The sequence below is a fragment of the Streptomyces anulatus genome, from assembly GCF_014650675.1.
Taxonomy (GTDB): domain Bacteria; phylum Actinomycetota; class Actinomycetes; order Streptomycetales; family Streptomycetaceae; genus Streptomyces; species Streptomyces anulatus.
In genome coordinates, this window is record NZ_BMVK01000008.1 from 1 (window position 1) to 224,482 (window position 224,482).

Sequence of the window (224,482 nt, forward strand, 5' to 3'; positions counted from 1 at the left end):
CCGTTGTCCTGGATGGGCGCGGTCCTCAAGAGCGGGGTGTCCTGGCGGCACCTGCTGTACACGCTGCTGCACTTCCCGTGGTCCGTGTTCACGTTCGTCGTCGCCATCACGTTCTGGACGTACGGCCTGGCGGCGCTGACGTACCCGCTGTGGTTCTGGCTCTTCCCGGTGTTCGGGGGGCAGGGCGGTCTCCAGCTGTACGGGGACCGCAACCACCAGGAGTATCTGGACTCGCCCGGCGAGCTGGCGGTGACCGGGGCGGTGGGCCTGGCACTCGTGCTGGCCGCGCCGTGGATCGTGCGGGGTCTGCTCACGGTGGACCGGCTGATGGTCACCGGTCTGCTGGGCCCGTCCCGGCTGGCCACCCGGGTGTCCGAGCTGGAGTCGGACCGGGGCGTGGTCGTGGACACCGCCGCCGCCGACCTGCGCCGGATCGAGCGCGACCTGCACGACGGCGCCCAGGCCCGTCTGGTCGCCCTCGCCATGGATCTGGGCCTGGCGAAGGAGAAGCTCACCGACGACCCCGAGGCCGCCGCCCGCATGGTCGACGAGGCCCACGGCGAGGTGAAGGTGGCCCTCCAGGAGCTGCGCGACCTGGCCCGGGGGATTCACCCCGCCGTCCTCACCGACCGGGGCCTGGACGCCGCGCTCTCCGCGATAGCCTCCCGCTGCACCGTGCCCGTGACGGTCGAGGTGGACCTGGACGCGCGGCCCGCGCAGGCGATCGAGGGCATCGCGTACTTCACGGTCTCGGAGCTGCTCCAGAACATCAGCAAGCACGCCCGTGCGACCCGGGCCACGGTCGACGTGTGGCGGGCGTCCGACCGGCTGATGCTCCAGGTCACCGACAACGGCCGGGGCGGGGCGTCGCCGGCCTCGGGCGGCGGCCTGGCGGGGCTGACGGAGCGGCTGGACGCCGTGGACGGGGTCCTCCTGGTCGACTCCCCGGCCGGCGGCCCGACGACGGTCACGGCCGAGCTGCCCTGGCGCGGCTGACCCGAACACGGCGCCACCGCCTCCCCCTGTCCCCTGTCTCCTGTCTCCTGCCTCTCCCCCTGCTCCCCGTCTCCTCTCTCCTCTTCTCCCCGGCTACAGCCCCACCTCAGTCGCTCCGCGTACGTGCGCCCCTTCGCCCGGCCTCTCGGTCCGGCGGCGGGGCGTACGGCCGTGATCGTCCGGGGCGTACGGCCGTATGTGCCCGGAGCGTGCGAGGGGGCGCACTCCTGGTCCGCGTGGGTTGTCCACAGGGCCCCCATCCGTGTCCGGGTCCTGGGATGCTTGTGCGGTCGGGGCGCGATGCGCGGTGGTCGGGCGTGGTGCGTGCGGGGTCGCGGGGAACGCGGCATATTCGGAACAAGTGGGGGACTCGCAGTCGTGGAGAACGTGGAGAACAGGGTGCGCGTGGTCATCGCCGAGGATTCGGTCCTGCTCCGGGAGGGGCTCACCCGTCTGCTCACCGATCTCGGGCACGACGTGGTCGCGGGGGTCGGGGACGCGGAGGCGCTGCTCAAGACCGTGGCGGACCTCGACGCCCAGCAGGCGCTTCCCGATGTGGTGGTCGCCGATGTGCGGATGCCGCCGACGCACACCGACGAGGGCGTGCGCGCGGCGGTGCGGCTGCGGAAGGACTACCCGGACATCGGCGTGCTGGTCCTCTCCCAGTACGTGGAGGAGCAGTACGCCACCGAGCTGCTGGCGGGCAGCAGCCGCGGGGTGGGGTATCTGCTGAAGGACCGGGTGGCGGAGGTCCGCGAGTTCGTGGACGCCGTCGTCCGGGTGGCGCAGGGCGGGACGGCGCTGGACCCGGAAGTGGTGGCGCAGTTGCTGGGCCGCAGCCGCAAGCAGGACGTGCTGGCCGGGCTGACGCCGCGCGAGCGGGAGGTCCTGGGTCTGATGGCCGAGGGCCGGACGAACTCCGCCGTCGCCCGGCAGCTCGTGGTGAGTGACGGGGCGGTCGAGAAGCACGTCAGCAATATCTTCCTGAAGCTGGGGCTCTCGCCCAGCGACGGGGACCACCGGCGCGTCCTCGCCGTGCTGACCTACCTGAATTCCTAGACATCTGACACTCTGTCAGATACCGGTGCGGGCGGAGCACGGACCGCCGGCGGCCATGCGCCGGAAGTGCTCCGGGAGCGCTCCGGGGTCATAGCGCGGGTCAGGGGGTGTCCGACGGGCGCCGGACGGGCACCCCTGATCAAGGAAGGGCCGACGGAGGCCCGGGGCGGCCGAGGGGGCTTAGGACAAAAGACCCAGGAGGCGGCCACCTTCATCCCACGACCAGGGGGCTGGCAAATGGTGACAAGACATACCAAAAGGGTGTCCCAAAACAACGTCCACCATATGATCGATCCCTGGAGAGCCCCTTACGCGGACGTAGGGTGGCCTCTGGGATCGCCGGCTGGCCGGATGGTTCCGAACCGCCGCCCCAAGGGAGGTCCAGTTCAGTGACGAGCCAGGTCAGTAGCGCGGCAGAGAAGGCCGAAGAGGCCAACGACGCCGTCCTCGGGGGTCAGCGAGCCCCCCTGTCAGGTACGACGGGAACCACGGGCGGCGACGGGAAGGAAGTCCGCCGCCTGGACCGGGTGATCATCCGTTTCGCGGGCGACTCGGGTGACGGTATGCAGCTCACGGGTGACCGGTTCACCTCGGAGACCGCCTCCTTCGGCAACGATCTCTCCACGCTGCCGAACTTCCCGGCCGAGATCCGCGCCCCCGCAGGCACCCTGCCGGGGGTCTCTTCCTTCCAGTTGCACTTTGCCGATCATGACATTCTGACTCCGGGCGACGCCCCCAACGTCCTGGTCGCGATGAACCCGGCCGCGTTGAAGGCGAACATCGACGATGTGCCGCGCGGTGCGGAGATCATTGTGAACACCGACGAGTTCACGAAGCGGCCGATGGCGAAGGTGGGGTACGCGACCAGTCCGCTGGAGGACGGTTCGCTGGAGGCCTACAACGTTCATCCGGTGCCGTTGACGACGCTGACGCTGGAGGCGCTGAAGGAGTTCGGGCTGCCCCGCAAGGAGGCGGAGCGGTCGAAGAACATGTTCGCGCTGGGTCTGCTGTCGTGGATGTACCACCGGCCGACCGAGGGCACGGAGACGTTCCTGCGGCAGAAGTTCGCGAAGAAGCCGCAGATCGCCGAGGCGAACGTGGCGGCCTTCCGGGCAGGGTGGAATTTCGGTGAGACGACCGAGGACTTCGCGGTCTCCTACGAGGTCGCCCCGGCCACGCAGGCCTTCCCCACCGGCACCTACCGCAACATTTCGGGGAACCTGGCCCTGTCCTACGGGCTGATCGCGGCCGGGCAGCTGGCGGACCTGCCGTTGTATCTGGGGTCGTACCCGATCACTCCGGCGTCGGACATCCTGCACGAGCTGTCGCGGCACAAGAACTTCGGTGTGCGGACGTTCCAGGCGGAGGACGAGATCGCCGGGATCGGCGCGGCGCTGGGCGCGGCGTTCGGCGGGGCGCTGGGCGTCACGACGACATCCGGTCCGGGGGTGGCGCTGAAGTCGGAGACGATCGGGCTCGCGGTCTCCCTGGAGCTGCCGCTGCTGATCATCGACATCCAGCGGGGCGGACCGTCGACCGGGCTGCCGACCAAGACCGAGCAGGCCGATCTGCTGCAGGCGATGTTCGGCAGGAACGGTGAGGCCCCGGTTCCGATCGTGGCTCCGCAGACTCCGGCGGACTGCTTCGACGCCGCGATCGACGCGGCCCGGATCGCACTGACCTACCGCACCCCGGTCTTCCTGCTCTCCGACGGCTATCTCGCCAACGGCTCCGAGCCGTGGCGGATCCCGGAGACGGCGACCCTGCCCGACCTGAAGACCCCCTTCGCCACGGGCCCGAACCACACGCTGGCGGACGGGACGGAGGTGTTCTGGCCCTACAAGCGCGACCCGCAGACCCTGGCCCGCCCGTGGGCGGTCCCGGGGACGGCGGGCCTGGAGCACCGTATCGGCGGGATCGAGAAGCAGGACGGCACGGGCAACATCTCCTACGACCCGGCCAACCACGACTTCATGGTCCGCACCCGCCAGGCCAAGATCGACGGCATCGAGGTCCCCGACATCCAGGTCGACGACCCCGCCGGGGCCCGCACCCTGGTGCTCGGCTGGGGATCGACGTACGGGCCGATCACCGCGGCGGTGCGCCGGCTGCGGGCGGCGGGGGCGCCGATCGCCCAGGCCCACCTGCGCCACCTCAACCCCTTCCCGAAGAACCTCGGCGAGGTGCTGAAGCGCTACGACAAGGTCGTCGTCCCCGAGATGAACCTCGGCCAGCTCGCCATGCTGCTCAGGGCGAAGTATCTGGTGGACGCCCACAGCTACAACCAGGTCAACGGAATGCCGTTCAAGGCCGAGCAGCTCGCCACGGCCCTCAAGGAGGCCATCGATGCCTGACACCGACGAACTGCTCCACAACGAGCTGCTGCAACTGGTGCCCAAGGCCGAGGCGAAGCAGTCCATGAAGGACTTCAAGTCCGACCAGGAAGTGCGCTGGTGCCCCGGCTGCGGCGACTACGCCGTCCTGGCCGCCGTCCAGGGCTTCATGCCGGAGCTGGGCCTCGCGAAGGAGAACATCACCTTCGTCTCCGGCATCGGCTGCTCCTCCCGCTTCCCGTACTACATGAACACCTACGGGATGCACTCCATCCACGGCCGCGCCCCTTCCATCGCGACCGGGCTCGCCACCTCGCGGCGCGACCTGTCGGTCTGGGTCGTCACCGGCGACGGCGACGCCCTCTCCATCGGCGGCAACCACCTCATCCACGCCCTGCGCCGCAACGTCAACCTCAAGATCCTGCTCTTCAACAACCGGATCTACGGACTGACGAAAGGCCAGTACAGCCCGACCTCCGAGCTGGGCAAGATCACCAAGTCGACGCCGATGGGGTCGCTCGACGCCCCGTTCAATCCGGTGTCCCTCGCCATCGGCGCGGAGGCGACGTTCGTGGCGCGCACGGTCGACTCCGACCGCAAGCACCTCACCAGCGTGCTCCGCGCGGCCGCCGAGCACTCGGGCACGGCGCTGGTGGAGATCTACCAGAACTGCAACATCTTCAACGACGGCGCTTTCGAGGTCCTCAAGGACAAGGAGCAGGCCGCCGAGGCGGTCATCCGCCTGGAACACGGCCGGCCGATCCTCTTCGGCTCCCAGGAGCCCAAGGGCGTCGTCCGCGATCCGGCCACCGGCGATCTGAAGGTCGTGGCCGTCACGGAGGAGAACCGCTCGCAGGTCCTCGTCCACGACGCCCACGCGGAATCGCCCACGACGGCGTTCGCGCTGTCCCGGATCGCCGACGCGGACACCCTGCACCACACCCCCATCGGGGTGCTGCGCAGCGTCGAACGGCCCGTCTACGACACGCTGATGTCCGACCAGCTCGACGCCGCCGTCGAGCAGAACGGCAAGGGCGACCTCGGCTCGCTCCTCGCCGGCAACGACACCTGGACCGTCGTCGGCTGAGGCCGAGCGAGGACCGTACGCGCACCGCCCGGGGCCCGGGCCCGATCTCTCACGGAGATCAGGCCCGGGCCCCGTCGTATGCCTCGCGCGACGCCCGCACCGCGTCCACCCGGCGTTCGGTCCAACGGGCGAGCGCCCACACCTGCTCGGCGGCCTCGACGCCGAGCGGGGTGAGCGAGTAGTCCACCCTCGGCGGGATCACCGGCTTCGCGTCCCGGTGGACGAAGCCGTCGCGTTCCAGCGTCCGGAGGGTCTGGGTCAGCATCTTCTCGCTGACCCCGCCCACCGCGCGGCGCAGCTCGCTGAAGCGGTACGAACGCTCCAGCAGCGCCGCCAGTACGAGGACGCCCCAGCGGCTCGTCACATGCTCCAGGATCAGCCGGGACGGGCACATGGGCTGGTTGACGTCCCAGGCCAGGAGCGAAGACAGGGCCGAACCCGGGTCCGCGACCTCTGCGCCCTCCGCGCTCCTTGCACTCTCTGTCATGCCAGTACCTTACTTCAAAGTGGGTACTTTCTTATGGTTAGCGCTACCCGTAGGGTCGTAACCGCATCACGGAAACGGACTGAACCACCGAAATCGGAGACCCTCATGAGCATCGTTGTCACCGGAGCCACTGGCGCCCTCGGCCGCCTCGTCGTCGACGCCCTGCTGGCCACGGTCCCGGCCGGCGAGGTCGTCGCCGTCGTGCGCGACAAGGAGAAGGCCGCCGCGCTCGCCGCCCGGGGTGTGGAGCTGCGCATCGCGGACTACGACCGCCCCGAGTCCCTCGCCGGAGCCTTCCGGTCCGGCGACCGGGTGCTGTTGATCTCCGGCAGTGAGGTGGGCAAGCGAGTGGCGCAGCACACCTCGGTCATCGACGCGGCGAAGGCGGCGGGCGTCGCGCAGCTCGCGTACACCGGCGTGCTCGGCGGGCCGGACGCGGACTTCACGCTGGCCGACGAGCACAAGGCCACCGAGCAGCTGATCCTCGACTCCGGGCTGCCGTACACGTTCCTGCGCAACGGCTGGTACACCGAGAACTACACCGCCAACCTGGCCCCGGTCCTGGAGCACCGCGCGGTGCTCGCCAACGCGGGCGAGGGGCGCGTCGCCTCCGCCACCCGGGCCGACTACGCCGCCGCGGCGGCCGCCGTGCTGACCGGCGACGGCCACCTGAACACCGCCTACGAGCTGAGCGGCGACACCGCCTGGTCGCTCGCCGAGTACGCCGCGCTGCTGTCCGAGCTGACCGGCGAGGAGATCCCGTACAAGAACGTCCCGGCCGCCGCGCACCAGGAGGTCCTGGTCGGCGCGGGACTGCCCGAGGGCTTCGCCGCGATCCTCGTGGACGTGGACGAGGCGATCGGGCGGGGGCGGCTCGCGGGGACGAGCGGCGACCTCGCCCGGCTCATCGGCCGCCCGACGACGCCCCTCGCCGAGACCGTGCGCGCCGCCCTGCCCGCCGCCTGAGCCTCGACACGCCCCCTGCCCCCGTCACGCAGGACCCTGTCATGAGTGTTTCCGTGAGACGGCTATGACACGGAGCCCTTCCGGCGCTACCGTCGTGCCGTTGGCGGATCCGCCGACGCGGGCGGGCCGGGAGGGCACGTGGAGGGGAAGAACGAACAGCGGGCAGGCCTGCTGTACGGAATCGGCGCGTACGGGATGTGGGGCCTGGTCCCGCTGTTCTGGCCGCTGCTCAAGCCGTCCGGGGCGATCGAGATCCTCGCGCACCGGATGGTCTGGTCGCTCGGCGTCGTCGCCGTCGCCCTGCTCGTCGTACGCCGCTGGGCCTGGATCGGCGAACTGGTCCGCGACCGGCGCAAGCTGGGCCTGATATCGGTCGCGGCGGCGACCATCACGGTCAACTGGGGCCTCTACATCTGGGCCGTGAACAACGGCCACGTCGTCGAGGCCTCGCTCGGCTACTTCATCAATCCCCTGGTCACCATCGCCATGGGCGTCCTGCTGCTGGGCGAACGGCTGCGGCCGGTCCAGTGGGCCGCGGTCACCACGGGCCTGGTCGCCGTCCTCGTCCTGGCGATCGGGTACGGCAAGCCGCCCTGGGTCTCGCTGGTGCTGGCGTTCTCCTTCGCCACGTACGGCCTGGCGAAGAAGAAGGTGAACATGGGCGGCCTGGAGTCCCTGGCCGCCGAGACCGCCGTGCTCTTCGTGCCCGCGCTCGGCTTCCTGCTCTGGCTCGCCGCCACCGGTGAGTCGACGTTCACGGCCGGGGGCACGGGGCACGGGTTCCTGCTCGCCGCGACGGGCATCGTCACGGCGGTGCCGCTGATCTGCTTCGGTGCGGCGGCGGTCCGGGTGCCGCTGTCCACGCTGGGGCTGCTCCAGTATCTGGCCCCGGTCTTCCAGTTCGGGCTGGGCGTCCTGTACTTCGACGAGTCGATGCCGCCCGAGCGGTGGGCCGGGTTCGCCCTGGTCTGGCTGGCCCTGTCGCTGCTGACCTGGGACGCGCTGCGGACCGCCCGGCGCAACCGGGTCCTGGCGCTGAAGCTGCTGGCGACGGCGGCCGGCGCGCCCGCGTCCACGACCCCGGGCCCCACGGCCACGGACCCGACAGCCACGACGACCACGACGGCCACGCCTCAGGACCCCGCACAACAAAAGGTTACCTAGTTGCTTTTCTAACTCGGTTACGTTTTCCTGGTCCTGGAAGGACGGGAAGCGTGACCGAAGGAGAGGCATGGGCATGACCGACGTACTCATCGTGGGGGCGGGACCCACCGGGCTGGTGCTGGCCTGCGATCTGGCCCGGCGCGGCGCGGCCGTACGCGTCGTGGACCGGTCCCCCGCCCCGCCGCGCACCTCGCGCGCCAAGGGGCCCAACCCCCGGTCGCTGGAGATCCTCGACGATCTCGGAGTGGCCGAGGAGGTGCTCGCCGCCGGTTCGGACCCGCTGCCGATGCTCAAGTACCGCGACCGCCGCCCGGTCGCGGAGGCCGATCCGTGGGCGGACTCCGCACCTTCCCCGGACGCCCGCTACGGCCGGGGGTGGCTGATCGCCCAGTGGCGCCTGGAGGGGATCCTCCGGGACCGGCTGGCCGGGTACGGCGTACGCGTCGAGCCGGGCCGCGAGGTCGTGGGCCTGGCGCAGGGGCGGGACGGGGGCGACGGGGGCCATGTCGACGTCACGTACGCCGATGGCCCTGCCGGGCGGGCACGGTACGTCGTCGGCTGCGACGGCGCCCACAGCTCCGTACGGAAGCTGCTCGGGATCACGTTCGAGGGGACCACCGCCGAGGACCAGGTGATGGTCTGCGGCGATGTCGACCTGGCCGACGGCGCCCTGGACCGTACCCGCTGGCACCAGTGGTTCGACGAGGACGGCGCGGTGATGCTCTGCCCGATCCCCGGTACGCGGACGGGCTGGTGGTTCCAGGCCGGGCCGGAGCGGGACGGCCGGGGACGCCCGCTCGCGCCCACCGCCGACGGGTTCCGGCGGCTGCTCGCCCACCACACCGCTCTGCCCGGCCGGGCCCTGACGCGGGCGGAGCTGCTGTCGACGTACCGGGTCAACGTACGGATGGCGGACCGGTTCCGCGCGGGGCGGGTCCTCCTCGCGGGCGACGCGGCGCACGTGCACGCCATCGCGGGCGGCCTCGGGATGAACACCGGCATCCAGGACGCGTTCAACCTGGGCTGGAAGCTGGGCCTGGTGCTCGCCGGTCACGCGGACGCCGAGCTGCTGGACACCTATGAGGAGGAGCGGCTTCCGGTGGCCGCCCGGACCCTGGACCTCACCTCGGAGCGGCTGCGGGCCACCCTGGAGGCGATCCGCCGGCCCGGCGGCGGCCTGGACGCGGCGATCACCCCCGACACCACCGGCCTGGGCGTCGGCTACCGCTGGAGCTCCCTGGCCGCCGGGGGCCCGGCGCCGGGGGCCGAGCAGCCCGGCCCGCGCGCCGGGGACCGCGCCCCGGACGCCCCCTGCGCCGACGCCGCGACCGGGGAACGGACCCGGCTGCACCGCGTCTTCGCCGGCCCTCGCACCACGGTCCTCGGCTTCGGCCCCGGGAGCGCGGCGGTCCTGCGCGAGACGGCGGACGCGTACGGCGGCGACGCCGACGTGCGGGTCTGCCGGGTGTACGCGGCGCACGAGGACCATGCCGGGGCGGAGCCGGGAGCGGTGGTCGACGACGCGGGCCACGCGGCCGCCGCGTACGGAACGGGAGCCTCCGGTGATACGGGCGCGGGCACCGTCGTGGTCGTGCGACCCGACCACCACGTGGGCGTTCTCGCCCCGGCGGACGACGCCCGTTCCGTACGGGAGTATCTGCGCCGGCTCCACGGAACGGGCCGGTCCGCGGAACGGTCCCCCGGCATGGTGGACGCCGTGCGGTAAAGGCTGATTGAGTGCCCGGATGGGGACTGTCCTGGGGGCCATGAGGAACGTGCGGTGGCACGAGCTGCAGCACGCGTACGGCTCCGCGTCCCAGGTTCCCGGCGTGCTGTCGCGGATCGCGTGGGGGGACGCGCCGACCTCGGACGAGGCGCTGAGCGACCTGGAGCGCTGGATCAGCACCCCGCCCGTCTTCGACTCGACGGCGGCGACGGTGCCGTTCCTCTGGGAGCTGGCGGCGACGGACACGGTCAGGGACCGGGCGGGCGTCCTGGACCTGCTCGCCACGATCCTGGCGGCCGGGAACGCCGAGCACCCGGCGTGGACCCGCGCCGCGCACGACGCGGTGGCGGCGGGCCGCGCCACGGCCGCCCGGCTGGCCGCCGCGCCCGACACGCCCGAGGCCGGGGGCCTTTCCCCGGCGCGGACCGTACGCGCGGCCGCCACGCGTCTGCTGGCCGCGATCGACCGGCACGTCTGCCCCATGTGCGCTGGTCTTTCCCCGCACGCGGCCCAGGCGCACTGATCCGGCGGTGCCGACGCCGGTGATGGCACACCCCTCGATCGGACCGGCCGACGGTGCATAAAGTTGGCCCTATGTCGAAGCCTGACGAACTGCTTGTTGATATCGCTGCTCTGGTGGAGTCCGGGCACAGCAATCAGATGACTCTGACCGTGGTCGCCGGTGGTGCTGTCATCACCGGACGGCTGGCTCCCGAAGCGGTCTGGAGGCAACGAGTGTCGGAGGTCCTGGCCGACTCGGCCCGCCTGAGCGAATTCTCCGCCGTCTTCACCGCCCCACCGCCCGTGGAGAAAACGCCCACGCATCTGCACTTCCATGTGGCGCGGATTCTGCAGGGCACGGTGGGGATCCCGGAGACGGGCGGGATGTACCGCGTGGCGATCGACGACGTCAGCGCCTGGACCATGGGCGACTTCAGCTACTCCGACCGCTGAAAGCACACCGCTGCGCGCGCCGACTGACCTCGGTACGCGGCGAGGGCCCGGCCGGCGCCTGCCGGTCGGGCTCGCACTATTTTCTGGTGGCGGGCGCACGGTTGTTCTGGTGGCGGCTCACGCCTGCCCGCCGGTCAGACGGCGGCAGAGGCGCCCAGCAGAGTGGAAGCCTGTTGGAACGCGCCGACGGCGCGCTTGGCCGCGACGTCGCGCGGGAGGCCGGGGCAGGTGAAGCCGAGCCGCGTCATGGCCCGGAGGACTTCACCGGCGCTGAAGTCGCGGCGGTCCTGACGGGTGATGACCTGCCCGACCTGCTTGATCGGGTAGGTGCGACGGCCGATGATCACGGACGCGCCGATGACCTGTTCGGGCTTGACGCCCTTCATGGTTTCCAGGACGAGGTCGAACGGGAAGCGGGCGATGACACAGCGCATGGTGCCTCACAGGTGGTGGAAGGGGATGGTGCTGTGGCGGTGAGGCGGTTCAGCGGGCCGGGGCGAGGGCGGCCGGCGCGCTGCCGTGCTCGTCGATGACCAGTACGACGAGCCGCCGGTCGGCGCACGGCAGACGGCACTTCAAGAAAGGCCCTAAGGGCTGTCCCGCAATTCCCGGTGGATCAGCGCGCGGCGTCAGATGCGGTGCGTCGCAAGGCGGAGGGACGTCCGCATACTGGATGTATGCGGATGTTCCGACAACGCGGCGAGGTGCCGTAGCTGTCGTCGTGCGTCCGCCGGGAATTGCGGGACAGCCCTTAGGCTGCCGCGTCGAATGCGGACTGTTGTGCGCCCACGCGCCGTGCGGCCGAGGCGGGGCTGCGTCGGCCGCGGGAGCCCGTGCTGCGGCTGCGCTCACGCCGCGCGGCCACCGGCGCGGTGATCGTCACGGGGATGCCGGAGGGTGTCCGGGCGCCGGTGATCAGGCTGAGCGCCTCTTCCCCGGAGTGGACCGGGGTGGTCCGGGGAGCGATGCCCGCGGCAGCCATGAGTCGGGTCATGTCGCGGCGCTGGTTGGGGGTGACCAGGGTGACGACGCTGCCGGACTCGCCGGCCCGCGCGGTGCGTCCGCCGCGGTGCAGGTAGTCCTTGTGGTCGGTCGGCGGGTCGACGTTGACGACGAGGTCGAGGTTGTCGACGTGGATGCCGCGTGCCGCGACGTTCGTCGCGACGAGAACGGTGACGTGGCCGGTCTTGAACTGGGCCAGGGTCCGGGTGCGCTGCGGCTGCGACTTCCCGCCGTGCAGGGCAGCCGCCCGTACCCCGCTGTTCAGCAGGTCCTGCGTCAGCCGGTCGACGGCGTGCTTGGTGTCCAGGAACATGATCACCCTGCCTTCGCGCGCCGCGATCCGCGTCGTCGTCCGGTGCTTGTCGGCGCCCTGGACGTGCAGGACGTGGTGCTCCATCGTGGTGACCGCGCCTGCGGACGGGTCGACGGAGTGGACCACCGGGTCAGTGAGGTAGCGGCGGACCAGGAGATCGACGTTGCGGTCGAGGGTGGCGGAGAACAACATCCGCTGGCCCTCGGGGCGCACCTGGTCCAGGAGCGCGGTGACCTGGGGCATGAAGCCCATGTCGGCCATCTGGTCGGCCTCGTCCAGGACGGTGATCGCGACCTGGTTCAGGCGGCAGTCGCCCCGGTCGATGAGGTCCTTGAGGCGCCCCGGCGTCGCGACGACGACTTCGGCGCCCCGCCGCAGTGCGTTGACCTGCCTGCCGATCGGCATTCCGCCGACGACGGTGGTCAGACGCAGCCTGACCGAGCGGGCGTAGGGAGTGAGAGCGTCGGTCACCTGCTGTGCCAGCTCACGCGTCGGCACGAGGATCAGGGCCAGCGGCTGACCGGCCTCGGCTCGCTGTCCGGCGGTGCGGGCCAGCAGGGCCAGGCCGAAGGCGAGGGTCTTGCCCGAGCCGGTGCGCCCGCGTCCGAGGACGTCGCGGCCCCCGAGGGTGTTGGGCAGGGTCGCGCCCTGAATCGGGAACGGAACGCGCATGCCCTGTGCGGTGAGAGAGGCCAGCAGCCCCTCGGGCAAGTCGAGATCGGCGAACGCCTCGACGGCGGGCAGCGCGGGGGTGATGGTCTTCGGCAGGGCGAACTCGCCCGAGGCCGCGGGCCGCCGGCCGTGGCCGCCCTGACGGCTCGGCCCCCCGGAACGGCGCGGCGACGGCGAGCCGGAGCGGTTGCTCCGGTGCGCACCGGCATCGGAGCCGAAAGCAGGACTGCCCGTACGGCTGCGGGCACGTGCGGAGCGGTTGTTCGTACGTGAGGGGTTCATTCAGAACCTTCCTTGACACGGTACGCATCAAGGAATTCTCGCAGCAGAAGAACAGCGCGGGGAATCGCAAGAAACGGACCGACCGAAATGCGAAATCAGACATGACCTGCGGCGCATCGGGCGCACGTACAGGTGATGGAATGGGCGACGTCACGCGGGCAGGGAAGAACCAGGGCGTCTACGGGTACAGCTCCGAAGAGGCCCGTATTTCTGGAGAGGGATCTGCGGGCATCGCCCCCACGGGCGAAAGCCCCGGGGAATGCCCGCAGCTGGGGCCCGCACCCCGAGGGATGCGGGCCCCAGCTACGAAGTACGCGTCAGCGTCAGACCGGAACGATGTTCTCGGCCGTCGGGCCCTTCTGGCCCGCCGCGATGTCGAAGGTCACCTTCTGGCCTTCGAGCAGCTCACGGAAGCCCTGGGACGCAATGTTCGAGAAGTGGGCGAACACATCGGGGCCGCCGCCGTCCTGCTCGATGAAGCCGAAACCCTTGGCCGCGTTGAACCACTTCACAGTGCCGGACGCCATGTCATATCTCCTCTGGGGCAGTACGCCGGGACCCGCAATCCACGGATACCGGGTCGCCGCGATGATGCCCCGACCGGAGAATGACCGGAAATACAAAACGCTCCCTGCGGCTAAAGCGGCCGGAGAAAGCGTCGAAGTTTTTGGGAACCACGACTGCAACTGAGATCGACAGTAGCATGCGGTAGCGGCCCCTCGTACAGTTGAATACTCCACTCTGTTCGCTGCGTTAAACACACTGTCCGCGCGAAACATTTAATTCTCGTCCCGCGGCCATAGATAGACACCGGCCCCGCCCCGTCACGCGCGGCCCGTACGCTCATCCGGGCGGACGACACAGCAGCCCCGCCGCCTGCCCTTCCGCGAGAAGCTGTGGCACAGGTCACAGGAACGGGCGCAAGGTCGCGGAGAGATACCGGGTGTGAGGGAACCACCAGAATCGAAGACCCCGGAGAATCCCCAGGGCTCCGACGGCACCCTGGGCGCCAAGGCCCCGGAGACCGCGGAGAACGAGATGCGCCGGCGCCTGCACTCGGGAGACCGCGAAGCCTTCGCCGAGTTGTTCGAGAGCTGCGCCCATGCCGTCTACCGTCACGCGCTGCGGCTGACGGGTGACTGGTCGACTGCCGAGGACATCATGGCGGACACCTTCCTGGCCGCCTGGCAGGGCAGAGAGCGGTTGGAGGAGGGCCGGGGTTCAGCGCTGCCCTGGCTCCTCGGCATCGCCACGCACAAGTGTGAGAACACCCGGCGGGGGCTGCGGCGACGACTGGCCTTCCTGGCCCGTCAGCCACCGCCAGCGACCATGGCGGACTTCTCGGCGGAGGCAGCGTCCCGGCTGGACGACCGGAGCCGTCTGCGCGCCGTCTCGGCGGCCTTGGGTCAACTGCGGCGCCAGGAGAGGGAGGTGCTCTCCCTGTGCGTGTGGTCCGGACTGGACTACGAGCAGACCGCCGACGCGCTCGGCATCCCGGTGGGCACGGTGCGCTCCCGTCTCTCCCGCGCCCGCAGAAAACTCGCCCGGATCGCGGAACAGACAGAACGTGCGGAACGCCCGCGAAGAAACCTGGAACCCGTGGGAGTCCACGGAGAGGTAAGGAATGCAGCCGCAATCGCGGCCCAGCCCGTGCGGGAGGAAACCCCATGAACCGCGAAGACGCCGCCTCTCCTGAGAACGGGAACGACGGCGAAGCCCGGCACCTGGCCCGGCTGCTTCCCCCTCCGGTGACCGAGGACCTGCCGCCCGAGCGATTCCGTCACCAGAAGGAAGTCCTGATGAACCACATCGACGCCGACTCCCGTCGTGTCAGTCCGGCTCAACCCACCCCCCGCCCCACCAGCCGACTCCTGCGCCCCGCCCTCCTCGTCCCTGTGTCGGCGATGGCACTGGCCGGAATCCTCGCGGGCGGCCTCGCCCTCGGCACGGACGACGAGGACCGGACGGCGAGGGCGACGGCCACCCAGGGCACGGACGGCCTTCTCCACCGCCTCTCGACCGTCGCGCTCACGCGTGAGGCGCCCGTCGTGCGGGACGACCAGTTCCTCTACACCCGTTCCAAGGTTCGGGAGGCCGAGATCGGCAGCGGAAAGGCCGTACTGAGCCCGCTGACCGAGACGGAGGGCTGGGCGCCGCAGGACCCGCGCCCCCTCAAAAAGATCGGGCTGACCCGGGTCAACGGCAAGGATGAGGTCAGTAACGCCCAGCTCGGGGACGACCATGGCACCCCAGCCGGACTGTCCCGCCCCACCTACCGCTGGCTCGCCTCGCTGCCCACCGACCCGGACGAACTTCTGGCCTACCTCCGAGCTCACGTCCGGAAGGACGCCGAGCAGGAAACCGACCAGATCGTCTTCGAGCAGATCGGCGTCCTGCTCGGCGGGGTGCTGCCGCCGGAGACGGCCGCGGCCCTCTACCGTGCGGCGGCGGACATCCCGGGCGTCGAGGAGGCACCGGATGCCAAGGACGCCATAGGGCGCACGGGCCTCGGCATCGCCCGCGAGGACACCGCACACGGCAACCGCACCGAATGGGTTTTCGACAAGGACGACTACTCCTTCCTCGGTTCTCGCGTGTACCGGACGAAGGACGCCCCGTACGCGAAGGCCGGGGCCCTCCTCCACAGCACTGCCGAGATCGACCACGCCATCGTCGACAAGGCCGGACAGGTGCCGGGCAAGGCACCCGGGTCCACCGGAAAGCAGCAGGCCGGCTGATCGCTCTGCGCGTCTTCGCTGACCGATCACCTCGCAGTTCCGGGCGACAGGATGCGGACCGAGGCCGGCGGGCCGGACGGGCGGGACGCCACCTCAGCCTGCGTTCGTCGGGTTCTCCGATGCGGCTTTGCGGTATTCGGCGTTGATGCGCTGGGCTTCTTCGAGCTGGTCCTCGAGGATGACGATGCGGCAGGCGGCCTCGATGGGGGTGCCCTGGTCGACGAGCTCCCGGGCACGTGCGGCGATGCGCAGCTGGTAGCGGGAGTAGCGGCGATGCCCGCCCTCTGAACGCAGCGGGGTGATGAGGCGGGCTTCACCGATGGCTCGGAGAAAGCCCTGCGTGGTACCGAGCATCTCGGCGGCCCGGCCCATGGTGTAGGCGGGATAGTCGTCGTCATCGAGACGTCCGAACGAGTCGCCTGCTGTCATTTGCACCTCTCTGTGGAACGCGTGGAGGGGCCCGAGTGCCGTGCGGCACTCGGGCCCCGAAGGAACTGCTAACACCATCCGTCGGCCCTGGTTACTGCGCCGACCTTCTGTTTCCGCTGACCCGACCTGAAATTCGCCGGGATTGCGGGGATCGCGGTTGCTTGACCGGAGACCACCTCACTATCGATGTCCTGCGGTACCCGGGCTCACGACTCCGCCCGGGCGATCCTGATGGCGCCTCGCCCCTCCGTTCTTCCCTCTGGGATCAATCACTTACCTACTGCTGGTACTGCATTCCTGCGTACTGCTCCGTGGCCTGTGACAGCACCACTCTTCGACAGCCAGCCCCGTCGCCCATCCTGCGTCTGCTCCGGCTTGGAACCCCGCTGCCGAACCTCCCGATGCGCGCGCCCGCAGCCGACGCCTTCACCGAGGTGCTGCTCACTTCACTTCACTGCTGGGTACTGCACTTGCGGGTACTGCTCCCGCGCGAATCGCGGTCCCGCTGACGGCGGCCCCTGATCACTGCGGGCCACCCGGTGCGGTCGCCAGCCCCGTCGCCGTCCTGCAACAACCCTGGCTTCGAAACTCCGCCACCGCACCGTTCTTCGAACGGCAACTGCTGCACTGCTGCCCGGCAGTTCGTCTCTGCCGGGCCCTGCTGTCTCTCTGGGCTACGAGAGAAACCATAACCACAGCACCCCCCAATGTCTACTCTGGCGAACACAGATTTTCGTGCCCCATGCACAGAGACAGTCGGCGCCGACCACGTGACGGACACAGCCCCCTCTTCACTCGTCGGCGGCGGTGAGCCGGGCACGGTGGGCCCGGACCTTGTGGCGGTTGCCGCAGCGCTCCATCGAGCACCAGCGCCGCCTGCCGGGGCGGGAGGTGTCGACGAACAGCAGGCGGCAGCCGTGCGCGCCGCACGTGCGGATCCGGTGGGCGAACGCCCCGGTGAACAGCTCGACCGCATCGCGAGCGACGGTGGACAGCAGCCCGGCTCCGGTACCCCCGGGTGCCCACTCCCGGTCACCGCCCGCGGTCAACCGGGCCACCAGGGGCGGGTGCGCCGCCGCGTCGTTGAGGGTGGCGAGGTCGTCCGGGCCGGGCGGAGCCCCCTCCACGTGGCCCTCCGCCAGCCGCCACAACGCATCCCGCAGCTCACGCGCGTCCGCCACCTCCCCCGCACTCACGACCAGCGCGGGACCCGGACCTGAACCGCGCCCACCGCGCGCACCCGAACCGGGCCCGCCGCCCGGGCCGAGCCCGTCCGGCAGCCGACTCTCCTCCGCCCAGCGCACCAGGTCGGCCGGCTCGTGCAGCACCTCGAAGTACGCCAAGGGGCCCGGGCCCCCGGTCGGCAGCAGCTCCAGACACAGCGCGCCCGGATCGAACCGGAACGAACTGCCGTCCGGATGCCGCAGCAACAGCCCGGAGGGCTCCTGTCGCCCCGGCCGGTCGGCCCGCTGGGGTCGCTCCGGCGTGTCCGTTGCCTTTTCGCTCATGTAACCACTATAAACGGTTTCCATGACACAGACACTGTCCTGGAAGCTCGTGATCGACAGCGCCGACCCGCACGCACAGGCCGGATTCTGGGCGGCGGCCCTGGGCTATCTCGTCGAGGACAACAGCCCGCTGGTCGAGCAGCTGCTCGCGGCCGGAGCCGTACCGGAGGCCATCACGACCCACGCCCACGGCCGCCGCGCCTGGCTCGACCTCGCGGCGGCCCGGCATCCGGACGACCCGTACGACGAGGTCAGCGGTACGGGGCAGGGGCGGCGGCTGCTGTTCCAGCGGGTTCCGGAGCCGAAGACGGTGAAGAACCGCCTCCACATCGATGTGCACTCCGCACCGGGGCAGCGCGACGCGCAGCAGGAGCGGCTGGTGGGGCTGGGTGCGCGGGTGCTGCGCACGTACGACGAGCAGGGCGGGAGCTGGGTCCTCATGGCGGACCCCGAGGACAACGAGTTCTGCCTCAGCTGACGCTCCGGGGGTGTACCGAGTGCTCGTCAGCCCTGGGCGCACATGCGGCAGACACCCCGGCGGCGCAGGTAGTACAGGTAGGTGGCGGCGCCCAGGGCAACACCCCAGACCGCCCACAGGATCGCGGGACCGGTCTCCCCCCACGAGGTCAGCTCGAACCCACGCACCGCCATCAGGCCGCCCGGGATGAGCACGACCGCGACGAATCCGGCCGGTACGACGGCGGTCGCCGGGTGGATCGTCCGCCCCTTCTTCCACCACACCCAGCGCGGCCACACCTCGCCCCACCTGGCGATCAGCCCGTGCATCAGCAGGCTGCCCAGGGTCGACACCACGCCCAGCGCGAGCCCGATCTCCAGCATGTGGGGCGTGTCCTGCATCTCCTTGAGGAACTCGTCGGTGATGCCGAGCGGCCAGCCGAAGTACCAGGCGATGCGGGTGATGTCGTACGGGAGGGTCGAGAGCACGGCCAGCCAGACCGCCCGCCGCCCCCAGGTGCGCAGCCTGACGGCGTCGGTCCAGCGGCCGGGCGCGTGCGGGGCCCGGCCGCAGTACACGCACTGCCCGTTGGTGCGCCGCTGGTACGCGAGCGTCGCGGCGACCCACAGCAGCCCGCCGATGAAGACGATCATCAGGTTCCCGCGGTGCCAGTACATGATGTCGCCCATGTCCTGCGGCCCCGGCACCCCGGTGAAGACGAACACGAGCAGCGCCGGCGAGAACGCCAGCAGGCCCAGCAGCGAGTAGTCGGGTATCAGGAGCGTCAGGGCGACGCCGGCCACCCACCCGTAGGCGAGCAGGGCCTTGCGGACCCGGCCGGTCCCGAGGTTCTTCAGCATCAGGACGCCGGCGACCACCCCGAGGGCGCAGAACAGGGCCAGCACCGGGGCGACGGCCTCGGCCCGGCTCGGCTCCAGGATCGATCCGGAGGACCGGTCCTCGTGGACCCGCTCGAAGGGGTAACCGTCCCCGCCGAGCGCCCAGTACAGCGACGCCGCCCCGTAGAGCGCCGACCATACGATCGCCAGGTATACGGACCGGTCCGGCCAGCCGGACCACCAGCGCCGGTGGCGGTCCACGGCGGCCGGCGGCGAGGTCGCCCCACCGGGCGGCGTTTCGGTGACGGTGTTCGGCATGGTGGCCCCCTGGTCCCCGCTCGCACGCGGAGCGGCGTCTGTTGTCGGAAACCAAGGCTTCCGTGCGGGGCGGCCCCGCACATCTGCCGATCGGCAGAGATGTCTGCGACGAACCCGGTCGGAGCAACCTCCCCCACGGTAGATGCGTCATACAGGAAGACGACGTACGGCCGAGGGAGAGAACGACGCGATGGACGAACAGCTGGTCAGAGCGTTCAGGTGGGCTGCTCGCGGTGTGGGCAGCGCCCTGGACTACATCGGCCTGCGCACCGGCGTCGGCACGCTGACCGGCGGTCTGCGGAACGCCGTCGGCCGCAAGCGGCGCTAGGCAGCGTCGTTGTGCCCCGGATCGGACCGGGACGGCCCCACACACGATTCCCGAGCGGGCTGACCAGGTGAGCAACCGGGCCCGGCGGGGCCTCCGCGGCAGCCGACCTCGACCTCGACTGTGAGGGCTACAAGCACCGCAACGTCGTGGAACGTGCTTCAACCGCCCAGTCCTACGAAGCGGCCGTCACCCCCGTATCACTCCTGATGTGGGCGTGGAGGCCGACGAACCAACTCAGCCCTCGTCCTCCTCCATACTCTCGTACCCGGAGCGGATCAACGCGGAGAAGCTGGAGTACTTCGTCGGGTTGCCGTACTTCGGTGCGAACTCGTAGGCGGCCCACTCACCGTCCGGCCCGACGTCGGTCGGATCGAGCAGCCAGAAGTCCTCTCCCCGGGCGATCTCGATGGACCGGCGAAACAACTGAACATCGTCCTCGTTGCCGGGTATCGAGTCGTAGGTGTCGGTCACGCGTCCGCCGGCCTCGCTGTCCCGCATCCACACGACGGAACCACAGGAATGGACACCGTCCACCCAGGCATCCAGGTGCGTCCATCCGTCGCTAGCCAGGAAGAATCCCCGCAGGCTCGGTGGGAACCGCACTCCGAGCCGCTCCTCGGATGCCACCAGAGCTTCCTCCCGAGCAGGGGCTTCACCCAACCACAGCTCGACCCGCTCCCCTTGATCCAGAGCCTCCAGCTGGTCGTCGTCCAGCAGATCGACCAACTCGTCATCGTCGGCACGGACCTTCACGTACAGCTCGCCGTATCGCTTTAGAAAGACACGCCACTCCTCCGGCGTGGCCAGAACACCGGCAACTTCATTCTCTTCAGGCGCAGTTGTCTCACTCATGCCGCTCATGGTGACAGGCGGCTATGACAATGCCGACGGCTGCCGAACGTACCGCGTGCGAGGGCAGCTCGTAGTTGCCGCCTCCGATGCGGACGTGGCATGTGCCGACACTGCCCAGGCCTCCTAGGCCTGGGCTCCCAGCTCGCCGCCCCCGTCGCGGTCGCGCCGCACCTCTTCCCGGATCCGCTCCGCCATCAGATCGGCGAGCGGATCCGTCACGTCCCAGGAGTGCGCGGCCGGGTGCCGGTCGTACAGCACGCAGGCGTCGCCGTCCTCGACGGACAGCCGGTGGATGACGGCCGGGCACGGCAGCAGTTCCTTGAAGCGGAACTTCCGGCGTCCGTCGGCCTCGCTCCAGAACATCCACAGGTCCCGCCCGGCCCGGGCCGAGGCCGACCAGAGCTGGGCCGCGTGCTCGGTCCCGTCGTCGTGCTCGCCGAGTTCGCAGAGCAGGAACTCGTCCAGGTCCGGCGCTTCCGACGCCTGGCCGGGCCCGTCCGCCAGACCCATGAGCGCGACCCGCGCGCCCATCTCGGGGAGTTCGCTGAAGGCGGTGCACTGCAGCATGACGCTCATCCTTGCCGGTGAGAAGGGGGAGAAGTACGGTCGGCGGCGGCCAGGGGGCGCATGACGAGCCCGTACCAGGACGCGGCGTCCCGGGCGACGAACTCGTACGGCAGCCCCGCCGCGAGCCGCGTCAGCGCGTAGTCGTGCTCGCGGAAACTGCTGGCCCAGGACCGGAGTTCGGCCGGTGCGTCGCGCCGGCCCCCCACGGGGACCGGGTACAGCGCACGGGCCGGAACCCAGGGGTCGTACGGGTCCGGGTCGAGCGCGTCCGCGAAGCGCTGGGCCTGCCGGCGCAGCCAGCGGAGGGCCAGCCGTCGGGTCGGCGCGAGGATCCCGCCGAGCCGGACGGACCGCGCCGCGTCGCCGCCGTGGCTCTCGGCGACGTACCAACGCACATGCGCCGGGGCCGCGTTCACAGCACCTCACCCCGGCTGCGGGCGTTGAGCCGTGCGGTCCTGGCCCGGAGCTGCTCCATGAGGAGCGCGGGCCGCACCCGGTGCGGATCGGCCTCCCACTCGGCCCCGCCGCCCACGGGCCGCAGCGACCAGTAGGGACCGGCGACCCCACGGAACTCGCCCACACGGTCACCGCGACCGGTGTCCACCATGAGCGTGCCGGGGGCCGGGAGGCCGGGAGGCTGCTGCGCGTTCGGGCAAACGTTCTCGCCGTACACCTGTCGCTCCTCTCTGTAGTCGTTTGACTACCGGGGCGATTCAGCGTGGCCTACGGTCGTGATGTCTTCAACTTACGCAAATTGGCAGGCAAGTTAGGTGTCGCATGGTGAACCGCAAGGAACTGGATCCCGAGCGGTCGGCGAGTGCCGCGTTCGGAGCGCTCCTCCGCAGCTTGCGGGACGAGCGCGGCTGGACGCAGGACGAACTGGCCGCACGCATGGGGTGCTCCGGGGCGCATATCTCGGCCGTGGAAACTGGACGACGATCTCCAACTGGCCCCTTCGCGGCAAGAGCTGACAGGGCACTGAGCACGGGTGACCGGCTGCAGCGCCAGAGCCGGGCCGTGCGGCACACGGCACTGCTGGAGGGGTTTCCGGAGTACGTCACGCACGAGGAGCGCGCGGCGGAGATCCGGCTGTACGAAGTCGGAGTCATCCCGGGACTGCTTCAGACACCGGAGTACGCGGCCACACTGGAAGCCGATGCCGTACGCAGGGAAGCGATCACTCAGGAACAGGCGGACGAGCGGGTGGCGTTGGTGGCGCAGCGGCAGGCCGCACTCGTGCGCTCCCCGACCCCCTTGTTGTTCGCGGTCCTGGACGAGGGATGCCTTCTCCGGCCGATGGGCGGTCCGGCGGTCATGGCAGCTCAATTCGACCGGCTGCTGGCCTTCGCCGAGCAGCCGAACACCGTATTCCAGGTCGCCCCCTTCCAGATGGGGGAGCGCCGACCGTTCAGCCTGCCGCTCTACATCCTGACCATGCCCGACCGCTCACTGATGTCGTGCGCCGAGTCCGCCCAGCACGTGTACCTGGAGCGCAACAACACACTCGTCCTCCCCTTGTTGACGGCCTACCATCAACTACAGGCAGAGGCGCTGTCGCAAGCAGCTTCAGTAGCCATGATCAGAAGGTTGCGAAAGGGCATCCAGTGACGACCGAAACCCCCCGTTGGTTCACGTCCTCGTACAGCGGCAACGGCGGCGCGTGCGTCGAGGTCGCCACCAACCTCGCCGCCCCGCACGGCATCGTCCCCGTCCGCGACTCCAAGAACGTCAGCGGCCCCGCCCTGGCCGTCCCCGCCGCCGCGTTCACCGCCTTCGTGGCCGGTGTCCGGGCCGGGGACTTCGGCACCGCCTGAGCACTCGGAGCCGTACCGCGAGGCCCCACCGCACACACGCGGTGGGGCCTCGCGTCGTTCAGTCCGACGTCGGCGGGCCAACCGGTGCTGTCCACCTCGCCCTTGACAGCCCCACCCCTCGCAGCATGCAATATATTGCATGCCAGTTCCGCAGAACCGAGGTCTCGTCTCCCGGTCGCTCCTGCGCGAGAGCGCCTACCGGGCCATCCGTGACGCCATCGTCGACGGCACGCTCGCGCCCGGTGAACGCCTCAACGACGTCGACCTGGTCGCCTGGCTCGGGGTCAGCCGTACGCCGGTGCGCGAGGCGCTGGCGCGGCTGGAGCAGGCGGGGCTGGTGCAGACGAAGCCGGGCCGGTACACCATCGTGAGCCCGCTCGACGTCCGTGCCGTGCGGGCCGCGCAGTCGGTCACCTCCGCCATGCACGAACTCGCCGTACGGGAAGCGGTTCCGCAGCTGGGCGCGGTCGAGCTCGATGCCATGCGCGAGGCGAACGCCCGTTTCGCCGAGGCCTTGCGGCGCAACGACGCCGAGGCGGCGCTGGAGGCGGACGACGCCTTCCACCGTGTCGCCGTGACCGCCTGCGCCAACGCGGCCGTCGCCACCGTCCTCGACCAGTTCACGCCCGTGCTGCGACGCCTGGAGCGGCTGCGCTTCTCCTCGCTGAGCGGGCGCGGGTCGGTCGCGCAGCACGACCGGATCATCGCGCTGTGCGCGGCCGGGGACGTCGAGGGAGCGGTGGCCGCCACCCGGGCGAACTGGCAGACGCTGCTGCCGTTGCTCGACGCCTCCCCCTGACCGCCCTCCGCCGCGCGACCCGCCGCAGGGCCGCCACGCCGGACCCATCCACACCCACGCCCACGAGGAGCCCGCGATGTCCCTGGACGACTTCGAGCGTTATCCCCTGCTGTTCGGCCCCAGCCCGGTGCACCCGCTGGACCGGCTCAGCGACCACCTCGGCGGTGCGCGCATCTGGGCCAAGCGCGAGGACTGCAACGCCGGTCTCGCCTACGGCGGCAACAAGACCCGCAAGCTGGAGTACCTGCTCCCCGACGCCCTCCGGCAGGGCGCGGACACCCTCGTCAGCATCGGCGGCGTGCAGTCCAACCACACGCGGCAGGTGGCGGCCGTCGCCGCCCGCGCCGGTCTGAAGGCGGTCCTGATCCAGGAGAGCTGGGTGGACTGGCCCGACGCGGTCAACGACAAGGTCGGCAACATCCTGCTGTCCCGCATCATGGGCGCCGACGTGCGGCTGGTGCAGGCGGGGTTCGGCATCGGCGTCAAGGACAGCTGGCGCCAGGCGCTGGACGACGTACGGGCTGCGGGCGGCACCCCGTACGCGATTCCGGCGGGCGGCTCGGACCATCCGCTCGGCGGCCTCGGCTTCGCGAACTGGGCGCGCGAAGTGCAGCGGCAGGAAAAGGAGTTGGGGGTCTTCTTCGACACCGTCGTGGTGTGCAGCGTCACCGGCAGCACCCAGGCCGGCATGATCGCCGGGTTCGCGGGCCAGGACCGGCCGCGGCGGATCCTGGGCATCGACGCGTCGGCGAAGCTCACCGAGACCCGCGCCCAGGTGGCGAGGATCGCCCGTAACACCGCCGAACTCATCGGGCTCGGCCGAGAGTTGAAGGACGACGAGATCACCGTCCTGGAAGGCTGGGCCGGAGACCTCTACGGCGTACCCGTGGCGTCCACGGTGGACGCCATCAAGCTCACCGGCCGGCTCGAAGGCATGATCATCGACCCGGTCTACGAGGGCAAGTCCATGGCCGGGCTGATCGATCTGGTGCGCGGCGGCGAGATCCCCGAGGGGTCCAACGTCCTGTACGCGCACCTCGGCGGCCAGCCCGCGCTCAACGCCTACAGCGGCATCTTCCACTGACGCCCCCGCGGCTCCCCGCCGGCCCGGGACCCGGCGGGGCTCCGGCCCGGGGCGCTTAGCCGATCCGCCCCTGGCGCGCAAGCGGCCGTTCGGGCCCTTCTAGGCTGGGGCCATGCCCACGCCCCCCGCATACGCCTCCGGCATCACCCCCGCATACGCGCTCGTCGCCACGGACCTGGACGGCACCCTGCTGCGTCCGGACGACACCGTGAGCGCCCGGTCCCGCGCCGCGCTCGCCCTCGCCGCCTCTGCCGGCGCCCGGCACCTGGTCGTCACCGGGCGGCCCGTGCCCGGGATACGGGCACTGCTCGCCGACCTGGCGTACACCGGGCTCGTCGTCTGCGGGCAGGGCACCCAGCTGTACGAGGCCGGGGCGGGCGGCGGGCGGCTGTTGCGGTCCGTCGCCCTGGACCGCGAGGCGGCCGACACCGCGCTCGGGAAGATCGAGGCGGAGGTCGGGGCCGTGTTCGCCGCCGTGGACCAGGACGGCGTGGACGGGGCGACCCTGATCGAGGCCGGGTACCGGATGCCGAACCCGACGCTTCCCGCCCAACGCGTCGACACGCGTGCCGCGTTGTGGGAGCGGCCCGTGATCAAGGTGCTGGTGCGCCACCCCGATCTGGGCGACGACGCGCTGGCCGCCGCCGCGCGCGGGGCCGTGGGCGATCTGGCGACGGTGACCATGGCGGGGCCGGGCACGGTGGAGCTGGCCCCGCGCGGGGTGGACAAGGGTACGGGTCTCGCGGTGGCCGCCGAGCTGCTGGGGATCGGGGCGGAGCGGATCGTCGCGTTCGGGGACATGCCCAACGACCTGCCGATGTTCGCCGGTTCGGGCCACCGGGTGGCCATGGGCAACGCACATCCGGAGCTGCGCGCGGCGGCCGACGAGGTGGCCCTGTCGAACGCGGAGGACGGGGTCGCGGTGGTCCTGGAGCGCCTGTTCGGCCCGGCCGACGCCCGGCAGCCGGGCGCGGAGGTCACGCCGGGACCCTAGCTTGGTCTAGACCAAGCGCGGTACGCTTCCGTCGCTACCCGTGACAGCCCCACCGCCACGGCGTGGCTGCTTGACATGCGCATGCCTGCCCCGTCTTCGCGCGGGCGGGCACGGACCCCCACAGAGGAGTTGTCATGAAAAGCAAGAGGCTCTTAGCCGTCGCCATCGGCGCGGGAATCGCCCCGCTCCTGGCCGTCAGCCTGCCGGCCGGCAGCGCGAGCGCGCACGGCTACATCTCATCACCCCCCAGCCGACAGGCCCAGTGCGCCGCCGGAACGGTCTCCTGCGGCGCCATCAAGTACGAGCCGCAGAGCGTCGAGGGCCCCAAGGGGCTCAGCAGTTGCAGCGGCGGGAACGCCGGCTTCGCCGAGCTCAACAACGACAGCAAGGGCTGGAAGGTCACCCCGGTCGGCCGGACGACCAGCTTCAACTGGCGGCTGACGGCACGGCACGCCACCAGCACCTGGCAGTACTACGCGGGCGGCCGGAAGATCGCCGAGTTCAACGACGGTGGCGCCCGGCCCGGCGAGACCGTCACCCACCAGGTCAGCTTCGGCAGCCTGTCCGGCAAGCAGAAGGTGCTGGCCGTGTGGAACATCGCCGACACCGCCAACGCGTTCTACGCCTGCGTGGACGTGAACGTGAGCTGACGCGGACCGCGTTGCACATGAGCTGACGCGGAACCGCGTGAACGTGAGCTGACGCGGCACCGCACCCGCCCGGCCCCGCCGGGACGAACAGAGCCTGTCCGGGGTACCGGAGCGCGCCGGTCGCGGTCGCGAGGACGCCGCCCTCGCGACCGCGGTCGCCGGTACCCCGGGCAGGCCCCCCGCCGACCGGCCGGCCCACCGGCCGACCCATCGAGATGAGGTCCCATGAACCGACACCGACTCACCGCCCGCGCGGCCGTCGTGGCCCTGCTCGCCACCGGTCTCGCCGCTTCCCCGGCACTCGCCGCCCCCACCGGAACCGGCACCAGCACCGGGGCGAAGGCCCGCGTCGGCGCCGACTGGGCGAAGCAGTCGATCACCTTCACCGCCGGCGCGGGACAGGTGAACGACCTGCACGTGGTGCCCATGGACCGGGGCGACGGAGTCCGGCGGATCGGCTTCCGGGACTCGGTCCCCCTCCAGCCCGGCGACCACTGCACGTACCTCACCCCCGGGGACGAGACCTACGTCGTCTGCGAACTGCCCACCGACAGCTCCCGGCCGGACCGGATCGACGTCTTCCTCGGCGACGGCGACGACGAGATCGCCACCAGCGACCCCGGGGTCGCCACCGTCAGCGGCGGCCCCGGCGACGACATGCTGCACGCCCACACCGCGCACACGGTGCGGGGCGACGCGGGGAACGACATGGTCATGGGGCGCGTGGTCCTGGACGGTGGCGACGGCATGGACCACCTGATGGCCGTCGACGGCGACCAGCTGCTGTGGGGCGGCCGGGGCGACGACATGATCGAGGCGTACGAGGGCGATGACGTCGTGTACGCGGGCCCCGGCGACGACCACATCATGGGCGGGGACGGCGACGACATCCTGTTCGGCGGCTCCGGCGACGACATGGTGCACGGCGAGGGCGGCGACGACCTGGTCGTCGGCGGCCCCGGGAAGGACACCGTCGACGGCGGTGCGGGCCGGAACATCGTTCTCCGGTAGGCGCGACGCCGGGGGCCGGGGCTCCGGGCTCGGAGCCCCGGGGGCCCTCAGCCCTGGGGCGGGTTGAGCTTGCGGAAGTAGGTCCAGCTGGTCTCGTTGGGCTCGCTCCACTTCTCCGGGGCGTGGGCGAACTCCGGGTGGTGGGCGGCGATGTAGGCGCGGGTGCGCTCGGGGACCTCGGCGTACGTGCCGAGCTTGCGGCCCCGGCAGTGGAAGGTGAGGCCGCCGGGCCGCTGCCCCCGGGCCATCCACGGGAGCCACGGGGACATCCGGCTCCACGACATGGTGGCCGGGACGCTGGGCGCCGGGCCCGCCAGATCGGCGCGGTCGGCGAAGAACTGGAAGAGCTCCAGGGCCTTGTACGTGTCCCCCGCCGAGTGCACCGGGTACTGGGCCACCGGCAGCGGCGACGGGTAGGCGAGCGGGATCTCCAGGCTGAAGCAGACCTGGTCCCCGAGGTCGGTCGTCGGGATCGGGAAGGGACGCCACTTCTGGTTCGCCGGGTCGTTCCAGACGTGCACCACCGGCAGGTCCTGCCAGGTCTCCAGGATCTCGCGGCTGTCGGGATCCAGATAGAACGCGGCCTCGCGGGTGAGCAGTCGGTACGCGTCCGGCCCGGCCTCCGCGTCCGGGACCAGGCGGGAGACGTTGAGTCCCTCGAAACCGAAGATCCGCCGGTAGGGCTCATCGGGGGCCCAGGAGTACACGTCGCCGGACCACCAGTACGTGACCTCCTCGCCGTCGAGGGAGGCACGGGTACGGGCGAAGGAGCGAAGCAGCTCCGCGGGTGTCGTCATACGGACCACTCTGCGCGATCGGCCCGGCCTCCGTGCCCGTCCGGGCGGGAATCATCCCGGCGGGGGCGGGAACGGCCCGGAATCGCCGCTACCGCTCGCCGCCCGCCCCGTTCCGCTCGTCCTCCGGCAGATCCTGCTCGGTCCACAGCACCTTCCCGTCGGGCCCGTGGCGGGCTCCCCAGTGGGAGGCGAGCCGGGAGACGATGAACAGCCCCCGGCCGCCCTCGTCGACGGTCCGGGCGTGCCGCAGGTGCGGGGAGGCCGGGGAGCCGTCGTGGACCTCGCAGGTGAGCGTGGAGTCCAGCAGGAGGCGCAGCCGCAGCGGCGGGGTGCCGTAGCGGACGGCGTTGGTGACCAGCTCGCTGACGATCAGCTCCGTCGCCTCGACGGTGTCCTCGCCCAGACCCCAGCCCTGGAGCCGGTCGCGTACGAGCACCCGGGCGGTGGCGGGCGTCGTGGGGTCCTGGGCCAGGTCCCAGGTGGCGACCAGATGGTCGGAGACCGTACCCGTACGGGCCAGGAGCAGGGCCGCACCGGCGGAGCGGGTGTCGTCCGGCAACGCGTACACGATGTCGTCGCCCAGTTGCTGAAGGCTTCGGCCCGGCCGGGCGAGGGTCTCCGTGATGCGTTCGGCGGCACGGTCGCCGGAGAGCAGTTCGGCGGTGCAGAACGCGAGGAGGCTGCCCACCTCCAGCGTGACGGTGGCGGGGGCGAAGAGTGCGCTGTCGGTGGAGAAGAGTCCGGGCCCCTCCGGTACGTCGAGGGCGACCGCCCGCCCGTCGGGGCCGACGATCAGCGGCGCGGGGTGCCCGGCGCGCGCGACGGTGCAGGTGCGGGTGAACGGGTCGTAGACCCCGTACACGCAGCCCGCGCTCATGGGTTCGCTCTGGAGCGCGTCGGCCGGGGGCAGCGCGGCGCGTTCGTCGGCGAGGCGGTCGGCGGTGTCCTTGAGCCGGGCCAGGACCTCCTCCGGCTCCAGGTCGAGGCCCGCCAGCGCCTGGATGACCGTACGCAACTGGCCCATGGCGATGGCCGACTGGAGCCCCTCGCCCGCTACGCCGCCCACGACGAGCGCGGTGCGGGCGCCGGACAGGGCGATGGTGTCGAACCAGCAGCCGCTGTCCCGGCCGGGCAGCAGCACGTGCGCGGTGTCGACGGCGGCCTGCTGCCGTTCGGCCTGCGGCAGCAGCCGCCGCTGGACCGTCGAGGCGATGATGTGCTCGCGCTCGTAGCGGCGGGCGTTGTCGATGCCGAGGGCCGCCCGGGTGGCCGCCGAGACGGCCAGCGAGACGTCGTCCTCGTCGAAGGGCTCGGCCGCCCCGCAACGGTAGAGGCTGACCAGCCCGAGGACCGCGCCCCGCAGGGTGAGGGGCACGACGATCAGGGAGTGCGCCCCGGTCTCCGCGACGGCGCGCGCCCCGTCGGGGTCGGTGGCCGGCCACGGGTTGTCGGGCCCGAGCGGGACGAGCCGGGCCCGCAGATCGGTGGTGGCGAGCGCGTACGGCGTACGGGCGGCGAGTCGGCGGGTGACCCCCGAGCGCTCCCGGGCACCGCCCTCCCCCGCGCCCTCCGCCGTGTCCCGGAAGGCGTCGCACCGGCCGCTCGCGGCGCGGCGCAGCGGCGTGCCCGGCGGCAGCGGGCCCACCGGCGGGTCGGCTCCGCGCAGGACGTCGTCCACCACCTCGACGACGGCGAGGTCGGCGAATCCGGGCACCAGGGCGTCGGCGAAGGAGCGGCAGGTGGCGGCGACGTCGAGGGAGCCGCCGACCGCGTCCCGCACGGCGCCGAGCGCGGCGTTCCGGGCGCGGGCCCGTTGCCGCTCGGTGACGTCGACGACCGCGACCAGCAGGCCGAGGGCGGGTGCTCCGGGGCCGCCGGGGCCGTCGAGGCGGTAGACGGAGACCAGGAACTCCCGGTCGCCGGGGATGCGGCGCAGCCGGCCGCGCACGAGGTGGTCGCGCGCCGGGCCCTCACCGGCGAGCACCCGCTTCATGAGCTGCTCGGTGCCGTCCGGGTCGTCGAGCCGGAAGGCCTCGGTGAACCGGTGGCCGATGTACTCCCCGACATCCTCGCCCTCGACGAGCGAGTTGGCCCGTACGAGCCGGAGCTGCGGGTCGAGCACGCCCAGGCCGACGGCGGACTGGGTGAACAGGGTCGCCAGCAGGGCCTCGTCCAGCTGGTCCGGCCCGCCCCGGGGTGCTCCGGGCCCTGCCGTGGTCTCGGCGTCCGACACGGCTCCACCCACCCTCCGCTCCGGCGCACCGGTGCACCGGAGCCGGCACGCGCCGGACCAGCATCACCCGCCGCACCGGGCCCGGCCACCGGTGGACGGCAGAGGCGTGAACGGCGGAAGACAGGGGCGGCAGAGGCGGGGGCGGCAGAAGCGAGGCGAGGGCGGAAGCGGGAACGGCGGAGGCAGCAACGGCGAGCCCGGCACGGCGAAGGCAGCGACGGCGAGCTCGGCACGGCGGCCGGTCCGGCGGGCCCCTGCGGCATACTGACCGCCGGACCACAGGGGGGCGTTCAGCGCATGAAGCACGGGGCGGACGGCGGCAGGCTGCCGGAGCGGATCGGCGGGTACGCCGTGGAGCGGGAGCTGGGCGCCGGCGGGATGGGCACCGTCTATCTGGCGCGTTCCCGCGGAGGGCGGGCGGTGGCCGTGAAGGTGGCCCGCCCGGAGCTCGCGGGCGACCCGCACTTCCGGGAGCGGTTCCGCGCCGAGGTCGCCGCCGCCCGCAGCGTGGGCGGCTTCCACACGGCCCCCGTGGTGGACGCGGACCCGGCGGCGGCAGCGCCCTGGCTGGCCACGGCGTACATTCCCGGGCCCACCCTGTCCGCGCTCCTGGAGGCCGAGGGGCCGATGGACGAGGACCGGCTGCGGCGGCTGGGCGCGGCGCTCGCCGAGGCGCTGGCGGCAATCCACGGCTGCGGCCTGGTGCACCGCGACCTGAAGCCCGGCAACATCATCATGGCTCCGGACGGCCCGCGGGTCCTGGACTTCGGCATCGCGCGGGCACTGGAATCGACCCGTCTTACGGCCACCGGCACGGCCTTCGGCACCCCGGGGTTCCTGGCGCCGGAGCAGGCCCAGGGGCAGGAGGTCGACGGCGCCGCCGACGTGTTCGCGCTGGGCGCGGTGCTCGTCGCGGCGGCGGGCGGCAGCGCGTTCGGGGCGGGGACGCCGATGGGCATGATGTACCGGTCGGTGCACGAGGCACCGGACCTGGCCGCGGTGCCGGAGGGGCTGCGGCCGGTCCTCGCGGCGTGCCTGGCCAAGAACCCGGCGGAGCGGCCCACGCCGACGGGCCTGCTGGACCTGTTCGTACCGGACGCCGTGCAACACTCCCCGGCCGCGGCGTATGCCCCCACCGCGCCGGTGCTTCCGCCGCCGCCGTCGTACGCCCCGTCCAACGCCTTCCTGCCGCATGGAGCCCCCACCGTCCTCGCGGGCGGCGCACCGGACGACGGCGACCTCACGTTCATGGCGGTCGGCCCGGGAGGTTCCCTCCTGATCGACGCCGGGGGCGTCACGCTGGGCCCGGAGGGCGCGGAGGCACACTACTCCTGGGCCGAGATCAGCACCGTGACTTATGCGGCCGAGGGCCCCAAGCACCTCAGGGTCGTCGTGCACCCGCACCGCGGTACGGCCCACCCGTGCCTCCTCGCCGCCCGGAGGCGGGGCCGCCTCCAGGAGTGGCTGGAGGACCTGCCGCTGATCCTGGAGTGCTTCGCGTAGGGACCGGTCCTCCTCGGCCGGTCCTCCTCGGTCAGTTCTCCTCCTCCGGTTCCGGTGACCGGCCGGGGGCTGCGTGGTGGATGTTCAACTCCCCCCTCATGACGGTGTAGGACGTGCCGTGGTCCCGGACCGTGGTCCTCTGGGTCGCTCCGGCGTCGGCGCCCGCGTCAGCAGCGGCTTCGGCAGCGGCTTCGGGCCCGGCTTCGGCGGGTGCATGGACCTCGACCTGATTGCCGTGGCCCGCCACGACCGTGCCCGAGACGTCACCACCGATGCTGATCGAGTACTGGTCGCCGGTGGAGGGCGGCATGGAGTTCTCCCTTCGGTTCGGCCGGTGCGGCCTGCTTCCTTCGATCGGCCCGTGCGGCGGGCAGCCGTCGTCGTACGTCAGGCCTGGCGAGCCCACGTCTGGGATCCGCAGTTCCGGCACTCCCAGCTTCCGTTGGAGGGCGCCGTCACCTCGACGGAGGCGCTGGAGCCGTCGGAGGAGACGTCGATCGACAACCGTGCGTCCCCGAAGGTCTTTCCACAGGTCGACTCGTCCCACACCGGCATCGTGCCGCTGTACTGGCCGGATCCGCCCGTGACCTTCACGGTGCTGGTGGCACCACAGGTCCCCTGACTCTTGAACTCGTACGCCCCGTCACCCGACCTGACGATCAGGAAAACGTTCCCCCGCCCGTCTCGCCAGACCCCCGCGAGTTCGTCGGAGGCCGCCGAGGGCGAGGACGAGGACAGGTCCGACGTGGAGGTGGATGAGGTGTGCGTCGGATCGCCCGACGACAGTTGCTGATAGACGACCACCCCGATGACGAGGGCGGCGACGGCGCCGAGAACGACCGCGACCACGCTCGCCCAGAGTGCGGCGGTCGTGGTGGCCGCCACCGCCCCGCCCGCGACCGCTCCCCCCGTTCCCGCAGCGCCCGCGGTTCCCGCCGCTCCTCCCGTTCCCGCCGTACCCGCCGTACCCGCCGTGCCCGCCGTGCCGGAGGAGTGGGCGGCGACGTGCGACGTGGGATCCGCCGCGCTCCAGGGGTCCGCTCCCTGCCCCGCTCCGAAGTCCGCCCCGGGATGCGTGGCCGCGTTCGGGGCCGTCGCCGTTGCGGGGTCGGCTGCGGATGCGCCTTGGTCGGCCCACCCCCAGCCGTGGTCGGACCCCGGTGCATTGGCCGGGTCGTATCCGGCGGCCCCACCCGGGTCGTGCCCGAACCCCGCATCCGGATCGTGCCTGAACCCCGTACCCGGGTCGTACCCGGGATCCGCACCGGTGCCGGGACCCGTCGTCACCGGGTCCGGCGTCGTCGTACCCGGCCCGGGGCCCGTCATCGAGCCCGGGTCCCAGCCGGGGTCCGCGCCGGGGTCCGGGCCCGGGGCCCCGCCCGGGTCCGCACCGGTGCCGGGGCCCGTCATCGGGCCCGGGTCCCCGCCAAGGTCCCCGCCGGGGTCCGCGCCGGGGTCCGGGCTCTCGCCCAGCGGCGGGGTCTCCGGCGTGGGCGGGGTGTACTGCTGGGCGTTGAGCGCGGCGTCGACGCCCTCGTTGTCGCCCAGTTGTCGCCACAGCACCACCGCCTCGGCCAGGAGCACCGCGGCCACCACACGCCGGCCGATCATCAGGCACCTGATGGCCTTCTCGTGGGTGAAGTAGGCGTGGGCCGTCGTGTCGCCGGCCTGCCGCGCGGCGTTCTGGCCCTGGTCGAGCAGCCGCCCCCACACGCCGAACCGCAGGGACTCCGCGAGGAAGGGCGAGACGGCCCGCGCGACGCGGACGGCGAGGTCGGGCCTGCCGCGCCGCTCCGCCATCTCGGCCACCACTTCCAACGCGCGCCCGTGGTCGGCGACCTGGGCCGGCGTGGTCGTCGCGAGCGTGGCCCAGCGGGCGAAGTGGTCGCACAGCCGGTCGACGGCAACGGGCTCCGCGAACCGGCGCCGTACCTCCGGCAGCACGTCGGCGACGCTCCGGTACCCGCGTTCGGTGACCGTCACCAGGCCGAGGCCGGCCAGCCGGCCGCACACCGCCGCCGGATCGGGCACGTCGCACAGGACTCCGACGTGCTCCGGATCCACCTCAGCGTCACGCAGGGTCGCGAGCAGGTGAAGGGTCTTCAAGGACGCCGTGTCGAGGCGGTCGAACAGCAGGGGCAGCAGCCCGTCGATCTCGGCCGCCCGGGGCAGCCTGATCTCTCCCGACGTGTCCAGCCGGGCCAGTCCGGCGGCGCGCAGCAGCAACAGGGGGCGGCCCAGCGCCACCTCGCACAGCTCCACGGCCACGGCGTACTGGGCCTCGGGCATGCCGTGCCGCAACTCCCGCTCCAGCAGCCCGAGTCCGGCCGCGCGGCCCAGCCCCCGAAGCTCCAGGTCCGCGCTCTCCCCGAGCAGGGAGCGTTCCCGGCTCGCGAAGACGAACGTCGCGTCGGGCGCGGCGTCCGCGAGCAGCCGCAGCCGCTCGGGCGTCAGCTCCGCGTCGTCGACGTACACCGTGACCTCGATCCCGGTCATAAGCCGGCGCAGTTCCGGTCCGGTCGGCGCGTAGCCCGGGGCCTCGTAACAGGCCTCGAAGATCTCCTGGGCGAGGTCCTCGGGTTCACGATGCGCCCCGTTGAGGAACAGCACCCCGTCGGGGCCCGGTTCGAGGGAGCGGGCCGCGTGCCGCAGCAGGGTGCTCTTGCCCACGCCGGGCGGCCCCCACAGCTGCACCACTCCGTGGCCGCGCAGGGCGTTCTCCAGCTCTTCGAGGTCCGCCTCGCGGCCCACCGGTTCGCGCTGTCTGCGAGGGACGAGCGCGACCCTTTCCCGGCGCACCGGCCTGGGGCGTTCCTGGGGCGGGAGCAGGTTCACGGTCGAACCGTGGGCGTCGATCACCACGTTGTGGTTGCCCGCGATCACCGTTCCCGACGCGTCCCCGGCTATGTCGATGCGGTGGTCGCCGCCCATCGGCGCGCCGTCCTCATCGGGGTCGGGGCCGTGCGGTTCCCGCACGAAGCCGTCCGTCTCTGCCATGGCCCACCACTCTTCCCGCTCATGGAGTGCGACTGCGCCGAACCGGTGCCCGGAGAGTCGTCACCATGGCCGCAGCTACTCCGAAATGCCGGAGTCTGCGCCGCAGTTGAGCTTGGGATCGCGCAACTTCCCCTGACTCCAGGTGGCGAGGTTAGCGAGAGGCCCGGCGCACGAAACCGTCGTACGACTGTTTCTGCCAACTTGCTCCACACTCGGCCGGGCGCGTTCCGGCACGGGCGGTTCCGGTACCCCCGGCGGGCTCAGGGCTGTTCGCGGAAGGCCAGATCGCTCAGGCGGTCGAGATCCTCCACCCGTACGGTGCGGTAGCCGGTGGAGATCACTCCCGCCTGGCGGAACCTGCGCAGCACCTTCTGCACGGTGGGTTCCGCCGTGCCGGACAGGGTCGCGAGCTCCGGCTGGGTGATCGGCCAGCGGATCACCGCCCCCGCGCCGGACCGCTCGCCGTGGGTCATCACGATCTGGTGCAGCACCCGGGCGAGCCGGGTGGCGGCGTCGCAGCCGGTGAAGTCGACGCGATGGGTGTTGGCGGCCCGGAGTTTCGCGACCACGGCGGCGTTCACCGCGTGGGCGATGCCGGGATCGTCGCGGGTGCAGGCGAGGAACTCCTCCCGGCTGACGGCCCGTGCGACCACGTCCCCGCAGGTCGTGACGGTGGCCGAGCGGGGGCCTCCGTCCGCGGCGGCGAACTCGCCCACCAGGTCCCCGCCCATGCGGACGGCCAGCAGCGCGTCCCGGCCGTCGGGGGCGCGCCCGGTCGCCTTGACCACGCCGTGCAGGAGGACGAGGACGAACGCCGTCCGCTCCCCCTCACGCATCAGTACGTGATCGGCTTCGTACCGCCGGACCGCGCCCAGCGCGAGGAGGCGCCCCCGGGCCGGTGCCGCGAGGGAGCCGAGCAGGCTCGACCCGGGCCAGGTCCCCTCGCCCGCGGCCGGCCGGCCGGGCGCCCTCCGGCGCGGTGCTGTGCCGTCCATGCGTCCCTCGCCTCCCGGTCCCCGGCGTTTCGGTCGCCGTCGTCGGCCGCTCCTCCGCCTCGCCTGGCCGATCCAGTATTACGACGGGATCCACCGGGTTCAATCGGGTGCACAGTGGAACGCACAGTGGAACCACTGACGGGACAGGACACAGCACGACAGGGCACGGCCAGGAGGGCTGTATGGAAGAAGTGCGGGAGTACCGGGCCTTGTTCGCGGTGGACATCGTGGGCTCGTCGGGGCGCGGCGACGTGGCGCTCGGACAGATCCGACAGGTTCTGTCGGCCGCACTCCACGCATCGTTCACGCGCGGTGGCATCGACTGGGACGACTGCCTGCGCCACGATCTCGGCGACGGCATGCGGGTCGTGGCCCCGGCCGGGACGCCGGAGACGAGCCTGATCCATCCGCTGGTCCATGAGCTGACGGCACGTCTGCGGGCGCACAACCTGCTGGCCGGGAAGCCCACGCGGATCCGCCTCCGGATGGCCCTCCATGCCGGGTCGGTGCAGGTCGGCCGGGACGGCACGGTCAGCGGCCGGCCGCTGGAGGTCCTCGCCCGGCTGCTCGACGCCGAGCCGGTCCGCGCCGCCCTGGCGCAGGACCCGGAGGCGACGACCGCGCTCCTGGTGTCGGAGCACTTCCACGAGACGGCGGTGTGCGAGGGGCGGCCGGGCATCGAACCGGCCGCGTTCCGTCGGGTCGACGTGCGGGAGAAGGAGTTCGCCGCCTCCGCCTGGCTGCACGTGCCCGCGTACGGCGGCGGACCGCAGGCCACCGGTCCCGCCCCGGACCGTACGTCTTCCGCCCCGGACCGTACGGCCTCCGACGTGGACGCACCGGCCGGGAACACGAAGGTGATCAGCAAGGCCTCGGGGCACGGAGTCATCTACGCGCTGGGGAACGGCACGATGAACATCGGCGGGAAGCAGTGAGGGGGACCACGTGAGCGACGAACTGACCCTGCTCGCCGAGGCGGGCGCCGCGGCCGTGGTGGCGGCGATGGCCACGGACCTGTGGCAGGGCACCAGGGACGGCGTCCTCGGCCTCTTCCGCCGGGATGCCCCGGACAGCGCGGCCCCGGTCGGCGCCCGACTGGACGAGGGGGCGGCACTGGTGCGGTCGTCGGCGGCCCCCGACGACGTCCGGCGGGCCCTGGCCGGGATCTGGTCCCGGGAACTGCACGAGCTGCTGCGCCGGGCCCCGGCCTGCCGGGTGCCGCTGGCCCGGCTGGCGGCCGAGGTCGACGGCGCGTTCGCGAGCGGCCGTGCCGCCGTCGTCCTGGAGCAGAACAACACCGCCCGCGATTCCGGCACGGTCTTCGCCGTCCAGCACGGGGACATCCACACGACGCGCGGGGCGGGCGGCGCCACCCGGCGGGATCCGGACGACGGGCCTCAGTAGCCCGGCGCGCGCAGCGAGCGCAGCACGTGGTCCACCAGGGTGGCGATCGTCTCCTCGTCCTGGACGGGCTTGCGCAGCACATGGCGGTAGTAGACCGGTCCGTACAGCATCTCCACGGCCAGCGGGAGGTCCGCGCCGGGCGGGATCTGGCCCTGTTCCTGGGCGCCGCGCAGTCGGCCGATCGCTTCCTCGACGCGCGGGTCGACCAGTTCCTCCCGCAGTTGCTGGGCCAGGAGGTCGTCGTGGTGCAGCTCGGAGAGGATGCCCGCGTAGGCGGGGCCGAACGGCGGGACCGAGAGCAGTTTCACCGCGCCGGCGACATGGGCGCGCAGGTCGGCGCCGATGTCGCCGGTGTCCACGAACGGGGTGGCGTCGATCAGGGCGTCCGTGAACGCCTCCAGCAGCACGGCGCCCTTCGACGGCCACCAGCGGTAGATCGTCTTCTTGCTGACCCCGGCGCCGGACGCGATGGCCTCTATCGTGACGTGCCCGTACCCCCGCTCCGTGCAGAGGTCGAGAGCGGACCGCAGGATCGCGCGGCGTGACCGTTCGCTGCGGCGCACACTGCTCGGCGATGTGATCATTCGGTGAGCATAGGGGGGTTTCAGCCATTCTCTTGTTGACAGCTCGTCGCCAAAGGCCGAACAATACCGAGGCGGAAACGGAACGTACCGTGTCGTGTCGTTCCCATCCGCACCGTTCGTGCCGTTCGTGCCGCGACGAGCCGATCGGGGGACGGCTCGCCCGGCCGACGGCGCGGACGGGCTCCTGCCGATCCGATCCAGCCAGCAGATGCCTTCTCCGCCGGTCGCGCCTCCCGGAACGCCGCCTCCGTGCGGCCTCTCCCGGACCGCCTCTCAGGCCGTGATGTCCTTGGCCGTGAAGCGCGCCCAGGCCGCCGAGCAGAACACCGTGACGTACAGGCCCTGCAGCTGGAAGTTCTTGATCAGGTCGTCCCAGTGGACGGGTTCGCGCAGGACGTCCGCGAAGGATATCCAGTAGTGCGAGAACAAGTACGGGTGCACGCCGCTCAGTTGCGGAATGCTGTCCAGGATCTGCACCGTGATCAGCAGCCCGACGGTGGCCGCCATCGCCCCGATCCCGCTGCCGGTCAGCGTCGAGACGAACAGCCCGAGCGCGGCGAACCCGGTCAGCGAGACCGCGACGACCAGCGCCGTCAGTGCCGCCCGCACCAGCCCCTCGCCGAAGCTGATCCGGGTCCCCGAGATCGTGGTGACCTCGCCCACCGGGAACAGCAGCGCACCCACCGCCAGCGCCGACGCCGCCACGACCAGGGTCGCGACCAGGCAGAAGGCGAGGACGGAGGCGTACTTCACGAGCAGCAGCCGGGTCCGGCCCGCCGGAGCGACCAGCAGGTAGCGCAAGGTGCCGCTGCTCGCCTCGCCCGCGACCGCGTCGCCCGCGACGACGCCGACGGCCATCGGCAGGAAGACCGGCAGCGTCGCGGCGAGGGCGGCGAAGACGAGGAAGAGGCCGTTGTTGGTGACCTGGGCGAGGAACGCCGGGCCCGCCCCGCCGTCCGGGCCGCCCGACCCGCCACCGCCGCCGCCCGTCTCGATCCGGACCGCGATCCCGATGAGTACGGGTACGGCGGCGAGCACGCCGAGCAGGGCGAAGGTCCGGTGGCGGCGGAGCATGGTGGTGATCTCGGACCGGAGGAGGCCCAGCGTCCACAGCGGATTGCGGGGGCGCGCCGGATCGTGCTGATCCACCGGCCCTCGGGTGTGCACCGTCCCGGCCTGCGGCGCCGTCTCAGCCTGCGACATCGAATCCCTCTCCCGTGAGTGCGACGAAGGCGTCCTCCAGCGATCCCCGCTCGACGCCGAAGAACCGCACGCGCACCCCGCCGGACACCAGCGCCGCGTTCAGGTCGGCGAGGTCCACGGCGGCGGGCGGGGCGTCGGCGGTCAGCCGGTCGCCGTCGGCGCTCAGGCCGGTGAGCCCTTGCTCCCGGAGGATCCGGGCGGCGTCACCGGGGTCGGGGGTGGTGACGGCGAGCCGGCCCCGGGCGCCCGCGGCGAGGTCGGCGACCGGGCCCTGGACGATCAGCCGGCCCCGGGCCATCACCGCGGCGTGCGTGCAGACCTGCTCGATCTCGTCCAGCAGATGGGAGGAGAGGAACACCGTGGTGCCCTCGGCGGCCAGCTCCCGGACCAGGGAACGGATCTCGCGCATGCCCTGCGGGTCGAGGCCGTTGGTCGGCTCGTCCAGGACCAGCAGCCGGCGCGGCCGGAGGAGGGCGGCTGCGAGCCCGAGGCGCTGCTTCATGCCGAGGGAGTACGCCTTGGCCTTCTTCCCGGACGCGGCGGCGAGCCCGACCCGTGCCAGGGCCTCGTCCACGCGGGCCCGGCGGGTGCGCGGGTCGGCGGTGGGGTCGGCACGGTCGTAGCGCAGGAGGTTGTCCCGGCCGTTCAGGAAGCCGTACAGCGCGGGCCCCTCGATCAGCGCGCCGACCTCCGGGAGCACCGTACGGGCGGCGCCCGGCATCGGGCGGCCGAGCACCTCGGCGGTGCCGGACGTCGGGTCGATGAGGCCCATGAGCATCCGGATCGTGGTGGTCTTGCCGGAGCCGTTGGGGCCGAGGAAGCCGAAGACGCTGCCGCCGGGCACGGTCAGGTCGAGGCCGTCCACGGCGAGCTGGCCGCCCCGGTAGCGCTTGGTCAGACCACGGGTGCGAATGACGACCGGACCGGTCTCCTCCGCACCCGCGGCGCCCGCCGTACCCGTCGCACGCGCGGCGTCCGCACCGCCCGACGCATGCGCAGAGCCCGACGCGCCCGGCGTACTCGCGGTGCCCGCACCGCCCGACGCGGCTCCGGCTCCCGCGCGCGCCGCGCACGCCCCGGCCGACCCGCCCGTCCCCGTCGTCGTCATCCCGGTCGCACCTCTCCCGTCCGCGCGGCTGGCAGCGCCCCTGCGGCGCTGCCGCCCCGCCGCACGGTGTGCGACGGGGCGGGTGTCCGGCGCCGGTCGCCCGGCACGGCGGGCGCCGGGTGTCCTACTTGGCGGCGGCGTCGGCGGCGCGGACCAGCGCGTCCTTCGTCACCGCTCCGACGTACACCGAGCCGTCGTCCGTCATCAGGGCGTTGACCAGGCGCGTCTTGAAGACCGTGCCCGAACCGAACTTCCCGGTGACCTTGTCGCCGAGCGCGTCGAGGAAGCCCTGCGCCTCGGCCGGCATCTCACCCGAGCCGGCCTTCGGGAGGCCCGTGCCGCCGGGGGTCCTGATCTCGGCGATCGAGGTCCAGCCCTCACCGATGACGTTGAAGCCCTCGAAGCCGTCCAGCTCGGCGAGCTGCCCGGGGAGCGCCTCCTGCACCGCGCCGCGCTCGTCCTTGCCGGTCTCCAGCTCGTCGGCCTCGGTCACCTTGGCGCCCTTGGGCGGCGTGAAGGCGAACGTGGACGCGGCGGGCCTGGAGAAGTCGACCTTGGTGAACCCGGCGTCGACCACGGCCTTGCCGCCGCTCGCCGCCGACAGGGTGAACTTCAGCGGTACGCCGGTCTCGGCGTCCACGGCGATGCGGACCGATCCAATGGTCGAACCGGACTGCTTCGGCTTGATCAGCAGCTGGTACGCGTCCCGCCCGGCGACCCGCGCCGTGCCGTCCACGGTGACCGAGGTGGTGTCCCCGGCCGCCGCGAGCGCCTGCTCGGCGAAGTCCTTCGGGGTGGCCGAAGCGCCCTTGCGGTCCTTCGGGGCCTTCTCCGCGAGCTCGCCGGCGTCCCGGCCCTCGGGAGCCTCGGCGTGGTAGACCTCGTCGGACTTGCTGTCGTACGCCCAGACCTCGCCCTGGTTGTGGATGAGGCTGTACTCGGACGCGTCCCCGAGGATGGAGAGCTTCTGCCGCTCCGGGCCGTCGGCGGCCACCCGCAGCGTGTGCGTGCCGGACGTCAGCTCCATGAGCTTGTCCTGCGGGGCCGCCGCGCCGGCGTCCTTGCCCTCGCCGTCCGGTACGAGCGAGCCCGCGATGCCGTCGAGGGGCAGGCCCAGGTCGGTGCTGATCTTGAACGTGCCGGAGAGCTGCTCCGCGTCGGAAGCGGCGATGTTCTCGATGAGCTGCTGGGCGCTGATCTTCGGCAGGTCCGGGTCGCCGGTGCTGGCGAGCGCCGGGACGAGCCCGATGGTCGCGGCCGCCACTCCCGCGACCGCGACGGGGACGATGTAGCGCGCCGCCTTCCGGCGGCCCACGACAGTGCTCGTGGCCTCGCCGGTGGTCTCTGCGCTGTCGTTCGGTGCCATGGTGTGCCCTACCTCCGTGGTCGGCGGCTTCCGTTGGTATCCATCTGACCAAATCGGACGGCCTGAAGCGTCAGACCGGGGGATCAACTCCGCCTACTGCTCCGGTATGACACCGGGGCGGGGCGTCCGGGCCATCCAGTAGGGGTAGGGGGCCCGGTGACGCCGCGTCAACCGCGGCGGGCGCGGGCTCAGCCGGCCCGGTGCACCACGGCGTCGCACAGCTCTTCCAGCGCGGCCTTCGCGTACCCCTCGGGCAGCGGTGCCAGCGTGGCGCGTGCCGCCTGGGCGTAGCGCACGGTGTCCTGGCGGGCCTGCTCCAGCGCCGGGTGGACGCGCAGCCGGCGCAGCACCTCCTCCAGGGCGTCGTCGTCACTGAGGTCGCCGTCGAGGAGTTCGACGAGCTCCAGGTCGTCGGGCTTGCCGTCGGCCGCCGCCAGGGCGCGCAGCCGCAGGACCGGGAGCGTCGGGATGCCCTCGCGCAGGTCGGTGCCGGGGGTCTTGCCGGACTCGTGGGAGTCGGAGGCGATGTCCAGGACGTCGTCGGCGAGCTGGAAGGCGATGCCGAGCCGCTCCCCGTACTGGGTGAGGACGTCCACGGTCCGCTCGTCGGCGCCGGACATCATCGCGCCGAAGCGGCCGGACACGGCGACCAGCGAGCCGGTCTTGCCGCTGAGGACGTCCAGGTAGTGGTCGACCGGGTCGCGTCCGTCGCGCGGGCCCGCGGTCTCCAGGATCTGGCCGGTGACGAGCCGCTCGAAGGCCTCCGCCTGGATGCGGACGGCCTCGGGGCCGAGGTCGGCCAGGATGTGGGAGGCGCGGGCGAAGAGGAAGTCGCCGGTGAGGACGGCGACGGAGTTGCCCCAGCGGGTGTTGGCGCTGGGCACCCCGCGCCGCACGTCGGCCTCGTCCATCACGTCGTCGTGGTACAGCGTGGCCAGGTGGGTCAGCTCGACGACGACGGCGGAGGGGACGACCCCCGGCGCGTCGGGATCACCGAACTGTGACGCGAGCATGACCAGCAACGGGCGGAACCGCTTGCCCCCCGCACGCACCAGGTGCTGGGCGGCCTCCGTGATGAAGGGCACATCGCTCTTGGTGGCTTCCAGCAGACCCGTCTCGACAGCTGCCAGGCCCAACTGGACATCGGTCTCAAGAGACTGGTCCCGCACGTGCAGTCCGAACGGCCCGACGACGGTCACGAGGGCATCTCCTGTCTGCTGACGATCACACGCAATGTCGATGTGTCGCTGTCTTCACTCAACTCAGCGTATCCGGTCCCCTTTGGATCACCGTGGGCGGCTTCCCGCCGCCGCCGGTATGTTCGGGATCAGCTCATACGATCAGGAGTCCCCGTTTTGTCCCACAGCACCGCCGGCACCGAGCCGGCCACGCCCCCGCCCGAGGACGATCACGCCTTCTTCGGGCAGCCACGGGGCCTGATGACCCTGTCCGGCCTGGAGGTCTGGGAGCGGTTCTCGTTCCTGGGCATGCAGGCCATTCTGGTGCTGTTCTTCGCCGACACGGTGGCGAACGGCGGCATGGACATGGACCCCGGAACCGCCGCCTCCGTCTCCGCCGCCTACGGAACACTGGTCTATCTGGTCTCCGTCGCGGGCGGCTGGCTGGCCGACCGGATCCTCGGCTCCTACCGGGCCGTGCTCTACGGCGGCATTCTCATCGCGTGCGGCCACTACAGCATGGCCGTTCCCACCGACGCCATGACCTGGGTGGGCCTCGGCCTGATCAGCGCCGGAACGGGCCTGCTCAAGCCGAACGTGGCCTCCATGGTCGGCAAGCTCTACCGCACCGACGACGAGCGGCGCGACGCCGGCTTCGCCCTCTACTACATGGGCATCAACATCGGCGCCTTCGCCGGACCGCTGATCACCGGCTGGCTCGGCGAGCACGTCAGCTGGCACTGGGGCTTCTCGGCCGCCGCGGTCGGCATGACCCTCGGGCTGATCCAGTACGTGGCGGGCCGCCGTCACCTGGCCGGGCGTAAGCACGCCGCCGAATTCGCGCTGGCCCCCGACGCGATGCGCCGCGCGGTCCGTCTGATCATCGGCGGGGCCGTCGTGGTCGCCGTCGTCGCCACCGCGCTGGCCCTGGCGGGCTGGCTGACGATGGACCGGTTCGTCGACGTGCTCACCGTCATCTCGGTGATCGCGCCGATCGTCTACTTCGTGGTGATGTTCCGCTCCCCCCGGGTCACCGCCGAGGAGCGCGGCAGGCTCCGCCCGTACATCGTCCTCTTCCTCGGGTCCGTCGTCTTCAACTTCATCCTCTTCCAGGCGTACTCGACGATGATGCTGCTCGCGTCGACGAACGCCCGGACGGAGATCCTCGGCTTCACCTTCCCGGCCAGCTGGTACGCCTCCGCGCTCGGCGCCTTCGAGGTCGCGCTGGCCCCGGTCGTCGCCGCGGTCTGGGCGAAGATGGGCCCCCGCCAGCCGCACGCCTCCAACAAGATCGCCTTCGGGGTGATCCTCGGCGGGCTCTCCTTCCTGCTGATGGTCCTGCCGACCTCCGGGCACGCCGACGACACGTACCGCATGGCGGCGTGGTGGATCGTCGGCTCGTACCTGCTGCTCGGGCTCGGCGACATCCTGCTGGAGACCTCCGGCATGTCCGCCACCACCAAGCTCGCCCCCAAGGCGTTCGCCAGCCAGACGATGGCCCTGTGGTTCCTCTCGCTCGCCCTGGCCAACGGCATCCAGGCCCAGATCGTGAAGCTGTACGGAGAGGTCTCCAACCCCGCCTACTTCGGCGTCAACGGCGCCATCGCCGTGGCGGCGGGCGTGGCGATGATCGCCGCCGCCCCCTGGCTGAAACGCACGATGCACCCCGTCCACTGAGCGCGCCTTCGCACCCGTCGTCGTACATCGAGGTGACCCATGAACATCACGACCGAGTTCCCGTACGAGACCACCCGCGAGGACGTGTACATCCCGCTCTCCGACGGCACCCGGCTCTACGCCCGGATCTGGCGGCCGCTTACCGACGAACCGGTCCCGGCCCTGCTGGAGTACCTGCCCTACCGGCTCAGCGACTGGACCGCGCCCCGCGACTGGCAGCGCCACCCCTGGTACGCGGGCCACGGCTACGCCTCCGTACGGGTCGACGTCCGGGGCCACGGCAACAGCGAGGGGCTGCCGGGCGACGAGTACGACGCGCGGGAACTGGAGGACGGGGTCGCCGTCATCCACTGGCTGGCCCAGCAGGAGTGGTGCTCCGGCCGGGTCGGGATGTTCGGCATCTCCTGGGGCGGCTTCAACTCGCTCCAGATCGCCGCGCTCGCCCCCGAGCCGCTGAAGGCGATCGTCACCGTCTGCTCGACCGACGACCGCTACGACAACGACGTCCACTACATGGGCGGCTCCGTCCTCGCCGTGGACATGCACGCCTGGGCCGCCACCATGCTCGCCTTCGTCTGCCGGCCGCCGGACCCCGCGCAGGTCGGCGACGACTGGCGGGAGATGTGGCTGAAGCGGCTGGAGGCCGTCGACCCCTTCATCCACACCTGGCTGGCCCACCAGAGCCGCGACGACTACTGGAAGCACGGCAGCGTCTGCGAGGACTACGGCGCGATCAAGGCGAAGGTCCTCGCGGTCGGCGGCTGGCACGACCCGTACCGGGACACCGTCCTCCGGCTCGTGGAGCACCTGGACCCGGAGCAGGTGCGCGGGCTGATCGGCCCCTGGTCGCACCAGTACCCCGACCGGGGGCTGCCTCCGGGGCCCGCGATCGGCTTCCTCCAGGAGACGCTGCGCTGGTGGGACCAGCACCTCAAGGGCCAGGAGACGGGCGTGATGCGGGAGCCGCTGCTGCGGTCCTGGATCAGCGGCTCGCACCCGCCCGCCACGGTGTACGAGACGCTGCCGGGACGCTGGGTCGGGGACGCCTCCTGGCCCTCGGAGAACGTCTCGCCGGTGGCGTACGCCCTCCAGGGCGGCGAGCGGATCGTCGCCTCGCCGCAGCAGACCGGGGTGGACGCGGGCCGCTTCTTCCCGTTCGGCAACGACGCGGACCTGCCGCCGGACCAGCGGGACGAGGACGCGAAGTCGGTCTCGTTCGAATTCCCCGTCGCGGAGGCGCCGATCGAGATCCTCGGCCGCCCCCGGGTGAAGCTCCGCCTCCGGATGGACGTACCGCGCGGCCAGGCCATCGCCCGGCTCTGCGACGTCGCGCCCGACGGCTCCTCCACCCTGGTCACCCGGGGCGTGCTCAACCTCGCGGCCCGGCACGGCCGCGACCGCACCGACGACTGGCCCCCCGGCGAGACCGAGGACGTGGTCTTCGACCTCAACGGCATCGGGCACACCTTCCCGCCCGGCCACCGCATCCGGCTCGCCGTCTCCTCCTCGTACTGGCCCTGGATCTGGCCGCAGGCCGGCTCGGCGGGCTTCACCCTGGACGCCGACGGCAGCTTCGTCGAACTCCCGGTGCGCCGCCACACCGAGGACCCGGCGATCACCTTCGGGGAGCCCGAGCAGTCCGAGCCGCTCGGCGTGGTCTACCCGGTCACCCTGGAGGAGCCGCGCCCCGAACGCCTCGTCGTCCGCGATGTCGCCAAGGGCGAATGGCGCATGGAGGTAGACCCCCGCTACGGCGGTACGCGGGTCTACCCCGACGGCCTCGAATTCACCGAGGACGCCCTGGAGACGTACACCGTCCAGCAGGACGACCCGCTCTCCGCGCGGACCCGCTCCGACTGGCGGATCCGGCTGCACCGCCCGGAGATGGCCTGGGACGTGAAAATCGAGACCCGCTCCGAGATCGCCGCCGACGACCAGGACTTCATCACCTCCAACGAGGTGATCTGCAAGGACGGCGGAGAGGTCGTCTTCCACCGCACCTGGGAGAAGCGCATCCCGCGCACGGCGGGCTGAGCGGCCTCCCCGTTTCGCCGTCGGGTCCCCCGGATTCCCGGGGGACCCGACGAACTTTCCGGGCAATGCGCACAGTTGGGGATAGTCGGGGCACTGCCGCTGGGTAGGAGCACCGACGTAACGTGTCCTCAACGCGACCTGGAAAGCGAGGCAGCACCACATGCCCGAGCAGAGCAGCCCGCTCGATCTGTCCGAGGGCGATCCCTTCGGCCCGCACAACCTTCCGTACGGTGTGTTCTCCACCCCCGACCACCCCGACGACCGCCGGGTCGGCGTCCGTATCGGCAACCACGTCCTGGACGCCGGGGCCGCCGCCCACGCACTGGGCTCCCCGTACGCGGGGCTGCTCGCGCAGCCGAGCCTGACGCCGCTGCTCGCGGCGGGCCGCACCGCCTGGCGGGACGTGCGCCGTGCGCTCACCGCCTGGCTGACGGTCCCCGCCCACCGCGCGGACATCGAGCCGCTGCTGCACCCGGTGGACGCGGTGACCCTGCACCTGCCGTACGAGGTCGCGGACTACGTCGACTTCTACGCCAGCGAGCACCACGCCACCAACGTCGGACAGATCTTCCGGCCGGACGGCGACGCGCTCACCCCCAACTGGAAGCACCTGCCGATCGGCTACCACGGCCGCTCCGGCACCGTCGTGGTCTCCGGCACCGACGTGGTGCGCCCCAGCGGCCAGCGCAAGGCCCCCGCCGACCCGGCCCCCGTCTTCGGGCCCTCGGTGAAGCTCGACATCGAGGCCGAGGTCGGCTTCGTCGTCGGCGTCCCCTCCGCGCACGGCACCCCGGTGCCGCTGGCCGACTTCCGCGAGCACGTCTTCGGCCTCTCGCTCCTCAACGACTGGTCCGCCCGCGACCTCCAGGCCTGGGAGTACGTGCCGCTCGGCCCGTTCCTCGGCAAGTCGTTCGCCACCTCCGTCTCCGCCTGGGTCACCCCGCTGGAGGCCCTGGACGCCGCCCGCACCGCGCCCCCGGCCCGCGACGTCCCCCTGCTCCCCTACCTCGACGACGCGGCGGACGAGGAGCCGGGCGGCTTCGACATCCGCATCAGCGTCGAGATCAACGGGCAGGTGGTCGCCGAGCCGCCGTTCGCCTCGATGTACTGGACGGCCGCCCAGCAGCTCGCCCATATGACGGTGAACGGCGCATCACTGCGCACCGGCGACCTGTACGGCTCCGGCACCGTCAGCGGCCCCGAGCCCGCCCAGCGCGGCTCGCTCCTGGAGCTGACCTGGAACGGCCGCGACGCGCTCGAACTCCCCGAGGGCAAGCGGACGTTCCTGGAGGACGGCGACACGGTCACGCTGACCGCCTGGGCCCCCGGCCCGCACGGCACCCGGGTCGGCCTCGGCGACGTGACCGGAAGGATCGTCACCGCACCATGACGCAGGACGCCCCCGCGCTGACGCTGCCCGAGGAACTGATCCTCCTCGCCCTGGACCCGGACCGGGGCAAGCCGACCTGCAACGCCCGCGATCTGGGGTACGGAACCGCCGGGGCCGTCCTCGCCGAGCTGGAGATCCGGGGCCACATACGCGAGGAGCGCGGCCGGGTCCACGTGGTGAACCCGCTGGACCCGGCCGACCCGATCCTCGCCGCCCTGCTCCGGACCCTGGACCCGCCGGCCAAGGGCCGCCGTCGCCCGGGAATCCGCGCCCGGCGCTGGGTGGGTGAGTACGACCGGTACGTGCAGGAGAAGTACCTGGACTCCCTGGTCGAACGCTCCGCCCTGTCCCGGAGAACCCACCGCGTCCTCGGCATGCTCCCGTACCACCGCCACTTCCCGGGCGTGCCGGACCTCTCGCGGGGCGTCCTCGACCGGTTCGCGGCGGCCGAGGCGGCGGGGTACCCGGCCCACCGCGACCGGGTGCTGGCCTCCCTGGTCTCCGCCATCGGCCTGGCCGGCGACCTGACCCGCCTCGGCCGCACGGGCCGGACGGTGATGAAAGTCATGCGCCGCTCCGAGTGGACCGCCGTGGCCGTCCGCTACAACGTCGAGCAGAACGAGACCGGCAACGGCTGGAGCGGCTACAGCGGGAGCGGCGACGGGGACTGACCGGGACCAGGGAACGGCGGGCCCGGTCAGCGGCGCGCGGGGCGTTCACACGTTCGGGGGAGCCCCATCCTGATCCCGGCGGATACGCTGGTCGGGCCCGCGAGACTCCTCCCATGGGAGCAATGATGAGCATCGAACCCGAGGCCTCCGAGCCGCGGTGGGCGGTCCCGCCCGAGGGCGGCTGGACCGCCGATGACCTGGACACACTCCCGAATCTGCCTCCGCACACGGAGCTGATCGACGGGAGCCTCGTTTTCGTGAGTCCGCAGACCCTTTTCCATTCCCGAGCGGTCAGCTTCTTCGAATGGCAGTTGCAGTCCCTGGCTCCGCCCGAGCTGGAGGTCGTGCGCGAGTTCACCATCGACATCGACCGCTACAACCGGCCCGAGCCCGATGTGATCGTCATCGACGGCGACATCATCCAGGACCCGAACCAGACCCGGTTCCCCGCCGAGTCGGTGCGCCTCGCCATCGAGGTCGTCTCCCCCGAGTCCCGGTCCCGCGACCGGGAGACCAAGCCCGTGAAATACGCCCGGGCGACGATCCCCCACTACTGGCGGGTGGAGAACCACGACGGGCGTGCCGTGGTGTACGTCTTCGAGCGGGAGCCGGCCACCGGGGCGTACACCTCGACGGGGATCTTCCACGACCGGATGAAGGTGTCGGTGCCCTTCCCCGTCGACCTGGACCTCACGGCAATCACGCCCCGCCGCCGGGCGGCGGACCTGGGGTAAGTCCCGCCGCCCCTCCCCACCGCCCGGTACGGATCACTCGTACTCGGGCGGTTCCTCGTCCCAGCCGAACTCGGGGTCGCTGTGCTGCGGGGCCGGGGCGACCGGGGCCTTCGTACGGGCCGGGGCCGCCGCCGGGCGGGACGCGGGCACGGGGGTCGCCGGAGCGGCGGCGGGGGCCGGGGCTTCCGGGGGTGTCGGTGTCCCGCCTCCCGGTGTCCGGGCCAGGACCTCCAGCACGCCCTCCCCGTAGGTCGCGAGCTTCTTCTCGCCCAGGCCGCTGACGCCGCCCAGCTCCGCGAGCGAGGCCGGATGCAGGGTCGCGATCTCGCGCAGTGTGGCGTCGTGGAAGATGACGTACGCGGGGACGCCCTGCTCCTTCGCCGTCGCGCCGCGCCAGGCGCGCAGCGCCTCGAAGACCGGGACCGCGGACTCGGGGAGATCGGCGGCGGCCGCCTTGCCCTTGGCGCCCCTGCCGCCGCCCGCCGAGGACGACGAGCGGGACGTGGGCTTCTTGGGTTCCTTGCGGAGCAGCACGTCCCGCTCCCGGCCGAGCACCGTCGCGCTCTCGTCGGTCAGGACCAGCGTGCCGTACTCCCCCTCGACCGCGAGCAGCCCCTGGGCCAGCAGCTGGCGCACCACACCGCGCCACTCCGCCTCCGCCAGCTCCTCGCCGATGCCGAAGACGGAGAGCTGGTCGTGGTCGAACTGGATGACCTTGGCGGTCTTGCGGCCCAGCAGGATGTCGATGATCTGGCCCGCGCCGAACTTCTGGTTCCGCTCGCGCTTCAGCCGCACCACCGTGGAGAGCAGCTTCTGCGAGACGACCGTGCCGTCCCAGGTCTCCGGCGGGGCCAGGCAGGTGTCGCAGTTGCCGCAGGCGGGGGCCGTGGGCTCCTGGCCGAAGTAGGTCAGCAGCTGGGCCCGGCGGCACTGGACCGTCTCGCACAGGGCCAGCATCGAGTCCAGATGGGAGGCGGCCCGGCGGCGGAACGCCTCGTCGCCCTCGCCGCCCTGGATGAGCTTGCGCTGCTGGACGACGTCCTGGAGTCCGTACGCCATCCAGGCCGTCGACGGCTCCCCGTCACGGCCCGCACGGCCGGTCTCCTGGTAATACCCCTCGACGGACTTGGGGAGGTCGACGTGGGCGACGAAACGGACGTCCGGCTTGTCGATGCCCATGCCGAACGCGATCGTCGCGACGACGACGAGCCCCTCCTCACGGAGGAAGCGCGCCTGGTGGGTGGCGCGCGTCCCGGCGTCCAGGCCCGCGTGGTACGGCACGGCCTCCACGCCGTTGCGGCAGAGGTACTCCGCGATCTTCTCGGTGGAGTTGCGCGAGAGGCAGTAGACGATGCCCGCGTCCCCGGCGTGCTCCTCCTTGAGGAAGGTGAGGAGCTGCTTCTTGGGCTCGGACTTCGGCACGATCCGGTACTGGATGTTCGGCCGGTCGAAGCTCGCGACGAAGTGCTTCGCGTCCGGCATGCCGAGGCGGCGGGTGATCTCCTCGTGCGTGGCGTGGGTCGCGGTCGCCGTCAGGGCGATACGCGGAACGTCCGGCCAGCGCTCGCCGAGCACGGACAGAGCCAGATAGTCGGGGCGGAAGTCGTGGCCCCACTGGGCGACGCAGTGCGCCTCGTCGATCGCGAAGACGGAGATCTCGCCCCGGGCCAGCAGGGAGAGGGTGGAGTCCAGGCGCAGCCGCTCCGGCGCCAGGTAGAGCACGTCCAGCTCGCCCGCGAGGAACTGCGCCTCCATCGAGCGGCGCTCGTCGAAGTCCTGCGTGGAGTTCATGAAGCCGGCCCGGACGCCGAGCGCCCGCAGGGCGTCGACCTGGTCCTGCATGAGGGCGATCAGCGGGGAGACGACGACGCCGGTGCCCCGCCTGACCAGGGACGGGATCTGGTAGCAGAGGGACTTTCCGCCGCCGGTGGGCATGAGCACGACCGCGTCGCCGCCCGCCACCACATGCTCGATGACCGCGCCCTGCTCGCCGCGGAACGACTCGTACCCGAAGACGCGGTGCAGCGTCCGCCGCGCCTCGCTCTCGCCGCCCGTGTCGGTGCCGGCTCCGGTCACCGTCCCGGTGGTCTCATCCATGGTCACGCCCAATGCTCTGTCCCCCGAGGGTCCGCACGCCCGGCCCTGTCCGTCCTGCTCGTCCCCGTCCACGATAGGCGGAGGCAACGACAACGCCGGACGGTCTGTGGATAACCGACCGTCCGGCGCTGCTGACACGCATACCGCGCGGGCTACCGCACGAACACTCCCGCCTGGCTCGCCAGGTCCAGGAAGTACTGCGGGGCCAGGCCCAGCACCAGGGTGACGGCGACGCCGACCGCGATCGTCGTCATGGTCAGCGGGGACGGGACGGCGACCGTGGGGCCGTCCTCCTTCGGCTCGCTGAAGAACATCAGGACGATCACGCGGATGTAGAAGAACGCCGCGACGGCCGAGGAGAGCACACCGACGACGACCAGAGCGCCGGCCCCGCCCTCGGCTGCCGCCTTGAACACCGCGAACTTCCCGGAGAACCCGGAGGTCAGCGGGATGCCCGCGAAGGCCAGCAGGAACACCGCGAAGACCGCGGCGACCAGCGGCGAGCGGCGGCCGAGCCCGGCCCACTTCGACAGGTGGGTGGCCTCGCCGCCCGCGTCCCGCACCAGGGTGACGACGGCGAACGCGCCGACCGTCACGAAGGAGTAGGCCAGCAGGTAGAAGAGGACCGAGGAGATGCCCTCGGGGCTGGCCGCGATGACGCCCGCGAGGATGAAGCCCGCGTGCGCGATCGAGGAGTAGGCCAGCAGCCGCTTGATGTCGGTCTGGGTGATCGCGACGATCGCGCCGCCCAGCATCGTGACGATGGCCACCGCCCACATGACCGGCCGCAGGTCCCAGGCGAGGCCGGGCAGCGCCACGTACAGCAGGCGCAGCAGCGCGCCGAACGCGGCGACCTTCGTCGCGGCGGCCATGAAGCCGGTCACCGGGGTCGGGGCGCCCTGGTAGACGTCCGGGGTCCACATGTGGAACGGGACCGCGCCGACCTTGAAGAGCAGGCCGGTCAGGATCATCGCGCCGCCGATGAGCAGCAGTGCGTCGTTGCCCATGGTGTCGGCGAGGGCCGGGTCGATCTCCAGGACCGAGCCGTCGACGACGTTGGCGATGTCGGCGTACGAGAGGGAGCCCGCGTAGCCGTAGAGGAGGGCGATCCCGAAGAGCAGGAACGCCGAGGAGAACGCGCCGAGCAGGAAGTACTTCACGGCCGCCTCCTGCGACATCAGCCGCTTGCGGCGGGCGACGGCGCACAGGAGGTAGAGCGGGAGCGAGAAGACTTCCAGCGCGATGAAGAGGGTCAGCAGGTCGTTGGCGGCCGGGAAGACCAGCAGCCCCGCCACCGAGAAGAGCAGGAGCGGGAAGACCTCGGTGGTGGTGAACCCGGCCCGCACCGCGGCCTTCTCGCCCTCGCCTCCCGGTACGGCCCCGGCCTGCGCGGCGAACGAGTCGACCCGGTTGCCGTTGCTGCTGGGGTCGAGCCGGCGCTCGGCGAAGGTGAACACCGCCACCATGGCGACCAGGAGAATGGTGCCCTGGAGGAACAGGGTGGGGCCGTCGATCGCGATGGCGCCCATGGCCGCGATCTGGGCCTTCGTGGTGCCGTACCCCCCGGCCGCGAGGCCGACGATCGCGGCGAACGAGGCGGCGACCGCCACCACGGTCAGGAAGAGCTGGGTGTGGTAGCGGGCGCGGCGTGGCACGAAGGCCTCCACCAGAATGCCCAGGACGGCGGCGACCACGATGATCAGGACCGGCATCAGCTGGGTGTACTCGATCTTCGGTGCCGTGAACGAGTTGCCCGGTGCCGCCGATGTCACCCCGCTCGCCGTCGTCCACAGACTGTGGACAGCTGTTGCGCTCACTTGGCGGCCTCCACCTCGGGCTGGGGGTCCTTCTTCTGTACGTCGGACATGGTGTGCTCCACCGCCGGGTTGACGACCTCGGTGAGCGGCTTCGGGAAGACGCCCAGGAAGATCAGCACGGCGATCAGCGGAAGCGCGACCGCCAGCTCCCGCGCCTTGAGGTCCGGCATGGACCGGACCGATTCCTGCACCGGGCCGGTCATCGTGCGCTGGTAGAGGACCAGGACGTAGAGCGCGGCGAGCACGATGCCGGAGGTCGCGATGATGCCGGCCACCGGATACGCGCTGAACGTGCCGACGAGGACCAGGAACTCACTGACGAACGGGGCGAGTCCGGGCAGCGACAGGGTGGCGAGCCCGCCGATGAGGAACGTCCCGGCCAGCACGGGGGCGACCTTCTGCACCCCGCCGTAGTCCGCGATGAGCCGTGAACCGCGCCGGGTGATGAGGAATCCGGCGACCAGCAGCAGCGCGGCCGTCGAGATCCCGTGGTTGACCATGTAGAGCGTGGCACCCGACTGGCCCTGGCTGGTCATCGCGAAGATGCCCAGGATGATGAAGCCGAAGTGCGAGATCGAGGCGTAGGCGATGAGCCGCTTGATGTCGCGCTGGCCGACCGCGAGCAGCGCCCCGTACACGATGGAGATCAGCGCCAGGGTGATGACCACCGGCGTCGCCCACTTGCTGGCCTCCGGGAAGAGCCCGAGGCAGAAGCGGAGCATCGCGAAGGTGCCGACCTTGTCGACGATCGCGGTGATCAGCACGGCGACCGGGGCGGTGGCCTCGCCCATCGCGTTGGGCAGCCAGGTGTGCAGCGGCCACAGCGGGGCCTTCACCGCGAAGGCGAAGAAGAACCCGAGGAACAGCCACCGCTCGGTGCTGGTCGCCATCTCCAGCGAGCCGTTGGCGCGGGCCTCGGCGATCTCGGACAGCGAGAAGCTGCCCGCGACCACGTAGAGCCCGATGACGGCGGCCAGCATGATCAGGCCGCCGGCCAGGTTGTAGAGGAGGAACTTGACCGCCGCGTAGGAACGCTGGGTCGCGGCGTTCTCGTCGCTGCCCGCGTGGGCCCGGTCGCCGAACCCGCCGATGAGGAAGTACATCGGGATGAGCATGGCTTCGAACAGGATGTAGAAGAGGAAGACGTCCGTGGCGGTGAACGACAGGATCACCATGGCCTCGACCATGAGGATCAGGGCGAAGAAGCCCTGCGTCGGACGCCAGCGCGAGGACTTCGTCTCCAGGGGGTCCGCGTCGTGCCAGCCCGCGACGATGACGAACGGGATCAGCAGCGCGGTGAGGCCGAGAAGCGCCACCCCGATGCCGTCCACGCCCAGTTCGTAGCGGACGCCGAAGTCGGCGATCCAGGACCGGGACTCGGTGAGCTGGTAGCGGTCGCCGCCCGGTTCGAAGCGGAGGAAGACGACGGCCGCCAGGACGAGCGTGCCGAGCGAGAAGAGCAGCGCGAGCCATTTGGCCGCGGTGCGCCGCGCGGCGGGGACGGCGGCGGTGGCGATGGCGCCGATCGCCGGGAGCGCCGCCGTCGCGGTCAGGAGGGGAAAGGACATGTGATCAGACCGCCCTCATCAGCAGGGTCGCGGCGATGACGACCGCCGTACCGCCGAACATCGAGACCGCGTAGGTGCGGGCGTAGCCGTTCTGCATCTTGCGCAGCCGGCCGGAGAGCCCGCCGACCGAGGCGGCCGTGCCGTTGACGACGCCGTCGACCAGGGAGTGGTCCACGTAGACCAGCGAGCGGGTGAGGTGCTCGCCGCCGCGGACCAGGACCACGTGGTTGAAGTCGTCCTGGAGGAGATCGCGGCGGGCGGCCCGGGTGAGGACCGAGCCGCGCGGGGCGACGACGGGCACGGGCTTGCGCCCGTACATCGCCCAGGCGATCCCGACGCCGACGACCAGGGCCACCACGGTGGCTCCGGTGACCGTGGCCGCGCTCAGCGGGGCGTGTCCGTGGTCGTAACCGGTGACGGGCTCCAGCCAGTTGATGAAGCGGTCGCCGATCGCGAAGAACCCGCCGGCGAACACCGAGCCGAAGGCCAGCACGATCATCGGGATCGTCATCGACTTCGGGGACTCGTGCGGGTGCGGCTCGTGGCCCTCCGCGTCCGGCTGCCAGCGCTTCTCGCCGAAGAACGTCATCAGCATCACGCGCGTCATGTAGAACGCGGTGATCGCGGCGCCCAGCAGGGCCACGGAGCCGAGGATCCAGCCCTCGGTGCCGCCCTTGGCGAAGGCCGCCTCGATGATCTTGTCCTTGGAGAAGAAGCCGGACAGGCCGGGGAAGCCGATGATGGCCAGATAGCCGAGTCCGAAGGTGACGAAGGTGACCGGCATGTACTTCCGCAGGCCGCCGTACTTGCGCATGTCGACCTCGTCGTTCATGCCGTGCATGACGGAGCCCGCGCCGAGGAAGAGCCCGGCCTTGAAGAAGCCGTGCGTCACCAGGTGCATGATCGCGAAGATGTAGCCGATGGGGCCGAGGCCCGCGGCCAGGATCATGTAGCCGATCTGCGACATCGTGGAGCCGGCCAGGGCCTTCTTGATGTCGTCCTTCGCGCAACCGACGATCGCACCGAAGATCAGCGTGACCGCGCCGACGATGACGACGACCAGCTGGGCGTCCGGGGCGGCGTTGAAGATCGCGCCGGAGCGGACGATCAGATAGACGCCGGCGGTGACCATGGTCGCGGCGTGGATGAGGGCGGAGACCGGGGTCGGGCCCTCCATCGCGTCGCCGAGCCAGGACTGCAGCGGCACCTGGGCCGACTTGCCGCAGGCGGCCAGCAGCAGCATCAGGCCGATGGCGGTCAGCTTGCCCTGGCTCGTCTCGCCCGCCGACTCCAGCACCGGCCCGAAGGCGAAGGTGCCGAAGGTGGTGAACATCAGCATGATGGCGATCGACAGGCCCATGTCGCCGACCCGGTTGACCAGGAAGGCCTTCTTCGCGGCGGTGGCCGCGGTGGGCTTGTGCTGCCAGAAGCCGATGAGCAGGAACGACGCCAGACCGACGCCCTCCCACCCGACGTACAGCAGCAGGTAGTTGTCGGCGATGACCAGGATGAGCATCGCCGCGAGGAACAGGTTGAGATAGCCGAAGAAGCGGCGCCTGCGCTCGTCGTGCTCCATGTAGCCGATGGAGTAGATGTGGATCAGCGTGCCCACACCGGTGATGAGCAGGACGAACGTCATCGACAACTGGTCGAGCTGGAAGGCGATGTCGGCCTGGAAGCCCTCCACCGGAATCCAGCTGAACAGATGCTGGTGCAGGGCCCGGTCCTCGGCGTCCTTCCCCAGCATGTCGGTGAACAGAATGAGTCCGACGACGAACGAGGCGCCGGCGAGGACGGTGCCGAGCCAGTGGCCGGTCTTGTCCAGTCGGCGTCCGCCGCAGAGCAGGACCGCCGCTCCGAGCAGGGGCGCCGCGACGAGCAGCGCAATCAGGTTCTCCACGTTTCCGACCCCTTACAGCTTCATCAGGCTGGCGTCGTCGACCGAGGCCGAGTGGCGGGAGCGGAACAACGACACGATGATCGCGAGTCCGACGACGACTTCCGCGGCGGCGACGACCATCGTGAAGAACGCGACGATCTGCCCGTCGAGGTTGCCGTGCATCCGGGAGAACGTGACGAGCGCCAGATTGCAGGCGTTGAGCATCAGCTCGACGCACATGAACACCACGATCGCGTTCCGCCGGATCAGCACCCCGGAGGCGCCGATCGCGAACAGCAGGGCCGCGAGGTAGAGGTAGTTGACCGGGTTCACTTGGCGGCCTCCGAATTCTCCGCCGGGGACGCGGGATCGGCCCCGCGTGCCACGGCGTCCGCGTCCTCACGTCCGAGCCGCTCCCCGGAGCGCTGCTCCAGGGCCTTGAGATCGGCGAGGGACTGCCGCGAGACGTCACGGATCTGGCCGCGCTGACGCAGCGTCTGCATGACGGTGAGCTCGGACGGCGTGCCGTCGGGGAGCAGACCGGGGATGTCCACCGCGTTGTGCCGGGCGTAGACGCCGGGGGCGGGGAGCGGCGGGAGGTGCTTGCCGCGCACGCGCTCCTCGGACATCTCCCGCTGGGTCTTGGCCCGTTCGGTGCGCTCGCGGTGCGTGAGCACCATCGCTCCGACCGTCGCGGTGATCAGCAGGGCGCCGGTGATCTCGAAGGCGAAGACGTACTTGGTGAAGATGAGGTTGGCGAGTCCCTCGACGTTGCCGCCGTGCGCGGTGTTGGCGGCGCCGAGCCCGTTGAACGTGGAGAGCGAGGCGTTGCCGATGCCCGCGATCAGCAGGATGCCGAAGCCGAGCGAGCACCCGAGGGCCAGCCAGCGCTGGCCCTTGAGGGTCTCCTTGAGGGAGTCGGCGGCGGTGACGCCGACGAGCATGACGACGAAGAGGAACAGCATCATGATCGCGCCGGTGTAGACGACGATCTGGACGATGCCGAGGAAATACGCCCCGTTGGCGAGGTAGAACACCGCCAGGACGATCATGGTGCCGGCGAGTGAGAGCGCGCTGTGCACGGCCCTCTTCAGCAGGACCGTGGAGAGCGCGCCGATCACGGCGACGGTGCCCAGGATCCAGAACTGGAAGGCCTCGCCGGTCGAGGTGGTGGTGGCTGCGGCCAGCGCGTTCACGCCCCCACCCCCTTGTCCTGCCGGGCGTCGGCGGCCGACGTCGACTCGATGGGGTCCTCGTCGGCCTTGTCGCTCTCGCCCTTGGACACCGCCGTCTGACGGACCGTGCCGGGCGCCGCCTCGGTGACCACGCCCCGGTAGTAGTCCTGCTCGTCCATGCCGGGGAAGATCGCGTGCGGGCTGTCGACCATGCCTTCCTCCAGGCCCGCGAGCAGCTCGTCCTTGGTGTAGATGAGGCTCTCGCGGGTGGTGTTGGCGAGCTCGAACTCGTTCGTCATCGTCAGCGCCCGGGTGGGGCAGGCCTCGATGCAGAGTCCGCACAGGATGCAGCGCGCGTAGTTGATCTGGTAGACGCGGCCGTAGCGCTCTCCCGGGGAGTAGCGCTCCTCCTCGGTGTTGTCCGCGCCCTCCACGTAGATCGCGTCCGCCGGACAGGCCCAGGCGCACAGCTCGCAGCCGACGCACTTCTCCAGGCCGTCCGGGTGGCGGTTGAGCTGGTGGCGGCCGTGGAAGCGGGGCGCCGTCACCTTCGGCGTCTCCGGATACTGCTCGGTGAGCCGCTTCTTGAACATGGCCTTGAAGGTCACGCCGAAGCCGGCCACGGGGTTCTGGAACTTGTCCCCCGACTCCCCCGCCCGGCCCGAGGACCCAGCGGATCCCGATGAGCCCGTGAGTTCTGGTTTCTCAGACACCGCCGGCCTCCTTTCCGTCACTCGCGTTTCCGTCACTCTGAGTATCCGGTCCACCACTGACAACGAGCTCCCGCTCCCGTCGTGGTGTGCGCCTGGGCACCGGCGGCAGGTTCTGTCCGGGCAGCGGAGGCACCGGGAATCCGCCCGCCATCGGGTCGAAGGCGGGCTCCGGTCCGGCCGCTTCCTCCTCGGCCCGGTTCCTGCGGTCGCGGAACATGTCGACGACGAACGAGATCAGCAGGATCGCGATCACCGCCGCGCCGACGTACAGCACGATCCGGGAGAAGTCGTAGCCCTCGTTGCGCAGGGCGCGGACGGTGGCGACGAGCATCAGCCAGACCACGGAGACCGGGATGAGGACCTTCCAGCCGAGCTTCATCAGCTGGTCGTAGCGGACCCGGGGCAGGGTGCCGCGCAGCCAGATGAAGAAGAAGAGCAGCAGCTGGACCTTGAGGACGAACCAGAGCATCGGCCACCAGCCCTGGTTCGCGCCCTCCCAGAAGGTGCTGATCGGGTACGGAGCCCGCCAGCCGCCCAGGAAGAGGGTCACGGAGACCGCGGAGACGGTGACCATGTTGACGTACTCGGCGAGCATGAACATCGCGAACTTGATCGAGGAGTACTCGGTGTTGAACCCGCCGACGAGGTCGCCCTCGGACTCCGGCATGTCGAACGGCGCCCGGTTCGTCTCCCCGACCATCGTGATGATGTAGATGATGAAGGAGACCGGGAGCAGGATGACGAACCACCGGTCCGCCTGCGCCTCCACGATCGCCGAGGTCGACATCGACCCGGAGTAGAGGAACACCGAGGCGAACGCGGCGCCCATCGCGATCTCGTAGCTGATCATCTGGGCGCAGGAGCGCAGACCGCCGAGCAGCGGGTACGTCGATCCGGAGGACCAGCCCGCGAGGACGAGGCCGTAGATGCCGACCGAGGCGACCGCGAGGATGTAGAGCATCGCGATCGGGAGGTCGGTCAGCTGCATCGTCGTGCGGTGCCCGAAGATCGACACCTGGTTGTCGGCCGGTCCGAACGGGATGACCGCGATCGCCATGAACGCCGGGATCGCCGCGATGATCGGCGCCAGGATGTAGACGACCTTGTCGGCCCGCTTGACGACGACGTCCTCCTTCAGCATGAGCTTCATGCCGTCGGCGAGCGACTGGAGCATGCCCCAGGGGCCGTTGCGGTTGGGGCCGATGCGCAGCTGCATCCAGGCGACGACCTTGCGCTCCCACACGATGGAGAACAGCACGGTCACCATCAGGAACGCGAAGCAGAAGACCGCCTTGATGGCGACGAGCCACCAGGGGTCGGTGCCGAACATCGAGAGATCCTCGGCGGCGAGGACGACGCCCTCGGGCGCCGTCGTGAGTGCGGCGAGGCCAGTCACGCTCGTACCTCCGATGGTTCGACGGGAGCACCCGGTGCGGCGGCGGGGCCGATCCGCACCAGGCCGCCGGGGTTCGCGCCGGTGTCGGCGGGGATGCCGCGTCCCACCGAGTTCAGCGGCACCCAGACCACCCGGTCCGGCATGTCGGTGACCGCGAGGGGCAGTTCGACGGTGCCCGCGGGGCCGGTGACGGCGAGCAGGTCGCCGTCCTTGACGCCGGACTCGGCGGCGGTGACCGCCGAGAGCCGGGCGACGGCCGCGTGCCGGGTCCCGGCGAGAGCGGTGTCGCCGTCCTGGAGCCGGCCGAGGTCGAGCAGCATCCGGTGGCCCGCGAGGACCGCCTCGCCGTCGCCGGGCCGGGGCAGTGGCTGCGCGCTCTCGCGCGGGTCCTGGGCGTGGCCGCCCTCCCAGCCGCCGAGCCGGTCCAGCTCGCGGCGGGCGGCGGTCAGGTCCGGCAGGGCGAAGTGCACGTCCATGGCGTCGGCCAGCATGTGCAGCACCCGGGAGTCCGTCGGCGCGAGCGTCCGGGGCATCTGCTCGGGCTTCAGTGCCGCCTGGAACATCCGGGCCCGGCCCTCCCAGTTGAGGAAGGTGCCGGACTTCTCCGCGACGGCGGCGACCGGGAAGACCACGTCCGCCCGGGCGGAGACCGCGCTCGGCCGCAGCTCCAGCGAGACCAGGAAGCCGACCTCGTTCAGCGCCTGGATGGCACGGTTCGGGTCGGGCAGGTCCTCGACGCCGACGCCGGCGACGAGCAGCGCGCCCAGTTCGCCGGTGGCCGCGGCCTCGACGATCTGGCCGGTGTCGCGGCCGTGGCGGCTGGGCAGTTCGGCCACCCTCCACAGCTCCGCGACCTCCTCGCGGGCCCGCGGGTCGGTGGCCGGTCGGCCGCCGGGCAGCAGGGTGGGGAGCGCGCCCGCCTCCACCGCGCCCCGGTCGCCCGCCCGGCGCGGGATCCACACCAGGCGTGCGCCGGTGGCGGTGGCGGTACGGACGGCGGCGGACAGGGCGCCGGGCACTCCGGCGAGCCGTTCACCGACGATGATCAGGGAGTGCTCGCCGCGGAGCGCCTCGGCCGCCGCGGCCCCCTCGGCCTCCAGGCCGACACCGCCCGCGAGCGCGTCCAGCCACTCGGTCTCGGTGCCGGGGGCGGCGGGCAGCAGGGTGCCGCCCGCCTTCACCAGGCCCCGGGTGGCGTGCGAGGCCAGCGCGAAGGTCTTCTGGCCGCTCTTGCGGTGGGCCTTGCGCAGCCGCAGGAAGACGCCGGGCGCCTCCTCCTCGGACTCGAACCCGACGAGCAGGACCGCGGGGGCCTTCTCCAGCGCGCTGTAGGTGACTCCCTCGCCGTCCAGGTCCCGGCCGCGTCCGGCGACCCGGGCGGCCAGGAAGTCGGCCTCCTCGGCGCTGTGGACCCGGGAGCGGAAGTCGACGTCGTTGGTGTCCAGGGCGACCCGGGCGAACTTGCTGTACGCGTAGGCGTCCTCGACGGTCAGCCGGCCGCCGGTCAGGACGCCGGTACGGCCGCGGGCGGCCAGGAGTCCGGCCGCCGCGGCTTCCAGCGCCTCGGGCCAGCTCGCCGGTTCCAGCTCGCCCTCGGCGTTGCGGACCAGCGGGGTGGTGAGCCGGTCGCGCTGCTGGGCGTAACGGAAGCCGAACCGCCCCTTGTCGCAGATCCACTCCTCGTTGACCTCGGGCTCGTTGGCCGCGAGGCGGCGCATGACCTTGCCGCGCCGGTGGTCGGTCCGGGTCGAGCAGCCGCCCGCGCACTGCTCGCACACCGAGGGGGTGGAGACCAGGTCGAAGGGGCGGGAGCGGAAGCGGTACGCCGCCGAGGTCAGCGCGCCGACCGGGCAGATCTGGATGGTGTTGCCGGAGAAGTACGACTCGAAGGGGTCGCCCTCGCCGGTGCCGACCTGCTGGAGCGCGCCGCGCTCGATCAGCTCGATCATCGGGTCGCCCGCCACCTGGTTGGAGAACCGGGTGCAGCGCGCGCAGAGCACGCACCGCTCGCGGTCCAGCAGCACCTGGGTGGAGATGGGAACGGGCTTCTCGAAGGTCCGCTTCTTGCCCTCGAACCGGGAGTCGGCGCCGCCGTGCGACATCGCCTGGTTCTGGAGCGGGCACTCGCCGCCCTTGTCGCAGACGGGGCAGTCCAGCGGATGGTTGATCAGCAGCAGCTCCATCACGCCCTTCTGCGCCTTCTCGGCGACAGGAGAGGTGATCTGCGACTTGACGACCATGCCGTCGGTGCAGGTGATGGTGCAGGAGGCCATCGGCTTGCGCTGGCCCTCGACCTCGACGATGCACTGGCGGCAGGCGCCGGCGGGGTCGAGGAGCGGGTGGTCGCAGAAGCGCGGGATCTCGATGCCGAGGAGTTCGGCGGCGCGGATGACCAGGGTCCCCTTGGGGACGCTGATCTCGATGCCGTCGATGGTCAGCGTGACCAGGTCCTCGGGCGGAACCGCCGCCTCGCCGCCCCCGGAGGGCGCACTCGTGGTGACTGTCATGCGTTCACCCCCCGGTGAGCGTTCTTGCCGTCGGTGTTCTTGTCGTCGGCCCAGGCCGTGGACCGGGCGGGGTCGAAGGGGCAGCCCTTGCCCGTGATGTGCTGCTCGTACTCCTCGCGGAAGTACTTGAGCGAGGAGAAGATCGGCGAGGCCGCGCCGTCGCCGAGCGCGCAGAACGACTTGCCGTTGATGTTGTCGGCGATGTCGTTGAGCTTGTCGAGGTCGGCCATCTCGCCCTGGCCCGCCTCGATGTCGCGGAGCAACTGGACCAGCCAGTAGGTGCCTTCGCGGCAGGGTGTGCACTTGCCGCAGGACTCGTGGGCGTAGAACTCGGTCCAGCGGGTGACGGCCCGCACGACGCAGGTCGTCTCGTCGAAGCACTGGAGCGCCTTGGTGCCGAGCATGGACCCGGCGGCGCCGACGCCCTCGTAGTCGAGGGGGACGTCGAGGTGCTCCTCGGTGAACATCGGGGTGGAGGAGCCGCCCGGGGTCCAGAACTTCAGGCGGTGCCCGGCACGGATGCCGCCGCTCATGTCGAGGAGCTGACGGAGCGTGATGCCGAGCGGGGCCTCGTACTGGCCGGGGCTGGTGACGTGGCCGCTGAGCGAGTAGAGCGTGAAGCCCGGGGACTTCTCGCTGCCCATCGACTTGAACCAGTCCTTGCCCTTGTTCAGGATCGCGGGAACCGAGGCGATGGACTCGACGTTGTTCACCACAGTGGGGCAGGCGTACAGACCGGCGACCGCAGGGAAGGGGGGCCGCAGCCGGGGCTGGCCACGCCGTCCTTCGAGAGAGTCGAGCAGCGCGGTTTCCTCACCACAGATGTACGCACCGGCGCCCGCGTGCACCGTGAGTTCCAGATCGAGTCCTGAACCCAGGATGTTCGTCCCCAGATAGCCCGCCTCGTACGCCTCCCGTACGGCCTCGTGCAGTCGCCGCAGCACGGGGACGACCTCACCGCGCAGATAGATGAACGCGTGCGACGAACGGATCGCGTAACAGGCGATCACGATGCCCTCGATGAGGCTGTGCGGGTTCGCGAAGAGGAGCGGGATGTCCTTGCAGGTGCCCGGCTCCGACTCGTCGGCGTTGACCACCAGGTAGTGGGGTTTGCCGTCGCCCTGCGGGATGAACTGCCACTTCATCCCGGTGGGGAAGCCCGCGCCGCCGCGTCCGCGCAGACCGGAGTCCTTGACGTACGCGATGAGGTCGTCGGGCGCCATGGCCAGCGCCTTGCGCAGCCCTTCGTAGCCCTCGTGGCGGCGGTAGGTGTCCAGGGTCCAGGAATCGGGCTGGTCCCAGAAGGCGGAGAGGACGGGTGCGAGCAGCTTCTCGGGGCTCGTCCCGTTGTGGTCGATCTCGGCGGCCAAGGTCATCACTCCCCCTCCTCGGCTGCGGGCCCGGCCGGGTGCTCCGGGTCGGAGGCCGAGGTCTGCTGCGGTGCGTCGTGCGAGCTGAGGTGCTCGGACGGCGAAGGGTCGTGCGGCTGGGCGCTCTTGGGCTGCCCGTCGCGCGGGGAGACCACGCGCGCCTGCGGGAGTGCCTCGCCCTTGGCGAGCTTCAGCCCGACGAGGGAGGCGGGACCCGCGCCGCCGGTCGCCTCGACGGCGCCGGGCCGCTCGTCGGGGAAGCCCGCCAGGATGCGGGCCGTCTCCTTGTACGAGCAGATCGGTGCCCCGCGGGTGGGCTCGACGGTCCGGCCGGCGATCAGGTCGTCGACGAGCTGCGTGGCGCTCTGGGGCGTCTGGTTGTCGAAGAACTCCCAGTTGACCATCACGACGGGCGCGAAGTCGCAGGCGGCGTTGCACTCGATGTGTTCGAGGGTGACCTTGCCGTCCTCGGTGGTCTCGTTGTTGCCGACCCCGAGGTGCTCCTTGAGCGTGTCGAAGATGGCGTCGCCGCCCATGACCGCGCACAGGGTGTTGGTGCAGACGCCGACCTGGTAGTCGCCGCTCGGCCTGCGCCGGTACATGGAGTAGAACGTCGCGACGGCGGTGACCTCGGCGGTGGTGAGGTCGAGCGTCTCGGCGCAGAAGGCCATGCCCGTACGGGAGACGTATCCCTCTTCGGACTGCACGAGGTGCAGCAGCGGCAGCAGCGCGGAGCGGCTGCCGGGGTAGCGGGCGAGCACCTCCTTCGCGTCCGCGTCGAGCCGGGCGCGCACCTCGGCCGGGTAGGGGGTGGCGGGGAGCTGCGGCATCCCCAGACTGACGTCTTGGCGTGATGTGGTCACCGGTCGACGCCTCCCATCACGGGGTCGATGGACGCGACGGCGACGATGACGTCGGCGACCTGGCCGCCTTCGCACATCGCCGCCATGGCCTGCAGGTTGGTGAAGGACGGGTCGCGGAAGTGGACCCGGTAGGGGCGGGTGCCGCCGTCGGAGACGACGTGGACGCCGAGTTCGCCCTTGGGGGACTCGATGGCGGTGTACGTCTGTCCGGCCGGGACCCTGAAGCCCTCGGTCACCAGCTTGAAGTGGTGGATCAGGGCTTCCATGGAGGTGCCCATGATGTTCCGGATGTGGTCGAGCGAGTTGCCGAGTCCGTCCGGGCCGAGGGCGAGCTGGGCGGGCCAGGCGATCTTCTTGTCGGCGACCATGACCGGACCCGGCTCCAGGCGGTCGATGCACTGCTCGATGATGCGCAGCGACTGGCGCATCTCCTCCAGGCGGATGAGGAAGCGTCCGTAGGAGTCGCAGGTGTCGGTGGTCGGGACCTCGAAGTCGTAGGTCTCGTAGCCGCAGTACGGGTCGCTCTTGCGCAGGTCGTGCGGGAGTCCGGCGGAGCGCAGCACCGGGCCGGTGGCGCCGAGCGCCATGCAGCCGGTGAGGTCGAGGTAGCCGACGTCCTGCATACGGGCCTTGAAGATCGGGTTGCCGGTGGCGAGCTTGTCGTACTCCGGCAGGTTCTTCTTCATGGTCTTGATGAACTCGCGCAGCCGGTCGACCGCGCCCGGGGGCAGGTCCTGGGCGAGGCCGCCGGGGCGGACGAACGCGTGGTTCATCCGCAGGCCGGTGAAGAGCTCGAAGAGGTCGAGAACCAGTTCACGATCGCGGAAGCCGTAGATCATGATCGTGGTCGCGCCGAGCTCCATGCCGCCGGTGGCGACGCACACCAGGTGCGAGGAGAGCCGGTTGAGCTCCATCAGCAGCACGCGCAGGATGGTGGCCCGGTCGGGGATCTGGTCCTCGATGCCGAGGAGCTTCTCGACGCCCAGGCAGTACGCCGTCTCGTTGAAGAACGGCGTCAGGTAGTCCATCCGCGTGACGAAGGTGGTGCCCTGCGTCCAGTTGCGGAATTCGAGGTTCTTCTCGATGCCGGTGTGGAGGTAGCCGATGCCGCAGCGGGCCTCGGTGACGGTCTCGCCGTCGATCTCCAGGATGAGGCGCAGCACGCCGTGCGTGGACGGGTGCTGGGGGCCCATGTTGACGATGATGCGTTCGTCGTCGGACTTCACCGCGGATTCGACGACCTCGTCCCAGTCGCCGCCGGTGACTGTATATACAGTCCCCTCGGTCGTGGCACGGGGTGTCGCGTGGGGAGTGGTCATCAGGAGTACGACCTCCGCTGGTCCGGAGCCGGGATCTGGGCGCCCTTGTACTCGACGGCGATGCCGCCGAGCGGGTAGTCCTTGCGCTGCGGGAAGCCCTGCCAGTCGTCCGGCATCATGATCCGGGTCAGGGCCGGGTGCCCGTCGAAGATGAGCCCGAAGAAGTCGTACGCCTCACGCTCGTGCCAGTCGTTGGTCGGGTAGACCTCGACGATCGACGGGATGTGCGGGTCGCTGTCCGGGGCGGACACCTCCAGCCGGATCAGCCGGCCGTGGGTGAGGGACCGCAGGTGGTAGACGGCGTGCAGTTCGCGGCCCTTGTCGCCCAGGAAGTGGACGCCGCTCACGCCCGTACAGAGTTCGAAGCGCAGGGCGGGGTCGTCGCGCAGGGTGCGGGCGACCTGGACCAGGTGCTCGCGGGCGATGTGGAAGGTCAGCTCGTCGCGGTCGACGACCGTCTTCTCGATGGCGTTGGAGGGGATCAGGTCCTGTTCCTCCAGGGCCCCTTCGAGCTCGTCGGCCACCTCGTCGAACCAGCCGCCGTACGGCCGGGAGGAGGCTCCCGGCAGGGTGACGGTGCGGACGAGGCCCCCGTAGCCGGAGGTGTCGCCGCCGTTGTTCGCGCCGAACATGCCCTTGCGGACGCGGATGACCTCTCCGCCGGTGTCGCGCGGGGCGGGTACGGCGTTGCCGTTCCGCTCGCCGTTCGCGTCGGTGTTCTCGGTCACCGGAGCAGCCCCTTCATCTCGATCAGGGGCAGTGCCTTGAGGGCCGCTTCCTCCGCCTCGCGGGCGGCCTCCTCCGCGTTGACCCCGAGCTTGGAGGTCTGGATCTTCTGGTGGAGCTTGAGGATGGCGTCCAGCAGCATCTCGGGGCGAGGCGGGCAACCCGGCAAATAGATATCGACCGGAACAATGTGGTCAACACCCTGCACAATGGCGTAATTGTTGAACATTCCACCCGATGACGCACAAACTCCCATGGAAATGACCCACTTGGGATTCGGCATCTGGTCGTAGACCTGCCGCAGGACGGGCGCCATCTTCTGGCTCACGCGTCCCGCGACGATCATCAGGTCCGCCTGTCGCGGCGATCCGCGGAAGACCTCCATCCCGAACCGGGCCAGGTCGTAGCGGCCCGCGCCGGTCGTCATCATCTCGATGGCGCAGCAGGCCAGTCCGAACGTGGCCGGGAAGACGGATGACTTCCGTACCCAGCCCGCGGCCTGCTCGACCGTGGTCAGAACGAAGCCGCTCGGCAGTTTCTCTTCGAGTCCCATGGTGTGCCCCTCAGCCCCTCAGTCCCATTCCAGGCCGCCGCGACGCCATACATACGCATAGGCGACGAAGACGGTGAGCACGAAGAGCAGCATCTCCACGAGCCCGAAGATCCCCAGGGCGTCGAAGGAGACCGCCCAGGGATAGAGGAAGACGATCTCGATGTCGAAGACGATGAAAAGCATCGCCGTCAGGTAGTACTTGATCGGGAAGCGGCCGCCTCCGGCGGGAGTCGGGGTGGGTTCGATACCGCACTCGTACGCTTCGAGCTTTGCCCGGTTGTACCGCTTGGGGCCGATAAGCGTGGCCATGACCACGGAGAAGATCGCAAACCCTGCCCCGAGGGCGCCGAGCACGAGGATGGGCGCGTAGGCATTCACGCTCCTCGCTCCTTCCAGTCGTCCTTGACCTGTGGACCGCATCGGGCGACCGGCTCGCCACCTCACCAAGATCGTGCACATGTGAGGCAGTTCACAAGCCCGACTGCCCCGCATCCTATGCCCGGCCCCCTGTGATCTGCGACACGGGGTACGACAACGGCTTTGTGATCTCCACCACCTGACGAAGGATCATGAAGTCGTATGAGCGGTGATCTTCGTACGCGAAGCGGCCGAGTGATCACGAGACGTGACATTCGATGGTGTTACCGCTGGTCAAAGGCGTGCCGCGCTATCAATCGACAGCCCGTACAAGCAAATTGGCGGTGGAATGCCCCGGGGTGATAAGGGCGTCGGCCTGGATCGCCCCTCACCCGCACGAGGGGCGGTGGGGACCGAAGGGGACATGTGCACGCATTCACGAACTTCCGGATCGAGCACCCGGAGGGCGCCGGTCCGCCCGCTCGCCCACGCGCATCGCGGCCGCGAGGGTTGCCCGTCCCGATGGATCCACGCTGTGACCTGCGCCACACGGCCCCGGGCCCCGGAAAGCCGGGCTTGGCCATCGGTGTGAACGGATGGTAAGCGACGGGCAATTCGGGCGTATTACCGAAAGGCAATGATCACGGGCCTGATGATGGTCGCCCGATTTGCCCGTTACGGCGTCAATAAAGGCGCCCAGAAAGCGGATTCACAGATTCCGAACGTAACTGTGTCGCAACACACGTTTCTTGATGGGACCCCTACAGCCCTGATAGCGCTAGTACCCATGTCCCACACCGCTCACATACCCAGCCACCGGAAGCCCCGTCAGCGCGCCTCGAAGTCGGCACTGCGAGCCGGAGTTGCCGGTGGCGTCCTCAGCACCATCGCGGTCGCGGGTGCCGCCGGCCCGGCCCAGGCCGAGCCGGTGACCCAGACGATCGAGATGCCCACGATCACGTCCGGCTTCTCCACCGCCGTGGCCGCCTCCGCCCAGGCCACGCAGCAGGTCGCCCTCGACCTGGAGACGCAGGCCGACGAGGACGCCGCGGCCGAGAAGGCCGCGAAGACGGCCAAGAAGGCCCACGCCGAGGCCGTCCGCAAGGCCGAGGCCAAGAAGAAGGCCGAAGCCGCCGCCAAGGCCAGGGCCGAGGCGGAGGCCAAGGAGCGCGCCGAGCGCGCCTCCCGGACCTCCGAGCGCACGACGCTCAGCGCCTCCTCCGGCTCGTCGGACTCGGGCAGCTCCGCCTCCGCCCCCTCCTCCTCCTCGAACGTGAGCGGTTCCGCCGCCTCCATCGTCGCGTTCGCCAAGGCCCAGGTCGGCGACGCGTACGTGCCCGGCGGCACCGGCCCCAACTCCTGGGACTGCTCCGGCCTGACCCAGGCCGCGTACCGCACGGCGGGCATCGACCTGCCGCGCGTCTCGCAGTCCCAGTCGACCTTCGGCACCCAGGTCTCCCTGGACAACCTCCAGCCCGGCGACATCCTTTACTGGGGCAGCGCGGGCAGCGCGTACCACGTCGCGATCTACATCGGCGGCGGCGAGTTCGTCGGTGCGCAGAACTCCAACACCGGCACGGTGCAGCGTTCCCTGGACTACGACCGGCCGACCGGCGCGGTCCGCGTTCTCTGATTCACAAGCGCCCGCCGGCGCTCCGCTGCACGGCTGAGGGCCGCCGCTCCCCCGCTCGGGAGCGGCGGCCCTTCGCCGTCGTCGCGGCGACGAGCAGGGCCAGGACCATCAGCAGGGCGCTCACCCAGACCGGCGCCCGGTAGCCGAATCCGGCGTCCAGGGCCATGCCGCCCGCCCACGGGCCCACCGTCGCCCCCAGGTTGAACGCGGTCGTCGAGAAGGCGCCGGCCAGCGTCGGGGCCCCGGAGGCGAGGCCCAGGACCCGGGTGATCAGGGCGGTGCCCGTCCCGAAGGCGAGCATGCCGAGGAGCGGAATCAGCGCCAGGGCGAGCGCCGGGCGGCCCGCCGCCAGGGCGAGGGCCGCCCAGCCGAGGGCGAGGGCCGTCATGCCCGTGGCGACGACGGCGACCGGGCGGGCGTCGGCGAACCGGCCCGCCACCGTGACCCCGGCGAACGAGCCCGCCCCGAAGAGCGCCAGGGACACCGGCACCCACCCCGCGCCCAGGCCGGTCTCCCGGGTGAGGAGCGGCTCCAGGTAGGAGAACGTGCAGAAGGTCGCGCCCTGCACCAGGGCCATCGTGAGCAGGACCGGCCGCAGCCGGGGACCGGTCAGCGCGCGCAGCTCGTCCCGTACGGGTACGGGAGCGGCGCCCGTGTCCGTACCCCGGCCGCCCGGGATGGAGCGCAGCACCGCGAGGACGGCGGGCAGCGAGACGATCGCGACCGCCCAGAAGGCCGACCGCCACCCCCAGCGCTCCCCCAGCACCGCGCCGGCCGGTACGCCCACCACGCAGGCGATCGTCACCCCGCCGACCACCACGGCGGTGGCCCGGCCCTTCAGCCGGTCCGGGACCATCGAGACGGCCGTGGTCAGTGCGACCGCCCAGAAGCCCGCGTTGGCGAGGGCCCCGACGAAGCGGGTCGCGAGGAGCACCCCGTAGCTCGGGGTGAGAGCGCCGACGACATGGACGGCGACGAACACCGCGAGAAAGAGGAGCAGGGCGCGACGGCGGGGCCAGTTACGGCTGGAGAGCGCCATCAGGGGCGCGCCGACGACCATCCCGACGGCGAAGGCGGAGGTGAGGAGACCGGCGGCGGAGAGCGGGACGTCGAGGTCGGCGGCGATGCCCGAGACGAGCCCGGACAGCATGAACTCGGATGTGCCCTGGGCGAAGACCGCGAGCCCGAGGACGTAGACAGCGATTGGCATGGGTGAGTAGCCCCTTGGACGGAACCGTCGGGTGGACAGACAGACCGGGATGCGGGGATACGGGCCGCGGAGACGTCCGCCGGTGGTCCGGCGGGACGGCGAGAAGTGCCCGGCACGGTGATCGCCGGTGGCACGAACCCCGCGTACGGCGGTGCTTCAGCGCGTACGCGAGGGGGAAACGGCCCGTACCCGCGGTGAGCCGGGGGGCGTGGAACCGTGACGGAGGGGCCGGGGACCCGTGGGGTCAGCCGGCGACGCTCAGCACGAACACGGCCACCGGCGCACCGGTGGCCGGAGTCTGTCGGACTCGGGGCTGGCCATGGAGGAGAGGCTACCTGCCGGGCGGCGGGACCTCCAGCGGTTTCCGGGCCGGAGGACCGCCGTCCGGATCAGCGGCGGCGGGGGCGGCGGTTGGTCCGCTCCGGCTCCCTGGCCGAGGTGGTGGGCGCGGGCGGCGCGTCGTACGGGGCGTCGAAGTCCTCGTCGTCGTCCGTCGCGGTCGGGTCCACGGCGAAGCGGGGCTCCAGGAAGAGGCCCTGGTGCTGGGGCAGGGAGGCGGTGGTCATGGCTGTCTGTCCTTGGGGTCGAGCAGCGCTGTATCGGCTTGTTCCGTACCCCGCTGGCCTGCGTTCGGTGTGAGCGTGCGTCAAGAAGAGTGGTACGCACCGCGTGCCGCCGCTGCGGGCGGGGGCGGGCGCCGGCCGGTCCGGACTGCCGATGACCGGGGGGCGCGCAAATCATCGCACACGATCACCTGGGGAGTTGAGGATTAACCCCCCGTGTGAGGCGGCGACCGTGTGGGCGTGCCCGCCGGGCGTGGCTTCGGGTCCGGGCCGGCGTCTCCGTGCCGAGGCCGCCTCAGGCCTTCGGGGCCACCTTCGACAGGCCGTTGATGATGCGGTCCATCGCGTCGCCGCCCTGCGGGTCGGTCAGGTTGGCCAGCATCTTCAGGGTGAACTTCATCAGCAGCGGGTGGGTCAGGCCGCGCTGGGTGGCGAGCTTCATGATCTTCGGGTTGCCGATCAGCTTCACGAAGGCGCGGCCCATCGTGTAGTAGCCGCCGTAGGTCTCCTTGAGCACCTTCGGGTAGTTGTTCAGGGCCAGTTCGCGCTGGGCGGGGGTGGCGCGGGCGTGGGCCTGGACGATGACGTCGGCCGCGATCTGGCCCGACTCCATGGCGTACGCGATGCCCTCGCCGTTGAACGGGTTGACCATGCCGCCCGCGTCGCCGACGAGGAGGAGGCCCTTGGTGTAGTGCGGCTGGCGGTTGAAGGCCATCGGGAGGGCCGCGCCGCGGATCGGCATCGTCATGTTCTCCGGGGTGTAGCCCCAGTCCTCCGGCATCGAGGCGCACCAGGCCTTCAGGACCTCGCGCCAGTCCAGCTCCTTGAAGGCGGAGGAGGAGTTGAGGATGCCGAGACCCACGTTGGAGGTGCCGTCGCCCATGCCGAAGATCCAGCCGTAGCCGGGCAGCAGGCGGTCCTCGGCGCCGCGCTTGTCCCACAGCTCCAGCCAGGACTCCAGGTAGTCGTCGTCGTGGCGGGGCGAGGTGAAGTAGGTCCGCACGGCGACGCCCATCGGGCGTTTCTCGTTGCGGTGCAGGCCCATCGCCAGGGACAGCCGGGTGGAGTTGCCGTCGGCGGCGACGACGAGCGGGGCGTGGAAGGTGACCGGGGTCTTCTCCTCGCCGATCTTCGCCTCGACGCCGGTGATGCGTCCGGTGCGCTCGTCCCTGATCGGCGCGCCCACGTTGCAGCGCTCGTGCAGCCGGGCGCCGGCCTTCTGCGCCTGCCGGGCCAGTTGCTCGTCGAAGTCGTCGCGCTTGCGGACCAGACCGTAGTCCGGGTAGGAGGCGAGGTCCGGCCAGTCCAGCTGGAGCCGCACGCCGCCGCCGATGATGCGCAGGCCCTTGTTGCGCAGCCAGCCCGCCTCCTCGGAGATGTCGATCCCCATGGAGACGAGCTGTTTCGTGGCGCGGGGCGTGAGCCCGTCGCCGCAGACCTTCTCCCGGGGGAAGGCGGTCTTCTCCAGGAGCAGGACGTCGAGTCCGGCCTTGGCGAGGTAGTAGGCGGTCGTGGAGCCGGCTGGGCCCGCTCCGACGACGATCACGTCCGCGCTGTTCTCGGAGAGGGGCTCGGTCACGGTCGGATCTCCCGAAGACTCGAATTCGCGTGCCGCGCGGCACATGTCCCGTGCAGTCTATGGGTGCCTGTGAACCAACCCTCCGAAGGGCTCCCTGATGTCGACAGCACCTGTCACACCCCATGCTTCGGCCCCCGCCGTACGCCTCCGTGTTCCGACGGACGAGGACGCCCTGACCTGGCACCGGGTCTTCGACGACCCGCGGGTGATGGAGTTCTTCGGCGGGCGGAGCGCGGAGCTGTCCTCGTACGAGGAGCTCACCGCGCGCCAGCGGCGGCACGACGCGGAGCTGGGCTACTGCCTGTGGACCGTCATGGACGAGGAGGACGCCGTCCTCGGCTTCACCGGGGCGCAGCCGTGGCCGCACACGCACTACGGGCCGGTCGGCGCGACCGAGATCGGCTGGCGGCTGGGGCGCGCGGCGTGGGGGCGGGGGTACGCCACCGCCGCGGCCCGCACCACGCTGGAGCGGCTGCGGGCGGCGGGGGTGGGCGAGGTCGTCGCGATGGTCCACTCGCGCAACGCCCGGTCGATGGCGGTCGCGGAACGGCTCGGGATGCGGCGGGCCGAGTCGTACCCCACCCCGCGCGGCCAGGAGGCCGTCTGCTTCCGACTGGAGCTGTGAGGCCCGGGGCGTGGATCAGGCGCGGGTGGCCCGGTGCAGGGCCACCACGCCGCCGGTCAGGTTGCGCCAGGCGACCTTCGACCAGCCCGCCTTCTGGAGCAGTGCGGCGAGGGCGGGCTGGTCGGGCCAGTCCCGGATCGACTCGGCGAGGTAGACGTAGGCGTCCGGGTTGGAGGAGACCGCGCGGGCGGCCGGCGGGATCGCCCGCATCAGGTACTCCGTGTAGACCGTGCGGAACGGGGTCCAGGTCGGCTGGGAGAACTCGCAGATCACGACGCGGCCGCCGGGCTTCGTCACCCGGTACAGCTCGCGCAGGGCGACCTCGGTGTCCTGGATGTTGCGCAGCCCGAAGGAGATCGTGACGGTGTCGAACGTCTCGTCCTTGAACGGCAGTTTCATGCCGTCGCCCGCGGTGAACGGCATCCAGGGGTGGCGCTCCTTGCCGACCTTGAGCATGCCGAGCGAGAAGTCGCACGGCACGACGTAGGCGCCCGCCTTCACGAAGGGCTGCGAGGAGGTCGCCGTACCGGCCGCCAGGTCCAGGATCTTCTGCGCGGGGCGGGCGTCGACCGCCTGGGCGACCGCCCGGCGCCACAGCCGGGCCTGGCCGAGCGAGATCACGTCGTTGGTCAGGTCGTAGTTGGCCGCCACACCGTCGAACATCGAGGCGACTTCGTGCGGCTGCTTTTCCAGGGAGGCTCGGGTCACCCTTCCATTCAAGCAGCCCGGCGTCATGGATCAGCGGGGGCGGTCTCCCGCTATCGCGACGCGTTCGGCGACCCGGCGGTGCGGGGCGTAGTCGTTGACCGCGTAGTGCTGGGTGGCCCGGTTGTCCCAGAACGCGACGTCGCCCGCGCGCCAGGAGAACCGCACCTGGAACTCCGGGGCGTGCGCCTGCTGGAACAGCAGCCGCAGCAGCCGGTCGCTCTCGTCCTGCTCGAAGCCCACGATCCGGGTGGTGAACGAGGCGTTGACGAAGATCGTCCGGCGGCCGGTGACGGGGTGGCGGCGCACCACCGGGTGCTCGACCGGCGGGAACCGCTCCTGGTGCGCGGCGAGCCGCTCCGGCGGGTAGAAGCGGGCGAAGCCGGGGATGAAGTCGTGCACCGCCCGCGCCCCCTCGATGCGCTCCTTGACCTCCGGCGGGAGGTTGTCGTACGCGGCGGCCATGTCCGCCCACAGCGTGTCGCCGCCCACCGGCGGGACCTCGCGGAGCTGGAGGACCGCGCCGAGTGCGGGGCGCTCGCGGAAGGTGACGTCCGCGTGCCAGATGTTCTCGAAGGTGGGGACGGCGGTGCGGTCGAGACGGGCGACCTCGGGGTCGTCGCCGGTGGCGAGCAGCGGGTTCGTCTCCAGCTCGCCCCAGTGCCCGGCGAACGCGCGCTGCTGGCGCGAGGTGAGGTGCTGGTCGCGGAAGAACAGCACCTTCCACTCCAGCAGCGCCCGGTCCAGCTCGGCGCGCAGGGCCGCCTCCAGGGGGCGGGACAGGTCGACGCCGTGGATCTCCGCGCCGATGATCCGGCCGAGCGGGACCAGCCGGAACAGCTCGTACGGGCGGTCGGGCCGGCCCTCCGGGACCCGGCGCAGCTCGCGCGGGCCCTCGTACAGGCCGTCGGCGGGGACGCGGTGGTCGCGCAGGACGGGGGCGGGGGGCGTGGTGGTGGTCATGGTCCTTCTCCTCTCGGTGTACGGGGTCGGGTCAGCGGGCCGCGTTGCGCACGGCCGTGCCGATCTCGGCGCGCAGGGCGGCGTACGCGGGCAGTCCGCGCAGTTCGTCGGGGTCGGCGCCGGTGCGGGGCAGGTCGATCGGAAGGTCCAGGGCGACCGTTCCGGGGCGGTCGGTGAGGACGATCGCGCGGGTGCCGAGGAAGACCGCCTCGTCCACGCTGTGGGTGACGAAGACCGAGGTGGTCCCGGTCTCGGCGCTCACCGTGCGCAGGTCCTCCTGGAGCCGTTCCCGGGTGAGGGCGTCGAGCGCGGCGAACGGCTCGTCCAGCAGCAGGAGCCGCTTGCCGCCCGCCAGGGCGCGGGCGATGGCGACGCGCTGCTGCTGGCCGCCGGAGATCTGCCAGGTGCGGCGGCCCGCGGTGTCCGCGAGGCCGACGCGCTCCAGCAACTCCGCTGTCCGCCGCGCCCGTTCGGCCCGGGGCACGCCCGCGTACCTCAGCGCCAGGCCGATGTTGTCGCCGACCGTGCGCCAGGGGAAGAGGCGCGGCTGCTGGAAGACGATGCCCGCCCGGCTGCCGGGTTCGGGGCGCTCGCCGAACACCTCGACCGCGCCCTCGGTGGCGTGCTCGAAGCCCGCGATCAGCCGCAGCAGGGTGCTCTTGCCGCAGCCGGAGGGGCCGACGAGGACCAGGAACTCACCGGCCGGGATCTCCAGGGAGAGGGGGCCGAGCGCGGTCACCGCGTCCGCGCCCCGGCCGTAGGAGTGACGGACCTCCCGTACGGAGACGACGGGCGCGCCCCCGGTCGCGTCCGGGGCCCGGTCCTTCTCGGTGTCAGGGGCTGACGGCATCGCTGAGCCCTTCCTGGTGGATGGCCCTGCGCAGGGTCTCGATGTCCGGTGCGGCGTCGATCTGCTTCTGGTCGACGAGGAACCGCGCGGCGCTGTGCAGGTTGTCCGCCAGGCCGCCGGCCTTGCCGGGGGTGCCGAGCCACTTGGTGTCGGCCTGCTCGGCGGGCTTGAGGAAGATGCCCTGCTTCAGCTGGGTCCCGGCCTCGGCCGGGCTGATGCCGAGCTGTTTGCCGACGGCCGCCGAGGCGGCGTCGGGGTCGTCGTGGATCAGGTTCAGCGCCCTGGCCTGTGCCGTGCGCCAGGCGGGCAGGACGTCCGGGTGGGCCTTGAGGAAGCCGGTGGAGGCGACGCCGAGGTCCAGCGTCGGCTTGCCGCCCGCCGCGAGTTCGCGGCTGGAGACGATGACCTCGCCGGTCTTCTTCAGCTCCTCCAGCGTAGGCAGCCACACATAGGTGGCGTCGATGTCGCCGCGCGTCCAGGCGGCCAGGATGTCCTGCGGTTCGAGGTCGAGGAGCTGGACCTTCGAGGCGTCCACCCCGGCCCGGTCGAGCGCGGCGAGCAGGCTGTAGTGGGAGGTGGAGCTGAACGGGGTGGCGACCTTCTTGCCCTCCAGGTCCTTCACCGAGGAGATCTTCGAGCCGTCGCGGGCGACCAGCGCCTCGTTGTCCCCGGCGACGTCGAGCACCCAGGTGACCTCGTACGGGATGTTCAGCGGCGCGGAGAGCCCCCGGGCCACCGGGCTGGAGCCGATCGCGGCGAGGTCCACGGACCCGGCGACGAAGGCGGTGTTGATGCTGGCCCCGGAGTCGAACTTGGTCCACTTCACGTCGTAGCCGGGGAGCGCCTTCTCCAGCCAGCCCTTCTCCTTGACGATCAGGTCGCCGCTGGGGAACGCCTGGTAGGCGATGCGTATCGTCTTCCCGCCGTCGCCCCCGTCGCCGGAGCCGCCGCCCTGGCCGCACGCGGTCATCGCCAGCAGGGAGCCCAGGGCCGCGGCGAGGGAGGCGATGCGGAGCGGGCCGCGTGATCGGGGCATGGGAGTGTCCTTCGTACGAGAGGGGAGGTGGACGGGCGGGGAGAGGAGCTGGTCACGTGTGGCTGCGCCACGGGGCGAGCCGGTCCGCCAGGAGCCGTAGGGCCGCGTCGATGAGCAGCCCGGAGACGCCGATGGCGAAGAGGCCGAGCACGACGGTGTCGGACTGGTTGTAGCGCTGTGCGTCGCGGATCAGGCCGCCGATCCCCGGGAGTCCGTTGACGGTCTCGGCGGCGACGACGGAGGAGTACGCGATACCGAAGGCGAGCCGGACGCCGACGAGGATCTCGGGCAGCGCGGAGGGCAGCACGACGGAGGTGACGACCTGGCCGCGCCGGGCCCCGATCGCGCGGGCCGCCTCGACCAGGGCCGTCGGCGCGGACGCCACGGCCGATGCGGTGGCGACGGCGACCGGCGGCATCGCCGCGATGGCCAGCAGCCACAGTTTGGGCGCCTCGTCGATGCCGAACCAGATGATCAGCAGGCTGAAGTAGGCGAGCGGGGGCAGGGTCCGCAGGAACGCCACCGCGGGCTCCAGCACCACCCGGACCCACGGCAGCGTCCCCATGAGGACGCCGGCCACGAGCCCCGCGACCACCCCCGCACCGGCTCCGACGAAGATCCGGCGCAGGCTGATCCCGAGGTGTTCGATCAGGGTGTGGCCCTGGTAGCCCCGGACCCCGTCGTGCGTACCGGAGGTCTCCAGCAGCGCCCGCCAGACGGCGGCGGGCGAGGGCACCAGCACCGGCGACCACAGCTGGAGCGCGGTCACCGACTGCCAGAGACCGAGCAGGACGGCGAGCGCGAGGACGCGCAGGCCGATACGGCGCAGCAGGGCGGCACGTTCGGGGCGGCGGCGCCGGTCGCCGCCGTCGGCGCCCGGCGGGCCCGGTGTCACGGGTCCGGCGGGCCCGGAGGGTTCGGCGGTCCGTTCCCGCACGGACGGGGAGGTCGGCATGAAGGGGTCTCCGGAGTCATGGAGCGTCGCCCGACCTGGGGACAGGCCGGAGGGAGGGAAGGGCGGACGGCCCTGGGGACGCGACGATGCGAGGGGCGGGGACCGGAGGCGGAGCGGGCGCGGAGGGCGCGGATACCGGGGACGCGCGCAGGCATCACTGGGGCATCACCGAGGATGCCGCGGCAGGCTCAACAACAAGCGCTGGAGACGCGGCAGAGATCGATGTGGAGGCACTCCACCAGAAAACGATCGACTGTCACGGGCGCTGTTCTAGCACAGCGCTCCGCGCGGGCACCAGGTTCCGCCAGGGAGTGAGACGCCCCGGGACCGGTGTGTGGAACGCCCGCCGCTCCGTCGAGGAGTGGGCCGGGAACCCGGCCCGCACCTCCCTCGAACTGATCTTCACTTCTCTTCAACCTTTTCGGCACACGGGTGCTCTGTAAGGGGTGGGAGTCCGCACCCGGGGGGGCGGAGTTCGGGGGAGCACGGAAGCGCGAGGAGAGGGGAGGGCGGATGCCGGCAGGGGCTGAGCCCGCCATGGCCGACGGCGAGGGCGCCGCGTTCGAGGCGTACGCCAGGACCGGGCAGCGCCGCCTGTACCGGACGGCCTACCTGCTGTGCGGAGACGTCGAGGGCGCGCAGGACCTGACGCAGACGACGCTCGCCAAGCTGTTCCAGCACTGGCGGAAGGCGAGCCGGGCGGACAACCTCGACGCCTACGCCAAGACCGTGCTCGTCCGCACCTTCGTGGCCGAACGCCGCCGTACCGTGCGCGATCTGCTCGCCCACAACCGCAACGCGCCCCGCCCGCAGCCCAATCCCGCACCGGGCGCCGACCTCCGGGTCACGCTGCTCGCCCTGCTCGCCGAACTCCCGCCCCGGGCCCGGGCGATGGTCGTCCTGCGCTACTGGGACGACCTGAGCGTGGAGACCGTGGCCGCGCTGCTGCGGTGCAGCGAGTCCACGGTGAAGAGCCAGTGCTCGCGTTCGCTCGTCCGACTGCGCGCCCGGATGGGCGACGTCCAGATCTACTCCACCGGAAGCTGAGGGCCGGTCATGATCCCTGAACCGCACGAGCACCTGCCGCCCCGCACGCACGACGAGGAGCTGTTCCGGGACGCCCTGCACCGGACCGTCGGTCCGCTGTCCCTCCAGCCCGATCTGGTCCCCGACGCCGTACGGGAGGGCCACCGGCGGCGGGCCAGGACCCGGGCGTTCGCGGTCGCGGGCACCTTCGTCGCGGTCACCGCCGTGACCCTGGGCCTCGCCGTGCTCGGACCCTGGCTGCTGGCCGGACCGGACACGGGGCCCGCCGCGCCCGCCGGCCCGTCCCTCTCCCTGCCCGCTCCCAGCACCTCTCCCTCTCCCTCTCCCCAACGTACGGAGCCACGCCCCGACATGCCGAGCCCCACGTCCACCCCCGTGCCGACGGAGTCCGGGGCCGTCCCCGCGACACCTCCTCTCTCGACGCCCTCCCCCTCGGTCCCGCCCGGCCTCGGCCCCGAGGAGGCCCAGCGGCTGGAGGAGTTCCGGCAGCAGGCGGCCGGGGCACTGGACGCCCTGCTGCCCGCGTCGATCGGGACGGTCCTGCCGGTCGGCGACGGCCCGGAGAGCTACCAGGGGCGGCGCGGCTCCATCGTGCACTCCGTCCGCCTGTCGGTGCGCCCGGAACCGGAGGGTCCGGCGCCCGCCTGCCGCGACATCCCGGAGAAGGGGCTGACCTGCGAGGACCTCACCCTGGACGACGGCACGCCCGCCCGGGTGTACCGGCAGCCCGCCGAGGGCCGCACGGGCACGGAGGTCTCCCTCCAGTACCGGTCCGGCCGCAGCACGGTGGCCCTGTCCGTCTCGCCCGCGCCGTCCGGGGCGGGCGGTGCTCCCGTCACCGCCGGGGACCTGGTCCGGGTCGCCCAGAGCCCTCGGTTCCGGGAGCTGATCGCGTACGCCGACGAGAACCCGGTGCCGCGGAGCGGGGCCGCCTCGTGACGCGCCGCCGCCCCACCGGCACCCTGCCGCCCGTGTACCGGGATCCGGACCGCGACGAGGACACGTTCCGGCTGCGCGTGCCGCCGCCCCGGGCCCCGGGGCGCGCACCGGGCCGCGCGCGGTCGACGGCCCGCTCCCGGGTGCGGCGCAGACGCCGCAACCGGCGCCGGGCGGTCTCGCTCGCCGTGCTGGCGCTCGTGGTCGTGGCGGGTGCGGCCCTGCTGGTCGGCCGCCCCTGGCAGGACGGGGGCGGCCCGGCGGACGCGGCGTCCGACCCGTCCCTCACGGCACCGGCGGGCGGACCGGACAACGCCTCGGAGCCACTGGAGGACCCCCCTCCGTCCACTCCCCCGCCGTCCCCGTCCGCTTCCGCCTCGGAATCGGGCTCGGACTCGGACTCGGACTCGGACAAGAAGGACGGCGTCCGGGCCGAGGACATCCCCGCCTCGGGTCCCGGCACGTTCACCGTGGCCCGTGCGGGGGTCGACGCGAAGGGCAGAGGAAGCGCCTACCGGGTCGAGGTGGAGGACGGCACCGGCGTCGACCCCGACCGGGCCGCCGAGGAGATAGCCGCCGTCCTCGCCCACCCGCGCGGCTGGAGCCACGGCGGTGAGCACACGTTCCGCCAGGTCGCCGACGGGCCGGCCGGGCTCGTGATCAAGATCGCCACCCCGGCGACCACGGACCGGATCTGCGGCGAGTACGGCCTGAAGACGCGCGGCGAGGTCAACTGCCGGGGCGGCGAGAAGGTGATGGTCAATCTGAAGCGCTGGCAGCTCGGTTCGCCGCAGTTCGACGGGCCCGTCGCGGAGTACCGGGCGCTGATCGTCAACCACGAGGTCGGGCACTGGCTGGGGCGCGGTCACGAGACCTGCCCGGGGAAGGGCCGCCCCGCGCCCGCGATGATGCAGCAGATCGACGGGCTGAAGGGCTGCGTCGCCAACGCCTGGCCGTACGACGCGAAGGGACGCTATCTGGGCGGCCCGAAGGTGCCGTGACCTTCCCGTAGGGAGCCGGCTCGGCTCCCTACGGAGCCGGCTCCGGCCCGGGAGCCTGTCGGGTGACCATCCGACAGGCCCTCAGCGGGCGCGGTGCACGAGCCGCCCCGCGAGGACCGTCGCCACGCAGGCGCGCGTCCCGCCCGCGCGCAGGGCCGCCTCGTCGGGCACGTCGAAGACCGCGAGGTCCGCCCGGCCGCCCACGGCCAGCGGGGCGCCCGCCGTACGGGCCAGGTCGCCGCCCGCCGCGAAGGGGTCCAGGTCCGGCGGTCCGGAGCGCGCGGGCGACGGCGGGACCCGGACCAGACCCGACCGGGAGACGGCCGTGCGCAGCGCGGGGTCCTCCGCGTCGAGGAGGCCCGCCAGGTGCGTCGTGCCGTGCCGCAGCATCCGCTGGAGCCCGCGCCGGACGGACCCGGCCCGCCGGGCCGTGTCCATCGTCACCGCGAGCCGCTCGAACTCCTCGCCCCACAGCGGGAGTTCGCCCAGCTCGTCGGACTCGCGGGGGTCGGGGTGGTAGCAGCGGGTGAGCAGCTCAAGGGCCCGGTCCTGGCGCAGTCCGGGCGTGAGGAGGCCGGGCCAGCGGCGGACCCGGGCGGCCGGGTACGCGGCGACGACCTCCTCGTACGGGCCGAGGGCCGCGATCCGCTCCCCGTCCACCGCGACCGCACCGTCCGCGACGGCCGCCGCGCCGACCGGGAGGACCAGGGGCGCGGCGTGGATCGTCAGCACGGATACGTCAGTTGGCGTTGAGGAGCTTCAGCTCCGGGTGGGCCGTGCCGCCCTCGATCGCGGTGGAGGAGATGTGCGAGACGACGCGCTCGTCGACCGGGTCGTTCGCCGGGTCGTCGTGCACGACGAGGTGCTCGTACGTCGTGGCGCGCTGGGCGGGGACCCGGTCCGCCTTGCGGATCAGGTCGATGATCTCCAGCCGGTTGGAGCGGTGCTTGGCGCCGGCCGAGGAGACGACGTTCTCCTCCAGCATGATCGAGCCGAGGTCGTCCGCGCCGTAGTGCAGCGACAGCTGGCCGACCTCCTTGCCGGTGGTCAGCCAGGAGCCCTGGATGTGGGCGACGTTGTCGAGGAAGAGCCGGGCGATGGCGATCATCCGCAGGTACTCGAAGAGCGTGGCCTGCGTCTGGCCCTTCAGCTTGTTGTTCTCCGGCTGGTAGGTGTACGGGATGAAGGCGCGGAAGCCGCCCGTACGGTCCTGGACGTCCCGGATCATCCTCAGGTGCTCGATGCGCTCGGCGTTGGTCTCGCCGGTGCCCATCAGCATGGTGGAGGTGGACTCGACGCCGAGGCCGTGCGCGATCTCCATGATCTCCAGCCACCGCTCGCCGGACTCCTTGAGCGGGGCGATGGCGGTGCGCGGCCGGGCGGGCAGCAGCTCGGCGCCGGCGCCGGCGAAGGAGTCGAGCCCGGCGGCGTGGATCCGGCTGATGGCCTCCTCGGCGGAGACCTTCGAGATCCGGGCCATGTGCTCGATCTCGGAGGCGCCCAGCGAGTGGATGACCAGCTGCGGGTACGCCTTCTTGATCGCGGAGAAGTGCTCCTCGTAGTACTCCACGCCGAAGTCCGGGTGGTGGCCGCCCTGGAACATGATCTGGGTGCCGCCCAGCTCCACGGTCTCCGCGCAGCGGCGCAGGATGTCGTCGAGGTCGCGGGTCCAGCCCTTGGCGGTGTCCTTGGGCGGGGCGTAGAAGGCGCAGAACTTGCAGGCCGTCACGCACACGTTGGTGTAGTTGATGTTCCGCTCGATGATGTACGTCGCGATGTGCTCCGTACCGGCGTAGCGGCGGCGGCGTACGGCGTCGGCGGCGGCGCCCAGCGCGTGCAGGGGCGCGGACCGGTAGAGGTCGAGCGCCTCCTCCGGGGTGATCCGACCGCCTTCGGCGGCTCGGTCGAGGACGGGCTGAAGGTCGGCCTTCTCGGTCACCGGGCTGTCACCTTTCGGCGGTTTTTCTACGGATCCTCGGACCGATCCAGCGTACGCCAGCCCCGGGCGCCGTCAGCCGCCGGACCTGGTGAGCTTCCCGTACGGGAGACCCGCGGCGCGTTCCTTCGAGCGGTAGTCCAGGGTGCCGTCGCCGGCGAGGCGGAAGACCACGTCCGCCTCGGTGCCGGTGCACAGGCCGGGTGTGCTGGGGCGGTCCGGGTCGGTGCGCTCGCGGATGTTCAGCTCCTTCGCGGTGCCGGAGGCGAGGGTGCCGACGCTGTTGCAGGTGACGGTGATGCCGAGTTGGGAGATCGTCGTGCTCATCCGGACGACCTGCTCGCCGCGTTTCCCCGCGGCGAAGACGGCGGTGAGGGTGCCGTGCGGCTGGCCGGTCGTCTTCTCGGTGACCGGGCCCTCCCAGGTGCCCACGTAGGCCTTCGGCAGCTCGCCGACCGGGGCCCCGGTCGCGTCGGCGGACTCGGCGGGCGTCGGCTTCTCGGAGTCGGGCGGGGATGCGGACCCCGACGGGGTTCCGGCGGCGTCACTGCCCCGGTTCCGGTCGGCGTCGCCGCCCGGGAAGAAGCCGTCGAGCAGGCCCGTGCCGAGGGTGACGACCGCGAGCGCGCCCGCCACGGCCAGGGCGACCGTGCAGCTGACACGGCGGCCCCGGCGTTCCCCGGAGGTCCGCCGGTTCTCGGCGCTGACGGTCAGGGAGAGGCGGGGGTCGCCGGCACGCTGACCCGGCAGCCCGCTCGCGCCGTGCGCGCCGTCGCCGCCCTGACGGTAGGTCCCGGCGTGCGCGGGCGGCGGGGGCACGGTAGAGGCGGGCTTCGCGCGCGGAGGCGCCGGGGGCGGCGGCGGGGGCGTCCCGTAGGTGTCGTCCTGCGGATGCGGTGTCCCGTACGCGTCGTCCTGCGGGTGCGGGGTCCGGTACGGCACGTCCTGCGACGCCTCCTGGGGCGCTTCCTGGGGCGCTTCCTGGGGGCGCGGTGTCCCGTACGGGGCTTCCCTCGGCGCTTCCCGGGGACGCGGTGTCCCGTACGGCGCTTCCTGCGGGCCCGGTACGGGCGGCCCGAACGGCCCGCCCCGGCCCGGTGCCGCCGTTCCCGGCACCGCTCCCAGCGACGCGCTGCTGAACGGCACCGGTCCCGACTGCACCGGCGCGTCCTGCGGTTCCAGGTCCAGCAGCGCCACCGCGGACCGGCTCACCTCGCGCACCAGTCCGCCCGGCAGCCAGCCGCCCGCCACCATCGCCGCCGCCCCGCCGGGAGCGAGCGCACGGGCGAGATCCTCCGGGGCGGGCCGGGCCGCCGGGTCCTTGGCGAGGCAGCCCGCGACCACCTCGCGCAGTTCGCCCTCCAGGTCGCCCAGTTCGGGTTCCTCGTGGACCACCTTGTAGAGGAGGACGGCGGAGGAGTCGCCCGGGAAGGGGGCCGCGCCCGTCGCCGCGTACGCGAGGACCGCGCCCAGCGAGAAGACGTCGGCCGCGCCCGAGACGTCCCGGCCCCGGATCTGCTCGGGAGCCATGTAGCCGGGCGAGCCGACGGAGACCCCGGTGGAGGTGAGCGAGACGGTCGCGCCGAGGGCCCGTGCGATGCCGAAGTCGATGAGACGGGGCCCGTCGAGGGCGAGCAGCACGTTGGACGGCTTCACGTCGCGGTGGACGATGCCCTGCCCGTGGACGACGGCGAGGGCCTCGGCGAGCCCCGCGCCCAGGGTGCGTACGGCGTGCTCGGGCAGCGGGCCGTGCTCGGTGATCGCCTGCGAGAGCGGCGGCCCGGCGACGTACCCGGTGGCCACCCACGGCACCGGGGCGTCCGGGTCGGCGTCCAGGACCGGGGCGGTCCACTGGGCGCCGATGCGCCGGGCGGACTCCACCTCGCGCCGGAACCGGGCGCGGAACTGCTCGTCGAGGGCGAAGTGGGGGTGGACGACCTTGACCGCGACCGTGCGCCCGCCCGCGCTGCGGCCCAGATAGACCCGGCCCATGCCGCCCGCGCCGAGCCTGCCGAGCAGCCGGTAGGAACCGATGGTGTGCGGTTCGCCCGCTTCCAGCGGCTGCATATGGACTCCCCCTGTGAACCCTGCGGACGGTGAACCCGTGGACGGTAAACCCTGTGGACGGTCCGGACCCGGACCGAAGCCTAGGGGGCGCCAACGGCGCGGTCACCGGGAAACGGCCGGACCATTCCCCCTTCTCCGGTCAGGAGGGGACCTTTTCGCCCCGGGGAAAGGCGCGAATGTGTTGTTCCGGCGCCTCTCCCATTCCCTCTCCGGCAGTCCTGTCCGGCAGTCCCGTCCCTCGGTCCTATCCCGCAGTCCTATCCAGCGGTCCTATCCGGGGGCGGAAAGGGAATTCCCCTCATTCCCCGGTTCAACCGTCCGGCCATTCAGCCGCTCAGCCGCTCAGCCGCCGAGCAGCTCCACCCGGACGTCGGCCGGGTAGCCGGTGTCCCGGCCCGTGCGGCGGGCGAACTCGCGGACGCCGGCCAGCTGGTCCGGGCCGAAGCGGAAGTCGAGCGTCGTGAAGTACTGCTCCAGCACCTCCGCGTCGAAGGCCTCCCAGCGGGCCGCCTGCTCCGCCACCTTGGTGACCTCCTCCAGGGAGAGGTCCCGGGAGGCCAGGAACGCCTCGTGGACCTGGGCCGCCTGTTCGGGGTGCGCGGCGAGGTAGTCCTTGCGGGCCGCCCAGACGGCGAAGACGAACGGCAGCCCCGTCCACTCCTTCCACATCTGGCCCAGGTCGTGGACCTGGAGCCCGAGCCGGGGGGCGTCGTGCAGGTTGGCGCGCAGCGCGGCGTCGCCGATCAGCACGGCGGCGTCCGCCTCCTGCATCATCAGGCCCAGGTCGGGCGGGCAGGTGTAGTAGTCGGGCCGGACGCCGTAGCGCTCGGCCAGCAGCAGTTGCGCCAGCCGCACCGAGGTGCGGGAGGTCGAGCCGAGGGCCACCCGGGCCCGGTCGAGCTGCTCCAGCGGGAGCTGGGAGACGATCACGCAGGACATGACGGGGCCGTCGCAGCCGACCGCGATGTCGGGGAAGGCCACCAGGTCGTCGGCGTTGCGCAGGTACTCCACAAGGGTGACCGGGCCGATGTCCAGCTCCCCCTTGATCAGCTGCTCGCTGAGCCGCTCCGGGGTGTCCTTGGAGAGCTCCAGGTCGAGCAGGGTTCCCGTCCGCGCCAGGCCCCAGTACAGCGGGAGGCAGTTCAGGAACTGGATGTGGCCGACGCGGGGCCGGCTGCGACGGTCGTCGTCGCCTTCACGGGGGGAGACGGTTGAATTGTCCACATCGCGAGGCTAGACCCGCATCCGCCCACGAGCATCACCGGGGCCCGCGCGCGCCGCCCCACGCCCCGCCCGTACCCCACTCCGCGCCCTCTTCCGGGGGCCCTCCGCCGGACGCTCGTCGAAGGCCGTCAAACATTCGGGCGAAGTGATCTTTCCCTCTACCGCTCGCCGGAGACCGCGTGCTAGGCTCGCCCGCAAGTTGCAGTTTGGTTTCCCTTGCAGTACAGAGCCTGCGGAGCATGTAACCCGCAGGCTTTTGTAGTTTTCAGACTTGTTTGCAGGTTCTGGAGCAGGGCAACCCTTTGGCCCAAGGAGGGCTTATGGCTACCGGAACCGTCAAGTGGTTCAACGCTGAAAAGGGCTTCGGCTTCATCGCCCAGGACGGCGGCGGCCCGGATGTCTTCGTTCACTACTCCGCGATCAACGCGTCCGGGTTCCGCTCCCTCGAGGAGAACCAGGTCGTGAACTTCGACGTCACTCAGGGACCCAAGGGTCCGCAGGCTGAGAACGTCACCCCGGCCTAGTTGCCCGGGTCGGTCGATCGCGGCCGTTCATAGCAGTACCCAAGGAGCCCCGCTCCCCCGCTTCGGCGGAGGAACGGGGCTCCTGCCTGTGGACGACCGGATCCGTCAGGCCACGGCGGACCGGGCGGCGACCGCGTCGGCCGGGTCCCAGCCGGCGCGCGGCACGGAGGCCAGCAGCAGCCGGGTGTACGGGTCGCGGGGGTCGGCGAGCACCTCGGCGGTCGGGCCCTGTTCGACGGCCGTTCCCCGTCGCATCACGACGACCTCGTCGGTGATGTGCTGCACCACCGCCAGGTCGTGGCTGACGAAGACCAGAGCCACCCCGGTGTCCCGGCGGATGCCGTCGAGCAGCTGCAGGATCTGGGCCTGGATCGACACGTCGAGCGCCGCCACCGCCTCGTCCAGGACCAGCACCTTCGGGTCGACGGCGAGCGCGCGGGCGATGGCCAGGCGCTGCCGCTGCCCACCGGAGAGCCCGTGCGGCAGGGCCTCGGCCTCGCGCTCGCCGAGGCCCACCCGGTCCAGCAGCCCGTCGGCCAGGTCCGCGGGCCGGCCGTGCAGCCGCAGCGCCGTGGTCAGACAGCGGCGGGCCGTGAGCCGGGGGTCGAGCGAGAGGTAGGGGTCCTGGAAGACCATCTGGATCTCCCGCGCGCGGGCCAGCCGGGCCGCCCCGCCGCGGGGGGCGGCGAGTCCCCGGGCCCGCCCCTCGACCCGGACCGTTCCGGCGTCCGGGCGGACCAGGCCCACCAGCATCCGGGCCACGGTCGTCTTGCCGGAGCCGGACTCCCCGACGATCCCGAGCGAACCGCCCGCCGGGACGGTGAAGCCGATGCCGTCGGCGGCGGTCAGGCGGCCCTTGCCGGGCAGCGGGTACGTCTTGCGCAGCCCCTCGACCGCGAGCAGCGGCGCGGGGTCCTGCCCTGAGGGGATCGTCATCGGTCGGCGCCCTTCTGCGGTATCTGCGGTACGGGGACGAGTTCGGGCAGCCGGCGGCAGGAGGCGGAGCCCGTACCGCCGTCCGCGAGGGCCACCGGCTCGGGCCGCCAGGTCGCGCACTCCGGTTCGGCGTCCGGACAGCGCTCGGCGAAGGGGCAGCCCGCGAAGGCGTCGGCCAGCGAGGGCGGCTTCCCGGGGATCGGGCGGATCTCCCGGTGGTCCTCCCCCAGCGTCGGCGAGCACGCCAGCAGCCCCCGGGTGTAGGGGTGGCGGGGCCGCTCGAACAGGTCGCCGGCGGTCCGCTCCTCGACGACCCGGCCCGCGTACATCACGTACACGCGGTCGCAGTAGGCGGCGGCCAGGTGCAGGTCGTGGGTGATGAACAGCAGGCCGAGGCCGCGTTCGGCGCGCAGGGTGCGCAGGAGGGCGAGGATCTCCGCCTGGGTGGTGACGTCCAGGGCGCTGGTCGCCTCGTCGGCCAGCAGCAGCCGGGGCTCGGCGGCCAGCGCCCCGGCGATGACGACGCGTTGGAGCATCCCGCCGGAGAGTTCGTGCGGGCGCTGGCGGACCCGGCGCCCCGGTTCGTCGAGCCCGACGGCGCCCAGCAGCTCGACCGCGCGGTCCCGGGCCGCCGCTCCGGTCACCCCGGTCCCGGCGGCGGCGAGCCGCTCGACGAGGAAGTCGCCGATGCGGCGGACGGGGTTGAGGGCGGCGCGCGGGTCCTGGTGGACCAGGGCCACGGTCCGGGCCCGGTGGGCGCGCAGCTCCTCGCCGCGCAGGGCGAGGACGTCGCGGCCCGCCACCCGTACGGAACCGTCGAGGGCCGTCCCTTCGGGAAGGGTGCGCAGGGCGGCCTTGGCGGTCGTGGACTTGCCGGAGCCGGATTCGCCGACCAGGCCGACGACTTCGCCGCTCGCGACCCGCAGGGACACCTGGTCCAGGACGGGCCGGGCGGTGCCGGGGAGGCGGAGGGTGAGGTGGTCGATGTCGAGGAGCACGGTGTCACTTCCCGCTGCTTCGTATGGCATGGGCCCTACCTCCCGTTGGCGAGTCGGTCGGCGGCCCGGACCCCGACGACGTTGAAGGAGACGACCACCAGGGCGATGGCGATGCCGGGCACCAGGGCGGGCAGCAGCGCTCCCTGGACGACGGCGGCCTGTCCCTCCTGCACCATCAGCCCCCAGTCGGAGCTGGGCGGCTGGGCGCCGAAGCCGAGGTAGGAGAGCGTGGCCAGGGACATCAGTGCCTCGCCGAAGAGGACCACCAGGTAGCCGATGACGGAGCGGCCGAGGTTGGGGACGAGGTGGAAGGCGCAGATCCGCAGGCCGCCCATGCCCTGGACGCGGTAGGCGTCGATGTAGGGCTTGCGCCGCTCCCCGATGGCCACCGAGCGGGTGTACTTGGCGACGGTCGGCGTGTACGCGAGGCCGAGCGCCAGCACGGAGGTGGTCATTCCGGCGCCGAAGACCGCGATGATCAGCACGGTGAACAGCAGCCCCGGGAAGGCGTACATGACGTCGGTGAGCCGGGAGACGACGGTGTCGGCCCAGCCGCCGCGCCAGGCCGCCAGGGTGCCGAGCGCGATGCCGAGCACGGCGGCGATGGCGAGCAGGAGCGCCGGGGCGACGAGGCTGGTGCGGGCCCCGTACAGCACCCGCGACAGCAGGTCCTGGCCGGAGGAGTCGGTGCCCAGGAGGTGGTCGCCGGTGGTCCCGGCCAGCGAGGCGGAGAGGTCGATGGCGTCGGGGGCGTAGGGGGCGATCAGCGGGGCGAGGAGGGCGGCGAGCACCACCAGGCCGAGGACCGCGCCCGCGAGGATCGCCCCGTAGGAACGCCGCGCGGCCGGGATCTTCACCAGGGCCGGGGCCGAGGTCGGGGCCAGGGTCGGGGCGGTCATACGGCGGCCTCCTTCACACGCGGGTCGAGCAGCGGGTGGACGAGGTCGACGAGGGTGGTGACCACGATGTAGCCGGTGACCATGAGCAGCAGGACCGCCTGGGCCACGGGGAAGTCGTGGGTGTTGATCGCGCCGACGAGCAGCGAGCCGATGCCGCTGATGCCGAACGCGGTCTCCACGACGACCGTGCCGGCGAGCATCCCTGCCATGACCAGACCGCACATGGTGACGATCGGGCCCAGGGCGTTGCGCAGGATGTGGCGGCGGACGATCTCGCGCTCCGGGATGCCGGAGGAGCGGGCTGCCTCCACGTGGTCGGCGGCCCCGGCGTCGGCCATCGCCTGCCGGGTGACCCGGCTGATGATGGCGAGCGCGCCGAGCGCCAGCGCCAGGGCGGGCAGGGTCAGATGGTGCAGGGTGCCGGTGAAGCCCTCGCCTCCCCCGGTGACGGGGAACCAGCCGAGCTGGACGCCGAAGACGGCGGCGAGCGCGATGGCGGAGACGAACGAGGGGACCGAGGCCGCCAGTGTCGTACCGCCGACCACGGCCGAGTCGATCCAGGTGCCGCGTCGGACGGCGGCGAGGATGCCCGCGCCGACGCCGAGGACGACGAAGAGGACGGTCGCGTACGCCACCAGGGCAAGGGTGGTCGGGAAGCGGGCGACGATCAGGTCGGCCACCTGGTCGCTGTACTTGAAGGAGCGGCCGAGGTCGAAGTGGAGGCAGTCGCCGAGCCAGCGGCCGTACTGCACGACGAGGGGTTCGTCGAGGTGGTACTGCGCCCGGACCAGCTCCAGCTTCTCGGGGGTGAGTTTGTCGCGGCCGCCGGCCAGGAAGACGGCGGGGTCGCCGGGGGCCGCGTACACGGCGGCGAAGATGACGAAGGAGGCGGCGAGGAGGGTGGCCAGCAGTCCGGCCAGCCGCCGGGAGATCCGGGCGAGCATCGCGGGTCAGCCCTTCTTGGCGCCGAGGTCGGCGGCCCACGGGTAGTAGAGGTACGCCATGGAGGCGGGCGGTCCGGTCAGCTTCTCGTCGAGGACGAGGACGGAGGGGACCTGGGCGACGGAGATCCAGACGGCGGCGTCGGTGAACTTCTTCTGGACCTCGGCGGCGAGCTTCGCGCGCTCGGCGTCGTCGAGGGTGGCGAGCGCCTTCTTGACCGTGGCGTCGTAGGCGGGGTCCGCGAAGCCGACCCAGTTGTTGGAGGAGCCGGTGAGGGCGTTGTCGTAGAAGCCCATCGGGTCGGCCTTGGAGATGTACCAGTCGCCGACCAGGACGTCGATGCCGCTCCGGGCCTCGGGGTCGCTGTAGAACTGCTCGAACTGGGCGGTGGGCACGGTCTTGATCTGCCCGGTGAGCCCGATCCGCTGGAGGGCGGCCCGGACGGCGTTGGCGACGACGGTGCGGCCCTGGCTGGCGTCGGTGCCGATGACGATCGGGGTGGCGGCGTCGGCGCCGGAGTCCTTCACCAGCTTCTTCGCGGCGGCGATGTCCTCGGCGTCGGGGCTCGCGGGGGCGACCGGGTCGGCGGCGCGCTGGGCGGCCTCGAAGGCCGGCTTCTCGTAGCCCCAGGCGCCGGAGCCGACCGGGGTGGACCAGGGCTGGACCATCCCGCCGTAGCCGGAGGCGGCGATGCCCTTGCGGTCGAGTGCGAGGGAGAGCGCGCGACGCACGGCCGGGTCCTTCAGCCCGCCGCGTGCGGTGGGGATGAGGACGAGGGAGGAGGTGGAGGGGCCGTAGTACTGGGTGATGCCCTTCTTGCCGTCGAGGGCGGCGGCGGTGTTGGGCGATTCGGCGTACGCGCCGTCGGCGGCCCCGGTGGTGAGCGCGTTGACCAGGGCGCTGTCGGTGGCCCAGCGGAAGGTGACGCGCTTCGTCAGCGGCGCATCGCCCCAGTAGCCGTCGTAGCGCTCGATGGTGATGGAGTCGCCGGACTTCCAGTTCGCCAGCCGGTAGGGGCCGGTGCAGGCGTCGGGCTGTCCGGGGGTGCCGAAGTCCCGGCCCGCCTTCTCGACCTGTTCCTTGTTCCAGACGATGCCCGCGTCCCCGGCGAGCGCCTTGAGGAAGAGGGCGTCGGGGGCCTTGAAGGAGAGGGTGATCTCGCGGTCGCCGGTCTTCTCGATGGAGGCGACGTTCTCGAACTCGTCGCCCTGCTCCATGTCCGGGTCGGCGTGCCGCTGGAGGCTCCAGAGCACGTCGTCGGCGGTCATCGGGGTGCCGTCGTGGAAGGTGACGCCGGAGCGGAGTTTCAGGACGAGGGTGGTGTCGTCCGGGGTTTCGACGCTCTCGGCGAGAAACGGCTTCGTCGTCATGTCCGGCTGGAGCTGGTAGAGCCGCTCGCAGACGTTGGTGAGGACGACCCGGCCGGCGCTGGAGCCCTGCGTGTCCAGGTCGAGGGAGTCCGGTTCGTCCTCCAGGAGCCAGCGGGCTTCGGGGAGTTCGCCCTTGGCTGCGGCCGTGGTCGGGGTGAGGGTGAGCCGCGAGGCGTCGGCGGCGGAGCCGCTGCCTGCGGGCTTGGTGGCCCCGCTGCATCCGGCGGCGAGCAGCGCGGCGACGACGGCTCCGGCGACCGGGGCGGTACGGCGCAGGGCGCGGCGGGGAGCGACGGGCGGACAGAAGGTGTCGGGCGTGCGGTGGGTCATGGCTGGGTTCCTGTCGGTTCCGGGCCGCCGTGCGGGCCGTCGTAGAGGTTCCAGGGAAGGTGCTGGTACTCGCGGTCGCAGGGGGTTCCGGCGGTCACGTGGTAGTCGCCGGTGGTGAGGTCGGCGAGGGAGGAGACGAGGGTGGTCCAGTGCTCGACGGCCGGCCGGCGCGGGTCGGGGTGGGTGCACAGGGACTCGGGGTGGCCGAGGTGGTCGGACATCGCCCGGCGGATCAGCTTCCGGGACTCCTCGGGTCCGGTGGAGTGGCGCAGGGCGGCCAGGCCCTGTTCGGCGCGGGGGACGCGGACCAGGGAGTCGGAGGACATCGGGCGGTAGCCGGCGGCGGCGAGCGGGGCGGGGATGCCCGCCTGGTAGTGGTTGCCGTGCACCAGCAGGCCGTCGGTCGGATACATCCAGCCGTGTCCGGCGGGGGTGGTCTCCAGGTCGATGGCGAAGCCCTCGCGGCAGGTGAGCAGGGCGTTGCTGGCGATGTGGGCGCGGGTGCGGCAGAGCACGTCGAGGGCGTCGGCGATGTTGTCCTGGTCGAGGACGGTGCGCCGGACGACGGTCTGGGGCAGTCCGATCCGGTCGTCGAACCGGCCGCCGAGGCCGTTGGCGTTGAAGGCGATGCCGGCGGAGTTGGCGCCCTGGCGGCCGATCTGCCCGGCCTCGACCTGCATGATCAGGGTGGGTTTGGGCGGCTGGACGATCCGGATCATGACGACGGTGTCGGAGACCCCGGCCCGCCAGTCCCAGTTCTGCCCGGCGTAGACGTGGCCGTCGCCGCTGGCCGGGCCGTACGCGGCGAACGAGGTGCAGCCCTCGGCGGGTTCCTCCTCGGCCGGCCCCTCCCCGGCCCCGGCGGCGGCGATCTCGGCGAAGGACTTGTCGTAGATGACCTCGCCGCGGGCGTTCAGCGCGAGGACGTCCAGCAGTCCGGTGCCCGCGCCGTCGGCGATGCCCCGCATCTCCTCCACGAGGTGGGGGGCGTAGGCGCGTACGGGCTCCAGCCAGCGGGCGGCGCGGGCGGTGACCTTGTCCCAGGTGAGCCCGGCGGAGCGGCCGAACGCCTCCTCGTAGTAGCCGAGGGCGGCGTGCAGTTGGGGGCGGACGGCCCGGTGGGGCCCGGGGGCGGCGTCACGCTCGTCCGCTGGCTCCTGGAGCGGTGAGCGATGGCCCTGCGCACCGAGCGGGACGAGAGGACCGGGGTCGCGCTCGTCACCCTGGACCGGCCGGCGAAGCTCAACGCGATCGACCTGGAGACGGCGGGTGAACTCGCCTCGCTGTGGCAGGAGTTGCGGTACGACGAGTCGGTGCGGGCGGTCGTCCTCACCGGGGCCGGGACGCGTGCCTTCTGTACGGGGATCGACCGGGGCGTGACCGTCCCGCAGCCCCCGTCCCCGTACGCCGTCGACGACCCCCTCCTGCGGATCGGCCCCAAGGCGAACGACCTGTGGAAGCCCGTGGTCGCGGCGGTGGAGGGGATGGCCTGCGGCGGGGCGTTCTATCTGCTGGGCGAGGCGGAGTTCGTGGTCGCGTCCCGGGAGGCGACGTTCTTCGACCCGCACACGACGTACGGGATGGTCTCGGCGTACGAGGCGATCGCCATGGCCCAGCGGATGCCGTTCGGGGAGGTCGCCCGGATGTCCCTGATGGGCACGGCGGAACGGCTGAGCGCCGGGCGGGCGTACGAGATCGGCCTGGTCAGCGAGGTGACGGAGCCCGGCGGCGCGGTGGCGGCGGCGCTGCGGTCGGCGACGGTGATCGCCCGCTACCCGACGGAGGCGGTGCAGGGCACCGTCCGGGCGGTGTGGTCCGCGAAGGAGGCGGCCAGGACCCAGGCGATGTCCCAGGCCCCGGCGCTGATCGCCCTGGGCAATCTGCCGCCGGAGCGGCAGGCGGAGCTGTTCGAGGGGCGGGGCGGGGGCGGGGAGCCCCAGGTGCGGTGAGCTTTCGAGGGGCCCGGGTGCGATGAGCCCTGCCCGTCCGTCCCGTCCGCCCCGTCCGTCCGCGCGGGGTTCCGGCCTCAGAGGGCCTCGACGGTCACTTCGCAGCTCTTGACCTTGGACACCTTGCGGGGGCTCTCCATCCGCAGGGTGAAGGTGCGGACCTCGCCGCCGTCGAGGTTCACGGTGGTCTCGGCGGTGTCCATGGTGTTGCCGAAGCCGTCGACGAACCGCACGTCGATCTCGTACGCCTGCGAGCCCGGCTCGTTCGCCCGCAGCTCGATCAGCGACGAGGTGACCGCCTTGCGCTTGCCCTTGCGGGGCTGGGCGCAGCGGACGATCCGGTAGGCGGGGGCGTCGGACGCGGTGGGCGTCGGGGTTCCGTAGGAGCCGGACGAGCCGGAGGACGAGGAGTCGTCGTAGTCGTCGTCGAAGTCGTTGTCCCGGTAGCCGTTGTTGCTCTTCTTCGAGCTGGAGCAGCCGCCGCCCGAGCTGCTGCTCTTGCCGCTCTTGCTCTTGCCGCCCTTGCCGCCGCTGGTGGAGGTGGAGAACCCGGTGAGCGCGAGCACCACCACGACCAGGACCGCCGCGAGCTTCATCTGTCGCCGCATCATGGATGCAGCCCCCCTTGAGTTTCGTTTCCGGTACGTCGCGCCGATGGCGTGCGTCGTCACCCTCAGCATGCCGTGCGCGACCCCATGTCCAAGTCATGACCCTGTCACGGTCCCGTCATGGTCCGCGTGGCGGGGGTGATCGTCCCGGCGTAGCGTCGGCTGCGGGGGATCCCCGCGTACGCGGGACGACGCCCTGGAGGCTGACGATGATCCGCAACGTCCTCGGCTCCCTCGTCGCCCTGGCCGGGGCGGCCTCGGCCATGCTGAGCCCGTTCCGCGACTGGTACGCCGGGCGGGCGGGGCAGGACTACCGGGTGGAGGACCTCTTCGGAGGCATCACCGCCGCGGAGTCCGGGGTGCTGGTCTCGATGCTGCTGCCGTTCCTGGCCGCGGCACTGCTGGTGGTCGTAGGCGTGGTGCTCCGGTCGCGGCTCGTGGTCGCCCTCGCGGGTCTGGTGGTGCTGGGCTTCACGGTCCTGTGGATGGTCCGCCAGGGGCAGGCGGCGGGGTCGCTGGTGGTGGCCGGGGACGGGTCCGGGCTCCAGGTGGGCGTGGTGAACGCGTTGGCGGGCGGGCTGCTGATGCTGATCGGGGCGCTGCTGATGAGCGGTCGCGGCCGGCGGAGCCGGCGGGAGCGGGAGCCGGTGGAGCCGTATGCCGCGCCGGCGGCGGATCAGGTGGACACCTGGCCGCCGACGCAGGAGCCGGGGATGTCCGTGCAGACGTCGCCGTGGCCGGAGCCGGAGGTGGACCCGTACACGGGGCCCGACCCCCGTGACCCCCGTACGCGGTCCTACCCCCAGGCCCCGCCGGCGGAGTCCGACCCCCGGGACCCGGTACACCCGCCGCACCGCCCGCCGCCGCCTCCGCAGAGCTGACGGTCACCCCGTCGAGGCTTCCGTCCTCAATCGCCGGACGGGCTGGAACACCGCAGGGCCCACGCCCCTCCACACGAGGGTTCCGTCCTCAAACGCCGGACGGGCTGGGTGTGCCGCCGGACGGGCTGGGTGTGCTGCCGGGCCGGCCGTCAATCAAGCCCGTCCGGCGATTGAGGACATCTTTTGAGCCTGTCCGGCGCTTGAGGACATCCGTCCTTGAGCCCGTCCGTGGACCGGCTCAGGTCCGGGCCCTGTTTCCCGTGCCCGTGCCCTTCAGCGCGTCCAGCGCGTACACGCAGCGGTCCTTGCTGCAGGCGTAGACCACGCCCGCCTGCGCCACGGGCGAGCCCGTGATCTCGCCGCCCGTCGCGAGCTTCCAGCGCAGTTGGCCGCCCGCCGCGTCCAGCGTGTAGAGCACGTGGTCCGCCGAGCCGAAGTGGACCCGGCCGTCCGCCACCACCGGCGCGCCCACCACGTCGCCGCCCGCCGCGAAGCGCCACTTCGGGGTGCCGGTGACCGCGTCCAGGGTGTACAGCGCGCTGCCGCTGCCGACATGCACGTTGCCCACCGCGACCAGCACCGGTTCGATGGAGGAGCGGGCCTCCGTGGCGATCCGCCAGCGGTCCTTGCCGGTCGTCGCGTCCAGCGCGTACACCGTGCCGAGGTAGTCCGCGAGGTACACCCCGCCGCCGGTCACCGCCGGGCCCGGCGCGAACGCGGGCGGGGAGAGGAAGACCGCGGGCGACTCGAAGTGCCAGCGCACCCGGCCGGAGCCGGTCTCCACGGCCAGCACCCGGGTGCCCGCCGCGATGTAGACGTAGCCGTCGGGGGCCGGGGTGACCCGGACCGGGACGCCGCCGCAGGAGGCCGCGTCGCCGATCGGGTACGACCAGCGCTCGATGCCCGTACGGGCGTCCAGCGCGCGCAGCCGGGCGTCCTGCCAGACGTACACCGTGCCGTCGTGGATGACCGGGCCGGCCTCCGCCGTCTCGAAGTCGCTCTGCGCGCCGGTGACTTCCCACAGCTTCTCGCCGTTGGACGCCTCCCAGCCCTGGACGCCGCCGCCCCGGGTCGCGGTCAGGACCGTGCCCCGGTCGGCCGTGAGGGCGTACACCCAGGCGTCGGTCGACAGCCGCCACTGCTCGGCCCCGGTCGTGGCGTCCAGCGCGTACAGCGAGGGGCCGTCCGATGCGTGGATCCTGCCGCCCTCGACGGCCATCGCCCAGGCCACGTCCCGGGTCTTGAACTGACGCCGCCCGTTGCCCACGTCCAGCGCGTGGACCTCGAAGGACGTCACGTACAGCAGGTCGCCGGAGACGACGGGCGTGCCCCACACGTCGTTGGACATGCGGAAGCGCCAGGGTCGCCAGCGGTCCGGCGCGGGGGGTGCACCGTCCGGGGCGGGGCCCGGGGCCGGCACGGGTGCGGTGGAGGCCACGGCCGACGAACCGTTCACTCCGGCGGGCGGCCGGACCCAGCCGGTCGCGGCGGCCGGGTGCGCGGCGGCGGCCCCGCGCCCCTCCCCCGCACGCGGCCCGGGGCCGATCGGCACCTTGGCGCCGGGCAGCTGGACGGGCCCGCTGTCGGGAGCGGCGGAAAGGCCCGCGGCCGGTCCGGACGCGCCGGACAGCGGCGAGGGCGAGGACAGCGGGGACGGCGAGCGCAGGTCCGCCCCGCTGCGCCAGGCGGTGTCCCGCTCCGGAGCCCTGGGGGGCTGCTGCGGAGGCGGCGGGGGCACGGCCGGGGCGGGCGGTGCGGTGCGCCCGCCGCCCCTGCGCCGCTCGATCATCGCGGTGGCCGGGGACGGCAGCCAGGCCGAGGCCGTGCCGCTGTCGTCGCTGCCGGAGGCGAAGAGGTGCGGGGCCAGCTGGGCCTGGAGGTCGGCGGGGCTCGGCCGCTGGGTGGCGTCCATCTGCATGCAGGACTCGATCAGCGGCCGCAGGTCGTCCGGCAGCCCCTCGGTGTCGGGCCCCTCGCGCAGCAGCATGAACACCGTCTCGACCGGGTTGGCCCCGTGGAAGGGGGCGTGCCCGGTGGCGGCGAAGACGAGCGTGGAGCCCAGCGAGAAGATGTCGCTGGCCCCGGTGACGCTGCGGGAGTCCCGGGCCTGCTCGGGCGACATGTACGCGGGTGTGCCGACGGCGACGTTCGTCATGGTCAGCCGGGTGTTGGAGACGCCGGACGCGATGCCGAAGTCGATCACCCGGGGGCCGTCCTCGACGACGAGGACGTTGGACGGCTTCAGGTCGCGGTGGACGAGGCCCGCGCCGTGGATCGACTGGAGGGCCTCGGCGATGCCGGCGGCCAGCCAGCGCACCGCCTGGGTCGGCATGGGACCGCACTCGTTCACTATCTCTTCGAGCGAGGGTGCGGGCACATAGGCGGTGGCGAGCCAGGGCACGGCGGCCCGCGGGTCGGCGTCGACCACGGCGGCGGTGTAGAACCCGCTGACCGCGCGGGCGGCCTCGACCTCGCGCGTGAAGCGGACCCGGAAGAGCTGGTCCTCGGCGAGCTCGGTCCGCACCGTCTTGATCGCCACCCGCCGGCCGGACGCCGACCGTGCGAGATAGACCAGCCCCATGCCGCCGGCCCCGAGCCGTCCCAGCACCTCGAACGGGCCGATCCGTCTCGGGTCGTGCTGCGTCAGCTGCTCCACCACTTGCCTGCCACCTCCCCGTAAACGGACCTCGGCGACGAAGTCCGCGAATTACCGCCGGTCGAATCCCGCCCTGCGCGGCGCGCCCTGTGCAGGGTCTCACCACTGGGCATCACCTGGCGGTACGCACCCCGATTCTTCCTGGCCGGGGCCCCGGTTGCGAACCCGGGGGCGGATGGGGGTGTCTCATGTCACTTCGGGCGGTATCCCCCCACACCGGGTTACGGGAAGGGGTGCCGGGGGCGCGGAAGACGGGTCACGGAAGCAGTTCGCCGGGCTGGAGCACGGCGAAGGCGGCCCCCTGGTCGTCGTGCAGCACGGCCATCCGCCCGGAGGGGATGTCGAAGGGCGGCTGGGCCACCCGGCCGCCGAGCTGTACGGCGAGTTCGGCGGCGGCGTCGCAGTCGGCGACGGCGAAGTAGACGAGGAAGTAGCTCGGCATCTCGGCCGGGAACGCGTCCGTGATGACGCTGCGACCGCCGACGGCGGTGTCCGGGCCCGGTTCGGCGCCCTCGGGGGACCACATCCGGAAGTCGACCAGCGCCTCGGAGTCGCCGGAGATGTCGTGGCCCGCCTCGTCCAGGGCGGTGCCGTGGAAGCCGAAGACCTTCTCGTAGAAGGGGTCCACCTTGTCCGGCTGCCGGGTGTAGACCTCGGTCCAGCAGAAGGAGGCGGGGTCGTTCTGCTTCTCGAAGCCCGCGCGCTCCTCCGGCTGCCAGAGCCCGAAGACCGCGCCCCCGGGGTCGGCCGCCTGCGCCACGATCCCGGCGCGCCCCGCCCGTACCGGGTCGGTGATGATCTGGCCGCCGTGCTCGCGGATCGCGGCGACGGTGGCCCGGATGTCGTCGGTGGCGAAGTAGACGCCCCAGGCCGTGGGCATCCGGCCGTCCTTCTTGGCGGCGAGGGCGGCGACCAGGCGGCCGTCGCTGAGCGCGTCCGCGAAGGGCATGCCGTCGCCCGCCCGGAAGGTCCAGCCGAAGAGCCCGCCGTAGAAGCGCTTGCCCGCTTCGAGGTCGGAGAGCTGCACGTCCGCCCAGCACGGCGCGGAATGCGCGAATGCGGCCATGGGACCGGGTCCTTCCGTAGCGGTGACGCAGTGACGCCCGTCACAGTCAACGTAACGTCGCCCCCGGCCCCGCGCGCCCCGGACACACGGCGAAAGCGCTCCGCGCGCACCTCGAACACACCTCGGGGCGCACAGAAAGGGAACTTTTGCCCGATTGATGAAGGGGGCGCTCACCATGTGGACGAAAGTTGTCCACCGAAGTTGTCCACAGGCTGTTGATAACATTTACTCCGGCCGCGCTCCGCGCCGCGCGCCGGGCTCCGAGGCCTCGCGCACCGCGGCCGAAAACCACTGCTTCTCATCCCTGCGCACCCCGCCGGTCCTGCGGCGTTCCCCATTTGCAGTCGGCCGAATCGCGCTCCCATCACCCCTCGGTAAGCTGACGGCATGACAGGACAAGTACGCACCGTCGACGGCCGCGTGGCCGGTCGACGCGGTCAGGCGACGCGGCAGAAGCTGCTCGACTGCCTCAGCGAGATGCTCAGCTCCTCGCCGTACCGGGACGTCAAAGTCATCGACGTCGCCCGGAAGGCCGGGACTTCACCCGCGACTTTCTACCAGTACTTCCCCGACGTGGAGGGCGCCGTCCTCGAAATCGCCGAGGAGGTCGCCAAGGAGGGCGCCGGACTGACCGAACTGGTCGCCGGGCGCTCCTGGGTCGGCAAGGCCGGCTGGACGACCTCGGAACAACTCGTCGAGGGATTCCTCGACTTCTGGCGGCACAACGACGCGATCCTCCGCGTGATCGACCTCGGCGCGGCCGAGGGGGACAAGCGGTTCTACAAGATCCGCATGAAGATCCTGAACTCGGTCACCAACTCCCTCACGGATTCCGTGAAGGAGCTCCAGAGCAAGGGCAAGGTCGACAAGGACGTCAGCCCGGCGGCGATGGCGGGCTCCCTGGTGGCGATGCTGGCCGCGGTCGCCTCGCACCAGAAGGGCTTTACCACCTGGGGCGTGAAGCAGGCCGAACTGCGGCCCAACCTGGCCCTGTTGGTGCACCTCGGCATCACGGGCAAGAAGCCGACCAAGTAGGCCGGGCGCCGGAGGCCCACCGGCCCCGGACGCCCCTCACCACCGGGCGGGCACCCGCCCACCCGGACGCCCCACGTCCTGTCTCACCGACGGCGGACCACCCACGCACCCCTGCGGGTGGTCCGCCGTCGGCGTTCCCGGAGGAAGGGCCGGGACCCGAGGGCCGGGCCGGGGGCCGCACTCGGTGGCCGACCAGGGGCCGGGACCCGAGGGCCGGCCCCGGGCCGCCCGCTACCGCCTCTCCAGCCGGAACAGCCGGATCTGCCGCTCCAGCCGCCGCTGGTACGCCGCGTACGGCGGCCAGAACGCGAGCGCGGCCGCCCACACCCGCTCCCGGTCCTCGCCCTCCAGCAGGCTCGCGCGCACCGGGATGTCCCGGCCGCGCCAGTTGACGACGGCCTCGTCCGGACGGGCCAGCAGATTCGCGGTCCAGGCCGGGTGACCCGTACGGCCGAAGTTGCTGCCGACCAGGATCCAGCTGCCCTCCACCTCGCCCTCCGGCATGCAGGCCAGCGGCGTCGTCCTCGGCCGCCCCGTGCGCGCGCCCGGCACCGTGAGGACGAGCCCCGGCAGCATCCTGGCGCTGAGCAGCACCTTTCCCCGGGTGAGCCGGTGTACGGCCCGGTCCAGGGCGGGGACCACGTGCGGGGCGATCCGTCCGAAGGCACGGGTCGAGGAGACCCTCTGGACCAGGCGCACACCACGGGCGGCGGGGGCAGGGGCGCGGGAGTGGGAGTGGGAGTGGGAGTGGTCCATCAGACACCTGCCCCGTGCGCGATGCCGACGGGCGGCCGGGACGCGGCGGCGGGCCCGAAGAGTCCGGCCCTCCGCGCCGCGTGGTCGCGCAGCCGGTGGACCGGGCCGAAGAGCAGTTCGTCGCCCGCCGCCCGCTTGAGATACCGGTGCGCCTCGTGCTCCCAGGTGAAGCCGATGCCGCCGTGCAATTGGACCGCCTCGCCGGTGGTGATCCGGGCCGCCTCCAGGGCCTGGGCGAGCGCGAGGGGCCCGGCCTCCGGGTCCCGGGCAGCGTGGTACGCGGCGGAGCGGGCCGCCTCGACCCGTACGTACAGGTCGGCGAGGCGGTGCTTGACGGCCTGGAACGAACCGACGGCCCGGCCGAACTGTTCGCGCGCCTTCACGTACTCGACGGTGCGCTCCAGGGCGCTCGCCGCCGCCCCGACCGCCTCGGCGGCGAGGATCGCGGCCGCCGTGCGCCCGGCGGCGGCGAGCGCGGCGGCCGCGTCGGCGGTGTCGTCCGCGCCGAGGAGCTCGGCCGGGGTGTCGCGCAGCTCGACGCGGGCCAGCGGGCGGGTCTCGTCGACCGAGGTGAGCCGGGTGCGTGCCAGCCCTGCCGCCCCGGCGTCCACCAGGAACAGGAGCGTACGGCTGCGCGGGTAGCCCCCGGCGTGGGCGGCGACCAGGAGCAGCCCCGCGCTGTGCCCGTCCAGGACCCGGTCGGCCTCCCCGTAGAGCCGCCGGCCGCCGTCCTCCCCGGGCCCGCGGGCCTGGATGCCGCCGGCCCGGCCGCCGCCCGCCCAGGCCCCGTCGAGGTTGTCGCCGGTGAGGCCGAGGGCGGTGGCGAGCGAGCCGCCGGGGACGGCGAGGGCGGCGGTCAGGGTTCCGTCGGCGATCCGGGGCAGCAGCGCGGCCCGCTGGTCCGGGGTGCCGAGAGCGGCGATCAGGGGTGCGGCCAGGGCGGCGGTGGCGAGCAGCGGCGTGGGCAGCAGCGCGCGCCCCGTCTCCTCACAGGCGAGGGCCAGCTCGGTGGCCGTGCACCCGGCCCCGCCGTACTCCTCCGCGAGCGCGAGGCCCGGCAGCCCTAGGTCACCGGCGAGCCTGCGCCACAGGACCGGGTCGTAGCCCTCGGCGGTGCGCACGGCGGCGGGGATCGCGTCGGGGCCGGCGCTCCGGGCGAGCAGTTCGCGCAGAGTGCGGCGGATCTCGTGCTGTTCCGCGGTGAAGGCGGCGTCCATCTGCGGGCTCCTTCCACCCAGGGGCCGGCGGCCCCTGATCTGACGAGCCGTCATATTAGGTGCGGGGGGCGGGAATTCCCAGGGTCCCGCACACGCGCGGGCGGCGGAACCCGTTGTGCGCGCACGGTTGCGGCGACCACCACTATCTGATGTACCGTCAGATTTATGGCCCCAGCCCCGGCTTCCCCCGACCCGGCTCCCTCCCCTTCCCCCTCCCTCTCCTCATCGCCCCCGGCTTCTTCCCGCCGTCCGCGCAAGGTCGCCGTCGTCGGCGTGGCGCTCGCGGACTGCGGCCGTGTCGACGACGCCACTCCGTACGCCCTGCACGCCCAGGCCGCCCGCCGCGCGCTCGCCGACTCCGGCCTCGACCGCTCGGTCGTCGACGGCTTCGCCTCGGCGGGGCTCGGGACCCTCGCCCCGGTGGAGGTCGCCGAGTATCTGGGGCTGCGGCCCACCTGGGTCGACTCCACGGCGGTGGGCGGCGCCACCTGGGAGGTGATGGCCGCCCACGCGGCGGACGCCATCGCCGCGGGCCGGGCCCGCGCCGTGCTCCTGGTGTACGGATCGACGGCCCGGGCCGACATCAAGGCGGGCCGCCGCACGTCGAACCTGTCGTTCGGGGCGCGGGGTCCTTCGCAGTTCGAAGTGCCGTACGGGCACTCGCTGATCGCCAAGTACGCGATGGCCGCCCGCCGCCACATGCACGCGTACGGCACGACACTGGAGCAGCTCGCCGAGGTGGCGGTGACGGCGCGGGCGAACGCGGCGGCGAACCCGGAGGCGATGTTCCGGGACCCGATCACGGTCGACGACGTCCTCTCCGGCCCGATGATCGCGGACCCGTTCACCAAGCTGCACTGCTGCATCCGCAGCGACGGGGGCTGCGCGGTGCTGCTGGCCGCCGAGGAGTACGTACCCGACACGGCGAAGGCGCCCGTCTGGATCCTGGGGACCGGGGAGCACGTCTCGCACTCCACGATGTCCGAGTGGGAGGACTTCACGGTCTCCCCCGCCGCCGTCTCCGGCCGCCTGGCCTTCGAACGGGCGGGGGTGCGGCCCGCCGACATCGACCTGGCCGAGATCTACGACGCGTTCACGTACATGACGCTGGTGACCCTGGAGGACCTGGGATTCTGCGCGAAGGGCGAGGGCGGCGCGTTCGTCGAGAAGGGCCGCACCGGGCTGCGCGGCGAGCTCCCGGTGAACACGGACGGCGGCGGCCTGTCCGCCTGCCACCCCGGGATGCGAGGGCTGTTCCTGCTGGTGGAGGCGGTACGGCAGCTGCGCGGCGAGGCCGTCGGGCGCCAGGTGCGCCGGCCGGGCGGCGGGCTCCCGGAGCTGGCGGTGGCCTCCGGGACGGGCGGCTGGTTCTGCTCGTCGGGGACGGTGGTGCTGGGGCGGGGGTGAGCAGGCACGAACGCGTACCGCCCGCACGGGCGCCCCTCAATCACCCTCGCGCCCCCACAGGCCCTCGCCGCCGACCCGGTCCTCCGTGCCGAAGAAGTCGTCCGCCTCACGGCGCATCGCCGCGCCGTCCACACGCAAGCGCCCCTTCAGGAAGGCGCCCGCGTGGGCGGCGGCTTCTTCCGGCGTCGCGTACCGCACATCCGCTTCGGCCGCCCCCCGCGTCCCGTCCGCACCCACGCCGGTCCACCGCCAGCCGCCGGAATCGGGCTCCCGAGTCAGTTCGGCTGTCCCGCCGCACAGTTCGACGGTCCGGTTCGCCGACGCCCCCGGGGCCCCCGGGCGACTGACGGCTTCGGGCCACTTCTTCCGAGCTCCCTGCCGGGTGATACCCCACACGGACCCCAGCTGTTCATAGCTCGCGCCGTAGGTCCCGGCAGTGCCTGCCGCGGTCGCCGTCAACCGCTTCACCTCCGTGTCCACCACCTTCCACGCGGCCAGGACGGACAACGCCACCTCTACAGGCTCCCCCTCCCACTTGCGGTCCTCGGGCAGCCCCGACAGCCGGGAGCGGATGGCCGACGCGAGGGGGTCGAGGGCGTCGTAGAGCGCCTTGTCGAGCTCCACCTGTTCTTCCGCAGTGATCCCGAATGCAGTCATATGACAACCATAGTTACCGCAAGGCAACTCGTAAACTATTGTTGTCGACGGGTTCGTGTGAAGCGCGGCGCGGCCCGCCCCCCTGCCCCTCACGGCCGGGACCGGATGAAATGGCCCCATGAGCGAAGCCGACACCCCCACCCCGCACCACTTCCGCGACCTCCTGCACGCCCAGCGCGTCTGGGACACCGAGCTGCCGCCCTTCGACCCGGCGTCGGCCCCGGCCGCCCCGGTCCCCCTCTTCCACGCCTGGTTCGCCGAGGCCGTGGCCGCCGGGCAGGCCGAGCCGCACACGATGAGCCTCGCCACCGCCGACGCCGAGGGGCTGCCCGACGTGCGGACGTTGATGCTGCACGACGCGGACGAGCGGGGCTGGCACTTCGCCACCCACGCGACCAGCGCCAAGGGGCGCCAGCTCGCCGCCCGCCCGTACGCCGCGCTCGGCTTCTACTGGCCCGCGCGAGGCCGGCAGGTACGGGTCCGGGGCCCGGTCGTCCGCTGCACGCCCGCCGAGAGCCACGCCGACCTGCACGCCCGGTCCACCGGGGCGCTCGCCGCCGCGCTGACCGGGGCGCAGAGCGAGGTCGTGGGCTCCGCGGCGGAACTGCACCGGGCGGCGGACGCGGCCTGGGACCGGGCCCGGGCGGAACCGGACGCGGAGGCTCCGACCTGGACCCGGTACGTGGTCGAGCCGGCCGAGGTCGAGTTCTTCCAGGGCGACGCCCGGCGCCGGCACATCCGGCTGCGCTACCGGCGCCAGGAGGACGGCGGCTGGGCGCGCGAGCTGCTCTGGCCGTGACCGGCGCGGGCGGCCCCCGAGCCGTTCCGCCCCATACCGGTGCATGCAGCACCTTTATCCGGTTCTCACCGCAAAGGGGCACTATGGGAGTCAGGTGAGAGGTGAGCCGTTGGGAGGCACCGATGCCACGAGCCCGTTCGCGCTACGCCCCCGACCGGGGCCTGACCGGTCGCATGGTCACCACCATGTTCCTGATCGGTCTGCTCTACGTCGTCTTCGTGGGCGTGCTCCTCGCGGCCCTGCGGGGCTCCTGGCCGATCATCCTGATCATCACGGGCGGCCTGTTCATCGCCCAGTTCTGGTTCAGCGACCGCATCGCCGCGTACGGCATGGGGGCCCGCGAGGTCACCCCCGAGCAGGCCCCCGAACTGCACGGCACCATCGACCGGATCTGCGCGCTGGCGGACATGCCGAAGCCCAAGGTGGCCATCGCCGAGAGCGACGTACCGAACGCGTTCGCCACCGGCCGCAGCGAGAAGACGGCCCTGGTCTGCGCGACGACGGGCCTGCTGCGCAGACTGGAGCCGGAGGAGCTGGAGGGCGTCCTCGCCCACGAGATGTCGCACGTCGCCCACCGGGACGTGGCCGTCATGACGATCGCCTCGTTCCTCGGGGTGCTGGCGGGCGTCATCACCCGTATCGCCCTGTGGGGCGGCTTCGCCCGCAGCCGGCCCGGCAACGACCCGGCGGGCATCCTCCTGCTGCTGATCCCTCTGATCAGCGCCGTCGTGTACGCGATCAGCTTCCTGCTGACCCGGCTGCTCTCCCGCTACCGCGAGCTGTCCGCCGACCGGGCCGCCGCCCTGCTCACCGGGCGGCCCTCCGCGCTCGCCTCCGCCCTGACGAAGGTCAGCGGGCAGATGGCCCGCATCCCGACCGAGGACCTGCGGAAGGCGGAGCCGTACAACGCCTTCTACTTCATGCCGGCGTTCTCCGCGAAGGAGAGCCTGGGCCGGCTGTTCTCCTCCCACCCGACGCTGGAGCAGCGCTTGGACCAGCTGTCCCGCATCTCCGCCGACCTGTCCCGCTGAGCAAGCAGTCAAGAACCGTGAGGAGTTACGCCCGTGGGCCTGCTCGACGCGATCCTCGGCCGGAGCAAACCGGTCCGCCCCGACCTCGACCAGCTCTTCGCCGTCCCCTCCGCCGCCCTCACCCTCCAGGCCGCCGCCGGCTTCACACCGACCGGCCTGGGCTCGGTCTGCTTCGCGGGCGTGGAGGGCGGCGGCTTCGCCCGGCTCCAGGAGGACGTACGCGAACTGCTGGACGCGGACACGGAGCGCGGCGGCGTCCCGGTGGAGTTCAGCCGGGACGCGTACGGCTACACCTGGCTGCTCGCCCGCCACCCGGCCGACGACTCCGCCGCCCTGGTGAACGACCTCCACGCGGTCAACACCCTGCTCCAGGACGGCGGATTCGGCCCGCAGCTGCTCTGCTCCCTGATCGGCTTCCGGGACGCGGAGGGGCGGGCGCTGGCCCTGGTGTACCTCTACAAGCGCGGCACGTTCTATCCGTTCGCCCCGCTGCCCGGAGACGTCGAGAAGCGGGACAACCAGCTGGAGCTCCAGGTGCGGGGCGTCCTCGGGGACGATCTCCGGGTGGAGAAGGACCTGTCCCGGTGGTTCCCGGTGTGGGGTGCGCCGGGGCTGTGATCAGCCGCTGAGCTCGCCCCGGTGGCGGATGAGCACGGGTGAGCGCGGGCGGTCGGCAGTGGGCGGGAAGGGCTCACGGGCTCACGGGCTCAGCGTGATGCCGTGCGACCGGGGTCCCAGGCGCGCCCGGTAGCGGCGGACGCCCCAGCTGCGGTGCTCCAGTTCGGCGGCGACCAGGACGTCCGCCGTGTTCGGCACGCCGGGCACGAGCTCCACCAGCGCGGCCACCGGGTGGTCGCCGGCCAGCGGCAGGCGGCGCAGGGAGCGGAACTCCCATTGCGGGTCCGGCTGGGACGCCCCGTGGCCGCGCACGATCCACTCCTCCCGGCCCGGTCCCGCGTCCGGCGGCCGCTCCACGCCCAGGTCCACGATGCCGGTGGCGACGGTGAAACTGAGTCCGGTGCCGGGGCCGCCCACCGGCCGGGTGCGTTCGCCCGGGTCGATGAGCCGGGCGACGGGCCGTACCGCGGGGTCGGGGGTGGTGAGGGAGACCGCCAGGGAGGCGTGCCGGAACACCCCCGGAGACTGCGGGGTCTCCGGGCGGAAGGAGCACACCAGCAGCAGATGGCGGTAGTCACGCCCGGGCGTGCCGTTCACCTGGGCCCGCCAGTCGGCGGGGGCGCTCGCGTGGTCGGCGGGCAGCAGGTCCCAGCCGAAGGTGAGCCGGCCGCGCAGCGGTCCTTCGCCGGCCGGGGAGCCGAGCGTGCGCTCCGGTACGAGGGTGATGTCGTGCAGCTGGACCTCGGTCATGCTTCGGCTCCCTTGCTCCGGCCCAGCAGATAGGTGAAGGCTCCCCAGTCCCGGTACTGGGGGTAGCGGGCCCGGGTGGCGGCCCGCGCCTCGCGGAACGCGCACTCCAGGTCCTCGGCCTGCCCGGCCCGTCGGTGCAGGAAGTGGTAGAAGTACGTGGCCGGTTCGGGGCGGACGGCCCACAGGCAGCCGACGACGGCCTGCACACCGGCGGTGATCAGCGCCGCCGGGACGCCACGGACGTTGTCCGCCCGGTCGAACCGGCCCAGCGCCGACTCGCACGCCGCGACCGTGACCAGGCGGACACCGCTCAGGTCGAGTTCGAGGAAGTCGTGGGCGAAGACCCGGCCGTCGTCGTCCTCGTCCGGGGTGAGGTAGAGGCAGTGCAGCCAAGGGGCGTCCTGGTCCATCGTGCCGTGGACGGCGAGGTGGACCACGTCCGCCGTGGCGAGTTCGGCGAGCAGTCCGGCGCGGGTGGCGGCCGGACCGGTGAGCGGGTTCGCGCCGACCGCCTCGGCGACCGCCCGGGCGTGCTCCTCCAGCGCCAGTTCGGCGGGCAGTCCGTAGGGGACGCCGCCGTTCGCGGAGGCGAGCACCGCGGTGCGGCGAGGGCGTACGGGGCCGTCGACGGGGAGGAGCGCTTCCAGGCCGACGATCGTGGTGACGGTCCAGTCGTCGGCGATCGGGCGGCCGTCGGCGGTGCAGAGCGCGACCGGCAGGTAGTGCAGTGCGCCGTGCGGCCAGAGCAGGAGACGGTCCTTGCCCCTGGCCTTCCAGGCGGCCCACAGGTCGGCGGCGGGGAGCGGCAGCTCGTGCCCCGTCAGCAGCCGGCGGCCCTCCGGTGTCACATCGCCGAAGAGCGGGTCGCGTTCGACCTCCGTGCGGACCGCGTCGACCAGGTCGGCGACGGGGTGCCGGTCGGCGTACGCCTCGGCCCGCTCCGGTCCGCCGTCGGCGGGGTCGCCGAGCTGCACGGTCATCGCGCTGTCCTCGCGGGTGACGGCGAGCAGGACGGCCGCTCCGTTCACCGCGGTGGGCAGGAACCAGGTGAGCAGGACCGTACGGTCGTCCAGCAGTTCCCCGGTCCTCGCCCACAGGTGCGCGTCGTCCACGAACGCCGCGGAGCGGCCGCGGAGTTCGTCGTCGATGAACGAGGAGATGCGCCGGCGCAGGTTACGGGCGAACCCGTCGCGGTCGTCGCCGCCCCCGTCCCCTTCGCCGCCGGGGCGGGGTTCCGCGTCCAGCACGTCGAGCAGGTTCGCCGTGGCACCGCCGACGGCGGTGGGGCTCTCCAGGGCGCGGAGTTTCCCGACGTAGTTCTCGATGTGCGCGGGCCGGGTGAGCGGGCCGTCGATCCGGCGCCACGCACCCGCCTCCGGGCCCTTGCCCGCCTGGTGGAGACCGAGCATCAGCGCCACCGGCATCGTCTCGATCCGGGCGGTGAGCTGCCATACGGCGGCGTGGACGAGATCGCGCAGCACCTCGCCGAGCGCCGGGGCGCCGCTGGTGTCGAAGTTGGGGAGGTCCACGATGATCGCGTACACGGCGTTCTCGAGGTCGTCGCCCCGGAGTCGCGGTATCTCCTGGAGGACGGGCAGCAGGCAGGCCTGGGCCAGGTCCTGCTGGTTCAGCGAGGCGTAGGAGAGAGCGGCGTACGTGGAGTGGCCCCACGGGAACGGGACCCTCCCGGAGACCGGCTCGCCCAGCTCCACGGCCAGGCGGTACAGGTCCGCCGTCAGCAGTCTGATCCCCGGGCCGTCCCCCGGTCCCGCCAGCCGCAGGAGGGCGACGCCCAGCGCGGGCCGCTGCCGGTCGCGGGCGTGGGCGGCGGCGTGGAGCAGCGCGGCGGAGCGCTGCGCCGTGGACCAGGTCGCCGGAAACGACTCCGGAAGGGGCTCCGGGAGAGGGTCGCCGGGGGCGGGGCAGTCGGTGGGGTCGTGGGGAAGCGCGTGCAGCCGGGCCTCCACGAGTTGCCGTCGGCGCGCGGGGCCCGGGACGAGGGGAGACCGGTCGGACCAGTCCAGTACGGCTCGGAGCAGCGGCCGGTCGGCGCGTTCCCTGGCGAGGTTGACGCCCTGGCCGACCGTCCGGGCCGCGACGGCGCCGCCGTGTGCGGCGAGGAAGGCGGACACGTCGGAGCCGAAGACGTTTTCGCGCACCACGTCGATGAGGGTGGCGGTCGCGTCGTCCACCGACCGGAGGAGGAAGACGGGCAGATCCGGCGGACCGGCGGCGGGTGCGTCGAACAGGGCGGCGAACGCGGCGCGGGCGGTCTCCCCGTCCACGCCCCCGTCCTCCGCGAGCACCTGGGCCAGCGTGACGAGGATCCCGGGGCGCAGTGCACGGCCCTGGTCGCTCGCGCGGTCGTCCGACTCGGCGGCCCGGGTCAGCAGGTGCCGCGCCTCGCCCCTCAACCGCTCGTCGAACAGCAACGGCCACTCTCCGCCGAACCAGGGCCGGTGGAGTGGCGAGCGGTACAGGTCCGCGGCGAGCTGGGCGGCCCGGACGGTCCGCTCCTCCCCCGCGTAGGCGTCGCCGCCCAGATCCTCCGGTCCCCGGACCGCCAGCCGCAGCCGGGCCGCCGCCAGGAGTGCCCCGGTCAGGCCCGGGGAGCCCTCCGCGTACGTGATCAGGCGGCCGGCGACCGCGTCGGCATCCTCGAACACCGAGCGCTCGCAACGCTCCGCGAGCACCGGTGCCGCACTCTCGACGGTGCGCAGCGCCGCCTCCGCCCAGACGGCGTCCGCCCCGCACTCCTCGGCGACCTCGGTCACCATCCGCCAGTAGACGTACAGGAGCCCGGCCTCCGCTCCCCGGCTGCGGGACGCCTCACCGGTCAGCAGGTCCAGCATCGCCGCGGCGGACAGCCCGTGGGCTTCCTCCAGGCTCCGCCGCGCCCGCTCCAGCTCGCGCGCCCGCAGCTTGGCCGCGCCGAGCGAGAGCACCTGGTCCCGCACGTGGAGCACCAGCTCCAGCAGGACGGACACCGGGTCGAGGACGTAGGTGACCGTGGGCGGACCGGCGGCCTCGGGGCCGGGCGGGCCGAACCGTACGCGCCCGGCGCACACCATCCCCCGCTGTGTCTCGTACGTCAGCACGGCGGCCATGTCGCCTGCGGCCGGCAGCACATGGGACACCACCAGGACGAGCGATCGCGTGCGGGTCACCGTCTCCAGCCAGCCGGGCGGCAGGTCCAGGTCGAGGTCGTACGCCAGCTCCAGGCCGCCGGGGCCGAAGACGGCGACGACGCCCTCCGCGTCGCGGTGGACGCACCACCGGGCGTCGACGGGGTCCGAGAACGGCAGCGCGTCCAGGGAGGGGAGCGTGGCCAGCCCCCGCACATGGGCGAGGGTGGAGAGGCTTCCGCCCGCCCCGGCGCCGGTGAACGGGCCGAGCCCGGCCCGCCCGACCGCCAGACCGGCGTGCCGGACTCCGCCCACCTCCGCCAGGAACGCCCAGCCCGTGACCTCTCCCGACCGTCGCACGCCGCCCCCTCGCCCCCGTGGATCATGGCCCTGGCCACCCTTCCACACGCGCGGTCCGCGCACAGGGCCCTTGCCGAACAGAGCCTGGCCCGAGCGCTGTTCAGCCCCGGGGCCGGAAGACCGCCACGGCTTCGCCGTCCTCCGCGGCCCCTCCCCCGCCCCGGAACGAGACCGTCAGCCCCATCCCGATCCGGAGGTCGTCGTGCGCGCACTCCACGATCTCCGTCATCATCCGGGGGCCCTCGGCGAGGTCGACGACGGCCGCGACGTAGGGGACGCGGGAGCCGAAGGGCGGCAGGTCGTTGCGGTGGACGACGGACCATGTGTAGAGGGTCGCCTCCCCGCTCGCGCGCTCCCATCCGACGTCCTCGCTCCAGCAGTACGGGCAGAACTCGCGCGGGTAGTGGTGGGCCCGGCCGCACCCGCCGCAGCGGCGCAGGAGCAGGCGTCCCTCCGCCGCCGCGTCCCAGTAGGGGCGGGTGAAGGCATCCGGCTCGGGGAGGTCGAAGCGCGGGGACTCCGTGCGGCCCGGGGTCACGGGAACAGTCCGAGGGCGGAGTCCAGGGACCAGGTCTGCCAGGCCATGGCGAAGAGGGCCACCAGGGAGATCAGTGCCATCATCGCGTTCTGCCCCTGCTCGGCCCAGTCGTGGATCATCAGGACCAGGTAGAGCAGGTTGAGGAGGAGCCCGGCGACCAGAGCGACCGGGGTCAGGAATCCCGCCACCAGGCCGAGGCCCAGGGCCAGTTCCGCGTAGACGACGAGGTACGCCATCGCCTTCGGGCGCGGTTCGACGACCCGCCGGAAGCCGGTGCGCACCACGCCCCAGCGATGCTTGCCCGCGACGTCGGCCGCCCAGGCGATGCCCGTGCCGCGCTCGAACCAGCCCTTCTTGTCCTTGTGCCGCCAGCTCTCCAGCCACCACAGGCCGAGGCCTATGCGCAGGACGGCGAGCCATTCCGCACCGCTGAGCCAGATCGTCTGCATCGGGCCTCCGGAGAAAGGTTTCTGACGGTACGTCAGTTCAGCGGATTCGAGGGCCCGGCGCAAGAGGGAGGAGGCGCGGCACGTGCCGGGAGCATGTGGGGGCGCGGCTCGGCGTCGGCCGCGGCATGCGGCGCGGGAGGGGCGCTGTCGGGATTCCGAGACGTAGTAGGCCGTAAATCCGGCCACCGGACCCCCTCGGCGTTTCGCCGTCATGCCGGTTGGAAACTGACCAACCAGCCTGCAGAGGAGGCCCCTTGCTGGTTCTGCTGGATCATCCGGTGCCGACCTCCGTCGAGCCGCTGCTGAAAGGTCCGCACGTACTGCACCGCCCCACGCTGGGGGCGCGGCCGGGCGCCCTCCGCGGCCGGGCTCTGGCCAGGCACCGGCCGGACGTCCTGCTCACCCGGTCCGCACCCGTGGCGGCCGAGACGGCCGCCTGGGGTGCGGCGGCCGGAGAGCGCCCCCTCGTCGTCGTCCTGCTGGACCGGGCGGCCGGACCGGGCGGGGCGCGCGGGGCCGTCGAGCGCGTCCGCCGCCCGCCCGCCCGCCGATTACCCGGGGCCGGACCGGCCGGCTCCCGATTACGCGTGACCGTGTGCCCGTCGGCCGGGGCGGCCGAGCCCCCCGCGGACCTCTACGCACGAGCGCTCGCCACGGCCGAACGCCGCTTCCTGGCCGAGCGGGTCGGCCCGGTGCTCGCCGGGCACCTCGGCGCCGTCCGGCCGGTGGCGGCCTCGGTCGTCCTCGTGGGCGCCGGCGTGGTGAACCTGCTGACCGGGCTGCGGCTGCTCCGGGCCGGTCACCGCGTGACGTTCTACGACAGCGGCCCCGACCCCCGGTCCGGCGCGCCGTGGACATCCTTCGGGTGCAGCAGGGGCGGCGGCGACGCCCGGATGTTCACGCTCACCGAGGCCGACGGCTATTTCGGGAGCCCCGGAGGCGGGCCCCTGCCCTTCGCCCAGCCGGTGAAGGACAAGGGCTGGGGCCTGGCCGACCTGGCCCGCCTCGGGCCGGCCGAGCGGGCGTGGACCGAGGACAACGCCCGGGTGCCCGGCTGGCTGGCCCGGTCCTTCACCGAGGAGGTCCTGGGCTACAACCTCACCTCCGACCGGCTCTGGCGGGACCTCCGGCACGATGTTCCGGAGCTGTTCCACGGGGTCGGCCTGCGGGAGGGCATCCTGCGGATCTACAGCGACCAGGACGTGCTGGAAGCCCATGCGGCACGCCAACGCTCGCTCACCGAACGGGACTTCGAGATCCTGTCCGCCGACCGGGTCAGCGCCCGGCACCCGGCGCTGGCCGCGGCGCACCGGGCGGGGGCCTTCGTCGGCGGCATCGAGGTGAACGGGTTCACCGTGCAGGTGCACCGGTTCCTCGGCCTCGTGACCGACGCGGCCGAGCGGGCGGGGGCCCTCTTCCACTGGGGACGGCCGGTGGCCGCCCTCGTCCCGGGCGAGGGCGGCGCGCCGGACGGCATCAGATGCCGCGACGGCGGGACGGTCCGCGCCGATCACTACGTCCTGTCCCCCGGCGCCTACGGGGAAGCGCTGCTGCGCGGCACCGCGTCCGCCGGGCTGATCCACGGGATGGCCGGCGCCTGGCTCACGCTCCCCGATCCCGGCCGGGGGCTGAAGAACTCCCTGAAGATCACCAGGAGCGGGCACACGGCGGCCGACGCCAACGTCACCGTCACCGAGGGGGCCGACGGCCGTTCCTACCTCACCGTCGGATCGGGCTACGGCTGGACGGGCGCCGACCCGGACAACCTCGATCCGACGCAGCTCGAAGCGCTCCACGCGGCGGTCGACGACACGGCCTCCTCCTTCTTCCCCGACGCGTTCGACGAGGCCCGGAGATCCGGCCTGCTGGAGCGGAGCAGAAGATATTGCGTGCGGCCCTGGACCGCTTCGAGCCTTCCTGTTTTCGAGACCACGAGGACCGCCGGAGGCGGGCTTCTCCTCATCACCGGCGGCCACAACACGGGCGGATTCGCCCAGGCCCCCGTGACCGCCGAGGCGGTGGCCTCGGCACTTCGCGGGGAAAGCCACCCGATGCACGTCGACTACCACCCGAACCGACTCCGTATGTTCTACGGACAAAAGGATGCGAGGCTCCCGGAATGACGGACGAAGAATCCACGGCCGGCACGACGGCATGGCAGCAGCGAGGCAGTTCCTTCGGTGACGGGGTCGACGCCTACGAGACCACCCGGCCGGGATATCCCGTCGAGAGCGTCCGGTGGATCCTGGGGACCGAACCGAGGGACGTGCTGGACCTCGGCGCGGGCACCGGTCTGCTCACCCGGGTCCTGGCGGCCGAGGGGCACCGGACCCGGGCGGTCGAGCCGGACGCCGCGATGCGCGCCCGCATCACCGCCACCGCCCCCGGGGCCGAGGCCCTGGCCGGCAGCGCCGAGGACATCCCGCTGCCCGACGCCTGCCTGGACGCGGTGCTGGTCAGCCACGCCTATCACTGGTTCGACCCCGCTCCCGCCCACGCCGAGATCGCGCGCGTACTGCGCCCCGGCGGAGTTCTGGCGACCCTCTGGAACCTCCGTGACGAAGAGGTCCCCTGGTCGGCGGCGCTGTCCGGCATCCTCGCCGACGAGGACACCGGGACGGACCCGCGCACCCCCGCGGCGATCATGCTGCACGGCGCGTTGAAGGCGCTGCGCGCCCAGGATTCCGCGTGGCTCACCGGCTGGCTGCGCGATCCCTCGTTCGGGCCGGAGTTCGGGGCCGTCGAACAGGGCTTCTTTCCGCATTCCGAGGCGAAGACGATCGATTCTCTCGTCACGCTCATAAAATCACGGTCGTACTACCTGACGTCCTCTCCGGACCGCCGCCGGGAAATCGAGGAACGTATACGTGAACTCGCCACCGTGCACCCGGAACTGAAAAGCGGCAATACCTTCGAGCTACCCTACGTGACGGTGGTATTCACCACGGCCCGCAACTGACGGTCCGCACCGGAAATCCGGAGCGCGGACAACCGGAAAGCCGGGATGCCGGGAAGCCGTGGATCCGGAAGACAACTTCGCCGAAAGGGAACACGGTGCTCTCACCCGTCGCCGCGTCCGTCTGCCCCTCACGAGGCGGCGGAAAGGCCCGCTGGGAAGGTTTCTTCACCGGCCACCGGGTCTGGGACGAGACACGCGTCGCGGAGAGCGCGAAACGGCTTCTCGGCATGGACACCGCGGCCGTGGCGAGGGCCGCCGGCGAGGCGGTGCGGCCGTACCGGGCCCGGCCGGGCAGCACCGCCCCGTCGCTCCTGCTGCACACCACCACCCCCCTGCTCAAGGCGTTCGACGGCGACCTGGCCGCTCTGCTGAGCGGCCAGGAACCCCACGACGTGACCACGTACGTCGAGGCCAGGTCGGTCTATCTGGGCACCCCCGACGACCTCACCCTGGGCCGTACCGCGCCCTGGGCCGAGGCCGCGGCGCTCCGGGGCGTCCCCGCCGTGGACATCGGGGACCTGGACCACTACTACCTGACCCACGCCCTGCTGCTCATGGCGGAGGCCCACGAGGAGCGGGCGGACACCCCCCTGCGCCAGGTCATCGACTGGCTGCGCGACCGCCCCGACGCGGTGGTCCGGCTGTACGCACTGGACGTGGAGACACAGATCTTCCTGCTCTGGCTGCTCCGCAGGACCGGGCTGGCCGAACTGGCCACGGACGCCAACAGCCCGGCGGTCGCCACCGAATGGAACCGGAAGAACCACATCCATCCCACGGTCGCCGACGCCCGGGCGATGCCCGCGTCCGCACTGGAGCTGTCCCCCGAGGTACTGCTCGCCGCCGAGCAGCGTCTCGGCCGGGCCCACCGGCGGCTGGGGCTGACCGTCCCGGTCCTGCCCGGCTACACGATCGCCCGGACCGGCGTCGACCGGGACGCCTTCGTGGCCGACGTGCTCGACGCGGCCACCCTGCTCCGCACCCGTTACGGCCTGAGCCGGGCCGCGCTCAAGCCCGCCGACGCGGGCGACGGGGCGCGCATCGTGGGCAACCTGGACCTCGCCGACACCGACCGGCTGGCCGCGGAGGCCCGGACCGCGCACGCGGTCGGGGACGACCACCTCCTGGAGGCCTGGGTCACCTTCCTCACCGTCTCCCTGGGCGACGAGGAGGCCGGGCCCGGCTCCCCGCCGGCCCGCCGCGTCCCGGTCGTACCGTCGGGGCACATCCGCCACGGGCAGGTCGCCGAAGGACTGACCCTCCAGATGCTGGACGGCTACTCCTGGCGGGGCAACGACTACGTCGACGAGGCCGGCTGGACCGCTCTCGGGCTGCCCCGGGACGCCTACCGGACCGTCCGCGCCGCGCTGGCGGCGGTCCGCGAGGCCTTCCGAGGCCCGCAGAGCGTCGCGGACGGCAGCTACGGAGGACTGGTCACCGGCGGCATCGACTTCGCCGTGGGCCGGCTCGGCGGCGCGTTCGGCGACCGTCTTCTCGTCGGGGCGATCGACTTCAACCTCTCCGCGCACGGCGCCGAGAGCCTGCGCACCTTCCGGGACCGCGCCCGGGAGCAGGCGATCGACGAGCCGTACGCGTCGACCCGCGTCTTCCTGCCGCCGGCGGACCGGACGCTCCATCAGATGGCCGCGACGGCCCGGTCCATGGCCGTGCCCGGCGCCCTGCTGGAGGCGGTGGCCTGCGTACCGCGGCGGTGGGGCATGGTCGCCGCGACCGGCGCCGGGCCGGCCGTCGCCGCCGCCCGGGCCGAGGCGCTGGTCGCGGCTCTGACCGCGCCCGGCCCCCGCCCGTGATCAATTCGCAATCGATTCCGCTCTTGACCGAGACCCATCAACAGAGCGGGCGATTACGCTCCGAACCATGCCCAACAGCCCGTCCCCCACAGGCAGTCACGCCGCCGCCCTCACCGACCGTACGGACGACCGTCCCGTCTACGTCATAGGCGGCGGCCCCGGAGGCCTCGCCGTCGCCGCCTCGCTGCGCGCCCGGGGCGTACGGGCCGTGGTCCTGGAGAAGTCGGACCGGGTCGGCGCGTCCTGGCGCGGCCACTACGACCGGCTGCACCTGCACACGACCCGCCGCTGGTCGGCGCTGCCGGGGCTGCGCATGCCGCGCAGGTTCGGGCGCTGGGTGGGCCGGGACGACGTGGTGCGGTATTTGGAGAAGTACACCGAGCACCACGGGCTGGAAGTGGTCACCGGCGTCGAGGTGACGCGGATCGACCGGGCCCCCGACGGCTCCGGCGACTGGCAGCTCACGGCGACGGGCGGGCGGGTCCTGCGGGGCCGCGCGGTCGTCGTCGCCACCGGCTTCAACCACACCCCGCGCATCCCGGACTGGCCGGGCCGCGACACGTTCACCGGCGAACTGCTGCACGCCGCGCGGTACCGCGCCCCGGCCCCGTACGCGGACCGGGACGTCCTGGTCGTCGGCATCGGCAACACGGGCGCGGAGATCGCCGCCGACCTCGCGGAGGGCGGCGCGTCCCGGGTGCGCATCGCGGTCCGGACGGTCCCGCACATCGTCCGCCGCTCCACCGCGGGCTGGCCGGCCCAGGCCACCGGCATCCTGGTCCGCCGCCTCCCGGTGCGGCTCGTCGACCGCGCGGGGGCCGTGATGTGCCGGATCGCCGTGCCCGACCTGGCCGCCCAGGGCCTCCCCCGCCCCGACACCGGCCTGTACTCCCGGGTCCGCCAGGGCGCGATCCCGGTCCAGGACGTGGGGCTGATCGACGCGGTCCGGACCGGCGCGGTCACCCCGGTGGCGGCGGTCGCCTCCTTCGACAAGGACACCGTGGTCCTGGCCGACGGCACCCGCCTCACCCCGGACGCCGTCATCGCCGCCACCGGCTACGACCGTGCCCTGGAGCCGCTGCTCGGCCACCTCGACGTCCTGGACGGGCGGGGCCGCCCGGTCGCCCACGGCGGCCGCTCGCCGAAGGGGGCCCCGGGGCTGTACTTCACGGGCTTCACCAACCCGATCAGCGGGATGCTCCGCGAAATGGCCCTGGACGCCGAGAGGATCGCGAAGAGGGTGGCACGGGCGTCGCGCTGAGGGCCTTGGGCCCCCTCGTGCCGTGACGGCCGTCACTCTCCCGGATGTCACATCCTCCGGGGCCGGGTCCGTCCTGTGTGGGTAACCCCGGACGACAGCAGAGGGAGCACACCATGAACGCCCGACTCAACGCCTTCGCCAGCCCGGTCACGGGCAAGCTCGTGAAGCACCTGGTCTCGGCGGGCAAGGCCGTCGAGGACACGGCGCTGCCCGCGGTGACGCAGGAGCTGGTGAAGATCCGCGCGAGCCAGATCAACGGCTGCGGCGGCTGCCTGGACATGCACACCAAGGAAGCGGCCGCGGCCGGGGAGACCTCGCTGCGCCTCAACCTGATCGCCGCCTGGCGGGAGGCCACCGTCTTCACCGACGCCGAGCGCGCGGCGCTGGAGCTGACGGAGCAGGGCACCCGCATCGCGGACGCGGCGGGCGGGGTCCCGGACGACGTCTGGGCGAACGCCGCCGAGCACTACGACGAGGAGCAGCTTCTCGCCCTGGTCTCCCTGATCGCGCTGATCAACACCTTCAACCGGCTGAACGTCATCCTCCAGCAGCCGGCCGGCGGCTACCGGGTGGGGCAGTTCGCGTAACCGGGCGGACCGGGCCCGGGGCCTACGCCCACACCCCCGTGGCCGCGATGCGCCGCGCCCACGGTTCCAGGTCCGCCGCCTCCCGGCCGAGCACCCGGCGGACGCCGTCGGTCACCTCGGCCGAGTGGCCCGCGCGGTGCAGGGCGAACATCGCGCCCAGGGAGTCGGCGGCGGCCTCCGGCCAGCCCTGGGCGAGGAGTTCGGCGCGGTACGCCTCGGCGGTCAGCTCCTCGTAGCGGACGGGCCGGCCCGCCGCGCGGGCGATGGTCTCCACGGCCCCGGCGAAGGTGAGGGCGCGGGGGCCGGACAGTTCGTACGTGCGGCCCGCGTGGCCGTCCTCGGTGAGGACGGCCACCGCGACCGCCGCCACGTCGTCGGCGTCGACGAAGGGTTCGGGGACGTCCCCGATCGGCAGGGCGAGGCGGCCCGCGCGGAGCGGGTCCCGCCACAGGTCCTCGTCGAAGTTCTGGAAGAAGTTGTTGGGACGCAGGAGGGTCCACTCGGCCCCGGTCTCCCGGACCGCGTCCTCCGCCGCCGCCATGCCCCGGCCGAAGCCGTCGCCCGCGTGCTCGATGCCGTGGCCGGACAGGACCACGAAGCGGCGGACCCCGGAGGCCTCGGCGCGGGTCACGAACTCCTTGACGGGGGACGGGTCGTCGGGGGCGACCAGGTAGAGGGCGCCGGCCCCGGCGAGGGCCGGCTCCCAGGTGTCGGGGAGGGTCCAGTCGAACCGGACCTCGCCGGAGCGGGAGGCGGGACGGACCGCGGTGGTTCCGGTCGCGCGCAGCCGGGCCACCACCCGGCGGCCGGTCTTGCCGGTGGCCCCGAGGACGAGGATCCCGGGCGGGGTGCGGTGCGTGGTCTTCGTCGTCATGGGCCCAGTCCATCGCGGCGGCCCCTTCCGGACCATGGGCGTCCGTCCGTCGTCCATAGGTGTTCGTCCGGGGCGCCCGCGACACTGCCCAGGGAGTGTCCGCGAAGTATCGTCGTCCGCCCTCGCGGGCCGGGCGAGACTTTGCGGACACGACCTAGGCTGGGCGCCATGGACGTGTTCGACGAGCTGTTGCGGGGCGTGCGGGGCAGGGGCGCGGTGTTCGGCCGTTCGGTGCTGTGCGCACCGTGGTCACTGCGGTTCACGGACGGGGCGTATCTGACCCTGTGCCTGCCGTTGCGCGGTGCGGGGTGGATCGTGCCGGAAGGCGGCGAGCCGCTGCGGGTGAAGGTCGGCGAGGCGGCGATCGTCCGGGGTCCGGCCCCGTTCGTCTTCACCGACGACCCGGCGGACGGTACGGGGACGGAGCGGGCCGGCGACGTACGGGAGGTGCGCTGGGGCCAGGTCCGGGACACCGCAGCCCCTCCGGACCGCGGCCCCGAAATGGACTGCCCCACCGTGCTGTTGGCCGCCACCTATGACGTACGGGCGCAGGTCCCCCAGCGGCTCCTGCGGGCGCTTCCGCCGGCCCTCGTGGTGCCCGACGAGGAGGACTGCGCGCCGATGCGCGACTATCTGGAGGCGCAGCTCGGCGGCGGGCGGCCGGGCGATCAGATCGTGCTCGACCGGCTGCTGGACTGGATGCTGGTGTGCACGCTGCGGGACTGGTTCGACCGGCCCGAGGCGGATCCGCCGGGGTGGTACGGGGCGCTCGGCGACGAGGTGGCGGGGCCGGCGCTGCGGGCGATGCACGCGGACCCGGCGCACCCCTGGACGACGGCGGAGCTGGCGAGCCGCGCGGGGGTGTCCCGGACGACCCTGGCGAAGCGGTTCACCGAGCTCGTCGGGGACGGTCCGGTGGCCTACCTGACCGAGTGGCGGATGACGCTGGCGGCGGACCTGCTGACCCGCCCGGAGCTGACCGTGGCGGCCGTGGCCCGGCGGGTCGGCTACGCGGACGCGTTCGGCTTCAGCGCGGCGTTCAAGCGGCTGCGCGGCGAGAGCCCGAGCGCGTTCCGGCGGGAGGCGTCGGCACTCGGCCCGGTGGAGGCGGCCGCCCCGGCGGGGTGACATCCGTGCCGAGGCGCCGGAGCCTGCGGGCTCGTCAGCCGCCGATCGGCTGATACGTCTTCATCCGGTGCCGCCAGTAGACGAGGGCCAGGAGGCAGAGCGCGGGGCCCGTCAGCAGCGCCAGGTAGCCGAGCGCCGGGTGTCCCCCGTAGGCGTCGCTCCGGCCGAGGATGAGGGCGGTCGGCACGTAGGCGACATAGGCCACCGGAAGAATCGTGTACGACAGAAAGCGCGGTGCGGCGGACAGGATGCTCAGCGGGTAGGGGGTGACAGTCGACACGGTCGTCTCGATGCCGGTGCTGAGCCCCTCGAATCCGCCGTGCCGCAGGCCCGCCGCCGCGACGACGAGTTGCAGCGCGGCCTCGATGAGCGCGGCCCCGACGAGTGCGAGGAGCAGGACGGCGCACTCCCGCGGCCCCCAGCCGACGGCCGACTGCGCGACCGCGTAGGCCAGCAGCGCGAGGCCGGTGATCGTGTCGCCCACGGCATTGAAGTTGACCCGGAACAACAGCACTTGGGAGAGGACCGACAGGGGTGTCGTGAAGTAGCGGTCGAAGTTCCCTTCCCGCAGGAGTGTCTGGACGGCTGCGATGTTCGAGAAGAAGAACACGTAGAGGGCGTGGCCGCAGGTCCGCACCGCGACGATGAGCAGCACGTCCTGCCGGGACCAGCCGGCGAGGCTCTCGAAACGGGACATGAGAGCGACCACGAACAGTGCCATGGACCCCTGGAACAGGATCCCGTTGACGAGGGAGATGGTGAAGTCCAGCTTGTAGGCCTTCTGCGCCTTGAGCGAGTACCAGACGGTGAGGGCGTACACCCGGGTGAAGCGTCGTACGCGTGCGAGCACCGGGTCCGCCGCGAGGTGCACCGCCACGTCAGCCTCCGTCCGTGGGAACGCGCCGGGCCGCGCGGACCCAGAGGAATCTGGTCAGGCAGCCGATACCGACGGCCCAGGCGAGCTGCGACAGGGCCATGTGCGCGGTCTGCATGTCGATCCCCTCCGATTGGTAGACGACGATGGGAAGGTCGACGGTGAGATGGAACGGGAGCACGCGCACGGCGTCCTGCACGCTCTCGGAGAACAGCCAGAGCGGTATGACCGCACCGGAGAGCAGGTCCTGGAAGAAGAAGTACGTCCGGGTGATGCCGTAGTTGGAGATCGTCCAGAAGCACAGGAGTTCGAGCAGCATGCCGAGCTGGTAGGCGACGACCTGCCCCATGGCCAGGCACCACAGCGCGACGACCAGCACCTGCCAGGACGCGGGCGGGGAGATGACACCGCACAGGACCAGCAGGGCCGCCCCGGGCACCAGCCACATCAGGTTGTAGGCGAATCCGCCCATGGTGCGCAGGGCCAGGTAGCGCTGCGGGGCCATGGGGCGCACGAACCAGAAGACGAGGGTGCCCTCACGGATCTTCGAGCGCACCGAATCGCGCGCGGCGCCGCGGGTGCACAGCGTGAGCACGGCGAGGGCCGAATAGGTGCGGGCCTGCTCGGCACCGTCGCACGAGGCGCCGTCCGCGCCGCAGTAGACGGCCGTCCAGAGGGTGCTGAGCACCGCGATCTGCAGCACGGCGGAGAAGGCCGTGGCGGCGATTCTGGACGGGAACCGGGTCTCCGTGGTCGTCACCAGCAGCAGGGTCCGGATCGGCAGACGTGCCGGTGCGCCGGCTCCACCCGCCGTCAGCACGGTGCCGCCCCCAGGGCGACGGCCGGTCCGGCGGAGCGGAAGCGCAGCACGTCGTCGATGGTCACCTCTTCGACGGTCAGGCTCAGGACGTCCCCCCTGGCCAGCAGCCGGGCGACGACGTCCGGGGCCTCCTGGCCGTCCCCGACGCCGATCACGGCCTCCCCGTCGCCGGAGGCGAGAACGGCGAAGGAGGGTGACAGGTCGGGCCGGCCGGAGGCCGCGAAGGAGACCTTGACCCGTTGGCGGTAGCGCATCGACCCGAGGAACTCCGTGACGGTGTCGTCGAAGACGAGCCGCCCCTCCTCCATCAGCAACAGCCGTCCGCACAGGTGGGCGACGTCGGACATGTCGTGGGTGGTGAGCACCAGCGACTTGCCGGGCTCCTTCCCCCGCTCCGCGAGGACGTCCCGTACCCGGTCGCGCGTCGGCACGTCCATGCCGATGGTCGGCTCGTCCAGGAGCAGGAGGTCCGGGTCGTGCAGCAGCGCGGCGGCGAGATCGCAGCGCACCCGCTGCCCCAGGGACATGTGGCGGACGGGCTTCCCCCAGAAGGCGGCTATCTCCAGGCGTTCGTCCAGGAGCGCCAGCCTTCTGGTGAGGGTGACGCCGGGAATGCCGTACATCTCGCCGAGCACCCGGTACGAGTCGTACGCCGTCAGGTCCCACCACAGTTGGGTGCGCTGGCCGAACATGACCCCGATCCGGCCGGCCATGCTGCGACGTTTGGCCCAGGGGTCGAGCCCGACGACGCTCAGCGACCCCTCGTCGGGCCGGAGGATCCCGCAGATGGTCTTGATGAGCGTGGACTTGCCGGCGCCGTTGAGTCCGAGAAGCGCGACGCTCTCCCCCGAGGCGATGCGGAACGACACGTCCTCCATCGCGCGGCGGGCGGGCCGGGCCGCGGGAGCCCTGCGCCGGGGAAGGAGGCGGAGGCGGCCGGGCGTCCGGTAGGACTTGCCGATTCCGTGCGCCTCGATCACTGCCGGCGCCTGCCCGTGTGCATTCATGCCTGACGTCCTTGGGATTGATGCCCGGGGCGCGCCCGGGCGAGAGAGGTCACAGCCAGTTGCGCTGCGCTGCGGCGTAGCCGGCCTGGAAACGGCTGGTCGCGTCGAGGGAGTCCATGAGCCGGGCCACCGCCCGGCGGTAGGTGCGCAGCGCCATGCCCATGTCGCGGGCGGCCGCCTCGTCCTTGGCCCCCCGCGACAGTTGGCGCAGGATCTCGCGGGACAGCGGGGTGAGAGGTTCCTCCGCGGGCCGGGGCTCGTGGTCGTCCTCCTGTGCCGCCGAGGTCAGCATGCGTACGAGCATGGGGGTGAACGGCAGTCCGTGGCCGATGAGCGCACCGTCCCCGTAGTCGGTGCGGTTGCGTGCCAGCACGACGACCGAGCGGTCGACGATCACCATCCGGGGGTTCTGCGCGGGCGCCGTGTGGACCTCGACTCCCTGCTTCGCCAGGCCGACCAGCTCGCATCGCGGCAGGGCCGTGTCCTCGGGGTCGGCCGGGGGCAGGTAGACCCGCACGCTCACGCCGGGGGCCCCCGCCACGATCCGGGCGGCCGTCAGGTCCACCTCGCCGTCCAGTGCCGGGCCTCCGCGTGGCACGGCAAGCAGGACTTCCCGGCGAGCACTGTGGATCGTCCGACGCACCTGTGACAACCCGGCGAAGTTCATCTGCATCGCACACGCCCTCCATCGATCCGTCATTCCCGGTGGACCGGTCGGCTCGACCGGCCCCGACGGGCGACACGAAAGGTATGTACCATGCACAATTTTGTCAAGAAACTTGCCAACCCTTGGCGAGCGTCACGCAGCTGTGGTTACGTACTGGCCATCACCGGCGCTCGTCACCGCCGGCCGGGCACCGCCCGGCCCTCACACCCGTGCCAGGCGGGGACGAATCGCCCCACAGGGGAGTGAAAGAAAGAGACATGGACAAGCGAATCAAGAAGTTCTACGCACTGGCCGGCATCCTCGGACTGTTCGCGCTCGGCAGCCTGGCCACCACCCACGGAGCGGTCACCGAGACGATCGCCGCATCTCAGGGCAGCCTGGCGGCCCTCGCACCGGACGGCGACAGCGGACACATCGACTGGCCCTGACCCTGGCGGGAAATCGTCTCTCGGAGTGCGTCGGACCAAATCTTGCCAGTATGTTTCCCCCACATGACGTATGCGGCAGATTAATTTGACAGGGTTGCTGAATAAATGCCAGGGTGTCCACGTGTCTAGTCAGGTGCACCACACTTCGGATCAGCTGCAGTTCGGGCGTCGTCTGCGCACGCTGCGGCTGGCCCGCGGCATGTCGCAGGCGGAGCTCGCCGGGACGGAGATCTCGGCGACCTACCTGTCCCGTCTGGAGTCCGGCGCCCGGCCGCCGACGGAACGGGTCCTGTCACACCTGTGCGACCAGCTCGGTGTGACACCCGCGGCCTTCCAGCCCTCGACGGGCAGCACCCTCGCCCGGGCCCTCGCCACGGTCACCACCCTGGGCGAGGCGCCCGAGGCGGCGTCCGTACTGGAGGAAGCCCTTCAGCAGCCGTCGGAGGACGACGATCTCGCTCTGCGGTGGCAGGTGCAGTGGGTCCTGGCCCGCGCCTACCACGCGCAGGGGCGGTCGGCCGAGGAGTTCCGGCTGCTGGAGGAGCTGACCGAGCTGAGCGACGAGATCGGCCTTCCCGAGCTGCGCGTGCGCTCGCGCACGCAGCTGGCCCGCAGGGAACGCTCCGCCGGGAACCTGGTCTCCTCGCTCGCGCGGGCCGGCGACGCGGTCTCCCTGGCCGAGAGCCTGGGGCACCCCCACCACCTGATGGAGGCGACGCTCGTACTGATCTCCATCGAGGCGGAGAGCGGGCGCCTGGCCGAGGCCAGGGCCCGCGCCGATCAGCTGCTGGAGAGCCTGGGCGACCACGTTCCCGTCAAGGCGCGGGTGGAGGCGCTGTGGACGGCTGCCACCGTCCGAGGCAGGCAGGGGGAGGGCCCGGCCGCGATCGAGGCCATGCAGGCCGCCATCGCCCAGCCGGTCGGCAGCGAGGACCCCACCCTGTGGCTGCGGCTGCGGCTCGCGGCAGCCTCCCTCTACCTCCAGCTCGACCCACGCGACACCGAGCGCGCCCGGCAGCACCTCGACGAGGCCGGCTCCGCCGTGGAACTGATCAGCATGCCGCCGCTGCACCAGCGGGAGCTGTGGTTCCTCCAGTGCCAACTGGCCTACTACGAAGGCCGGCTGGACACGGCACGCGACCTGAGCGAGCGGCTCGGGGAGCGTCCCGAAGGGCTGGGCCGCCGGGATCTGGTGAGGCTCCAGCTCCTGCGGCACCGGATCGCGATCAGCGGCGGCGACCGGACCGCCGTGTCAGAGATGAAGAGTCTCGCGACCCGGGCCCAGCAGTCCGGCGACGCCGATCTGGCGGCGGAGGCCTGGCGGGGCCTGGTCGAGAGCCTCACCCCGCCCACCGACGACCCGGATCACGGCTGAGCCCACCGGTCCGGGCGCGGTGCCCCGGACACGATCAGGGAGCACGATGACCAGTTCCGCCACCGCCCCGGACCCACCGCACCGCACCGTGATCAGACCGTGGCCCGTGGACCGGCCCGCCGTCCGCGTCTTCCTCTTCCACCACGCGGGCGGCACGCACCACTTCTTCCGCGACTGGGCCGGACTCTTCCCCGCCGATTGGGAGGTCCTCCTCATGGAGGCGCCCGGCCGAGGGAGCCGGGCGGGGCACCGCTGCCAGGACATCGGCGAACTGGCGGAACTGCTCCGCCGGGAGGTCCACCCGCTGCTCGACCGGCCCTACGGGTTCTTCGGCCACAGCATGGGCGCGCTCGTCTGTACGGAACTGGCCCGACGTCTGCGGGCCCGGGGCCCCGGGCCCCGGTGGCTGGGCCTGTCCGCCTGGAGCGCGGACCGAGCGGCCCCGGACGGCCGCCGGACGAACCGCTCCCTCCTGCCCGACCCCCAACTGCGTTCCCTCGTCGTCGCCATGGGGGGCACGCCTCCCGAGATCCTGGAGAACGACGCCATGTGGCGGCGGTTCTCCCCTGCGATACGGGACGACTTCCGCCTGCTCGACACCACCGACCCGAGCCTCTTCGCGCCGGTCGCCGGAGTGCCCCACTCCCTGTTCGGCGGGGATGACGACGCCACGCTCCCGCCGGAGCAGCTCATCGCCCTGGCCCGGAGCCTGCCGGCGCCGCTCCATCTCCACCCCGGCGGCCACTTCTACCTGCGGGAGCACCGCCGCTCCGTGGCCCGGCAGATCACCGAGGACCTCGGCAGGGCGCTGCGGGACGACGCCCGGTGACCAAGGGGGTCCTGCCGCTCCACGCCGTCGGCGCGGACACCCGGTGTTCCCCACCCGGGAAGGCCTGCGGCAGCCCCGGTCGGCCGGGACCGCCCGGTCACCCCGGCAACTCGTCCCGGATCTCCCGTAGGGCCCGCACCGCCGCCTCCAGCACACCGGCGTCGCCCGACAGCCCGCCGAGCGCCGCCTCGGCGCGGATCCGGTAGTCCACCGGCCGGTCGTCCATCGCGTCGGCCTCGTGCAGCGCGCCCTTCTCGTTGAGCACATAGCGGCCGTTGCGGGCGAAGACCACCTGGTTCATACAGGCGAGGGCCCGGTGCAGCAGCCCGGTGACCTGATGCAGATCGCCCCGCCGGGCCGGGGACAGCGCATTGTCGAGGGAGAACGTGGCCTCCCAGCCGAACTGCGCCACGACCGCCCGCAGGAGCGCCGGCGGATAGGGCTCCACCAGGGTGCGCAGTTCCGCCAGCGCCCCGTGCGGATCGTGCAGCGGCACGTTGTGGCTCACCTCGCCCGCGTAGATCGTCGAGACGAAGCCGTGCGGATGACCCGGCTGGTAGTGGGTGGTGACCACGCCCGACGCGGCGTCGCGCAGGACCTCACCGACCCGGGTGAAGTCCCGGAGCAGGAAGTCCGTGCGGTAACCGTCGACGGTCAGCCAGACGCCGCCGTCGATCCAGGGACCCCATGCCCCGTACCTGCCGTGACCGGCGGGCCGGCCGTGATCGTCCAGCTCCTTCGCGGCGTCCAGGACCGACGAGAACGGCGGCCGCTCCCGGGAGTCGTAGTACAGACCGATGTCGATGTCGGAGTCCGGCCGCTCCCGGCCCCGTGCCCGGGAGCCGCCGAGCACGATCCCGACGAGACCGGGCAGTTCCGCGAGCCGGGCGCCGATCCGGTCGATGGTGGCGGCGGGATCGGGTCCAAGGGTCATGGCTGCTCTCCCTGCGGTGCGCGCCGGCGAGGGCCGGCGCACGTGCATCGTGCCCCACGGCGAACACGGTCCCGGCGCCTGGCACGTTCCTGCCAGCACCCCCGCGCCGGTGGCAGGTGGCATGAAGTAGCCACCTCCGGCCGATGGGGCATCGCCTCTGCCTACCGTTCCGCTACCTGATGGACCGGGGGCCTCGCCGCCCTCCGTGGGAAAGGCCTTCCGTTGACAGACAGTTCACACGAACCTCACCGCGACCCCGCAGTGGTCGGAGGGGAACAGACCCTCGGCGTCGGGCTCCGTCCCCAGCAGCCGGCCACCCGGTCCGGCCGTCAGTCCGTCGGCCGGCCGGTACAGGACGTAGTCCAGCCGCCAGGTGGGACCGGGCATCGGCATGGTCAGGGCCCGCGGATCGCCGCCGCCCCCGGTCCAGGCGTCGGCCAGCTCTCCCCCGGCCAGCAGGTCGCGCATCGGCGCCCCGTCGGCGGGGCAGTTGAAGTCCCCGCAGAGCAGCAGGGGCCGGTCGGAGGGCGCCGACGCGGCGAGCGCCCCGAGCTCCGCGATGCGGGCCGCCCGCACCGCGTCGGGGCCGACCGGCACATGCACCACCCACAGGCGCGCTGCCGCCACCTCCACCTCCAGGACCACGGGGTGTCCTCCGAACGCACCCTCCGTTGACCGCAGCGGAATCTGACGGCAGCCCAGCACCGCGTCCCGGCTGAGCACGGCGAGGCCCTCGGTGAAACCGGCGCCGGACGGCGCCACGTGATACCCCAGCCGCTCGGCCAGTTCATGGGCGCGGCCACGCCCTCCCCCCGCCGGGTCCACGACCTCCTGGAGCGCCACCAGATCGGGCCCCGCCTCCCGGAGGGCGCGGACGAGTCCCTCGCGCCGGGCGGCCCACACCGTCTCCTCCCGGTCCAGGCCGAGACCGGGCGAGCCCTCGACGGCGCCCCTGAGAACGGATCTGTCACGCCAGTACCGATGGGGCACTCCCGTGCCCCAGATGTTGTACGTGGCGACCCCGAAACCCCTGCTCAACCCCATGAATCACACCCTAGAGGAACGGAGTTCCCCATGTCCCAGCGTGCCCTGGTCACCGGTGCCGGCGGATTCATCGGCAGTCATCTCGTGAGCTACCTGCGACACCGGGGCTGGTGGGTCCGCGGCGTCGATCTGAAGCGGCCGGAGTTCGGCCCCTCGGACGCCGACGAGTTCGTCGTCGGCGACCTCCGCGATCCGGCCGTCGCCGCGACCGCCTGCGAGGGCGTCGACGAGGTCTACGCCCTCGCGGCCGACATGGGCGGGATGGGCTTCATCTCCCGCGACCCGGCGACCATCCTGCACAACAACGCCCTGATCAACATCAACACCATCCGCGCGGCGCAACTGGCGGGCGTCACCCGCTACTTCCTCGCGTCCTCGGCCTGCATCTACCCCGAGCACATCCAGACGACGCCGGACGCCTCGGCGCTCCGCGAGACGGACGCCTTCCCGGCCGACCCGCAGGACTCCTACGGGTGGGAGAAGCTCATGGCCGAACTCCTGTGCCGTTACTACCACGAGCAGTACGGCATGGAGGTGCGCGTCGCCCGGTACCACAACATCTACGGTCCGAACGGGACGTACGACGGCGGCCGGGAGAAGGCCCCGGCGGCGATGTGCCGCAAGGTGGCGCTGGCGTCCGAGGACGGTTCGATCGAGGTGTGGGGCGACGGGAGCCAGACCCGTTCCTTCTGCTACGTGGACGACTGCGTCGAGGGCACCTACCTGCTGATGCGCAGCGACCACCGTGAACCGCTGAACATCGGCTCCGACCGGCTCGTCAGCGTCGACGAGCTCGCGCACCTGGTGTTCGCCGCGGCCGGGCGGGACGGTCTGGGCATCGAACACATCGAGGGGCCGCAGGGCGTACGGGGCCGGAACTCCGACAACACGCTGCTGCGGAAGGTACTCGGCTGGGAGCCCACCGTGCCCCTGGAGAAGGGCCTGCTGGAGACGTACCAGTGGATCTCCCGCGAACTCGCCGCACGGAGCGTGGCATGACCGCGAGCATCGGGTGCATCGCCCTCTTCGACCTCGACGGCACCCTGGTCAGGCCCGGTTCGCCGCTCCAGCGGGCCCACATGGACGCCATGGCGGCGGCCATCGCCGCCGCCACGGGCACCCGGGAGACGTTCGTCTACCGGGGTGGTGAGCTGTTCTACCGTGAGGTCAATCTGGCCGGTTTCACCGACGCGGGCACGGTCCGGGCCGCCCTGGTGCTGGCGGGGCTGTCCGACGACGAGGCCGACCTGCGCCTGCCGCGGGTCATCGCCGACATGGTGGAGCGCCTGGACCGCGTGCCGCTCCCCCGGGCGGGCCGGGCCGACGCCGACCTGCTGCCCGGTGCGCGCGAGGTCCTGGAAGGGTTGCGCGACGCCGGGTTCGAGCTGGGCATGAGCACGGGCAACGCCCGTGCCGTCGCCCGCTGGAAGATGAGCGCCGCCGGACTCGCCGACCTCCTGGACGACGGCGGGTTCGGTGACACGGCCGTGCACCGGGACGACGTGGCGCGCGCCGGCGTCGCCGCGCTGGCCACCGGTGGCACGCCGCCGCGCGGCGTGCTCGTCGGCGACACCGTCCGGGACGTCACCGCCGCCCACGCGGCCGGGCTTCCCTGCCTGGCCGTCACGACCGGTGCGGCGGACGCCGGCGAACTGCTGGCGGCCGGCGCGGACGCCGTCCTTCCCGGCTTGTCCGACCGGGCCGTCGAGACGCTCGTACGTCTCTGCTCACCGGCCGGCTCACCGGCCGACGCCCTCACCCACCCGAACGGGAGCTGACGTGACCACTGCCCCATCCGCCCGGCGCATCGACGTCGTGATGACGACCATCGGCGACAGCGAGCCCTTCTTCGACGCCTACCGCGGTCTGATCGCGCGGCACGGCGGCGACGAGCACGTCCGGTTGATCGCGATACCCGACCGCAAGACGCCGCGACGCTTCTTCGAGGTCTGCGACAAGGCCCGCGCCGACGGCCTCGACGTGCTGAGCCCGACCGTCGACGAGCAGGACGCGCTGCTCGGGCGGCTCGGTGCGCCGTCCTTCGTCCCCCACCACTCCGACAACCGCCGCAACATCGGCTATCTGCTCTCCTGGACGGCCGGTTCCGATCTGCTGATCTCCGTCGACGACGACAACTTCCCGCACGCCGACGACTTCTTCCGGCAGCATCTGACCGTGCTGGCGGGACAGCGCGACTATCACACCGTCGACAGCGCTTCCGGCTGGTGGAACCCCTGCGAACTGCTCGACGTCCAGCCGCTCCAGGTGTACCCGCGCGGGTACCCGTACCAGCATCGGGTGCCGGACTCCGCGCGGGAGAGCACGGCCCCCGCCGACGTCCGGATCAACGCCGGTCTGTGGCTGGGCGACCCGGACGTCGACGCGATCACCAGGATCGCCGTCGGGCCGGAGGTGCGCTCGCTCACCCGCCCCGAGGCCGTGCTCTCCAGGGGAACCTGGGCGCCCGTCAACTCCCAGAACACCGCCGTGCACCGGGACGCCGTGGCGGCCTACTACTTCCCCCGGATGGGATACCGGCACAACGGTCAGGTCATCGACCGGTACGCCGACATCTTCAGCGGCTACTTCGTCCAGGCCTGCGCCAAGCACCTCGGCCACGCGGTCCGCTTCGGCACCCCCCTGGCCCTGCACGAGCGCAACGACCACTGGCTGCTGAACGACCTGCGGCAGGAGCTGCCGGCCATCACGGTGCTGGACGACATCCTGGCCTGGCTCCAGGACGCCCGGCTCGACGGAAGCACCTACCACGAGGCCTACCGCTCGCTGTCGCAGCAGCTCCAGGACGCCGTGGAGACCATGGACGGTCCGGTGTGGACCCAGGAGATGCGCGGGTTCTTCCACCAGATGGCCCACCTGATGCGCCAGTGGCTGACGGTGCTCGACCGTTCCGCCGATCTCGCCCCGTGAGCGGCAGAACGGTCCTGGTGACGGGCGCCACCGGCGCGATCGGCCGGGCCGTGGCCACCGCGCTCCACGGTCCCGGGACCACGCTCGTCCTGCACTACGGTCACGACCGGGCCGCCGCCGAGAACCTGCGCGACGCACTGCTTCCGGGCGCGGCCCGGGTCGAGACCGTACGGGCGGATCTGGGCGACCCCGAGGCGGTCACGGCGCTCCTGGAGACCGTGGAACGCACGGTCGGGCCCCCCGACGTGCTGGTGAGCAACGCGGCCGTGCTGCGGCCCGGGGCGGCGCACCGGGTGCGCCTGTCCGACTGGGACGAGAGCATCGCGGTCAACCTCACCGCCGCGATGCTCCTCGCCCGGGGCGTCCTGCCCGGGATGACCCGGCAGGGGTGGGGCCGTCTGGTCTTCACCACCTCGGTGGCCGGGCTGACCGGCTGGCCGTTCCAGACCGCGTACGCCTCCTCCAAGGCGGGGTTGCTGGGACTGACCCGGACCATCGCCCGTGAGACGGCGCGCTTCGGGGTCACCGCGAACGCGGTGGCCCCGGGGTACGTCCCCTCCGCCATGAGCTCGGCCGGCGGAGACCGGGCACGCGAGGCGATCCTCGCGCAGACCCCGATGCGGCGGGCCGGTACGCCCGACGAGGTGGCGGCCGTGGTCGGCTTCCTCTGCTCCGAACAGGCTTCCTACCTGACCGGCCAGGTAGTGGCGGTCGACGGAGGGATGAGTCTGTGAGCCACGCCCTGCTGTTCCCGGGCCAGGGGGCGCAGTTCCCCGGCATGGCCCAGCGCTGGTACGAGAAGTACGGCGAGGTGCGGGACCTGTTCCAGCGGTCCGAGGAACGTACCGGGCTTCCGCTGCGCACCCTGTGCTTCGGTACGTCGCGGGAGGACCAGGCACGCACCGACTGGACCCAGCCCTGTGTGCTGACCGCGTCCCTGGCGGGCCATCTGGCCCTCGGCCGCTTCCTGCGGGAACACGGGGCGCCGACGGCCCCGGCCGCGGTCGCGGGGCACAGCCTCGGCCACTTCACCGCTCTGGTGGCCGCCGGGGTCCTGGACGGCGACACCGCCCTGGACCTCGTGCACCGCCGCGGCCGGATCATGTTCGCGGCGAGCAGGGAGCGGCCCGGAGCCATGGCGGCGCTCCTCGGGCTGAAGCTGCCCCGGGTGCGGGCCCTCGTCGACGGCGTCCCCGACGGCGTGGCGACGGTGGCCGCCGTCAACGGCCCCGACCAGATCATCGTCTCCGGCGACCGCGCCGCCCTGACGTGGGTGGGGGGCGAGGCCCTGCGCGCCGGCGCGGAGCGCGTGGTCCCGCTCGCCATCGGGATCGCCGCGCACTCGCCCCTGATGGCCGCGGCGCAGGAGGAGTTCGCCGAAGAGCTCCGCGGTCTGCGGCTCGCCGTGCCGCGTGTCCCCGTCGCGCTGAACACCACGGGAACGCTGACCACCGATCCGGCCCGGATCCGGGAGGACCTGCTGGTCCACATGGTCCGGCCCGTCCTGTGGTGGGACTCCGTCGCGGCCGTTCGCGGGCTCGGCGTCCGCCGTCTTCTCGACGTCGGCCCCGGCCGCACGCTCAGCAAGGTGCTGCGCCGCGACCTGGCCGACGGCACTGTGCTCGCCCATGACACCCCCCGAGGCCCGGAGGCCCTGCTGACATGACGATCCGTACCCTGTTCTTTCCCTGGTCCGCCGGCGGCGGCGCCGGGTACACCGGGCGCGGCCTGGCCGCGGCGGACCGGCTCGACGACCGGTTCACGGTGGCGTTCGGCCCGTCGGCGGTGACCCGGATGGTCGCGGAGGCCGGGTACCCCGTGGTGGGGACGCCCTCCCCGGGCGGCCCCCCGGAGAAGGTCCCGGCCTTCCTGCCGTTCACCGACGTGGAGCGGGTGTACGCGGTGACGGCGCGCTACTACCGCACCGGCGTCCTGACCGAGCACCTGCGCCGCGACCTGGCGGCCATCGACGCCTACCGTCCGGACATCGTGGTCACCGACATGCAGCCGACGGCCGTGCTGGCCGCCAGGCTGCGCGGGCTGCCGGTGGTGTCGCTCGCCGACACCGACTTCCTGTACGACGAGCCGTGCCCGTGGATGCCGTGGAACACCGCGTCCCCGACGAAGCTGCTGCCCCACCCGGACGCCCTCACGGCCCTCAGCGAGCTGGCCGTGGGACAGGGCCTCCCCCCGGTGGGCCATGTCCGTGACCTGCTGTGGGGCGACCGCACGGTGGTGCCGAGCGCGCCCGAGGTGGAGCCGGTGCCCCGGCCGCCCGCGGGCCGGGCGGCGGCGGACTACGTGGGGCCGCTGTACTGGGACCCGCCGGGCGCGCCCTTCCGGCCGGACCGCCGTGAGGGCGATCACCACGTCTACGTGACGATCGGGAGCGGGGGCATGGTCACGGAGCGCGCGCTGGACGAGGTCCTCACGGCGCTGGACCGGCCGGGCTTCACCGTCTTCCTCTCAGCGGGCTTCTCGGCCGCCGACCGACTGCGGCGGCACGCCAACGTCCAGGTCGGCGGGTTCACCGGGATCACGGGCCCGATCGGCTGGGCCGACCTGGTGCTCAGCCACGGCGGCTACTCCACCGTGCTGGCGTCCCTGGAGCAGGGGAAGCCGCAGGTCGTCCTGCCGTTCATGTCCGAACAGGAGGCGAACGGGCGGTACTTCGTCGAACGGCACGGTGCGGGGCTGGTGGCGCGGACCACCGAGGTCGATCCGCACAGCGGCGCGCTCACCTACGTCAACCGGCACGGCGGCGTCACCGACGACCCGGTGGTTCCCGCCGCCGAGATCGCCCGGACCGTGGACGAAGTGCTCGGCGACAGCGCGTTCGCGGCGCGGGCGGGGTACGCGAGCGCCTCGCTCGCGCGGCACCGGGCCGAGGCCGACCTGTCGGAGATCTTCGCGTCGGTGGTGCGCTGACCGACGACGTGAGGGGGACGACCCGGCCGGGTCGTCCCCCTCACACGGCGCGGCGGACGCGCGGTCACCGCAAGGTGTCCAGCAACTCCGCACGCAGGATCTTGCCCGCCGCGCTGCGCGGCAGCGCGCCCACCCGGTGAATGGCCTGCGGGACCTTGTACGGAGCCAGGGCCGTCGCCAGGAGCGCGCGCAGCTCGTCCCGCCGGAAGGCGTCCGACGCCTCGACGAAGAGGCACAGCCGGGTGGCCCCGGGCACCGAGGTGTCGCCCACGACCGCGCAGTCCTTGACCGGCGCGTAGCCGCGCACGGACGCCTCCACCTCGGCGGCGGAGACCTTGTTGCCCGCGATGTTGATCACTCCGCCCGCCCGCCCGAGCAGCCGCAGCCGGCCGTCGGCGTCCAGCCGGCCGAGGTCGCCGGTCCTGCGCGGGCCGGCCAGTGTCTCCGACGTGCCGTCGGCCCCGAGCAGCCTGCCCGGGGCGCCGGAGGTCTCCACCACCACCTCGCCCCCGGGGGCGACCGTGAGCCCGACGCCCGCCAGGGCCCTGCCCACTCCGTCGGCGCGTCCCTCGGCGTCCACGGTGAGCATGCCGTGCTCGGAGGTCCCGAAGTGTTCTCCGACCGGCCAGCCCACCCCGCGTTCCCAGGCGGCCCGCTGGTCCGGCAGGAACGGTGATCCGGCCGACAGGCACAGCCGGGGCGGGCGGGCGACCGCCAGCCCGCCCGCGTACCACTGGTAGAGCAGCGGCACCGACAGCAGCACGTCGACACGGTGCCGGTCCAGTGCGGCGGCCAGGGCCGCCGGACCGGTGCGCCGGGCCGCGCCGACACAGGTCGCCCCCGCCATCAGGGAGCCGACGATCCCGCCGCACACCGCGTAACTGTGGTGCGGCGGCGTGGTGCACAGGACGACCTCCCCCTCGCCGAGTCCCAGCGCGGAGGCGAACGCGGCGGCGTTGGAGGCGACGGCGGACCAGGGGCGTTCGACGCACTTGGGCGGGCCGTCGACACCGGAACTGGTCAGGCCGAGTCCCGCTGCGCCGGTGGGAGGCGCCGTACGGAAGATGCTCCGCACCCGCTCGTGTTCGCCGGGCCGCCCCTGTGCGTCGAGCAGGAGCAGCCCCACGTCGGCGATGGCCGCGGCGACGACGGCGACGGCCGTCTCCACCGCGCACCCGGCGACGAGATGACGTCGCGGGACCGGGCTTTCGGCACGCCAGTCGTCCGCCGTCCGCCGTGCGCGCCGGAGCAGTTCCGCGTAACCGACGGAGGCCCGGGGCGACACGACGGCGAGGCGTTCGGGCGCGGTGCTCGCCACCTCGGCGATCCGTGCGGCCAGCCGGCCGGGGGCGCCGGGACTCATCCGAGTACCAGCGCGTCACGGAGGCCCGCCGCCCGGGAGACCACCACGAGGGGCTCCGCCGCGTCCGCCAGCAGGCGCAGGAGGCCGGGCCCCGCGGTCCGTACGGTGGTGCCCGCACGCCCGGCCGGCGCGTCCGCGCCGTCGCCTTCGCCTTCGCCGGACCGGTGCACGGTCAGGGACGGCCCCCTCCCGCCACCCGCCGTCAGTACCAGGGCGGTGGCGCGGCCCTCGGGGGGAGCGCCGGCGGCGGTCCCGGGACCGTCCGGGCAGGGGGCCGCGGCGAACGGTGTCAGTGCCTCGTACTCCGCGACGACCACGGTCGCGGCGCGGCCGGACCGGATCCTGCGCACCGCGTGGGCCACGGCCTGGAACTCGGCGTCGGGCCCCACCAGGGTGGCGCTCGCCCCGCCCAGGCCGAGGTCCAGGGCGGCGGCGGACACCATCGCGTGCGGCGAGTAGTGCAAGAACTGTTCGGGGTCGAGCCATTTGGGCCCGGCCTCGCGCAGTTGCTCGTGCATCACCTCGGCCACGTGCGAGGTGCCGTACCAGGTGGCCGCCACGAACTCGGTCTCCGTGCGGCCGGGTACCCCGCCCGCCCGCTCGATGGCCTCGGCGACCGTGGCGGTGAACCGGGTGGACAGGTCACGGACGAGGGCCGGGGCGTTTTCCCAGCCCTCGCGCCCGCGCGCACGCTCGCGCCAGTGGGCGGTCAGGTCGAACTCCGTGGCGGCGGCGCCCGCCCGCCGGGCACCGGTTCCGTCGCTCCTCGTCGCGGTCATGCTCGCTCCCATACCAGTGCCGTGTTCACGCCGCCCAGTCCGCAGGAGACCGACAGCGCGTACCGCGGGGAGGCCTCGCGCGGCTCCCGGACGATGTCGAGTTCCGCCCAGCGCTCGTCGAAGGGCTCGCCGCCGAACGTGGGAGTGATCACCCCCCGGGCGAGGGACAGCAGACACACCGTCGACTCGATGACCCCGGCCGCACCCTGGCAGTGCCACAGCACTCCCTTGGAACTGTTCAGCGGCACCCGGGGCAGGTGGTCTCCGAACACCGCCCGCAGGGCCTCCGTCTCCGCCACGTCGCCGAGCTTCGTGCCCGGACCATGGGTGTTCACGAAGGACACCTCCGGCGGCGTGATCCCGGCGTCGGCGAGCGCGCGTCGCACCGCCAGTTCGATGCCCCCGGCCTCGGGGGCCGCCAGATGGCTCGTCAGGCTGCTGGCGCCGTATCCCACCAGCCGGCCGCCTGCCGCGGACGTCCCCCGGCTCCCGGAGGCGTCGGGGGCGGGCGGGCCGTCCGTCCTGCGCAGCAGAACGGCCGCGGCGGCCTCGGAGATCGCGATGCCCCGTCGCTCCGAGCTGAAGGGGCGACAGCCGTCCGGGCTCAGCGTGCGCAGCGCGGCGAGCCCGTGGAACCCGGTCTCCGAGACCGTGTCGGCGCCGACCACCAGCACCTCGTCGGCGTCCCGGGACCGCAGCGCCTCCAGGGCGTACCCCAGGGCCACCGCCCCGGAGGCCGAAGCGCTGCCGATGACGGTGGCGCTCCCGCCCAGCCCGAGGGCGGCCGCCGCCCGGCGGGCGAGGTTGCCCACGAACGCCGGGCCGGACGGTGCGGGGCCCGTGTCCATCGCGTGGGCCAGGGCGCTGCCACCGGTGTCGGTGGTCCCCACGACGAGATGGACGCGGGTGCGGTCGGCCACCCCGGCCTCCGCGAGAGCCTGCTCGGCCGCCGCGAGGAGCAGGGTGAGCAGTCGCCCGGGCGAGGTGATCTCCTCGTCGGTGGCCCCCGGCACGACGCCGGCCCGGTGGCGGCCCTCCGGCTGGTAGGGCACCGGAACCCGGTGGGCCGTGCCGTCGAGCAGGGAGTCCCACAGTGCGTCCACGCCGTGGCCGGTGGGGGCGACGACCCCGAGTCCGGCCGCTTCGAACCTCTCCGCCGCCGGTGCGCCCGGGCCGATCGCTTCGGCCAGGGCGGCGATGGAGAGGTCCGGCAGGAACAGCACCTCGTCGTCGATCACCGCGCCGGTGCGCTGCTGCAGTTCGGCGGTGAGCGCGATCAGCGCGACCGAGTCCAGGCCCAGTGCCAGCAGCGGTTCCTCGTCGGTGAGCCGGTCGACGTCCGCGCGCACCGCCCGGGTGGCGAGCGCCTCCCGGACCAGTGCCGCGCGGTCACCCATGGCCGAGGGCGGCCTCCGCCGCCCGGAATCCGGCCGCGGTGGCCTCCAGCGCCGTCGCGATGTCCTTCTCGGTCATGGCTCCGCAGATGTACCAGTGATGGTTGGGGTGCAGGAGCACTCCTCGCCGGATCGTCTCGGTGTAGAAGGCGTCCCGCGCCCGGGCCAGCGCCTGTTCGTCGGGGTCGGTGAACCGCAGGAACGGCATCTGCGGTACGCCGACGGCCTCGGCGCTCACCGGGGAGGCGGTGGCCTGGCCGTCGAGCCCGCGCAGGAACTGCTCGCCGAGCGCCTCGACATGCTTGAGCACCGGCGTGTCACGGAGCTGCGTGATCGTCGCGAGGGCGGCGGCCATCTCGGCGCCGTTCACGTGGAAGGTGGAGCCGATGTGCACCTCCCCGACCGTCCGCATGACCCGTTCCGAGCCGACGAGGACGGAGATCGGGTAGCCGTTCGCCATGGCCTTGCTGAAGGTCACCAGGTCGGCGGTCACCCCGTACTTCTCCTGGGCGCCGCCCAGGCTCATGCGGAAGCCCGAGCGCATCTCGTCCAGCACGAACAACGCACCGTGCGCATGGGCGAGTTCGGCGGCGGCCTGGAGGAATCCGGGGGCCGGCGGCTCCACCTCGAACGGCATCATCAGCAGGCAGGCGATCTCGCCGGGGTGCGCCTCGAACTCCGCTTCGAGGCTGGCGAGGTCGTTGTACGTGAAGGTGCTGACGGCCTGGGCGGGGACCCCGCCGGGGCGGGTGGCGCACCAGTCGTGCCAGCCGTTGTATCCCCAGCGGACGACTCGCTCGCGGCCGGTGTGCGCGCGGCTGACGCGGACGGCGGCACTGGTCGCGTCGGACCCGCTCTTCAGCAGGAACACCCGCTCGGCTCCCGGGATCACCGAGGTGAGCAGTTCCGCGAGCTCCACCTGCACCCGCTTGCGCAGGGTGATCGCGAAGCCGTCCCGGATCTCCTCGGCGACCGCGGCGGAGACGACCGGGTCGGCGTGGCCGAGGATGATGGTGCCGTAGGCGAGGATGAAGTCGAGGTACTTGTTGCCGTCGACGTCCCACACATGGGCGCCGGAGGCCCGTTCGGCGAAGACCGGGTACTCGCCGTCGACGAGCCGGTCGCGGGGCAGGACGTAGCCGGAGTAGGCCAGCGTCGCGTCGACCTTGGCGGCCCTGGCCAGCAGGTCCCGGGAACCGCTCAGGGCGAGCGGCGTGCTGGATGCGCTCATGGTTGGACTCCTTCGAAGGTCACGTGGGTCACGGAGTGCGCGGCGGGGCTCGCCGGGGCGGGGGCGGCCGGTCCGGGCGGTGTCACGTCCTCGGCGAAGCACCACGCCCGCATGTCCTCCACCCGGCGCCACAGCCGGTCGTCGGCGGGGCGCGCGGTCCCGTCGCCGGCCTCCGGCGTACCGGAGGAGACGGCCACCAGGGCGGCCAGGGCCCGTCGCGCGGACCCGAACACCGACAGCACCGGCCGGTAGACGGTGCGGTCCTGCGCCTCCTCGCCCGCGTACCGGTGGGCGCCGAGCAGGGCCAGGCCGAGCCGCTGGGAGGCGGCCGCGGCCGACCGTGCGGCGTCGGCCACCGCCGGGTCGGTGTCCCGGACGGACAGGGCGGTCAGGAACAGCGCGGGCTGCAGTTCACCGAGGACCAGTACGTGCAGGGCGCGGGCCATGGGACCGGTCAGCCCCTCGCGTTCCCAGCGTTCGGCGAAGCCGTCCAGCGCCGCGAGGTCCTCGGCCAGCCACCGGGTCATCGGCCGTACGAGGGTCTCGCGCAGCGAGTCCGCGGTGTCCTCGGGCGGTTCGAAGTGCACGGTGGCGAAGCGGCAGGCGCTGCGCACCACGGCCGGGGAGACCGGGATCCGCCGGACGAACCCGTCCTCGGGGGGAGCGTCGGTATCCAGTACCTCGAGCTCCGTCGCGGTGGCCCCGATGACGAGGACCATGTGGTCGAGGAAGTGGTGCCTGCCCTCGAACTCGTCCCCGGGCCAGTAGAAGCGGTCGGGCATCAGGATCACCGGGGAGCCCTCGGTGACCAGCCGTGTCAGCTCGCCCCAGTGCTCCCGCCCGTCCACGGCGTTGCGCCAGGAGAGCCGGCCGCTGCGGAACCGGGCCGGCTCACGCCTGCCACCGGTCAGGTCGACCGGCAGGGCCAGGGCCCGTGCCACGTCCAGCGGGGCGAAGCCCTGGGCCCGCAGGACCGCTTCGGTGCAGCGCAGCAGACAGCTGAGGCCGTCCAGCGGCCCGGTCCGCCAGCCCAGCGAGCGGGCGGGGTCGAACACGGGCCGCTCCCGGTCAGCCATCGGCCCGGGTCCGGACGGTCGCGGCCAGGTCCCGCACCGTCTCGTACTGCCCGAGGTCGAAGTCGGCGTCGTCGAAGTCCGCGTCGTCCGTGCGCTCGAAGGTGGTCAGCAGGTACACCAGATCGATCGAGTCGACGCCCAGATCGTCCAGCCGGGCGTCCGGGGTGACCTGCACGGTGACGGAGTCCCGCTGCTGCAGGAGCTCCATGACGCGGTCCAGATGGGTAACGGTCGAGCTCATGATCAGACCTCCACGATCGTTTCGGACACGGCGATGCCCACGTGGCGGCCGGGCTTGGCGGCGACGGCCATCATCCGGTCGCCGGGCAGGATGGTGGTGCTGTTGCGGACCTTGCCGTCGGCGTCGAACAGCCGCACGTGCCAGTCGTCCTGGACGATCGTGTTGATGAACGCGTCGCCGACCCGGCACTCGATCAGCCGCAGCGGGCGGATCTCGCTCTTGATCCGGCCGACCACGGCCGGACGGGCTCCGCCCGAGGTGTTCACCACGAGCACGGGCTCGCCCGCGGCGAGGTCGGTGATGTAGGCCGTCCGGCCACCGGGCGCCCACACATAGGAGTGGGCGGCTCCGGCGTTGACCCGGAACGGGCGCAGGTTCATGTACGGGAGGTAGTGCACCTCGGCGCAGACCAGCAGGCCGCCGGAGGACGTCGAGCCCACCAGCATGCCCTCGTCCGGGGCGAGCAGGTCCGCGGTGTCGACGCAGCCGCGTACGCCCATGCCGATGGACCGGACCTGGGTGACCTCGGCGGCGACCAGGTCGACGCGCTCGGTGGCGAAGGCGGCGAAGGCGTTGCCCAGCGCGGCCACGTCGGCGGGAGTGTCGACGCGCAGCAGCATCGCCTCCGGGCCGTGCTGGAGCACCCCGCGGGTGACCAGTGCGTCGCCGATGGATCGGACGCGCTTGATGACCGTGGTGGTGTGGTGCTGGGCCTCCGCGATGACGAGTTCCAGGGGGATGTTGGTCTCGTCGGAGAAGCTCACTACCAGGACGTCGACCTGGCCGAGCGCGGCCACCGCGGCGTGCATGCTCTCGCCGTCGTCGACCTCGATCCACAGACCGCGACGCCAGGCGGCGGGCAGCCGCCCGAGCAGCGCGGCATCGTGGACGATGACGGTGAGCGGGCGCTTCGGGTCGAGCTTCTCCAGTTCCGCCGCGTCCCGGACCAGTACAGCGGTCCGCACCCGGTCGGGCAGCGGAGTCTCGGGGACCTGTCCGGCGGACAGCAGGACGCCCTCGGCCGGGGTCTGCAGGACGTGGGTGAGGCGGTCGTGCGCGGCCTCGCCGAGATGGGAGAGGTCGCACCAGAGAGGAACGGTGCTGCGGGCATCAGACATGGTTCGGTACACCCTCGGAGTAGGGGAGGCAGGTGGATGGCGAGTGCACGGTCGCCCGGAGCGTGGCGAGCACCCGTTGGGGGTCCTCGTGCTGGAAGACATTGCGGCCGACGCAGGCCCCGGCGGCGCCCGCACGGAGCGCGGCCTCGACCATCGCGGGCAACGCGCTGTCGTCCGGGCCGAGTTCGCCGCCCGCGACGAGGACGGGGGCGAAGCAGCCCTCGGTCACGGGGGCGAACGACTCATCGCTGCCGGTGTAGGGCACCTTGACCAGATCGGCGCCGATCTCGGCGGCCGCCCGGGCCGCGTGCGCGATCCGGCCGGGCATCGAGCCCGGCTCGCCGCCGTGGACGTACACCATGGCCAGCAGCGGCATGTCCCACTGCGCGCACTCGGCGACGACACGTGCCGCGTCCGCGAGCATCTCCCGCTCCTCGGCGACCCCGAAGGTGATGTGCACGGAGACGGCGTCCACGCCCAGCCGGACGGCGTCGCCGACGGAGCCGGTGAGGGTCTTGGCGTACCCCCGGCCGGAGAGACCGGTGCCGCCGGACAGATGCATCACGAGGCCGGTGCGGTCGAGCAGTTCGGCCGGTATGCGCTGGATGACGCCGCGGTGGGCGATGACCGCGTCGGGCTCACCGGCCAGCAGGTTCGGCAGCGCCTTGGTCACGTCGACGAGCCCCGGGATCGGCCCGAGGGTCAGTGGCTGGTCGATGGGAAGCATCACCGTGCGTCCCGAGAAAGGAGAGAACAACCGGCGCAGCCGACGTTCTCTTCCGCTAACAATCATGTCCACACTCCCCGCAGGAATCCGTCCTGGTCAACGTGGCAACGGCCCTCAGCTTCGGCCCGGTGCGAGCGGCCCGGGCCGGGGGTGGCACTTAGCTGCCAGGGCGCGGCGGCAGGCGGGGGGGCTGCCCGAGCATTCACCCATGACGGAGATAGCGGTACTGGGTGCGGGGCGGATCGGTTCCCTGCACGCCGAGAACCTTCTGGCCCATGACCCCGGCCTCGACCTGGTGATTCACGACAGCGACGCGGCGGCGGGGCAGGCGCTCGCCGGCCGGCTGGGGGCGCGGTTCGTCGCCTCGGCGGCCGAGGCCCTCGCCGTCCGCGACGCGGTGGTGATCGCCACGCCCTCGCAGACGCACCCGGGGCTGATCGCGGCGGGTGTCGAACGCGGGCTCACCGTGTTCTGCGAGAAGCCGATCGCCACCACGTCGGACCAGGCTCTCGGCGTCGCCGAGCTGGTGCGTGACGCCGGCGGCCGGGTGCAGGTGGGCTTCCAGCGGCGCTGCGACCCGGCCTACACGCGGCTGCGGGACGCGGTGTCCACGGGGGAGGCCGGGGACCTGCTGTTCGTGCGGACGACCGCCTTCGACCGGGATCCGCCGCCCGCGGAGTTCTTCGCCCTGTCCGGGGGCTTCGCGGCCGACTGCGTCGTGCACGACCTGGACGCGGTGCCGTGGCTGACCGGCCGGCGGATCACGCAGGTGTACGCGGACGGGGCGGTGCTCACCGAGGGGCCCTACGCGGAGCACGACGACCACGACGTCCTCACGGTGCTCCTCACCCTGGAGGGGGGCGTCCGGGCGGTGCTGACCGCCAGCCGCACCCAGCCCCACGGCTACGACCACCGGGTCGAAGTCATGGGCACCAAGGGCGCGTTGTCGGCCGGCCTGACTCCCCGCACCCCGCTGACCCCGGTGGAGGGAAGAGCGCCGGGCGAGGCCCGGGCGGAGCCGTACGACGGGTTCGTCGACCGGTTCGCCGAGGCGTACGCGGCGGAGATGGCCGCGTTCGTCGCCCTGTGCCGTGACGAGGGGGCCAATCCGTGCCCGATCGGGGAGACCCTCGACGCGATGCGGGCCGTCGAGGCGACCCGGCGTTCCCTGCGGACCGGACAGCGGGTGGAACTGGCCTAGGGCCTGTCGTCGAACTGCCCTCTACGAGGCGGCGTTTGACGACACGGCCCAGCGGCCTCGGTGGTGACGGGTCCCTCAACCGGGCCCGGTCACCACGGTGTTGCGTACGACGGCCACGGGCTCGCCGGACGCCTCGACGGTCACCTCCGTCACCAGGATCCCCGCGCGGCCGAGCGCCTCGACCGCGACCACCCGCACCGTGCACCGCAGGACGTCGCCCGCGCGCACCGGCCGGTGCGCGGTGACGGTCGTGTCGCGGTGGCGCAGCGAGCGGTGATCGGCCCCGAGGCCCGGGTCGTCGAAGAGCGGACGTTCCGCCCGCAGCGCGAGGGATGCCGGGTAGGTGGGCGGCGCGATGACCGCGGGGTGGCCGAGCCGGTGCGCGGCATCGGCGTCCCGGCAGGCCGGGTGGGTCTCCCCCACCGCGTCGGCGAAGGCGACGAGCTCCTCCTCGGTCACCCGGTGATCGAGGACGGGGTGGAGGGTGCGTCCCTCGTAGTCGGGATTCAGCACCGTCGTCGCCCCCTCCTCGTCGGGCCCGCGAGCGCCCTGGCCGAGTGCCATTCTGTGCTCCTCGCGCCCCGGCCCCGGCAGGTGGCCATAAGTTGCCGACCTCGTTGCGCACCCTCCCCGCCTGGCCTTTCATCGGGCCACCACCACTGGTTCCCGGCTGGTGGCCCACTCACGACGCATTGAGGAAGTCGGCATGAGCCCGGAGAGACGACGCCTGCTGCCGCTGCTCGGCAGCCACGGCGGCCGGTCCGCGATGACCTGTCTGTACCGCTGCGGCAACGCGTGCAGCCACCCCGCGCCCAACACCTCGGACAATCCGTACTTCGGCCGGGTGCTCGACCAGGGGCTGTCCCGTCGCAGCACCCTGCGCGGGGCGGGCGCCGTGGTGCTGGGCATCGGCGCCGCCGCCGCGACGGGCGCCGCCGCCCCGGCGGCCTCGGCCGCTCCCGGGCCCGCGCACCGGCCCCGCCCGGGTCTCGGCTTCCGGCCCCTCACCCCCACGCGGGCGGACTCCGTCGTCCTGCCCGAGGGGTATCGCCACTCCGTGGTCGTCGCGTGGGGCGATCCGGTGACCCCCGACGCCCCGCCGCTGGACCTCTCCGACTTCACCGGGACGGCCCAGGCCAAGCAGTTCGGCTACAACAACGACTACGTCGCCGTCCTGCCGCTGCCGGGCACGGCGGACCGGGCGCTGCTCGTCTGCAACCACGAGTACAGCAACCCGGAGCTGATGTTCCCCGGCTACACGAGCCTGGACGTGCTCACCGAGGAGCAGGTCAGAGGGGCCGTCGAGGCCTCCGGGATGAGCGTCGTCGAGATCGAGCGTGTCGCCGGGAGCGGCTCGTGGCGGCTGGTGCGCACAGGTGCACGGCGCTACAACCGGCGGATCACCCGATTCACCACGCGCTTCACCGTCACCGGTCCGGCGGCCGGGCACCGGCTCCTGCGCACCGCCGAGGACCCGCGGGGCCGCACGGTGTGGGGCACGCTCGCGAACTGTGCGGGCGGAGTGACCCCTTGGGGCACGGTCCTGTCCGGCGAGGAGAACTTCAACTACTGCTTCAGCAACGGCGCCGAGGCACCCGAGGAGCTCAGGACGAGCCTCGCGCGCTACGGCGTCGACGTGAAGTCCCCGATGACGACGAGGGGCTGGTCCAGGGTCGACGAACGGCTCGACCTGGCGAAGCACCCGCACGAGGCGCACCGCTTCGGCTGGGTGGTCGAGATCGACCCGTACGACCCGGAGGCCGCCCCCCGCAAGCACACCGCTCTCGGTCGCATCAAGCACGAGGGTGCCACCGTCACGATCGCCCCCGACGGCCGGGCCGTCGTCTACATGGGCGACGACGACCGGTTCGAGTACCTGTACAAGTTCGTCTCCGACGGCAGGTACCGTCCCGGCCGCTCGGCAGCCGCCCGTGCGCACAACCGCACACTCCTGGAGTCCGGTTCGCTGTACGCCGCCGGGTTCGACGCCAGCAGCCCGAGCGAGATCGACGGCTCGGGCGAGCTGCCGTCCGACGGGGCCTTCGACGGCCGGGGGCGCTGGATCCCGCTGATCCGCGACGGCAGGTCCCAGGTGGCCGGGATGTCCGAGGAGGAGGTGCTGATCTTCACGCGGATCGCCGCCGACCGCGCCGGCGCCACCAAGATGGACCGCCCCGAGGACGTCGAGACGAGCCCGGTGACGGGCAAGGTCTACGCCTCGCTCACCAACAACTCCCGACGCGGCGCGGCGGGCGAGCCGTTGCCCGACGAGGCCAACCCCCGGGCGATCAACCGGCACGGGCACATCCTGGAGATCACGGAGGACGACGGCGACCACACCTCCGACGCCTTCAGCTGGACGCTGCCCATCGTCTGCGGCGATCCGGCCGACCCCTCCACGTACTTTCTGGGCTGCGACAAGTCGCTCGTGTCGCCCATCTCCTCGCCCGACAACCTCACCTTCGACCGCTCGGGCCATCTGTGGATCGCCACGGACTCGGCGTACGCCCTGGACGCCAACGACGGCCTGTTCGCCACCCCGTTGGAGGGCCCCGACGCCGGGCACGTGCGGCAGTTCCTCAGTGCGCCGGTGGGCGCCGAGGTCTGCGGTCCCTACCTCGCCGAGGACGGCCGTACCCTCTTCGCCGCCATTCAGCACCCCGGGGAGGTCGGCGGATCGACGTACGAGAATCCGGCCTCGCGCTGGCCGGACGGCTCGGTGCCGCGTCCGGGCGTGGTGGCCGTCTGGCGGCCCGACGGAGGCCGTGTCGGCAGCTGAACGGACGGCGGCGCGGGCGCGGCTGGCCAGTTGGTGCCACCGTCGCGGAGCACGGCCCGGTGCGGGCCATCATCGGGGGAAATGAGGGGCCACGGTCCCGGAGAGGATCATCCATGACCGAGACAGGCCAAGTCGTTGTAGTGACGGGCCCGCCGGGAGCCGGCAAGAGCACGGTGTCCGGACTGCTCGCGAAGACGTACCCGCTCAGCGTCCATCTGCACACCGACGACTTCTGGGCCTTCATCAAGGAGGGCGCGGTCGCCCCGTATCTTCCGGAGGCCCAGCGGCAGAACGAGGTCGTGATGGGCGTCCTGGCCGAGGCGGCGTTCGGCTACGCGCGCGGCGGCTACCAGGTCATCCTCGACGGAGTCGTGGGCCCCTGGTTCCTCGACGGTTTCCTGGCGGCGGCCAAGGCCCACGACATCGCCCTGCGCTACGTCGTCCTGCGGCCGGACGAGGAGACCACGGTGGCCAGGGCCACCGGCCGCGGGCCCGACGCCCTGACGGAACGCGACCCGGTCATCTCCATGCACCGGCAGTTCCAGGACCTGGGCGAACTGGAGCGCTGTGTCATCGACTCCGGCGGGCAGACGCCGGCCGAGACCGTGGAGCGCGCCCGTGCGGCGATCGCCTCGGCCACGTCGGTGCTCCGGGCCCCGGACGGGCCGCGGCGGTGACGACCAGCGATGTCTGAGGACGGGGCCGTACGTCTGAGCACCGCGGTGATGACGCATCCGCGGCGCCTGCGGTGGGCGAGGGAGCTGGCCGGCAGGCTGCCGGGGGCCGAAGTGGTCACCGACCCGGAGCCGGACCGGCCGCCGAACCCGCTGCGCACCGCGACCGTGGCCTGGGGGCGGACGCATCCGGCAGCCACCCACCACGCGGTCTTCCAGGACGACGTCGCCGTGGCGCCGGACATCCTGGAGATCGTGGCCGAGGGCGCGGCCCGGTTCCCCGGGGCGGCCGTGGGCTACTACGCCAACTGGGACTCGCGCAACGGTGCGGCGGTCCGTCTCGCGGGGGTGGCGGGCGCCTCCTGGGTGCGGGGCAGGCCGGAGGAGTACACGCCCACGCTGGCCCTGTGTCTGCCCGCGCCCCTGGCGCGCCGGTTCGCCGCGTCCGGGGCGGCCGCCCCCGGCCGACGCGAGGACGACGAGGCCATGTCCGTATTCCTGCGGGAGCAGGGCTGCCCGCTCTATCTCCCGGTGCCCACACCGGTGGAGCACCTGGGCGGGGAGAGCATCGCGGGGATGGGCCACCACGGGGTCCGGCGCTCCGCGTGCTTCGCCGCCGAACCGGGCGTCCGGGAGTCGCTGCGGGCGGGTGCCGTGCTGGAACGGGTGGCCTGGATCCCGTACTTCAGGGCCGGCCGGGGGCCGCACGTCCTGCTCGCACGCGGCCGGGGCCCGGAAGTGGACTGTCTGCCCTGGGAGGACGCCCTGCCGGCCCTCGGGGTCCCGCCCCGGGCCGTCCTGGAGCCCGGGCCGGTTCGCGACCCCGCGGCAGCGGCGGCCCGTCGTGCCGTGCGGGCGGAGCTGGGTGAGGAGTTCGCCGGGCAACTGCGGGTGCACGGGTTCCTCGTGGGCTGGCAGGCGGCTCACGTCGCGGCACACGCCGCACCGGGGACGGCGGAGCCCGGCCGAGCCGTCGCACGGCTGGCGGCGGACCGTGCCGCCGGCTCCCTCGGCATCGCCGCCGTGGCACGGGAGAGACGGGCGGAGATATCCCCCGGCGGGCTCGCCGCGCTGGCGGAGTGGGGGCGGGCGGGGGTCCACCGGGGACGCCGCGCCCGTCTGCGGACGGCCGCCCCGGGCACGTTGAGCGACCTGGTCGTTCTGACACAGATGAGGAGCACACCGAATGTCTGACCTGTCACTGTCCGTCGTCGTGATGACCCATCCGGCCCGGCTGGACATGGCCGAGGAGCTGGCGCGGAGCCTCGCACCGTGGCCGGTGGAGGTGGTCGTCGACCCGCGTCCGCACGAGGGCCCCAGTACGTTGCGTACGTCGGTGGAGGCGTGGGCCGCCATTCCCGAGGGGGCCACGCACCACATGGTCCTCCAGGACGACGCGATCCCGGTGCCGGGGTTCATCGAGCGGGTGCACCAGGAGATCCTGCGGGCCGGCGACCGGGGTGTGGCCTACTGCGCGGACTGGAGCTCCCGCAACGGAGCGGTGTCCCGCATGGGAGCGGTGGTCGGGGCCCACGCGGTGGAGACGGTCCCCGACTACGTCCCCTGCGTGGCGCTGAGTCTTCCCCGGTCGGCGGCGGAGGGCTACGTCCGCTTCGCCCGGGAGTGGCCGGCCCGGACGGACGCGGACGATGTCGTGATGCTCCGCTACACGGAAGCGGCCGGAGTGGTCGTGCAGTTGGCCCTGCCGCATCTGGTGGCGCACGAGCAGCTTCCCAGCCTGGCGGGCAACGACGCCAAGGGACAGCGCAATTCGGCGTGCTTCTGGCAGGGCCTGCCGGAGGACCCCGGGACCGAACGCCCCGACGTGCTGCGGGGTCCGCTCTCCGTGCCGTATCTGAAGCACGGGCGCGCCTGGGTGTACGGCAGGACGCGGGAGGAGGGGAACGTCTGGGAGACGCTGCCGGCGGAGGATTCCGAGCGGTGGACCGGGCTGAGCGCGCGGGCGCTGAACTCCGCCCTCGACGCCGGACGGCCCGACCGGGCGGGAGCCTCGTACGACACGCTGCGCGAGCGCGTGCCCGACGAGCAGCTGGACGCCGTCTGGACGACCGCCTTCCTCATGGGCCACTACCGGCGGCGCGTGGAGCCGTACTCCGGCTTCTTCGCCCGGCCCGGCTCGGCTCCCGACGAGGAACTGCTGCGGGAGGCGTTGAGGACGCTGTCCATCGGGGGGCTCTTCCCGGTGGTGGCGCACGAGGTGACCGGAGATCTCTCCCAGGAACTGACCGAGCTGGCCCGACTCGGCTTCGCGGCGGGCGGCATCGAGAACCAGGACGTGCGGAATGTCTGACGCGCAGCGCGGAACGACCTACCTGGGGATATCGCTCGGCCCCGTCGACCCCTCCGTCGCCGCCGTGCGCGACGGAAAGGTGATCGCCTACGCCGAGGAGGAACGCTTCCTCCGGAACAAGCACGCGGAGGGCGCCTACCCGATCCGCTCCCTGAAGCACTGCCTCGCGGAGGCCGGTGTCACGATCAGCGAGGTCGCCGCGGTCGGCATCGGCTGGGACCTGGCCGCCTACACCGACGGCACGATGGCCGCGTTCTACGCCGGGCTTTCCGAGGAGTCGGGCGAGCGGCCGGACCGGGGCACGCTCGACTGGCAGGCCAGGACACTAGCGACGTACGACCGCGGTGCCCAGGAGACCTTCCACCGGCGGCACTGGAGACGGGAGTTCGGGGATGTGGGGTTCCCACCGCTGCACGCGTCCCCGCACCACTTCACCCATGCCTTCCAGGCCGCCATGGAGTCTCCCTTCGAGACGGCCGTGACCCTGACCGCGGACGGCTCCGGCGACCGGCAGACGACCATGCTCTGGGTGAAGCGGGGCAGCGAGCTCACCCCGCTCCGGGAGATCCGCATCCCGCACTCGCTCGGATGGTTCTACGCCGCCTTCACCGAGTATCTCGGCTTCACCGCGTACGACGGTGAGTACAAGGTGATGGGCCTGGCCGCCCACGGAAGCCCCGACGCGGAACTCCGGAAGCTCGTCGGCCAGGTGCTCCCGGTCGCCGGCGACGGCATCGAGTACCGCCTGGACCCCCGTTACGTCCACCACGGGGAGCACTCCTACTCCGCACGGTTCACCGACCGTCTGCCCGAGCTCCTCGGGGCGGCGCCCCGGCGGCCCGGCGACCCGGTCACCGCCTGGCACACCGATCTCGCGTTCGCCGTCCAGCACGCGCTGGAGGAAGCGGCGTGCCGGCTCGTGCGCTGGGCGGTGGCCGAGACGGGAATCCGCAACGTCTGCGTCGGCGGGGGCGTCGCCCACAACGTCCGGATGAACTCCCGGATCTTCGAACTCCCGGAGGTCGACGACGTGTTCGCGCATCCCCTGTGCGCGGACAGCGGTGGCGCCGCCGGGGCCGCGCTGGTGGCCTGCCATGACGCGACGGGCCTGTTGCCCGGTCCGCTCGGCACCCTCGCCCTCGGCCCGGCGGAGTCCCTCGACGAGATGGCGGCGACGCTCCGCAACGCGAAGCTCCCGTTCGAGGAGCCCGCGGATCCGCTGCGGGTGGTGAGCGACGCGCTCGCCGACGGGCTGGTCGTCGGGTGGGTGGAGGGCCGCCTGGAGGCGGGGCCCCGGGCGCTGGGGCAGCGCAGCATTCTCGCCGACCCGCGGGCGGTGGAGCAGCGCGACAAGGTCAACGCGGTGGTCAAGCAGCGCGAGCTGTGGCGCCCGTTCGCTCCGGCGATGCCCGCGGCCGCGGCCGGCCGGTACTTCGACCGGTACGCGGACTCGCGCTTCATGACGATGGCGTTCCCGGCGAACGCGAGACTGCGGGAGGAGGCCCCCGCGGTGGTCCACTCGGACGGGACGACGCGCGTCCAGCTGGTGCACCCGCAGAGCGCGCCGCTCTTCCACGACCTGCTGGTCGCGTTCGGGGAGCGCACCGGTGTCCCGGTGCTCCTCAACACGTCGTTCAACGTCAAGGGGGAGCCGATCGTCAACACCACCGAGGACGCGATCCGCACCTTCTTCGCCACGGGACTGGATCTCCTCGTCCTCGGCGGGAAGATCATCGTCCGGAAGTCATGAGCATGCGGACGAGCCCCGTCCGGGACGTGCCCGGACCACCCTGCCCTGCGGACCTGTCGCCCCGGGCCCCCGCCGCCCCCGGGAGCGGACGGTGCGTCCTCGCGGTCGGCGCGCATCCCGACGACATCGAGCTGGGGTGCGGCGCGACCCTGCACGCGCACCGCTCGGCCGGTGACCGTGTGGTCATGCTGGTGCTGACGGACGGTTCCTCCGGCGGCGGCACCGCCGCCGTACGCCGCGCGGAGCAGGCCGTGGCCACCGCCCGCATCGGGGCGGAGATCCGCTGGGGCGGCTTCCGGGACGGCTGGCTGGGAGGCGGACCGGAGGTCATCGGGGTGATCGAGCGGGTCATCAGGGAGGTCGGGGCGACCACGGTCTACACCCATGCCCCCGACGACACGCATCAGGACCACCGGGCGGCCTCGCAGTCCGTCACCTCCGCCGCGCGGGACGCGGAGCGGCTCCTGTACTTCGAGTCGCCGTCCTCGGTCGACTTCCGGCCGCATCTCTACTGCGATGTGACGCGCTCGGCGGGCAGGAAGATGGAGGCCCTCAGGGCGCACGCCTCCCAGGTCGCCGGGAGCCGCCGGGTGGATCTCCGCGCGGTGGCCTCGCTGATGAGCGTGCGCGGCTTCCAGTCCGGCGTGGACCAGGCGGAGGCGTTCATGGCCCGGCGGTTCGTCTTCGATCCGAACCCCGCCCCGGCCGCCGACCGCACCGCCCTCCCGGTCCCGGTGGGGCGGCCGGCGGGGGAACGGCCGGCGGCGCACGATCTGTACGACGTCCTCCGGCCGAGGGGCTGAGGTCCGGGGCCTCAGCCCCAGGCTCCCTTCGCCGCCGCGTCCCGGACGAACGCGGCGAAGTCGCGCGGCTCCCGGCCGAGCGCCCGGCGCACCCCGTCCAGGACGGGCGCCTCCCGGCTGGTGGTGATCGGCTTCAGCGCGTCCGTCCAGAGGCCTGCCTCCTCGTCCGGGAAGCCCTGGGCGACGAGCCCGGCGCGGAAGGCGGACGCGTCGACGGGGACGTACGCGGCGCGCTTCCCGGTCTCCTTCGCGATCTCGTCCAGGACCTCGTCGATGCCGAGCGCGCGGGGGCCCGAGAGCCCGTACTCCTGGCCCGCGTGGCCGTCCTCGGTGAGCGCGGCGACGGCCACGGCCGCGATGTCGTCGGCGTCGACGAACGCGGCCCTCCCGTCCCCGGTGGGCAGCGCCAGTTCACCGCCGCGTACGCCGTCGAGGAAGACGCCCTCGCTGAAGTTCTGCGCGAACCAGCCGGGCCGCAGGATCGTCCAGGTCACCCCGGAGGCGCGTACGGCCCGCTCCCCCTCGCCGTGCGGGCCGCCGCCCTCGTAACCGGGGCCGAAGTAGCCGGGCTCGTCCGTGCCCCGGGCCGAGAGCAGCACCAGCCTCCGCACCCCGCTCGCGACGGCCTGTTCGACGAAGGCGGGCGTCGGGGAGGGCGAGGCGTCGAGCGGGGTGATGTAGACGGCGGCGGCCCCGTCCAGGGCGGCCGCCCAGGTGGCGGGGTCGGCCCAGTCGAACGGGGTGTCGCCGGACCGCGAGGCCGCCCGGGTCTCCACCCCCAGCTCACGGAGCCGGGCCACCACCCGGCGGCCGGTCTTGCCGGTGCCGCCGGTCACGAGTACGGGTTGCTGCACGGGGTTCACGTCTGTCCGAGTCATGGCACCAGCCTCGCCCGGCGGGGCGGCCCCCGCCCATGGCTCAGCGTCCGGGAGGGATGTCCGAGCGTCCGGCGGAGGCCGGCACGCAGGCAGGAACACGACCGGGGCCCGGATCCATGTGGATCCGGGCCCCGGTCGTGTTCTTCAGTAGCGGGGACAGGATTTGAACCTGCGACCTCTGGGTTATGAGCCCAGCGAGCTACCGAGCTGCTCCACCCCGCGTCGGTAAACACCACCCTACGCCACGGAATGCCGCTCCGTGACCACGGGAGGCTCCGCCCGCACAGCGGCCCGGTGCTCACACGAGCCTTTGCCTGCACACCCATTCCTGACGCAGCGTCAGTTCAGTAACCTGACAGGGTGTCAGCTAATCGGCCGGCTCCGCCAGTTCACCGGCGGACCATCGAGCAGGAGTGGGCGGAACGATGCTTGGATCGACTCACGGCACCCTCACCACCGACTTCCGTGCCCGGGTGGTGGCCTGCGGCGAGGAACCGCACGCCTCCGTCGTCAGCCTGCCGACGGCCTCGGCCCGGGGCGGCCCCGACGTCAGCGGGCGACCTCTGCACCTGACCGTGCCCGACCTGGACCGCTTCTTCCGGCCCCGGTCCGTGGCGGTCGTGGGGGCCTCGGACGCCGAGGGCCGCCCCAACACCGGCATCACCCGGCAGCTCATCGCCTGGGCCGACCGGGTGGGGGCCCGGCTGTACCCGGTGCACCCGACCCGGCGGACCGTGTTCGGCCGGGACTGCTTCCCCTCGGTCGCCGAGGCGCCCGAGCCGGTCGACCTCGCGGTCCTGCTGGTCGCGGACCCGCTCCCGGTGATCGAGGAGCTGGGCGAGGCCAAGGTGCCCTTCGCCGTCGCCTTCGCCTCGGGGTTCGCCGAGACGGGAGAGGCGGGCGCGGAGGCCCAGGCCCGGCTGGCGGCGGCCGTGGAACGCTCCGGGCTGCGGCTGCTCGGGCCGAACACCAACCTGAACGCCTTCGAGCGGTTCCGGGAGGACCTGGAGGGCCCCGCCATCGCCCTGATCACCCAGTCCGGGCACCAGGGCCGCCCGCTCCACGCCCTCCAGGAGCTGGGCATCCGGCTCTCGCACTGGGCCCCCACGGGCAACGAGGCCGATCTGGAGACCGCCGACTTCCTCGCGTACTTCGCCCAGCTCCCCGAGGTCGGGGCCATCGCCTGTTACGTCGAGGGGCTCAAGGACGGCCGCTCCTTCCTGCTCGCCGCCGACCGGGCCGCCCGCGCCAAGGTCCCCGTCGTCGCCGTGAAGGTCGGCCGCACGGAGGCCGGGGCCAGGACCGCCGCCTCGCACACCGGCAAGCTGACCGGGGCGGACCAGGTGGTGGACGCGGCGATGCGCCAGTTCGGGGTGATCCGGGTGAACGGCCTGGACGAACTCCAGGACACCGCCGCCCTGTTGGCCCGCGCCCGGCCGCCGCAGGCCGAGGGGGTCGCGGTGTACTCGATCTCCGGCGGCACCGGCGCGCACTTCGCGGACCTGGCGACGGCGGCGGGGCTCTCACTGCCCGCCCTCTCCGCCGCCAAGCAGGACGAACTGCACACCTGGATACCCGACTACCTGAACGTCGCCAACCCCATCGACAACGGCGGCCACCCGGTCGGCGACTGGCGCGGCCGGAAGATCATCGACGCGATCCTCGCGGACCCGTCGGTCGGGGTGCTGATCTGTCCGATCACCGGCCCCTTCCCCCCGATGAGCGACCGGCTCGCCCAGGACCTGGCGGACGCGGCGGAGGCCACCGACAAGCTGGTCTGCGTCATCTGGGGCTCCCCCGTCGGCACCGAGGACGCCTACCGCACCACCCTGCTGGGCTCCTCCCGCCTCGCCACCTTCCGTACGTTCGGCAACTGCGTCACCGCCGTGAAGGCCTACCTGGACCACCACCGCTTCACCGACCGCTACCGCTCCCCCTTCGAGGACGCCCCGCGCACCCCGTCGCCCTCCTTCCGCAAGGCACAGGGCCTGCTGCGGCCGGGACAGCAGCTCAGCGAGCACGCGGCGAAGCAGCTCCTGCGCGCGTACGGGATCCGGGTGCCGCGCGAGCAGTTGGTGACCAGCGCGGCGGCGGCGGTCCGGGCGGCCGGCCCGGTCGGCTACCCGGTGGTGATGAAGGCCTCCGGACCCCGGCTCGCCCACAAGACGGAGCTGGGCCTGGTGAAGGTCGGCCTCACCTCGGCCAGCCAGGTCCGCGACGCCTACCGCGAGCTGACCGACATCGCCCGGTACGAGTCCGTGGACCTGGACGGCATCCTGGTCTGCCAGATGATCGACCGGGGCGTCGAGATGATGGTCGGGGTGACCCACGACGCGCTCTTCGGCCCGACCGTCACGGTGGGGCTCGGCGGGGTCCTGGTGGAGGTGCTGCACGACGCGGCGGTCCGGGTGCCGCCGTTCGGCGAGCAGCAGGCCCGGGACATGCTCGGCGAGCTGCGCGGCCGGGCTCTGCTGGAGGGGGTGCGCGGCGGACCCCCCGTCGATGTGGACGCCCTCGTCGAAGTGGTGCTGCGGGTGCAGCGCATGGCCCTGGAGCTGGGCGACGACCTGACGGAGCTGGACATCAACCCGCTGGTGGTGCTGGGCCGAGGGCAGGGCGCGGTGGCCCTGGACGCGCTGGCGGTGTGCCGGTGAGCGCGGAGGCGGCGGGCGCCGCTCCCCGCGACGGGGTGGAGGCCGCCCCCCGGGACACGACGGTCCTGCACTCCCTCGACGGCGGCGTCTCGTGGATCACCCTCAACCGCCCGGAGGCCATGAACGCGGTCACATGGGACCAGCGGGAGCTGATCATCGCCCTGCTGGCCGAGGCCTCCGCCGACCCCGCGGTACGGGCCGTCGTGCTCACCGCCACCGGCCGGGGCTTCTGCGCGGGAGCCGACCTGCGCTCCACCCCGGCCCCGACAGGCGAACGAGTCCCCGGGGACGTCGCCCGCACGATCCGGCTCGGCGCACAGCGGCTGATCGCCGCCGTGCTGGACTGCGAGAAGCCGGTGATCGCCGCCGTCAACGGGACGGCGGCCGGGATCGGCGCGCATCTGGCGTTCGCGTGCGATCTGGTCCTGGCGGCCGACACGGCGCGGTTCATCGAGGTCTTCGTACGCCGGGGACTCGTCCCGGACGGCGGCGGCGCGTATCTGCTGCCCCGGCTGGTGGGCCCGCAGCGCGCCAAGGAGCTGATGTTCTTCGGGGACGCGTTGCCCGCGGCGGACGCGGAACGGCTGGGTCTGGTCAACCGCACGGTTCCGGGCGAGGAGCTGGAGGCCCTGGCCAAGGAGTGGGCGGGCCGGCTGGCGGCCGGGCCCACCCGGGCCCTCGCCCTGACCAAACAGCTGGTGAACGCCTCGCTGGACGGCGACCGGGCCACGGCGTTCGCGGCGGAGGCCGCCGCCCAGGAGATCAACATGACCACCCGCGACGCCAACGAGGGCGTGGGGTCCTTCGTCGAGCGCCGGTCGCCGGAGTACCGGGGGCGCTGACCGGAGCACCGGGGCTCAACCCGCCACCGGCGGGTTGAAGCGGTGGAATTCGGGTTCCGACCAGCGCAGCGGGGAGGCGGCGGCGATCTCCCGTACGGCGGTGACCTCGAACTCCACGAGGCGCTCCGCCCCCGGCACCCGCGCCACCTCGTCCGCGTCCCAGACCGTTCGGGCGAAGCCGGTCAGGTGGAGGGAGGACCCGGTGTCCCAGCCGGGCAGGAGAAGACCGGCGGCCGGGTTGAGTTCGAGGTTGCCCAGGGTCAGGAACATGCCGTTGCCCGCATAGTCGGGCCAGCGCAGCAGTCGGGACGTGAGCACCTGGACGAAGCCCGGGTTGCCGCCCCGGTGCGAGGCGTCGGCGTCGCCCCGGTCGGAGGCGGTGGCGACGAAGAAGGTGTCGGCGGCCCGCAGCGCCTCCTGCTGCGCGGGGTTCAGCGCGTCGCCGTCCGCGACCGTGTGCCGCTGCCCGGTGTCCTCGCACGGGGCGATCCGGCGATGCTCGCGCACCTGGATGTACTTGGGGCAGTTGGCGACGGCCTCGTCGAGGTCGACACGGAGCCCGCCCCCGGCGCGGACCGCCCGGCCGTTCATCCGCATCCGGCGACGGGTGGCCGGTTCGATGCCGATCATGCCGAGCCGGGCGGGGGCGGCCCCTGCCGTGCCCGCGCCGGACAGCAGACCGGCCAGCGGGTCGTCGGGCAGGGGCAGAGCCCCGATGACCAGGGTGTCCGGCGCGGGGACGCTCAGGAATCCCGGTGCGCCGGTGAGCTGGGTCGCCCAGATCCGCCCCCACTCGTCCGCACCGCCCACCACCAGGAAGGGCTGCCGGCCGAGGAAGTCCGCCGCCACCTCGGGGATGTCGGAGCGGATGGCCCGCTGCGCGCCCGACGCCCGCCGGATGAGCCCCGCCCGCTCCTGCACGGCGATCTCACCCCGGTGATATCCACTCATGGTCCCGCACCTTGCCTTTCTGCCGGTCCTAGAAGAAGCCGCAGGTGGGAGCAGCTTCGGTAGGTGCGTCCGCCGGGTCGGCCCCAGTCGGCGCGTAGACCTCCAGGCGGATGCCGTCGGGGTCGGTGAAGAAGATGCCGCCCGAGGTGCCGCTCTCGCCGTGCGGCACGACGCCCTCGTGGGCGAACTCCGCGCCCAGCCCGCGCAGGACCTCCTCGGTGGCCCGGACCTCCTCGACGGAGTCCACCTGGAACGAGAGGTGGTGGAGACCGGGGAGGGCCGTCGCGAACGTGCCCTCGCTCTGCTGCCACAGGGTGACCACGAGCCGGGAGTCACGCCCCAGGAAGGCCCAGCGGCGATCGGCGTCCTTGCCCTCGGCCAGCACCTCGAAGTCGAAGACCTCGCGGTAGAAGGCGGCCGAGCGTTCCAGGTCGGTGACGTTGAGGCCGACATGGCCGGTCTGGAGGTTCTTCGCCTCGCTCATGGATGATCCCGTTCCCTTGATCGGGGCCGCGAGGTGCTCGCGTAACCGTTGATACGAAGTTTGAGGGTTAGAAGAGGCAGCGTCAACCGGTGATCTTCGTTTGGCTGGTTATGCTCGACGGACCAGCCATCCCCGCCCGCCTCCCCCGCGTGACGAAAGGAGCCCAGCCGTGCCGCACCCCTCCGGGGCCGACCCCCGGCCGCTGACCGGCGAGCCGCTCGCCATCGACCTGCTCAACACCCGCTGGATCGACGGGGACGGCCCGCACGACCTGCTGGACTCCGTCTCCGGTCTGGCCGTCTGGCTCGACAGCCCCCCGGTACGGGAACACCTCGGCCCCGACCCCGCCGCCGACCAGGCCTCGCTGGACCGGCTGCTCCTGGCCCGCGCGGCGCTCGACGCCCTGGCCACCACGGCCGCCCTCCGCGATCCGGCCACCCCCGAGCAGGCCGCCCGGCTGAACGAGGTCCTCCGCCACGGGCGCATCCGCCGCACACTGGGGCCCGACGGGGCACCGGAGTCCGTGGTGGAGGTGGACGAGCCGTCCTGGCTGCCCGCCTGGTACGCGGCGGAGAACTGGCTACGACTGGCCGTGGACCGACCCGAGCGCATCCGCTCCTGCGCGAACGACGCCTGCGTCCTGCACTTCCACGACGCGTCCAAGAACGGCACGCGCCGCTGGTGCTCCATGGCCGGCTGCGGCAACCGCGCGAAGGCGCAGCGCCACTACGCCCGGCGTTCCGGCACCTGACCGCCCGCACGGCTTCACATCTGACGATCCGTCAGCTCTAATGGACGGCGTGATGGGACACGCAGGCATGGCCGCCACCGCCGTCCGGTACCTCAGGTCCGTCGGCGCCGCCACGACAGCCGCGCCGGGTACGCCGCCCGAGGCGCTGCCCCGGCCCGACCTGAGAGCAGTCCGGGACGACGAGCGGCTGCCCGTCGCCCCGGACGAGTTCCGGCGCGTGCTGGGCCACTTCGCCAGCGGCGTCACCGTGATCACCGCGCGCGACGCGGACGGCCCCGCGGGCTTCGCCTGCCAGTCCTTCGCCTCGCTGTCGCTGGACCCGCCGCTGGTCTCCTTCATGGTCGCCCGTACGTCGACGACCTGGCCGCGCATCGCCCGCGCCGGCGCGTTCTGCGTGAACATCCTGGGGGCCGAACAGGGTGCGCTGTGCCGGGGGTTCGCGGTGAGCGGCGCCGACAAGTTCGCCGGAGTCGCCCACGGGGACGCCCCGGCGACCGGGTCGCCGCTGCTGGACTCCGTGCCCGCCTGGATCGACTGCCGCATCCACGCCGTCCACACCGGCGGCGACCACCTCATCGTGGTCGGCCGGGTGGAGGCGCTGGGCGCGTCGGACGAGGGCGAGCCGCTGCTGTTCCACCGGGGCGCGTTCGGCCGGTTCAGCCGCTGAGCCCGCCCGGTCTGTCCGTGACCGGGGCCTGGTCCGCGGCGTGACGCCGGCGGATCACCAGGGACATCAGCGCCGCCATCGCGCACAGCGCACCCGCCGCGTACCAGACCACGTCGTATCTGCCGAACACGTCCCGCGCGACCCCGCCGAGGAACGCCACGACCGCCGCGCCCACCTGGTGCGAGGCCAGCACCCAGCCGAAGACGATCGCGCTGTCGTCGCCGTACTGCTCGCGGCAGAGCGCCAGCGTCGGCGGGACCGTGGCGACCCAGTCCAGCCCGTAGAACACGATGAAGAAGATCATCGGCGGCTGCACCTCGGGGTAGATCAGCAGCGGCAGGAACAGCAGGGAGATGCCGCGCAGCGCGTAGTAGACGGCGAGCAGCCTGCGGGCGTCGAAGCGGTCGGTGAGCCAGCCGGAGAGGATCGTGCCGATGATGTCGAAGACGCCGATCACCGCGAGCAGCGAGGCCGCCACAACGGTGGGCATGTGGTTGTCGTGGGCGAACGGGACGAAGTGGGTGCGGATCAGACCGTTGGTGGAGGCCCCGCAGATCGCGAAGGCGCCCGCCAGCAGCCAGAACGGGCCGGTGCGGGCCGCGTCGAACAGCACGCGCACCGTCCGGCGCGCGGCGCCCCGGGCGGGTGCGGGCTTCGCCAGATACGTACCGCCGTACGGGGCCAGCCCCACGTCGGCCGGGTGGTCGCGCATCAGGAGCCAGACGAACGGGACGACGACGAGGGACGCCAGGGCGACGGTGACCGAGGCGGGCCGCCAGCCGTGTTGGTCGACGATCCAGGCGCAGAGCGGCAGGAAGACGAGCTGTCCGGAGGCCCCCGCCGCGGTGAGGATGCCGGTGACCAGACCTCGGCGGGTGACGAACCAGCGGTTGGTGACGGTCGCGGCGAAGGCCATCGCCATGGACCCGGTACCGAGGCCGACGAGCAGCCCCCAGTAGATCATCAGCTGCCAGGAGGCGGTCATCCAGACACTGGCGACCGCCCCGGCCGCCACCATGGTGAGCGCGATCGCCACGACCCGGCGGATACCGAAGCGGTCCATCAGCGCGGCGGCGAACGGCGCGGTCAGCCCGTACAGCGCCATGTCGATGGAGACCGCGAGCCCGATCTCGCCCCGGGACCAGCCGAACTCGTCGTGGAGCGGGTCGATGAGCAGTCCGGGCAGGGAGTTGAACGCCGCACCGCCGATGATCGTCACGAAGGTGACGGCGGCGACGATCCACGCCCGGTGGACGCGGGGACGTCGGCGCTTGTCGCGGGGCGGGCGCCGGTCGACCCGAGCGGCGTTTTCGACGGTTTCTGTCACGGGGATCAGCTTCCCGGCCCGCGCGTTTCGTGACGAGTGGCCCGGAGGGCACGGTTCGCAGGGATCGGGCCACGCCCCGAAGGACGGCGGACCGGTGGGCGGCGGACCGGTCTCCGCGCCCTGCGAGGTCATCGGGACGCAGCGGCCCCGGGAGCGCGTCCGGCAGCGGAGGCGGCGCGCCGCCGGACCCCCGTGTGCACGGCCCAGGCCGCCGCCGCGCCGACCGCGTACCAGAACAGGTCCGGTGCGTTGAAGGTCGAGCCGAACACCAGCCGGGCCGCCGTACTGTGCGCCGACCACTCCGCCGGTACGCCGGTGAGCTGCGCGAACTCCACCGCCCAGCTCAGGCCGAGCGCCGTGGAGGCCACCGCGGCCGGCCGTGCGCGGGGCGCGCAGAGGGCGACGAGGGCGCAGAGCAGCACCGTGTAGAGCGCGCTCCCGGCGTACTTGGCGAAGGCGCCGTCCGCTCCGGCGCGGACGGCCAGCCCCGCGGCGACGGTGACGACGGCCGCCACCGCCGCGACCGCGCGCACCCCGAGGGTGTGAGCCGTGAGCGCCTCGGGCCGCGCCGGCGGCCTCATACGAGCCCGATCCTCTTGAGCTGCCGGATCGGGCGGGCCACCAGCAGCACCGCCACCACTCCCATGTTGATCACGGCCGCCGCCACCAGCAGCTCCGGCGCCCCGACCGCCTCGGCCACCGGTCCCGCCAGGGCGCGGCCCGCCGCGACCATCAGGAGCGAGCCGGCCACGTCGTAGGCGTGCAGCCGGTTCAGGGCCTCCGGCGGGACGTGCGTCTGGACCGTCGTGGACCACATCACCAGCCAGAACGCGGCCGATCCGCCCGCCAGCAACTGCCCCGCCGCCAGCACCGGCAACGGCATCCCGAGCGCCAGCACCAGCAGGCTCACCGCGACCAGCGGCAGCGCCACCGCCCCCGCCGCCAGCGGATGCGACGGGCGCAGCCGCAGGGCCAGGAGTCCGCCGACGACGCTGCCCGCCCCGTTCACCGCCATCAGCATCCCGTACGCCCCCGAGCCGTGCGCCTCGGTGACCAGGACGGCGGTCAGCGGGAGCATCGGGCCGAGGACCGCGAAGCCGTACACCGTCCAGACCGCGATCACACCCCACAGCCAGGACCGGGCCCGGAACTCCCGCCACCCGTCGACCAGTTCGGCGGCGAACGTGCCGCGCGCCGCGTCGTCGTGCGGGGCCGGGGCCAGCCGCATCAGGAAGAGGCAGACTCCGGAGACCGCGAAGGTCGCCGCGTTCGCCGCGTAGACGGCCCCGGCGCTGGCGATGCCGACGAGCGCCCCGGCGAAGGCGGGTCCGGCCATGGTCATCAGCGCTTCCGCGACCCGCAGGACGGCGTTGGCGCGCTGGACGTCGGTGGAGACGCGCGGCACGGTCGAGGCGACCCCGGGCTGGAAGAGCGCCGCGCCGACGCCGGCCACCGAGCTGAGGACGTACACCGCCCACAGCGGCGGGTTGCCCGTCGCGAAGGTCACGGCCAGCACGGAGGCGCCGCCCAGCCGCAGAACGTCGGCGATGATCATCATGCGGCGCGGGGTGAACCGGTCGGCGAGCACCCCGCCGAACAGGACGAACACCGCCAGCGGCCCCATCCAGGCGGCGAGTGCGAAGCCGACCGACGATGCGGGCCGCCCCGCGCCCAGCAGCCCGGCGGTCAGGGCCACCGGGATCATGCCGTCGCCGAAGAGCGCGACCGTACGGGCCACGAAGAAGTAGCGGAAGTTGCGGTTCCAGAGCCCCGAGGGGCCGGGCGCGGAACCGAAGGAGGACCCGGAGCCCAGGCCCGATCCGGCGGGGCCGCCCGGTCCGCCGGGATCGAGCGGAGGCAGGGTCGGGAGCTGGTTCGGGACCTGGTTCGGGTTCGGGGTCGTTCGGGTGTCGCACGCGGCGTCGGGAATGGACGCGCGCTCTGTCGGCTTCTCCATCACGTCGCTAACCTGTACCAGCTCGTGGTCTATACCACTACAGGAATTTCCTGTGATCTTCGAGGAGGCCGCCGTGCCGCACCGCGTCGTCGTTCTGGCCCTCGACGGGCTGCTCCCCTTCGAACTGGGCATTCCCCAGCGGATCTTCGGCCGCAGTATCGGCACGGAGCCGGGCGGGAAGGGCAGGAAGCTGTACGACGTGGTGACCTGCTCCGTCCGCCCGCCGGGCCCGGTCCGGACCGACGCGGACTTCTCCATCCTGGTGGAGCGCGGCCCGGAGGCCCTCGCCACCGCCGACACGGTGGTCGTCCCCGCCTCCTACGAGCTGGGCCCGGTCTTCGACGAGGGGCGGCTCACCGAGGAGCTGGCCGCCGCACTCGCCCTGGTCAGGCCCGGCACCCGGATGGTCTCCATCTGCACCGGCAGTTACGTCCTGGCGGCGGCCGGGTATCTCGACGGCCGCCCCGCCACCACGCACTGGTCCTCCGCCGACCACTTCCAGCGGACCTTCCCGCAGGTCCGCGTCGACCCGGGCGTCCTGTTCATCGACGACGGCGACGTCCTCACCTCCGCCGGGGTCGCCGCCGGGATCGACCTCTGCCTGCACCTGGTGCGGCGCGACCACGGGACGGCCGTCGCGAACGAGATCGCCCGCCGCACCGTCGTGCCCCCGCACCGGGACGGCGGGCAGGCCCAGTACATCCACCGGCCCGTCCCCGAGCCGCAGTTCGCGACCACCACCGGCGCCCGGGCCTGGGCGCTGACCCGCCTCGACCGGCCGATCCTGCTGCGGGACATGGCGGAGCACGAGGCGATGAGCGTACGGACGTTCACGCGCCGCTTCCGCGAGGAGGTCGGGATCAGCCCCGGCCAGTGGCTCACCCAGCAGCGGGTGGAACGGGCCCGGCATCTGCTGGAGTCGACGGACCTGTCCATCGACCAGGTGGCCCGGGACGCGGGCTTCGGCACGGCGACCTCGCTGCGCCAGCACCTCCAGGCCGCCCTGGGCGTACCGCCGACGGCCTACCGGCGTACGTTCCGGTCCTCGGCGGACACCGCGTCCTGAGGCCCTCGCGCCTCGCCCGACACGCTCTCAGCCCCGGGGTGCCCGCAGGTCGTCGATCTCGGCCTCGTAGAGCAGGGCGGGGTCGAAGGCCATGCCGGTGAAGTGACCGGCCAGCTCCAGGGACAGCACGCCGTGCAGCCGGGTCCAGAACGTGATGGCCCGGTGGAGTGCGGCGGGCGGAGCCGGGTGGTCGCCGGCCCAGTCGCGGTGGCCGGCCAGGTGGGCGGCGAACGGGGTGGCGGGCGCGTCCGGTTCGAGGGCCGCGCAGGCGGTCAGCAGGTCGGCCATGATCTCCGACGAGATGCCGGTGATCTCGTCGGGCGCGTGGTAGCCGGGGACGGGGGTGCCGTAGATGAGGAAGTACCGGTGGGGGTCCGCCAGGGCCCAGTCGCGCAGGACGTGCGCGAGCCCGGCCGGGTCGGCGCCGGTGACGGCCGCCGCGTGGACGGCGTCGGCGAGGCTCCGGTACGCGTCCCGGATCAGCTCGGTGATCAGCTCGTCACGGCCGGCGAAGTAGCGGTACAGCGCGGGACCGCTCACGCCCATCTGCTTGGCGATCGCGTTGAGGGAGAGCGCGGAGGTGCCGGCCTCGGCGATCTGCTTCCACGCGTGCTCCTTGATCTCCGCGCGCACCTGGGCGCGATAGCGCTCGCGCGGGGTCGCCGCACCGGCTTTCGCGTCGCTCTTCGCACCGGTTTTCCCGCCGGCTTTCCCGCCGGTCTTCGCACCGGCCTTCCCGCCGCTCTTCGCGTCGGCATCGGCACCAGCTGCCGCGTCCGTATCCGCCGCGCCCGCCACGCCTGTCTTGTCGACCATGCTTCGCCACCACCTTCCCGACCCCGAAGCTACCTGCTCAAAGTTTCGTTAGAAGGTATCACGAAAGCAGTTGACCCCCCGGTCCGCGTGCGTTACAACTTCTCACGAACGCAGAACCCTCTAGCTTCCTCAGGGAGTCCCGCCATGTCCCGCGCCCGCACCGCCGCCGCCCTGTTCACCGTCCCGCTGATCGCCGCCGGCGTCCTCGGCGCCGCCACCGCACCCGCCGGGGCGGCGCCGCACCCCGCGAAGCCCCTCACCTGCCGGGGCGAGGGCGTCGACTCCGGGGCCGAGGTCCGCGTCCGGACCGAGAGGATGATCGACGCACCGCTGAGCACCGTCTGGAAGCTCCAGACCGATGTGGAGCGCTGGCCGGACTGGCAGAGCCACGTCACGAGCATGGACCGCCTCGACCACGGGCCCTTCCGCCCGGGTTCGGCGTTCCGCTGGACGACCCCGATCCCGCCGAACCCGGCGACGCCCGCCACCAGCCTGGACATCACCTCCACCGTCGAGCAGCTGAAGCGCGGCTCCTGCATCCGCTGGACCGGGCCGGCCACCGGCGAGGGGCTGCACATCGACGGCGTGCACGTCTGGACCTTCACCGAGGTCGCGGGCGGCGTCCTCGTCCGCACCGAGGAGACCCACACCGGGGAGCAGGTCGAGGGAGACGTCCCCTTCGCGACCGAGATCCTCCGGCAGGGCCTCGAAGCGTGGCTCGGCGAGCTGAAGACCGCCGCCGAGGCCCGGTCGTGCTGAACCGGCGGGTCAGAAGACCAGGACCCCCCGGGCCACCCGCCCGTGGTGCGCGTCGTCGGCCGCCTTGGCGAAGTCCTCCACCGGGTACGTCTCGGTGACCAGTTCGTCCAGCAGCAGTCGGCCCTCCCGGTAGAGGTCCGCGTACAGGGCGATGTCGCGCTGCGGCCGCGAGGAGCCGTAGCGGCAGCCGAGGATCGACTTGTCCAGGTACATCGAGGAGACCAGGAACGACGCCTCGGCGCTCGCCGCCGGTACGCCCAGCAGCACGGCCTGCCCGTGCCGGTCGAGCAGGTCGATCGCCTGGCGGATCAGCTCGGTGCGGCCGACGCACTCGAAGGCGTGGTCGGCCCCGTCGGGCAGGATGTCGCGCACGCCCTCCGCGCTCGTCAGGAAGTGCGTGGCGCCGAACTGCCGGGCCACCGCCTCCTTCGCCGGGTTGCTGTCGACGGCGACGACGGTGAGCGCCCCGGCCAGCCGGGCCCCCTGGAGCACGTTGAGGCCGATGCCGCCGGTGCCGATGACCACGACGGTGTCGCCCAGGCCGACCTTCGCCCGGTTGAGGACGGCCCCGACACCGGTCAGGACCCCGCAGCCGATCAGGGCGGCCGAGGTGAGGGGCAGGTCGTCCGGGATCTTCACGGCCTGGACGGCCCGCACCACCGTGCGTTCGGCGAAAGCGGAGTTGGAGGCGAACTGGAACAGCGGCTTCCCGCCCCGCGAGAACGGGCGCCCCGGACGCCCGATGGCCTTCCGGCACATGGTCGGCCTCCCCCGGTCGCACTGGGCGCAGGCCCCGCAGTTGGCGAGGGTGGAGAGCGCCACGTGGTCACCGGGCTTCACGTGGCCGACGCCGGGCCCGACGGCCTCGACGACGCCCGCGCCCTCATGACCGAGCACGACGGGGACCGGGAAGGGGATCGTGCCGTCGATCACCGACAGATCGCTGTGGCAGAGTCCGGCGGCGGCGACCGCCACCAGCACCTCCCCGGGGCCCGGGTCCCGTATCTCCAGGTCGTCCACGACCTCGGTCCGTGTGCCGTCGAAGACGACGCCTCTCATCTCGGCTCCCTCGGTAGGCCGAGCACCCGCTCGGCGATGATGTTCCGCTGGATCTCGTCGGAGCCGCCGTAGATGGTGTCGGCCCGACTGAAGAGGAACAGGTGCTGTGCGCTGTCGAGTTCGTACGGCCGCCGCTGCGACCAGGGCTCGGGTCCGACGGCCCCCGCCTCGCCCGTGACCTGCACGGCCAGTTCGCCGAGCCGCTGGTGCCAGCCGCCCCACAGCAGCTTCGCCACGCTGGGCGCGCCCGGGTCGCCGGTGGATCCGAGGGTGCGCAGGGCGTGCCGGCGCATGGTGTCCAGCTCCGCCCACTGCCGGACGAGCCGGGCCCTGATGACCGGGTCCTCGGCGGCCCCGCTCGCCACGGCGGCGGCGACCACCTGGTCCAACTCCCGGGCGAACCCGATCTGCTGGGCCAGGGTGGACACCCCGCGCTCCAGGGCGAGGAGGCCCATGGCGACCTGCCAGCCGTTGCCCTCGCCCCCGACGACCTCGGCGGCCCGCGCCCCGTCGAGGAAGACCTCGTTGAACTCGCTGGTCCCGGTCAGCTGCCGGATCGGCCGCACCTCGATCCGGCCCGGCTGGTCCATCTCCACCAGCAGGAACGACAGCCCGTGGTGGCGGGTGGAGCCGGGGTCGGTGCGGGCGAGGACGAAGCACCAGTCGGCGTCCAGGGCGAGCGAGGTCCAGATCTTCTGCCCGGTCACGACGTACCCGCCCGCCCCGTCCGGCACGGCGGCGGTCCGCACCCCGGCGAGGTCGGAGCCCGCGCCCGGTTCGCTGTACCCCTGGCACCACAGCGTCTCGCCCCGGGCGACGGGGGGCAGATGGCGCTGCTTCTGCTCCTCGGTGCCGTACGTGATCAGGGTCGGGGCGAGAAGGTTCTCCCCGATGTGGCCCATCCGGGCGGGGGCTCCGGAGCGGGCGTACTCCTCGGCCCAGACGACCTGCTGGGTGAGGGTGGCGCGGCGGTTGCCGTAACTCTCCCCGTCCGCGCCGGGCCAGCCGATCCCGATCCACCCGGCGTGCCCGAGCTCGCGTTCCCACGCGCGGGGGTCGGGGGCGGGGATGTCGGCGAGCCGGCCCTCCAGCCAGGTGCGCGCCTCGGTACGAAAGTCCATGTCTGCCTCCTGTTCCTGGGGGCTCCGCCCCCAGACCCCCGCTCCTCGATCGCCGGAGGGGCTGAGTGTGCGGACCGGTCCGCATCTCCAGCCCGTCCGGCGTTTGAGGACCGGGGTCCGGGGCAGCGCCCCGGGAGCTCCGCCCCCGCTCCTCGATCGCCGGAGGGGCTTGAATCGCGGCCGGCATTTTCAGCCCCTCCGGCGATTGAGGAGCGGGGGGTAGGGGGCGGAGCCCCCTAAGGCCGTCACTGGTTCGGCCGGTCGCCCGACTTCGCCGCCGCCGCCATCTCCTCCAGCCGCGCCAGCATCGGCATCGGGTCCACCCCCACCGTCCCGGGCAGGAAGTCCGCGATCCGTTCCGGGGTCCAGGGGCCCTCCCCGTACGCCGCCCGCACCTCCCTCGGCTGGGCCCAGACCGCGATCTTCGGGCCCGCGATCGTGTACACCTGCCCGGTGATCCGCTCCGCCCGCGCCCGCTCGCTGAGCAGGTAGACCACCAGCGCCGCCACGTCCTCCGGCTCCCCGATCTCCTTCAGCTCCATCGGCACCCCGGCCGACATCCGGGTCCGGGCGACCGGCGCGACCGCGTTCGCCGTGACGCCGTACTTGTGCAGGCCCAGCGCCGCGCTGCGCACCAGCGAGATGATCCCGCCCTTCGCCGCGCTGTAGTTGGCCTGGGAGACGCTGCCCTGGTGGTTGCCGCTGGTGAAGCCGATCAGCGTGCCCCCGCCCTCCTGCTTCCGCATCACCGCCGACGCGGCCCGGAAGACCGTGAACGTGCCCTTGAGGTGCGTGGCGAGGACCGGGTCCCACTCCTCCTCCGACATGTTGAACAGCATCCGCTCACGGAGGATCCCGGCCACGCAGACCACCCCGTCGAGCCGGCCGTACTCCGCCAGCGCGGTGTCCACGATGCGCTGGCCTCCCGCCATCGTGGAGATGTCGTCGGCGACCGCGACCGCCTCGCCGCCCGCCGCCTCGATCTCCTTGACGACGGACCGGGCGATCTCGCTGGTCGGTTCGGAGCCCTCGACGGAGACGCCGTAGTCGTTGACGACGACCCGCGCCCCCTCCGCCGCCGCGGCGAGCGCGACCGCCCGCCCGATGCCCCGGCCGGCCCCTGTCACGGCGACCACCCTGCCTGCCAAGAAGTTCCCCATGCCCGGCCCCTTCCCGCGGTTTCTGACGGACCGTTAGATTTTACGGGCAGTCAGATGCTCCGGCACAAGACCCAGGAGGTCCCCATGTCCCTGCCGGCCGAGTTCCACGAGATCGCGAAGCGCGTGAACAACTGGGGCCGCTGGGGCGAGGCCGACGAGACCGGGACGCTCAACCTGATCACCGACGCCGTCGTGCGCGAGGCCGTCGCCACCGTCCGCACCGGCCGCCGGATACCGCTCGCCCTGCCGCTCCAGCAGGACGGGGTGCAGAGCGGGCTCATCCCGGGCCGGATCAATCCGCTGCACACGATGGTCCAGATCAACCAGGAGATCTTCGGCCCCGACACGGTCGCCACCAGCGACGACGCCGTCACGATGGGGCTCCAGGCCTCCACCCACTGGGACGCCCTGACCCATGTCTCGCACAGCGGGAAGATCTACAACGGCCGCCCCGCGGACACGATCACCGCCCACGGCGGGGCCCGGTTCTCCTCGATCGCCACCGTGGAGCACCTCCTCTCGCGCGGGGTGCTGCTGGACGTGGCCCGCGCCCGGGGGGTGGACCGGCTGCCCGGCGACCACGCCGTGACGCCGGAGGACCTGGCCGAGGCGGAGGACTTCGGGGGCGTACGCGTACGGGCCGGGGACATCGTGCTCGTACGGACCGGGCAGGTGCGCCTCGCGCTGGCCGGGGACCGGCAGGCGTACGGCTATCCGTCGCCGGGGCTCTCGGTGCGCACGCCCGAGTGGTTCCACGCCCGGGATGTCGCGGCGGTCGCCAACGACACCCTGACCTTCGAGATCTTCCCGCCGGAGATCGAGGACCTGTGGATGCCGGTGCATGCGCTGCACCTGGTCGAGATGGGCATGCTCCAGGGCCAGAACTGGAACCTGGAGGCGCTGTCCGAGGCCTGCGCGGAGGAGGGCCGGCACGCCTTTCTGCTCACCGCGTCGCCGGAGCCGTTCGCCGGGGCCACCGGCTCGCCGGTCGCCCCGGTAGCGGTCCTGTGAACGGCCTCCCCGAGGGGGAAGGGGCCGGGCTCAGGCCAGGTTGGTGAAGAGGCAGGAGGGCGGTTCGCACGGCTCGCCGCCCTGGCCGACGACCGAGGGCGGCTCCGACAGCCGCACCGGGCCGCCCCGGTCGACCTCGCACCAGATCTGCTTCCCGGCGCCCTCCGGCAGCCAGCCCCAGCGGTCCGCGAGGCCGTCCACCAGCTCCAGGCCCCGGCCGCCCGTGTCGTCGCCCTCCGCGTGCCGCTGGAGCGGCGGGCAGTCGCTGGCGTCCGCGACCTCGACCCGGACGGTCCCGGCCGCGCCGGACACCCCGGTCCCGCCGAACAGCATCCGCAGCACGGCGGGACAGCCCGTGTGGACGACGGCGTTGGTGACCAGCTCCGAGATCAGCAGGATGAGCGTCTCGGCGAGCGGCTCGTCATCCCCTATCCCGGAACCGACCAGACGCGACCGCGCCCACCTACGGGCCCGCCCCACCTCCGCGGGATCCGGACCGACCTCCAACTGAACCTGAAGCACCTGCACCGCTCACACCATCCGAACCGGCGGACACATCGCCTCGCGCCTCCTCAGGGTCACGGAACGTGATTCCCTTACGCGACAGCATGGTTGACGTACAGTCACCGCAACAAGCGCTTCGGGCATATTCCAGCGCGAAGGAGTACGCGTGGTGCATACTGTGCGACGCACGCTGCGGGGAGTCGAACAGGAGCGCGCAGAGACCGCGAGAAACGCTCTTCGGGCAGGCCCGGCACATCTCCGGCGAGAGCCCTCACCCCGGACCGGAGCCGCCGCACAGGCCGCCCCCGGATCGCCCGGTTCCAGAACCACTCGCATCCCACGGAGCGTACCCGAGCCGGACACCGACTCCACCCGGTGACGAATCACGCAAAGGACACAAGCCGGTATCGGCACCGCCCGGCTGCTCTGCGTCACCCTCCGCCCCCTGCTTCCGGGGCTCCCCGGCCGGACGCCGCCGAGCTGCCGGGATACCGCCGCGCGGCCCCCAGACCGGCGGCCAGAAGCTCCTCCGCCGCAGCCCCGCCGAGCCGGGCCGCCGACCGGAGCCAGGCCCGTTTGAGGTGGAGGTGAACATCTGCCTCCCAGGTGAAACCCATCCCGCCGTGGATCTGGAGGCAGTCGCGCGCATTGCGTACGGCCGCCTCGTCGGCGAGCAGTTTCGCCGCCGCGATCTCCACCGGGTCGCCGGTCACGGCGGCCGCGTACACGGCGGCGCGGGCCGGTTCGGTGCGGGCGAGCATGTCGGCGCAGAGATGTTTGACCGCCTGGAACGATCCGATGGGCGATCCGAACTGCTCGCGGTCCCCGGCGTGTTGAACGGCCGTCTCGGTGGTCCGGGCGGCGCTGCCGAGCTGCTCGGCGGCGGTGAGCAGCGCCCCTTCGAAGCGGATCCGCTCCGCGTGCGCCGTAGTGCGCTCCGTAGCCGCCCGCGCACCCTCCGGTCCCGATACCGCCCGCACACCCGTATCCGCCCCCGTCCGGTGCAGCGGGGTGAGCGGGTCCATCGACCGTACGGGCCGGGCGGCGGCGACGAAGGCGCGCAGCGGCTCTCCGGCGAGGGCGTCGGCGCCCACCAGCACCGCGTCCGCCTCCGCCAGGTGGGCCACCGGCAGGTCCCCGTCCACGGCGGTCACCACCGCCTCGCCCTCGGCGGCCCCCTTCACCAGGCCCGCCGCCAGGTGGGTGGCGACCAGCGGGCCCGGCAGCAGCGCCCGGCCCGCCTCCTCGAAGAGCAGCACCGCCTCGGGCAGCCCGAGGCCCACCCCGCCCGACTCCTCCGGCAGCCGGAGCGCGAAGAAGCCGGCCGCGCCCAGCTCCCGCCAGAGCGAACGGTCCAGGGTCCCTCCCCGCTCCACCGCCGCCCGCATCCGGTCCCGGTCGAACACCGCGTCGAGCAGGTCGCGCATACCGGACCGCAGGGCCCGCTGGTCGTCCGAGAGCTGGAAGTCCACGGTGGCCTCAGCGCCCCTTCGGCAGGCCGAGGATGCGCTCGGCGACGATGTTCCGCTGGATCTGGGAGGTGCCCGCGGCGATCGTGTACGCGAGGGACGAGAGCCGGTCCAGGACCCATTCCCGTTCGACGTCGAACGCGTCGGCCCCCAGCACCTCCGCCGCCGCCTCGTACAGCTCCTGGCGGGCCCCGGAGTAGCGCAGCTTGAAGACGGAGCCGCCGATGCCGGGAACCCCGCCGGTCCGCTCGGACTCGCCGACGTTCCACTGGGTGAGCCGCCACAGGGCCCGGAACTCGGCGTTGAGCCTGCCGAGGCGCCGGCGCAGCACCGGGTCGTCCCACCGCCCGTTGCGCCGGGCCTCGTCGGCGAGGGCGTCCAGGGTGCGGCGGCAGGCGACGACCTCGCCGACGAAGGCCGTGCCGCGTTCGAAGGAGAGGGTGACCATGGTGACCCGCCAGCCGTCGTTCTCGGCCCCGACCCGGTTGCGTACCGGCACCCGGACCTCGTCGAGGAACATCTCCGCGAACTCCGTGGACCCGGCCAGGGTGCGCAGCGGCCGGACCGTGATGCCGGGGGCGTCCATCGGCAGCGCGAGCCAGGTGATCCCCCGGTGCTTCGGCGCGTCCGCATCCGTCCGCACCAGCAGCTCGCACCAGTCGGCGACCTCGGCGTGCGAGGTCCAGATCTTGGCTCCGCTGATCACGTAGGCGTCGCCGTCGCGCACGGCCCGGGTGCGCAGGGCGGCCAGGTCGGAGCCCGCGTCCGGCTCGCTGAACCCCTGGCACCAGACCTCGTCGCCGCGCAGCACCGGGGGCAGCCAGCGGGCCCGCTGCTCGGCCGTGCCCTCGGCGGCGACGGTCGGCCCGGCGTGCAGCAGGCCGACGAAGTTCGCCCCGACGTAGGGGGCGCCGGCCTTCTCCGTCTCCTCCAGGTAGATCAGGTGCTGGGTCGGGGTGGCGCCCCGCCCGCCCGCGTCCACCGGCCAGTGCAGGCCCGCGTACCCGGCGTCGTACAGCATCCGCTGCCAGGTGGTGTCGTACGCCCGGCGCGCGGGCCAGTCGTCGGGCGAGGGCTTCGGGGGAAGACCGGGGAGCACGCCGGCCAGCCACTCCCGCAGCCGCCGCCGGAACTCCTCCTCGGCCTCCGAGTACGCGAGATCCACGGTTCCGCCGCCTACTTGTCGAGGTCCAGGCCGAGCATCCGGATCGCGTTACCGCGCATCAGTTTGTAGACGGTCTCCTCGTCCAGTCCCTTGACGTGGTCGAGGGCGACCTCCTTGGTGTGCGGGAAGGTCGAGTCCACGTGCGGGTAGTCGGTCTCGAAGGTGGCGTTGTCGCGGCCGACGACGTCCAGCGCGGAGATGCCGTGCTTGTCGCGGAAGAAGCAGCAGAACATCTGCCGGTAGTAGTACGTGGACGGCGGCTCGGGGATCAGATCGCGCACCCCGCCCCAGGCCCGGTGCTCCTCCCAGACGTCGTCGGCGCGCTCCAGGGCGTACGGGATCCACCCCATCTGGCCCTCGCTGTAAGCCAGTTTGAGCGTCGGGAACTTCACCAGGACCCCGCTGAAGAGGAAGTCCATCATCGAGGCCATGGCGTTGTTGAAGGAGAGCGAGGCCTGTACGGCGGGCGGCGCGTCCGGGGAGGCGGCGGGCATCTGGGAGCTGGAGCCGATGTGCATGTTGACGACCGTGCCGGTCTCCTGGCAGACGGCGAAGAACGGGTCCCAGTAGCCGGTGTGGATGGACGGGAGGCCGAGGTACGTGGGGATCTCGGAGAAGGTGACCGCGCGCACGCCCCGGGCCGCGTTGCGGCGGATCTCGGCGACGGCGAGGTCGATGTCCCAGAGCGGGATGATGCAGAGCGGGATCAGCCGGCCGCCGCTGTCGCCGCACCACTCCTCGACCATCCAGTCGTTGTAGGCGCGCACACAGGCGAGGGCGACCTCCTTGTCGTGCGCCTCGGCGAAGGTCTGCCCGCAGAAGCGCGGGAAGGTCGGGAAGCAGAGGGAGGCCTCGACGTGGTTGAGGTCCATGTCCTTGAGGCGTTCGGCGGGGTCCCAGCAGCCGGGCCGCATCTCGGCGCGGGTGATGCCCTCCAGGGTCATGTCGTCGCGGTCGAAGCCGACGGCGGCGATGTTCCGCTTGTACGGGAACTTCAGGTCCTCGTAGATCCACCAGTCGGTGGGCGGCCCGTCCGGGTCCATCGTGATGACGTACTTCCCGCCCGTGTACGCCAGCTCCCCGATGCCCGCGGTGAGCGGCTGGGGGCCGCGCTCGCGGTACTTCGCCGGCAGCCAGGTGGAGAAGAGGTGCGCGGGCTCGATCACATGGTCGTCGACGCTGACGATCCGAGGCAGTTCCGTCATGGTGTCGTCCCCTCCGGCGCACCCGGCGAGGTCCCGGGCGCGGGCATTTTCTGATGACCCGTCAGATGCGCTTGCGGCACTCAGGCTAGCCCCGCACCCCTGGACCGACAAGGCGCGGAGCCCTACGCTCTCCGCATTATCTGACTGACCGTCAGTTCGGAGGGACCGCTGTGACCGCCGTGAACGACGTGACCGCATCCGCCCACGCCCTGGGCGCCTCCCGCACCTTCTGGGAGCTGATCGAACGCCGCGCCGCCCTCACCCCCGACCGCCCGGTCCTGCTCCAGGAGGACCGGAGCCTGACCTTCGGCGAGCTGAGGGACCGCGCCGAGCGGGTCGCCGCCGGGCTGTACGGGATGGGCGTGCGGGCGGGCAGCGTGGTGGCCTGGCAGCTGCCGACCAGGCTGGAGACGGCCCTGCTCTCCTTCGCTCTGACCCGGCTCGGGGCCGTGCAGAGCCCGGTCATCCCGTTCTACCGGGACCGCGAGGTGCGGTTCGCGCTGCGGGAGTCGGGGGCCGCGTTCTTCGCCGTGCCCGGCGTCCGGCGCGGCTTCGACCACACGGCCATGGCCGAGAGGATCGCCGCGGAACTCGACGACCCGCCGCAGATCTTCGAGGCGTACGACGTCCTCCCCGACGGCGACCCGGCGGTCCTGCCGCCCCCGCCGGAACCGGCCTCGGGCGAGGAGGTCCGCTGGATCTACTGGACCTCCGGCACCACCTCCGACCCCAAGGGCGTCCTGCACACCGACCGCTCCCTGATCGCCGGCGGCTCCTGCCTCGCCCACGCCCTGAAGCTTCTCCCGGACGACGTGGGCTCGATGGCGTTCCCGTACGCCCATGTCGCCGGGCCCGACTACACGGTGATGCTGCTGCTGTACGGGTTCCCCGCGGTGATGTTCGAGCAGTTCGCGCTGCCGGACGCGCTGGCGGAGTACCGGCGGCACGGAGTGACCGTGGCCGGCGGCTCGACGGCGTTCTACGCCATGTTCCTGGCCGAGCAGCGCAGGGCCCCGGACCGGCCGCTCATCCCGACCCTCCGTCTGCTGGCGGGCGGCGGGGCGCCGAAGCCGCCGGAGGTCTACCACGCGGTGGTGCGGGAGATGGGGGTCCAGCTCACCCACGGCTACGGCATGACCGAGGTCCCGATGATCACCATGGGCGCCCCGGACGACACGACGGAGAACCTGGCCCTGACCGAGGGGCGGCCCCCGGAGGGCATGGAGATCCGGATCACCGACGAGCACGGCGAGCCCCTCCCGTACGGCAGTGAGGGCGAGGTGCGGCTGCGCGGGGAGGCGGTCTGCCGGGGGTATCTGGACGCCGGGGCCTCCGCCGCCGCGTTCGACGCCGAAGGGTTCCTGATCACCGGGGACCTGGGGCGGCTCCGGGAGAGCGGACACCTCACGCTCACCGGGCGGCTGAAGGACATCATCATCCGCAAGGGCGAGAACATCTCCGCCAAGGAGATCGAGGACCTGCTCCACACGCACCCCGCCGTCGCCGACGCCGCGGTCATCGGGCTCCCCGACGCCGAACGCGGCGAACGCGTCTGCGCGGTGGTGGAACAGCCGCCCGGCGCCCCGCCCCTGACCCTGGCCGGGCTCTCCGCCCATCTGCGGGAAGCGGGCCTGTCCGTCCACAAGGTGCCCGAGCAGCTGGAGGTCCTGGACGCGCTGCCCCGCAACGAGACGCTCCGCAAGGTGCTCAAGTACCGGCTGCGGGAACGGTTCGGCGGGTGAGGCGGGTACCGGCCGGGTGAGGCGGCGTCACGGGGGGGGCGGCAGGCGTTACGGGGGCGGCGCGCCGTCCCCGTAACGCCCGGGTTTGCTACGCGTCGGGCTCGATCACCGTGAAGTACACGGCGAACGCCGCCACCACATCGCTCTCCGCCACCAGCCCGTCCCGGTCCGTGTCCAGGCTCTGGGCGGCGATGCTCGCGATCTCGGCACTGGCCCCGAGGACCCGGAGCGCCCGCTCCACGTCCGCCACCGCCGCCCTGCCGTCGTTCCCGCTGTCCGCGACCGCGATGGTCGCCCGCAGGAACGGCCGGGCGATCTCGGCGAACCGCCCGGGATTGTCCCGGAGCCGCTTCACCGCCCCGCCCACGAACTCCTCACGGGTGACCCGCTGGTCCCCGTCCACATCGGCGATCCCCGCCATGCCCTGCCAGAAGGCCTCGGCACCGGTGTAGAGCGCCTGGCCCTTGTCGCAGCGGGCCGTCGTACCGAACTCGGTGAGCAGACGGGCCGCTGCGGCGTTGAAATCGGCACGATCGATATAGCCGTTGCCGTCCTGGTCGAAGGCGGCGAAGCGGTGCGCGATCTTTCGCTCGTACTCTGCGCTGTCCATGCGGGGAGCGTACGACGCCCGGAGCGCTCACGTGTCACCGAGCAGCGCCTCCTGTGTGACAACCTCGCATCGGAGGCAGCCGCTTCAGGCGCTGAGCGGCCTGCACTCCTCGTCGGTCGCGGACCGCGCGTCCGGGTAGACGTCGAACAGACGGCGCACCCCGAGCGCCCCGAGCACCTTGTTGACGTGCGAACCGTCCTCCGCGCCCCGGGCCGGGAGAATCAGCCGCAGCCGGCCGCCGCAGGACTTCATCAGCCGGCGCGAGGCGATCAGCACACCGACGCCGCTGGAGTCGCAGAAGAACACCTCGGACAGATCGAGCACCACGTCGTGCTGCCCCTCCGCCACCGCCTCGTGCACGGACTGGCGCACGACGGGTGAGGTCACCAGATCGAGTTCGCCGCTCATGCGCAGCACCGTCCAGGAGCCCTGCTCCGCCTCGTCCACCTTCAGCGTCACGCGACTGGACCTCTCGTTCCGGGGCTCCCGGCAATCCGGAAGTTTCCGTTCCTCCTCGCGGCTGCCCAACCGCACCCCCATGAAACACCGACGCGCCGACCGACGCCCAGGAGATTTCCGATGGAAAGGAGCACTTCGGACCGTTTCCGCTGCTCAGGGGGGCCGGGGAGGCACTCGGGCCGAAAATCGACTACCGTCGTCGGCCACGCGCCGCAGGAAGAGAGTTGCCGCAAAGGCGCGTGCGCCGCACGCCCGGCGGACTACATTCGGTCCTCACGGGCACAGGATGGATCACGGAGCCGGGGGACAGGGCCGGGGGCTGGGGGGTTCATGGCGAAGGAGACGGCACCCCGCTGGGACCGCAGGATGCAGCAGAGGCTGGCCCGCGGCGAGGCGGCGGCGCTCGGCGAGCTCTACGACCGGTTCGCGGCGCTCGTCCACAGCCAGGCGCACCGGATGCTCGACGACGAGGACGCCGCCGACCTGGTGACCCGCGAGGTCTTCGCCCAGGTCTGGGAGAACCCCGAGGCGTACGACCCGAAGCAGGGCTCGATGCGCTCCTGGGTGGCCCGCCTCACCCACCGCCAGTCCGTCCAGCGACTGCGCCGCACGGCGGCCTCCTCGTACGCGGCGGAGCACGGCGAGGGCGCGACGCCCGACCCGGAGGAGCTGGAGCGGCGGGTGCGCAGCGCCACGGCCGCCGCCCGCGCCGACTACATCGTCTCCTCGATGCCCGCACCGCTGCGGCAGGCCCTGGAGCTGGCGTACATCCACCGCCGGGACTACCGGCAGACCGCCGCCGACCTCGGAGTCACCGAGGACGAGGCGCGCCGCCGGCTCCGGCTGGGCCTCCAACTGCTCTCCACGGCGAACGCCCGCCCGCTCGAAGGGGCCTCGCCACCCGGTTACGGACGGGCCCGGTGAGCGGCGACGGACGCGAGAGCGAGGGAGGCGAGGAGGAGGTGCGCGGCGCCCGCCGGATACCGGGCCCGCGCGGGGCGGCGGACGACCTCGACCTGGAGTCCGTGCCGCTGCCTCCGCTGCCGCCGCCCGGATCGGCCGCCCCCGCCGGGTCCGTACCGGAACAGTCCCTACCGGAACAGTCCGTACCGGAGCCGCCCGAGGCCCCGGAGGCGCTCATGACCTCCGTCCCGGACCTTCCCCACCGGGTCCTCAAGGCCCTTCTCGGCGCCTGGGCCCTGTCCGCCTGTTCGGCGGAGGAGACCGCCGCCGTGGAGGAGCACCTCACCTCGTGCGCCCCGTGCGCGGACGAGGCGCTGCGGCTGCGGGACGCGGTGGGGCTGCTGCACACCGACGGCTCCCTGGATCTCGACCCGACGCTGCGGTCCCGGGTGATGGACGGCTGCCTGGGCCGCCGCCCGGCCCGGATCCCGGTGCCGGAGTGGGCCGCCCCGTACGACGCCGAGACCGCCCGGCTCGACGCGCTGCTCCGCGACATCGGGGACTCCGAATGGCACGCGCCGGTGCGCCTGCAGTGGTTCGAGGAGGAGCGCGAGGTCAGCCGCAGGACCACGGTCGCCGGCGTGATCGGCCACCTGATGGCGGTCGACGGGCTGCTGTCCGCCGCGCTCGGCCTCGACGACCCGCTCGGCGGCGGCGAGGCGCCGCTGGACCCCACCGAGCGCACCGAGCGGTACTGGTCCTCGACGCACCGGCCGCCCACCCGGGCCGTCCGCGAACCCTGGCGGGCCCAGAGCCACGAGCTGATCCGTACGGCGTCCTTCGCCGGACGGAACGTCGCCGAGGCCTCCGTCTCCTACGGGGCCTTCGCCCTGCCGCTCCAGGACGCGCTGCTGGACCGCGCCTTCGAGTGCTGGGTGCACGGCGGGGACATCGCCGACGCCGTCGACTACCCGTACGAGGCCCCGTCGGCGGCCCATCTGCACCGGATGATCGACCTGGCGGCCCGGCTGCTTCCGGCCGCCGTGGCGGGGCGCCGCCGCTCCGGACTGGCCGGACCGGCGAAGGACCTCGTCACGGCCGGTGCGCCGGGCCGCTCGGTCCATCTGGAGATCGAGGGCCACGGCGGGGGCGACTGGTACATCGCGCTGGACTCGCCCGCCGCCGTCGGGTCGCCCGAGCGCGCGGTGGCGCAGGTGGCCCTGGACGGGGTCGAGTTCTGCCGGCTCGCCGCGGGTCACATCTCACCGGTGGAAGCGGCGGCGGGCCAGGAGGGCGACCGCGAGGCCATCCGCGACGTGCTGTTCGCGGCGGCCTCGCTCAGCCGGCTGTAGGGCCTGCCCGCCTGCCGGGAGACGCCGGGTCGAGGGACGGCCCTTACGCGAAGATCACCGTACGGCGGCCGTTGAGCAGGATGCGCCGCTCCGCGTGCCACTTCACCGCGCGCGCCAGGGCCTGGCACTCCACGTCCCGGCCGATGGCGACCAGCTGGTCCGGCGTCACGTCGTGACCGACGCGCTCGACCTCCTGCTCGATGATCGGGCCCTCGTCGAGGTCGGCGGTGACGTAGTGCGCGGTCGCGCCGATCAGCTTCACCCCGCGCGCGTGCGCCTGGTGGTAGGGCTTGGCGCCCTTGAAGCTCGGCAGGAACGAGTGGTGGATGTTGATGATCCGGCCGCTCAGCTGCTTGCACAGGTCGTCGGAGAGGACCTGCATGTAGCGGGCCAGGACGACCAGCTCGACGTCCTCCTCGCGGACCAGCTCCAGCAGTCGCGCCTCGGCCTCCGCCTTGTTGTCCTTCGTGACCGGGAGGTGCCGGAAGGGGATGCCGTACGAGGCGACGAGCTCGGCGAAGTCCGTGTGGTTGGAGACGACGGCCGCGATCTCGACCGGCAGCGCCCCGGTACGGGAGCGGAACAGCAGATCGTTGAGGCAGTGGCCGAACCTGCTGACCATCAGCACGATCCGCATGCGCTCCGCGGGCCGGTGGATCTGCCACTCCATCCGGAAGGCCTCCCCGATCGCGGCGAAGCTGGCGCGCAGCTTGTCCACCGTCACGGTGGCGTCGGCCGAGAAGTGGACGCGCATGAAGAACAGGCCCGTGTCGTGGTCCCCGAACTGCTGACTGTCCTCGATGTTGCAGCCGGTCATGAAGAGATAGCTCGACACGGCGTGCACGATGCCCTGTTTGTCGGGGCAGGAGAGCGTGAGGACGTACTGCTCGGTCGCGGCGGCGTCCGAGGCGGCGGAAGGGGCGGGCTGCGGCGCGGTCATCCCCGTAGGGTGCCACACCCGCCCGACGTCAGGCCGTTCTGGTCATGATGCGGATGACGTCCAGCGAGCGCGGCGGTATGTCCGGATCCTCCGCGTCGTTGGTGGCGAGCATCACATGGGCCTCGCGGGCCGCGTGGACGGCCTCGGGCCAGCCGTGGTGCTCCAGATAGGCGGAGACGGGGGCGTCCGCGCCGACCTGGTGCATGATCCGCAGCACCCGCAGGGCTGCGGCGTCCACGGCGGCGGCCTCGGCGGAGTCCCTGAATATGGTGCCGACGTACTTCTCGGCGGACCAGTTGTCGAGCCAGGTGTCCTCGACCAGGCGGTACACGGCGTCGGTGACGTCCCCGTACCCTTCCCGGCCGGCGAGCCAGCACTCGTGGTGGAAGGCGGGGTCGGAGAGCATGTGCAGCGCCGAGCGCACGTTGGTGCGCCAGCGCCACCACGGCATGTCAGTGAGCGGCATGCCGCCCATGGTGGAGGAGCGACGGCCGCGACGGGAAGAGTTCTCCGAACCTTGCTGCACGGTCGTCGATCGTACGTTCCTTCACCGCATCCCCGCACGGGCCCCCGTAATTCACCTGGAGGTCACCGTGCGTTGAGAACAGCACACCGCGCCGTTACCCGGGGCCCGGAAGGGTCCAGACCCATGACCGGACGGCGACGCCCCACCTTTCCCCGCCCCTTCCCGGGCGTCATCAGCGCGGCGGCGGCGGGGGCGGTGCTGCTGTCCGGCTGCGGTGTGCTCCCTGGGGCCTCGGGGGGGTCCAGGGAGCCCGTCACCGTGATGACCTGGGCGCCCGACCGGTCGGAGGACATCAACGCGGTGAAGATGGCCGGGGTGCCCGCGATGGCGCAGACGTACGCCCGCTGGGTCAACGACACCGGCGGCATCGACGGGCGCGAGCTGAAGGTGATCGTCTGCGACGAGTCCGACACCGCGCTCGGCGCCGAGCGGTGCGCGCGGGAGGCCGTCGAGAAGAAGGTGGCCGCCGTCGTCGGCTCGTACAGCCGCCACGGCCAGAGCTTCATGCCGGCGCTGGAGGCGGGCGGCGTCCCGTACATCGGCGGCTACGGCGCCTCCACCGAGGAGTTCAGCAGCTATCTCTCGTACCCCGTCAACGGCGGCCAGCCGGCGCTGCTGGCCGGTCACGGACGGCAGTTGGGCCGCAGTTGCGAGCGGGTCTCGCTGGTGCGGCCCGACTCGATCGGCGGCGACGGCATGCCGCCGCTCCTGAACAACGGGCTGATGGCCGCCAACCGGCCCGCCTCCACCGACATCCTGGCCCCGCTGGACGCCACGTCCTACGACGAGCAGGCCACGCAGGCGCTGGAGCGGTCGGACGGCGGCTGTGTGACGGCGGTGCTCGGCACCCGTACGGAGACGTTCTTCGACTCCTTCCGCCGCCTGGAGCCGGACGGGGAGCAGGTCAGGATCTCCTCCGTGCTGGGCAGCGTCAGCCAGCCGCTCATCGACCGCACGGGCGGCCCGAACAGCCCCTTCGAGGGGGCCTACGTCACCGGCTGGTACCCGGACGCGAGGAACGCGCGTTGGAAGGAGATGCGCGAGGTGATCGGGAAGTACGCCTTCGGGGACAACCGCATCGACCCGGACGACACCGCCGTGCAGACGACGTGGATCGCGTACACGGCGCTGCGGGCGGCCGTCCGGGCGATCGATGACGAGGAGGTCACATCGGGCCGGGTCGTGGCCGCCCTCAACGGGGGCGTCGAGGTCGACACCGGCGGCCTGACCCCGACGCTCCGCTGGCGCTTCAAGGACCTGGTCGGCACGTTGAGCTACCCGCGCATCGTCAACACGAAGGTGACGTTCCAGGTGGTCCGCGAGGGCCGTCTCACCGCCCAGAAGAAGGGCTTCGTGGACGTCTCGGACGTCCTGACGGACGCCCCGCGCAGCTGAGGCCTTTCGTTCGGGTCGGGCCGGGGCCGGGTCTCAGAGCTCGGTGAACCCGTGCTTGGTCAGGCCGTACTTCGCCGCGATCTCGTTCCAGAGCTTGGACGCCTCGCGCTTGGCCTGGGTGGCCACCCCGCTCTGCTGGTTGGCCTTGGCCGTCTCGCTCGTCGACCGGGCCTGGCCGCCCTTGCAGACGGACTTGTTCTTCTTGGCCTGCCGCGCCCAGGTCGCGTAGTGCTCGTCGGCCGCCGCCGAGGCCTTCCACGCCCGGTTCAGCGAGGCGGTCAGCTCCGCGTTCTGCGGGAGCTTGTCCACGGTCAGCGCTTCGAGCCGGGTCACCAGGTCGCGGCGCTGCTGGGCGGCGCCCTTGAGGTCGGTGTTCGCCCGGTCCAGTTCCTTGCAGGACTTGATCTTCTCGACCGCGCTGATCACCGCGGCCCGGCTGTTGTTGCTGTCGGCCAGCAGCTTGTCCAGCGCCTCGGCCTGCGGCTTCGCCGGGTCGGGCGCCGCCTTCGCGGTGGGCTCCGTGGCCGGTGAACTCTGCGCGGCGACCGGCTGCTTGTCGTCCTCGCCGGAATCGTCGCTACCGCTCAGCAGCGCGCCCGCGCCGAGTCCGATGACGGCGCATCCCACGACGACCGCCGCGATCAGCGGAACATGCGCGGACCGCCGGCGCGGGGCGTCGCCGCTCTGCTGCGGGACCGGCCCGTCCTGCTCCGCACGGCCCTGGAAGCCCTGGAGACCGGACTGGTGGCCCCCGGGCGCCTGCGGCGGCAACTGGCCGCCCCGGGGCTGCTGCTGGGGCTGCTGGGGCTGCTGCTGGTACGGGGACGGGGGCTGCTGCTGGTACGGCGGCGGGGACTGCTGACCCGCGTCGAACTGCGGCATCTGCTGGGTGGCGCCCGACGGCTGCTCCGTACGGAACAGGTTGTCGAACTCCGCGGGCGGCTGCCGGTCCCCCGGCGCACCCGGCCTGATCCCGTACGGGGCCCCTCCGGGCACCGGGGGTATGAGCTGGGTCGCGTCGGCGTCCCCGCCGCCCTGCGGGGGCCCCACGGGGCCGGGGCCGCCCGGGACGGGCGCGATGTACTGCGTGGCGTCCGCGTCCCCGCCGGGCGCACCCTGACCGCTCTGGCCGCTCCGGCCGGCCGGTCCGGCCTCCGGCGGCAGCGGCTGTGCGTACGGCTGGGGCTGCGGCGGCTGGGACTGCGGCGGCTGCTGGTGTTGCTGCTGCTGGGGGTACTGCGGCTGGTACGCACCGGGCTGCTGGGGCTGGTGCTGCGGCGGCTGTGGCGGCTGCTGGTAGGAGCCGGGCTGCTGCGGCTGCGGCTGGTAGGAGCCGGGCTGCTGCTGAGGCTGCTGGTACGCCCCGGGCTGCTGAGGCTGCTGGTACGCACCGGGCTGTTGGTACACGTCCGGGCCGGGCGACTGCTGCGCGGGCGGCAGGGGCTGCGCCGGCGGGTAGCCGTAGCCCCCCTGCGGCTGCTCCTGCGGTCCCGGCGGCCCCCACTGCTGACCCCACGGCTGACCGCCCGCGGGCACCGCCTGCTCGCCCTGCTGCCCGCCCTGCCCGGCCCCGGGCGCCCCGGGGGTCCAGGGGGCTCCGCCGTCGGCAGGCAGCACGACACCCTCGTGCGCGGGTCGTGCGGCGGGGAGCTCGTGCTCGCCGCCCTGTCCGCTCTGCGTCACCAGGACTCCTACGTGTGAACCTACGGAACCGTCGGCTCACGCTATCGGGTGGTCACCCGCCTCCGCCAAGCGCGTGGTGCCCCTCACGACCCCTTCACAGGGCCGGTAACATCCCGCCGCCCCGCGACGCTGTTAACGGCCGGACCGCCACGAACACGGCCCGGACCGCATCGGCGACCACCTGTCCTCAGGCCGCCTGGAGCTCCAGCCGCTCCCCGAACTCCCGCACCGCGGGCTCCTCGCCGTAGGGCGTGAGCCGCTGCTGGAGATCGTCGAGATATTCGGCTCCCCGGCTGGAGCGCACCGTCGACAGCAGCTCCATCGCCCGGGTGCCCGTCTGGCACGCCCGCTCCACCTCCCGCTGCTGCACCTGGGCCGAGGCCAGCAGCACCAGCGCGATGCCCCGGCGCCGGGCCCGGGTCTCCGGCAGCGCGGCCAGCGCCTCCTTGGCCCGCTTGGCCGCCTGGTCCGGCTGCCCCAGGTCCCGGTGGCAGTGGGCCAGTTCGTCCGCGAGGTAGCCCGCGTCGAAATGCGCGATCCAGACCGGGTCGTCGCCGGACTCCGGGCCGGCCTGCTCCAGCGCGGCGACCGCCCGCCCCGCCACCGCGTGGCAGGTCCTGGCGTCCCCGAGCAGCGCGTGCCCCCGGGCCTCCGCCGCGTAGAACATCGCCTGGGCGCGGGGGGTGACCTGCCCCCGGGCCCCTTCCTGCGCGGCGCGGGCCAGTTGGGCGATCTCGCGGGGGTTGCCGAGCTGGGCGGCGAGATGGCTCATCGACGCGGCGAGCACATAGCCGCCGTACGCCCGGTCGCCCGCCGCCTGCGCGAGCCGCAGGGCCTGGATGTAGTAGCGCTGGGCGAGGCCGGGCTGGCCGGTGTCGACCGCCATGTAGCCGCCGAGCTCGGCGAGCCGGGCCACCGCGCCGAACAACTGCCGCCCCACCTGTTCGCGGTACGCCCCCGAAAGCAGCCCTGAGACCACACTGTTGAGGTAGTGCACGAGCACCGGCCGCACATGGCCGCTGCCGAAGCGGTGGTCGAGGTCGGTCAGCGCGGCGGTCATCGCCCGCACCGCCTCGACGTCGGACATCCCGACCCGGGCTCCCGCCGTCCGCTCGACGTGCGCGTCCGGGCCCGAGATCAGCCAGTCCCGGCTGGGCTCGACCAGCGCGGACGCGGCGACCGCCGACCCGGTGAGCAGGTCGCGGCGGCCCACGTCGCTGCGCCACAGCTCGCAGACCTGCTCGACGGCCCCGGCGACGGTCGGCGCGTACTGGAGGCCGACGCCGGAGGCCAGGTTCTTGCCGTTGGCCATGCCGATCTCGTCGATCGTGACCGTACGGCCGAGCTTGCGGCCGAGCGCCTCGGCGATGATCCCCGGGGCCCGGCCCCGGGGCTGCTGTCCCCGCAGCCAACGGGCCACGGAGGTCTTGTCGTAGCGCAGATCGAGACCCCGCTCGGCCCCGACCATGTTCACGCGGCGTGCGAGGCCCGCGTTGGAACAGGCGGCTTCCTGGATGAGCGTCTGGAGCCGTTCGTTGGGCTGGCGGGCTACGAGAGGCCTTGCAGCCATATGTCCCCCTGAAACATCGGTTATGTGCAGTGATCGGTGGAAGGGATCACTGCCCGTCACATACACAAGAAATGCGCATATTCCATCGGCATTCGGTACGGGCATGGCGCGTTGCACCGTCACGGAGGTCCGGGAGCGGCCCTGGGCGGCGGTCCTGGAGGTGGTTACCCGCCCTTCGGTGCGACGCCTCACGCGCGCCCCCGCTCGTGCACCGATGCGCCCCGCGTGCAGGATCGATGCGCCGGGCCCCGGTTCAGGGGAGGCCGTAACCCCAGGTGACGGCGGGAGTTGTGCTGGGCGTGGAAGAGCCCATCGGAGTCACGGAAGCCGCACAGGTCCCTCAGCAGCGGGGCGAGCACCTGCTCGACGCCGCCGTGCGATATGCGGAAGAGCGTCATTGGGACGTGTTCCCCGGCACCTGGCTGGAGGCGGTGGGCGGCGGGGAGCGGTGTTCGTGCGGCGACGCCGGCTGCGCCCTGCCCGGGGCGCACGCGGACCGGCCCGACTGGGCGGGCCAGGCGACCGGCAGCGGGGCCGCCGCCCGGCGCATGTGGACCAGGCAGCCCCGTGCCTCGGTGCTGCTGCCGACCGGCCGGACCTTCGACGCGCTGGAGGTCCCGGAGTCCGCGGGGTTCCTGGCGCTGGCCCGGATGGAGCGGATGGACCTGACGCTGGGCCCGGTCACCTGCACGCCCGACCGCCGGATGCTGTTCTTCGTGCTGCCGGGCGCCGCCGCCAAGGCTTCCGAGCTGGTGCGCGGGCTCGGCTGGAACGCCGAGGCGATCGACCTGACCGGCCGCGGCGAGGGTCACTACGTCGCCGCCCCGCCCACCCGCGTCGGCGCCCGTGGGGCCGTGCAGTGGGCCCGGAAGCCCACCCATGCCAACCGGTGGCTGCCCGATGTGGACGAGCTGATCAGCCCGCTGGCGTACGCCTGCGCACGGGAGGCGGCCGACGCCCGTACCCGCGTTTCGTAGAGCGCCCGGACGGTTGTCCCCCCGGCTCCGGTCAGGCCTTTCGTAGGGTGGTCCCCATCTATGGGGATATCGAAAGGCTGTGCCATGCCGGACCGGGCAGATGCACGTACGAAGACAGGCGTGGAGACGGACGCGGCGGCGGGCGGTGCGCGGGAGGCGCGGCCCGCCGTCCGCGTACAGGGGCTGTGGAAGCGGTTCGGGGATCAGGTCGCCGTCGCGGGGATCGATCTGGAGCTGCCCGCGGGGAAGTTCGTCGGCCTGGTGGGGCCCAACGGGGCGGGCAAGACGACGACGCTCTCGATGGTCACCGGGCTGCTGCGGCCCGACATGGGGAAGATCGAGGTCGCGGGCCACGACGTGTGGACGGATCCGGTCGAGGTGAAGTCCCGGATCGGGGTGCTGCCGGAGGGGCTGCGGCTGTTCGAGCGGCTCTCGGGGCGTGAACTGCTCGCCTACAACGGGCGGTTGCGCGGCCTGCCGGGGGACGAGGTGGACAAGCGGGCCACCCAGTTGCTGGACGTGCTGGATCTCGCGGGCTCGCAGCACAAGCTGGTCGTGGACTACTCGACCGGTATGCGGAAGAAGATCGGGCTCGCGGCGGCCCTGCTCCACAACCCCGAAGTGCTCTTCCTGGACGAACCGTTCGAGGGCGTCGACCCGGTCTCGGCGCAGACCATCCGGGGGGTGCTGGAGCGCTACACCCGGTCCGGGGCGACCGTGGTCTTCTCCAGTCATGTGATGGAGCTGGTCGAGTCGTTGTGCGACTGGGTCGCGGTGATGGCGGCGGGCCGGATCAAGGCGCAGGGCACGCTGGCCGAGGTGCGCGGCGACGCCCCCTCGTTGCAGAACGCCTTCCTCGAACTGGTCGGCGCGGGCGGCCGGGACGCCGGCGACTCCCTCGACTGGCTGGGCGGCTCCCGATGAGCGTGCTGGACGCCCCGGTCACCTCGGCCGCCCCGGCGGCGCCGACGACGGGGCTGACCCCGATCTTCGTCTCGCTGAAGCTGACGCTGCTGCGCAACGGGCTGCGGCAGTCCTCCGGGCGCAGGGCGGTGTTCGTCGTCTCCCTGGTCTTCACCCTGCTGCTCGCCGCGGCCCAGGTGCTCGGCCTGGTCCTGCTGCGCGGCAACGAGCACGCCGGCACCGTCGTGGTGCTGCTGACGGGTGTCGTGGCGCTCGGCTGGGCGGTGCTGCCGCTGTTCTTCCCCAGTGGTGACGACACCCTCGACCCGACCCGGCTGGTGATGCTTCCGCTGCGGCCCGAGCCGCTGATCCGGGCCCTGCTGGTGTCCTCGATGATCGGCATCGGCCCGCTGTTCACCCTGTGTCTCGTGGTCGGTTCGGTCCTCGCGCTGGCGCACGGGGCGGCGGGGATCGTGTTCGCGGTGCTCGCGGTCCCGCTGACGATGCTGCTCTGCGTGGCCCTGTCCCGGGCGGTGACCACGGCCAACGTCCGGCTGCTGAACTCCCGTAAGGGCCGCGACCTCGCGGTGCTCAGCGGGCTGGTCATCGCGGTGGGCATCCAGTTCGTCAACTTCGGTGCCCAGCGGCTCGGTCAGGCGGGCGGGCTCTCCACGCTGGACCCGGCGGCGGACGTGGTGCGCTGGCTGCCCGGCGCCTCCGCCGTGGCGTCGGTGGACGCGGCCTCGGACGGTTCGTACGGGGTCGCCGTCGCCCAGCTGCTGATCACGGTGGCGGCCCTGGCGGCGCTGATGTGGATGTGGCAGCGGAGCATGGTGAGGCTGATGACCTCGCCGGACGGTTCGACCCTGGCGGCGGCCGAGCCGGCCCGTGAGGAGTCCGGCCGGGGCCGTCTGTCGGCGCTGCTGCCGGAGGGCCGCACCGCGACGGTGATGCAGCGCAGCCTGCGGTACGTGGCCCGGGACCCGAAGACCAAGGCGGCCTGGGTGACGGCGCTCGCGGTCGGGGCGATCGTGCCGCTGCTCAACGCGGTCCAGGGCACCGGCTCGGTCTACTTCGCGTGCTTCGCCGCCGGGATGCTCGGCATGCAGATGTACAACCAGTTCGGCCAGGACACCTCGGCGTTCTGGATGGTGGCGCTGACGATCTCCTCGCCCCGGGACGCGTACGTCGAACTGCGGGCGCGGGCGTTCGTCCTGCTGCTGCTCACCCTGCCGTTCACGCTGATCGTCTGTGCGGTGACGGCGGCGGTGATCGGCGACTGGCAGGCGCTGCCGGGGGCGCTCGGCCTGTCGTTCGCACTGCTGGGCTCGATGCTGGCGACGGGGGCGGTGGCCTCGGCGCTGTTCCCGTACTCGATTCCGCAGGAGGGCGCGTTCAAGAACGTGGTGCCGGGGCAGGGCGGTCTGGCCTGGATCTCGATCCTCGGCGGCATGCTGGCCGCCGCGCTGCTGGCCGCGCCGGTGATCGTGCCGACCATCTGGATGCACGTCACGGACCGCCACGACGCGCTGTGGCTCCTGGTGCCGGGCGGGCTCGCGTACGGGGCGCTCGTCGGGTGGGCGGGGCTGCGGATCGCCGCGCGGCGCACGGCGGCCCGGCTGCCGGAGATCCTGGCGGCGGTCAGCAAGGGCTGAGGGCCGGGGGCTGCCCCGGCCGGTCAGGTCGGGACAGTCCTCAGCTGCTCCAGGAAGGGTTCGACCGCGGCCCGCCAGCCCTCCGGCTGGTCGTAGTGGACGAGGTGGCCCGCGTCCGCCACTTCCGCGTACTGGCCGCGGGGCAGGACCCGGACCATCTCCTGGGCCTCCGCGCGGCCCAGCTCCCCGTCGAGGCCGCGCAGCACCAGCGCGGGGCACTGGACCTGGGCCAGCTCCTCCCAGTGGGCGTCGAAGACCCAGGTCGCGCGGGAGCGGAGCATCTGGCGGCGGGAGAAGACGGGGCGCCAGCCGTCTTCCCGCTCGGCCATCACCTCGGCGTAGAACTCGCCGCGCGAGGGGTTCGGCCGCTCCACCCAGGGGTCGTCCTCGCCGAACCACTTCCGTACGTCGGCGAGGGTGGAGAAGGGCAGCGGCCAGGAGTCGAACCAGTCGCTCCACTCGCGCTGGGAGGCCGCCCCGAGGGCGGAGGCCCGCATGTCGCAGACGACGAGGGCACGGACGAGGTCGGGGCGCTTGGCGGCGAGCTGCCAGCCTGTGAGCGCTCCCATGGCGTGGCCGACGACGGTGACGGGGCCGAGCCCGAGCTGTTCGATCGCGGCCTCGGCGTCGGAGACGTAGGCGTCGCGGGTGTACGGGCCGTCGGCGGGCTTGTCGCTGCGGCCGTGGCCCCGCTGGTCGAGGCCGACCGCGCGGTGCCGTTCGGCCAGCCAGCGGGCGGTCGGGGCCCAGTGCGAGGCCCGGCCCATCAGCCCGTGCAGCAGTAAGACCCCGGGAGCGCTGTCCGCCTCCGCGCGCTCCTTGGGCGGATCGGCGAACTCCCATGCCGCGAGGCGTACGCCGTCGGTTCCGGTCACATCGATGCGCCGCACCATAGTCCTGGCACCCCCTTCTGGTCCTCGATCACCGTGTGGTCGCACCCCGCCAGGCTATCGAACTCTTATTCGAAAATGAGCTTCCGCCACCCAAGACCCCACGTTCGAGTGACACCGGTCAAGGATTGATGCCGACCGGCCTGGGGAGATCTTCAGCGGGAGGCGGGCCGCTCGGGGACAGGGGCCCGCGGGAACTGACCTTGAGAGCTCGGGGCTCCGGGTCAGCACAGGGGAGGAACGGCCCCGGCGCCTTCGGACGCCGGGGCCGCCCCCTGTCCGGGGGCGCCCTCCAGCACCTTCGACAACGATGGCAGGCCGCGGCGCGAACCGCCCCGCAACGGCCGGGATCAGGGCGTTTCGAAGCGCGCCGGGCACCGCGCGGTGCGCGTGATGGTGCGACGGGCGCATTCCCTGCTCCCTCCCCGACCGTGCCGGCCGGAGCCGGCCGACACCCTCAGGTCCTCTGCCTGGCCTCAGCCTGGCATGTGACGCGTCCGGCCGCTGCCATTCCGGACGGAAATCGGCAAGCGCACATCACGGTTGTGTTGCCGTGGCCGGCACACGGCCGTCCACCGTGTCAGCGCTTGGCGACGAAGACGTGCGAGGCAACCTCGGAGTCCAGCTCGGCCGCCTCCCCGCTGGAGCCGACCAGCACCCCGCCGGGCGACTCGGTCACGCTGACGACGGACCCGGGCTGCACCCCGGCCCGGCGCAGCGTGTACATCAGCTGGGCGTCGGTCTGGATCGGCTCCCCGATCCGCCGCACCACCACGGTCTTGCCCTCGGCGCCCGGGTCCAGCTCGGCCAGGCTCACCATGGAGGCGTCCAGGAACGGGTCGGCCTCGGCCTTCTCGCCCAGCTCCTCCAGGCCCGGGATGGGGTTCCCGTACGGCGACTCCGTCGGGTGACGCAGCAGCTCCAGCACCCGCCGCTCCACCGCCTCGCTCATCACGTGCTCCCAGCGGCAGGCCTCGGCGTGGACCTGCTCCCACTCCAGGCCGATGACGTCCACGAGCAGACACTCGGCGAGCCGGTGCTTGCGCATGACGCGGGTGGCGAGGCGGCGGCCCTCCTCGGTCAGCTCCAGATGGCGGTCCCCCGCGACCTGGACCAGTCCGTCGCGCTCCATGCGGGCCACCGTCTGGCTGACGGTCGGACCGCTCTGGTCCAGCCGTTCGGCGATGCGGGCGCGCATGGGGACCACGCCTTCCTCTTCCAGTTCGAGGATGGTGCGGAGATACATCTCCGTGGTGTCGATCAGTCCGGACATACGTGCCCCTCGATGCTGTGACTAGAAAACGTCGTGCGATGGCCCTGCACCAATTCTGACGCATAGCGCCGACAACCGTGCCGCCCCGGTGGAAGACCGGTGGAAGTGCGTGCGGCCGGGGCCCGGAGGCGCTATTGACAGTCCACTGGTCCAGACCGCAACGTGATCGGCGGCACCGGCATTCCCGCACCGCGGGACGCCCGCCGCACCACCCGTCCCACCCCGCTCCCATCCCCCGCCGAAAGGGCTCTCCCGATGAGCGACAGCAAGCTGGCCGGTCAGTTCTTCGATGCGGCGATCGGACTGCTGACGCGGGTGCGGGACGAGGAGGCGGACAGCATCGCCGCCGCCGGCGCGGCCGTCGCGGACACCGTCGAGTCCGGCGGCCGGCTCTTCGCCTTCGGTGCGGGCCACTCCTCGCTGGCCGCCCAGGACGTCGTCTACCGTGCGGGCGGCCTGGCGCTGATGAACCTGCTCACCGTGCCCGGCGTGGTCGGCGTGGACGTCATGCCCGCCACGCTCGGCTCGGCGCTGGAGCGGGTGGACGGGCTCGCCTCGGCCGTCCTGGACTCCAGCCCCGCCACCGCCGGCGACCTCCTGGTGATCGTCTCGCTGTCCGGACGCAACGCCCTGCCGGTCGAGATGGCGCAGAACGCCCGCGCCCTCGGGCTGAAGGTCATCGGCCTCACCTCGGTCGCGTACGCGGAGAGCACCCGCTCCCGGCACGCCTCGGGCGGCTTCCTGCGCGACCACTGCGACATCGTCCTGGACAGCAAGATCGCGATCGGCGACGCGGAGCTGACGGCTCCCGGCGTCGACGCCCCCTTCGCCCCCGCCTCGACCGTGGTGACCAGCGCGATCATGCAGGCGATGCTGGCCGCCGCCGTCGAGCAGCTGGTGGCCCGCGGCGTCGAGCCGCCGATGCTGCGCTCGGGCAACGTCGACGGCGGTCACGAGTGGAACGGCCGGGTCATGACGGAGTACCGGGACCGGATCTTCTACCGCCACTGACCGGCGCCCCCGGCGGACACGTCCGAGGCGGGCCCGTCGGGAGGGTGACCCGGGCCGTCAGCCCGCCGCCCGGGTTGGCGCTCGCGCCGGCCACCCCGCCGTGCGCCCGTGCCACCGACGCCACGATGGAGAGCCCGAGGCCCGCGCCCTCGCCGGGCGCGTGGCGGCGGGCCCGGGCGCGGCGGAACGGCTCGAACAGCAGCGGCACGGTCGCCGGGTCCACCACGGGCCCGGTGTTGGCGACCTCCAGACCCTCCGGTCCGACCCGGACCCGTACCGTCCCTCCCGGGTGGTTGTGGCGCAGCGCGTTGGCGACCAGGTTGTGCACGAGGTGGTCCAGCAGGACCGCGTCGCCCTCGACCGTCACCGGCCGGGCCGTCACCTCGACGGTGATGGACCGTTCCCGCGCCTCCGCCGCCAGCGCATCGGCGACCGCGGCGGTGGTCTCGTCCAGGGCGACCCGCTCCCGCCGCCGCAGCCCCTCGTCGGAGACCGCGAGGAGCAGCAGCCCCTCGATGAGCCGCTCGCTGCTCGCGGCGGTGTCGATGAGCTTGTCCCGGATCCAGGCCACCTTCTCGGGCGGCGGATCGTCGGCGAGCCCGATCTCGGCGGCGGCCCGCTGCACGGCGAGCGGGGTGCGCAGCTCATGGGCGGCGTTGGCGGCGAACCGCTGCCGGGCGGCGACCAGCTCCTGGATCCGGTCGAGCATCCCGTCGAAGGTGTCGGCCAGCTCCTTCAGCTCGCCGGGCGGGGCCTTCAGCGCGAGGCGTTCGTGCAGGTTGCTGCCGGACAGCCGGCGGGCGCGGGCGGTGATGACGCCGACCGGCCGCAGCACCCGGCCCGCCATCCACCAGGCGAGGGCGACGGAGAGCGCGGAGTAGACGGCGAGGGAGACCCCGGAGACGGTCAGCAGCTGGCTGAGCGCGGCGTCCCCGGCGACGGTGCCGACCTTCTGCGCGACGGCGACCTGGCCGGGTTCGAGCACCATGGTCCGCGCCCAGTCCGTGGTGGGCAGCGCGGGGGCGGAGGCGACGGCGTCCAGCCGGGAGGCGGGGACCGTCGGGGCGACGGCGGTGACGATGCTGGCGTACACGCCCTCGCTGACCAGCAGATACACGATGGCCATGAGCAGGACGCCGGCCATGACCAGCAGTCCGCCGTACAGCGCGGCGAGACGGGTGCGCTCACTGTTCACCGGGCGCTCCCCGGCCCCGTCGCGGCGCCGTCCCCGATGCGGTAACCGGCCCCCGGGACCGTCTCGATCACCGGGGGCGCGCCGAGTTTGACGCGGAGCTTGGAGAGGGTGACACGGACCGCGTTGGTGCGGTAGCTGGTGTCCTCCTCCCACACCTCCTCGATCAGGTCGTCGCCGCTGACGACCGCGCCCTCGGCCCTCAGCAGGGTTTCCAGCACGGCGAACTCCTTGCGGGAGAGGGACAGGAAACGGCCGTCGCGGCAGACCTGGCGGCGGGCGGTGTCCAGCCGCAGTCCGGCCCGCTCCAGGACCGGTGGAAGGGCGGGGCGGGCGCGGCGGCCGAGGGCCAGGACCCGGGCGAGGAGTTCGTCGTACGCGAACGGCTTGGTCAGGTAGTCGTCGGCGCCGAGCCCGAGGCCGGCCACCCGGTCCCGTACCGTCCCCGCGGCGGTGAGCATCAGGATCCGGGTCAGCAGGCGCAGGGCGACGACGCGGCGGCACACCTCGTCGCCGTGCAGCCCCGGCAGATCGCGGTCGAGGATCATCACGTCGTACGCGCCGAACCGCAGCCGGTCCAGCGCCGCCCGGCCGTCGGGGGCGATGTCCACGGCGACGGCGTCACGACGCAGCCCCTCGGCGATCATCTCCGCCAGGAATTCCTCGTCCTCCACCACCAGCACGCGCATGGGCCCTGTGTACCCGAAAGGGATGTTTCGCCGGTGTAAGCATCCGGGCCGAGAGAAACGAAACCGCGTCCTCGCGCACGCTCGGGCCGTTCGTACCCCGGCCTGTCAGTCACCGACGAGGAGCCCCCATGAACCCGACCCTTTCCCGCCGGACCACCGCGCGTTCGCGCGGGCGCTCCCTCGCCGCGGCCTGCGCGATGGCCGCCGCCCTCGCCCTGACCGCCACCGCGTGCTCGGGCGACGGCGGCGGCACGAAGGACGGCGGATCCGCCTCCGGCACCGGGAAGACGGAGGAGGACCAGGCCCTGGAGCACCGTAAGTGCCTGCGCGAGCAGGGCCTGGACATCCCGGAGCCGAAGCCGGGCCAGGACGGTATGGGCATCACCATCGACGGCGGCTCCAAGGGCAAGGAGGAGATGGAGAAGGCGTTCAAGGCCTGCGAGGACAAGGCGGTCGGCGGCGGGCCCAAGGAGCTGACCCAGGCGGAGAAGGACAAGATGGTCGCCTTCGCCCGGTGCATGCGCGAGAACGGCTTCGACATGCCCGACCCGAAGTTCGACGGCGGGGCGATGCAGGCGGCGCCCGCGCTGAAGCAGAAGGACATGAAGAAGTTCGAGAAGGCCAACAAGGCGTGCGAAAGCGCCGGCCGATGAGGCGGGGACGGGCCGTGGCGGCGGCGACGGCGGTGCTCGCCGTGGTGGCCGGCTCGCTCGCTCTCACCCGGCTCGGGTCCGGCGAGGAGACCGGCGGGGCGAAGAACACCGGGCTGCCCCCGGCCACCGCCCCGGTCGAGCGCGGGGACCTCCGCGACAGCGCCCAGGCCGACGGGACGCTCGGCTACGACAAGCAGCGCAAGGTCAACGCGGGCGCGGCGGGCACCATCACCTGGGCGCCGCGCACGGGCTCGACCGTGAAGCGGAACGAGCGGCTGTACGAGATCGACGGCCGGCCGGTCCGGCTGATGTACGGCGCCGGACCCATGTACCGGACGCTGAAGCCGGGCGACAAGGGCCGGGACGTGGAGCAGTTGGAGCGCAATCTCGCGGAGCTGGGCTACACGGGCTTCACCCCGGACGAGGAGTACACCGAGCTGACCTCGGCGGCCGTGAAGCGCTGGCAGAAGTCCCACGATGTGAAGCAGACCGGGAAGGTCGGGCCGCAGGACGTCACGTTCGCCCCGGGGAAGGTGCGGATCAAGAGCGTCGGGGCGGGCGTGGGGGAACAGGCCCAGCCCGGCGCGCCGGTCCTGGAGACGACCGGTTCCGAGCGCATCGTGACGTTCCGGCTGGACGTGGCGGAGAGCCGGCTGGCGAAGGCGGGCACGAAGGTCACGGTGGATCTGCCGGACGGCACGACCGCGTCCGGGAAGGTCTCGTCGGTCGGCCGGACCGCGAAGCCGGGCGACGACCCGCAGGACGACAGCCCCAAGGTCACCCTCACCGTCTCCTTCGACGAGCCGGACGAGGTCGACGGCTTCGACCAGTCGCCGGTCACGGTGAACCTGACGGGCGAGACCCGCAGAGACGTCCTGACCGTGCCGGTGAACGCACTGCTCGCCCTGCCCGGCGGCGGCTTCGGCCTCCAGGTGGTCCGGGGCGGCACCACCCGCGAGGTGAAGGTCGAGCTCGGCATGTTCGCCGAGGGCCGGGTCGAGGTGTCCGGCGGCGGACTGCGCGAGGGCGCGAAGGTCGGGGTGCCGAAGATATGAGCCGCTACGTCGACGCGGGACCCGGTACGGACACGGGTGCACATGCAGATACGGGTGCGCGTACGGACACGGGTGCGCGTACGGTCGTCGCCCTCGCAGGGGTCACCAAGGAGTACCCCGGCCCGGTCGCCGCGCTGCGCGGGGTGGACCTCACCGTCGAGGAGGGCGAACTCCTCGGCATCGTGGGCCCCTCCGGCTCCGGCAAGTCCACGCTGCTGCACATCATCGGCACCCTGGACCGCCCGACCACGGGCTCCGTCCACATCGCGGGCCACGACGTGGCGGCGCTCTCGGACCGCAGGCTCTCCGCGCTGCGGGCCCAGCATGTGGGCTTCGTCTTCCAGGCGTTCCATCTGGTGCCGGGCGTCAGCGCCCGCGACAACGTGGCGGAGGGCCTGCTCTACTCCGGCCTCTCCCGCTCCGTACGCCGCCGCAGGGCGGCCGAGGCCCTGGACCGGGTCGGCCTCGCGGACCGCCTCGACCACAAGCCGCACCAGCTGTCCGGCGGCCAGAAGCAGCGGGTCGCCATCGCCCGGGCCGTGGTCGGCGAGCCCGCGCTGCTGCTGGCCGACGAACCGACCGGGGCGCTCGACTCGGAGTCGGGGGCGGCGGTGATGCGACTGCTGCGGGACCTGAACCGGGAGGGGGCCACGATCGCGGTCATCACGCACGACACGGAGATCGCGCGGGAGTTGCCGCGCGAGGTACGCATCCGGGACGGCCGGGTGGTCGCGGACCTGCGGAATCCTTCTGCCGCACCGTCCGTGGCGACGGGAGCGGGCCGGTGAGCCGCGCAGGCAGGGGCAGGTTGAAGGCGGCCAGGCTGGGCCCCCGGGACGTGGCCCACGTGGGCTCGGCGGGGCTGCGCAGCCGGCCGATGCGGGTGGTGCTCTCCGCGCTGGGTATCGCCATCGGCATCGCCACCATGATCTCGGTGGTCGGCATCTCCGCCTCCAGCCAGGCCCAACTTCTGCGCGAACTCGACAAGTTGGGCACCAATCTGCTCGTCGCCTCCCCCGGTGAGTCGATGTTCGCCGGGGAGGAGGTGAAGCTGCCCGAGGAGTCGGTCGGCATGGTGGGCCGGATCAAGGGCGTGAGGGACGTCGGCGCGACGGCCGACCTGGAGGCGACCGTCCGCCGTAACGAGAAGATCGACGAGGGCGATACGGGCGGGATCGCGGTCAAGGCGACGACGGCCGGCCTGCTCCGCGTCCTGCGCGGCGAGGTCGGCAGCGGCAGCTGGCTGAACGCCGCGACCGGACGCTACCCCTCCGTCGTCCTCGGCCATGTGTCGGCCGAGCGCCTGGGCATCACCGCCCCGGGACAGCAAGTGTGGCTGGGCGAGCGGTACTTCACGGTCGTCGGCATCCTCGCCCCGCTCCCCCTCGCTCCGGAGATCGAGCGCTCCGCGCTGGTCGGCTGGGAGGGCGCGAAGCGCCTGCTGGACTTCGCGGGCCACCCGACGTCGGTGTACGAGCGCTCGACGGACGCGGCGGTGCAGGACGTACGCAAGGTGATGGCGGCGACGGTCGACCCCAGGAACCCGCAGAACGTGAAGGTCACCGACCCGTCGTCGGCGCTCCGCGCGAAGGCGGCGACCGAGGGGGCGTTCAGCAGTCTGCTGCTGGGCCTGGGCGGCATCGCCCTGCTCGTCGGGGGCGTCGGAGTCGCCAACACCATGATCATCTCGGTCCTGGAGCGGCGGTACGAGATCGGCCTGCGCCGCTCGCTGGGCGCGACCCGGGGCCAGATCCGCATCCAGTTCGTCACGGAGTCGCTGATGCTGTCCGGCCTGGGCGGCCTGGCGGGTGTGGCCCTGGGCGCGGCGGCGACGGGGGTGTACGCGCAGTCGGGCGGACTGCCGTGGGTGGTCCCGCTGTGGGCGGTCGGCGGCGGCTTCGGCGCGACGCTGGTCATCGGCACGGTGGCGGGCCTGTACCCGGCGGTCCGGGCGTCCCGGCTCTCCCCGACCCTGGCGCTGCACGCGGCGTGAGAGGCGGCCCCGGCCGGGCGTCGGCCGCCGGTGTCGGGCGTCGGCCGCCGGTGTCGGGCCGGTCGGGCCGGTCAGCGTCGGTCGGGCCGGTCAGCGTCGGTCGGGCCGGTCAGCGTCGGTCGGGCCGGGCAGGCCGGGCAGGCCGGGCAGGCCGGGCAGGCCGGGCAGGCCGGGCAGGCCGGGCAGCGTCGGGCAGGCCGGGCAGCGTCGGTCGGGCCGGGCAGGCCGGGCAGGCCGGGCAGGCCGGGCAGCGTCGGTCGGGCCGGGCAGGCCGGGTCAGGCAGCAGGCCAGTCAGGCCGGGCAGGCCCGTCAGGTCAGTCAGGTCAGTCGGCCGGGTCGGCAAGGTCCGCCGGGGCAGGCGCACGGCGGTCGAGCACGCCTGTCGCGGGGGCCGTCGGGCCCGGGCCGGCTGCGGGCAAGCGCACGGCGGGAGCCCGGCTACGTCCCCGCCGTCACCTGGGCCAGGTCGACCGCTCCCGCGACCCGGGCCGCGACCGTCTCCGCGTACGCCGCGTCCGGGCGCTCGAAGGCGGACCGGTTCGCCGCGCGGAGGAACGTCAGCACGCCCAGCGTCCGGCCCCGGCTCCGGAGCACCGCGCAGAGCGCGTGCGCCGCGTCCCGGGGCCAGCGGCGTTCCGCGGCCCAGGACTGCGCGGCGTCCCCGGCGCCCGCGCTCGTACGGACGGTGCCGGTGCGCTCGACGGACCGGAGGGCCGGGTGGCCGGGGCCGTAGCGGGCCGGGATGGCGCCGCCGGACACCGGGAGGCAGGGGCCGGGAGCGTCGAAGGGCGTGGCGGCCGTACGCACCAGGCGCTCGCCCGCCACCAGGTCGACCAGGACGTGGTCGGCGAACCCGGCGAGCGCGAAGTCCAGCAGGGAGGTCGCCGCCTCCATCGGGTCCTCGCACTCGGAGGCCGTACGTGCGGCCCGGTGCAGCTGGCTCGTCCGGAACCGCAGCCGGTCGGCCTCCTGCTCCGCGAGCTTCGCGGCGGTGACGTCCCGGAACAGCCACCCCACCCCGAGCGGGACCGGTTCCTCCGTCAGCGGCGAGGCCAGCCGCAGGAATCCGCTGCGCCAGCACCGGCGGCGTTCGCCCTCCGCCGTCCGCAGGGTCACCCACAGCTCGGCCGGGGCGCTCGGGGCTCCTTCGGCGAGCACATGGTGCAGGGCGGCCTCCAGCTCCTCGACGCCCTGGACCACCAGTTCGCCGAGCGGACGGCCGAGGAGGGCGGTGCGGCTCCCGCCGAGCGCGCGGGCCGCATACGCGTTGACGACCGTCGGGCGCAGATCGACGTCGACGAGGGCCACGCCCCAGGACGCGTCCTCCAGCAGCGCCTCGCTCAGCGCGATGGCCCGCTCCAGGTCGATCTGGGCGTGCACCTCGCTGAACGCGCAGTAGACCCCGGCCGGTTGCCCGTCCGCGCCGCGCACCCCGGCGGACTGGGTCCGCACCAGCACCCGGCCGCCGTCCTTGCGCAGCAGCGCGAACTCGTGCACCTGCCGCCCCGGCGCGTCCATGGCCGACATCAGCCGCGCCCGCACCTCGTCCGCGTCGGCCCGGCGCACCGCCCAGCCCGCGAAGCCGGTACGCCCCACGGCCTCGCGCGCCGTCCAGCCGAGGACCCGCTCGGCCTCGCGGTTCCAGTGGGTGACCGTGCCGGCCGCGTCGAACGCGCAGAGCGCGGCGTCCATGCCGTCGAGCAGCGCCGCCAGCAGTTCGGACCCGGGAGGCTCACCGGGGATCCCGCCGTCGCCGGCCGGGGGCCCGGGATCCGCGGAGCACCCCGGGGGCCCGCCGCCGGAATCCTCGTCCGGCCCGAGCTCGTCGGTGGTCCCGCTGCTCCTGGAAGCACCCACTCCGCACCCCCCGCAGAACGTGTCCGCCGTTTCCCCACGCGTCGCCGCGTGTATTGCTGCACGTCAGACCATTCAACTCGAACGTGACCCAGCACACATCAACTTCACCGAAATCATTTCTTCCACCGCCGGATTCCCGGCCGCTTCCATCGTTTTCGCGCCACGCCGCGATCGCGCCGGGGCCCGTCGGGCCCTCCGCCGTGGGGAGTTCACCGCAGGCACCGCGGTGCGTGGTGACGACGTCACCCGAAGTCCACCGGGCACACCCAGCCTTGGGGCGCCCTCGCACGCGCCGTCGCACGCCTTCACACGCCTCGGACCGCCTCGGGTCGCCTCGGACGCCTCCGCGCGCCTGGGCCCCGTCCCGGCCCCGGGCCGCTCTCGGACCCGCTCCGCCCTGCACGGCCCCGCTCACCCGCTCCGCTCCTCCGACCCTCGACCGCAAGGAGCTCCTCCGTGACGCCCTTCCGCACCGCCCGCCCGACGGCGGCGGCCACGCTCGCCGTCTGCGCCGCGCTCGCGACACTCGTCGCCGCCGCCCCCGCGCCCGCCGCGCCCGCCGCCCGGCAGGACGGCCCCCGAACGCTCCCCGCCGTCACCCCGCGCACCGAGACCGCCACGCTGTACGACGACGAGGAGGGCGGCAACGCCAATGCGGACGACCCCGCGATCTGGCGCAATATCGCCGACCCGGACCACAGCCTGGTGATCGCCACCGCCAAGGAGGGCGGCCTGCGCGTCTACGACCTGGACGCCCGCCTGGTGCAGTCGCTGCCCGCGCCCGCCGCGCCCGGCCCCGACCACGCCCCGGGCCGCTTCAACAACGTCGACCTGGTGCAGGGACTGCGGCTGTCCCCGGGCGGGACGGCGGACCTGGCCGTCACCTCCGACCGGGGCCACGACCGGCTGCGTATCCACCGCATCGACCCGTCCCGGCCGGGCGGCCCGCTGACCGACGTCACCGACCCGGCGGCGCCCCGGGTGTTCTCCGCCGACCAGGACGAGGTCGACGAGCAGGCGACGGCGTACGGCCTGGCCACCTGGACGGACCGCCGCAGCGGCCGTTCGTACGCCCTGGCCAGCCGGCGCAACCGCACCTCGGTCGCGCTGCTGGAGCTGCTCCCGACCCGGTCCGGCACCGTCACCTACCGCAAGGTCCGGAGCCTCGACCTGCCCTCCGCGTTCCGGCTGCCCGACGGCACGTCCTGGTCGCCCTGCGGCGAGCCGGGCGAGCTGCCCCAGGTCGAGGGGATGGTGGTCGACCCGGCCGACGGCACGCTCTACGCCGGCCAGGAGGACGTGGGCATCTGGCGGATGCCCGCCGACCTGCGGGGGAAGCCGGTGCTGGTCGACAAGGTCCGCGAGTACGGCGTGCCGGGGACGTACGACGAGGAGAGCGAGGAGTGCGCCCCCGGGAAGGACCCGGGCTTCGGCGGCACCCGTGTCTCGGCCGACGTGGAGGGGCTGACCCTGCTCCGCGAGCGGAACGGCGACCGGTATCTGCTGGCCTCCAGCCAGGGCGACGACACCTTCGCCGCGTACGCCCGCCGGACCGGCCGCGAGAACCGGGCCGTCCCCGTGTACGCGGGCGGCTTCCGGGTGACGGCGGCCTCGGCGACGCTGGACGGGTCCGAGGTCTGCGACGGCGCGGCGGTGCGATCCGAACCGCTCGGCAGCCGGTACCCGGGCGGCCTGCTCGTCGTCCAGGACGGCAGCGCCACCCCGGCGCAGGACGGACGGGAGGCCACCGGCTTCAAGTTCGTCGATCTGCGGAAGGTCCGGGGCGCGCTGGGCCTCACCGGCGCCGGTGGAAAGACCGGCACGGAAAAAGTCACCGAATAAATCGGTTGAAGCGCGATCCGGGACGCTCCTAGTCTGTGGGCACACAGGAAAGGAGGTGTTCAAGAAGTGATTTCTTCTCGGACTCGTGAGGTGACTGCGGGCTGACGCCCGTCGTCGCACTCTTTCTGCAGTGCAGGCCGGACGCCGGCCAATCCCAAGCAGTCACCGACCCGCAGGCTCGCCGGTAAGTCCGGCCGGCTCCTCTGTGCACGGAGGATCCAGAGCCTGCGGGTTTCTGCGTTTCCCGGCCCCGCACGGCCTCTCGCACGCCCTCACGGCATCCCGCGTGCGGATCACGGGCAGAGCCGCTCCACCCGCCACTTTCCGGCGCCCGGCCCACCGCCCTCGCCGTCCTCCCTCACGTACCGCAGCCGGTCGTGCAGCCGGTTCTCGTGCCCCTGCCAGAACTCGATCGTCTCGGGCACCACCCGGAAGCCTCCCCAGTGCGGCGGCGCCGGGACCTTCTCGCCCTCGGGGTAGCGGGCGGCCAGCTCCTCGTACCGGCGGATCAGCTCCTCGCGGGAGCCGACGACGGTGGACTGGGCGCTGGCCCACGCGCCGAGCTGGGAGCCGTGCGGGCGGGTGCGGAAGTAGCCCACGGTCTCCTCGCGGGAGGTGCGGAGGGCGGTGCCGGTGACGATGACCTGGCGGGCCAGCGGGTGCCAGGGGAACAGCAGCGAGACGTACGGGTTGGCGGCCAGCTCGCGGCCCTTGCGGGACTCGTAGTTCGTGAAGAAGACGAAGCCCCGGTCGTCGTACTGCTTGAGGAGCACCGTGCGCGAGGACGGGCGGCCGTCCGGGGCGGCGGTGGAGACGATCATCGCGTTGGGCTCGTGCAGCACCCCGCCGGCGGCGACCTGGCGGAACCAGTGGGCGAACTGGTCCATCGGATCGGGGCTGAGGTCACGCTCGGTGAAGTCCTCCGAGCGGTACTGCTCGCGCATCGCCGCCGGATCGGTGGTGGAATCGATGGGGGAGGGCTTACGGGAGGGCCCGGCGGAAGGAGCCTGATGGGCGGCGTGATCCGGTGCGGGCACAGCATGATCCGGAGTCGGCACGGAGTGATCTGGTGTGGGCACGGGCCCATCCTGCCGCAGCGGCCCAGTGTGCCCGGCAGGGAGGGACCGTAACCACGCGTCGTCGAAATGGAGCCCTGTGCCGGATGTCACGCTTCCCCGCTCCGTGGGAACCCGCCAATATCTTGGGGCAGGCCCCTGTGTCCTTCGCACAGCAGCGGCCTTTGTACACAGCGGCCTTGATACACCTGCTCCGCGTCGCCACGGCCGCGCCGACCACAGCACGCCGCCCGCCGAACTGAGGGAGCCGCCTGATGTCCGACTTCGTACCCGGTCTTGAGGGAGTCGTCGCGTTCGAAACGGAGATCGCCGAACCGGACAAGGAAGGCGGTTCGCTCCGTTACCGCGGGGTCGACATCGAGGATCTCGTCGGCCACGTCTCGTTCGGAAACGTGTGGGGCCTGCTGGTGGACGGGGCGTTCAATCCCGGACTGCCGCCCGCCGAGCCGTTCCCGATCCCGGTGCACTCCGGTGACATCCGGGTCGACGTCCAGTCGGCGCTGGCGATGCTGGCGCCCGTCTGGGGTCTGAAGCCGCTGCTGGACATCGACGAGGCGACGGCCCGGGACAACCTGGCGCGGGCCGCCGTGATGGCGCTGTCGTACGTCGCCCAGTCGGCGCGCGGCCAGGGCCGGCCGATGGTGCCGCAGAGCGAGATCGACAAGGCGCAGTCGGTGGTGGAGCGGTTCATGATCCGCTGGCGCGGCGAGCCGGACCCGAAGCATGTGAAGGCGGTCGACGCGTACTGGACGTCGGCGGCCGAGCACGGCATGAACGCCTCGACGTTCACGGCCCGGGTCATCGCCTCGACGGGCGCGGACGTCGCGGCCGCCCTGTCCGGCGCGGTGGGCGCGATGTCGGGCCCGCTGCACGGCGGCGCCCCGTCCCGGGTCCTCGGCATGATCGAGGAGATCGAGCGTACGGGCGACGCGAGCGCGTATGTGAAGCAGGCCCTGGACCGGGGCGAGCGCCTGATGGGCTTCGGCCACCGCGTCTACCGCGCCGAGGACCCCCGCGCCCGCGTCCTGCGCCGCACGGCCCGCGAGCTGGCGGCCCCGCGCTTCGAGGTGGCGGAGGCGCTGGAGAAGGCGGCACTGGAGGAGCTGCACGCACGGCGTCCGGACCGCGTCCTGGCGACGAACGTGGAGTTCTGGGCGGCGATCGTGCTGGACTTCGCGGAGGTCCCGGCGCACATGTTCACGTCGATGTTCACCTGCGCCCGTACGGCGGGCTGGTCGGCGCACATCCTGGAGCAGAAGCGCACGGGCCGCCTGGTGCGCCCGTCGGCGACGTACATCGGCCCGGGGACGCGGGACCCGCGCGAGATCGACGGGTACGCCGACATCGTCGCGGGCTGAGACGGACGACGGGGCCGGGGCGACGCCCCGGCCCGGCTCGGGGCTCCCGGCTCAGAGCTTCCGGCTCAGAGCTTCCGGCTCAGGGCTCCCGGCTCACAGCTTCCCGGACACGAAGGCCGTACGGTGACCGCCCAGCCGACGGTCGAACTCCGCGAGGAAGGCCGGGGTGAGGTCGGGCCACCCCCAGAAGGTGAAGCCGAGGTTGCCGAAGGAGAAGCAGCCGCCCATTCCCGTCCAGTCGACGAGCGGGGACGAGGCGTCGCAGTGCGCGCACCGCACGAGGCCCTCGCCGCCCTCCTCCCAGTCGGTGAACGCCTCGGAGAAGGGGTCCCAAGCGCCGGGTATCTCTTCCCAGGTCTCGTCGTGGAACTCGGTGTCCCGCTCGCAACGCGGGCACCCGGCCGAGGCCGGATCGGCCCACTGCCCGGCGTCGAACCTGGTGCGGGTGACTTCGACGTCGAGCGGCCCGCCCTGCCACGGCTCGCCCCAGCCGCTGCTGTCGACGACCTCCCGGATACGCGGTCCCGGCGGATATCCGGGCCCCTTGCCGAGGACGGGTTCGGTGCGCTCGGGCCCGATGACGCCCTCGGCCACGAGCCAGCCGACGACGCGCGCGGCCAGCGGGGCGGCGTCCGCCTCGGTGACATCGCGGTCCACGATGATCTGGAAGTAATCCCCCACGGCTCTCCCCCGTCGACCTTCGATTCCGATGGCCTCCACTCTGCCACCCCCCTCTGACACACCGGATTCAGGCGGCGCGACGAACGGCGATGACGTTGTCGGTCACGGTCGCGGTCTCGCCGCCGGGCCCGGTGGCGGTCCGCCGGGGCGCGTGGCACAGCTCGGTCCGCCATCCGTCGCCGAGCCGCAGGGACGCGAGTACGTCGTCGGGGGCGGGGAAGCGTACGTCCTCGTGGCCGTCCCGCCAGGACCAGGGGGCGAGTGAGGCGTGCTCGACCAGCACGAGCAGGCCGCCGGGGGCGACGGCCTCGGCGGCCCGCCGGAGCACCTGCTCGCGGGGAATCTCCACAGGGGTGTGGAAATAGCTGGCGGTCACCAGACCGAAGGTCCCGTCGGGGAAGGACCGGGCCAGATCGTGCCGGCCCGGGTGGACGCGGTCGGTCAGCCCGGCCGCGGCGGCTCCGGCGGCGACCCGGCCCAGGGCGGTCGCCGAGACGTCGACGGCGGTGACGTCCCAGCCGAGCGAGGCGAGCCAGAGGGCGTCGCCGCCGTGCCCGCAGCCCAGGTCCAGCGCCCGTCCGCCGCCGCCCGGCGCGGGGGCCAGGGCGGTGACGGCCTCGGCGAGGACGGCGTTGGGACGGGTGCCCCACTGCGCGTCGACGCCGGCGTAGTGGTTCTCCCAGAAGGCGGCGGAGTCGGTGACGCCGCCTGCGCCGGTGGTGTCGCTGCTCATGGCTGTTCCCTTTCATGCCCGTGGAGGCCGCTCCGGATGAGCACCCCGCTGGACAGGAAGGTGCGCTGCGGCCTGCCACCCTTGCAAGCTCCCATGCCGTTTCGGCAACCTGGCAGGCATGGCAGACACGGCAGACACGGCGGGCGAAGAAGACACAGCAGGACAGCCGTCCAAGAACATCAAGGACGGCGTGCTGGCCGCGGTGGGTCCCCGACTTCGCGAACTGCGGCGCAGACACGGGATGACACTCGCCGAGCTGGCCGAGCGGACCGGGATCAACGAGAGCACCCTGTCCCGCCTGGAGGGCGGCACGCGCAAGCCGACGCTGGAGTTGCTGCTGCCGCTGGCGGAGGTCCACGCGGTACCGCTGGACGAACTGGTGGGCGCGCCCCGCACGGGCGACCCGCGCATCCACCTCCGCCCGGTCACCCGCGACGGCCTCACCTACGTACCGCTCAGCCGCCCCGGCGGCGTCCAGGCCCACAAGTTGCTGATCCCGCCGGGCCCGGACACCGAGCCGATCCTGCGGACCCACGAGGGCTTCGAGTGGCTGTACGTGCTGGCCGGGCGGCTCCGGCTGATCCTGGGCGAACGGACGCTGGTCCTGAAGCCGGGCGAGGCGGCCGAGTTCGACACCCACGTGCCGCACTGGCTCGGCCCCGACGACCACCGGACGGTGGAACTCCTCGTCCTCTTCGGCCACCAGGGCGAGCGGGCCCACCTGAGGGCTCGCCAGGGGCCCGCGCGCGGACCGGGCGACGGGGCCGCATGAGGCGACAGCCGTACGCCTCGACGAGGCGATGTTCGCCCTGTTGCCACGCCCCGTACAGGCCCTGGTCCGGGCCGGACGCCGGGGGCAAGGAGCCTGCGACGGCTGCGCTAGGGTTCCGCCCGTAGCGAGCCGTATCGATGGCGCCAAAACGGCCTCCGGGCAGGGGACTTGTGACCACCACGAAGCCGGTCGTCGGTGCGGAAGGCGGCGATCGGCCGGCCGATCCGGCTGCGGATTCCCTGGTCCGCCGCGTCATCCCGATACCTGCTCCCGCCTTCCTCACACCCGCGTTCGTGACGCTGCTCGGTTGCTTGTGGGGGGCGGGCGACCGGAGCGCCTGGCGGGACGAACATGCCACCTGGTGGGCGGCATCGCTCTCCTTCGGAGACCTGTACCAGCTCACCCAGCACGTCGACCTGGCGCTGGCGCCGTACTACGTGTTCATGCATCTGTGGGTATCGGTGTTCGGCGACTCTCCCACTGCCCTGCGGCTGCCGTCCGCGCTCGCCATGGCCGTGGCGGGCGGACTGGTCGGACTCCTCGGCCGACGGGCCGTCGGCAGCACCCGGGGTGGCCTGTTCGCCGGCCTGATCTTCGCGCTCGTCCCCACCGTCACACGGTACGGACAGGAGGCGCGGCCGTACGCCTTCGCCATGGTGGCGGCGCTGATGAGCTTCCTCGCGCTGCTGCGTGCGCTGGAGCGGCCGGAGCCGCGACGGTGGGTGCTGTACGGCGTGACCGTCCCGCTCGTGGGCTGGTCCCACCTGGTGGCCCTGACCGTGCTGGTCGCCCACCTAGCCACCGTGCTGCGTGCACGACGCCGGTGCGGGCGACACGTCGTGCGTGCGTGGTTGATCGCGGCGGGCGGTGGGCTGGCGCTCGTGGTGCCGTTGGTCGTCCTCGCCCGCGATCAGGCTCAGCAGATCGCCTGGAACACACCGGCCTGGAACGACGTCGCCGCCATGCCGTACATGCTCTTCCGGTCCCCGGTGGCAACCGCCGTCGTGCTCGGAGGCGCGGCCATGGTGCTCGCCATGGTGGGACGGGGGAGGCAGCGCACAGGGCCGGGCCCCGATCCCCGCCCGCGGACGCAATTCACGCCACTCGCGCTGTGGGCGCTGGTGCCGTTCCTGCTCACCCTGGCGACGGTCCGCTGGCTGCATCTCTTTCTCGACCGCTATCTGCTGTTCACCGTCCCGGCCTGGATCCTGCTGGCGACCATCGGCATCCACCGACTCGCCGGCCGGGCCACCATGGCCCGTGGCATCGCCGTCACGCTGGTCGTTGCCGTTGCGGCGTCAGCCCCGTTCAGCCGGAGCGACATCACGCGCAACACTCCCCGCGAGCCGGACTACCACTCCGTCGCCACCGCGGTCTTCGTGGACCAGCGCCCAGGCGACGGCATCGCCTACACCCACCGCCGCAAGCCTCGCCGCGCCCTGGACTACGAACTGCGCAACGACCCCAGGCCCAGGGACGTCTTCCTGCACGACACCCCACAGCAGCGCGCCGACTACGAAGCCGGCGAGTGCCCGGATCCCCGTCGCTGCGCCGCTGGACACCGGAGGATCTGGCTCGTCTCCGCCGGTCGGGGTGACAACCCGCTCTCCGGCATGGAGGAGCAAAAGTCGCGGCTGCTGCGGCAGGAGTTCCGCACCTTACGCACCCTCGGCTTCGCGAATGTCCAGCTGTTGCTGCTGGAGCGCGTCCCATGACCGCCCCGGCTCCACCTCGGCTCCACCAGGGGCCCTCCGCCCACGGCCCTCGCTCTGCCGATCAACCGACTCGCCGATCACCCACCAACGTGGCGAAACGACCGAAGGCCTCGTCCCCGGCGCGACTGTCGCCGAGTTCCGCGCACAGCAAGGGGAACTCGGCCCAGGCCTCGCCCTCGACGGCCCACCGCGCGAAACTGCTCCGCCCGTCGTGGATGCGTGCCTCGTCGACCCACTGGTCAAGGCCGTCGCCCATCGAGTGGACGAAGAAGTGCGCGTCCTCCAAGGCCGGTGCCAGAAGGTCGATGAGCCGGTAAAGGTCGCGCATGTCGATGTAGCAGACGTCCGGCAACTGCTCCAGGCAGAGGTAGTCGGCCTCCGGTGGCCCCAAGCCGAACTCCCATATCCCCCCATCGACCGCCTGGTTGAGCAGATGGACCGGCCAGGTCCTCTGCCTGGGCAGCTCGGTGGCCACGGCCGAGAGCGTCTCCTCGACCAGAGGCCGCCATCCCGGACGTACGCGAACGGACGTTGTGTACAGGTCGGGCCACGGCGACACTTGAGGAAAACGCAACCGGAACCGCCCGTACCAACGGTTGTCGCGCCAACGGTCATCGCTCTTGGTGAGAAACGTCCCGGCCAGCTCGACGGGATGAGGCTCTCTCATGGGCCGAGCATACGGATTGCCGCCGTCGGCCCCCTGGCCTTGGGAGCCCTGGGCTTGTCCCCGCCGATGCCGGCTCACTGCGGGCAGCTTGGGCGGCGCTCCTGCTGATCGTGGTCCGCGAGCGCCGCTGCGGTGGCGCGGGCGAAGCCTTCCGGGTTGTCCAGCATGATGTTGTGCCCGCAGTCCGGGACCGGGACCACGGACACCCCGGCCTCGATGAGCGCGTCGGTGCCCGGGAGCGGGCCGTCGGCCTCGGGCAGCAGGTAGGTGCGGGGGATCTTCAGGTCCAGCAGATGCTCACGCATGGTGGGGGCAGTGCCTCGGGTGAGGTGGACCGCGCTGCGGTGCAGAGCTTCCCGGCCCGCCAGGCGCATCGTGGACCACCAGTGGGACCCGGCCCGGTCCCGGATCTCCTGCCAGCCGCCCGCCAGGAACTCCTCCTCGGAGTACGCGGCGATGCCGCTGCTGCCCGCGGAGCCGGGTGAAGGCGGGATCGGGTCGAGGTTGGCGTCGACCAGGACCAGGCGGGAGACCAGTTGGGGGTGTCGGACGGCCAGGACGACAGCCGCCGAGCCCCCCATGCTGTGCGCGATCAGCTCGGCGCCCGTGACACCCGCGTTGGTCAGGGCTGCGGCGAGGGCGTCGGCGTGGGATTCCAGGGTGTAGTCGAAGTCCGTCGGCCGGTCACTGATGCCGTGTCCGAGCAAGTCGATCAGCAGCGATCGACGTCCGGCGAGCAGAGGATGCACAGCAACCTCCGCGAAGTAGGCCGGTGACGTGGCGCCCAGACCGTGGACGTAGACGCGCGACGGCTCCTGTCCCGGCAGCTCGACCCAGCGGATCCGGCTGCCCTCGGGTGTCACGGCGGCGCTTCGCACAGTCTGCTTCCCTTCACCCCGGGCCGACGGAGAGACGAGAGTAGCCACCGGGCCTCGGCGCACCTCCACCGCCCCCGGCTGGACGTTGCGCGGGCACCAGAAGCCTCGGGGCTCGGGCCTCGGTTAAGTCACCTCAGTTGTGTGCACGCCCCTTGAGACCGATCCTGAGCATCGGACCAGCAAGGAGGAACAGGATGGGGCTCATGCTCTCCCCCGGCGACGACGACGTGACCAGCCCGGACGTCTCCTGGTCCTACACCGGCTTCGACATGTTCAGGGAGTGGCTGGCCCGGGCAGAGGGTTTCACTCTTGCGGAGATGAACGGCTTCGGTGGAGACCGCACGTGGAGCAGCGTCTCCACCACGCTGGCACCGCTGCTCGACCATCCGGACGACGAAGGCTCCCTCACGCTCGCTCAATGCGCGGCCATACTGCCCAGGCTCGAAGCGATCACCGACCAGCAACACGAGGGCGGAGAACCCGTCCATGAGCGACGCGTCGACGACGTGCGCCAACTGGTCACCGTCGTGAAGTACTGCTTGGAGAAGGAAGTCGAGCTCATCTTCTGCTGAGAGTGTCTGCACCGGGGTGACTCGGCTTTCGAAGCTCGGGATCCGAGACCCAGGACCCGAGACCCGCGATTCGAGGCCCGAGATTCGGTAGAGCCCATTCACTCATTCGGGCGTACTCCATCCACGCCCCGGCCCGAAGCTCGGGGCCAGAGTTTTGGGCACCGGGATACGGGACCCGGGACCCGAGCTTCTTCTTTAACCGGTAGGTAGAAGAAGGGGGTTGGGAAAACCTCCCCGACCTCCCCACCCCCGTAGCGGCCAGCAAGTATGACTATTCGCGGCGGCTTGCAGCGGAGCATTCGCACTGCTTACGGTGCGAGAACCAAGCGACCCCGACGCGGTGTGTAGGAGCACCAGGCCGGGGTCTCACCACACGATCGAAGAAAGGTCGATCCCGTGGCTACCCAGCACCCTAGCTCCGCCCTGCCCACCCCCGCACGCTCCCCCGCGTACCCGATGGCCAAGCCCGGCTACGGCAAGCGCTCCGCACCCGATCAACAGGCGCGTACGCGAAACGACTTCGCGCTCCTGCCGACCCGTGAGCGCTATGTCGCCGGGTTCGTCGACCACCTCCCCGAGGGTGCGGCCATGAGCGTGAAGACGCTGGCCAAGCAACTCCCGCTCTACGGGCAGCAAGCCATCTCCACCGCGCTGACCGCCCTCTCCGTCGCCGGACACCTGCGGCGCGTCCGGTGCGCCGTCGGCGCGGGCGAGACGACCCGCTGGGCGTTCCGCACCTTCTGGTCCCGCACCGCCCGCGACAACGAGTGGTGGAACACCTATCTCGCCGCCGAGGACGCCCGGGCCGCCACACCCGCACCGGGAGTAGCGGCCACCTCCACCACCGCCCCTCCGCCTCCCTGGGTCCCGGCCGAGGGGCCGCCGCCTCCCGCGCCGCCGGAGCGGCTTCGGGGAGAAGCCGCACCGGCATCACCGGAGGCACCTCGCGCGGACACCGCCCCAGGGGCCGTAGAGCCTGCGGAGGTCCCGGCCCCCATTTCCGTACCGCACCAACGCACTCCGGCCGACCCCCCGGACACGGCACCCGCGCCGGGCCCGGCCCGGGGCACTGCTGCGGCGGAGTCACCGACGGACCTGACGGATCTGGCGTGGCCGGCGGGTCCGATGGGGCTGACAGGTCTGGCGGGCCCGACGGACCTGACGGTTCCGGTGAACCTGACGGCCCCCCGCTCCCCCGCCTACCTCGCCCTGGCCCGACTCGGCCGCACGGACCAACGCCTGGGGTTGTCCGCCGACGACTGCGCCGCGCTGGAGGCGCAGGCGGCGGAATGGTTCGCCAGGGGTGTCGACGCCGACTACCTGACCGCCGCCCTCTCCGCAGGGCTCCCCGCCAAGGTCGACAGCCCTCTCGGCTTCGTCCGCCGTCGCCTCGCCGACAAGATCCCGCCCCGGCTGCCCGCCGAGCAGGCCCCGCCCGGCGCACCCGCCCGCCGCGTCCTGGTGGAGTGCACCGACTGTGGCGCCCCCGGACGCCCCGAGGCCCTCCCCGACGGGCTCTGCCGCCCCTGCCGCGCCGCCCACCACCCGGGGTCGGCCGGGTCCCCGGTCAGCACCGCCGAGGTACCCGCCGACGCCCGCGACATCGGGGCGTACATCGCCAACCTCCGCGACCTGCTCAAGGCCCCTTGAGGGCGGTTACAGCTGTACGTTGTGCTGTCCAGATTGCAGATGTGATGATGTGAGTCATGTCTGAGTACGAGGGCCGGGCAGGCGAACAGCCACGAGCCAGCATTCCGAAGTCGAGACTTGCAGAGTATGCCGAAATAGTCGGCCCTGTAAGTGAATCCGGCGAGTCGGGAACCTCGGCAAACGCCTCCCCCGCGCACTCAGCGTCCGGGCGATCTGAGGCTCCGATGCCGCCGAGCACGGTCCCGGCGGCCTCAACCCCCTCGCCCCCTACAACCTCACCCACCCTGCCGAGTACGCCCAGAACGTCAATATGACACTGTCCGGGCTGGTGTCCACAGCGGCACATCCGGAGCGGAGCATCCAGGCCGCAGTGGACGGATTCAAGAAGGATCCTTCCGAGTTGGTCGGCGTTATGCTCCCGGAGCTGTTGAATTCACCTATGGCTGGACCGTCTGTTACGACCTCAAGGAACACATCGAAGGGTGATTTCACCAAGGCCCCATTCTCCCCCTTGATGGTCGTCCCACACGACGGATCAGCCGCTCATCTCGCTCCCACCTTCCCGGCTTCGGCGGAATACATGGCCCTCCAAGCCTCGGGCAACTGGCCGCCCACGAAAGGGCAGTAGCATGCTCCGCCCCGACCACCAGGCCGCCGCCTGGCTCGCCCACACCTATCGCGGGCTCGCGCAACTGGTGGCGCCCCACCCTGTGGCCGAGTCGGCCACGGCCTGGCTCATGGCCTGCCGGACCGTGCAGCAGCCCGGGTTCCCGAACACCCCGATGCTGGCGTCCTCGGTCGTCGTGCCCAAGGACGGCAGCCCCTCCTTCCATCCCGCGCCGAGCGCACCCCTCGCGGATCTGGAACAGGCCACGTCGTACGAGGCAGCCGTCGCCCGGGCCCAGAACCAGGGGCGCAGGATCAACGCTCGTGGCGCTGTCGTGGCCCTGCACTCGGCGATCGGCAAGAGCCCTTCCACAGCGCTCGCCTGGCAGCCTTCGGACGAGGCTCCCGGCTGGTGGAGCAGGCTGACCCGCCGGTACTTCCCCGAGTTCGAGCGGGTGAGCGCGAGCAGTTGGGACGAGGTCGTGAAGGCCGTCGCGGAGCCGGGGCCCGACACTCGGGGCTTGGTGTGGATACGCCGCGAACTCGGCGGCCAGGAAGCCACGGGCAATCTGGTGTACGCGCACAACCACCAGGGACAGGTCGTCTTCCTCGACAGCCTGACGTCCTCCCTCGCCCGGCTGGAAACCGACCATGTACGCGAGCTGGTCCTCGTCCGGGCCCTGCCGGAGGCGCTGAGGGCTCCGCGCCGGCCCTGGGAGCAGGAGGCTCACGACTTCGAGGCGGCGGTGGCCAAGGCCCGACTCTGACTGGAGAACACATACGGAGGTGAGGCCGAGCTGGTCGGGCCCACCGTCGGCGACGAGACCCGGCGGGGCTGGGTTTTCTCCTGCGACGCCCGGCGGCATCTGCGCGACGGGCGCTGGCAGGACACCATGCTCGATGCGACGCTGGTCGTCCCCAAGGACGCCGCCGAGCCGTTCGGTCGGCCGAACTCGGACCCCTGGAACTGGCTGGCCCACTGGGACGCCGGAGGACATCCCGGCACGGGGACGTTCCCACCGCCGCCCCCGCCCGGCCGCGCCTCATGGTTCGAACCGACGCTCGCCGAGCTCGGACCCGTCCTGTCGACGTCGAGCCATCAGGAGTGGTCATCGGCAGTCGACGAACTGTCGTCCTTCCCGGCCGGGTCACGTGCTTTGATCTGGATCCGTCGCACGGACGGCCGGGGCCGCGAGGCCGTGGGATGGCTGGTCAACGGACTCACCACAACGACCGGAGTGCTGCTCCTCGACGGCTCGTCCGAGGAACCCGTGTCGTTCGACCCGACCGGAGTCCACGCGTTGCACGTGATTCGGTACCGCTGAGGCCGCAGCCGGTCCAGGTGGAGCCGGCCCGCTCCAAAGGGCCTGCTCCACCTGCCGCTGCCCGTAGGCGCCCCGGCCCATGGCCACCGAGGTGTCGGCGCTGCCCACCATTCCGACACCGGCGCCTTCCGGCGCGCTGCATGCACACCAGTTGATCCCGCTCGTCCCATGACCGGGTGACGGTGAAGCCGAGGCGTTCGTACAGGGCATGTGCCTTCCCCCGCCTCGCCGCCGCGCTCTGCTCCTACAAATGGCTTCACAAGCCGGCCCGGCAGACGCGGGCCTGTTCGGTCTCGATCGCGTTCTGGATCAGGCATCTCGCCAGCGTCTTGCCGTGGCCGAGAGGGTCCGGCGTCCGTCCTCGCTGGAGGCCGGCCATGGCTCCGTCGTACACGAGCAGTACGTTGCCCGCCAGGGCGGCGGGATCCTCGGTGGTGACGGTTTCCGCCAGCTGGTTCAGCCGTGTGACGAGGAGTGTGGACTCCGCCTCGATCACGGCGTGGACGGGGTGGTCGGGGTCGGGCAGTTCCGTGCCGGTCGCGAGGAAGGCGCACCCGCGGCCCGGGGTGTACCGGTCGCGGTAGGCGGAGACCGCGTCGAACAGGGCCAGGAGCTTCTCGGCGGGTGTGGCCGCGGCGTCCACGGCTTCCTGCCATACCTGTTCCCAGCGGTCCAGACGCCGGTGCAGCGCGGCTGCGATCAAGCCGTCCTTTCCCCCGAAGTGCGCGTAGAGCGTGCCGGGAGCGACGTGGGCGTGGTGCAACACCTGATCGACGCTGGTGCGGGCGATGCCGTCCCGGGAGAAGAGCTCGTCGGCCGCGTCCAGCAAGCGGTCCCTGGCGGACGGTCTGGCCATGGCCGCAGCGGTGTCCTGGTCCATGCACTCCATCATAACGAGCGTTACAGTGAAACGGTCGTTTCAGTGAGGTGGGGAGGGTCGGGCGCCTTCCGCCTCCGACCGGAGGTGCGCACATGAACGACCTGACCGGTGCGGGACCTGCCCGCAGCCGAGCGTTTCTCGGTGCGGGCCTGGTCCTCGTCAGTTGCCTGAGCGTGCAAGCCTCGGCAGCACTCGCCTCGACACTCTTCGACCGGCTGGGCGCCCCCGCCGTCGCCGGGCTGCGGCAGCTCTGCGCCGCCCTCGTCCTGATGGTGCTGGTGCGTCCGAGGGTCCATGGCCACACGGGGCAGGAATGGGCCGGCATGGTCGTCTACGGCGCGGCGATGGCCGTGATGAACGTGGCCTATTACGGTGCGGTGGGCCGCCTCCCGCTCGGCGTGGCGGCGACGCTGCTGTTCCTCGGGCCGTTCGTCGTGGCGGTCGCCTCGGCGCGCGCTTGGCGCGAAGCGCTTCTGCCGGCCGTCGGCCTGGTGGGCGTGGTCCTGGTCACGGAGCCCGGCGGGACAGTCGCGTGGGCAGGAATCGTCTTCGGACTGCTCTCCGCGCTGGCCCTTGCCTGCTACACCGTCTTCGCGCAGCGCGTGGGCAGGGCGTCCTCCGGGTTGGAGGGACTGGCCGTGTCGGTCGGTATCTCGGCGATGCTGCTCCTCCCCTTCTCCTTGCCCGCCGCACCGAGCGTCAACGGATCCGACTGGGGCCTGGTCGCCGTCTCCGGCGTCGTCGGGGTGGCGCTCGCCTTCACCCTGGATTTCCGGGCCGTGAAGATGGCCGGCGCCAAAGTGGTCGCGACGCTGTTCTCCCTCGACCCCCTGATGGGTGCACTGATCGGCGCCCTCGCCCTTGCCGAAAGTCTCTCCGCACCGGTGCTCGTCGGCATGGGGCTGATCGTGTCAGCCGGTGCCGTGGCGACCTGGCGTGCCGAAAGGCTCCCGGTTTCGCCGATGCCGAGCAGTACGGGCCGCTCGTGACACGGCGACGGGATGACCATCGGTCGCACCCCACCAGCAGCCATTCCTCATGCCCGGCGGAACCGACGAACAGCCGCGCAGGACACGGTCTAAGCCTTGATCGGTGCGGCCGCCCTCGCGGCCCGCTCGATCTTCGCGCAGTAGGCCGCACGTGCTTCCTCATCGATCTGCTGCTCGTGTTCGGGGCGCAACCCGGTCCGGCCGTCGAGGCCCTCGCGCAGGATGTCGGCGTGCCCGGTATGCCGGACGGTCTCGCCGAGGACATGGACCAGAACGGCGAACAGGTTCGTGTCGGTATAAGGCTCCGGCCACCACGGCACGTGGCCGGGGGCGTCGACCGGAAGCTCGTCGATCGTCGCGTCCGAGTGTTCCCACGTGCGCCGGTAGAAGCCGACGATCTGATCGCGGGTCTCGCCCTCGGCCGCCCACTGATCGCTGCCGTCGGAGTCCTGCCACCGGGGCAGCGGCTCCGGGGAAGGGCGGTCGAAGACCTCGCCGAAGTACCTGGCCTCGACGGTGGCCACGTGTTTGACCAGGCCGAGAAGGTTGGTCCCGGTCGCCGTCAGAGGTCGGCGTGCGTCGTATTCGGACAGGCCGTCGAGCTTCCAGAGCAGCGCCTCACGGTCTCGCCGCAGCCGACCGCGCAGATTATCTTTCGCAAATTCATCGATCATGGGGCATGAGCCTGCCACGGCCTGCTCAGGGTTTCAAGATCCCGTACGTGGCCCGAGGACGAGTGGAAGAGGGCCGGGACCGGGCCATCGTCGCCGCCCCGACCGCTGCAAGTAGCTCGCTCGAAAGAACCGTGCCGGTCCGAACCCTCAGCCCGAACCGCCGACCAGCGCCTCCCCGAGCGGGGTACGCCGGTAGAGCACCGATCGACCGGACCGGGCGCGGACGAGCAGCCCCGCGCCCCGCAGGATGGCGAGGTGGTCTCCCACCGCGCCGGGTGCCATGGCGAGGCTTCGGGCGAGGTGGCTGGTGCTGGCCGGGGCGTCCAGGGCCAACAGCAGCCGGGCCCGGGCCCGGCCGACCAGAGCGGTCAGCGCGTCCGGTCGGGGGACGGTCTCCTGTTCGTCCCACAGGGCGGCGGTGCCGCGGGCACGGTAGACCAAGGTCCGGGGCCAGGGGTCTTCCATGTGGGCGGCGATGTGCCCGACGATGGTCGAAGGGATCAGCAGCAGCCCGTCGCCGGTGAGGCGGACCGTTCCGCCCCGGAAGAAGCCGATCTCGATACCGCCGGCACGCCAGGCGACGCCCGGGTGCAGGCTCTCGATGGTCGCGGCCCAGCCGTATTCGCCGATCACACCCACCCGGTGCACGACGTCGCGCTCACAGATCGCCCGCAGCTGCGGCCAGTCCGCGGCAAGCAGCTCGTGCCACGCCCGGTCCATCGCCTCGGCGATCCTGGAGACGGCGTCCGGCGAGTCCAGCACCGCTCGTACGCGGGGATCACGGGCGGACGGGCCGGTCGCGTTGGCGGCGATTTCGCGGCGGGCCGCTTCCAGCGGTGTGGCCCGGATCACCGCCAGGTCGTCCGCCCAGGTCTGGTTGAGGCCGCGCGGGGGCGGGGCGACGAAGTTCGGTCCGCCGCCGCGCGTGGTGTGCAGGGCGAGGACGGCGTTCAGTTCGGTCTCACGGCGAAGCCGTTCAAAGGCCGGCAGGAGCCGGGCCGCCCACGCTCGCGGCAGCGGCCGGTCCTGCCCGACGAGCGAGCGCAGCAGCAAGCAGAGGTCCAGCGCGGGCGACAGTGCGAAACGGCTGCGCAGCAGGTCCTCGACCGAGACTTCGAAGCGCAGCACCCGGCCAGGCTACCGCGCGATGCCTGTTCGGATTCGTCCAGCGACGAATCATTGGTGAGCGACGTGGGCGCACGGCAAGGCTGGGCGTCATGCCCCCAACCGCCGAAACCGCGCAGGTCAGCCACCGTGCCACCTACCGGGTGGTGCTGGCCGAGCCGCGATTCCGGCTGCTCTTCTCGACCCGCGCCGTCGCGATCACCGCGGACGCGCTGCGGATCACCACGTTCTCGGTTCTGGTCTTCTCGTCCACCGGCTCCGCGCTGCTGAGCGCGGTGGCCTTCGGCATCGGCTTCATCCCGCAGCTGTTCGGTTCGCTGTTGCTGGGCTCCCTGGCCGACCGGCTGCCGCCCCGCGCGCTCATCACCGGCGGCTACGCCTTGACGTGCGCCACCGCCCTGCTGCTCGCCCTGGTGCGGATGCCGGTCGCGGCGAGCCTCGGTGTCGTGGCGCTGGTCTCTCTCGCCACACCGGTGTTCCACGGCGCGTCGAGTCGGCTGGTCGCTCAGTCGTTGGAGGGTGACGCCTACGTACTGGGCCGTTCGCTGAACAACATCGCCGGCGCCGGCGCGCAACTGTTCGGTCTGGCGCTGGGAGGCGCGGCCGTCGCGGCACTCGGCCCGCGCCGGGCGCTCGCGGTCAGTGCCGTCCTCTACCTCGGCTGCGCGCTTGCCATCCGCATCCGGCTCCCCCGGTTGCAGCCGGGGGAGTTCGGCGGCACGCCCAGCAGCGCCGGGAGCGACGGCGGGGCCGTCCGCGCAAGCCTGCAGGGTGCGGGCCTGCTGCTGCGCGGACGCACGGTGCGACGGCTGATGCTGGCCCAGTGGCTGCCCGTCGCGCTCGTAGCGGGCGCGGAAGGCCTCATCGTCGCCTATGCGGGAGAACGCCGATTCGCGGCCGGCTGGTACGCGGTTCTGATGGGCTGTCTGCCGGTCGGCATGCTGGTCGGCGACCTGCTGGTGGGTCGATTCCTGCGGCCCCCCGCCCGGGAGCGACTGGTGGTCCCGTTGGTCGCGCTGGCGGGGCTGCCGCTGATCGGCTTCGCCGCCGAGCCCGGGGTGGGCGTCTCGTCCTGTCTGCTGCTGCTCAGCGGCCTCGGATACGCCTACGGCCTGGGCCTGCAACGCCCGTTCCTGGACGCCCTGCCGCAGGACGGCCGAGGTCAGGCCTTCGGCTTGCTCGGCTCCGGCAGCATGACGCTCCAGGGCGTCGGACCGGTCTGCTTGGGCGCGGTGGCCGCAGTCATCGGAACAGGCGGCGCGATCGCCCTGGCGGGCGGCGCGGCGGTGCTCACCGCCGGCTGGATCCTCACCTGGCACCCGCCCGCCTCCCCGGCCCTCGCCCCGAACCGAGTCGTCTCCAGCGAATGAGGCCGCATTCCGACGAGACCGAAGCAGCATGAAGTTCGAGGCGTCGCTAGCGAGGGCCGGGGGGGCGTCGCTGACGCCGGCCGCCGTGGTGACGGCCTTGAGCGGGGTGCGGCCACCGCGGGTCAGAAGTGCTTGCTGCCGCAAATCGCACACGGTGAAATCAGAACGGCTTGCCAGGAGTCCCGTCGCCCTCGATGTTGGCCACCATCTTGCGCAGCACCTGGAGCGCGGCCACGTACTCCTTGTCGCTGATGCCCTCGTGGACTTCGGCGCGTACCTCGGTCGCCAGCTCACGGAGCCGCGCTCTGGCGGCCTCCCCGGCATCCGTGAGGTGCAGACGCTGCCCGTCATCGATCCTGAGCCACTCACGGTGGAGCAACTGGTCGACGACCCTGGCGATCTCGTGCGGCCCGTCGGCGAGGTGGGTCAGCTGAGCAACGACCTCCTCGCGGCTCGGTGCCGCGGGGCCGCCGTTCACACGGTTGAGTACCCAGTACTGCGGCTGCGTGGCGTCGATCCTGGCCATCGCGTCACGCAGATGCCGCGTGACGGCCGCATGGGTCAGACCGCTCCAGTAGCCGATCGGCTGAGTGGCCAGCATGTCATCGGTGGCAGCCGGGTTCGCCGGCGCCTGGTCGGTGGTGTTTCCGATCAGTGGCTCCATGATCGCGACGCTACGTTCCCCCGGCGCGCCGGACAATCGGCATGCGGCGTTCATGCGGAACGCTGCATGCACACCAGTTGATCCCGCTCGTCCCATGGCCGGGTGACGGTGAAGCCGAGTCGTTCGTACAGGGCGATGGCCCCGGTCCGCCATTCCCATACCGAGAGCCGAACGGTGGCGACGCCGTTTTCCGCGGCATGAGCGAGGGCGGCGTCGAGCAAGGCGGACGCAATGCCCCGGCCACGGAACTCGGGGTCGGTCCACAGCCTCTTGATCTCCGACTGCCCGTCGACCGGAGAGGTCACCACCAGACACCCGGCAGCGGCGTCCCCCAGGAGAGCCACCAGCACGACATCACCGGCGAAGGCGGTCCGAGGGTCGGTGATTTCCGCCCGGTAGCGATCCGGCAACCCGTCCACATCGGCAACCGACTCGCCCTTCTCGGCCTCCGTCCGCAGATGGTAGGCAGCCAGCAACGCCGCCACGCTGTCATCGACCGGAAGGGCCTGGCCCGGCCAGCGGACGACGACGACCTCGCCGTGATCAGTCATGACCCCAGCATCACATGGCGGAAACCACGCTCCGCACGAGCCCCAAGGAGCACGTCCGATGCACGCCTGATGCTCCGGGCGGAGATCGCCGCCCTGGCCGGCGAAAGCCGGTGCGGGCAGCGGAAGCCGATGGGGGCAGCGGTAGCCGGTGCGGACATGGGTGCGGCCACCGCTGATCATCGGTCTGCGTAGACGAACGATCACGCGGTGGCCGCAGAACACGGGAGGCCCAGCCCCGTGCGGTGCCGCGCTGCGGCGGCGATGCGTCAGCTCTGTGCGGTGTCGTCGCCCGTCTGACCGGTGCCCTCGGCCGCGCCGGTCTTCTCGCGCATCTTGCGCACCAGCTCAGCCTTCTGGTCGGCCGCGCTCCGGCGGTCGAGATTGCGGTGCGGGCCGTTGTTCTGCCGTTCGGCGCGGGACAGCTTCTTGCGCTGGCCGCCGCCCTGGCCCACGGGGTTGTTGATGTTCTTGCTCACGGTCACGGGTTCTCCCGGTAGTGATGTGAAGTGGTCTACGGATTCACCGGTGGGGGACGGGCGGCGACGTCGCAGGACGTCAGCGGCGGCCCGTCACTCGCTCACTCGTAAATCGGCGTCTGGAATGAGAAAGACGTTACCCGGTTCCGTCGACCCTCGCACACCACCCCTTTTCCGCCGTCCGGCGTCGGCCGGGCCTTTGGCGGGCGCCCGGGGACGGCCGGCGCCGGCCGCTTCGTGTGAGTAGCCGTACTCAGGCGTGTGTCTGCCCGTCTGCCCCAGCATGGCAGGCATGCCGAAGGGGATGCTGGACCTCGGACTGGCGGTGCTGCTGTCAGCGGGCGAAGTGGCCGTGCTGGTGGTCCTCTGGTTCGTCGAAGCGGTGAGGCAATGGCCCAACAGGGGTGCGACGGTTCCCGGTTCGACGCGTCGGTTCGTCCTGGTCCTGGGCCTCGGCTCGGCCTTCTCCGCCCTGCTCGGCCACGGCTTCTCCGAAGCCGGGCTGCCGGTGACCACCGTGTCCCAGACCGTCCTGGCCGCTCTTCTCGCGCTGCTGTTGATCCTGGTCGCGGGAACCGAGGGCTACGAGCGGGTCGGCCGGAACCTGTACCGGAGCCGCCTGCGCCGCGAGCGTCGACGCTGGCACGCGTCCCAGCGGCGACGCGACGGACATGCGTCGCCTCCGGTCCGTCGACGCCGGTGGCCGCGGTGACCGCTCGCCGCCGACCTGCACCCCCTTACCGGCCGGCCCGACTTACCGGCCGGCCAACGGGAAGCGGTGCGTGTGTAATGTATGCAGATGACTAACGACCCTTACGAACTGTCCGCCGAGCTGCCTGCCGTCGAGACCTACCTGCGGCTGCGACCCGCGGCGGGACTGAGTGCGATGCCCCCCGAGGCCGCGGCGCTGGGCCTGCCGAACACCTGGCACGCGGTTCAGGTCCGCCACGGCGGTGAGCCGGTCGGCATGGGGCGGGTGATCGGCGACGGCGGTTGCTTCTTCCAGGTCGTCGACATCTGTGTCCTCCCCGACCATCAGGGGCGGGGCCTCGGGAAGCGCATCATGGCCGAGCTGGTCGGCGAACTGGAGCGCCGGGCCCCGGCCGGTGCCTATGTCTCCCTCATCGCCGACGGCGACGCCCGGCATCTCTACAAGAAGTTCGGCTTCCGTGAGACCGCACCGGCCTCGGTGGGCATGCACCGCACCGTGTGAGGCGACCAGCCGACGAGGCTCACAGCAGGGCGAAACGTCGCCCGACGCCCGATGAGTTTCGCTCCCGCGTGTGGTCACCATCGAGGAAAGCAACCGCACGGACAGGAGCAGGACATGGGTCAGCTGGTCGTGGTCAACTTCGTCTCGTTGGACGGCGTCATGCAGTCGGTCCTCTCGGCCGACGAGGACCGGGACGGCGGGTTCGACCAAGGCGGCTGGGTACTGCCGTACGTCGACGAGGTGGTGGAGCGGTTCATGAGCGAGGCCACCGCCGGCGCCGGTGCCCTCCTCCTCGGGCGCAGGACCTACGAGATCTTCGCCGCCACATGGCCGTACGCCGACCTGGACGACCCCGCGGTGGCCGCGATGAACGCGATGCCGAAGTACGTCGCATCCCGCACGCTCAAGGATCTGAGCTGGGCGAACTCCACGCTCCTCGGTGCCGATCCGGTGGAGGAGATCAGTCGGATCAAGGCCGCGTCCGGGAGCGAGACGGTGGTGCTGGGCAGCGGGGGGCTGCTCGGGAGCCTGATCGAGTACGACCTCGTCGACGAGTACCGGCTGCTGGTCTTCCCTCTCCTTCTGGGCAGCGGGAAGCGGCTCTTCGCCGATGGCAGGAGCCCTCGTCGTCTGACGCTCACCGCGACGCGGCCGACGCCGTCCGGCGTCCTGATCAATACGTACCGCCGCTCCGCCGAAGGGTGAGGCCTGATCGGCGGCAAGGAACCGAACCGCTCCCGGACCACGGGGAACAGGCACAGGCCGGTGGCGTTCGGCGTGAAGATCGGGGAGGCTGGCGCGCATGGTTTCCGTAGTGCAGAACGTGGCGATCGACTGTGCTGATGCTTACGAGCTGGCGCGGTTCTGGAGCGGTGTGACCGGTCGTCCGCTGCACCCGGAGGACAGGCCGGGCGACCGGGAGACTCAGGTGCTGCTGGCGGAGGGCCCGGTGCTGCACTTCAATCAGGTGCCGGAGGCCAAGACGATCAAGAACAGGCTCCATCTGTGCCTGCGCCCGGAGACCTCGCGCGATCTGGAGGTGGACCGGCTGCTGGACCTCGGTGCCACATTCGTCTCCGATCACCGGAATCCCGATGGTTCGGGCTGGGCGATCCTCGCCGACCCCGAGGGCAACGAGTTCTGCGTTCTGCGGAGTGCGTCCGACCGGGCCGCCATGGATTCCTGACGCCCACGCCGTCCGGGGCGACGCCCGTTCCGGACGGTGAGGGTCCCGGGCGCCCCTGGGCCGCGCGGCTCCGAACGAGTGGACTTCGCAGGGCGCGGCCGGGATGCGGTGCTGAGCCCGGGGGCCGGGTGGTGTCGTTGCCGTCGCTCCGCTCCCCTCCCTCCCGGCCCGGAAGAGGCACCCCCCGATGCGACGCTCCCCCACCCGACGTCTGTACGCCGCGATGCTGCTCGCGGCGTCCGTACTGGCCCCGATGGCCGTGGCTCCCGCCCCGGCGGTCCACGCCGCGGGCCTCGATCAGCACGGCCAACACGGCCAACACGGCCAACACGGCCAGGACCACAGAAGCGGCCCGCACGGCGAGGACGACTGTCCGCCCGGCGGTCTCGGTCCCGAGCTGACCGCCGAGCTGGACAGGACCATCGAGGACGTCCGCAAGCAGGCCGGCATCCCCGGGGTCGTCGTCGGGCTGTGGCTGCCGGGGAAGGGAAGTTACGTCCACGCGGGCGGCGTCGCCGACACGGCCACCCGTGAGCCGATGTCGGCCGACACCCGGATCCGGATCGGCAGTGAGACCAAGACGTTCACGGTCACCGCGCTCCTCGAACTCGTCGACGACAAGCTCGTCGGGCTGGACGACCCGATCTCCGCCTACGTCCCCGGCGTGCGCAACGGCGACCGGATCACACTGCGCCAGCTCGCCGGGATGCGCAGCGGCCTGTTCCCGTACACCGCCGACGCGGACTTCGTGCACGACCTGCTGAGCGATCCGTACCGCTCGTTCACCCCGCGCGGTGTGCTCGCGTACGGCATGAAGCACAAGAACACCTTCAAGCCGGACGCCCGGTTCCAGTACTCCAACTCCAACCTCGTCCTGCTCGGCCTGGTGATCGAGAAGGTCACCGGCCAGAAGCTCCGCCAGGTCATCCACGAGCGGGTGCTCCGCCCCGCCCACCTGCACAACACGCTCTTCCCGACCGGGGCCGAGTTCCCCGAACCGCACGCCCACGGCTACACCGACCAGACGCTGAGCGGCGAGACCGAGGACGCCACGGACTGGAACCCCAGCTGGGCGTGGGCCGCCGGCGCGATGATCTCCGATCTGCACGACCTGCGCCGCTGGGCCAAGGTCGTCGCCACCGGGGAGCTCCTGAGCCCCGCGACCCAGGCGCAGCGGCTCAAGACCCGGCCGACCGGGTTCCCGGGGCTCGGCTACGGTCTGGGCATCTTCGAGACCGGCGGGTGGATCGGGCACAACGGTTCCCTGCCGGGGTACGAGACCGTGACCGTCTACCTGCCCTCGCAGAAGGCCACCATGGTCATCATGATCAACACGGATTCCCTGAGCGGGGGCCAGGAGCCGTCCACCCTGCTCGCCCGCGCGGTCACGCAGATCGCCACCCCGGGCAACGTCTACGACGGCAGCGCCTCCCAGGAGCCGACCACTCCGGCCGCTCCGACCACTCCGACCAACTCCCTGAAGGAGTAGTGGTGATGCGCGTCGCTCACCCCGACGGCTCGTGCGTAGCCACCGCTCCGGTCGGCTCCGGGCTCACCCCAGCCCCTCCTCCACCAGCGCCGCCCACTGCGCCACCACCCGTGCCCGCCGGGCGGTGTCGTCGGTGAGGAGGTTGGCGAGGCCGAGGCCGCGGGCCATGTCCAGGAGGCCCTGGACCGTTTCGCGGGCCCCGGGGCGGGACTCGTCGGCGCCCAGGAGTTCGACGGCGATCCGGTGGGTCTCGCGGCCCACCCGCGCCTCCAGTTCTGTCACGCGCGGGCGCAGCTGGGCCTCGTTGGAGGCGGCGACCCAGAGCTGGAGCGCGGCCCGGAACAGGGGGCCGGTGTAGAGGTCGACCAGGGCCGCGACCACCTCGGCGCGGCCCTGGTCGGGAAGTGCGCGCAGGGCGGCGGAGCGCTCCTCGGCGACGTACTCCACCGCCCCCGTGAACAGGTCCTCGCGGGTCGGGAAGTGGTGCTGGGCCGCGCCGCGCGAGACGCCGGCCCGCTCGGCGACGACGGAGACGGTGGAGCCCGCCCAGCCGTGTTCGGCCAGGCAGGCCACCGCCGCCTCCAGGAGACGCTGCCGCGTCGCCCGGCTGCGGTCCTGCTTGGGCGTGTGAGCGGATTTCAAAGGGCTGGAAGGTGTCACCGCACCCATGCCGGGTCCCGTCGTTCGAGGAAGGCCGTCATCCCCTCCCTCGCCTCGTCGGAGGCGAACAACGCGGCGGATCGGGCGACGAGGTCTTCGGCGTACTGGTCGAAGCTCCTCAGCACCGTAGCCGTGACCAGCTCCTTCGATGCGGCCAGCCCCTGCGGCGATGCCCGGCGCAGGCCGTCCAGGATCGGTACGAGTGCCCGGTCGACGTCCTCGGCGGCCTCCGTGACCAGCGAGATCCTGGCCGCCTCCGCCGCGTCGAAGCGCTCACCGGTCAGGTAGTAGCGGTTCGCCGCCGTGCGGTCCACGCGGGGGAGCAGGGTGAGGGAGATGACCGCCGGGGCCAGGCCCAGCCGGGACTCCGTGAGCGCGAA

214 protein-coding genes, 1 tRNA gene and 2 pseudogenes (1 of these 217 cut by a window edge) are annotated in these 224,482 nt (G+C 72.5%); 97 read left to right on the forward strand and 120 right to left on the reverse strand.

Translation table 11 applies throughout. From position 1 onward, the window contains the following. The 4 genes from IE272_RS20675 to IE272_RS20690 all read left to right on the forward strand — a co-directional run. Positions 1–996: sensor histidine kinase (locus tag IE272_RS20675; protein ID WP_190007454.1), on the forward strand; the 996-nt coding region annotated here is incomplete at its 5' end. A gap of 399 nt (positions 997–1,395) precedes the next feature. Next, positions 1,396–2,055, forward strand: coding sequence for a response regulator transcription factor (locus IE272_RS20680; protein ID WP_032791991.1), 660 nt, complete (start codon positions 1,396–1,398; stop codon positions 2,053–2,055). Between the two features lie 389 nt (positions 2,056–2,444). Continuing rightward, complete coding sequence (locus IE272_RS20685) at positions 2,445–4,409, forward strand: 2-oxoacid:acceptor oxidoreductase subunit alpha (RefSeq protein WP_050360991.1); 1,965 nt, start codon at positions 2,445–2,447, stop codon at positions 4,407–4,409. Next, positions 4,402–5,475 (forward strand): 2-oxoacid:ferredoxin oxidoreductase subunit beta, encoded by a 1,074-nt coding sequence (locus IE272_RS20690; protein WP_050360992.1) that lies wholly within the window; start codon positions 4,402–4,404, stop codon positions 5,473–5,475. Before IE272_RS20685 ends, IE272_RS20690 begins: the two co-directional genes overlap by 8 nt. Before the next feature lie 58 nt (positions 5,476–5,533). Here the strand turns inward: IE272_RS20690 and IE272_RS20695 are convergent, their stop codons facing one another. Continuing rightward, a complete protein-coding gene (locus tag IE272_RS20695; protein WP_190007648.1) occupies positions 5,534–5,869 on the reverse strand; it encodes a winged helix-turn-helix transcriptional regulator in 336 nt (111 codons plus the stop codon). A 198-nt stretch (positions 5,870–6,067) separates the two neighbouring features. Here IE272_RS20695 and IE272_RS20700 point away from each other — a divergent pair, with 198 nt between their 5' ends. The 5 genes from IE272_RS20700 (at position 6,068) to IE272_RS20720 (ending at position 10,772) form a co-directional block, all read left to right on the forward strand. Continuing rightward, a complete protein-coding gene (locus IE272_RS20700) occupies positions 6,068–6,928 on the forward strand; it encodes an SDR family oxidoreductase (protein WP_056701230.1) in 861 nt (286 codons plus the stop codon). Between the two features lie 138 nt (positions 6,929–7,066). After that, complete coding sequence (rarD, locus tag IE272_RS20705) at positions 7,067–8,092, forward strand: EamA family transporter RarD (protein WP_190007457.1); 1,026 nt, start codon at positions 7,067–7,069, stop codon at positions 8,090–8,092. Positions 8,093–8,159: 67 nt separating this feature from the next. Next, positions 8,160–9,818, forward strand: coding sequence for an FAD-dependent oxidoreductase (locus IE272_RS20710; protein WP_190007459.1), 1,659 nt, complete (start codon positions 8,160–8,162; stop codon positions 9,816–9,818). 19 nt (positions 9,819–9,837) lie between these two features. Then, entirely contained in the window at positions 9,838–10,341 is a 504-nt protein-coding gene (locus tag IE272_RS20715) for a hypothetical protein (RefSeq protein ID WP_190007461.1), read from the forward strand. 71 nt (positions 10,342–10,412) lie between these two features. Then, positions 10,413–10,772, forward strand: coding sequence for a hypothetical protein (locus tag IE272_RS20720; protein WP_050360997.1), 360 nt, complete (start codon positions 10,413–10,415; stop codon positions 10,770–10,772). Positions 10,773–10,906: 134 nt separating this feature from the next. Here IE272_RS20720 and IE272_RS20725 read toward each other — a convergent pair whose 3' ends face one another. The 3 genes from IE272_RS20725 to IE272_RS20735 all read right to left on the reverse strand — a co-directional run bounded on the left by IE272_RS20725 (position 10,907) and on the right by IE272_RS20735 (position 13,568). Further along, a complete protein-coding gene (locus IE272_RS20725) occupies positions 10,907–11,206 on the reverse strand; it encodes an SCO5918 family protein (RefSeq protein ID WP_190007463.1) in 300 nt (99 codons plus the stop codon). Positions 11,207–11,523: 317 nt separating this feature from the next. After that, positions 11,524–13,041: a DEAD/DEAH box helicase gene (locus IE272_RS20730; protein ID WP_098891855.1), complete on the reverse strand. Its 1,518-nt coding sequence runs from the start codon at positions 13,039–13,041 to the stop codon at positions 11,524–11,526. A gap of 323 nt (positions 13,042–13,364) precedes the next feature. After that, positions 13,365–13,568, reverse strand: a complete 204-nt coding sequence (locus IE272_RS20735; RefSeq protein WP_050361000.1) for a cold-shock protein — start codon at positions 13,566–13,568, stop codon at positions 13,365–13,367. Positions 13,569–14,079: 511 nt separating this feature from the next. On the opposite strand from IE272_RS20735, the gene IE272_RS20740 reads away from it, so the two are divergent. Continuing rightward, positions 14,080–14,712 (forward strand): RNA polymerase sigma factor, encoded by a 633-nt coding sequence (locus IE272_RS20740; RefSeq protein ID WP_190007650.1) that lies wholly within the window; start codon positions 14,080–14,082, stop codon positions 14,710–14,712. Continuing rightward, on the forward strand, positions 14,709–15,779 hold the full coding sequence (locus IE272_RS20745; protein WP_190007465.1) for a CU044_5270 family protein: 1,071 nt from the start codon (positions 14,709–14,711) through the stop codon (positions 15,777–15,779). The genes IE272_RS20740 and IE272_RS20745 overlap by 4 nt, the downstream gene beginning before the upstream one ends. A gap of 93 nt (positions 15,780–15,872) precedes the next feature. Here IE272_RS20745 and IE272_RS20750 read toward each other — a convergent pair whose 3' ends face one another. Together IE272_RS20750 and IE272_RS20755 are read right to left on the reverse strand one after the other, a co-directional pair. Beyond that, positions 15,873–16,208, reverse strand: a complete 336-nt coding sequence (locus IE272_RS20750; protein ID WP_050361002.1) for a MerR family transcriptional regulator — start codon at positions 16,206–16,208, stop codon at positions 15,873–15,875. 791 nt (positions 16,209–16,999) lie between these two features. After that, on the reverse strand, positions 17,000–17,716 hold the full coding sequence (locus IE272_RS20755; RefSeq protein WP_373304183.1) for a CGNR zinc finger domain-containing protein: 717 nt from the start codon (positions 17,714–17,716) through the stop codon (positions 17,000–17,002). Positions 17,717–17,738: 22 nt separating this feature from the next. On the opposite strand from IE272_RS20755, the gene IE272_RS20760 reads away from it, so the two are divergent. Continuing rightward, positions 17,739–18,194 carry a VOC family protein gene (locus IE272_RS20760; protein ID WP_050361004.1) on the forward strand — a complete coding sequence of 152 codons (456 nt, stop codon included), beginning with the start codon at positions 17,739–17,741 and terminating at the stop codon, positions 18,192–18,194. Between the two features lie 26 nt (positions 18,195–18,220). On the opposite strand, the gene IE272_RS20765 is transcribed toward IE272_RS20760, so the two are convergent. After that, the gene (locus IE272_RS20765; RefSeq protein ID WP_190007467.1) at positions 18,221–19,330 is read right to left on the reverse strand and encodes an NYN domain-containing protein; all 1,110 of its coding nucleotides are present in this window, start codon (positions 19,328–19,330) and stop codon (positions 18,221–18,223) included. Between the two features lie 190 nt (positions 19,331–19,520). Here IE272_RS20765 and IE272_RS20770 point away from each other — a divergent pair, with 190 nt between their 5' ends. Next, on the forward strand, positions 19,521–19,658 hold the full coding sequence (locus IE272_RS20770) for a hypothetical protein (protein WP_007451679.1): 138 nt from the start codon (positions 19,521–19,523) through the stop codon (positions 19,656–19,658). Positions 19,659–19,892: 234 nt separating this feature from the next. Here IE272_RS20770 and IE272_RS20775 read toward each other — a convergent pair whose 3' ends face one another. From IE272_RS20775 to IE272_RS20790, 4 genes are all read right to left on the reverse strand, one after another. Beyond that, the gene (locus IE272_RS20775) at positions 19,893–20,519 is read right to left on the reverse strand and encodes an SMI1/KNR4 family protein (RefSeq protein ID WP_190007469.1); all 627 of its coding nucleotides are present in this window, start codon (positions 20,517–20,519) and stop codon (positions 19,893–19,895) included. 114 nt (positions 20,520–20,633) lie between these two features. Next, positions 20,634–21,077, reverse strand: a complete 444-nt coding sequence (locus tag IE272_RS20780; RefSeq protein ID WP_190007471.1) for a hypothetical protein — start codon at positions 21,075–21,077, stop codon at positions 20,634–20,636. Between the two features lie 5 nt (positions 21,078–21,082). Beyond that, a complete protein-coding gene (locus tag IE272_RS20785; RefSeq protein WP_190007473.1) occupies positions 21,083–21,493 on the reverse strand; it encodes a hypothetical protein in 411 nt (136 codons plus the stop codon). Continuing rightward, positions 21,490–21,750: a hypothetical protein gene (locus IE272_RS20790; protein WP_050361009.1), complete on the reverse strand. Its 261-nt coding sequence runs from the start codon at positions 21,748–21,750 to the stop codon at positions 21,490–21,492. Before IE272_RS20790 ends, IE272_RS20785 begins: the two co-directional genes overlap by 4 nt. A gap of 104 nt (positions 21,751–21,854) precedes the next feature. Here IE272_RS20790 and IE272_RS20795 point away from each other — a divergent pair, with 104 nt between their 5' ends. The 7 genes from IE272_RS20795 (at position 21,855) to IE272_RS20825 (ending at position 27,429) form a co-directional block, all read left to right on the forward strand. Next, entirely contained in the window at positions 21,855–22,685 is an 831-nt protein-coding gene (locus IE272_RS20795) for a helix-turn-helix domain-containing protein (RefSeq protein WP_190007475.1), read from the forward strand. Continuing rightward, positions 22,682–22,891 (forward strand): DUF397 domain-containing protein, encoded by a 210-nt coding sequence (locus IE272_RS20800; protein ID WP_050361010.1) that lies wholly within the window; start codon positions 22,682–22,684, stop codon positions 22,889–22,891. Before IE272_RS20795 ends, IE272_RS20800 begins: the two co-directional genes overlap by 4 nt. 139 nt (positions 22,892–23,030) lie before the next feature. Further along, complete coding sequence (locus tag IE272_RS20805) at positions 23,031–23,690, forward strand: GntR family transcriptional regulator (protein ID WP_050361011.1); 660 nt, start codon at positions 23,031–23,033, stop codon at positions 23,688–23,690. Between the two features lie 76 nt (positions 23,691–23,766). Continuing rightward, positions 23,767–24,774, forward strand: a complete 1,008-nt coding sequence (locus IE272_RS20810; RefSeq protein ID WP_050361012.1) for a 1-aminocyclopropane-1-carboxylate deaminase — start codon at positions 23,767–23,769, stop codon at positions 24,772–24,774. A gap of 112 nt (positions 24,775–24,886) precedes the next feature. Continuing rightward, positions 24,887–25,768, forward strand: coding sequence for an HAD family hydrolase (locus tag IE272_RS20815; RefSeq protein ID WP_190007477.1), 882 nt, complete (start codon positions 24,887–24,889; stop codon positions 25,766–25,768). A gap of 134 nt (positions 25,769–25,902) precedes the next feature. Beyond that, positions 25,903–26,418 (forward strand): lytic polysaccharide monooxygenase auxiliary activity family 9 protein, encoded by a 516-nt coding sequence (locus IE272_RS20820; RefSeq protein ID WP_050361014.1) that lies wholly within the window; start codon positions 25,903–25,905, stop codon positions 26,416–26,418. Positions 26,419–26,643: 225 nt separating this feature from the next. Continuing rightward, a complete protein-coding gene (locus IE272_RS20825) occupies positions 26,644–27,429 on the forward strand; it encodes a calcium-binding protein (RefSeq protein WP_050361015.1) in 786 nt (261 codons plus the stop codon). Positions 27,430–27,476: 47 nt separating this feature from the next. Here IE272_RS20825 and IE272_RS20830 read toward each other — a convergent pair whose 3' ends face one another. Together IE272_RS20830 and IE272_RS20835 are read right to left on the reverse strand one after the other, a co-directional pair. Continuing rightward, positions 27,477–28,226 carry a DUF1838 family protein gene (locus tag IE272_RS20830; RefSeq protein ID WP_190007480.1) on the reverse strand — a complete coding sequence of 250 codons (750 nt, stop codon included), beginning with the start codon at positions 28,224–28,226 and terminating at the stop codon, positions 27,477–27,479. Positions 28,227–28,314: 88 nt separating this feature from the next. Beyond that, a complete protein-coding gene (locus IE272_RS20835) occupies positions 28,315–30,459 on the reverse strand; it encodes a SpoIIE family protein phosphatase (RefSeq protein ID WP_073957951.1) in 2,145 nt (714 codons plus the stop codon). A gap of 297 nt (positions 30,460–30,756) precedes the next feature. Here IE272_RS20835 and IE272_RS20840 point away from each other — a divergent pair, with 297 nt between their 5' ends. Beyond that, positions 30,757–31,962 carry a serine/threonine-protein kinase gene (locus tag IE272_RS20840; RefSeq protein ID WP_056701266.1) on the forward strand — a complete coding sequence of 402 codons (1,206 nt, stop codon included), beginning with the start codon at positions 30,757–30,759 and terminating at the stop codon, positions 31,960–31,962. A gap of 31 nt (positions 31,963–31,993) precedes the next feature. Here IE272_RS20840 and IE272_RS20845 read toward each other — a convergent pair whose 3' ends face one another. From IE272_RS20845 to IE272_RS20855, 3 genes are all read right to left on the reverse strand, one after another. Then, the gene (locus IE272_RS20845; protein ID WP_057665206.1) at positions 31,994–32,272 is read right to left on the reverse strand and encodes a hypothetical protein; all 279 of its coding nucleotides are present in this window, start codon (positions 32,270–32,272) and stop codon (positions 31,994–31,996) included. Positions 32,273–32,349: 77 nt separating this feature from the next. Next, positions 32,350–34,959 (reverse strand): ATP-binding protein, encoded by a 2,610-nt coding sequence (locus tag IE272_RS20850; RefSeq protein WP_190007482.1) that lies wholly within the window; start codon positions 34,957–34,959, stop codon positions 32,350–32,352. A 260-nt stretch (positions 34,960–35,219) separates the two neighbouring features. Further along, complete coding sequence (locus IE272_RS20855) at positions 35,220–35,954, reverse strand: Crp/Fnr family transcriptional regulator (protein ID WP_073957953.1); 735 nt, start codon at positions 35,952–35,954, stop codon at positions 35,220–35,222. A 182-nt stretch (positions 35,955–36,136) separates the two neighbouring features. On the opposite strand from IE272_RS20855, the gene IE272_RS20860 reads away from it, so the two are divergent. Together IE272_RS20860 and IE272_RS20865 are read left to right on the forward strand one after the other, a co-directional pair. Then, the gene (locus IE272_RS20860; protein ID WP_073957954.1) at positions 36,137–36,889 is read left to right on the forward strand and encodes a hypothetical protein; all 753 of its coding nucleotides are present in this window, start codon (positions 36,137–36,139) and stop codon (positions 36,887–36,889) included. A gap of 10 nt (positions 36,890–36,899) precedes the next feature. Next, positions 36,900–37,358 carry a hypothetical protein gene (locus IE272_RS20865; RefSeq protein WP_098891860.1) on the forward strand — a complete coding sequence of 153 codons (459 nt, stop codon included), beginning with the start codon at positions 36,900–36,902 and terminating at the stop codon, positions 37,356–37,358. Here IE272_RS20865 and IE272_RS20870 read toward each other — a convergent pair. The 5 genes from IE272_RS20870 to IE272_RS20890 all read right to left on the reverse strand — a co-directional run bounded on the left by IE272_RS20870 (position 37,352) and on the right by IE272_RS20890 (position 42,818). Further along, on the reverse strand, positions 37,352–37,942 hold the full coding sequence (locus IE272_RS20870) for a TetR/AcrR family transcriptional regulator (RefSeq protein ID WP_032791956.1): 591 nt from the start codon (positions 37,940–37,942) through the stop codon (positions 37,352–37,354). The genes IE272_RS20865 and IE272_RS20870 overlap by 7 nt on opposite strands. 273 nt (positions 37,943–38,215) lie before the next feature. Then, the gene (locus IE272_RS20875; protein WP_190007484.1) at positions 38,216–39,145 is read right to left on the reverse strand and encodes an ABC transporter permease; all 930 of its coding nucleotides are present in this window, start codon (positions 39,143–39,145) and stop codon (positions 38,216–38,218) included. Beyond that, complete coding sequence (locus tag IE272_RS20880; protein WP_229897359.1) at positions 39,132–40,253, reverse strand: ABC transporter ATP-binding protein; 1,122 nt, start codon at positions 40,251–40,253, stop codon at positions 39,132–39,134. Before IE272_RS20880 ends, IE272_RS20875 begins: the two co-directional genes overlap by 14 nt. Positions 40,254–40,377: 124 nt before the next feature. Next, a complete protein-coding gene (locus IE272_RS20885; RefSeq protein WP_056701278.1) occupies positions 40,378–41,619 on the reverse strand; it encodes a LolA family protein in 1,242 nt (413 codons plus the stop codon). 188 nt (positions 41,620–41,807) lie between these two features. Continuing rightward, positions 41,808–42,818, reverse strand: a complete 1,011-nt coding sequence (locus IE272_RS20890; protein ID WP_050361027.1) for a polyprenyl synthetase family protein — start codon at positions 42,816–42,818, stop codon at positions 41,808–41,810. A 156-nt stretch (positions 42,819–42,974) separates the two neighbouring features. Between IE272_RS20890 and IE272_RS20895 the strand changes: the two genes are divergently transcribed. The 5 genes from IE272_RS20895 to IE272_RS20915 all read left to right on the forward strand — a co-directional run bounded on the left by IE272_RS20895 (position 42,975) and on the right by IE272_RS20915 (position 49,303). Further along, a complete protein-coding gene (locus IE272_RS20895; RefSeq protein ID WP_050361028.1) occupies positions 42,975–44,474 on the forward strand; it encodes a peptide MFS transporter in 1,500 nt (499 codons plus the stop codon). 39 nt (positions 44,475–44,513) lie between these two features. Beyond that, positions 44,514–46,508: a CocE/NonD family hydrolase gene (locus IE272_RS20900; RefSeq protein WP_190007486.1), complete on the forward strand. Its 1,995-nt coding sequence runs from the start codon at positions 44,514–44,516 to the stop codon at positions 46,506–46,508. Between the two features lie 160 nt (positions 46,509–46,668). Further along, positions 46,669–47,898: a fumarylacetoacetase gene (gene fahA, locus IE272_RS20905; RefSeq protein WP_050361030.1), complete on the forward strand. Its 1,230-nt coding sequence runs from the start codon at positions 46,669–46,671 to the stop codon at positions 47,896–47,898. Further along, positions 47,895–48,569 carry a GOLPH3/VPS74 family protein gene (locus tag IE272_RS20910; RefSeq protein ID WP_190007488.1) on the forward strand — a complete coding sequence of 225 codons (675 nt, stop codon included), beginning with the start codon at positions 47,895–47,897 and terminating at the stop codon, positions 48,567–48,569. Before fahA ends, IE272_RS20910 begins: the two co-directional genes overlap by 4 nt. Before the next feature lie 125 nt (positions 48,570–48,694). Next, positions 48,695–49,303, forward strand: coding sequence for a Uma2 family endonuclease (locus IE272_RS20915; RefSeq protein ID WP_164220820.1), 609 nt, complete (start codon positions 48,695–48,697; stop codon positions 49,301–49,303). A 33-nt stretch (positions 49,304–49,336) separates the two neighbouring features. Here the strand turns inward: IE272_RS20915 and recQ are convergent, their stop codons facing one another. The 15 genes from recQ to IE272_RS20990 all read right to left on the reverse strand — a co-directional run bounded on the left by recQ (position 49,337) and on the right by IE272_RS20990 (position 67,664). After that, positions 49,337–51,400, reverse strand: a complete 2,064-nt coding sequence (recQ, locus tag IE272_RS20920) for a DNA helicase RecQ (protein WP_190007490.1) — start codon at positions 51,398–51,400, stop codon at positions 49,337–49,339. Positions 51,401–51,552: 152 nt separating this feature from the next. Beyond that, complete coding sequence (nuoN, locus tag IE272_RS20925) at positions 51,553–53,217, reverse strand: NADH-quinone oxidoreductase subunit NuoN (RefSeq protein ID WP_190007492.1); 1,665 nt, start codon at positions 53,215–53,217, stop codon at positions 51,553–51,555. Beyond that, a complete protein-coding gene (locus IE272_RS20930; RefSeq protein WP_050361035.1) occupies positions 53,214–54,785 on the reverse strand; it encodes an NADH-quinone oxidoreductase subunit M in 1,572 nt (523 codons plus the stop codon). The genes nuoN and IE272_RS20930 overlap by 4 nt, the downstream gene beginning before the upstream one ends. Before the next feature lie 4 nt (positions 54,786–54,789). Next, entirely contained in the window at positions 54,790–56,685 is a 1,896-nt protein-coding gene (gene nuoL / locus IE272_RS20935) for an NADH-quinone oxidoreductase subunit L (RefSeq protein WP_047178206.1), read from the reverse strand. Between the two features lie 12 nt (positions 56,686–56,697). Further along, positions 56,698–56,997 (reverse strand): NADH-quinone oxidoreductase subunit NuoK, encoded by a 300-nt coding sequence (gene nuoK / locus IE272_RS20940; protein ID WP_007451729.1) that lies wholly within the window; start codon positions 56,995–56,997, stop codon positions 56,698–56,700. Beyond that, positions 56,994–57,860 (reverse strand): NADH-quinone oxidoreductase subunit J, encoded by an 867-nt coding sequence (locus tag IE272_RS20945; RefSeq protein WP_190007493.1) that lies wholly within the window; start codon positions 57,858–57,860, stop codon positions 56,994–56,996. Before IE272_RS20945 ends, nuoK begins: the two co-directional genes overlap by 4 nt. Further along, complete coding sequence (gene nuoI, locus IE272_RS20950; RefSeq protein WP_032791961.1) at positions 57,857–58,552, reverse strand: NADH-quinone oxidoreductase subunit NuoI; 696 nt, start codon at positions 58,550–58,552, stop codon at positions 57,857–57,859. Before nuoI ends, IE272_RS20945 begins: the two co-directional genes overlap by 4 nt. Next, the gene (nuoH, locus tag IE272_RS20955; protein WP_050361038.1) at positions 58,545–59,948 is read right to left on the reverse strand and encodes an NADH-quinone oxidoreductase subunit NuoH; all 1,404 of its coding nucleotides are present in this window, start codon (positions 59,946–59,948) and stop codon (positions 58,545–58,547) included. The genes nuoI and nuoH overlap by 8 nt, the downstream gene beginning before the upstream one ends. Further along, the gene (locus tag IE272_RS20960) at positions 59,945–62,455 is read right to left on the reverse strand and encodes an NADH-quinone oxidoreductase subunit G (protein WP_050361039.1); all 2,511 of its coding nucleotides are present in this window, start codon (positions 62,453–62,455) and stop codon (positions 59,945–59,947) included. The genes nuoH and IE272_RS20960 overlap by 4 nt, the downstream gene beginning before the upstream one ends. Next, positions 62,452–63,834 (reverse strand): NADH-quinone oxidoreductase subunit NuoF, encoded by a 1,383-nt coding sequence (gene nuoF, locus IE272_RS20965; RefSeq protein ID WP_176739546.1) that lies wholly within the window; start codon positions 63,832–63,834, stop codon positions 62,452–62,454. The genes IE272_RS20960 and nuoF overlap by 4 nt, the downstream gene beginning before the upstream one ends. Continuing rightward, the gene (gene nuoE / locus IE272_RS20970; RefSeq protein WP_007451737.1) at positions 63,831–64,655 is read right to left on the reverse strand and encodes an NADH-quinone oxidoreductase subunit NuoE; all 825 of its coding nucleotides are present in this window, start codon (positions 64,653–64,655) and stop codon (positions 63,831–63,833) included. The genes nuoF and nuoE overlap by 4 nt, the downstream gene beginning before the upstream one ends. Positions 64,656–64,684: 29 nt before the next feature. Further along, positions 64,685–66,007 carry an NADH-quinone oxidoreductase subunit D gene (locus IE272_RS20975; protein ID WP_098891866.1) on the reverse strand — a complete coding sequence of 441 codons (1,323 nt, stop codon included), beginning with the start codon at positions 66,005–66,007 and terminating at the stop codon, positions 64,685–64,687. Next, complete coding sequence (locus tag IE272_RS20980; RefSeq protein WP_056701294.1) at positions 66,007–66,735, reverse strand: NADH-quinone oxidoreductase subunit C; 729 nt, start codon at positions 66,733–66,735, stop codon at positions 66,007–66,009. The genes IE272_RS20975 and IE272_RS20980 overlap by 1 nt, the downstream gene beginning before the upstream one ends. Continuing rightward, complete coding sequence (locus IE272_RS20985; protein WP_003967083.1) at positions 66,732–67,286, reverse strand: NuoB/complex I 20 kDa subunit family protein; 555 nt, start codon at positions 67,284–67,286, stop codon at positions 66,732–66,734. Before IE272_RS20985 ends, IE272_RS20980 begins: the two co-directional genes overlap by 4 nt. 18 nt (positions 67,287–67,304) lie before the next feature. Continuing rightward, on the reverse strand, positions 67,305–67,664 hold the full coding sequence (locus tag IE272_RS20990) for an NADH-quinone oxidoreductase subunit A (RefSeq protein WP_003967084.1): 360 nt from the start codon (positions 67,662–67,664) through the stop codon (positions 67,305–67,307). A gap of 766 nt (positions 67,665–68,430) precedes the next feature. On the opposite strand from IE272_RS20990, the gene IE272_RS20995 reads away from it, so the two are divergent. Continuing rightward, the gene (locus tag IE272_RS20995) at positions 68,431–69,276 is read left to right on the forward strand and encodes a C40 family peptidase (protein ID WP_050361042.1); all 846 of its coding nucleotides are present in this window, start codon (positions 68,431–68,433) and stop codon (positions 69,274–69,276) included. A 1-nt stretch (position 69,277) separates the two neighbouring features. On the opposite strand, the gene IE272_RS21000 is transcribed toward IE272_RS20995, so the two are convergent. The 3 genes from IE272_RS21000 to IE272_RS21010 all read right to left on the reverse strand — a co-directional run bounded on the left by IE272_RS21000 (position 69,278) and on the right by IE272_RS21010 (position 72,628). Next, positions 69,278–70,486, reverse strand: a complete 1,209-nt coding sequence (locus tag IE272_RS21000) for a Cmx/CmrA family chloramphenicol efflux MFS transporter (protein ID WP_098891868.1) — start codon at positions 70,484–70,486, stop codon at positions 69,278–69,280. Between the two features lie 389 nt (positions 70,487–70,875). Next, positions 70,876–71,052, reverse strand: a complete 177-nt coding sequence (locus tag IE272_RS21005; RefSeq protein ID WP_007451746.1) for a hypothetical protein — start codon at positions 71,050–71,052, stop codon at positions 70,876–70,878. Positions 71,053–71,344: 292 nt separating this feature from the next. Beyond that, entirely contained in the window at positions 71,345–72,628 is a 1,284-nt protein-coding gene (locus IE272_RS21010; protein WP_050361044.1) for a geranylgeranyl reductase family protein, read from the reverse strand. A gap of 97 nt (positions 72,629–72,725) precedes the next feature. Here IE272_RS21010 and IE272_RS21015 point away from each other — a divergent pair, with 97 nt between their 5' ends. Continuing rightward, entirely contained in the window at positions 72,726–73,253 is a 528-nt protein-coding gene (locus tag IE272_RS21015; protein WP_050361045.1) for a GNAT family N-acetyltransferase, read from the forward strand. 15 nt (positions 73,254–73,268) lie between these two features. Here the strand turns inward: IE272_RS21015 and IE272_RS21020 are convergent, their stop codons facing one another. Genes IE272_RS21020 through IE272_RS21040 form a run of 5 tightly spaced genes read right to left on the reverse strand, consistent with a single transcriptional unit; the run spans position 73,269 to position 77,762 of the window. Beyond that, a complete protein-coding gene (locus IE272_RS21020) occupies positions 73,269–73,961 on the reverse strand; it encodes a demethylmenaquinone methyltransferase (protein ID WP_047178195.1) in 693 nt (230 codons plus the stop codon). A gap of 30 nt (positions 73,962–73,991) precedes the next feature. Continuing rightward, the gene (locus IE272_RS21025) at positions 73,992–74,921 is read right to left on the reverse strand and encodes a TauD/TfdA dioxygenase family protein (RefSeq protein WP_056701299.1); all 930 of its coding nucleotides are present in this window, start codon (positions 74,919–74,921) and stop codon (positions 73,992–73,994) included. A gap of 31 nt (positions 74,922–74,952) precedes the next feature. Beyond that, a complete protein-coding gene (locus IE272_RS21030) occupies positions 74,953–75,771 on the reverse strand; it encodes an ABC transporter ATP-binding protein (protein WP_056701301.1) in 819 nt (272 codons plus the stop codon). Beyond that, positions 75,755–76,807: a taurine ABC transporter substrate-binding protein gene (locus IE272_RS21035; protein WP_190007495.1), complete on the reverse strand. Its 1,053-nt coding sequence runs from the start codon at positions 76,805–76,807 to the stop codon at positions 75,755–75,757. The genes IE272_RS21030 and IE272_RS21035 overlap by 17 nt, the downstream gene beginning before the upstream one ends. Before the next feature lie 52 nt (positions 76,808–76,859). Further along, complete coding sequence (locus tag IE272_RS21040) at positions 76,860–77,762, reverse strand: ABC transporter permease (RefSeq protein ID WP_056701303.1); 903 nt, start codon at positions 77,760–77,762, stop codon at positions 76,860–76,862. Positions 77,763–78,299: 537 nt separating this feature from the next. Between IE272_RS21040 and IE272_RS21045 the strand changes: the two genes are divergently transcribed. The 3 genes from IE272_RS21045 to IE272_RS21055 are packed head-to-tail and all read left to right on the forward strand — an operon-like array spanning position 78,300 to position 80,746. Continuing rightward, positions 78,300–78,809, forward strand: a complete 510-nt coding sequence (locus IE272_RS21045; RefSeq protein ID WP_078961361.1) for a SigE family RNA polymerase sigma factor — start codon at positions 78,300–78,302, stop codon at positions 78,807–78,809. 9 nt (positions 78,810–78,818) lie between these two features. Next, a complete protein-coding gene (locus tag IE272_RS21050; protein ID WP_056701304.1) occupies positions 78,819–79,748 on the forward strand; it encodes a hypothetical protein in 930 nt (309 codons plus the stop codon). Then, positions 79,745–80,746, forward strand: coding sequence for a DUF3152 domain-containing protein (locus IE272_RS21055; protein WP_190007497.1), 1,002 nt, complete (start codon positions 79,745–79,747; stop codon positions 80,744–80,746). Before IE272_RS21050 ends, IE272_RS21055 begins: the two co-directional genes overlap by 4 nt. Before the next feature lie 81 nt (positions 80,747–80,827). Here the strand turns inward: IE272_RS21055 and IE272_RS21060 are convergent, their stop codons facing one another. The 4 genes from IE272_RS21060 to IE272_RS21075 form a co-directional block, all read right to left on the reverse strand. Then, positions 80,828–81,478: an imidazolonepropionase-like domain-containing protein gene (locus IE272_RS21060; protein ID WP_056701307.1), complete on the reverse strand. Its 651-nt coding sequence runs from the start codon at positions 81,476–81,478 to the stop codon at positions 80,828–80,830. A gap of 7 nt (positions 81,479–81,485) precedes the next feature. Next, complete coding sequence (gene mqnC / locus IE272_RS21065; protein ID WP_050361054.1) at positions 81,486–82,685, reverse strand: cyclic dehypoxanthinyl futalosine synthase; 1,200 nt, start codon at positions 82,683–82,685, stop codon at positions 81,486–81,488. Between the two features lie 72 nt (positions 82,686–82,757). Next, the gene (locus IE272_RS21070) at positions 82,758–84,749 is read right to left on the reverse strand and encodes a serine/threonine-protein kinase (RefSeq protein ID WP_190007499.1); all 1,992 of its coding nucleotides are present in this window, start codon (positions 84,747–84,749) and stop codon (positions 82,758–82,760) included. A 342-nt stretch (positions 84,750–85,091) separates the two neighbouring features. Continuing rightward, on the reverse strand, positions 85,092–85,973 hold the full coding sequence (locus tag IE272_RS21075) for a menaquinone biosynthetic enzyme MqnA/MqnD family protein (protein WP_050361056.1): 882 nt from the start codon (positions 85,971–85,973) through the stop codon (positions 85,092–85,094). A gap of 320 nt (positions 85,974–86,293) precedes the next feature. Here IE272_RS21075 and IE272_RS21080 point away from each other — a divergent pair, with 320 nt between their 5' ends. Then, entirely contained in the window at positions 86,294–86,497 is a 204-nt protein-coding gene (locus IE272_RS21080; RefSeq protein ID WP_003967102.1) for a cold-shock protein, read from the forward strand. Between the two features lie 105 nt (positions 86,498–86,602). On the opposite strand, the gene IE272_RS21085 is transcribed toward IE272_RS21080, so the two are convergent. The 6 genes and pseudogenes from IE272_RS21085 to IE272_RS21110 all read right to left on the reverse strand — a co-directional run. Next, the gene (locus IE272_RS21085; protein WP_073957970.1) at positions 86,603–87,433 is read right to left on the reverse strand and encodes an ABC transporter ATP-binding protein; all 831 of its coding nucleotides are present in this window, start codon (positions 87,431–87,433) and stop codon (positions 86,603–86,605) included. Further along, the gene (locus tag IE272_RS21090; protein WP_190007501.1) at positions 87,430–88,461 is read right to left on the reverse strand and encodes an ABC transporter ATP-binding protein; all 1,032 of its coding nucleotides are present in this window, start codon (positions 88,459–88,461) and stop codon (positions 87,430–87,432) included. Before IE272_RS21090 ends, IE272_RS21085 begins: the two co-directional genes overlap by 4 nt. A 5-nt stretch (positions 88,462–88,466) precedes the next feature. Then, a complete protein-coding gene (locus tag IE272_RS21095; protein ID WP_050361059.1) occupies positions 88,467–89,330 on the reverse strand; it encodes an ABC transporter permease in 864 nt (287 codons plus the stop codon). Then, a complete protein-coding gene (locus tag IE272_RS21100; protein ID WP_056701315.1) occupies positions 89,327–90,274 on the reverse strand; it encodes an ABC transporter permease in 948 nt (315 codons plus the stop codon). Before IE272_RS21100 ends, IE272_RS21095 begins: the two co-directional genes overlap by 4 nt. 6 nt (positions 90,275–90,280) lie before the next feature. Further along, entirely contained in the window at positions 90,281–91,972 is a 1,692-nt protein-coding gene (locus IE272_RS21105; RefSeq protein ID WP_050361061.1) for an ABC transporter substrate-binding protein, read from the reverse strand. Continuing rightward, positions 91,969–93,087 (reverse strand): annotated as a pseudogene (locus IE272_RS21110) (C45 family autoproteolytic acyltransferase/hydrolase); the annotation flags it as partial. The pseudogene IE272_RS21110 and the gene IE272_RS21105, both read right to left, overlap by 4 nt. 57 nt (positions 93,088–93,144) lie before the next feature. Between IE272_RS21110 and IE272_RS21115 the strand changes: the two are divergent. Continuing rightward, on the forward strand, positions 93,145–93,921 hold the full coding sequence (locus IE272_RS21115; RefSeq protein ID WP_050361070.1) for an enoyl-CoA hydratase/isomerase family protein: 777 nt from the start codon (positions 93,145–93,147) through the stop codon (positions 93,919–93,921). A gap of 77 nt (positions 93,922–93,998) precedes the next feature. Here IE272_RS21115 and IE272_RS21120 read toward each other — a convergent pair whose 3' ends face one another. Next, on the reverse strand, positions 93,999–94,532 hold the full coding sequence (locus IE272_RS21120) for a hypothetical protein (RefSeq protein WP_050361071.1): 534 nt from the start codon (positions 94,530–94,532) through the stop codon (positions 93,999–94,001). Positions 94,533–94,738: 206 nt separating this feature from the next. Here IE272_RS21120 and IE272_RS21125 point away from each other — a divergent pair, with 206 nt between their 5' ends. Beyond that, positions 94,739–95,410: a hypothetical protein gene (locus IE272_RS21125; RefSeq protein ID WP_190007503.1), complete on the forward strand. Its 672-nt coding sequence runs from the start codon at positions 94,739–94,741 to the stop codon at positions 95,408–95,410. Between the two features lie 238 nt (positions 95,411–95,648). Here IE272_RS21125 and afsK read toward each other — a convergent pair whose 3' ends face one another. Together afsK and IE272_RS21135 are read right to left on the reverse strand one after the other, a co-directional pair. Then, the gene (gene afsK / locus IE272_RS21130; RefSeq protein WP_190007506.1) at positions 95,649–98,069 is read right to left on the reverse strand and encodes a protein serine/threonine kinase AfsK; all 2,421 of its coding nucleotides are present in this window, start codon (positions 98,067–98,069) and stop codon (positions 95,649–95,651) included. A 253-nt stretch (positions 98,070–98,322) separates the two neighbouring features. After that, the gene (locus tag IE272_RS21135) at positions 98,323–99,132 is read right to left on the reverse strand and encodes a VOC family protein (RefSeq protein ID WP_190007508.1); all 810 of its coding nucleotides are present in this window, start codon (positions 99,130–99,132) and stop codon (positions 98,323–98,325) included. Positions 99,133–99,519: 387 nt separating this feature from the next. Between IE272_RS21135 and IE272_RS21140 the strand changes: the two genes are divergently transcribed. Next, on the forward strand, positions 99,520–100,167 hold the full coding sequence (locus IE272_RS21140; RefSeq protein WP_006126763.1) for a TetR family transcriptional regulator: 648 nt from the start codon (positions 99,520–99,522) through the stop codon (positions 100,165–100,167). Positions 100,168–100,398: 231 nt separating this feature from the next. Here IE272_RS21140 and IE272_RS21145 read toward each other — a convergent pair whose 3' ends face one another. Both IE272_RS21145 and IE272_RS21150 read right to left on the reverse strand, forming a co-directional pair. Further along, the gene (locus tag IE272_RS21145) at positions 100,399–100,923 is read right to left on the reverse strand and encodes a nitroreductase family deazaflavin-dependent oxidoreductase (protein WP_190007510.1); all 525 of its coding nucleotides are present in this window, start codon (positions 100,921–100,923) and stop codon (positions 100,399–100,401) included. After that, positions 100,923–102,140 (reverse strand): acyl-CoA dehydrogenase family protein, encoded by a 1,218-nt coding sequence (locus IE272_RS21150; protein ID WP_190007512.1) that lies wholly within the window; start codon positions 102,138–102,140, stop codon positions 100,923–100,925. Before IE272_RS21150 ends, IE272_RS21145 begins: the two co-directional genes overlap by 1 nt. Positions 102,141–102,413: 273 nt before the next feature. On the opposite strand from IE272_RS21150, the gene IE272_RS21155 reads away from it, so the two are divergent. Then, on the forward strand, positions 102,414–103,547 hold the full coding sequence (locus IE272_RS21155) for a thiolase C-terminal domain-containing protein (protein ID WP_056701339.1): 1,134 nt from the start codon (positions 102,414–102,416) through the stop codon (positions 103,545–103,547). 36 nt (positions 103,548–103,583) lie between these two features. Here IE272_RS21155 and IE272_RS21160 read toward each other — a convergent pair whose 3' ends face one another. Further along, a complete protein-coding gene (locus IE272_RS21160) occupies positions 103,584–104,204 on the reverse strand; it encodes a hypothetical protein (protein ID WP_229897360.1) in 621 nt (206 codons plus the stop codon). A 118-nt stretch (positions 104,205–104,322) separates the two neighbouring features. Here IE272_RS21160 and IE272_RS21165 point away from each other — a divergent pair, with 118 nt between their 5' ends. From IE272_RS21165 to pspAB, 3 genes are all read left to right on the forward strand, one after another. Further along, entirely contained in the window at positions 104,323–105,003 is a 681-nt protein-coding gene (locus IE272_RS21165; protein ID WP_190007513.1) for a pyridoxine/pyridoxamine 5'-phosphate oxidase, read from the forward strand. Positions 105,004–105,125: 122 nt separating this feature from the next. Next, a complete protein-coding gene (gene htpX, locus IE272_RS21170; RefSeq protein ID WP_073957976.1) occupies positions 105,126–106,034 on the forward strand; it encodes a zinc metalloprotease HtpX in 909 nt (302 codons plus the stop codon). A 33-nt stretch (positions 106,035–106,067) separates the two neighbouring features. After that, positions 106,068–106,652, forward strand: a complete 585-nt coding sequence (gene pspAB, locus IE272_RS21175; protein ID WP_057665153.1) for a PspA-associated protein PspAB — start codon at positions 106,068–106,070, stop codon at positions 106,650–106,652. Between the two features lie 81 nt (positions 106,653–106,733). Here the strand turns inward: pspAB and IE272_RS21180 are convergent, their stop codons facing one another. From IE272_RS21180 to IE272_RS21195, 4 genes are all read right to left on the reverse strand, one after another. Further along, on the reverse strand, positions 106,734–107,402 hold the full coding sequence (locus IE272_RS21180) for a hypothetical protein (RefSeq protein ID WP_056701346.1): 669 nt from the start codon (positions 107,400–107,402) through the stop codon (positions 106,734–106,736). Continuing rightward, on the reverse strand, positions 107,399–110,887 hold the full coding sequence (locus IE272_RS39135; RefSeq protein WP_190007515.1) for a CHAT domain-containing protein: 3,489 nt from the start codon (positions 110,885–110,887) through the stop codon (positions 107,399–107,401). The genes IE272_RS21180 and IE272_RS39135 overlap by 4 nt, the downstream gene beginning before the upstream one ends. A gap of 100 nt (positions 110,888–110,987) precedes the next feature. Continuing rightward, the gene (locus IE272_RS21190) at positions 110,988–111,425 is read right to left on the reverse strand and encodes a Zn-ribbon domain-containing OB-fold protein (RefSeq protein WP_050361083.1); all 438 of its coding nucleotides are present in this window, start codon (positions 111,423–111,425) and stop codon (positions 110,988–110,990) included. Next, positions 111,422–111,874: a hypothetical protein gene (locus IE272_RS21195; protein ID WP_047178161.1), complete on the reverse strand. Its 453-nt coding sequence runs from the start codon at positions 111,872–111,874 to the stop codon at positions 111,422–111,424. The genes IE272_RS21190 and IE272_RS21195 overlap by 4 nt, the downstream gene beginning before the upstream one ends. A 254-nt stretch (positions 111,875–112,128) precedes the next feature. Here IE272_RS21195 and IE272_RS21200 point away from each other — a divergent pair, with 254 nt between their 5' ends. The 5 genes from IE272_RS21200 to IE272_RS21220 all read left to right on the forward strand — a co-directional run bounded on the left by IE272_RS21200 (position 112,129) and on the right by IE272_RS21220 (position 118,492). After that, positions 112,129–113,997, forward strand: a complete 1,869-nt coding sequence (locus tag IE272_RS21200) for an NAD(P)/FAD-dependent oxidoreductase (RefSeq protein ID WP_190007519.1) — start codon at positions 112,129–112,131, stop codon at positions 113,995–113,997. Beyond that, positions 113,994–114,833 (forward strand): class I SAM-dependent methyltransferase, encoded by an 840-nt coding sequence (locus tag IE272_RS21205; RefSeq protein ID WP_063804531.1) that lies wholly within the window; start codon positions 113,994–113,996, stop codon positions 114,831–114,833. The genes IE272_RS21200 and IE272_RS21205 overlap by 4 nt, the downstream gene beginning before the upstream one ends. 95 nt (positions 114,834–114,928) lie before the next feature. Continuing rightward, complete coding sequence (locus tag IE272_RS21210) at positions 114,929–116,644, forward strand: hypothetical protein (protein WP_190007521.1); 1,716 nt, start codon at positions 114,929–114,931, stop codon at positions 116,642–116,644. Positions 116,645–116,711: 67 nt separating this feature from the next. Then, a complete protein-coding gene (locus IE272_RS21215; protein WP_190007523.1) occupies positions 116,712–117,905 on the forward strand; it encodes a flavin-containing monooxygenase in 1,194 nt (397 codons plus the stop codon). A 113-nt stretch (positions 117,906–118,018) separates the two neighbouring features. Then, a complete protein-coding gene (locus IE272_RS21220) occupies positions 118,019–118,492 on the forward strand; it encodes a carboxymuconolactone decarboxylase family protein (RefSeq protein WP_190007525.1) in 474 nt (157 codons plus the stop codon). Between the two features lie 22 nt (positions 118,493–118,514). On the opposite strand, the gene IE272_RS21225 is transcribed toward IE272_RS21220, so the two are convergent. Next, on the reverse strand, positions 118,515–119,366 hold the full coding sequence (locus tag IE272_RS21225) for an NAD(P)H-binding protein (RefSeq protein WP_050361088.1): 852 nt from the start codon (positions 119,364–119,366) through the stop codon (positions 118,515–118,517). A gap of 168 nt (positions 119,367–119,534) precedes the next feature. Here IE272_RS21225 and IE272_RS21230 point away from each other — a divergent pair, with 168 nt between their 5' ends. Continuing rightward, positions 119,535–120,494, forward strand: a complete 960-nt coding sequence (locus IE272_RS21230) for an AraC family transcriptional regulator (protein ID WP_050361089.1) — start codon at positions 119,535–119,537, stop codon at positions 120,492–120,494. Between the two features lie 34 nt (positions 120,495–120,528). Here IE272_RS21230 and IE272_RS21235 read toward each other — a convergent pair whose 3' ends face one another. The 4 genes from IE272_RS21235 to IE272_RS21250 are packed head-to-tail and all read right to left on the reverse strand — an operon-like array spanning position 120,529 to position 123,793. Then, entirely contained in the window at positions 120,529–121,371 is an 843-nt protein-coding gene (locus tag IE272_RS21235; RefSeq protein WP_057665139.1) for an ABC transporter permease, read from the reverse strand. A gap of 1 nt (position 121,372) precedes the next feature. Further along, complete coding sequence (locus IE272_RS21240) at positions 121,373–122,128, reverse strand: ABC-2 family transporter protein (protein ID WP_157875648.1); 756 nt, start codon at positions 122,126–122,128, stop codon at positions 121,373–121,375. A gap of 53 nt (positions 122,129–122,181) precedes the next feature. Next, complete coding sequence (locus IE272_RS21245) at positions 122,182–123,195, reverse strand: ATP-binding cassette domain-containing protein (protein WP_063804532.1); 1,014 nt, start codon at positions 123,193–123,195, stop codon at positions 122,182–122,184. 49 nt (positions 123,196–123,244) lie between these two features. After that, positions 123,245–123,793: a helix-turn-helix transcriptional regulator gene (locus tag IE272_RS21250; protein WP_050361093.1), complete on the reverse strand. Its 549-nt coding sequence runs from the start codon at positions 123,791–123,793 to the stop codon at positions 123,245–123,247. 326 nt (positions 123,794–124,119) lie between these two features. Here IE272_RS21250 and IE272_RS21255 point away from each other — a divergent pair, with 326 nt between their 5' ends. From IE272_RS21255 to IE272_RS21265, 3 genes are all read left to right on the forward strand, one after another. Further along, positions 124,120–124,290, forward strand: coding sequence for a hypothetical protein (locus tag IE272_RS21255; RefSeq protein ID WP_179890859.1), 171 nt, complete (start codon positions 124,120–124,122; stop codon positions 124,288–124,290). A 121-nt stretch (positions 124,291–124,411) separates the two neighbouring features. Next, positions 124,412–125,665, forward strand: a complete 1,254-nt coding sequence (locus tag IE272_RS21260) for a helix-turn-helix domain-containing protein (protein ID WP_158071396.1) — start codon at positions 124,412–124,414, stop codon at positions 125,663–125,665. Between the two features lie 46 nt (positions 125,666–125,711). Next, the gene (locus IE272_RS21265) at positions 125,712–126,494 is read left to right on the forward strand and encodes a thioesterase II family protein (RefSeq protein ID WP_056701362.1); all 783 of its coding nucleotides are present in this window, start codon (positions 125,712–125,714) and stop codon (positions 126,492–126,494) included. Positions 126,495–126,591: 97 nt separating this feature from the next. Here IE272_RS21265 and IE272_RS21270 read toward each other — a convergent pair whose 3' ends face one another. Beyond that, positions 126,592–127,428 (reverse strand): nucleotidyltransferase domain-containing protein, encoded by an 837-nt coding sequence (locus IE272_RS21270; RefSeq protein ID WP_050361096.1) that lies wholly within the window; start codon positions 127,426–127,428, stop codon positions 126,592–126,594. 234 nt (positions 127,429–127,662) lie between these two features. Beyond that, the gene (locus IE272_RS21275; protein ID WP_050361097.1) at positions 127,663–128,472 is read right to left on the reverse strand and encodes an endonuclease/exonuclease/phosphatase family protein; all 810 of its coding nucleotides are present in this window, start codon (positions 128,470–128,472) and stop codon (positions 127,663–127,665) included. Between the two features lie 30 nt (positions 128,473–128,502). Here IE272_RS21275 and IE272_RS21280 point away from each other — a divergent pair, with 30 nt between their 5' ends. From IE272_RS21280 to IE272_RS21305, 6 genes are read left to right on the forward strand one after another with little or no spacing between them, the layout of a single operon-like run. Then, the gene (locus tag IE272_RS21280; RefSeq protein WP_050361098.1) at positions 128,503–129,471 is read left to right on the forward strand and encodes an NAD-dependent epimerase/dehydratase family protein; all 969 of its coding nucleotides are present in this window, start codon (positions 128,503–128,505) and stop codon (positions 129,469–129,471) included. Beyond that, entirely contained in the window at positions 129,468–130,250 is a 783-nt protein-coding gene (locus tag IE272_RS21285; RefSeq protein ID WP_050361099.1) for an HAD family hydrolase, read from the forward strand. Before IE272_RS21280 ends, IE272_RS21285 begins: the two co-directional genes overlap by 4 nt. Before the next feature lies 1 nt (position 130,251). Next, positions 130,252–131,400 carry a hypothetical protein gene (locus IE272_RS21290; protein WP_159103687.1) on the forward strand — a complete coding sequence of 383 codons (1,149 nt, stop codon included), beginning with the start codon at positions 130,252–130,254 and terminating at the stop codon, positions 131,398–131,400. Then, positions 131,397–132,134 (forward strand): SDR family oxidoreductase, encoded by a 738-nt coding sequence (locus tag IE272_RS21295; protein ID WP_050361100.1) that lies wholly within the window; start codon positions 131,397–131,399, stop codon positions 132,132–132,134. The genes IE272_RS21290 and IE272_RS21295 overlap by 4 nt, the downstream gene beginning before the upstream one ends. Continuing rightward, entirely contained in the window at positions 132,131–133,066 is a 936-nt protein-coding gene (locus IE272_RS21300) for an ACP S-malonyltransferase (protein WP_050361101.1), read from the forward strand. Before IE272_RS21295 ends, IE272_RS21300 begins: the two co-directional genes overlap by 4 nt. Next, positions 133,063–134,328, forward strand: coding sequence for a glycosyltransferase (locus IE272_RS21305; RefSeq protein WP_050361102.1), 1,266 nt, complete (start codon positions 133,063–133,065; stop codon positions 134,326–134,328). Before IE272_RS21300 ends, IE272_RS21305 begins: the two co-directional genes overlap by 4 nt. A 64-nt stretch (positions 134,329–134,392) precedes the next feature. Here IE272_RS21305 and IE272_RS21310 read toward each other — a convergent pair whose 3' ends face one another. Genes IE272_RS21310 through IE272_RS21345 form a run of 8 tightly spaced genes read right to left on the reverse strand, consistent with a single transcriptional unit; the run spans position 134,393 to position 142,323 of the window. Continuing rightward, positions 134,393–135,691, reverse strand: coding sequence for a class I adenylate-forming enzyme family protein (locus IE272_RS21310; RefSeq protein WP_190007526.1), 1,299 nt, complete (start codon positions 135,689–135,691; stop codon positions 134,393–134,395). Continuing rightward, positions 135,688–136,470 (reverse strand): beta-ketoacyl-[acyl-carrier-protein] synthase family protein, encoded by a 783-nt coding sequence (locus IE272_RS21315; protein ID WP_190007534.1) that lies wholly within the window; start codon positions 136,468–136,470, stop codon positions 135,688–135,690. The genes IE272_RS21310 and IE272_RS21315 overlap by 4 nt, the downstream gene beginning before the upstream one ends. After that, a complete protein-coding gene (locus IE272_RS21320; protein ID WP_050361105.1) occupies positions 136,467–137,867 on the reverse strand; it encodes a beta-ketoacyl synthase N-terminal-like domain-containing protein in 1,401 nt (466 codons plus the stop codon). The genes IE272_RS21315 and IE272_RS21320 overlap by 4 nt, the downstream gene beginning before the upstream one ends. Next, positions 137,860–139,095, reverse strand: coding sequence for an aspartate aminotransferase family protein (locus IE272_RS21325; RefSeq protein ID WP_050361106.1), 1,236 nt, complete (start codon positions 139,093–139,095; stop codon positions 137,860–137,862). The genes IE272_RS21320 and IE272_RS21325 overlap by 8 nt, the downstream gene beginning before the upstream one ends. Next, positions 139,092–140,150 carry a hypothetical protein gene (locus tag IE272_RS21330; RefSeq protein WP_056712176.1) on the reverse strand — a complete coding sequence of 353 codons (1,059 nt, stop codon included), beginning with the start codon at positions 140,148–140,150 and terminating at the stop codon, positions 139,092–139,094. Before IE272_RS21330 ends, IE272_RS21325 begins: the two co-directional genes overlap by 4 nt. A 13-nt stretch (positions 140,151–140,163) precedes the next feature. After that, positions 140,164–140,412 (reverse strand): phosphopantetheine-binding protein, encoded by a 249-nt coding sequence (locus tag IE272_RS21335; RefSeq protein WP_050361108.1) that lies wholly within the window; start codon positions 140,410–140,412, stop codon positions 140,164–140,166. A gap of 2 nt (positions 140,413–140,414) precedes the next feature. Further along, positions 140,415–141,530, reverse strand: a complete 1,116-nt coding sequence (locus tag IE272_RS21340) for a 3-dehydroquinate synthase II domain-containing protein (protein ID WP_050361109.1) — start codon at positions 141,528–141,530, stop codon at positions 140,415–140,417. Continuing rightward, positions 141,523–142,323, reverse strand: a complete 801-nt coding sequence (locus IE272_RS21345) for a class I fructose-bisphosphate aldolase (protein ID WP_190007535.1) — start codon at positions 142,321–142,323, stop codon at positions 141,523–141,525. The genes IE272_RS21340 and IE272_RS21345 overlap by 8 nt, the downstream gene beginning before the upstream one ends. Before the next feature lie 142 nt (positions 142,324–142,465). Here IE272_RS21345 and IE272_RS21350 point away from each other — a divergent pair, with 142 nt between their 5' ends. Beyond that, on the forward strand, positions 142,466–143,458 hold the full coding sequence (locus tag IE272_RS21350) for a Gfo/Idh/MocA family protein (RefSeq protein WP_190007537.1): 993 nt from the start codon (positions 142,466–142,468) through the stop codon (positions 143,456–143,458). Positions 143,459–143,533: 75 nt separating this feature from the next. On the opposite strand, the gene IE272_RS21355 is transcribed toward IE272_RS21350, so the two are convergent. After that, the gene (locus IE272_RS21355; RefSeq protein ID WP_050361112.1) at positions 143,534–144,022 is read right to left on the reverse strand and encodes an FAS1-like dehydratase domain-containing protein; all 489 of its coding nucleotides are present in this window, start codon (positions 144,020–144,022) and stop codon (positions 143,534–143,536) included. A gap of 142 nt (positions 144,023–144,164) precedes the next feature. On the opposite strand from IE272_RS21355, the gene IE272_RS21360 reads away from it, so the two are divergent. The 6 genes from IE272_RS21360 (at position 144,165) to IE272_RS21385 (ending at position 151,775) form a co-directional block, all read left to right on the forward strand. Next, complete coding sequence (locus IE272_RS21360; RefSeq protein ID WP_190007538.1) at positions 144,165–146,237, forward strand: PhoX family protein; 2,073 nt, start codon at positions 144,165–144,167, stop codon at positions 146,235–146,237. Between the two features lie 113 nt (positions 146,238–146,350). Beyond that, positions 146,351–146,914 carry an AAA family ATPase gene (locus IE272_RS21365; protein WP_050361114.1) on the forward strand — a complete coding sequence of 188 codons (564 nt, stop codon included), beginning with the start codon at positions 146,351–146,353 and terminating at the stop codon, positions 146,912–146,914. A 9-nt stretch (positions 146,915–146,923) separates the two neighbouring features. Then, entirely contained in the window at positions 146,924–148,105 is a 1,182-nt protein-coding gene (locus tag IE272_RS21370) for a hypothetical protein (RefSeq protein ID WP_190007540.1), read from the forward strand. Beyond that, on the forward strand, positions 148,098–149,222 hold the full coding sequence (locus IE272_RS21375; RefSeq protein ID WP_190007542.1) for a hypothetical protein: 1,125 nt from the start codon (positions 148,098–148,100) through the stop codon (positions 149,220–149,222). Before IE272_RS21370 ends, IE272_RS21375 begins: the two co-directional genes overlap by 8 nt. Next, positions 149,215–150,972, forward strand: coding sequence for a carbamoyltransferase family protein (locus tag IE272_RS21380; RefSeq protein WP_190007544.1), 1,758 nt, complete (start codon positions 149,215–149,217; stop codon positions 150,970–150,972). Before IE272_RS21375 ends, IE272_RS21380 begins: the two co-directional genes overlap by 8 nt. Continuing rightward, complete coding sequence (locus IE272_RS21385) at positions 150,969–151,775, forward strand: PIG-L deacetylase family protein (RefSeq protein ID WP_190007546.1); 807 nt, start codon at positions 150,969–150,971, stop codon at positions 151,773–151,775. Before IE272_RS21380 ends, IE272_RS21385 begins: the two co-directional genes overlap by 4 nt. Before the next feature lie 11 nt (positions 151,776–151,786). On the opposite strand, the gene IE272_RS21390 is transcribed toward IE272_RS21385, so the two are convergent. Beyond that, positions 151,787–152,653 carry an NAD(P)H-binding protein gene (locus IE272_RS21390; RefSeq protein WP_179890756.1) on the reverse strand — a complete coding sequence of 289 codons (867 nt, stop codon included), beginning with the start codon at positions 152,651–152,653 and terminating at the stop codon, positions 151,787–151,789. A 148-nt stretch (positions 152,654–152,801) separates the two neighbouring features. Continuing rightward, a tRNA-Met gene (locus tag IE272_RS21395) sits at positions 152,802–152,875 on the reverse strand. Positions 152,876–153,078: 203 nt separating this feature from the next. Between IE272_RS21395 and IE272_RS21400 the strand changes: the two genes are divergently transcribed. Both IE272_RS21400 and IE272_RS21405 read left to right on the forward strand, forming a co-directional pair. Further along, complete coding sequence (locus tag IE272_RS21400; RefSeq protein ID WP_098892164.1) at positions 153,079–155,307, forward strand: acetate--CoA ligase family protein; 2,229 nt, start codon at positions 153,079–153,081, stop codon at positions 155,305–155,307. Further along, the gene (locus tag IE272_RS21405) at positions 155,298–156,149 is read left to right on the forward strand and encodes an enoyl-CoA hydratase/isomerase family protein (protein ID WP_190007548.1); all 852 of its coding nucleotides are present in this window, start codon (positions 155,298–155,300) and stop codon (positions 156,147–156,149) included. The genes IE272_RS21400 and IE272_RS21405 overlap by 10 nt, the downstream gene beginning before the upstream one ends. Before the next feature lie 15 nt (positions 156,150–156,164). On the opposite strand, the gene IE272_RS21410 is transcribed toward IE272_RS21405, so the two are convergent. Next, positions 156,165–157,100, reverse strand: a complete 936-nt coding sequence (locus IE272_RS21410) for a pyridoxamine 5'-phosphate oxidase family protein (RefSeq protein ID WP_056701386.1) — start codon at positions 157,098–157,100, stop codon at positions 156,165–156,167. A 28-nt stretch (positions 157,101–157,128) separates the two neighbouring features. Beyond that, positions 157,129–157,584 carry a VOC family protein gene (locus tag IE272_RS21415; protein WP_050361123.1) on the reverse strand — a complete coding sequence of 152 codons (456 nt, stop codon included), beginning with the start codon at positions 157,582–157,584 and terminating at the stop codon, positions 157,129–157,131. A 169-nt stretch (positions 157,585–157,753) separates the two neighbouring features. On the opposite strand from IE272_RS21415, the gene IE272_RS21420 reads away from it, so the two are divergent. Together IE272_RS21420 and IE272_RS21425 are read left to right on the forward strand one after the other, a co-directional pair. Continuing rightward, positions 157,754–158,335, forward strand: coding sequence for a CGNR zinc finger domain-containing protein (locus IE272_RS21420; protein WP_050361124.1), 582 nt, complete (start codon positions 157,754–157,756; stop codon positions 158,333–158,335). A 67-nt stretch (positions 158,336–158,402) separates the two neighbouring features. Continuing rightward, a complete protein-coding gene (locus IE272_RS21425) occupies positions 158,403–159,002 on the forward strand; it encodes a flavin reductase family protein (protein WP_050361277.1) in 600 nt (199 codons plus the stop codon). Here IE272_RS21425 and IE272_RS21430 read toward each other — a convergent pair. The 3 genes from IE272_RS21430 to IE272_RS21440 form a co-directional block, all read right to left on the reverse strand. Further along, positions 158,992–160,329: an MFS transporter gene (locus tag IE272_RS21430; RefSeq protein ID WP_056701390.1), complete on the reverse strand. Its 1,338-nt coding sequence runs from the start codon at positions 160,327–160,329 to the stop codon at positions 158,992–158,994. The genes IE272_RS21425 and IE272_RS21430 overlap by 11 nt on opposite strands. Before the next feature lie 128 nt (positions 160,330–160,457). Continuing rightward, positions 160,458–160,910, reverse strand: a complete 453-nt coding sequence (locus IE272_RS21435) for a ribosomal maturation YjgA family protein (RefSeq protein ID WP_190007550.1) — start codon at positions 160,908–160,910, stop codon at positions 160,458–160,460. Beyond that, on the reverse strand, positions 160,907–162,286 hold the full coding sequence (locus tag IE272_RS21440; RefSeq protein ID WP_098892159.1) for an MFS transporter: 1,380 nt from the start codon (positions 162,284–162,286) through the stop codon (positions 160,907–160,909). The genes IE272_RS21435 and IE272_RS21440 overlap by 4 nt, the downstream gene beginning before the upstream one ends. A gap of 73 nt (positions 162,287–162,359) precedes the next feature. On the opposite strand from IE272_RS21440, the gene IE272_RS21445 reads away from it, so the two are divergent. Continuing rightward, the gene (locus IE272_RS21445) at positions 162,360–163,352 is read left to right on the forward strand and encodes a GlxA family transcriptional regulator (protein ID WP_050361279.1); all 993 of its coding nucleotides are present in this window, start codon (positions 162,360–162,362) and stop codon (positions 163,350–163,352) included. A gap of 27 nt (positions 163,353–163,379) precedes the next feature. On the opposite strand, the gene IE272_RS21450 is transcribed toward IE272_RS21445, so the two are convergent. Beyond that, positions 163,380–164,168, reverse strand: coding sequence for a TetR/AcrR family transcriptional regulator (locus IE272_RS21450; protein WP_229897362.1), 789 nt, complete (start codon positions 164,166–164,168; stop codon positions 163,380–163,382). A 144-nt stretch (positions 164,169–164,312) separates the two neighbouring features. Between IE272_RS21450 and IE272_RS21455 the strand changes: the two genes are divergently transcribed. Further along, positions 164,313–164,927: an SRPBCC family protein gene (locus IE272_RS21455; RefSeq protein WP_057665105.1), complete on the forward strand. Its 615-nt coding sequence runs from the start codon at positions 164,313–164,315 to the stop codon at positions 164,925–164,927. Positions 164,928–164,936: 9 nt separating this feature from the next. Here IE272_RS21455 and IE272_RS21460 read toward each other — a convergent pair whose 3' ends face one another. The 3 genes from IE272_RS21460 to IE272_RS21470 all read right to left on the reverse strand — a co-directional run bounded on the left by IE272_RS21460 (position 164,937) and on the right by IE272_RS21470 (position 168,267). Then, a complete protein-coding gene (locus tag IE272_RS21460; protein ID WP_057665104.1) occupies positions 164,937–165,986 on the reverse strand; it encodes a Zn-dependent alcohol dehydrogenase in 1,050 nt (349 codons plus the stop codon). Beyond that, entirely contained in the window at positions 165,983–167,107 is a 1,125-nt protein-coding gene (locus IE272_RS21465) for an acyl-CoA dehydrogenase family protein (RefSeq protein ID WP_190007553.1), read from the reverse strand. Before IE272_RS21465 ends, IE272_RS21460 begins: the two co-directional genes overlap by 4 nt. Before the next feature lie 245 nt (positions 167,108–167,352). After that, positions 167,353–168,267, reverse strand: a complete 915-nt coding sequence (locus IE272_RS21470) for an SDR family oxidoreductase (RefSeq protein WP_032793007.1) — start codon at positions 168,265–168,267, stop codon at positions 167,353–167,355. 84 nt (positions 168,268–168,351) lie between these two features. On the opposite strand from IE272_RS21470, the gene IE272_RS21475 reads away from it, so the two are divergent. After that, positions 168,352–169,278, forward strand: coding sequence for a cyclase family protein (locus IE272_RS21475; RefSeq protein WP_050361281.1), 927 nt, complete (start codon positions 168,352–168,354; stop codon positions 169,276–169,278). A gap of 30 nt (positions 169,279–169,308) precedes the next feature. On the opposite strand, the gene IE272_RS21480 is transcribed toward IE272_RS21475, so the two are convergent. The 4 genes from IE272_RS21480 to IE272_RS21495 all read right to left on the reverse strand — a co-directional run bounded on the left by IE272_RS21480 (position 169,309) and on the right by IE272_RS21495 (position 173,621). Continuing rightward, positions 169,309–169,806: an ATP-binding protein gene (locus IE272_RS21480; RefSeq protein ID WP_050361130.1), complete on the reverse strand. Its 498-nt coding sequence runs from the start codon at positions 169,804–169,806 to the stop codon at positions 169,309–169,311. A gap of 407 nt (positions 169,807–170,213) precedes the next feature. Continuing rightward, a complete protein-coding gene (locus IE272_RS21485; protein WP_190007554.1) occupies positions 170,214–171,254 on the reverse strand; it encodes an acyl-CoA dehydrogenase family protein in 1,041 nt (346 codons plus the stop codon). Between the two features lie 7 nt (positions 171,255–171,261). Then, complete coding sequence (locus IE272_RS21490; RefSeq protein ID WP_056701399.1) at positions 171,262–172,416, reverse strand: acyl-CoA dehydrogenase family protein; 1,155 nt, start codon at positions 172,414–172,416, stop codon at positions 171,262–171,264. 11 nt (positions 172,417–172,427) lie between these two features. Next, entirely contained in the window at positions 172,428–173,621 is a 1,194-nt protein-coding gene (locus tag IE272_RS21495; RefSeq protein ID WP_050361134.1) for an amidohydrolase family protein, read from the reverse strand. Between the two features lie 170 nt (positions 173,622–173,791). Here IE272_RS21495 and IE272_RS21500 point away from each other — a divergent pair, with 170 nt between their 5' ends. Then, positions 173,792–175,363 (forward strand): class I adenylate-forming enzyme family protein, encoded by a 1,572-nt coding sequence (locus IE272_RS21500; protein WP_056701401.1) that lies wholly within the window; start codon positions 173,792–173,794, stop codon positions 175,361–175,363. Between the two features lie 88 nt (positions 175,364–175,451). On the opposite strand, the gene IE272_RS21505 is transcribed toward IE272_RS21500, so the two are convergent. Together IE272_RS21505 and IE272_RS21510 are read right to left on the reverse strand one after the other, a co-directional pair. Next, the gene (locus IE272_RS21505; RefSeq protein WP_007454152.1) at positions 175,452–175,973 is read right to left on the reverse strand and encodes an EF-hand domain-containing protein; all 522 of its coding nucleotides are present in this window, start codon (positions 175,971–175,973) and stop codon (positions 175,452–175,454) included. An 84-nt stretch (positions 175,974–176,057) separates the two neighbouring features. Next, positions 176,058–176,432 (reverse strand): STAS domain-containing protein, encoded by a 375-nt coding sequence (locus IE272_RS21510; protein WP_007454150.1) that lies wholly within the window; start codon positions 176,430–176,432, stop codon positions 176,058–176,060. A 330-nt stretch (positions 176,433–176,762) separates the two neighbouring features. Between IE272_RS21510 and IE272_RS21515 the strand changes: the two genes are divergently transcribed. Both IE272_RS21515 and IE272_RS21520 read left to right on the forward strand, forming a co-directional pair. Then, a complete protein-coding gene (locus tag IE272_RS21515) occupies positions 176,763–177,356 on the forward strand; it encodes an RNA polymerase sigma factor (RefSeq protein WP_050361137.1) in 594 nt (197 codons plus the stop codon). Further along, positions 177,353–178,687 carry a zf-HC2 domain-containing protein gene (locus IE272_RS21520; protein WP_056701403.1) on the forward strand — a complete coding sequence of 445 codons (1,335 nt, stop codon included), beginning with the start codon at positions 177,353–177,355 and terminating at the stop codon, positions 178,685–178,687. The genes IE272_RS21515 and IE272_RS21520 overlap by 4 nt, the downstream gene beginning before the upstream one ends. 43 nt (positions 178,688–178,730) lie before the next feature. Here the strand turns inward: IE272_RS21520 and purU are convergent, their stop codons facing one another. Further along, complete coding sequence (gene purU / locus IE272_RS21525) at positions 178,731–179,627, reverse strand: formyltetrahydrofolate deformylase (protein WP_007454143.1); 897 nt, start codon at positions 179,625–179,627, stop codon at positions 178,731–178,733. Between the two features lie 28 nt (positions 179,628–179,655). Then, on the reverse strand, positions 179,656–180,102 hold the full coding sequence (locus IE272_RS21530; RefSeq protein WP_050361140.1) for an SCO4402 family protein: 447 nt from the start codon (positions 180,100–180,102) through the stop codon (positions 179,656–179,658). 174 nt (positions 180,103–180,276) lie between these two features. Here IE272_RS21530 and IE272_RS21535 point away from each other — a divergent pair, with 174 nt between their 5' ends. Beyond that, on the forward strand, positions 180,277–181,548 hold the full coding sequence (locus IE272_RS21535; protein ID WP_056701405.1) for an ABC transporter substrate-binding protein: 1,272 nt from the start codon (positions 180,277–180,279) through the stop codon (positions 181,546–181,548). Between the two features lie 33 nt (positions 181,549–181,581). Here IE272_RS21535 and IE272_RS21540 read toward each other — a convergent pair whose 3' ends face one another. Together IE272_RS21540 and IE272_RS21545 are read right to left on the reverse strand one after the other, a co-directional pair. After that, positions 181,582–183,231 carry a hypothetical protein gene (locus IE272_RS21540; protein ID WP_190007556.1) on the reverse strand — a complete coding sequence of 550 codons (1,650 nt, stop codon included), beginning with the start codon at positions 183,229–183,231 and terminating at the stop codon, positions 181,582–181,584. Between the two features lie 187 nt (positions 183,232–183,418). Then, on the reverse strand, positions 183,419–184,801 hold the full coding sequence (locus tag IE272_RS21545; RefSeq protein WP_050361143.1) for an NsdA family TPR-like regulatory protein: 1,383 nt from the start codon (positions 184,799–184,801) through the stop codon (positions 183,419–183,421). A gap of 290 nt (positions 184,802–185,091) precedes the next feature. On the opposite strand from IE272_RS21545, the gene IE272_RS21550 reads away from it, so the two are divergent. From IE272_RS21550 to IE272_RS21560, 3 genes are all read left to right on the forward strand, one after another. After that, complete coding sequence (locus IE272_RS21550) at positions 185,092–185,778, forward strand: bifunctional DNA primase/polymerase (RefSeq protein ID WP_050361145.1); 687 nt, start codon at positions 185,092–185,094, stop codon at positions 185,776–185,778. An 84-nt stretch (positions 185,779–185,862) separates the two neighbouring features. Next, complete coding sequence (locus IE272_RS21555; RefSeq protein ID WP_032792998.1) at positions 185,863–186,702, forward strand: ABC transporter ATP-binding protein; 840 nt, start codon at positions 185,863–185,865, stop codon at positions 186,700–186,702. After that, positions 186,699–188,336, forward strand: a complete 1,638-nt coding sequence (locus IE272_RS21560) for a hypothetical protein (RefSeq protein ID WP_050361146.1) — start codon at positions 186,699–186,701, stop codon at positions 188,334–188,336. Before IE272_RS21555 ends, IE272_RS21560 begins: the two co-directional genes overlap by 4 nt. Before the next feature lie 23 nt (positions 188,337–188,359). On the opposite strand, the gene IE272_RS21565 is transcribed toward IE272_RS21560, so the two are convergent. Both IE272_RS21565 and IE272_RS21570 read right to left on the reverse strand, forming a co-directional pair. Next, positions 188,360–189,229, reverse strand: a complete 870-nt coding sequence (locus IE272_RS21565) for an alpha/beta fold hydrolase (RefSeq protein ID WP_190007558.1) — start codon at positions 189,227–189,229, stop codon at positions 188,360–188,362. A gap of 577 nt (positions 189,230–189,806) precedes the next feature. Beyond that, positions 189,807–190,499, reverse strand: coding sequence for an iron-dependent transcriptional repressor DtxR (locus IE272_RS21570; protein ID WP_007454123.1), 693 nt, complete (start codon positions 190,497–190,499; stop codon positions 189,807–189,809). Between the two features lie 255 nt (positions 190,500–190,754). On the opposite strand from IE272_RS21570, the gene IE272_RS21575 reads away from it, so the two are divergent. Then, positions 190,755–191,510, forward strand: a complete 756-nt coding sequence (locus IE272_RS21575; protein ID WP_007454120.1) for an SIS domain-containing protein — start codon at positions 190,755–190,757, stop codon at positions 191,508–191,510. Here the strand turns inward: IE272_RS21575 and IE272_RS21580 are convergent. Then, on the reverse strand, positions 191,470–192,705 hold the full coding sequence (locus tag IE272_RS21580) for a sensor histidine kinase (protein ID WP_229897363.1): 1,236 nt from the start codon (positions 192,703–192,705) through the stop codon (positions 191,470–191,472). The genes IE272_RS21575 and IE272_RS21580 overlap by 41 nt on opposite strands. After that, on the reverse strand, positions 192,702–193,391 hold the full coding sequence (locus IE272_RS21585) for a response regulator transcription factor (RefSeq protein ID WP_190007560.1): 690 nt from the start codon (positions 193,389–193,391) through the stop codon (positions 192,702–192,704). The genes IE272_RS21580 and IE272_RS21585 overlap by 4 nt, the downstream gene beginning before the upstream one ends. Positions 193,392–193,519: 128 nt before the next feature. Here IE272_RS21585 and IE272_RS21590 point away from each other — a divergent pair, with 128 nt between their 5' ends. Genes IE272_RS21590 through IE272_RS21605 form a run of 4 tightly spaced genes read left to right on the forward strand, consistent with a single transcriptional unit; the run spans position 193,520 to position 197,092 of the window. Continuing rightward, positions 193,520–194,044, forward strand: a complete 525-nt coding sequence (locus IE272_RS21590) for a hypothetical protein (RefSeq protein WP_050361149.1) — start codon at positions 193,520–193,522, stop codon at positions 194,042–194,044. After that, positions 194,041–195,099, forward strand: a complete 1,059-nt coding sequence (locus IE272_RS21595; RefSeq protein ID WP_190007562.1) for an efflux RND transporter periplasmic adaptor subunit — start codon at positions 194,041–194,043, stop codon at positions 195,097–195,099. The genes IE272_RS21590 and IE272_RS21595 overlap by 4 nt, the downstream gene beginning before the upstream one ends. Next, positions 195,096–195,887 carry an ABC transporter ATP-binding protein gene (locus IE272_RS21600; RefSeq protein ID WP_229897364.1) on the forward strand — a complete coding sequence of 264 codons (792 nt, stop codon included), beginning with the start codon at positions 195,096–195,098 and terminating at the stop codon, positions 195,885–195,887. The genes IE272_RS21595 and IE272_RS21600 overlap by 4 nt, the downstream gene beginning before the upstream one ends. Then, positions 195,884–197,092 carry an ABC transporter permease gene (locus IE272_RS21605; protein ID WP_190007564.1) on the forward strand — a complete coding sequence of 403 codons (1,209 nt, stop codon included), beginning with the start codon at positions 195,884–195,886 and terminating at the stop codon, positions 197,090–197,092. The genes IE272_RS21600 and IE272_RS21605 overlap by 4 nt, the downstream gene beginning before the upstream one ends. A 439-nt stretch (positions 197,093–197,531) precedes the next feature. On the opposite strand, the gene IE272_RS21610 is transcribed toward IE272_RS21605, so the two are convergent. Next, positions 197,532–198,950: a PAS domain-containing protein gene (locus IE272_RS21610; RefSeq protein WP_190007566.1), complete on the reverse strand. Its 1,419-nt coding sequence runs from the start codon at positions 198,948–198,950 to the stop codon at positions 197,532–197,534. A gap of 456 nt (positions 198,951–199,406) precedes the next feature. Between IE272_RS21610 and IE272_RS21615 the strand changes: the two genes are divergently transcribed. Continuing rightward, positions 199,407–200,792: a phytase gene (locus tag IE272_RS21615; protein WP_190007568.1), complete on the forward strand. Its 1,386-nt coding sequence runs from the start codon at positions 199,407–199,409 to the stop codon at positions 200,790–200,792. Between the two features lie 293 nt (positions 200,793–201,085). Here IE272_RS21615 and pdxH read toward each other — a convergent pair whose 3' ends face one another. Beyond that, positions 201,086–201,736 (reverse strand): pyridoxamine 5'-phosphate oxidase, encoded by a 651-nt coding sequence (gene pdxH / locus IE272_RS21620; protein ID WP_050361154.1) that lies wholly within the window; start codon positions 201,734–201,736, stop codon positions 201,086–201,088. Between the two features lie 386 nt (positions 201,737–202,122). Here pdxH and IE272_RS21625 point away from each other — a divergent pair, with 386 nt between their 5' ends. Next, entirely contained in the window at positions 202,123–203,226 is a 1,104-nt protein-coding gene (locus IE272_RS21625; RefSeq protein WP_050361155.1) for a citrate synthase 2, read from the forward strand. A 93-nt stretch (positions 203,227–203,319) separates the two neighbouring features. Here IE272_RS21625 and IE272_RS21630 read toward each other — a convergent pair whose 3' ends face one another. Next, positions 203,320–203,907 carry a hypothetical protein gene (locus IE272_RS21630; RefSeq protein ID WP_056701416.1) on the reverse strand — a complete coding sequence of 196 codons (588 nt, stop codon included), beginning with the start codon at positions 203,905–203,907 and terminating at the stop codon, positions 203,320–203,322. 67 nt (positions 203,908–203,974) lie between these two features. Next, positions 203,975–204,640 carry a class I SAM-dependent methyltransferase gene (locus IE272_RS21635; RefSeq protein ID WP_050361157.1) on the reverse strand — a complete coding sequence of 222 codons (666 nt, stop codon included), beginning with the start codon at positions 204,638–204,640 and terminating at the stop codon, positions 203,975–203,977. A 118-nt stretch (positions 204,641–204,758) separates the two neighbouring features. On the opposite strand from IE272_RS21635, the gene IE272_RS21640 reads away from it, so the two are divergent. Both IE272_RS21640 and IE272_RS21645 read left to right on the forward strand, forming a co-directional pair. Further along, complete coding sequence (locus tag IE272_RS21640; RefSeq protein WP_229897365.1) at positions 204,759–205,412, forward strand: helix-turn-helix domain-containing protein; 654 nt, start codon at positions 204,759–204,761, stop codon at positions 205,410–205,412. Positions 205,413–205,582: 170 nt separating this feature from the next. Then, positions 205,583–207,127 (forward strand): glycosyltransferase family 39 protein, encoded by a 1,545-nt coding sequence (locus IE272_RS21645; RefSeq protein WP_190007570.1) that lies wholly within the window; start codon positions 205,583–205,585, stop codon positions 207,125–207,127. A gap of 61 nt (positions 207,128–207,188) precedes the next feature. Here IE272_RS21645 and IE272_RS21650 read toward each other — a convergent pair whose 3' ends face one another. Together IE272_RS21650 and IE272_RS21655 are read right to left on the reverse strand one after the other, a co-directional pair. Beyond that, entirely contained in the window at positions 207,189–207,602 is a 414-nt protein-coding gene (locus IE272_RS21650) for a hypothetical protein (protein WP_229897366.1), read from the reverse strand. Between the two features lie 266 nt (positions 207,603–207,868). Then, positions 207,869–208,672: an alpha/beta fold hydrolase gene (locus IE272_RS21655; RefSeq protein ID WP_190007572.1), complete on the reverse strand. Its 804-nt coding sequence runs from the start codon at positions 208,670–208,672 to the stop codon at positions 207,869–207,871. Positions 208,673–208,866: 194 nt separating this feature from the next. Between IE272_RS21655 and IE272_RS21660 the strand changes: the two genes are divergently transcribed. The 4 genes from IE272_RS21660 (at position 208,867) to IE272_RS38750 (ending at position 212,825) form a co-directional block, all read left to right on the forward strand. Next, the gene (locus IE272_RS21660; RefSeq protein ID WP_098892152.1) at positions 208,867–209,244 is read left to right on the forward strand and encodes a hypothetical protein; all 378 of its coding nucleotides are present in this window, start codon (positions 208,867–208,869) and stop codon (positions 209,242–209,244) included. Positions 209,245–209,640: 396 nt separating this feature from the next. After that, entirely contained in the window at positions 209,641–210,894 is a 1,254-nt protein-coding gene (locus tag IE272_RS21665) for a MarR family transcriptional regulator (protein ID WP_373304184.1), read from the forward strand. A gap of 629 nt (positions 210,895–211,523) precedes the next feature. After that, positions 211,524–212,267, forward strand: a complete 744-nt coding sequence (locus IE272_RS21670) for a toxin glutamine deamidase domain-containing protein (protein WP_190007574.1) — start codon at positions 211,524–211,526, stop codon at positions 212,265–212,267. After that, positions 212,268–212,825, forward strand: coding sequence for a YrhB domain-containing protein (locus tag IE272_RS38750; protein ID WP_308433867.1), 558 nt, complete (start codon positions 212,268–212,270; stop codon positions 212,823–212,825). 130 nt (positions 212,826–212,955) lie between these two features. Here the strand turns inward: IE272_RS38750 and IE272_RS38755 are convergent. Together IE272_RS38755 and IE272_RS21685 are read right to left on the reverse strand one after the other, a co-directional pair. Next, positions 212,956–213,048, reverse strand: a pseudogene (locus IE272_RS38755) (GNAT family N-acetyltransferase); the annotation flags it as partial. Between the two features lie 33 nt (positions 213,049–213,081). Continuing rightward, positions 213,082–213,705, reverse strand: coding sequence for a TetR/AcrR family transcriptional regulator (locus tag IE272_RS21685; RefSeq protein ID WP_050361162.1), 624 nt, complete (start codon positions 213,703–213,705; stop codon positions 213,082–213,084). A gap of 92 nt (positions 213,706–213,797) precedes the next feature. Between IE272_RS21685 and IE272_RS21690 the strand changes: the two genes are divergently transcribed. Beyond that, on the forward strand, positions 213,798–214,694 hold the full coding sequence (locus tag IE272_RS21690) for an EamA family transporter (protein ID WP_229897371.1): 897 nt from the start codon (positions 213,798–213,800) through the stop codon (positions 214,692–214,694). A gap of 89 nt (positions 214,695–214,783) precedes the next feature. Here IE272_RS21690 and IE272_RS21695 read toward each other — a convergent pair whose 3' ends face one another. After that, complete coding sequence (locus tag IE272_RS21695; RefSeq protein ID WP_050361163.1) at positions 214,784–215,368, reverse strand: DinB family protein; 585 nt, start codon at positions 215,366–215,368, stop codon at positions 214,784–214,786. Positions 215,369–215,515: 147 nt separating this feature from the next. After that, a complete protein-coding gene (locus IE272_RS21700) occupies positions 215,516–216,496 on the reverse strand; it encodes an ArsR/SmtB family transcription factor (protein WP_050361164.1) in 981 nt (326 codons plus the stop codon). Positions 216,497–216,585: 89 nt separating this feature from the next. Between IE272_RS21700 and IE272_RS21705 the strand changes: the two genes are divergently transcribed. Beyond that, the gene (locus IE272_RS21705; protein WP_190007576.1) at positions 216,586–217,863 is read left to right on the forward strand and encodes an MFS transporter; all 1,278 of its coding nucleotides are present in this window, start codon (positions 216,586–216,588) and stop codon (positions 217,861–217,863) included. Between the two features lie 160 nt (positions 217,864–218,023). Here IE272_RS21705 and IE272_RS21710 read toward each other — a convergent pair whose 3' ends face one another. The 3 genes from IE272_RS21710 to IE272_RS21720 all read right to left on the reverse strand — a co-directional run bounded on the left by IE272_RS21710 (position 218,024) and on the right by IE272_RS21720 (position 219,560). Continuing rightward, positions 218,024–218,527: a MarR family winged helix-turn-helix transcriptional regulator gene (locus IE272_RS21710; protein ID WP_050361166.1), complete on the reverse strand. Its 504-nt coding sequence runs from the start codon at positions 218,525–218,527 to the stop codon at positions 218,024–218,026. A 50-nt stretch (positions 218,528–218,577) separates the two neighbouring features. After that, positions 218,578–219,078, reverse strand: a complete 501-nt coding sequence (locus IE272_RS21715; RefSeq protein WP_050361167.1) for a GNAT family N-acetyltransferase — start codon at positions 219,076–219,078, stop codon at positions 218,578–218,580. A gap of 266 nt (positions 219,079–219,344) precedes the next feature. Then, a complete protein-coding gene (locus IE272_RS21720) occupies positions 219,345–219,560 on the reverse strand; it encodes a DUF6243 family protein (protein ID WP_007454046.1) in 216 nt (71 codons plus the stop codon). Positions 219,561–219,846: 286 nt separating this feature from the next. Here IE272_RS21720 and IE272_RS21725 point away from each other — a divergent pair, with 286 nt between their 5' ends. The 5 genes from IE272_RS21725 to IE272_RS21745 all read left to right on the forward strand — a co-directional run bounded on the left by IE272_RS21725 (position 219,847) and on the right by IE272_RS21745 (position 223,442). Beyond that, entirely contained in the window at positions 219,847–220,266 is a 420-nt protein-coding gene (locus IE272_RS21725) for a hypothetical protein (protein ID WP_143673971.1), read from the forward strand. An 81-nt stretch (positions 220,267–220,347) separates the two neighbouring features. After that, positions 220,348–220,767: a GNAT family N-acetyltransferase gene (locus IE272_RS21730; RefSeq protein ID WP_190007578.1), complete on the forward strand. Its 420-nt coding sequence runs from the start codon at positions 220,348–220,350 to the stop codon at positions 220,765–220,767. A 114-nt stretch (positions 220,768–220,881) separates the two neighbouring features. After that, positions 220,882–221,472: a dihydrofolate reductase family protein gene (locus tag IE272_RS21735; protein ID WP_050361169.1), complete on the forward strand. Its 591-nt coding sequence runs from the start codon at positions 220,882–220,884 to the stop codon at positions 221,470–221,472. Positions 221,473–221,569: 97 nt separating this feature from the next. Beyond that, entirely contained in the window at positions 221,570–221,953 is a 384-nt protein-coding gene (locus tag IE272_RS21740) for a VOC family protein (protein WP_050361170.1), read from the forward strand. A 187-nt stretch (positions 221,954–222,140) separates the two neighbouring features. After that, positions 222,141–223,442, forward strand: coding sequence for a serine hydrolase domain-containing protein (locus IE272_RS21745; RefSeq protein ID WP_190007580.1), 1,302 nt, complete (start codon positions 222,141–222,143; stop codon positions 223,440–223,442). Positions 223,443–223,505: 63 nt separating this feature from the next. Here IE272_RS21745 and IE272_RS21750 read toward each other — a convergent pair whose 3' ends face one another. Continuing rightward, entirely contained in the window at positions 223,506–224,111 is a 606-nt protein-coding gene (locus IE272_RS21750) for a TetR/AcrR family transcriptional regulator (protein WP_050361172.1), read from the reverse strand. Further along, positions 224,099–224,482 carry the 3' portion of an enoyl-CoA hydratase family protein gene (locus IE272_RS21755; protein ID WP_098892145.1) on the reverse strand. 351 nt of this gene lie beyond the right edge of the window, so 384 of the gene's 735 nt are visible here — the last part of the coding sequence; the start codon falls outside the window, past its right edge; the stop codon is at positions 224,099–224,101. Before IE272_RS21755 ends, IE272_RS21750 begins: the two co-directional genes overlap by 13 nt.

What these genes read in the sequence shown, in the direction of transcription:
- IE272_RS21705 (WP_190007576.1), top strand. Translation starts at nt 216,586, where the DNA reads ATGCCCCCAACCGCCGAAACCGCGCAGGTCAGCCACCGTGCCACCTAC.
- IE272_RS20730 (WP_098891855.1), bottom strand. Translation starts at nt 13,041, where the DNA reads ATGAACCCCTCACGTACGAACAACCGCTCCGCACGTGCCCGCAGCCGT.
- IE272_RS21225 (WP_050361088.1), bottom strand. Translation starts at nt 119,366, where the DNA reads ATGACGACGAAGACCACGCACCGCACCCCGCCCGGGATCCTCGTCCTC.
- IE272_RS21515 (WP_050361137.1), top strand. Translation starts at nt 176,763, where the DNA reads ATGGCGAAGGAGACGGCACCCCGCTGGGACCGCAGGATGCAGCAGAGG.
- IE272_RS21000 (WP_098891868.1), bottom strand. Translation starts at nt 70,486, where the DNA reads ATGCCAATCGCTGTCTACGTCCTCGGGCTCGCGGTCTTCGCCCAGGGC.
- IE272_RS20960 (WP_050361039.1), bottom strand. Translation starts at nt 62,455, where the DNA reads ATGACAGTCACCACGAGTGCGCCCTCCGGGGGCGGCGAGGCGGCGGTT.
- IE272_RS21575 (WP_007454120.1), top strand. Translation starts at nt 190,755, where the DNA reads ATGAGCGACAGCAAGCTGGCCGGTCAGTTCTTCGATGCGGCGATCGGA.
- IE272_RS21595 (WP_190007562.1), top strand. Translation starts at nt 194,041, where the DNA reads ATGAGGCGGGGACGGGCCGTGGCGGCGGCGACGGCGGTGCTCGCCGTG.
- IE272_RS20850 (WP_190007482.1), bottom strand. Translation starts at nt 34,959, where the DNA reads ATGGCAGAGACGGACGGCTTCGTGCGGGAACCGCACGGCCCCGACCCC.
- IE272_RS21160 (WP_229897360.1), bottom strand. Translation starts at nt 104,204, where the DNA reads ATGACTGCATTCGGGATCACTGCGGAAGAACAGGTGGAGCTCGACAAG.
- IE272_RS20900 (WP_190007486.1), top strand. Translation starts at nt 44,514, where the DNA reads ATGAACATCACGACCGAGTTCCCGTACGAGACCACCCGCGAGGACGTG.
- IE272_RS21310 (WP_190007526.1), bottom strand. Translation starts at nt 135,691, where the DNA reads ATGAGTCCCGGCGCCCCCGGCCGGCTGGCCGCACGGATCGCCGAGGTG.
- IE272_RS21350 (WP_190007537.1), top strand. Translation starts at nt 142,466, where the DNA reads ATGACGGAGATAGCGGTACTGGGTGCGGGGCGGATCGGTTCCCTGCAC.
- IE272_RS20985 (WP_003967083.1), bottom strand. Translation starts at nt 67,286, where the DNA reads ATGGGACTCGAAGAGAAACTGCCGAGCGGCTTCGTTCTGACCACGGTC.
- IE272_RS20770 (WP_007451679.1), top strand. Translation starts at nt 19,521, where the DNA reads ATGGACGAACAGCTGGTCAGAGCGTTCAGGTGGGCTGCTCGCGGTGTG.
- IE272_RS21315 (WP_190007534.1), bottom strand. Translation starts at nt 136,470, where the DNA reads ATGACCGCGACGAGGAGCGACGGAACCGGTGCCCGGCGGGCGGGCGCC.
- IE272_RS21640 (WP_229897365.1), top strand. Translation starts at nt 204,759, where the DNA reads ATGGCAGACACGGCAGACACGGCGGGCGAAGAAGACACAGCAGGACAG.
- IE272_RS21505 (WP_007454152.1), bottom strand. Translation starts at nt 175,973, where the DNA reads ATGGACAGCGCAGAGTACGAGCGAAAGATCGCGCACCGCTTCGCCGCC.
- IE272_RS21340 (WP_050361109.1), bottom strand. Translation starts at nt 141,530, where the DNA reads ATGTCTGATGCCCGCAGCACCGTTCCTCTCTGGTGCGACCTCTCCCAT.
- IE272_RS21370 (WP_190007540.1), top strand. Translation starts at nt 146,924, where the DNA reads ATGTCTGAGGACGGGGCCGTACGTCTGAGCACCGCGGTGATGACGCAT.
- IE272_RS21685 (WP_050361162.1), bottom strand. Translation starts at nt 213,705, where the DNA reads ATGGACCAGGACACCGCTGCGGCCATGGCCAGACCGTCCGCCAGGGAC.
- IE272_RS21585 (WP_190007560.1), bottom strand. Translation starts at nt 193,391, where the DNA reads ATGCGCGTGCTGGTGGTGGAGGACGAGGAATTCCTGGCGGAGATGATC.
- IE272_RS21745 (WP_190007580.1), top strand. Translation starts at nt 222,141, where the DNA reads ATGCGACGCTCCCCCACCCGACGTCTGTACGCCGCGATGCTGCTCGCG.
- IE272_RS21440 (WP_098892159.1), bottom strand. Translation starts at nt 162,286, where the DNA reads ATGGAGAAGCCGACAGAGCGCGCGTCCATTCCCGACGCCGCGTGCGAC.
- IE272_RS21215 (WP_190007523.1), top strand. Translation starts at nt 116,712, where the DNA reads ATGCCCAACAGCCCGTCCCCCACAGGCAGTCACGCCGCCGCCCTCACC.
- IE272_RS21560 (WP_050361146.1), top strand. Translation starts at nt 186,699, where the DNA reads ATGAGCGTGCTGGACGCCCCGGTCACCTCGGCCGCCCCGGCGGCGCCG.
- IE272_RS21230 (WP_050361089.1), top strand. Translation starts at nt 119,535, where the DNA reads ATGGACGTGTTCGACGAGCTGTTGCGGGGCGTGCGGGGCAGGGGCGCG.
- IE272_RS21245 (WP_063804532.1), bottom strand. Translation starts at nt 123,195, where the DNA reads ATGAATGCACACGGGCAGGCGCCGGCAGTGATCGAGGCGCACGGAATC.
- IE272_RS20880 (WP_229897359.1), bottom strand. Translation starts at nt 40,253, where the DNA reads ATGACGACGACGGGGACGGGCGGGTCGGCCGGGGCGTGCGCGGCGCGC.
- IE272_RS21115 (WP_050361070.1), top strand. Translation starts at nt 93,145, where the DNA reads ATGGCCCTGCGCACCGAGCGGGACGAGAGGACCGGGGTCGCGCTCGTC.
- IE272_RS20910 (WP_190007488.1), top strand. Translation starts at nt 47,895, where the DNA reads ATGACGCAGGACGCCCCCGCGCTGACGCTGCCCGAGGAACTGATCCTC.
- IE272_RS21145 (WP_190007510.1), bottom strand. Translation starts at nt 100,923, where the DNA reads ATGGACCACTCCCACTCCCACTCCCACTCCCGCGCCCCTGCCCCCGCC.
- IE272_RS21045 (WP_078961361.1), top strand. Translation starts at nt 78,300, where the DNA reads ATGGCCGACGGCGAGGGCGCCGCGTTCGAGGCGTACGCCAGGACCGGG.
- IE272_RS21635 (WP_050361157.1), bottom strand. Translation starts at nt 204,640, where the DNA reads ATGAGCAGCGACACCACCGGCGCAGGCGGCGTCACCGACTCCGCCGCC.
- IE272_RS20810 (WP_050361012.1), top strand. Translation starts at nt 23,767, where the DNA reads ATGTCCCTGGACGACTTCGAGCGTTATCCCCTGCTGTTCGGCCCCAGC.
- IE272_RS21285 (WP_050361099.1), top strand. Translation starts at nt 129,468, where the DNA reads ATGACCGCGAGCATCGGGTGCATCGCCCTCTTCGACCTCGACGGCACC.
- IE272_RS21040 (WP_056701303.1), bottom strand. Translation starts at nt 77,762, where the DNA reads ATGCCGACCTCCCCGTCCGTGCGGGAACGGACCGCCGAACCCTCCGGG.
- IE272_RS20750 (WP_050361002.1), bottom strand. Translation starts at nt 16,208, where the DNA reads ATGACAGCAGGCGACTCGTTCGGACGTCTCGATGACGACGACTATCCC.
- recQ (WP_190007490.1), bottom strand. Translation starts at nt 51,400, where the DNA reads ATGGATGAGACCACCGGGACGGTGACCGGAGCCGGCACCGACACGGGC.
- IE272_RS20765 (WP_190007467.1), bottom strand. Translation starts at nt 19,330, where the DNA reads ATGCCGAACACCGTCACCGAAACGCCGCCCGGTGGGGCGACCTCGCCG.
- IE272_RS21465 (WP_190007553.1), bottom strand. Translation starts at nt 167,107, where the DNA reads ATGGACTTTCGTACCGAGGCGCGCACCTGGCTGGAGGGCCGGCTCGCC.
- IE272_RS21410 (WP_056701386.1), bottom strand. Translation starts at nt 157,100, where the DNA reads ATGAGTGGATATCACCGGGGTGAGATCGCCGTGCAGGAGCGGGCGGGG.
- IE272_RS20690 (WP_050360992.1), top strand. Translation starts at nt 4,402, where the DNA reads ATGCCTGACACCGACGAACTGCTCCACAACGAGCTGCTGCAACTGGTG.
- IE272_RS21570 (WP_007454123.1), bottom strand. Translation starts at nt 190,499, where the DNA reads ATGTCCGGACTGATCGACACCACGGAGATGTATCTCCGCACCATCCTC.
- IE272_RS21120 (WP_050361071.1), bottom strand. Translation starts at nt 94,532, where the DNA reads ATGATGCGGCGACAGATGAAGCTCGCGGCGGTCCTGGTCGTGGTGGTG.
- IE272_RS20745 (WP_190007465.1), top strand. Translation starts at nt 14,709, where the DNA reads ATGAACCGCGAAGACGCCGCCTCTCCTGAGAACGGGAACGACGGCGAA.
- IE272_RS21555 (WP_032792998.1), top strand. Translation starts at nt 185,863, where the DNA reads ATGCCGGACCGGGCAGATGCACGTACGAAGACAGGCGTGGAGACGGAC.
- IE272_RS21460 (WP_057665104.1), bottom strand. Translation starts at nt 165,986, where the DNA reads ATGAGAGGCGTCGTCTTCGACGGCACACGGACCGAGGTCGTGGACGAC.
- IE272_RS21135 (WP_190007508.1), bottom strand. Translation starts at nt 99,132, where the DNA reads ATGGCCGCATTCGCGCATTCCGCGCCGTGCTGGGCGGACGTGCAGCTC.
- IE272_RS21280 (WP_050361098.1), top strand. Translation starts at nt 128,503, where the DNA reads ATGTCCCAGCGTGCCCTGGTCACCGGTGCCGGCGGATTCATCGGCAGT.
- IE272_RS21475 (WP_050361281.1), top strand. Translation starts at nt 168,352, where the DNA reads ATGTCCCTGCCGGCCGAGTTCCACGAGATCGCGAAGCGCGTGAACAAC.
- IE272_RS20875 (WP_190007484.1), bottom strand. Translation starts at nt 39,145, where the DNA reads ATGTCGCAGGCTGAGACGGCGCCGCAGGCCGGGACGGTGCACACCCGA.
- IE272_RS21050 (WP_056701304.1), top strand. Translation starts at nt 78,819, where the DNA reads ATGATCCCTGAACCGCACGAGCACCTGCCGCCCCGCACGCACGACGAG.
- IE272_RS21165 (WP_190007513.1), top strand. Translation starts at nt 104,323, where the DNA reads ATGAGCGAAGCCGACACCCCCACCCCGCACCACTTCCGCGACCTCCTG.
- IE272_RS21415 (WP_050361123.1), bottom strand. Translation starts at nt 157,584, where the DNA reads ATGAGCGAGGCGAAGAACCTCCAGACCGGCCATGTCGGCCTCAACGTC.
- IE272_RS21320 (WP_050361105.1), bottom strand. Translation starts at nt 137,867, where the DNA reads ATGGGTGACCGCGCGGCACTGGTCCGGGAGGCGCTCGCCACCCGGGCG.
- IE272_RS21035 (WP_190007495.1), bottom strand. Translation starts at nt 76,807, where the DNA reads ATGCCCCGATCACGCGGCCCGCTCCGCATCGCCTCCCTCGCCGCGGCC.
- IE272_RS21275 (WP_050361097.1), bottom strand. Translation starts at nt 128,472, where the DNA reads ATGGGGTTGAGCAGGGGTTTCGGGGTCGCCACGTACAACATCTGGGGC.
- IE272_RS21470 (WP_032793007.1), bottom strand. Translation starts at nt 168,267, where the DNA reads ATGGGGAACTTCTTGGCAGGCAGGGTGGTCGCCGTGACAGGGGCCGGC.
- IE272_RS20870 (WP_032791956.1), bottom strand. Translation starts at nt 37,942, where the DNA reads ATGATCACATCGCCGAGCAGTGTGCGCCGCAGCGAACGGTCACGCCGC.
- IE272_RS20975 (WP_098891866.1), bottom strand. Translation starts at nt 66,007, where the DNA reads ATGACCACTCCCCACGCGACACCCCGTGCCACGACCGAGGGGACTGTA.
- IE272_RS20740 (WP_190007650.1), top strand. Translation starts at nt 14,080, where the DNA reads ATGCGCCGGCGCCTGCACTCGGGAGACCGCGAAGCCTTCGCCGAGTTG.
- IE272_RS20700 (WP_056701230.1), top strand. Translation starts at nt 6,068, where the DNA reads ATGAGCATCGTTGTCACCGGAGCCACTGGCGCCCTCGGCCGCCTCGTC.
- IE272_RS21545 (WP_050361143.1), bottom strand. Translation starts at nt 184,801, where the DNA reads ATGGCTGCAAGGCCTCTCGTAGCCCGCCAGCCCAACGAACGGCTCCAG.
- IE272_RS20855 (WP_073957953.1), bottom strand. Translation starts at nt 35,954, where the DNA reads ATGGACGGCACAGCACCGCGCCGGAGGGCGCCCGGCCGGCCGGCCGCG.
- IE272_RS21365 (WP_050361114.1), top strand. Translation starts at nt 146,351, where the DNA reads ATGACCGAGACAGGCCAAGTCGTTGTAGTGACGGGCCCGCCGGGAGCC.
- IE272_RS20840 (WP_056701266.1), top strand. Translation starts at nt 30,757, where the DNA reads ATGAAGCACGGGGCGGACGGCGGCAGGCTGCCGGAGCGGATCGGCGGG.
- IE272_RS21695 (WP_050361163.1), bottom strand. Translation starts at nt 215,368, where the DNA reads ATGATCGATGAATTTGCGAAAGATAATCTGCGCGGTCGGCTGCGGCGA.
- IE272_RS20815 (WP_190007477.1), top strand. Translation starts at nt 24,887, where the DNA reads ATGCCCACGCCCCCCGCATACGCCTCCGGCATCACCCCCGCATACGCG.
- IE272_RS21495 (WP_050361134.1), bottom strand. Translation starts at nt 173,621, where the DNA reads ATGACGGAACTGCCTCGGATCGTCAGCGTCGACGACCATGTGATCGAG.
- IE272_RS20805 (WP_050361011.1), top strand. Translation starts at nt 23,031, where the DNA reads ATGCCAGTTCCGCAGAACCGAGGTCTCGTCTCCCGGTCGCTCCTGCGC.
- IE272_RS20695 (WP_190007648.1), bottom strand. Translation starts at nt 5,869, where the DNA reads ATGTGCCCGTCCCGGCTGATCCTGGAGCATGTGACGAGCCGCTGGGGC.
- IE272_RS21220 (WP_190007525.1), top strand. Translation starts at nt 118,019, where the DNA reads ATGAACGCCCGACTCAACGCCTTCGCCAGCCCGGTCACGGGCAAGCTC.
- htpX (WP_073957976.1), top strand. Translation starts at nt 105,126, where the DNA reads ATGCCACGAGCCCGTTCGCGCTACGCCCCCGACCGGGGCCTGACCGGT.
- IE272_RS20830 (WP_190007480.1), bottom strand. Translation starts at nt 28,226, where the DNA reads ATGACGACACCCGCGGAGCTGCTTCGCTCCTTCGCCCGTACCCGTGCC.
- IE272_RS21140 (WP_006126763.1), top strand. Translation starts at nt 99,520, where the DNA reads ATGACAGGACAAGTACGCACCGTCGACGGCCGCGTGGCCGGTCGACGC.
- IE272_RS21360 (WP_190007538.1), top strand. Translation starts at nt 144,165, where the DNA reads ATGAGCCCGGAGAGACGACGCCTGCTGCCGCTGCTCGGCAGCCACGGC.
- IE272_RS20825 (WP_050361015.1), top strand. Translation starts at nt 26,644, where the DNA reads ATGAACCGACACCGACTCACCGCCCGCGCGGCCGTCGTGGCCCTGCTC.
- IE272_RS21345 (WP_190007535.1), bottom strand. Translation starts at nt 142,323, where the DNA reads ATGATTGTTAGCGGAAGAGAACGTCGGCTGCGCCGGTTGTTCTCTCCT.
- IE272_RS21455 (WP_057665105.1), top strand. Translation starts at nt 164,313, where the DNA reads ATGTCCCGCGCCCGCACCGCCGCCGCCCTGTTCACCGTCCCGCTGATC.
- IE272_RS21730 (WP_190007578.1), top strand. Translation starts at nt 220,348, where the DNA reads ATGCAGATGACTAACGACCCTTACGAACTGTCCGCCGAGCTGCCTGCC.
- IE272_RS21590 (WP_050361149.1), top strand. Translation starts at nt 193,520, where the DNA reads ATGAACCCGACCCTTTCCCGCCGGACCACCGCGCGTTCGCGCGGGCGC.
- pdxH (WP_050361154.1), bottom strand. Translation starts at nt 201,736, where the DNA reads ATGCGCGAGCAGTACCGCTCGGAGGACTTCACCGAGCGTGACCTCAGC.
- IE272_RS20915 (WP_164220820.1), top strand. Translation starts at nt 48,695, where the DNA reads ATGAGCATCGAACCCGAGGCCTCCGAGCCGCGGTGGGCGGTCCCGCCC.
- IE272_RS21710 (WP_050361166.1), bottom strand. Translation starts at nt 218,527, where the DNA reads ATGGAGCCACTGATCGGAAACACCACCGACCAGGCGCCGGCGAACCCG.
- IE272_RS21085 (WP_073957970.1), bottom strand. Translation starts at nt 87,433, where the DNA reads ATGACGATCCCCTCAGGGCAGGACCCCGCGCCGCTGCTCGCGGTCGAG.
- IE272_RS21715 (WP_050361167.1), bottom strand. Translation starts at nt 219,078, where the DNA reads ATGACTGATCACGGCGAGGTCGTCGTCGTCCGCTGGCCGGGCCAGGCC.
- IE272_RS21125 (WP_190007503.1), top strand. Translation starts at nt 94,739, where the DNA reads ATGATCCGCAACGTCCTCGGCTCCCTCGTCGCCCTGGCCGGGGCGGCC.
- IE272_RS21180 (WP_056701346.1), bottom strand. Translation starts at nt 107,402, where the DNA reads ATGACCGAGGTCCAGCTGCACGACATCACCCTCGTACCGGAGCGCACG.
- IE272_RS21660 (WP_098892152.1), top strand. Translation starts at nt 208,867, where the DNA reads ATGGGGCTCATGCTCTCCCCCGGCGACGACGACGTGACCAGCCCGGAC.
- IE272_RS21740 (WP_050361170.1), top strand. Translation starts at nt 221,570, where the DNA reads ATGGTTTCCGTAGTGCAGAACGTGGCGATCGACTGTGCTGATGCTTAC.
- IE272_RS21095 (WP_050361059.1), bottom strand. Translation starts at nt 89,330, where the DNA reads ATGACCGCCCCGACCCTGGCCCCGACCTCGGCCCCGGCCCTGGTGAAG.
- IE272_RS21735 (WP_050361169.1), top strand. Translation starts at nt 220,882, where the DNA reads ATGGGTCAGCTGGTCGTGGTCAACTTCGTCTCGTTGGACGGCGTCATG.
- IE272_RS21030 (WP_056701301.1), bottom strand. Translation starts at nt 75,771, where the DNA reads ATGCCGTCAGCCCCTGACACCGAGAAGGACCGGGCCCCGGACGCGACC.
- IE272_RS21725 (WP_143673971.1), top strand. Translation starts at nt 219,847, where the DNA reads ATGCCGAAGGGGATGCTGGACCTCGGACTGGCGGTGCTGCTGTCAGCG.
- IE272_RS21750 (WP_050361172.1), bottom strand. Translation starts at nt 224,111, where the DNA reads ATGGGTGCGGTGACACCTTCCAGCCCTTTGAAATCCGCTCACACGCCC.
- IE272_RS21390 (WP_179890756.1), bottom strand. Translation starts at nt 152,653, where the DNA reads ATGACTCGGACAGACGTGAACCCCGTGCAGCAACCCGTACTCGTGACC.
- IE272_RS21305 (WP_050361102.1), top strand. Translation starts at nt 133,063, where the DNA reads ATGACGATCCGTACCCTGTTCTTTCCCTGGTCCGCCGGCGGCGGCGCC.
- IE272_RS21450 (WP_229897362.1), bottom strand. Translation starts at nt 164,168, where the DNA reads ATGGTCGACAAGACAGGCGTGGCGGGCGCGGCGGATACGGACGCGGCA.
- IE272_RS21270 (WP_050361096.1), bottom strand. Translation starts at nt 127,428, where the DNA reads ATGACCCTTGGACCCGATCCCGCCGCCACCATCGACCGGATCGGCGCC.
- IE272_RS20710 (WP_190007459.1), top strand. Translation starts at nt 8,160, where the DNA reads ATGGGCATGACCGACGTACTCATCGTGGGGGCGGGACCCACCGGGCTG.
- IE272_RS21600 (WP_229897364.1), top strand. Translation starts at nt 195,096, where the DNA reads ATGAGCCGCTACGTCGACGCGGGACCCGGTACGGACACGGGTGCACAT.
- IE272_RS20720 (WP_050360997.1), top strand. Translation starts at nt 10,413, where the DNA reads ATGTCGAAGCCTGACGAACTGCTTGTTGATATCGCTGCTCTGGTGGAG.
- IE272_RS21385 (WP_190007546.1), top strand. Translation starts at nt 150,969, where the DNA reads ATGAGCATGCGGACGAGCCCCGTCCGGGACGTGCCCGGACCACCCTGC.
- IE272_RS20775 (WP_190007469.1), bottom strand. Translation starts at nt 20,519, where the DNA reads ATGAGCGGCATGAGTGAGACAACTGCGCCTGAAGAGAATGAAGTTGCC.
- IE272_RS20755 (WP_373304183.1), bottom strand. Translation starts at nt 17,716, where the DNA reads ATGAGCGAAAAGGCAACGGACACGCCGGAGCGACCCCAGCGGGCCGAC.
- IE272_RS21070 (WP_190007499.1), bottom strand. Translation starts at nt 84,749, where the DNA reads ATGCAGCCGCTGGAAGCGGGCGAACCGCACACCATCGGTTCCTACCGG.
- IE272_RS21625 (WP_050361155.1), top strand. Translation starts at nt 202,123, where the DNA reads ATGTCCGACTTCGTACCCGGTCTTGAGGGAGTCGTCGCGTTCGAAACG.
- IE272_RS21565 (WP_190007558.1), bottom strand. Translation starts at nt 189,229, where the DNA reads ATGGTGCGGCGCATCGATGTGACCGGAACCGACGGCGTACGCCTCGCG.
- IE272_RS21015 (WP_050361045.1), top strand. Translation starts at nt 72,726, where the DNA reads ATGTCGACAGCACCTGTCACACCCCATGCTTCGGCCCCCGCCGTACGC.
- IE272_RS21080 (WP_003967102.1), top strand. Translation starts at nt 86,294, where the DNA reads ATGGCTACCGGAACCGTCAAGTGGTTCAACGCTGAAAAGGGCTTCGGC.
- IE272_RS21435 (WP_190007550.1), bottom strand. Translation starts at nt 160,910, where the DNA reads ATGAGGCCGCCGGCGCGGCCCGAGGCGCTCACGGCTCACACCCTCGGG.
- nuoE (WP_007451737.1), bottom strand. Translation starts at nt 64,655, where the DNA reads ATGCCGCAGCTCCCCGCCACCCCCTACCCGGCCGAGGTGCGCGCCCGG.
- IE272_RS21530 (WP_050361140.1), bottom strand. Translation starts at nt 180,102, where the DNA reads ATGGGCGGCATGCCGCTCACTGACATGCCGTGGTGGCGCTGGCGCACC.
- IE272_RS21335 (WP_050361108.1), bottom strand. Translation starts at nt 140,412, where the DNA reads ATGAGCTCGACCGTTACCCATCTGGACCGCGTCATGGAGCTCCTGCAG.
- IE272_RS21425 (WP_050361277.1), top strand. Translation starts at nt 158,403, where the DNA reads ATGGCCGCCACCGCCGTCCGGTACCTCAGGTCCGTCGGCGCCGCCACG.
- IE272_RS21325 (WP_050361106.1), bottom strand. Translation starts at nt 139,095, where the DNA reads ATGAGCGCATCCAGCACGCCGCTCGCCCTGAGCGGTTCCCGGGACCTG.
- IE272_RS21100 (WP_056701315.1), bottom strand. Translation starts at nt 90,274, where the DNA reads ATGCTCGCCCGGATCTCCCGGCGGCTGGCCGGACTGCTGGCCACCCTC.
- IE272_RS21690 (WP_229897371.1), top strand. Translation starts at nt 213,798, where the DNA reads ATGAACGACCTGACCGGTGCGGGACCTGCCCGCAGCCGAGCGTTTCTC.
- IE272_RS21105 (WP_050361061.1), bottom strand. Translation starts at nt 91,972, where the DNA reads ATGACCCACCGCACGCCCGACACCTTCTGTCCGCCCGTCGCTCCCCGC.
- IE272_RS20995 (WP_050361042.1), top strand. Translation starts at nt 68,431, where the DNA reads ATGTCCCACACCGCTCACATACCCAGCCACCGGAAGCCCCGTCAGCGC.
- IE272_RS21025 (WP_056701299.1), bottom strand. Translation starts at nt 74,921, where the DNA reads ATGACCACCACCACGCCCCCCGCCCCCGTCCTGCGCGACCACCGCGTC.
- IE272_RS21380 (WP_190007544.1), top strand. Translation starts at nt 149,215, where the DNA reads ATGTCTGACGCGCAGCGCGGAACGACCTACCTGGGGATATCGCTCGGC.
- IE272_RS20885 (WP_056701278.1), bottom strand. Translation starts at nt 41,619, where the DNA reads ATGGCACCGAACGACAGCGCAGAGACCACCGGCGAGGCCACGAGCACT.
- IE272_RS21255 (WP_179890859.1), top strand. Translation starts at nt 124,120, where the DNA reads ATGGACAAGCGAATCAAGAAGTTCTACGCACTGGCCGGCATCCTCGGA.
- IE272_RS20795 (WP_190007475.1), top strand. Translation starts at nt 21,855, where the DNA reads ATGGTGAACCGCAAGGAACTGGATCCCGAGCGGTCGGCGAGTGCCGCG.
- IE272_RS21005 (WP_007451746.1), bottom strand. Translation starts at nt 71,052, where the DNA reads ATGACCACCGCCTCCCTGCCCCAGCACCAGGGCCTCTTCCTGGAGCCC.
- IE272_RS20780 (WP_190007471.1), bottom strand. Translation starts at nt 21,077, where the DNA reads ATGCTGCAGTGCACCGCCTTCAGCGAACTCCCCGAGATGGGCGCGCGG.
- IE272_RS20715 (WP_190007461.1), top strand. Translation starts at nt 9,838, where the DNA reads ATGGGGACTGTCCTGGGGGCCATGAGGAACGTGCGGTGGCACGAGCTG.
- IE272_RS21195 (WP_047178161.1), bottom strand. Translation starts at nt 111,874, where the DNA reads ATGCAGACGATCTGGCTCAGCGGTGCGGAATGGCTCGCCGTCCTGCGC.
- IE272_RS21205 (WP_063804531.1), top strand. Translation starts at nt 113,994, where the DNA reads ATGACGGACGAAGAATCCACGGCCGGCACGACGGCATGGCAGCAGCGA.
- IE272_RS20820 (WP_050361014.1), top strand. Translation starts at nt 25,903, where the DNA reads ATGAAAAGCAAGAGGCTCTTAGCCGTCGCCATCGGCGCGGGAATCGCC.
- IE272_RS20845 (WP_057665206.1), bottom strand. Translation starts at nt 32,272, where the DNA reads ATGCCGCCCTCCACCGGCGACCAGTACTCGATCAGCATCGGTGGTGAC.
- IE272_RS20930 (WP_050361035.1), bottom strand. Translation starts at nt 54,785, where the DNA reads ATGTCCTTTCCCCTCCTGACCGCGACGGCGGCGCTCCCGGCGATCGGC.
- IE272_RS21375 (WP_190007542.1), top strand. Translation starts at nt 148,098, where the DNA reads ATGTCTGACCTGTCACTGTCCGTCGTCGTGATGACCCATCCGGCCCGG.
- IE272_RS20735 (WP_050361000.1), bottom strand. Translation starts at nt 13,568, where the DNA reads ATGGCGTCCGGCACTGTGAAGTGGTTCAACGCGGCCAAGGGTTTCGGC.
- purU (WP_007454143.1), bottom strand. Translation starts at nt 179,627, where the DNA reads ATGACCGCGCCGCAGCCCGCCCCTTCCGCCGCCTCGGACGCCGCCGCG.
- IE272_RS21670 (WP_190007574.1), top strand. Translation starts at nt 211,524, where the DNA reads ATGCTCCGCCCCGACCACCAGGCCGCCGCCTGGCTCGCCCACACCTAT.
- IE272_RS21355 (WP_050361112.1), bottom strand. Translation starts at nt 144,022, where the DNA reads ATGGCACTCGGCCAGGGCGCTCGCGGGCCCGACGAGGAGGGGGCGACG.
- IE272_RS21265 (WP_056701362.1), top strand. Translation starts at nt 125,712, where the DNA reads ATGACCAGTTCCGCCACCGCCCCGGACCCACCGCACCGCACCGTGATC.
- fahA (WP_050361030.1), top strand. Translation starts at nt 46,669, where the DNA reads ATGCCCGAGCAGAGCAGCCCGCTCGATCTGTCCGAGGGCGATCCCTTC.
- IE272_RS21150 (WP_190007512.1), bottom strand. Translation starts at nt 102,140, where the DNA reads ATGGACGCCGCCTTCACCGCGGAACAGCACGAGATCCGCCGCACTCTG.
- IE272_RS20860 (WP_073957954.1), top strand. Translation starts at nt 36,137, where the DNA reads ATGGAAGAAGTGCGGGAGTACCGGGCCTTGTTCGCGGTGGACATCGTG.
- IE272_RS20760 (WP_050361004.1), top strand. Translation starts at nt 17,739, where the DNA reads ATGACACAGACACTGTCCTGGAAGCTCGTGATCGACAGCGCCGACCCG.
- IE272_RS20725 (WP_190007463.1), bottom strand. Translation starts at nt 11,206, where the DNA reads ATGCGCTGTGTCATCGCCCGCTTCCCGTTCGACCTCGTCCTGGAAACC.
- IE272_RS21090 (WP_190007501.1), bottom strand. Translation starts at nt 88,461, where the DNA reads ATGCCATACGAAGCAGCGGGAAGTGACACCGTGCTCCTCGACATCGAC.
- IE272_RS21535 (WP_056701405.1), top strand. Translation starts at nt 180,277, where the DNA reads ATGACCGGACGGCGACGCCCCACCTTTCCCCGCCCCTTCCCGGGCGTC.
- IE272_RS21400 (WP_098892164.1), top strand. Translation starts at nt 153,079, where the DNA reads ATGCTTGGATCGACTCACGGCACCCTCACCACCGACTTCCGTGCCCGG.